The following is a 174,442-nucleotide window of genomic DNA, read 5'->3' as shown; positions in this document are numbered from 1 at the left end:
CGCCTATTAAAGGGGATCGTGAGCTGGGTTTAGACCGTCGTGAGACAGGTCGGTTACTATCTATCAGGAGTGTAAGGAGTCTGAGGGTAAGAATGAAATAGTACGAGAGGAACTTTCATTCGGCGCCACTGGTCGATCGGTTGTCTGACAAGGCAGTGCCGAGCAGCTACGCGCCAAGGGATAAAAGCTGAAAGCATCTAAGCTTGAAACCCGGCCTAAAAAGAGACTCCGTCATAGGACTCGGGTAAAAGACCCGTTTGATAGGCTTGGGATGTACGCACGAAGGCAACGACGTGTTCAGTCCGCAAGTACTAACGTCCGAACACTAGTGCTCACCACGTTAAACCCAGACGAAATTCTGAGTGCAAACCTTATATCGTATCCTGACATAGAGGATAGGGTATCATCCTACACGGTCGCCAAGGTGGCGGAGCGGCCACGCGGTTGACTGCAGATCAACTTTATTCCGGTTCAACCCCGGACCTTGGCTTTCGGAGAAGTGCGAAGCACTTCGACGATGAGAAGATTGCGAGAGCAATCTTCGAACTTCAGCATCTAAAGTAAAAGCAAACATGTGGTGATAGCGGCCATAGCTGTCGGGACACACCTGGTCTCATTCCGAACCCAGCAGTTAAGCCGGCACACGTAGTATGCTGTACTGAGGTACGCGAGTCCTCGGGAACCATACCAAGCTGCTATCACCTTTCCTTCTTACACGGTTACTGTTCTTATGAAATTTCACACAAGAGCGAAGCCAATCCAGAAAATATCATCTGTCCATCAAGGGGTAGCATCAGGTTCATGACCAGCATGATAAGTATCAAAAATCTCTTGTGACAGCGGCCATAGCTGTCGGGAAACACCTGGTCGATTGCCGAATCCGGCAGTTAAGCTGACATACATAATATATTGCACTGAGGTACACGAGTCCTCAGGAAGCATACAAAGGTACTATCACGGTTCTTCTTATTCCATATATTCTGGTAATGTTTGATCAAAAGCGAAGGCTTTGTTCATGCACCGACCATTTATCCCTGATTCGTGATTTAGATACAGATTAAAAAAATAATTCTTAAGTAAACTCGACCACAATATAATAAACAAAAGAATCAAAACATAGCGAGTATATTCTCTGGTGAATGATGTATGAAACAACCACTGGCAATTCAATTGAAACTTTATAGTCAATTACGTGAAGAAATAATGCAGGCTATTAACACACAACATAGAACATTTATTGCCGAATCGTTTTTTGTATCTATTGTATTTTCATTCAGTTTAATTAGTAATCTGATTATCCGGTCTAATAATACTGACAATTATGATATCCTCACGAGCATTTCTATGGCTTTCCTTTTTATCACGGCTCCCGTAGTTATTTTCTATACTTCTCTTTGGCTGATCGAACAATCCAGAATGATGCGAGCGGGTGATTTTCTTGAACTATTGGAGGATGAAATAAATAGAAATCTTCAGGGTCCCTATCTGACTTGGGAAAACTGGTTACGAAGAGATGATGTTTCATTTCTGGATGTCCACAAACTTCATCATTATGCCCAATATGCAATTTTATCAATACTCATCGGTATTGGGTATATCTCTGTAATTCTCATCTTCTTTATTTATGGTCCGAAGCATGACATTTCCTATTATATCAAAATAATAACCTCTTTATGTACATCACTTTATCTTGTCCTACTCACAGGTCTTTCTGGAATATTCATCAAATCTATCTGTCATAGATCTGATCCTTCAACAAAGCAGGATGATAAAGAAAAATATCAGCAGTTTAAAAAGAAATATTGGGAAAAAGTCAACTACTGAAATTATTAATAAATAGAAACCACATTTCGTACTAAGTTTTAACTATGAAAGCAATTGAAATCACAGGGCAGAGTCAATTGGAATACAAGGATGTACCAATACCATCAATAAGGAATGATGAAATATTAGTCAGGATCAAGGCAGTTGGCGTATGTAAAACAGATTTCGAAGTATTAGAAGGAAAACATCCCTATACCAAAAAAATTTTTTCAGAAAATGTAAATGGATTTCATCTGATTCCCGGTCATGAATGGTCTGGTATTGTTCAGAAAATCGGGAAAAACTGCCGGAACTTTACCATTGGGGATCATGTCATCGGTGAGACAACAATCAATTGTGGTCATTGCGAATATTGCAAACGGGGAAGGCCCAATTTATGCGAAAATGTTCAGGAAATTGGCATAACTCGAGATGGCGCGATGGCAGAATTTCTATCCATTCCATGCAAATTTTTACATAAGATCCCCGAAAGCATGTCATTTAAAAAGGCATCTTGCATAGAACCAACAGCCGTTGCTGTTCATGCAATCTCCCGGTTGCTGCATGAGATACCCCCTAGAAAGATTGGTGATTTAACCGTGGCGATTTTTGGCGATGGACCAATCGCCCTACTGTGCCTGCAGATTTTACAATTAAAGAAGCCGCAAACAATAATTATCATCGGAAAATCTCTAAAAAAATTAAATGTGGCAAAAAAATTAGGTTGCGATTTAATTATTAATACAGCCGGCTTATCTGAAAAAAAGAGTGTTGAACGGATAAAAAAAGATCTTGCCGGATATAAAGTAGACGTAATTATTGATGCCACCAGTAATTTTGCCTATAAAGATAGCGCAATTGTTGAGGGTATTAATATTATTCAAAAAGGTGGCATGGTCCTGCTGGTGGGGATGCACAAACCTAAAAAAATTGTAATAAATACCATTGTATTGAATGAATTGAAAATTATTGGCACGGTATCAAGTCCGGGGACATGGACAGAAGCAATCCGGCTACTCGAAACCAATGAAATTGATGTTGAGGCGCTTATTTCTGATATTTTATCGTTAAAGGATGTACCATCATTGTTCAGGCGCATAGAAACGCAACCCGATGAAATTATTAAACCTGTAATTGAGATCGACTAATCCAGATATTGACATGAATAAGATCAAAAAAGCAAACACGTGGCGATTGCGGCCACAGCTGTCAGGAAACACCCGGTCTCATCCCGAACCCGGCAGTTAAGCTGGCACACGTAGCATGCTGTACTGAGGTACGCGAGTCCCCGGGAACCATGCCAAGCTGCAATCGCCTTCCTTCTAACACGGTCATCTTATAATGTAACATTAAAGAGCGAATGCTCCAGACTATGAACCGATGTCATCGTATCGTTTTTTATAGATACCGGCAGGTCCACGGCCTGCGTGACATGTATAAAAAAAGGATGACAGGGCTATCCGTTCAAAAATGATCTTAATGCCTCTTCCACATTACAATTCCTAAAACCAGAACGACAGCTCCGATCAGGGCAAACGGAAGCAGGGCAGGCTGGGTTGGACTTTGAACCGGAGCGGTTGTAGCAGCTGTTGCCTGGGACGTCGGACTTCCTGCATCAGTGACCTGGAACGGGATAACGGTATAGGTATCCTCGTTCGTCATCTCCGGATCGCTGAACGCAGCGATGAGCGCCTCTGCCGCATCTGTGCCCTGCAGGCTTCCCGGGCCGGTGAGCCTGAAGAGGGTCGTGCCGTTGTTTAGTTTCAGGTTGCGGACATAATCCCCGCTGACAACAATGTCGAACTGGTTGTTCTGCATCGGGTGCTGGACGAAGAGCCAGTACTGCCCCGGCCCGAGACTCCCCGACATAGCCTCAGTACCGGTGAAGGTGAAGGAAGCATCTTGGTTTACCGGGCTTTTCGCAGTGGATCCGTAATTTTTCCCGATGATCCAGATCTGGACTTCCGGCGGTATTCCTTCTGCAAACCCGGTGACCGCGAATGCCTTTCCCCGCACGACAGGATTCGGAGAGATCTCCGCGGAGATGAAGGGCTTTTTCAGGATGATACTGACGGTACCGTAGGTTGTCGAATCGCTGAACTGGCTTACCGCAACGGGACTGCTTACGGCATACAGGGTATATGACCCTGCATCAAAGGGGAGATTGGCCGTGTAAAAAGAGTATTCCCAGGTTGCATCCGGTTTTATTTTCACTACTGTGAAGGTGTCCGGGTTCCCGCTGACAACCGCCTGGCGGGGCGAGGTGAGTTTTCCACCGCTGCTTGGCATATTGGGTCCGGTGATGAAGAGGTACGTGGAATCCGAACCGGTATTCTTTCCACTCAGGCTCACTTTCTCACCTAGGTAATAACTCTGGGAGCCCTGTGCGATGATCGTTACGACCGGTTTCCCTCCAGGACCTCCCGAGGTATCGGCAGATGCAGGCAGTACCAGCAGGGCTGCCATTCCTGACAGGAGGAGTAGCAGGATCACGTTCCGGAACCCCGAAGGAGTCCTTCCAGATTGTTTTTTCATATGTAAATATATGGACATTTACAATATAAAATTATCCAAGGTCTGCCGGCATCTTTTCCCCGGTATCCCCTTTCGTGAGAAGGACGGGAAAAAATGGGATGCGCGATGTTATGGTTCAGGGGATCCAGGTACCTGCCTGCTCTTTGCAGAGAGGTAAAGATGCAGCGCGGCGATTCCTCCGATTGTTGCCACGACAAATGCAACGATTAAAAGTGCGATATTATAGAGGAGGGCAAGAGCAATCCACGTGCCGGGGGGGTGGAAGATGACCGTCTCGTATGGCGATACCATCCCGGATGCTGCCTGGAGAAGCTGGTACGTAAGGAACACACCGGATACGATAACCCCAAGGAAGAGGGCGCAGGCAGCTACCCCGGCCCAGGTCTTTTTCATCATGGCAAACGATCCCCCGACTGCCTCCCTGAGGGCCTTTTGCTCGAGTACGATAAGGGGCACGACAAACGGGGTCAGGACGAACATGAGCAGGGTGATCGCCGAAAAATGCAGGGCCTCCAGAAACCCGAATGGATATATCAATAACAGCAGCGATCGTCCCCCATAACCCGGAATCTCGGTTAACATGTTCCAATCGAGAGTCCAGTTGAAGGGGAACTGGAAGATTGTGCTGGTGAAAAAACCATCCCCAATGGTATAGATGAACCCGAGCTCATGCGGGAACCAGACAATGGCAAAATAAACATAAATCCTCTCAAGCAGCATGCCTGCGAGTGCCAGAACCAGGGACCATAAAAAGATGGCTTTCAGGTATTTTTTTGCCCCACAAAGCCCCTCAAAGAACGACGCAGGGCCTTCTTTTTCTGATGAGACGCTCAAAATAAGGCCCGCCAGTAAGAACATCAGGCAGAATAGTGTTGAGAACCCGAGTAAAAAGTCCTGGCCATATAATAGAATTATATCCGGTTGGATGATCCTGTTGATGTACCAGAGTGCCCCCTGGCCGATGGCGTTTCCAGTCAGCACAAGCCCGGCAAGGAGCGTAAACCAGAGGAGCTGCCGGTTCCGGTTCAGTGTCCTCATCCCCGAGAGGGCTGCTCCAATTCCCCGGCGAATAGTTCCCAATCCACCGCCACTGCCATCCGGCAGTCCCTCATAGGTGGATTCCGGCGGGATACGGATACCCGTCTGCAGTGCATGTACTGCCGGTGGTTTCCGGCACAGGCCGAACCAGTGTTCAGCAGTTTCGGATATCCCGGTCATTCCTCTTTCTCCCGGATCTTTGCCAGCAGTTCCTCAGCCATCTGGGTCGGGTCCTGGGTCTTTTCGAGTTTTATCCCCAGCTCGGCTGCGAAATCCCAGATGAACTCGATGCATTTTGTGAACTCTTTGCAGGAAATGCAATCGCCGTCATGCTCGTACCAGACCTGCATGCCATGCTTCTCCGAGACCAAAATATAGGCATTGGTCTGGAAGGGTACAGATCTCCCGAACAGGATGCCCCGCTCTACATCGATCTTTTCAATCTGGATTCTGTTTGCCCTGGCCATTTCCCGCAGCGAGGCATCGATCTTCTCGTCCATCACGCGGAGTGCCTGTGAGACACCCTGCCTTGTTATCCCGATATGGTTTGCGATTGAGACGTTGGACATCCCGCTGCGCCGCATCTTCCAGAACCCGAACTGTTTCTCGTTCATGGGAAGGAACATGAGTAAATGTATTGATGTTTACAATATAAAACATTTGTTAATCTCTCTTATTCGCGTTCCTGAGACACAGATAATAAATGTGGTATCGATGGACGTAACCGGAGGTACCGTAATTTCTTCACAGGTGTGATACACCTGGTCGATTGCCGAACCCAGCAGTTAAGCTGAGACACGTAGTATGCTGTACTAAGGTACGCGAGTCCCCAGGAACCATACCAAGCTGCAATCACCTTCCTTCTTACACGGTATCAATCCTCATGAATTTTCACTGATGAGCGAACGCTCTTGTCATGTCATTGTATCGTTTTTAGGATACACCGGCAGGTCCGCGGCCTAAAGAACAGGTAATCAAAAACATGGTGAGAGCGGCCATAGCCGTCGGTACACTCCCGGTCGTTTGCCGATCCAGGGAGTACCGGTTATGATCACGCTGTATGCTAATTATCCGGCTGTTCCGGTTGCCTGCTCTTTCCTGAATTCTACATATGAATACACGATGGAATAGCATGCAACCGCAACTGCCGGGATGAGGATGAACACCCACGCATACATGCCTGCCAGGGTACCGATCATGCTCACAACGCCAGCCAGCTTGAAGAGCTTCGCGCCCACCGTGTGTGTCTTCCTCCAGACGGAGTCGCTGCTCAGGGTCCACGGGGTGCGGATGCCGACAAACCAGTTGGGCTCCGCATGCTCCAGTAAAAACCCGATATAGATGAACAGGATCCCGATCATGACGGGCATGGTGAGGTTGGGACTGAGACGGATCCCAAGCCCCCAGAGGATAATCTCGAGCTGGACGAAGAAGAGGAATGCGGCGAAGACGAGGATGAAGCCATCGTAGTAGTCCTGGAATTTCCGGTAATTGTCCCGGAGGGGATCGATTCGGGGAAGGACCGCGAGCAGGGCGCAAAAAACGCACATAAGCAGGGGGATGAGGATGAGTCCCCAGAATTTCGGCAACGTGCCGTTCACATCTCCCACCGTGTTCCAGTGCGAAGCCACAACGTCCGGCATCATCGGGTATACGATAAGTGTCATCACCGCAGTAACAACGAGCACAAGAATGATTGCAGGGAGGATCAGCTTCATGTATTGAGATCCTTGTTACCGGAATATGAATGAGCGGGTGCATTTGTAACGGTAGAAAACTCATCAGGATCATTTAAAAAACAAATTCAGTTCCGTATGAACGATTAAAAAAAATTAGTCTCTACCGAATCCGTTGAATGAGAAATCCCCAACATTTATCTCCCTTTCTCTCCCACATCCCCATCATGAGAAGCGTGCATTGGACCTGTCTTTTTGTCATCATTCTTGTCATCATCTGTGGCTGTCTCCAGCCGGCACCGTCGAATACCTCCCCGGCAACCCCTGCAGCCCCGATCACGCCACCCGTTACAGCCACCTCGAATCCGAATGCGCAGAAACAGGTGAATTTCACGGTAACGCAGGCCGGGAGTATGCTGAACATCACCTATGACGGCGGGCCCGATGCTGCGGACCTGGCATCCATCGCGATCCGGATAACGAACCATGATGGCACGCAGATAACGAGGACGATTGACAATCCCGTTGTCGATTACACCTATGTCTTTCCCTACCGCGGGGTGGCCAATGCCGCTTTCGTGAATATCATCGGAACGTTCGGAAACGGGTACCAGCAGACGGTACTCATGTATTATATGTGAGAGTATGGCAACTGCAATCCCCCGATCAAACCTTGTCGTGACCGTGCAGCTCAAGGTCAAACCCCGTTCTGTGAACAAGATGCGGGTCATCGCCCACGATCTTATCATGGCATCCCGCGGCGAAGACGGGTGTGTCCTCTACCTGATCACCGAGTCAGCGGACGATGAGACAAAATTTTTCATCTACATGGTATGGTTCGACGAAGAATCCTACCAAAAACATGCGGGGTCCCCGTATGTCCGGGCGTTCATGAATGAGATCGCCCGCGAGATCCTTGAGAAACGCGTTGTGACCGATAAATGGCACTCGCTGGGATAACAGGAAAAAAATTGTTTGGGATTTATCCCATACCGTTGAGTTCCATAGTTGAGGAACCCTCGCCGGCATTGCTTACCATCTTGACCAGGCCCTTGTCCTTGACAATCCAGTAGGTTGCCGTGTTGCCGTTCACCGTGGCGGTGTACTTGTCGGCAGTAAATGTCCCGGCCGGCACGGTGACAACGTCAGGTCCGACGTATGTATACTTGACATCGGAGGGGGTTGAACTCGCATCGTTGGGGTTGCTCTGTGCCTTACCGGTGGAACTGCAGTCCATGGAGGATGGCATTCCCTGTGCTCCGGCACCCTCGAACCGCATGGTGCACTTGCCGCTCTTCTCCCACTTGATATACATCGTTATCGACTGCCCACTGGAACTGCTGCTCATCTTGTACTCGATCCAGTTGTAGGACAGTCCACCGAAGAGATCTGAGGCACTTGCCGAGGATCCCGCTGCAACGGAACTTCCGCTGCTCTGGCTGCCGGCCGCGGATGACGGGCTGGCGGCAGCGCTGCTGGTACTTGCGGAACCCTGCGATGTGCTTCCGGACGGGGTTGTGGTCTGGGTCGATGTACACCCTGCAACAGCAATGGCAATCACGACGAGCATGACTGCAATGACACTGATATGCGCAAACTTCATAAACGCTCCTCGAGATAGGTCAGACAAATTCCCTGCACCCGGTTTCTCTCATAGTGCACAAGCCCGGAGTGAAAGGATCAGAAGGGTATTTCCTCATAACCTTTATAAAAATACCGCAATGTCACGGTACTCTCTTTGGAGGGCGATATCACCGTTTCCTGGCATGGCCCGATTGCGACCAGCCCGGCACGCGTGGTGCCCGTGGTCTGGAGAAGGAAACCGACGAGTGACGGGCCGATAAACCTGCCGTTGTTCCTGATCGAGTTGATCATCGTGACACCGGCTGCTTTTCCGTGCAGGGGAATCCGGTATCCCAACCCTTTATTATCCAGCCTCTCTAAAACAGAAACATAATGATCAGCGATTCTCCTGATGAACTTTTATCGATCATCAGATCGCATGCTTCTGACCCAAAAAAGCCCTTGTCTGTAGTACGTCAGGACTACTCCTTGTTTTATACGGAAATGCAGGAAGAGATCGTCGAAGAGGGCGGCCATACCGTGGAAAAGGTTGCAATCAGGGACGGCCTTTACGGTTACTGGGTAACGGTTCCGGAATCCGCGCAGGACTATGCCGTCCTCTTCTTCCATGGCGGGGGGTTCACCATGGGATCGACGGAGGACCATCTTGGTCTCTGTATACGGCTTGCCCGGGCGGCCCGGTCGCGGGTTTTCTCGGTGGATTACCGGCTCGCGCCCGAACATGTCTTTCCCGCACCGGTCGAGGATGCGATCGCTGCGTACCGCTATCTCCAGTCAAAGGGGTACCTCCCCCACCGTATTCTCCCGGTCGGTATATCCGCGGGAGGAAATCTCGTGCTGGCGTCCCTCCTCGCCCTTCACGGGCAAAACCTCACGCTTCCCCCGGCAGCGGTCTGCATGTCCCCTGCGACCGATCTGCAGTTTCCCGGCGAATCGGTGACCAGGAACCAGGAGAGGGACTGGATCACGCCCGCCCGCCTCCATGCCATCCGGACGGTATACCTTGCGGGCCACGATCCGGCAGACCCTCCGGCTTCCCCGGTCCACGGGGCACTCAAGGCCCTCCCCCGCCTCTATATCCAGGTCGGCACGCACGAGCTGCTCCTGTCCGATGTCGGCACGTTCGTGGAAAAGGCCCGGTGGGCCGGCGTCCCGGTCCAGGTCGAGCTCTGGGAAGGCATGTTCCATTGCTGGCAGGTGTTTGCCGGGCAACTCCCCGAGGGCCAGGAAGCGATCGATCACGCCGGTGCCTTCATCCGGAACGTCCAGGGCCGGTAGGCAGCCCCGGTCTTGTATGTATGTGCCGCAGGCAATAATTGCCCGGACCGGTGCAGGGAATCTCCCTTCTTTTCCGGCACATGCACGCAATCTTCATCACATCCCGGCAACCACGCTGATCTATGTTCGAAAGTATCGGCAGAAGTTTCGAGCTTGTCAAAACAAGCTGGAACATTCTCATGGATGACAAGAAGCTGCTCGTGTTCCCGGTCCTCTCCGGGATCGTGACACTCATTGTCATCCTCAGCTTCTTCCTCCCGCTCCTTGTTTCGCATGCCTTGATGGGGATGATGGACGCAGGCCCGGTCGCCTACTACGGCCTCCTGTTCCTCTTCTACGTAGTGAGCTACTTCGTCGTGATCTTCTTCAACACGGCGCTGATCTCGTGCGTGAATGCGAAACTGAACGGGAAGGATATGTCGATCAGCGAAGGCATCTCCAATTCCGCAAAGCACCTCCCCGCCATTCTCGGGTGGGCGATTGTCTCCGCGACCGTGGGGATCGTCCTCCACATCCTCGAGAGGCGCTCCGGCTGGATCGGGCAGATCGTGCTCTCTCTCATCGGCGGGGCATGGGCGCTGGTCACCTACTTCGTGGTCCCAATCCTTATCCTTGAGGACAAGGGTGTCTTTGCCTCGCTCGGGGAATCCTTTGCCCTGATCAAGAAGACCTGGGGCGAGAGCATTGTCGGTTCGGTAGGGATAGCGATCGTCTTCGTGGTCATCGGGGCGATTGCAGCATTCGGTGTCGTCGCCACCCTACTTTTCGGGATGCCAATTATTATTGGTATTGCACTTTTCCTCTTTGTCGTCATTGTCCTCGCCGTGATCTACTCGGCTATGCAGGGCATCTACGTCACTGCGCTCTACACATATGCCAAGACCGGCACGGTTCCATCTGCATTCAATTCCGACCTGATCCGGAACGCCTTTGCCCAGAAACAGGCCGGGCCAGGAAACATCTGATTTTTTTCAAAATAGATATTATTTGACGAATAAATTTTTTTTATGTTTAGAAATATCCCAAATACAAACGCGATATTAGTTATCGACCATCAGATTTTGATATTTAAACAGGGAGAGTATAAAGAAAGCCCTATATTATAGAAAGTTACGAATGATATCATGGCAATTCGTATACCGACAGAAATTACTCTGACTGAAGGGGAAGTACCTTTTTGGTTTGGACAGATGAGTTGGGCAGCAAATTGGGTTCTTTTATTATTAGGTCTTATTTTCCTCATTTTTTTTATAGGAATTTTTTTCTTTGTTGGTGCATGGATAAATGTGGCAACTTCTGAATATTTCATCTCCAATAAAAGAATTTTTGTAAAATATGGATTAATTTCCCGAGTAATGAATGATATCAAGATGGAATGGGTTACTAATACATCATTAGCTCAAGATTTTTTTGGCAGAATCCTCAATTTTGGTAATGTCCTCATTGCCACCCCAGGAACTGCAACGGGAACTGAGATGATGATGGGTGTAGCGAATCCGATGATGGTTAAAGGAATGATCGAAGAACGTCTCGTAAAATTCAAGAAGAATGAAGAAATTCGCCAATCTATCAGAAGAATTACTGATGAATATAAGATGGGACGACTTGATGAGGCACGTTATAACTCATTGAAACAAGAGTATGAGACAGAAATATTAAAAAATTCTTAACTTTATTTTTTGTTATTTTACAATCAATTGTGTGTCATTAAAAAGAAAACCTATTGTAAGAATTACCAGATAATTTTCTCTGATATTCACAGTCAATTGTGCATTATCATTAGAATCCTTTGATTTCAGATTGGTCCTCTCGAAGTTGAAGGTCGCTGATTCCTCCCTTCTCTTCATCGAGATTTTTTCAAAACCTCTCTGACCCAGTACCTATCGTTATATTTACAGCCCCTGCCGCCCCATGATCCGTATGCTGAAAAAGACCGCATGGGCTGCCCTGCCCGGGGCGACCCCTGCCGAGAAACTCGCAACAATCGGCATCACGGTGAAAAAATCCGTCAACATCCGGAAACTCGGGACGATCGCGGACAACTATGGTGTAGCGATCTGGCTCTTTTTCGAGGAGGATCTTGCACGGACACGGAGCCTTGAGTCTGTACTGGCCGAGTTCGAAAAAGTCCCCGAGTACGAGCGCCCGGTGATCCTGGTCAAAAGTTTCCTCCGGTTCACGCAGGAGAACGATCCCTCCTTTGAGCAGACCATGGAGGAGTTCCCGCTGATGGCGGAAATTGTCACAATCGGTGAGACACCTTCCGGCAGTGGAACGAATGCCGGACCGTATGTCACGTGCCTGATGCCTTTCCTCGACGAACTGGATCTCAGCGCTGAACTGCCGCAGCCCGGCCTGCATGCCGTCCCGCCGGAAAAACCCTGACCGGCCTTCTGCAAGAATAACGGACCTGACCCTGCATGGCAAAAAAGTCCCGCACCTATATCTGGCAGTTCGTGATCGGCCTCGGTTTCCTCTCCGGCTTCTGGACCGCGATCGGGATCGACCCTGAAGCCGTCATCCTCAATGCGCTGGGAAAGGCGGCCGATGTGGTCAACCCGGACCAGAACATCCGCTCCCTGTTCATCATCCTGCCGACAATCCTGCTCCTCCTTTCCATTTTCGGGGCATACCGGAAAGGGCACGTGCTGGGACTTGTCGCAGTCATCGTCGCATACCTGGCGGGACTTTCGATCCTTGTTTCAAGCGTTACTGCGATCCTCCTCCTCCTTGCGGCAGTCGCCCTCGGCTTCCTCGCCACGAACCGCCGGGTCGCCCGGAACCTGGGATTCCGGTGATCGCGATTTATAAATGACATGAACACCTATTTTATAGGACATGAGCCTGCTCCGGAAGAAAAACCTCTACTCTGTGTTTGACTCTGTCATTCCCAGCAGGTATCTTCTCAAATTCCGCAAGGCCATCTTCTTTGAGCCGTTCATGGGCAACGATATCGCGAACCGGGGCAGGCTCTCCCATTACGGGTGCGAACGGCGCAAGGAGTTTGCCAAGAACCTGAAGAAGATCCGGAATGAGACCGAACTCCTGCTCGAGGATATCGAGGCCTACCATATCTACATGGCAGTGAAGACGACACAGAAGGTGCCAGGCGACATCGCGGAAGTCGGGGTATACAAGGGCGGATCTGCCAAGATCATCTGTTCGGCAAAGGGGAACAAAGCCCTCCACCTCTTTGATACGTTCGAAGGCCTGCCAAAGGTGGAAGACATCGATATGGTCTGGCCGTTTTACGAGGGAAAGTTCGCCGCTTCCTACGACACGGTCCGGGAGTACCTCAAGGATGGCAGCAATGTCCATTTTTACAAGGGCGTCTTCCCCGGCACATCGGATCCGGTAAAGGATAAGACGTTCTCGCTCGTGAACCTCGACGTGGACTGTTACGGCAGCACAAAACAGTGCCTCGAATTTTTTTACGCCCGCATGAACCCGGGCGGCATCATCATCTCCCACGATTACATCACGGCCCCCGGCGTGAAAAAGGCCTTCGACGACTTTTTTGAAGGAAAGAAAGAGCCGGTGCTCGAAACCGCCGGCTCCCAGTGCCTTGTCGTCAAGCTCTGAAAAAGAGAGAATATTTTTTAAAATTTTTTGGCTGTCGTTTCGGTATCAGTCTTTGAATATCAGGATACCAAAGACAACGAGCATCAGGCCGGCGAGCAGCACGACAATGCCGATCAGGCCCTTTACTGCCTCGATGACTTCCGGCAGGAATGTCCAGATGGCAAAACCCCCAAAGGCACACAAAACCAGCCCGACGATCAGTGCAATGACTCCGACTTTATCCATACTCTTTCCTCACATCAGGTTCTCACCGGGATATTATAAGCCTGTTGCATTTATTGGGCAGCAGTCCCTGTGCCCTTGCGGAACAGGGTCTTCCACGGGCAGGGCAGCACTGCCATCAGCACCGCCGCGGCCGCGATGGGGATGGGAATAGTGCCGAGCGCTGCGACATTGTATCAGGGTATCCGTATCAGTCGTAGGATCTCGACCTCAATCTCCTGCACGTCCTTTGTATGGAACGCGAAGGTCCTCTTTATCGGGAATGACCCCCCGACCCGTTCGGCGATCTCCCCGCGGCCTTCCGTGTAGGTCTTTACAAAAGAGGTAGATCCCGCATTAAAGATACCATAGGTGACAGGAGCAAGACGCAGGGCGAGGTCGATGAACGGCCGGTCGGCATGGGCCTTCTGTGCCCCGAATGGCGGGTTCATGACGACGGTATCGCAGGCTCCCGCCCTTCCCGGAAGCCCCCCATCCTTTACGTCGGCACTGATGAACTCCACATCGGTTTCAAGCATGGTGGCGTTCCTTCGGGCGACTTCGATGGCCCTGTCGTCGATCTCGATGCCGGTTACCGATTCGGCGCCAAGGAGCGAGGCGCCGATGGCGAGTACTCCTGTCCCGCTCCCGAGATCGCAGACCCTTTTTCCTTCGATATCTCCCTTCATGAGCGCATGGTACAGCAGCCGGGCTGCAAGGGGGGCAGGAGTCTGGTACTGCTCGAGCACGGCCCGGGGGCGGGAGAAGCCTGCGAGGCGCTGGAGGGTCATCTCAAGGTTCTTGAGTTTCATGGGATCTCGTCGATCTCGTAATCGTCCCAGTTCCGGGCACCGCAGAGGATCTCGAACTCCTGCGGCGACAGGACCGGTGCCGGGAACCGCTGCTGGTCATCGTACGCGAGCCGGGGGCAGGCGGTGTTGACGTAACAGCCGAACCCGAGGTTCAGCAGCTCGTCCGGGCTGACCTCCTGCATGGTCACGATCACGGCGGAGGGGGAGAGGGAGGCGAGGCGCCGGGCAAGGTCCATCCGCCGCTGCCCGCTCTTGGTGCTGACGATGATCCCGATACTCTTTGCTCCCCGGGCCTTCTCGATCACCGCAAAGCGCCGGCGCAGGAGCGCATCACGGCGTACCTCCCGTGTGGTGCCGGCGAGAGGGTCGAGCGCGATGACGCGTGCCCCGGTGGTAAGGGCAATCCCGACCGGGTGGAAGAGCCCGGTGCCCACGAACATGATCTGATCGGCTCTCGTATCCCTTGCCGTGGAAAAGCAGCACCCGAGCACCTGGCCGCGGTGGGGTGTCCTGCCTCTGCCTCCGGCAACCTGAACGTCAACGCCCTTCGAGCGCAGGTATTTCTCCATCTCCGGAATGAGATGGACGTGCTGGACGGTGGTAACAAGGCCCGTACGCGCTCTCTGCAGGAGCGGGAGTGCGTTGTCCAGCACGGACATATCAAAACCGACCGTGTAAGGGAGGAAAATGACATCCGGCCGGTCATCGACCGGTGCATGCCCGATATGGACGAGCACGTCCGCATCCCCAAGGGTATCAAGTGCCAGATCGCAGGCCCCGTAACAGGGATCACCGCTCACGATGACCTCAAAGCCGGCCTCCATGAGCGTCGTGGCATACTCAGCGGCCTTCCGTTTCAGCCCTTCCGGGAACTGGAGGGCGACCCGTTTCGCCCCCCGCTCCTCCAGCTGCCTGATGAGGTCAGAGGAATCGCTTGACAACATGCACCCGGTCGTCCACCTCTATCTTCACGAGAGACTTGTAGGGGCGGCCGATATCGGGGTCGCCCCGCTGGATCGCGATGCAGACGTCCACGACATCAGCGCCGGCGATCTCAAGGGCCGCGAGGAGTGCCTTCATCGTCCCGCCTGTGCTCACGACATCGTCGATGATCACGACCCGGTCGCCCTTGTAGACCCCGTTCAAGTAAAGTTCGCCCCTGGAATAACCCGTCGTCTGGTGGACCGGGACCTCGTGCGGGAGCTTGTACTCCCGCTTGCGCATCACCGTCATCGGGATGTCGGTCATGGTCGAGAGGACCGATCCAATGTGGATCCCCATCGCCTCCACGACCACGATCTTTTCCACGCCCTTGAGGTCGAGCACCTTGACCATCGCGGCTGCCACTTCGCGCAAAAGAGCGGGGTCGACGATCGGTACGCCATCGGTGATGGGGTGGATGAAATAGTTGTATTCCCCGCGTTTCACCATGGGGCAGGTCTCAAGCGATGCTACCAGTCTGTCAAGCATGTAACTCACCCATATCTTTTAAAAATGCCTCGATCCTGCCCGCGTGCACGTGGGGCATGCAGACAATCCGCAGGTGTTTCCGGCGGGTCCACGAAACCCTCCAGGGCCCGGGCACGGCGTCCTCCGGGCAGACGAACGTCGCGACGTTGACGTCGGGAGTCGCAGCCTGCGGAAACCCGAGCGTCTCCATCCCCGCGATCAGCCGCCCGGTGTTCTTCATGCACCCGGCGACGACCGCTCTCATACCCTCCGTGCCGAGATAATCGAGCACGGCCAGTGCCCCGGCGACGGGAGCGCCCGGGCGGGTGCCCCCAAGGGTGAATTCCTGCTTGACCGTGAGGTAGGGCGTCTCGATGTTGAGGGTGGTGAGGAGTCCCGGGTCCCGGGTGAGGAGGCAGCCGCAGGGGATGGTGCTCATCCCCATCTTATGCGGGTCGACCGCGATGGTCGTGACGCCCGGGAGGGCAAAATCGAAGGGGACCGGCCGGTCGAGGAACGGGATCACCATTCCGCCGAATGCCGCGTCCACGTGGAAGAAGAGGTCGTGCTGCTGTGCGATCTTTGCCAGATTGGCAATAGGGTCGACCATGCCGTACTCGGTGGTACCGGCAACGCCCACGATGGCGATTGTGTGCTTGTCAACGAGTGAGGCCGCCTTCTCTGCATCCATCCGGTAGTCCTTCCCGACCGGCGCCCGCCGCATTTCGAGGCCGAGGATATCGCAGGCCTTCTTGAAGGAGAAGTGGGCAGATTCCGGCACGATGACATTCGGGGATCTCGTCCCGCTCTTCTGCACCTTGGCGAGCCGGAGCGCCTGGATATTGGACTCGGTGCCCCCGCTCGTTGCGTACCCCCCAGCCTCGGCACAGTGGAAGAGGGAACCGAACCTGCGGATGAGGAGCCGTTCGAGCGAATACGTGCCGGGGAAGAGCCCCGGGTCGCCGAGGTTTGTCTCCATGAACATGCAGTGCGCCCTCACCGCAACGGAGTGGGGGATGGTGCACATGGAGCTTAAAATAAAGTCGTGGTCGATGTCCTCCCGTTTTTTCCGGGAGAGAAACGTGAAGAGTTCTTCTTCAGACTGACCCTTATTCAGCATCTTTTGTTCTCGCGGCTTCGAGGATGATGTGTTTTTCCGTCCGGGCAACCGCTTCGCGGATCTTTGTGATGGCATCGATGTTTGCCGAGATGCTGGAGATACCGTGTTCGACAAGCCAGACCGCCATCTTCGGGTCGGAACCGGCCTGACCGCAGATCGAGCATTCGACATTGTAGGAGCGGCATACCTGGATCGCGTTGTGGATCAGGCTGAGCACGGCCGGGTGCTGCGGGTTGTACATGTCGGCCACGTTCTCATTGTTCCGGTCGATGGCGAGCGTGTACTGGATCAGGTCGTTTGTTCCGAACGAGGCGAACTTGATGCCGGCCCGGATGAAGTCCTCGATCATGATTGCGCTCGAGGGGATCTCGATCATGATGCCGAGTGTGACGTTATCGACGTCAACACCCCATCCCCGCATCATCTCTTTTCCCTTGATGAACTGGTCTGGATGGGAGACCATCGGGAACATGATCCCGAGATTTTCATAGCCCTCTTTCCAGAGGCGCTTGAACGACTCGACCTGGAGCCGGAACTGATCCGGGCTCTGGAGGTCACGGCGGATGCCTCTCCAGCCGAGCATCGGGTTGTGCTCGTGCGGCTCGTTCTCGCCGCCCGCCATGTTCCGGAACTCATCGGTCGGGGCATCGAGGGTCCGGACCCATACGGTCTTGCCGGGGAATGCATCGAGCACGATCTTGATGCCGTCGTGGAGTTCCCTGACGAACTCCTCTTCCTTGTTGTTGGTGATGAACCAGCCGGGGGTCTTGTTGAGCCCGAGGATCAGGTGCTCGATCCGGAGAAGGCCGACGCCGTCAGCGCCGGTTGCCGCTGCCCGGGCTGCTGCCTCGGGGATGGAGACGTTCACCTTCACGCTCGTCGCGGTGATGATCGGGGCATGGCCGATGACGGCCTGCGGGGAAATGGCGGCCTGGGCCGGTGCCGCATGGGCGACCTCGCCCTCATAGATAAGGCCCATCTCGCCGTCCACGGTGATGAGCTGGCCGTTCTTGAGCACGTTCGTTGCCGTCTTCGTGCCCACGACTGCCGGGGTGCCGAGTTCGCGGCTGACGATCGCTGCGTGGCAGGTCATCCCGCCCTCGTCAGTTACGATCGCGGCGACCTTGCGCATCGCCGGCACCATGTCGGGGTTCGTCATCTTCGTGACGAGAATGTCGCCCTCCTTGACGGCCCCCGTGTCCTTTACGTCCCTGATGATGATGACCTTGCCGGTGGCGATACCCGGTGCCGCCCCCTGCCCCTTGAGAATGATGGTTGCACTTGACTTCTGTCCTGTCATGCCCTTTGCCTCCTTCTTCCCGATGGTCGTGATCGGGCGGGACTGGAGAATGTAGATCGTCCCCGCCACCACACCCCATTCGACGTCCTGCGGTACCCCGTAATGGCTCTCGGCGATCTTGCCGTACATCGCCAGCTTCGCCACTTCCGCATCGGAAAGCACCTGTGCGTCCTGCCGGTCCTTCGGTACGTCCACGAGCTTCGTGCCGTGGTCCCCGTTGGCGATGATCTCCACTTTTTTATTGGCGATGAATGTGTCAACAACCTTCTCGGTCCGCTGGTCGAAAACATATTTGTCCGGTGAGACCGAGCCGGAGACGACCGCCTCCCCGAGGCCCCACGAGCCTTCGATGATCGTGAGGGACTCTCCCGTGATCGGGTGGGACGTGAACATGACACCGGCCTTCTCCGAGTGCACGAGCTGCTGGACGACCACCGCGATGTTTACGGTATTGTCGTCGAACCCCTGCTTTGCCCGGTAGTAGATCGCCCGGGCGCCGTAGAGCGATGCCCAGCATTTCTGGACCGAGGAGAGGAGTGCCGCTTCGCCTTTGATATTGAGATAGGTCTCCTGCTGGCCGGCAAAACTGGCATCGGGCAGGTCCTCGGCAGTGGCGCTCGACCGGACGGCGACGATGAGTTCTCCGTCCGACATCTTCTTGTAGGACTTGCGGATGTCATCCCGGAGTGCCGCCGGCATCTTCGCCTTCATCACGAGCGCCTTCGCCATGTCGGCCGCATTCTCCAGTGCCTCGTTGTCCTCCACATCGAGCCGCTCGAACGATGAAAAAATCTTCTTTTCAAGACTGGTCTCGACTAAAAACCTGCGGAAGGCCTGGGCCGTGACAACGAAGGCTTTCGGGACGGGGAGACCGAGAGAGGCCATCTCGCCAAGGGAAGCCCCCTTGCCTCCGACGGATATGATATCCTCCTTCCTGATCTCCTCGAGCCACAGTATATTAGGCACATCTTTCATGCTCGCACCACTTATGATCTTATCGCCACCCTGTTTAATGATTATGATAACCGTTTTAATGGTGCACCGAAACCACTTCCCCGGGCGTGTATTTTTCTCTGGTTGCAGGAAAGCGCCCGTTGTACGAAGAATAATCCTCTTTAAGTCCGGTGCAGATATTGTATGGGTTTTTTATGGTAAACGCGAGAGTGCTCGTCAGCGATCCGCTGGCGGAAGAGGGACTTGCGATCCTCAGGGCGGCCGTTGACGTTGACGTCAAAACGGGCCTGAAGGAGGACGAGCTCTGTAACATCATCGGGGACTACGATGCCCTGCTGGTGCGGAGCGGCACCGATGTCAACGCGAAGGTGATCGAAGCAGGCAAACGGCTGAAGTTCATCGGGCGTGCGGGAGTCGGCGTGGACAATATTGATGTAGAAGCGGCGACTCGCCGGGGGATCATCGTGGCAAATGCCCCGGAGGGTAACACCCTTGCGGCTACCGAGCACACGATGGCGATGATGCAGGCCCTCGCCCGCAACATCCCGCAGGCGAACGCGAGCCTGAAGAAGAAGGAATGGAAACGCAGTAAGTTCATGGGTGTGGAGCTCAACGAGAAGACCCTCGGGATTGTCGGCTTCGGCAGGATCGGCCGCGAGGTGGCAAAACGGGCAAATGCGATGGACATGAAGGTCGTGGCCTACGACCCGTTCATCACGAAGGAACGTGCGGCCCAGCTCGGCGTCGAGATGATGTCGATGGCGGAGCTCTTCAGGATCGCGGATGTCATCACCGTCCACACCCCCCTCATTGCCGAGACGAAACATGTCATCAATGCAAAGAGCATCGCGACCATGAAAGACGGCGTGCGGATCATCAATTGCGCCCGTGGTGGCATCATTGACGAGAAGGCGCTCTATGATGCAATCAAGAGCGGCAAGGTGGCCGGGGCCGCTCTCGATGTCTTCGAGGAAGAGCCCCCGACCGGGTCTCCGCTCCTCACCCTCGACCAGGTGATCGTCACCCCCCATCTCGGGGCAAGCACGGTCGAGGCGCAGCTGAACGTTGCGGTCTCGGTGGCAAAGCAGTGCATTGAGGTCCTTAAGGGCGGCTCCGCGAAGTACGTGGTCAATGCCCCGATGGTCCCGCCCGAGCAGGCGGAGGTCCTCGAACCCTACACCCAGCTCGCGGAGAAGATGGGCCGGTTTGCGATCCAGACCGCAGGCGGGCGGCTCGCTTCCGTTGAGCTCATTTATGGCGGTGAGCTCTCGGCCTATGCCGGCAGCATGAAGTTCGTCACGCGGCTTGCGCTGAAAGGGCTCCTCGACCCGATCCTCCAGCAACCGGTCAATATCGTGAACGCGGAGTATATCGCAAAGGAACGCGGCATCAAAGTCAGCGAAACGGTTACAGAGGAAGCGAACGGGTTCAAGAACCTGATCACGATCAAGATCAAGACCGACAAGGGCGAGGAGACGGTCAGCGGCACGGTCTTTTTCAAGGGCCGGAGCCGGATCGTCGCGGTCGATGGCTATACGATGGACATGATCCCCGAAGGCTACGTGATCGTCTCCCGGCACCTCGATAAGCCCGGTGTCATCGGGCGGGCGTCCACGATCCTCGGGAAGAATAACATCAACATCGCCGGCATGCAGGTGGGCAGGGTCAACCCCGAAGAGCAGGCGATCATGGTCCTGAACGTTGACAGCGAGGTCCCCGCTGCCGTGATGGACGAGATCCGATCGATGCCGGGTATTTTTACCGCTACGTTTGCCAAGATTTCGAATGAGCTGATCTGAAAAACTCTTTTTTTTTAAATAACACATTGTTGACTGTTGATAATCGAAGAATCCTTCGGATTCTTCTCTTCCTCCTGGACTGATGTCCAGTCGGTTATTCAAAAAAGATAATGAGAGGGAAGTCCCGCTCCGAAACACGGAAGAGGTACGAGAAAACAGTACAATTTCACCATAACTGTTGGGAAATGACCTGATGAAAAAGTGCTCTTTATTCTTCGCACTTGAACTCGATATCGTCCCCCATGTGTTCGGATCCCCAGTCACAGAGCTGGTCGAGGATCGGAATGAGGGTTTGTGCTGTTTCCGTGAGCGAATATTCCACTTTCGGAGGAACCTGTGGGTACACCTTTCTGGTGACAAGGCCATCTTTCTCCAGTTCGCGGAGCTCTTTTGTCAGCATCCTCTGGGTGATCCGGGGCTGGACCTTGTCCACGATCTGGTTGAACCGCAGCGTCCCGTCCTTGAGCGTGTAGATGACGAGCGGTTTCCACTTGCCCCCGATCACGTCCAGGGTTGCTTCGATCGGCCAGCTATACTTATATTTCTTCAGCGTGGTGTCCATTAGTATCAAACCTGTCAGTATGTAACATCTTTGTTTGTATACACTATATCTGTCATACATCATTAATATATACTACAGGAACATGGACGATACTCACTGGCACGGGAGAAGGGTGACATACATGAAGAATAGCACAGCAGGGTTGATCGGTAGCGGTACCATGGAGGCAGTGTAACCATGCCGGCAACTGTCATGACCGGGACCCGTTCCCGACCCAATGCCGTGCTCACCATAATCCTTGCCAGCTACCTGATGATCGTCCTCGACATCGCCATCACCATTACAGCACTGCCGGTGATCCACACCAGTCTTGGCTTCTCGGACACCACGCTTTCCTGGGTGCAGAACGCCTATACGCTCGCCTTCGGAGGACTGCTTCTGCTCGGTGCCCGGTCCGGTGACATCCTGGGTCGAGGCCGCATGTTTATTCTCGGGGTCGGGCTCTTCACATTTGCGTCGCTCGCCGTAGGCCTAGCGCCGTCTGCCATGTGGCTAGTCGGAGCCCGTGGACTCCAAGGGGTCGGCGCCGCAATCCTTGCCCCGTCGACTCTGGCGCTCCTCACGGCAAATTTCCCAGAAGGGACCGAGCGAACGCGTGCGGTTGCCTACTATGGCGCCGTTGCCGGTGTCGGGGCCAGCCTAGGTCTCGTGCTCGGCGGGGTTCTGACCACCTGGCTCTCGTGGCGGGTTGCGTTTTTCATCAACGTACCGATCGGGATTGCCATGATGCTTGCTGCACAGCATTACCTTGTCGAGTCCGAGTTACGCCCGGGCAGGTTCGACCTAACCGGCGCCATCAGCTCAACGGTGGGAATGACTGCGCTCGTGTACGGCATCGTCAACTCCGCAACGGCCGGCTGGGGCGATCCTATAACAGTCACGGCGCTTGCTGCAAGCGCTCTCCTGCTTGCCTTCTTTGTCTTCAACGAGTGGCGGGCAGAGCAGCCGATCATGCCGCTGCGGCTGTTTGCGAGCCGCGAGCGCACGGGGGCGTATGCAGCCCGGATTCTCTTCCTTGGTGCCATGCTGGGCTTCTGGTTCTTTATCACCCAGTTCCTCCAAGGGGTCTACCACTTCAGCCCGCTCGAAGCAGGCCTTGCCTTCTTCCCTATGACGGTTGCCAACTTTGTCGTAGCCGTTGTTGTCCCGCAGCTGACAAAGCGGTTTGGTAACGGCCGCCTCCTTGCCGGGGGTCTCCTGGTAACCCTTATCGGGATGTTCTGGCTGAGCCGGCTCACTGCTGATACCAGCTATGTTACGGGGATAGCCCTGCCGATGGTCCTCATCGGCATCGGCCAGGGGGCATCCCTGGGCCCGCTCACCGCCTCCGGTATCGCCGGCGCCACGAAAGAAGATGCCGGCGCTGCCTCCGGCCTTGTCAATGTTGCCCATCAGCTGGGCGGTTCCCTGGGCCTCGGCATCCTCGTTACCGTCTTTGCGGCCGCAGGCTCCGCAGCGCTCGCCGCCCCGGAACTCCTCGCGGTCCGTGTCGCAGCCTCGCTGACAGCCGGGACGCTCATGCTGGGGCTCGCATTCGTCATCATCATTATGCTTATTGTATTACCCGGTGTCGTACCGGGGAATCCAAATCCTCAGGAGGGACATACATGAAAGTATTACTGGTAAACGGCAGCCCTCACAGGAAGGGCTGTACCTGGACTGCACTTAACGAAGTAGCAAAAACCCTGAACGAAGAAGGTATCGAGACGGAAATTTTCTGGATCGGCATAAAACCGCTTGCCGGCTGTACGGCCTGTAAAACGTGTGCCAAGACCGGGCGCTGCATGTTTGACGACACGGTCAACGAGTTCCTCGACCTTGCGAAAGATGCCGACGGTTTCATCTTCGGATCGCCGGTACATTACGCATCAGCATCCGGTGCAATGACCTCCTTCATGGACCGCGTTTTTTATACCAACATGCAGGCGGGCCGGAAGCTGTTTTACCTGAAACCGGCAGCCGCGGTTGTGTCCGCACGGAGGGCCGGGACAACGGCCACCTTCGACCAGCTCAACAAGTATTTCACCATCTCGGAGATGCCGGTTGTCTCGTCCCGGTACTGGAACATGGTCCACGGGGCACAGCCGGAAGATGTGAAGAAGGACAAAGAAGGGCTGCAGACCATGCGCATACTTGCACGGAACATGGCGTTCTTCCTGAAGTGCAAAGAGGCAGGTCTTAAGGCCGGGGTGCAGCTCCCGGAGCGGGAAGAGATCGTTTTCACGAATTTTATCCGGGACTGATGGTTATTCACCATGACAGGAGGGGATCGTCGTGAAGATAATGCTGCAATCTCTAAAAATGCAGGAATAACTTGGAGTATGGAATCGGGTTATTGAGGAGTAACGAGTATGGTTACAGCGAAAAAGATACCGGAACGGGTAATCTTTCCCAAAGGGGAGAAGATTGCCGGGGAAAAAATTGCAAATGGCCATTTCACCGGGAGCGTATGGCTCCACGTGCTGGTCCCTGATGACAGCACGTTCCATTGCCCGGCGTTCAATGTAACGTTTGAGCCATGCGCACGGAACAACTGGCATAAACACCCCGGCGGCCAGATCCTGCTGGTCACGGGAGGCAAAGGGTACTACCAAGAAGCAGGCCGGAATGCACAGGTGATCCGTGAAGGGGACGTAGTAATGATCCACCCCTGTGTGAAACATTGGCATGGTGCTGCGCCGGACCACTGGTTGAGTCATATTGCGATCAGCACGAATGTCCAGCGGGGAGAAGCTGCATGGCTGGAACCCGTGCCGGATGAGGAATACCGGGCAATCCGATCCGGGGAATGAGCCATTATAGGAGGAAAACCCTCATGAGCACAAAGAACCTGAATACGGCAAAATGCTTAATCGCGTACTTTTCACGTGCAGGCAACAACTATGTCGGCGGGACGATTGTCAACCTGCCGGTCGGCAACACGGAAGTAATTGCAAAGATGATCAAGGAGATCACCGGAGGTGACCTGTTTCATATTGAAGCGGTACATGCATATCCCAAGGATTATACGGAAACCACGGATGTAGCAAAGGAGGAACTCCGCACCAGTGCCCGGCCGAAACTTACCGGCCATCTGGAGACCATGGCATCCTACGATAGGATCTTCCTCGGTTATCCCAACTGGTGGGGAACGATGCCGATGCCGGTCTTCACGTTTCTGGAGGAATATGATCTCGCCGGCAAAACGATCGTCTCGTTCTGCACCCACGAGGGAAGCGGCCTCGGGCGAAGTGTGGCGGATGTCCGGAGGACATGCCCGAAATCAACAGTCCTCGAAGGTCTTGCCATCCGGGGAGGGGACGTGAAAACTGCGAGAGATGAAGTAGCCGGGTGGCTGCGTGACATCGAGATGAATGCGAAAAAGTGACTGTTCCGACTAGACTGAAAACAGGGTGAAAAAATGCTGTACCGGAAAATTTCCAAGACCGGGGATGAGCTTTCCATCCTCGGGTTCGGATGCATGCGTCTTCCGACAAAGGCGGATGGCTCGATCGATGAAGAGCGGGGCATAAAGCAGGTGCGTTATGCCATCGACCATGGTGTGAACTATGTTGATACGGCCTGGCCCTATCACATGGGTGCGAGCGAGCCGTTCGTGGGCCGTGCCCTTGCCGACGGGTACCGCAAAAAAGTAAAACTCGCAACAAAACTCCCGTCATGGCTTATCGAAAAGCGGGAGGATATGGATAAATTCCTGAATGCCCAGCTGGAGAAACTCAAAACCGACCACATCGACTATTATCTCGTCCATGCCCTTGTCGGTGACCTGTGGGATGAGGTCGAGAAGCTCGGTGTGGCGGATTTCCTGACCAAAGCCAAAGCTGACGGACGCATCAGGAACGCAGGGTTCTCATTCCACGGCGCAGGAACGGATTTCAACCGGATCGCGGACGCCTATGACTGGGACTTCTGCCAGATCCAGTACAACATCCTTGACGAGAAGAACCAGGCAGGTACGGCAGGTCTTGAATACGCTGCTTCCAAAGGACTCGGCGTCATCATCATGGAGCCCCTCCGGGGAGGGAATCTTACCAGAAACGTGCCTCCTGCCGTGAGAACGATCTGGGACCAGGCCCCTGTGAAGAGGACTCCTGCGGAATGGGCTCTCCGCTGGGTATGGAACCATCCGGAGGTCACGGTTGTCCTCTCCGGGATGAATGACGAGATGCATATCCGGGAAAATCTGAAGGTGGCAGACCGGGCCTACCCGAATTCTCTGACAGAAGCGGAACAGCAGCTGGTAAAAAGAGTAGAAAACAAGTACCGTGAACTGATGAAAGTCGGATGTACCGGCTGCCGGTACTGCATGCCCTGTCCATCCGGAGTGAACATTCCCCTCTGTTTCGAGGAATATAACAACCTGTACATGGCCGACAATCCCGACGGGGAAAAATTCATGTATGCGGCCCGGCTGGGCGGCGCTGTCGCGCTCGGGACGCCCGAGTTTGCATCCCTGTGCGTACAGTGCGGGGAGTGCCGTGAAAAATGCCCCCAGCACATTGACGTCCCGGTGGTGCTCGAATCCGTTGTAGAGGAACTTGAAGGGCCCGGCTTTGAGGAGAGAGTTGCCATGGCACGGCAGGCATTTAAGCAGACGTAAAAAAAGCAGGAACGATTCGTAGTGGTGAAAGTCCAGAATGAAGATCAAAAACGCTGCCAAAAACGTATGTTTCCTTTTTAATCAGAATACGGATAGAATATCGACGAAGCAATGGATATTTACCATTAAAGGGGGTCTGTAAAAATATCATTTGAGCAAAAAAAATGATTTTCTAAGAAAATGTTCCGATAAGATCTGACAGGCCTCCCCCGTATCTCCTCTAAACCCCATCCTCTTAGGTGGGAGGGTCAGGGGGGTCGGGCAGTGTACTTCCGTTTCCGAACCGGAACGGCAGGAACAGATAGTTGTCATCGGGAAAACCCGGTATCTTCAAGTACGGCCGGGGCTCCGGTTTTATGAGTTACCCCATCCGACCCCCCCTCACCTCAGGAAAAATTGGGCCGAAACCTGGCAATTTTACGACGGATATTAGATAATTGCGGGAAAATAGGGATGAGGGGGGTCGGATGGGGTAGGACCTGTTTTTTTAAACCGGGCAGTAATATTCTGGCACTCTATCCTGTCTTCAGGCAAAGATTCTGACGGCTGCGGCCGGCAGTAATTTCGTTCCTACGATTCTTCGAATTCCGACAGGTCAAAAGACCTGGAGGAGGAGAAGAACGCATCAGTGTTCTTCGAGTATTTTCACGGTCACCGGCATAATATCCGGCCGCTTATCGGTCATGAAGTAGGTGTAGGGGAGGACGTGCACCGTGTATTCCAGGTACCCCTTGGCAAAATTCGAGAGGCTCTCGTTCCTGCGCCCGAGGATCAGGATGTGGAACCACTGGATGAAGAGGCAGATGCAGGCGATGATCCCATAGACCCATAGGACGATGGCGATCAGGATCCAGTACACGATACGGATGAGCAGTTCAAGGCGGCCTGCGTCATGCTCGTACACGAAGAGCTGCTGCTGCGTAGGTGTTCCATCGGTCATAGTAATACCAGACCAGAATTTGGAACGTACGGAACATAAAGTACCCGGAATCACTTTCCCACGGGCAGGCTCCCGGGTCCGTTCAAGTGCACTAATTTTTAATAATACAAGGACAGATGTTATAGAGCATCAGACATTAAGCGGGCTCGTGGTCTAGTTGGCTATGACGTCGCCTTGACATGGCGGAGGTCCTGAGTTCGAATCTCAGCGGGCCCATTACTCTGTTTTTGTTTTTCTCAAGCACTTTTAAAGTACCGTTTAAAAAAAAGTATTACGGCTCTTTCCACAGCAGCCACACCGCATAGAGCATTGAGAGACACGCGATGAGGAGCACCAGTGCGTACCTGTCGGGAGAGACCACCAGTGCAAAGATGCGGGCAAGGTCAAAGACCACGAAGAGGCCGAACGTGACGGCGATGAACCAGCCATAGGGTTTCTTCTTCTTCCACGCGATCAGGAATGCGACGAGTGCAATCCCTGCTTCGATCAGGGTTGCGATGAGCTGGATAGTCCCGGAAACGTCCATGCTACGAAGTTATCCCGGCCCGGCTGATAAACAATGCGCATTACGGTCCGGTAAAAAAGCATCGGGGATCAGATATGGCAGCTTCCGCCACCGTGTTTCTCGAAATACCGCTGATGATATTCTTCAGCCCGGTAGAATTCCCCGGCCGGCTGGATGAGGGTGACGATCTTCCCAAACCCGAACCTTCCTGAGGTTTCAACGTCAATCTTCGACTTCCGTGCGATCTTACCCTGTTCCGGGTCATGGTAAAAAATAACCGACCGGTAATTCGGCCCGAAGTCCGGTCCCTGCCGGTTGAGCTGCGTGGGGTCATGGCTGGACCAGAAGATATCGAGCAGCTGCTGGTAGCTGATCTTCGCGGGATCGTATGTGACCTGCACCACTTCCGCATGGCCGGTCTCACCGGTGCAGACCTGCTCGTAGCCCGGGTTCTTCAGGGTTCCGCCCATGTAACCCACGGCAGTACCAAGTACCCCGTCCACGCTGCGGAATGCCTCCTCAACGCCCCAGAAACAACCAGCGCCGAATGTCGCGAGTTTTGGTACATTCTCCGTGCCGGTCATGGCGGTTCTCCCACTATCCCTTGGCGTTTCGGACCTATAATCCTCTGCCTTTCGGCACAATGATCGGCAGGGTCCGGGTTTAATTCCTTTAAAACCCCAATGACTGTCCATGAAACGTCTGTACCCCCCGGAGAACCCGGTGGCCAGACCTCATAATTCATCATTCATCAGGACATATCCCTCAGGCAGGACGAAATGAAGATCCTCTTTGTTGTCTGCGGCGAGGGACTCGGGCACGCCTCCCGCTGTCTCCATCTCGGGCATTATATGCAGCAGCAGGGGCACATGGTTCATTTTGCCGGCTATGGCAAGTCCTATGATTTCATGAACCAGCACGGGTGCACGAGCCTGCACCGCATCTCCCGCGAGGTCTGGCTCGAGGGGGAGAACGGGTTCTTCAGCCTCAAAAAGACCCTCTGGTACTCCAAATTCCTTCCCTTCAACCTGGTCCGGTCGGCCCTGGGCGTCGGCAGGCTCATCCGCAAATACGGCTATGACTGCGTGGTCTGCGACACGATGTACAGCGGGGTTCTGGATGCCCGGCTCCATAATGTTCCGGTAGTCTTCATCACCAACCAGAACCATTTCAACGGGCCCAACGGCACGACAAATCCCATCTGGAAGACCCTCAACCTCCTCATCGGGTGCTACCTCCACTTGGCGACCCGCGTCATCATTCCCGATTATCCAAAACCAGATACCGTGAGCGAATACAATATCCGGATCCACCCGCATGAAAAAGCCCGGTACCGCTTCACCGGCCCGTTCTACCAGTTCGACCCGGAACGGTACACGTATGGCGATAAGACCATCTTCACCAGTTTTGGCGGGGAACCGTACAAGCTCCCGATGTATCTCATGCTCAGGTCGATCGCTGATAAGCGGAAGGATCTGCTCTTCGATGTCTTTTATACCGGGACGGTGCTGCCGGAATCGTCGGATAACTTCATTTCTCACGGCTATGTCTCAAACCTGTACGAGCACCTGGCCCTCTCAAAGATCGCGATCGTCCACGGGGGGCTTACCACGCTGCACGAGGCCCTGCTGTTCGAGAAACCGGTCCTGATCGTCATGGACCCGGCCCATCCCGAGCAGCAGAACAATGCAAAGAAGATTGTCGATATGGGGGCGGGGACATGCATTGACGGGAGGCATGTCACTCCCGAAAAGCTGGAGAAGAAAATTGCCGAGACCATGGCGCTCGTCCCGCGGCCCTTCCGGGCGGCCCATGCGGCGATCAACGGCAGGAAGAACGCAAGCGATATCATCCTCGCGGTTGCGGGACGCAGGAAATGTTAATATTGTGAGTTCAATGCATCATCAGGAATTCGTATGACGGTACCGGGGGAGATCACCACGATCAAGGCGGGCAGGGAGTTCCGCATCTGCCCTTCCTGCGGGTACGAGCTGGGGTTCCACATGTCATTTATCAGCGTGAATGCGGAGAAGGATAACCCGGTCAAGTCCACCCGCGAAGTCTACCGGGTGATCCTCATCTGCCCGGAATGCGGGGCCCGCTATGATGTGGGCTGGCGTGTCACGTTCCCGGAACCGGAGAACAGAGTTGTGAAGGCCGCGGTGCTCCACGACCCATGATCCGGTTGTCCTGTGCATGGCCGGCTCCCCGTTTCCCGGTGTCCCGGGGAGATGCGGGAGTGAACCCCGGCAGGTACTGGTGATCCCGGGATGATGCGGTGCGCTGAGTGCAAGGGAAAAGGTCTGTGCGGGCTCCCCCGCTGCCCGATCGTCAGCCGGTTTCATGCCCAGGCCGCATCGATGGCAACGCCCTCCACCAGCTACCAGGGCAGTTCCCCCTCGGTCTTCATCGGCAGTTTCGGGTATCCCGATGTCCGGGGCGGGCCGCTCCTGATCAACGATTCCGACAACCCGCCGGACTGGATCCGCCAGAACCTCGGCATGGAGGATATCGTGGGCATACGGGCCCGCACACTCCGCGGCAGCGCGTCCCTTTCGGCCGTTGCAGAGGGTCTGCAGGAGATCGCGCTCTCCACGGTTCCGCTCGATGTGGACGTGGCGTTCGAGAGACCGGTGTCGTTCAGCCTCAGTTTTGACGGGACGGTTGCGCCGATCGGGATGACCGGTTCAGTAAAAACCATGGACGTGATCGGGAGCGCCCGGGTGGAGCGGGTGGTGGACCGGATTACGTCCGACACCGATCTTGGGGCCACCGAAGCCTGCGTTGCGCTGAAGGATTCGGCAGTTGATGTCTACCAGATCTCGAAGCTGATGACCGCAGGGCTTCTCGGGAGGAGGAGGAAGTTCGTCCCCACCCGCTGGGCAATCACAGCGGTCGATGACACCCTCTCGGTCAACCTGAAAAGGGAGATCGCCCGGTTCCCTTCCCTGGAAGAGATCCTCTTCTTCTCCGGGGAGATCTACGGCAACCGGATTGCCTGTATCCTTGTGCCGGGCGACTGGAAGTACGAGATGATCGAGATCTGGGGGAAGCACACGCTCTGGGGTGGGGATGAGGATGTGATCGTGCAGGACCGGGAAGGGATGACCAAAAAGGGATACTCCCCGATCACGGGTGCCTATTACTCCGCCCGGCTCGCGGTCTGCGAGTACCTGAAACACATCCAGCGCTGCGCCCGGGTGATCGTGGTGCGGAGCATCTCGAATGAGTACTGGGCACCCCTCGGGACCTGGGTGATCCGGGAGGCCACGCGGAAGGCGATGGCACAGCCCCCGCTTCCATTCCCCACGCTGGATACGGCGGTGGCCCGGACCGTTACTGTCATCGGGTCGGGTGCCTGGGTCGCTCACAGCACCCTGATCCCCGAGCTGCGGACCCAGCGGACGCTTTTTCAGTTCTGATATGCCTGGGCAGAGTTTGCCTGCCGCTGGTACCGGGTCCGGATGCTCTCGATCGTCTCGATATCGGAAATATCCTTGTCGTCCCGGATCCGGATGAACCGGGGGAAGCGGAGGGCAAAGCCTGCCTCGTAGGTAGGGCTGACCTGGAGTTCCGCATATCCCACCTCGAAGACAAGCGACGGTTCGAACCGCACTTCCTTTCCCGATTTTGTGATCACGGCATCTTTAAGCAGCTCGTAGACCTCGGTGAGTTGGTCATCGGAAAAGCCGGTGGCGACCCGGCTGAGTGGAACGAGTCTTCCCTGGTCCTGGCAGGCGACGAGGAACGAGCCGAAGACGTGCGCCCTTTTCCCCTCACCCCACTCTGCACCGATCACTGCGAGGTCGAGCGTATCCACTTCCGGTTTGATCTTGATCCAGTTCTTCCCCCGCTGGCCCGGAGTGTAGGGTGAGGAGAGAACCTTGATCATGATCCCCTCGTGGCCGGCAGCGAGGGCGGCATCGTAGGTCTTCCTGATCTCCTCTGCGTTATCGCTGACCACCTGCGGGGCAATATACCCCGTCACCACGCTCTCGAGTTTTTTCCGGCGGCTGGCAAACGGCAGGTCGATCAGGGTCTCACCGTCAAGGTAGAGGATGTCGAAGACATTGGGCACCATCTCGATCGCTTCCTGCGCCTCCGCGATGTCGTGACGTCTCCGGAACCGTCGCAGCACGGACTGGAACGGCATGGGCTTCCCGTCCTTGATGGCGATGACCTCGCCGTCAAGGATCACGTCATGGGTGGTTGCGCTCATCAGCTGCTCTATCACGTCCGGCAGTGCAGCAGTGACATCCTCAAGCCGACGGGAATAGAGGCGGGCCCAGTTGCCTTTCTTGTGGAACTGGAAGCGGGAGCCGTCGTACTTGAACTCAGCGGCGATCTGCCCATGCTCTTTGATCATCTCCGCGATGGTGCCCTGCTGTGCGAGCATCATCCGGAGCGGGTGGAAGGGGGTGATACGGACATCCTTAAGGGCATCCGGCCCGGTTTTGGCGAGCCGGGCAACCTCCCCCAGATCGTTGAGTGCCTGCATCGCGTGCTCTGCGAGAGCAGAATCCACGCTGAAGGCTTTGGCGATCGCCTCCCTGACGCTGCCCTCACCGACACCGATCCGGAGCTCTTCGAGCATGATCCGTGCGAGGTACCTGCCCTCGAGCGGGTGAGCGTTCGCGAGCAGCCTGCGGACCGCGAGCAGCTTCTCCCGCTGCGATTTCTTCCCCTCGGTACCGGCGATCGCGATCAGTCCATTGTACACATGGACAAGGTCGAGTTCCTCATGGAAAAAGGTGGTCTGCGATTTGAGCAGGAGGAGTTCCTCCACAGCACCCCCGACATCGCCGGTCTGGTTGATCTTCTCGATCACCTGCTCTTTTTTTATGCCCGCCACGTACCCGACCGCTTCGTAGAGGAGGTTCGGACCGATGCCGAGTTTTTTCGAACTCCAGTCGGCAAAGATCCTCCCCATGACGAACCGGACAAAGACCGGCAGCTCTTCTTCAGACAGATCCGGAAGGACGCGGCTGATGATATCGATCATCTCGAGCCGGCCGGATGTGCCCTCCAGTCTCTCGCAGGTCTTTGCAAAATCCATAAAGAGCATGGCGTTTCTCGTGTGAGATGTTGCTCCGGTGCAGGGATTAACGTTTTGATTTCAGGGGAGTGAAAAAACCCGTTGCACCGGGCAGTTCCCCCTGCTAGAGCCGGATCTCCTGCGGGCACGCAGGCCGCGTCCCGCACTGGGTGGCGACAAGGACCCGTTCCTCTTCGAAGAAGAGGCCGAGCCCTTCGCGGGCAGTGGCCATCGCCTTTTCCGGTGTATTGTTAATCTCGCTTAAGTGAGCGAGGATGACACGGGGTACATCCCTGCCAAACCCCCGCAGGCACTCGGCGGCGGCGTGGTTCGAGAGGTGCCCCCGCTTCGAACGGATCCGGCGCTTCAGGGACTCGGGGTACGGGCCGTTTGCGAGCATCTCCGGGCAGTGGTTGCTCTCGAGAATAATGCCATCGCACGGGAGGAGGTGATCGAGCATGGGAGAGGTCATGATGCCGGTGTCCGTGCAGTACCCGATACGGAGACCCCCTTCGCTGATGACATACCCGCAGGGCTCCGCCGCATCGTGTGAGGTCGCGAACGGTTCGATGAGAAAATCACCGAGGGAAAACTGTTCGTGATACCGGCACGTGTGGTGACGGAGTGGTTTTTGCGACGTGCGACGGTGGTTCAGGAAATCGTGGAGTGTTCCTTCCGTTGCGTACACCGGCATGTCGAGCTTCCGGGCGATCACGTCCAGCCCCCGGATATGATCGCCGTGCTCGTGCGTGACCAGCACGGCATCGGCATTTTCCGGGTTTACTCCCGCTGCTGACATGCGAATCAGCAGTTCTTTTGCGCTCAGGCCGGCATCAATAAGGAGGGTGCCGGAACATCCTTCGATGACAGTACAGTTCCCCTTGCTCCCGCTGGCAAGCACAATACAGCGCATTGTCTCATTATTCACCGTCTTCGTATTAGAGCCTATGACTCCTTACACGGGCCAGGTAACACCAGTTCATTTTTTGTGGAAAATCCTTGAGTGGAATGAAAAAAGGCCAGCGGTTCGTGTGCCCGGCCATAGGTAAAAAAATTATTTCCGGGACTTGAGCACCTCGTATTCGGCAAGGACCGGGGCGGTGGTCTTTGTGGAAACGGAACGCCGCACAAGAGTTGTCTGCTTGCGGCAGTAATGGATATGCGCTCTCTGGAAACTGACGACCAGCCTGAAACAGAAGCAGGTTATGCTGACCAAGGTGTAACTGACAATATCGACCATACTTTTCCCTTTGCGCATTGACCATCAGGGCAGTGGTTGTGGAGAAGAATTCACCAGCATTCTTCGACATCTCTCTCTGACTCTTCCGAGATACCGGTTACCAGAACGGATTACCAGGATCGGATCCGGGTACATTTTTCCCGGGATTTCCCGGATACTTTATTGCCGTCGTTTGTTAACCGCTCCAAAATTTTTAAAAATTAAGTTAATGTATTATAATTAATATCGATCCCTTTTAACAAAGTTTATTTACAATTCAAAAAATAATTGAAAGTTAACACAATATTGTGTGTGATGTACATGGCGTTTTCAGTACATGTGAACATAAATCGTTGCACCGGGTGTGGTAACTGCGTGGTTGCCTGCCCGGTCAATGCCCTCGAGCTCTACACGCTCGACCCTGTGTCGAAAGAGAAGATTTACACAGTCAGGGACGGGAAATCGGTCAGTCTTGACGTGAAGATGGAACTCTGCGCAGGGTGCGGCGTGTGTGTCGGGGCCTGCCCGTACAAAGTGATCACCCTCTCCGGACGGGGCGAGACCGGCGCGATGGTATTGATATAATACGAGGTTGGACCATGGCAAAAATCAAGTTCAACATGATTACCCAGCGTTCGATCGAGGAAGGCGCTGCGATGGAGCAGGGAAAAACCAATCCCAACTACTTCGACGCCTGTTCGATCTGCGAGATTAACCCTGAAGACATGAAGAAACTCGGTATCTGGAGAAACACCAATGTCCGGGTCACCAGCGAATGCGGCAGCGTGATTGTGAAGGCAATAGAGCCGACCCAGTATTGTCCGCCCGGCCTTGCCCACATCCGGCAGGGCGTCTGGGCAAACCAGGTAGTCCCGCCACGGACCCAATCGACCGGTACCCCGCAATACAGCGGGTTCCCGGTGATCATCGAGCCGGCACCCCAGGAAAAACTCAAGACCGCCCTCCAGCTCGTACAAGGCGCTGTCGGACTCTGGAAAGGAGGGAACTAATCATGCCAAAGCTGATCAAAGGCGTCGGATGCCCGTACTGCGGCTCATCCTGCGATGACCTTGAAGTCCTTGTCTCGGATGATGAGACAAAGATCCTTGAAGTGCACAACTCCTGCATCATCGGAAGTAACCTCTTCCACCACGCGAACGACCCCACCCGCCCGAAACTCCCGCGGCAGCGCCAGCCGGATGGCTCCATGAAGGAGATCACCTATGATGAGGCGATCGACTGGATGGCCAAGACGATGCTCGCGGCCAAGAAACCCCTTATCTACGGCTTCGGCTCCACCAACTGTGAGGGCCAGAGCGCTGTCGCCCGGATTGCCGAGAAGGCCGGTGCCGTCCTTGACAACTGCGCAACCATCTGCCACGGACCCTCATTCCTTGCCATGTTCGACAACGGTTACCCGAGCTGCACCCTTGGAGAAGTCAAGAACCGTGCCGATGTCGTTGTCTTCTGGGGATGCAACCCGATGCACGCTCACCCCCGCCACACCTCCCGGTACTCGATCTTCCCCCGCGGCTTCTTTACCCAGAAGGGCCAGATGCAGCGGACCATCCTCTCCATCGACCCGCGCGAGACCGATACCGCAAAACTCGCCGATCACCACCTGATGCTCGACCAGGGCCATGACTACGAGCTCTTCGATGCCTTCCGGACCGTGCTCCGGGGTTTTGACATCCCTGAGAAGGTTGCAGGTATCCCGAGAGAGAAGATCAAGGAGGCCGTCGAGATCATGAAGAAGGCCAAGTTCTGCATGATCTTCTTCGGTATGGGCTGTACCCACACGGACGGCCGCAACCATAACATTGACGCCGCCATCAGCCTGACCCGCGACCTTAACACCCACACCAAGTGCTCGATCATGGCAATGCGGGGCCACTACAACATCACCGGCCCCGGCCAGGTCTGGTCCTGGCAGTTCGGGTTCCCGTACTGTATCGACCTCAGCAAGGGCACCCATGCCCACATGAACCCGGGCGAGACGAGCTCGATCGACCTTGCAATGCGGGACGAAACGGACTGCTTTGTCAATGTCGGCGCCGATGCGGGAGCACACTTCCCCATCCAGGCTGTCCAGCACTTAAAGAAACACCCGTTCATCGTAATCGACCCGAACTTCTGCATGGCAAGCGAGATCGCCGATCTCCACATCCCGGTCAGGATTGCCGGTGTGGACGAGCCGGGCGTTATTTATCGTATGGATAACGTCCCGATCCAGTTCCGGTCGGTCATCAAGGGCCTGCCGGGCGTACCGAGCGATGAGGAACTCTTCGACCGTGTGTACGAGCGGATGTGCGAACTGACTAACACTGAGCCGATCTGGCTCGCAGCAAAGGCAGACCGGAAATACCCCCAGAACCCGGCGGTGAGCTGAAGATGGCATCTGGAGAAATTATCATCAAGGGTGGATTCGTTGTCGACCCGACCCGGAAGATGGACGGCGATGTCGCAGATGTCGCCATCAAGGACGGGAAGATCGTTGACAAGGTCAGCTCCTCTGCAAAGGTGATCGATGCAAAGGGCAAGACCGTGATGGCCGGTGCTGTGGATGTCCACGCCCATGTCGCAGGACCCAAGGTCAATGTCGGGCGGTTGTTCCGGCCTGAGGACAAGCTCTTATCCGGAGTCAGCAGGAGCGCGATGGCACAGAAAAACGGCTACCGCATGGAGTCCGGGTTCTCGATCCCGAGCACCTTCAAGACCGGGTACGACTATGCCCGGATGGGGTACGCGTTCGTCATGGAAGCCGCGATGCCCCCCCTCTACTCCCCGCATATCCACGAGGAGATCCACGATACCCCGATCATCGATGAGGCAGCACTCCCGGTCTTCGGGAACAACTGGTTCGTCATGGACTACGTCAAGAAGGGCGAGATCGAGAACACGGCGGCCTATATCGCCTGGCTCCTCAGGACAACGAAAGGCTTCGGCGTCAAGGTCGTCAACCCCGGCGGCACCGCTGCCTGGGGCTGGGGCCTTAACTGCTTAACCCTCGATGACCCGGTCCCATACTTCGAGATTACCCCCCGGGAGATTATCATCGGCTGCATGAAAGCAAACGAGTACCTTGGTCTCCCCCACTCGATGCACATCCACCAGAACGACCTCGGGAACCCCGGCAACTACAAGCTCACCATCGACTCCCTCAAGCTTGCTGAGGGCATCAAGCCGAAGAACAAGTTCGGCCGCGAGCAGGTCATGCACTCCACCCACCTCCAGTTCCACTCGTATGGCGGAACCGGCTGGGGCGATTTCGAGTCCAAGGCAAAGGAAGTCATGGACTACGTGAACAAGAACAAGGCGATCACGGTCGACCTCGGCTGCGTGACTCTCGACGAGACCACCACGATGACCGCAGACGGTCCCTTCGAACACCACCTCCACAGCCTCAACCACCTCAAGTGGGTAAATGTCGACGTCGAGATGGAGACCGCTGCCGGTGTTGTCCCGTATGTTTACGACCCGAACATCAAGGTCTGCGACATCCAGTGGGCGATCGGCCTCGAGCTCGGGCTCTTTGCAAAGGACATGAACCGGACGTTCATCAGCACGGATCATCCCAATGCCGGACCATTCACCCGGTACCCCCGCGTCATCAAGTGGCTGATGTCCAAGAAGGCCCGCGAAGCAGTGCTCGACTCGTTCAAGCACAAGGACAAGGTCATCGACGCCACGAACCTCCACACCATCGACCGCGAACTCACTCTCTTCGAGATCGCCCAGATGACCCGCTCCGGCCCGGCAAAGTGTCTCGGCATGTCCAATATCTATGGAGGCCTCGCACCCGGCATGAACGCAGATGTCGGCATCTTCGACCTCAACTACAAGAACATGCCCTCCGACCCCGAAAAGATCGAGAAGGCATTCCAGCGGGCTGCCTGCTTCATCAAGTCCGGCGAGATCGTGGTTAAGGACGGCGAAGTTGTCAGCAATGGCCACAAGCAGACGGTCTGGGTCAATGTCAAGATGCCCGAGAACCTGCAGGTCAAGCGCGATATCACCCAGAGCTTTACGAAAGACTATACAGTCGATCTCATCAACTATCAGGTCCGGGACTACCTCGCCCCGCACCCGCTCGTGATCGATGTCGATGTGGAGGCCTGAGGTGCGATCATGGCAACCGTTACGTTAAAACCCACCAAGGTCCCCGAACTCATCTTTGAGGGCTACAGCATCACTCCTGACGCATTCGCAGGAAAGACCGCTGCAGAGATTGCAGCACTTCCCGGCCATGAGGGCAAGATCCATGTTAAGATCGGGGACTTCTTCACAGTCAGCGGTGCTCCCGGTGCAACCGCAGCGGACACCGATATCGTGATTGCCGGAGACTGCACCCGCGTGAAGTACATCGGCTCCAAGATGACTGCCGGAACCGTCACGGTCAACGGCAATGCTGACATGTATGTCGGCGGCTGGATGAAGGGCGGAAAGATACACGTCACCGGCGACGTTGACTCCTTCTGCGGTATCCAGATGCAGGGCGGTGAGATCCTTGTTGACGGCGATGCCAAGAACCACGTCGGCTGCGCTTACCGCGGCGACTGGAGAGGCATGAAGGGCGGCACGATCCGGATCAAGGGAAGCGCCGGTAACGATATCGGCACCTTCATGCTCGGCGGTACCATCATCATCGAGAAGGACGCTTTCATCCACGTCTCCACCCACGCAGAGGGCGGCACCGTCATCATCAAGGGGGATGTCGAGGGCCGTGTTGGCGGCCAGATGGTCAAGGGCGACATGTACGTGCTCGGGAATATCAAGTTCATGATGCCCGGTTACCAGAAAGTCGAAACCGTTGAGAAGGAAGTCGATGGTGTCATGCTCAAGCTCGACCACTACATCGGCGACCTCGGGGAACGCCACCCCAAGAGCAAGGGCCAGATCGTATATGCGAACCTGTACCTGAAAGCAGCGGCATGAACCGGCCTGCCCGTCACACACATAAGGCCGGAACAACCGGCACCCTTTTTCCTTCAGTTTCAAAATACCCCTATTAATGAGGATGATGTCATGAAAAATATCGGCAAAGAATTCATCAAAGGAACGCAGTACCCGGATTATTCCACGGTCGACCTTCTTCTCCGTGTCCCGGAACCCCCCCATGAACTCCCGGTCAGGGAAGGCCGGACAATTATCAAGCTCCCCAGCCCGAAACGGTTCAAGATCCCGGACGTACCGGTCAGGAAAGCCATCGAGAACTGGGAGCCGGTCGGGTTCTTCTCCCGCTCCAGTATCAATCTTAAGGAACTCTCGTACCTGCTCTGGTGCACGCAGGGGTTCAGGAAGATGGTGGCAGAGAGCATCCAGCTCCGCAATGTGCCGTCAAGTGGTGCGCGCTACCCGCTGGAGACCTACTTTGTGGCAAGCGATGTGGAAGGGCTGGAGACCGGACTGTACCGGTACCTCCCGCGATCGAACAGCATCGTTGCCGAACGGCTCGATTCCGACCTGACGCTCGAGATGAGCACGGCAAGCTTAAACTTCAAGCTCATGACACGGGCCGCCGTTACCTTCCTCTGGGTTGCTGTACCATACCGCTCGACCTGGGCACTGGGAAACCGGGGCTACCGGAGCGTTTTTATCGAGGCCGGGCATACCTGCCAGAACCTCATCATGGCAGCGGCAAACCTCGGGTATGAGGTTTTTCCCACGGATATGTTCCATGACGAACTGATAACTACACTCGCAGGTCTGGACCCGGAGACCCAGTGGCCGGTCTACCTGGCTGCAGTGGGAAAAGTAGAGAAGAGCGTCACGGTTGCCTGAAAAGGCAAGCCCTCATTTTTCAGACATGTCAGTCCATAGTATCAAACAAATTGTTTATTGGGGAACAGCAGGATAAATTATTTCACATTAATACCAGCATTCGGTTAAGGATGCATAGTTACACTGGAAGACTGCCATGAATGTGTGGGACATAATACCGGAACATGATGCGACAGGGATTGCGGCATGGTAAAGCGTTACCTCGAGCTTCGTTCTCTTGACGAGGCACTCACCCTGCTCACGACATCCTTTACTGCGCCACGGCGGACTGAGAAGGTTCCCATCATGCAGGCAGCAGGAAGGGTTGTGGCGGAACCGATCTTTGCAAAATACTCCGTACCGGAAGTGAATATCTCCGCCATGGACGGGATCGCGGTCAGGAGCCGCGATACTCTCGGTGCCAGTGACCGGAATCCGATAACCCTTGAACACTTTACCCAGGTGAATACCGGCAACATCATCCCGCCGGAGTTCGATGCAGTTGTCATGATTGAGGATGTCTGGGAAGCAGGAAGCAGCTTCCAGATCCGGCGGGCTGCCGTGCCCTGGCAGCATATCCGCCCGGCCGGTGAGGACATCAAGGAGAACAAGCTCGTGCTTCCCCGCGGCCATGTAATCCGGCCCTTCGATATCGGGGCGCTCGTCACCTATGGCATAACAACCGTTGAGGTCCTTGCGGTCAACGTGGGAATTATCCCCACCGGCAGCGAGCTCGTGCCGCTGGGTGTCCGCCCAGGGCCGGGACAGGTGGTGGAGAGCAACACGGTCATGGCCCAGGTCTTCCTCTCCCAGATGGGAGCTCACTGCACCCGCCTTCCGATCGTGCAGGACGACCCCGACTTCATCCGCGAGACCCTGCGGTCAGCGGTACAGGGGAATGACCTTGTCCTCATCTCTGCCGGTTCATCTGCCGGAACCCGCGATTTTACCGAGGATGTGATCCGTTCGCTGGGGGAGCTGCTCTTCCATGGTGTGGCAGTTAAGCCCGGCAAACCGGTGATGCTGGGCAGAGTTGAGGGGAAGCCGGTCCTCGGGCTGCCGGGCTACCCGCTTGCTGCCCAGACCGTACTCCGGGAGTTTGCCGCACCGCTGCTCGAATCCTGGGGATTTGCCCCTGCGCCACGGTACCCGGTCACTGTCAGGCTGGCCCAGGCCCTCACATCGGATCCAGGGTTTGACGAGTTCGTGCCGCTCTTTGTAGGCCGTATCGGCACAACCCTGTGCGGGATCCCCCGTGGGAAAGGGGCGGCCGTCCAGATGGCAACCGTTAAGGCGAACGGCTACACCCATATCCCGGCACCGCTCGAGGGATATGATGCAGGGACCGAGCTTGAGGTCTTCCTTACCACCGATCCCGGGAGCATCGAGCGCACGCTCATCCTGACAGGCACGCTGGACCCGGCCCTGGAGGAACTCGCCGGCCTTGCCCATGATGAGGGTTTGTATATCCACGCCACAAATCCTGGAAATATCGCAGGACTCCTTGCCCTCAGCAGCAATGCCTGCCACGCGGCCCCTCTGGTACTGCCCGCCCGTTCCCCGCTGACGTCATACAAATCCCATATAAAAATCCCGGATGACAGCGAACTGGCATTTATCCATGTGGCTACCATCGAAATCGGTATCGTTTCCCGCGATGGCCTGAACGTATCGGACCTCACACGTGCCCGGTTCATCAATACCCGAAAGGATACACCGTCCCGGACCGTTCTTGACACCCTACTGGCCTCCGAAGGAATTGACCCGTTCCAGGTGAGCGGCTACCTGCAGGAAGTGCATGATTCCCCGGCAGTTGCAGCTGCCATCCGGAACGGGTTTGCCGATGCCGGTATCTGCACCTCCAGCATTGCCAGCGCCAATGGGCTGCGGTTCGTCCCGGTTGCATACGAGGACTACGAGCTTGCCGTGCGGCGGGAGCTGCTGACAGATCCCAGGATCAGGATGCTCATCACTCTGATCAGGTCGCCGACCTACCATGCGATGCTCAGGAAGATTGGCGGGTATACAACTGAAACAACCGGGATGATCCGGTACCTTTCCACGGACGCGATCCTGACCGAGTACCCTCTCCCGGTAAGCTATCCTGAATCGCTGCAGGGCTGATGCTGTAAAAAAGAGTGTCTGGGTTATGCCGGCACTTTAACCGGTGCGCTTTCGCTCTTCCGGACCGGCTTTTTCACCCAGGTGAGCTCCTTGCCCTCAAAGGCAAAGGATTTCATGGTATAGATCCTGACTCCTGCCGGCACCGTGGAGGTGTCAGCATTGGCCGGGACCATGACCGCATATGCAAACCGGGTCACGGTCCCGTCAGTTGTGCGGTCGGCCCGGGTGAGTTCTTCCGGAAGGGGAGACGGCACAGATCTGCCGAACGTGACAAGGACTTTCACACAGTCCCGGTGCCCGCTATTGCGCCGTTCCAGTACCACGAGCGTGTCGTACCCGGTCTCAAGCTGCCGCGGCGTGCACTTCCAGCCGTCATAACTGGAGTAGATATTTTTGATCTCCTTTGCCACAAAATCGTGCATAATGTCTGAACTGAAACCCATAGTACTCACGTAATTTAAAAGTCTCAATAATAAATACCGCTGGTTAATCAATTGCATTTACCGTACCCCCTGAAACGGAAGAGATTAATCTCCCGCAGGCGGCCACCTAAAATATGACACACACACGCCGTCGCCCGCATCGGGATCGTTTTGTTATTCGGCCCGGATAATCGTACCGGTATTCTTCCCGTTGATTGCGTTTTCGATATTTCCCCGCGTGTGGCAGTTGATGATCCGGACTTCCCGGATATGGACGGCGTCTTCCAGGAGTTCAACGACCATGGGTTCAAGCACCATATCATCAAGGTTCATCCTGATCAGTTCTTTCGCAGTGATATCCCTGATGAGCTCTGCGTCCGGATTTTTCCGGGGGTCCTCGGTATAGAGCCCGTCCACATTCTTCCCAATGATGCAACTCTTTGCCCCGAGTACTTCCGCGATCAGGAAAGCACCGGTGTCCGTGCGGTGCGGGGGGACGGTCTCGGATCGTGCCGGGTGCTCGTAGAGTCCGTACGGCGGCGTGCCGTGAATGACCGGCAGTATCCCAAGTTTCAGGAGCATCGGGAGTTCGAGAAGATCACCGGTATGGATCCGGGTGCCGCTGTATTTCGAGAGCAGGATCGAGACCATGATCGCGTTCTGCTCGGAGATTTTTGCGGAGAGTTCGGCGAGAACACCGGTCGGCATCCCGAGGTCCATGCCGATGTCCATAATATGGCGCACCCGCCCGCCCCCTCCGGTAACCACGAGGAGCTTGTGTTTCTTCGAGAGTTCCCCGATCTCCTCACAGAGCGGGTACATCACCTCGCGTCCGTAGTCGATCGCACCGTGCCCCCCGATTTTGATCACGTTGACATCAGGGGCGATGCGGATCTGTTCGCTTACAGGCCGTCTCTTCATCATCCCTTTCCGCACGAGGGTCTCTCCCTGCAGCCCGCTCCTGAGTTCAAACCGTTTTTTCGTGATGACACACTCAGTTCAGGTATCGCAAAGGGAAGGTATAAGTCCGCGTAAACCAGTTGGTATATCAGAGCTAATACCCCGCAGTGCAAATGTTCATGACATGCGGACTGTTATTGGCAGGAGGAACCCCATGAAGATCTATATTCGTGAGCGCCAGAAAGTCGGAGAGGGTGTTGAGTCACCGAAGTACCGGGTTGTTGCAGTGACCGGTGGCCAGGTCCAGATCGAGGCCATCCATTTCCGGAAGTTCGAGATCGAGCAGATCGCAAAGGATGTCGGAGCCGAGGTCGTATTCATGAAACCTGTCGCCGATGACCACAAGAAGAAGAAATAATTTTTACAATTTTTAAGGAACGTTTCATTTCCATCCCTTTGTTTGCTATTCAGCCAGGTACATCTCCCCACAAATTTTCCGGGGATAAGTCAAAGGGCCGCACGAGTTTGAAGAAGCCGATCGGTTTTTCATGTCCTCCCGGGGGAATAACGTGCAATCAGTGCATAAAAACGAACACAACTCCGGCGAGTCCAACCCCGGCAACAACCACCCAGAGGATCTCGACACCCACCAGAAGGGAGATGAACCCCCCCACTGCAAGAAGTCCCGGGAACCAGGACCAGGGAACCGCAAGCGCCAGCTTGACGGTCACACTCAGGAGCAGGCCCACGAACGAGAACAGGATGCCTTGGAACATTTTCTGGTACAGCTGAGAACTGTGCAGCCGGTCATAATACGGTACCGTCCCGACCACGAACAGGAATGAAGGGGTAAAGATACCGATCGTTGCGACGATCCCGCCCCAGAATCCATAGGCAAGGAACCCGACAAACGTTGCGGTGATAACGATCGGGCCCGGGGTCACCTGGCCGAGTGCCAGACCGTTGATGAAGGTTGTACTATCCAGCCACGAATGCACATCAACGACCTCATGGAACATGAGCGGGAGTGCAGCAAATCCACCGCCGAACGCGAACAGGTCAACCCTTGCCATCGTAGCGGCAATTTCAAAGAGATCGGGCTGGAGAATGTAGAGCAGCACGAAAAAAGCTATTGCCATGGTAAGCATGATGAGGAAGGATTTTTCCGGACGTTGAAACGTTGTGACGGGATTTTCCTGTTTTTTCTCGGGTTTGGGAAGGATGGCGATACCGAGCAGGGCCGCAATGACGATGACAATGATAGGGCTTACACCTATGAGAAAGAGCGCTGCCGCGATCCCGGCAATGAGTACGTGAATCCATTGTTTGAGTGACGTCCTCCCGAATGAGAGCGTCGAGTAGGCAACCAACGCCACAACGATTGCCTGTAGCGCGAGGAACAGCGCCTTCACCGGGGGGAGTGCGGATGTTGAAACATAGAGTGCCGAGAGTGCCATCATCAGGAAAAATGCCGGGAGACCAAAGCCCGCAAAAGCTGCAAGTGCGCCAGCCGCACCCCGTATGCGAAGACCGACATAAGCGGTAACCTGCATGGCCGTTGCACCGGGGATAGCCTGGCAGAGCGCAACCCCGTCGTCAAAGACCGCACTATCGAGCCAGCCTTTCTGCCCGACCACCATCTTTCGTATGTAGGAGACCATGGCGGGACCACCGAATGCAGTGATTCCAAGCAGGAAAAACGCGAAAAAAATTGACGTTAGCGAGGGCTGCTGCAATGCAGACGGTGCAGGTTGTTCGGCCATATGTTATGAGAATTATTGAACTGTATTGGTATAATGATACTTGGCACGTCCTCGAGTACTTTAGATATTGTATCTTCTTTCCGGACATCGACAGTATAAAGCCGGACCTTCTGTTTTTGAATAATGATACTATATTAGGTCGTTGCACACAATCAGGTACAGGAAGTCTACATGGCCGCGCTCTCGATTGATACTCTCTTTGATGCAGCAATCCGCATCCAGGTGATGGAGCGATCGATATCCCTTACGTTTACAGAGAATTCGGTCCGGATCAAATTCCCCACGACCCGGAGACTGGCGGAATTCCTTGATGTCCCTCACTATTATGTGCTGCCGTATTTTGCCATGATGGAGCAGGAGGAACTGGTCACACGGGCCGAGCGGGTAGGAATTCTCACAACTGCAAAAGGCAGCAGAAAAATGATTGAACTGATGCACGAGAAATATCTGAAAGAATCCAGTGAAATTCTCGGAACGGCAATTTTTGAAGAAATTTTAAGAAAAATATGATTCCTTGGCAGAGCCGGAGATTTTCCTTTTTTTACATCAAATCATTGGCATTTGTTGAGAGATCAGTTGTTTATCAATTGTTTACTCTCTTTTTTCAGAGAACAAAAAGAAACATTGAATACTGTTCTTATCCACATTTATCTCGGTATAATTATGAGAAGAGATGTGCATGTTGGATTAATTTCCACAATATTCGTGATGCTGTTCATTGCAGCCTGCTTTGCAGGATGAACAAGCCAGGCTCCGACCGCCACCCCCACGGCGGCACCAACCACTGCTGCTCCGGCTGTAAATGCAACCGCAGCCACATAAAAACCACTTTTTCCTTTTACCGTACAAGTTTTTCAGAAACCCGGAGAACCGGTCTTTTACACACCGGGGGAAGATCCATTCCAGCCCTGTCCGTTGATGTCCTCTTTGATGCCGCAGTTCGCATCTAGTTACTGGAGCATTCAATCATCATCGCATTTGCCGACAACACCATCCGGATGAAATTCCCAATAACGCAACGGCTCGCGGAATTCCTCGATGTCCCGCACTAGTATTTGCTGCCATATTTTGCCTTGATGGGAGCGGGAGGAACTGATCATGTGGGCCGAGCCGCCTAGGAATTCTCACAACCGCAAAAGGCAGCCGGAAGATGATTGAACTCATGAGGGAGAAATACCAGAAAGAGACGGATGAAATTCTCGGCTCGGTAATTTTTGATGGAATATTATGAAAAGTATAAATTATTCGCAGAGGGGGAGATTCACTTTTTTTTGTGTCAGACTGTCGGCATCTATTGACATATCAGTTGTTTATCAATTGGTTAATTTCTTTTTGTATACAGAGAGCAAAAAGAAACATTCAATAATTTCCCTCATCAATGTAAATCCCGATCATATTATGAAAAAGAGTGTGTGTATTGGATTGACTGCCATCGTTATTGCAGTCCTGTTTGTAACAACTCTCCTCGCCGGATGTACCAGCTCGACACCGTCGACATCTCCGGCTGCAACCACGGCGGCTGCAACCGCAGCACCCGCTGCAACAGAAGCAGCCCAGCAGAAACTGGTCATCGCGACGACAACGAGTCTCTACGATACCGGCCTGCTCAACTACCTGCAGCCCAAGTTCGAATCCCAGTATAACGTGAAACTTGCCATCACATCGCAGGGCAGTGGCAAAGCTATCCAGATTGCCACGAACGGCGATGCAGACGTCCTTCTCGTTCACTCCCCGGCAGCAGAACTTGCGTTCATGCAGACCGGGAAAGGCCTGAACCGCAGGTCCTTTGCATCGAATTATTTCATCATCGTCGGCCCGCCTACCGATCCGGCAGGGATTAACAACATGACACCGGAGAACGCGTTCACGACCCTGCTCGTCAAGGGGACCAACAAGACTGCAAATGTCTACTTCGTCTCCCGCGGTGACGGATCCGGTACGCAGACTGCTGAAATAAACATCTGGAAGAAAGCCGGATATAACTACACGGTTAATGTCGAGAAATCCGGTCTCTGGTATATCGAGGCAGGCAAGGGAATGGGAGAGACCCTCCAGATGGCAAGCGACAAGGGAGCATACACCCTTACCGATGAGGGTACCTACCTCGCATACAAGGGCAACCTGACCCTCGTTCCCCAGGTCACGAAAGGTGCAAGCCTGCTCAACATCTACAGCGTCATGGCTGTGTACAACGACAAGCAGCCGGTCGAGAAGATCCAGATGGCGAATAACTTCATCAACTTCCTGATCTCGCCGCAGACCCAGGCCGATATCGGGGCGTATGGCGTGGACAAGTACGGCAAGTCGCTCTTCATCCCGATGAGCGTCTCTGTGCCGACCGCCACCGCAGGCTGGGTCGGGGATTATTCCACTCCCGCAACAGACCTGACGCCTGCTCCGGTGACAACTACCGCTCCTGCAGCAATAACAAATACTACCATGGCGGCAATGGCAACCACGGTCCCGGCGGCAACAGCAACAACCTGATGATTTTCTTTTTTTTCCAAGTAGTTCATCATCATGCACCCGGCGTCACAGGTGAACGAAGGGATCGGCCATGAGTGATATTGTCTCGGGTTTTTCTCAGGCGATCAACCTGATCGTGACCCTCAACCCCGACGTCCTCCAGATCGCGGCTCTCTCACTGTACGTATCCCTCACCGCCACGATCCTTGCCTCATGCATCTCGATACCGGTCGGGGGGTTCATCCACTTCCATGATTTTCGCGGCAAGCGCATTCTGATCGTGCTGATCCAGACCCTCTACTCGGTCCCGACTGTAGTCGTCGGCCTCCTGATCTACCTCCTGATCTCGCGGAGCGGTCCTCTCGGGTTCTTCGGCCTCCTCTGGACCCCGGAAGGGATGATCCTTGGCCAGGTGGTACTAATCATACCGATCACGACAGGGCTCGTCATCTCTGCCCTGAGCAGCATCGACCGGAACATCAGCGACACGCTCACCTCGCTCGGCGCCACAGGGTTCCAGAATGTCATGCAGGTGATCAGGGAGGCACGGTTTGCCATCCTGAGTGCCGTGATCCTCGCGTTCGGGAGGGCGATCTCGGAAGTGGGGGTGGCGATGATGATCGGTGGCAACATCGAAGGCCAGACCCGGGTACTGACCACCGCGATCGCCCTCCAGACCGGGCTGGGCGACTTCGGCTTCTCCATCGCCCTGGGCATCATCCTGCTTGCCATTGCCCTCGTCGTTGTGATCATCATGAACCTGATCACTGCCGGTTCTGCAGACTTCGAACGCATCATGGGAGGTGCGCCACGGGCATAATCGATATCACCGGTCTTTCGCGCCGGGCCGGCAACCGGGAGATCCTGCATGGGATCGGGCTCGAGATCCGGAAGGGAGAAATCTTCACTCTTATCGGCCCAAGCGGGAGCGGCAAGACCACGCTCATCCGGCTGATCGATCTCCTCGATACTCCTAGTTCCGGAACGATCCTCTTCGACCGGAAGGACACCTCGGCAGACGAGGCAACACGGCTTGCGATCCGGAGGCGGATGGGAATGGTCTTCCAGAAACCCGCGGTCATGAACACGACTGTAGAAGAGAACGTAGCTTTCGGCCTGAAGTTCAGGGGCGTTGCGCAGGCAGAGCGTGCAGGACGCGTCCGGACCGCGCTCGATCTCGTCGGCCTTTCCCACCTTGCCGGCCGGAAGGCGACAACGCTCTCGGGTGGAGAGATGCAGCGGGTAGCCGTCGCCCGGGCGCTGGTGACCGAACCGGAAGTACTCCTCCTCGATGAGCCCACCGCGAATCTGGACCCCGTCTCATCGGAGGTGATCGAGGAGCTGATCCTACGGGTCAACCATGAGCGCGGCACCACGGTGGTCATGGCCACCCACGACATGATCCAGGGACAGCGCCTCGCGGACCGGATCGGGGTAATTATGAACGGAAGGCTGGTACAGGTCGGGAGCAGCACCGAGATCTTCTACCAGCCAAAAGGAATGGAGATTGCACGGTTCGTCGGCATCGACGCCCCCCTGAAAGGGATTGTCAGGACCAACGAGAACGGGCATACCGGAATAGAGATTGGCGGGGAGACGTTCGAGGCAATCAGCCGGTGCCCGCCGGGACAGCACGTGGCCCTCTACATACGGCCGGAGGATGTGACGATCACCCTGCCGGATGCCGGGGGATCGCGGACCAGTGTGCGGAACCAGTTCTCCGGGAAAGTAACGAAGATAATGCCGAACGGGCCGTTCGTCAGGCTCGCCATCGAATGCGGGTTTCCGGTGATATCTCTCATCACGAGGAGGTCCTGCCAGGATCTCAACATCGGCGTTGGAACTGTCGTCATGGCCGGAATAAAAGCAACGGCGATCCACGTCCTGCCGGAAACTTCCGGTATGGATGAGAAGCGGGCTCTGTAAAGTCTCAACAGCCGATTGAAATCTGTGAGTAATCCGAAGGATCTAGGTGTTACATTAAAAAGATGTATCTATGAAAAGTTTCAGAGAAAATGATCATGACGGAAAAACCAAAGTGTGAATACTGTGGGAAGGATGCCATCGGGTTCCAGTCAATGGAGGGCGGTTTTGAATATGTCTGTTTAGAGCATGCTGACAGCCTCCTTCTTGCACTCAAACCCGGTGAGAAAAAATCGTACGGTGTTTGTTATCTCGAACGATACACCTGATATCTGATCATTTCCCTGATTAATCTTTAAAAAAGAATCCAAGAGAAGTAACCATGGCGGAAAAACCCAAGTGTGAACAATGCGAGAAGGATGCCATCGGTATCCAGTCATTCGGGTACGTTGTTTCCTATGTCTGCCGGGACCATACCGACGGCCTCCTTCTTGCACTCAAACCCGGTGAAAAGCAGGCGTATGAGTATTGTTATCTCGAACGATTCGATACAGCCGATCACTGATCATTCCCTGATAAATACAGACCGTGTTCAGGCTCAGTGATCAGAATCCAGATAAGCAGTATTGCAACAGAAAAAATTCTGCACCTCTTTTCCGTATAAACCCCTGTTACAAATTGAAATAAAAAGAAAAAATTTTAGTGTCCCTTGACAGGGTTGAACACATTCTCGTAGATCATGTCGCTGCCGGTGTTGTGGAGCCGTGCACGCTCCTCCTTCTCCTCGACATATGCCATGAGCGGGAGCTCCATGTTGACGCCGGGGACATGGCCGAACATCTTCTCGAGTTCCTGCTGCTGTGCGTGCATGAAGAGTGCGTTCGGGATCTCGGCCGGGCAGAGTTCCTCGCACTGGCCACAGTTCACGCAGGAGTCTGCGATGTGGGCGTACCGGATCAGGTGGAACATGAAGTTCGGCGGGAGCTGGCCGGGCGTCACATAGGCCGGGTTCTTGGTGGTGCAGTCCACGCAGTAACAGATCGGGCATGCCAAGATGCACGAGTAGCACTTGATACACCGTGAGGTCTCGGACATGATCTTCTTTAACCGGTCCTTACCTTCACCCAGCGACTCGAAGTCATGCTTGCGCCACTTGTCACCGAGCTTGAACATTGCACCCTCGACCTTTCCGCGGATGTCGAGTCCCTTGGGATTTGCGGGTTCGGTCGCGAGAATTCCGGCCTTGACAGCACCGGAGACGAGGTTCGCACCCTTCTCGGAGCAGACCTCGACAAAGGTCACCTTTCCGGCCTTCTCGCCAATGACACCCCAGTTACCGCAGGCAAGGTCTGCCTGCCGGGGCACCTTCATCTTGCAGCGGCGGCAGTTGGAGCGCCGGCCGTAACCGGCCTCTTCGAGAGTGTCGATCGAGATGCCCTTGTGTCCGCCCTCGTACTCGATGATGAACTGGCCCTTGTCGATCTCTTCCTTGTGTACTTTGTCGGGATCGACTTCGAACTTGTCGGTGATCATCTTCCGGGCGGGAACCGGGCTGACCGAGCCACCGCAGTTGACACCAATCATGACAATGTTGTCGAGGTTAATCTGCTTGCGCTTCGCGAGCTCATAGAACGCCATCGCGTCGCAGCCCTTGACCGTGACACCGATCTTCATGTTCTCGGCGCCGTCAAGGTACTTGTGTATCAGTTTCGGGAGCAGGAGTGTCCCGCAGTGGAGTGAGCCGGCGGTCTTTGCAAGTTCCTTGGGGTCGGAGATCAGCACCGGCTGTGCATCGTAGAGGTCGGTTCCCTTGGTGATAACAAGCACTGCATCGACAGCCTTGGACTCGAGTGCGAATTTCCAGAGTGCGGTGACCGCACCGCCGAGTTCGGCCTTCTTCTTGATCTCTGCGTCGTTGGTCCACGCGTAGAGCATATCGCCTTTCTTTGCCATGTTCAGGCCTCCTTGATCTTCTCAATTTTTACAGCACAGGCCTTGAACTCCGGAATAGATGCAACGGGATCAAGTGCATTGTGGGTGAGCGTGTTTGCAGCACATTCCACATAGTGGAACGGTATGAAGACAACACCCTTCTTGATGGTCTTTATCACGCGGGCACCGATCGTGATCTCTCCCCTGCGGGTGATCGCCTTGACCATCTCCTTGTCCTTGATGCCCAGCGCCTTTGCGTCCTCGGGATTGATCTCGATCCATCCCGTGGGCTCCTCGCGCTCAAGATCAACAGAGCGGCGGGTCATCGAGCCGGTGTGCCACTGCCAGATGCAGCGGCCGGTGGTCAGGAGTAACGGGTACTCCTTGTCCGGAACTTCTGCCGGGGGTTTCCACTCGATCGGAGTAAAGATACCAAGACCATCCGGGTGGGAAAATTTCTCCTTATGGAGGATGGGGGTACCCGGGTGCTCCTTTGTCGGGCAGGGCCAGTAGAGTGCTTCGGGCTTTTCGAGGCGTGTATAATCCATCCCGCCATAGGACGGGGTAACCTTTGCGACTTCCGTGAAGATCTCTTCTGCGCTCTTGAACGGGAACTGCTTCTCGTATCCCATCGCCTTTCCGAGCTCACAGATGATCTGCCAGTCAGCCTTTGCCTCTCCGGGCGGATCCTGCGCCTTTCTCCACTTCTGGACACGGCGTTCGGTTGAGGTCTGGGTACCGTCCTTTTCAGCAAAGCAGGTTGCCGGGAGAACAACATCTGCAAGCTGTGCAGTTTCGGTCAGGAAGATGTCCTGCACGACAATGAACTCAGCATTCTTCAGGCCCTTCTCCACGTGATGGAGGTCCGGGTCGGAGAGCATCGGGTTCTCACCCATGATATACAGGCATTTGACCTTACCGGGCTCATCGGCAAGGACATTGATCAACTTGGTAACCGTCAGACCGACTTTGCCCTCGGCAATCTCGCAGCCCCATGCGTCCATCATCTTCTTGCGCATCTCGGGGACAAGCACCGACTGGTACCCGGAGTATACATTTGCGAGGGCTCCCATGTCACAGGCGCCCTGTACATTGTTCTGGCCACGCAGCGCACAGATGCCCGTGCCGGGTCTTCCGAGATTGCCGGTCAGCATCTGGAGGTTTGCGGTTGACTTGACGTTGTCGACACCGGTCGTGTGCTGGGTGATACCCATCGAGTAGAGGATCACGGATTGGCCGGATTTGCCGAACCACTCTGCCGCAGTGATAATGTCCTTTGCGGGAACACCGGTGATCTTCGAGACGTTCTCAGGGGAGTAGGTCTCCTTCATCACGACCTCTTTGACCTTCTCGAAATCCTTGGTCCGGTTCTTGATGAAGTCCTTGTTCTCCCAGCCGTTCTTGAGGATCAGCTGCATGAAGCAGTTCAGTAATGCCACATCGGTACCGGAGTAGAACTGCAGGTGCAGGTCGGCGATTTTTCCCGTCGGCGTGAGCCGCGGGTCGGCGTAGATGATCTTTGCGCCATTCGCCTTTGCCTGCATGATGCGGCGCCCGATCAGCGGGTGCTGCTCGAACGTGTTGGTGCCGATGACAAGGAGGCACTTTGACTGGGCAATGTCTGCAATTGACTGGGTCATTGCACCGGATCCGAATGCCCCGGCCAGCCCTACGACCGTCGATGCGTGGCAGAGCCGGGCACAATGGTCAATATTGGGCGTCTTTAAAACAGCACGGGCAAACTTCTGCATCAGGTAGTTCTCTTCATTGGAGACACGGGCTGATGAAAGGCAGGCCATCTCCTCTCCTTTGTAGGACTTGAACTTGGAGACGATGAGTTTGTAGGCCTCGTCCCAGCTGGCTTCCACAAACTTGCCATCTTTCTTGATGAGCGGTTTGGTTAACCGGTCGGGGCTGTTAACAAACTCCCAGGCATAGTTTCCCTTGGGGCAGAGCTTGCCTTCGTTGACCGGATTGCGGTGCCAGGGCTGGACGCCGACAACCTTCTTGTCCTTGACAACAAGGTTGAAGCCGCACCCGGTCCCGCAATACGGACACGTGGTTGGTACGTATTTGAATTCCATGTAATCACACCTCTAACAATGAAAGGTCTTGTCCGGCCCTATTTAAACCCAATGAAAAGATCTCAAAAAGTGATTAATAGCGGGGGGTTCAATAGCATTTCATGCCGGCGCATTGTAAAATGTATCCATTAATCATGCGGAAAAATCAAGTGATCGCCATGTATCCCAAAACAGCAGGATCCCGGGAAGCGCGCACGGGATGAAACCGCCCCGCATACCCCCGCTTCTTGCCGATATTGTCCAGACCGGGATTTCTGCAGTTGACGGGGTTATCTTCACAGAGCACTCACAATGCCCGACATGTGGCGCCCCTCTTTCCGGTTATGATACAAAAAGAAAACAGTTCGCGCACCTGGTTACTGACAAAGGACCAAGAACTGTGTATGTCGACATCAAACGGTTTTATTGCCGTAACTGTCACCGGTTCTGTCTCGCGGATAACCCGTTCTATCCCGATACCCGGATCGGTTCCATCATCATCGATCTCTGCATTGCATTGTCAATGACAATGCCGGTCAACCGTGTGCCGGCGTACCTTGCTGCCTTGGGCATTCTCGTAGACCGTTCCAGTTGCCGCCTCTATGTGCAGAACAATAGTAGTTACTACGTGCGGAACAATGTCCGCTACATAGAAACAAACAACATATTCGGTGTTCACCTGCCTCGCTCTATTCTCACACTCTCCGCGCTCGCTATCGATCCTATTGAGGGGAGTCACATCGAAGAATCGGACGTGCTTGCGGCCTGTGGTTTCCCCTCTGGACAACGGACAGCGGCGAACCGTCCGTTTCCTCACCCCCGGTGTTTACCCGATCACAAGAGGTAAACCCAATAAGCAAGTACACAAAACATGGATAACCATGAGTGACGAGAAGATCAAAAAGGCGCTGCAGGAAGCAGGAATTGTTGAGATAATCACTTGTACCCAGGCGTTCACTATTGCGGAGAAGGCGAAGGTCTCCCGGAGTGCGGTGGGCGAGTACTGCACGAAGAACCGGATCAAGATCCGGGGCTGCCAGCTGGGTTGCTTCAAATGAGCAGGTTCCTCACGGTAATTTCGGTAGCGGATGCGGCCGCTGCAGCGGAGAAGATCGCCCCGGCACGAAAAACAGAATCGGTACCGGTCGAGCAGTCCGCCGGCCGCGTGCTGGCTTCGGATATCGCAGCGGACACCGACATCCCCGGGTTCGACCGGTCGGTCGTTGACGGGTATGCAGTCCGGTCGGCGGACACGACCGGCGCAAGCGACTCCGTCCCCGCCCTCCTCACATGCATAGGGCGGGTGACAATGGGGAAGCACGATACAAACCTCATCCTCGGGAACGCGGAGTGTGTGTATATCCCGACCGGTGGCGTGCTCCCGTCAGGAGCCGATGCGGCGGTGATGGTGGAATATACCGAGGAAGCCGGCGACACCATCCTTGTGAAAAAACCGGTCTCGCATGGGGAGAACGTCCTGTTGCGGGACGAGGATTTTAAAAAAGGTGAGACGGTCTTTTCCATGGGCAGGAGGCTCTCCCCTCAGGATGCCGGGGTCCTCGCTGCCTGCGGGTGTGCGACCGTCACGGTCGCGAAGAAGCCGGTGGTAGGGATCATCTCGACCGGCAACGAGCTTGTTCCGGCCACTTCTGTGCCCGGCCCGGGGCAGGTCCGGGATGCGAATGCCCCGATGCTTGCGGCATGGCTTTCGGAATACGGGTGCGAACCGAGACTCTACGGGATCGTCCAGGACGAACGTGAGGCCTTCGAGACCGTGATCGCGAGAGCACTTCCGGATTGCGATCTCCTCCTCCTTTCGGGTGGTAGCTCCAAGGATGACCGGGACATGACTGCGGGGGTCATTGCCGGGAAAGGGATGGTGCTGGTCCACGGGGTCGCACTTGCGCCGGGTAAGCCCACGATCATCGGCAGGATCGATACAAAGCCGGTCTTTGGCCTGCCCGGGCACCCGGCCTCGGCTCTTGTGGTCCTGAAAGTCATTGTCAGCCCGCTCCTCGATAAAATGCTCGGGCTCGATACGCCTCTGCTCCGGACCGTGAAGGCGACCCTTGCGGAGAACATCCCGTCCCAGCGGGGGCGGGAGGAGTACGTCCGGGTCAAGGTTACGAACGGGATTGCAACCCCGCTCTTCGGCAAGTCCGGGCTCCTGAACACGCTCGTGAAAAGCGACGGGCTTGTCTGCATCCCGGCAGGGTATGAAGGGCTCGAGAAGGGGAGCGAGGTCGAGGTAATTTTATGGTGAAGCGGTACCTGAAGGTGATGCCGCTCGACGACGTACTTGCTCTTCTCGCCCGCGAATTCTCCTGCACGCCATCGACAGAGATCGTCCCACTCGAAGCGGCCTCAGGCAAGGTCACGGCCCACCCTATTTTTGGCAGTTATTCGGTGCCGGAGATCCACCTTGCGGCAATGGATGGGATCGCAGTGGTGAGCGAAGAAACGAAAGGCGCCTCCGAACAGCACCCGGTCACACTCCAAAAGGTCGGCCGGGTGAACACCGGCAATGTCGTTCCACCCGGTTACGATGCCGTGATCATGATCGAGGACGTCTGGGAGACTGAGGGGAAATTCACCATCCGGAAAGCGGCGGCTCCCTGGCAACACATCCGCCCGGCCGGCGAGGACCTTGCTGAGTCCGAAATGGTGATGCCATCCCGTCACCTGGTACGGCCCCACGAGATCGGGGCCCTTGCCACCTACGGCATCACCAGGCTTGACATCATCACCGTCAGGATCGGGCTCATCCCAACAGGGAGCGAGCTGGTCCCGGCCGGCACCCGCCCCGCACCGGGGCAGGTGGTCGAGAGCAATACGGTGATGGCAAAGGCGATGCTCGAAACTGTCGGTGCGAGATGCACCCGGTACCCCTTTGTCGAGGACAAGCCGGAGAAGATCCGCAATGCAGTTGCAAAAGTGTGCAACGAGAACGATATCGTGATCGTCTCGGCAGGATCGTCAGCGGGTACGAAGGACTACACCGCGGACGTGATAGCGGACCTCGGTGAGGTGCTTGTGCACGGGATCGCGACGAAGCCCGGTAAGCCGGCGATCATCGGAAGAGTAGAAAACAAACCGGTCATCGGCCTTCCCGGTTACCCACTCTCGGCCCTGACGGTCATACGCGAGCTCGTGCTCCCGTTCCTACAGAATTACGGCCTTGCCGTCCCGGACCCCGTGGTCGTACGGGCCGGCATCACCTCCGCGGTGGCCAAGGAGATCGGCTCGGACGAGTTCGTGCTCTGCACGCTGGGGAAGATCGGAGAACGCTGGACCGTCTCCCCCCTGTCCAAAGGTGCCGGCGTCCAGATGAGCGCCGTGCGGGCGAACGCGTACATCCGTGTCCCCCGCGAATCGGAAGGGTTCAATGCCGGGGATGTGGTCGATGCCCGGCTGATGGTGCCGATACGGGAAGCGGAGAACGCCCTCCTCGTCACCGGAAGCCACGACCCGGTGCTCGATTATCTTGCGGATCTCCTCCGCCCGGCAGGGTTTTTTTTAATCTCAACTCACGTGGGGAGCATGGGTGGGATCATTGCCCTGAAAAAGGACGAATGCCATGCCGCCCCCACGCATCTCCTCTCACCGGACGGGACGTACAACACCGCCTACCTGCGGAAGTACCTGCCGGGGACGGCAATCGATCTCATCTGTGTTGCCGGCCGGCAGCAGGGAGTCGTCTCAAAAACCGGGCTCTCCTTTGCCGACCTGCCGGGCCGGGCATTCATCAACCGCCAGCAAGGCTCCGGCACCCGGATGCTCCTCGATCACGAGCTGAAGAAGGCGGGGATCGACCCGGCCTCCATGCCGGGCTACGAGCGCGAAGTGACTACGCACATCGCAGCAGCCCTTGCGGTGAAGAGCGGCGAAGCGGAGGCCGGCCTCTGCGTCTACAGTGCGGCCAAGGCCCTCGGGCTCCCGTTCGTGCCGGTATCTCAGGAACGGTACGAGCTCGCCATCCGCAGGGAACATGCGGACGACCCCCGGATCCGGGCGCTCGTAAAGGCGATCCGGTCTCCTGAATTCAAGACAATCCTCAACCGTCTTGGCGGGTACGATACTTCAGAGACCGGCCTCTTGCGGACCGTCCCGTGAATGCGCAGGCAGATTGAAGCCTCCTCCCTTTTTTGCATCTGTTGTTCCATGTTTCACGATGGGGGTATCATGAGCGGAAGTTCGTCCCGGTCCGCTCTGTGATATGTGTACATATTACATGAATGCGACCACAGATTCCCGCGCAAAGAGAAAGCACGTCGGGAAGCGGTTGAAGATGGTGGCAGGGTGCAATGGCAGGGAGTAAACCATTATATATCGGAATCGCCCATTCTGCACGTGATTATAAATTCGGGGCCCGGATGTTCGCAGGATCTGTCCGTAATCTGCAGGAAAACGGGCCGGAATCCCCGGAAAGTACACTATTTTACTCTAACCTTGGGGATGAAGTTAATCACGCGTAGTTAACCTATTGTAAATTCAGATATCTTTAATTAACTTGCTCAACAACATTGGATCCATCGACGACAATGTGTGTGATATGCATGGCGTTTTCAGTACACGTAAACATGGAGCGATGTACCGGTTGTGGCAACTGTGTCGTCGCATGTCCGGTCGATGCACTCGAACTGCATACGGTGGACCCGGTGACAAAAGAGAAGATCTACGCCGTCAGGAACGGGAAGTCAATACACCTTGACGTGAAGGCGGAACTCTGTGCAGGCTGTGGCGTCTGTGTCAATGCCTGTCCCTATGATGTGATCCGCCTCTCCGGCAGAGGAGAGATGATTCCGACGGAGGCCTGAGGCAGGAGCCCTGGTACCTGATCACTGTTCTAACGTTTTTATGAGGATTACCATGACAAAGAATATCAGTTTAAACCTGATCTCGGGACGTACCATCCAGCAGGGTGTAGCGATCGAAGGCGGCAAGGAGAAGCCCTTGTACCGCACTGCCGCCGGCATTATTGAGATGGACGAGTCCGATTTAAAGAAACTCGGCGCATGGAAGAACACCAACGTCCGGGTCACGAGCGAATTCGGCAGCGTTATTGTGAAAGCTGTCGAGACCACCCAGGGACCCCACCCGGGCCTCGGTTTTATCCCGATGGGCCCGTGGGCGAACGCGATCATCGACCCCAACACCTACTCGACCGGCATGCCGACCTTCAAGGGCGTCCCGGTCACCGTGGAAATTGCCGTGAACGAACCGATCCTCCTGGGTATCGAACTCGTCCAGAAACTCTGCGGGGTGAAAACAGCATGACCAAGACAATTACCGATGTGATCTGCCCGTTCTGCGGAACGCTCTGCGATGACCTTGAGGTCGTTGTTTCGGATGACGGCAAGAAGCTCCTGGAAGTCTACAACTCCTGCGTCATCGGCACCGAGAAGTTCCTGCATTCACAGTCCCCTGACCGTGTCACCCGCCCGCGGATGCATCAGGAAGACGGCTCGTGGAAGGAGGTCTCCTATGATGAGGCAGTGGAGTACACCGCCCAGATGCTCGCGAAGGCAAAAAAGCCGCTCATGTTCGGCTGGTCTTCCACCAACTGCGAGGCCCAGAGTGTGGGCAACGAGATCGCCGAGATCTCCAAGTCCTGCTGTGACAATACCGCAGCCACCTGCCACGGCACGTCCCTGATTGCGATTCAGGATATCGGTCTCCCCTCCTGTACGCTCGGGGAAGTCAAGAACCGTGCGGACCGGATCATCTTCTGGGGCTGCAACCCGGCACACGCCCACCCCCGGCACATGTCCCGGTACTCTATCTTCCCCCGCGGTTTCTTCACCGGCAAGGGACAGATGAGCCGCAAGCTGATTGTCGTGGACCCCCGTGTCACCGACACCGCCAAGATGGCCGACATCCACCTCCAGGTGGAACAGGGCAAGGACTACGAGCTCTTAAACGCACTCCGCGTTGCCTTCAAGGGCGAGTGGCTGCCCGATGTCGTTGCGGGCATTCCGAGCGAGAAGATCCGCGAGGCTGCGGACGTTTTAAAGAGCGGCCGGTTCGGTATCATCTTCTTCGGTATGGGCGTTACCCAGTCGCTCGGTAAGAACCACAACATCGATGAGGCAATCGCGGTTACCAAGGACCTCAACGAGTACACGAAATTCTCAATCATGCCGATGCGGGGCCACTATAATGTCACCGGCTCCGGAGAAGTTTTCGCATGGCAGTTCGGGTTCCCGTACGCGGTCGACCTCACCCGCGGCTTTGCCCGCTACAACCCGGGCGACACGAGCACGATCGACCTCCTCGCCCGTGGAGAGATCGACGCCATGTTCACCATCGGCAGCGATCCGGGAGCACACTTCCCGATCAGCGCCGTGAAACACATTGCCGCCGTCCCCTCCGTCTGCGTCGACCCGCACCTGACCCCTACGTCCGGTGTCTCGAAGCTCCACGTCCCGGTCGCCTTCAACGGTGTCGAATGCGGTGGCAACTGCTATCGTATGGACAATGTTCCGATCGACTGCCGCAAGGTCGTCGAGCCGCCGGAGGGTATGCTCACCGATGAGCAGTTCCTCATCAAGGTCCGTGACCGCCTCAAACAGCTGAAGGGGGTAGCGTAATCATGTCAGAATATATCATCAAGAACGGCCACGTCTTTGACCCGGTCCAGGGCATCAAGGGCGACAAGAAGGATATCGCAATCAAGGACGGGAAGATCGTCGACAAGGTCGGCTCCTCGGCAAAGGTCATCGATGCGAAGGACAAAACCGTCATGGCAGGCGCCGTGGAGATCCACGCCCACATCGCAGGCCCCAAGGTCAATCTCGGCCGCATCTACCGGCCCGAAGACAAGCTCTTCAGCTGCACACCCACCCATGGCATGGAGCGGATGGGTGGCGGGGCATCGATCCCGACTACGTTCAAGACCGGCTACGAGTATGCGAAGATGGGCTACACCACCGCGATGGAAGCGGCAATGCCCCCGCTATTCTCCCGCCACGTGCACGAGGAGATCCGCGACACCCCCATCATCGATGAGGGTGCATTCCCGGTCTTCGGCAACAACTGGTTCGTGCTCGAGTACCTGAAAAACCAGGAGATCGAGAACACCGCAGCCTACATCGCCTGGCTCCTCCGCGTCACGAAAGGGTATGCTGTCAAGGTCGTCAATCCCGGCGGCACCGAGGCATGGGGATGGGGACTGAACTGTCTCTCCATCCACGACCCTGTCCCGTATTTCGACATCACTCCCGCAGAGATCATCAAGGGGCTCATCGAGGCAAACGAGTATCTCGGCCTCCCGCACTCGATGCACATCCACCCGAACAACCTCGGGAACCCGGGATGCTACGAGACCACTCTCGATACCTTAAAACTTGCCGAGGGCATCAAGGCGAAGAACAAGTTTGGCCGCGAGCAGGTCATGCACCTCACCCACACCCAGTTCCACTCCTATGGTGGAACCAACTGGGCAGACTTTGAGTCCAAGGCAAAGGAAGTCACGGACTACGTCAACAAGAACAAGAACATCACCATCGATACCGGTAACGTCACCCTTGACGAGACCACGACGATGACTGCTGACGGCCCGTTCGAGCACCACCTCACCGGCCTCAACCACCTGAAGTGGGCGAATGTCGATGTTGAGCTCGAGACCGCAGCCGGTGTCGTGCCTTACATCTACAGCCCGAACATCTCGGTCTGCGCGATCCAGTGGGCAATCGGTCTCGAGATCGCCCTGATGATGAAGGACCCGATGCGCTGCTACATCACCACCGACCACCCGAACGCAGGGCCGTTCACCCGGTACCCCCGCGTCATCAAGTGGCTGATGTCGGCAAAGGCGCGTGAAACGCAGATCAACGCCTTCAAGCACAAAGACAAGGTCCTTTCCCAGACCGCAATCGGTACCCTCGACAAGGAACTCTCGCTCTATGAGCTTGCCCAGATGACCCGCGCCGGCCCGGCAAAGTCGCTCGGCCTGACTGCTGTCTGCGGCGGCCTGAAACCCGGCATGGATGCGGATGTTGCAGTCTACAACTTCAACCCGGACAAGCCGGTGGCAAACCCCGACGACATCGAGAAGGCATTCTCACGCTGCGCAGCCGTCTTCAAGAGCGGCGTGCAGGTTGTCAGCAACGGCGAGATTGTCAGCAACGGCCACAAGCGCACGCTCTGGGTCGATGTAAAGGTCAAGGACAATGCTCAGGTCGCCCGCGACATCAACGAGAAGTTCATCAAGTACTACAGTATGACGCAGAACAACTATGAAGCGCTCGGGCACCACTTTGTCCCGAACCCGTTCTCCCTTGAGGTAGATGCAACCCAGGTGTAGGTGAGAGAGATGGAAACCGTTACCATTACCATGAAGAACGTGCCTGCACTGTATCTTGAGGCGGACAATATATCCCCCGATGCATTCGCAGGCAAGACTGCGGCAGAGATCGCCGGACTCTCCGTTCATGAGGGCAACACCACATCCACGCTCGGCAAGTACTTTGACGTGAGCGGCAACGCAGGTGCAACCGCAGCGGACACGAAGATCGTTGTCAAGGGAGATGTGAAGAAGGTGAAGTACCTCGGCTTCAAGATGACCGCCGGGGAACTTGTCATCGAAGGCAGTGCTGACCTCTATGTCGGGGCCTGGATGAAAGGTGGCAAGATCCTCGCGAAGGGAGATGTCGCGGCATTCGCCGGGCTTGCCATGAAGGGCGGTGAGATTACGATCGAGGGCAATGCCGGCAACTACCTCGGCGCTGCATACCGCGGCGACTGGAGGGGCATGTCCGGCGGTAAGATCCTTGTCAAGGGCAATGCCGGGTCTGATATCGGCATGTATATGACCGGCGGCGAGATGGTTATCAATGGCAATGTCGATGTCCACCTCTGCACCCATGCAGAGGGCGGCAAGGTCATTGTCAAGGGTAATGCAAACAGCAAGGTCGGCGGCCAGATGGTCGATGGTGAGATCATCATCTTCGGCTCTATCGACACGATGATGCCCGGCTTCAAGCCTGTCGGCGAAGTCGAGCTCGAAGTCGACGGCACCAAGGCGAAGTTCTCGCATTTCATCGGCGACATGGGCGAGCGCCACAAGAAGAAGAAAGGACAGGTCATCTACGCGAACCTGTACAAGAAGATCTAATCTGCCTCCCTTTTTTTGCACACGCGCCAGGGATTCCCTATCGGGAGTTCGTTATCCTGAAAAAAATCTTTTATGTCGTATTACTGCGTAACCCCCACGTTCTCGAATTTTACGATCAGGTCCGTATCGGAAAGACCGGACGGGAGCGTGCAGGAGACCATGGTGTCCTTGGCAACATGCCCGCCGGCTCTGAGGGTCCCGAGATAGATGGTATTCCAGCAGTACTGCCGCCCCTTGTAGTACAGGTTCGCGGATACCGTCACTTCCCGGGCATCCGTGGAGCCGACATTGAAGCCGTCAACATGCACAAGGAGCAGGACCGGGTTGGAATCACTGTGGACTGAGGGGTACGTCCATTACCCGTCTATGTGGATCTGGGGGAGATCATTCTTTGCCGCGCTCCCGCTGGTGACGGTTACGGGTGCCGACCACGTGTCATAACCGTTCTCGCGGAGCTCGACCGTATGGCTGCCGGCCGGTACTGCCGTGATGGTGTTCGGAGTCGTGCCATGGGATTCATTGTCGAGGTAGACTTCCGCACCTGAGGGCGATGAGGCGACCTGGACGGTCCCGGTTGTGTGGTCGTTGGTCGTGGCTGCACCCGGACAGGAAGGCACCGAGCACCAGCAGGCAGATGGCGATGGTGCGGAGCAGGGGTTGCACCATATGTATAGTCAGTAGATTGCAGGATTTGTTCGGCAATAGCCTTTGTGCATTTCCCGAACACCGGCCTCAGGACCGGGAGTTACCCGCCCTCTTATATAGCGGAATACACCGAAGTACAGCATACACTTTTCCGGTTACGGCACAGTACGATAATTCACGATAAGAGAAGGGTCCCCCCGCTCTTTGACTGCTGTTAAAAATCCCGTCAGGCACTTCATACCGTGATCGCATCGGGGTTGCCGGAGCGGTCAGTTCCTGCCCGTTCTATACTTACTTTTGAGAGAAAAACCATGGATCCGACACATGCCCCCACTCCCAGAACGCCGCCGGCAATCATCTCGTATACTGACCAGTGCATGGCATACAGGAATACAAGGAAAAAAAAGAGGATCGTGCCATGGTAGATGTGATAACGGAGTATCCGGTTGTCGAGAACATCGCAGGGGCGTATTGATCCGGCGATCTTGGTATTATTTAACGGATAGACTGGCGTGATCCCTTTCCGGGTACACAGGTCTTCAGCAAGGTGGAGGAGCATCCCCATCAACAGTCCCCTGAGAAATGCCGTTGCCAGAGAAACAGGAATGTAATTTCCCAGACTGAAGACCAGGATATACGTGATACCTGAAAGTATTGAAAAATATAAGAAAATCCCCAGGACCGAATGGGTCAGCCGCTTGTCATTCGGTTCACACGTGGTTCTTAACAACCGGCGGTATAACCGGCACATTACCGGTAAACAGATCCACTTGCCAGCCTGTACGATCCCCCAGGCAACCGTGAGGAGCGGATTTTTTTTGGGCCGTTTCATATGGATATCCGGAAGGATAAGGCCGATTCCGCATCCGGTGCTGACGAGAACGGCCAGGAATGGATCAAACTCCGCTATCGCACTGCCGGGGATGAAACAACAGAGCAGTCCGAGGAGGACGTGGTGGCGCGTCAGCATGGATGGAGAACCAATGGTTCAGGCTGCGACTGCTTGTTCCTGGACAATTCGTTTGGCATTCTTCTTCTTTGTCAGCCAGACAAGTTTTCCTTCTGCAAAGGCAAACGCATTCATCAGCAGAACCCGAACATGGGGTGGAATCCCGGAGGTATCGGTTGCTTGGGGTGTGAGCAGGTACTTTTTTGTGAGGGAACCCTGGTCATCGGGCAGCAGATCGAGTGTGTTGATCAATTCTTCTTTTGGTACCGGGTCCAGGGATAACGCAATAAATCCAATCTCCGTACCTGCCCCTTTGCTTCGGGAAATCCGGTAAAAACATCCGGGAGTCCGGGATCCCGGTACCCGTTCGATTCTCCATCCGTCATATTCGGGTAACATATGGCGAATATCCCGTTCTGCAAACAGTTCCATGACGTCTTTTGTTGAGCCCATAGGTATCACAATTTTGTTGGAAGTCCAATCATATAAGTTTTGGTAATTATATTTACTTTTAAGAAAAGTTAACTATAAAAATTTAATAAGGGGAGTTTACCATAACTCTATCAGTCCTTAATACCGGAAAATGGATGACCGGTTGAACTCCCTGGCTACAAAACACCCGCTGTCATATACCGTAATCTGCATGAGAGAGATCACAGGCGTTCGGGAAGTGATGGTTGGTGAACAAGACGTGTACAGGAACTGCGCTGATGGATCGTATTATCGTGTGGTGCCGTAAAAATACTCTATCGTTATGCCATCCCCCTTTCCGAACCCGGCATCGCCCTACCCCGGCTGGACACGCCGGGAGTACTGCCTCTCCCGCCCGGTGACAGATGAGGATATTGCGGCTTTTCTGGGCAATGAGGAACTCTACGTTCGGGAGACAACAGCCGGCCTGGTACATATCATTCACAAAAATGGTCTTGTCGAACTGCATTGCATCATCGGAGAGCCGGTAATTGAGGTCTGGTTTGCCCCGGACTGCGGGGCCTATCCTTCGGAATATTTCGATGCCCTGCTTGCGACCCGGTTTTAATCAGGATCCGGCGTCATCAAAAAAATAAAAAAGTTTTAATCAATCCCTACCATCACTTCGGATGCCTTCACGACCGCGTAGACCTTCGCACCTTCCCGCAGTCTCAGATGTTCTGCAGAATGGGTGGTGATGGACGAGACAATCTCAAAACCCCCGACAATGGAGATCACGACTTCCGTACTGACCGGTCCTTTCTTAATTGATTTCACGGTGCCGGGTATCTGGTTTCGTGCACTGAGTTTCATGGTTTTCACCATGTGTATCTGCATGGGTTATGTTAAAAAGATATCGCCGAAAATAACCCGGCAGAGGATCGGGTTCGTTTATGGGCGACAGGAAGTGAAGGGGTGATCGGTCTTTCGAAAATCCTGCTGCTCAGAAAAAACCTCACTCCCCGCCAAACACATACATCGTCCCGACCGTATTCAGGATGAACCGTCCCGGCATCTCCTCCGCGAACCGGTTGATTGCCTTCCAACCCGTACAATGCATAGGCACCACATATGCAGGATCGATCCGTTTCATCGCGTCGATGGTCGGCTGGATGACCGGTTCAAAGAGCGGACCGGTGAGGTGGAACCCGCCCATGACCGCGTGGACATTCTCAACCCCAGTGATCTTCCTCGCGTACTCAACGGTATTGATGATCCCGGCATGGGCACACCCGCTGATAACGATAAGGCCCCTGCCCCTGACATTTATGACAAGCGCCTGGTCGTCGCGGATGGGGTCGGGCGTCCAGCGGTCATCGACGTACGCCTCCATCCCCGGGAGCCCTTTCTCGAAGGGGGTCGTCCGCTCTACTTCCCCGGTCACGAGCAGGTGGCCGGCAGCAAGGGTCGAGGGCTCCTTCCGCCGGAGGATGTCTGCCCCGGCCTTTTTTAATGCAACCGCATCGAGCTGCGGCAACTCGACCGGGCCTTTGGCCGGGTTGTTCAGCCTCCTCCGGAGGAAGGCGTCCGGGTGGACGATGAGCGGGACCTGCCGTCCGGCCCCGCAGAAGATCTCTGCCAGTCCGCCGGTATGGTCGAAATGCCCGTGGCTCAGGACTACGGCTTCGACCGCGGAAAGGTCGAGACCCATCTCCCGGGTGTTATGGAAAAGGCAGTCCCGGGAAAGACCGGCATCGAAGAGGATCGCATGCTCAGATCTCCCGGCGAAAACCCGGACGAGGCAGGAGAGGCCGTGCTCGGCAAGGAGCGTGTGGCACGGGTCGAATGGCAACCGGTGGTCCACGGGGGTTACCGGAGGTACAAGGATATCGATATAATTGTCGACCAGGACGGTCACTTCGACCCGGTCGGCCGGTTTTAACAGGTTTTCCATCATGGTGTATCTGTTCTCCTTTCAATACAGGGATTATAGTCGATCAGCAGATCCTCCCTATGCCACGAGTACAAGGAACAGCAGGAAGTACGCCATGATCGAGATCACCGGGATGATGCGGAGCGACCAGTTGTAAACACGTTCGACACGGATCGTATCCTTGGTTTCCGTGAATTTCAGGATAAGGATCCCCGACACGAGCACCATGACGAGCGTCGCATAGGTGATGATCATGAACATATCCAGAAAGGTCGCGTAGGCAACGAGCGGGATCGCATCGGCAACGCGCCAGTGGATGAGCACCGCGGCAAGGAACATCGAGGCGTTTAGCCCCAGCCGGGACGAGACCTTCATCAGGAGCGAGGAGAGGGAGACAATGACGATCAGCATGATCGGCAGGAAGAATTTCAGCACGGTCGACGCGGTGTCTCTCCTGATGCCATAATCGAAGACGGCCCGGGAATACGGGATCTCATTTTCTACATAAGATATGTTTGTGATCGCATACCTGGTACCGGCAAACTCCCATCCCGGGAGGTCTGCTTCGGGATCGAGAGCGGTATTTGCCGGGTCAATCACGAAGACCATCTCGCTCTCGTTTTTGAATTTGGGCTCGATCTCGACGGGGAGCGTGTGCCGGTCGAAGGGATAGAGGCGGAGGTCGGGATCGGCGGTCATGGTCGCAAAGATCCGATACTCTTTTTCATGAGGAGTATCAAGGATCGTATCAGTGGACGTTGCATGCCCGTTCATGATCTCGACGTCATTGATCGATAACGGAGTATCGGATGTGAGGGTCAGGTAATAATTCGCGTCAACGGTCCCCTCCCCGACATTGAAATGGTTGAAATCCACCATATAGACGCCGACTTTCACGATAACCGGGTTCTGCAGGGCAGAGGCATTTGGTATCTCCCCAGCCGATGCCGGGACGGCGATCAGGGCGATTGCGAGGGCGATGAGCAGGAGATACCAGATGAAACTGTCCGCTTGTTTACGTTGCCGCCCTCCTGCCCGGGCAGGCATATTCATGAAGTTCGTGTTGCGGGTAATGATATCTCCTTCCTGTAAAATGACGGGTGTTGCTCTTCTATTTTTACTCATCCACATGTATCGGGGTCATTTCCCCCTTAAAACACCAGCACCCGCTGGTGTTCCGCCTGTACGTTCCCCGGTGGGTAGAACAGGATCTTCCCGAGGCCCGGAAAGCCGATATCGAGAACAGCATTGAGGTTCTTGTTCTTGGAAAGGCCCCGCTTCTGGAGCGAGGGTATGAGGACGAACAGGTGGAGGTTCTCGCTGCCTGCCACCGCGTTGATCACGGCATGGATATTGAAGGGCAGCGACTCCGGGGGTGCCCGGTGGCTCCCGGCAACCGAATAGACCCCGTCCTCCAGGAAGATCACCCGTGTCAGGATCCCCTGGTGGGCACAGGCGACCGCAAACGAGAGGGCACCAAACGCGTGCTCCGTGCTGTACGGGCTCCGGGTGACGAGGATCGTGACCGGGGGTGCGGTGCTGCTCTTATCCGCACGGTCGAAGGAGACAGCCGGCCCTTTCTTCGGGAACTGGATGGAACCAGCATTGTCCGCGAGGATGACGTGAGGGTGCACGAACCGGTCGATCATCGCGTTCATGTCCCGGATATGGAATGGTTTGATCGTACAGGTCGAGATTACGGTCCCCTGCCCGTCGTCCCAGGTGCTGTAGCCCCGGGCCGTCGCACACCGGTTGCAGGCAAGAAACTGGCTCGTGAGTCCCTGCTTGCCTGCACGGTCATGGAGTTCTTCGAGACCCCTCCCGATATTCTCTGATTCCGTGGGGCTCTGCCCAGTATGGCCCATGTGGATGCCGTCGAGATACGCGTAGAGTTCCGGTGACAGGTGAGCCTCGAGCCCGGCTGACAGGCACCGGATGCCATGCCATGCCGAGCGGTGCATGTACGGGGATTCAATCTGGAGCCAGCCGATTACGTCGGGAAGGGGTGGCCGGTTCTGCCGGACGAGTGCCGTTATGTCCTTCCAGAAGGACGGCTGGTTGTTTGCGGCCAAGCCGTTCTGGTCGGTCACCTGGTCGGGATATTTCATCCGGAGGCGCTCGATCGAGATGCCCCGGAGGTCGAGTTCCTGCCGGTCGCAGATGATCCGGACGGACGCGAGGGAGAGGATCACGTACCAGACCTGCTGGGCTTCCGGCTCCTCAAGGCTGTAGAGGGCATCGCCCGTGACAAGGAACGTGAATACGGGGCTGTCGGTCCTGGACCGTTGCACCAGCGTCTCCGGGTAGAGCTGGACAAAGAAAAACTTGAGGCTCTCCTCTATCCATGAGAGCCGCTCGACAGATACGGAGCTGGAAAGAAGGAAAAAATGCGTTGTCATGATGGAACGGCCCGGGGGTATGGATTATTCTCTCGTCAACGTGATCTCCCAGCGGTCTTTCGACGGTTTCTGAACATCCATCGACAGGTTTTCCTCCCGTGCAATCCGGGGGATGGAGGTCGTAACGGCGGGGAAATTATCGCAGGTAATGAGTAATTCACCGGATTGCTTTAAAGCCTTTGCTTCTTTTGCCACCACGGACAGGCAGTACGGGCTGGTCTTCCCGCAAATATCGAGTTTTTTCGGTTTCATGACAGGTATTCCCCCTTTTGCGCCATCATTTTTCTTTCACCTGTCCCGGTTAATATTCCCATCTCCCGTTACCCACAATTACTTCATTCCTGCCGATGGTTACCCGTTCGCAAGAAGTAAACCCCATAGGAAAGTACACCAAACCGGATTACCCTGAGCGACGAGAAGATCAGGAAGGCGTTGCAGGTAGCGGGAATTGTTGAGACGATCACCCGTCCCCAGGAGTTCACCGTAGCGGAGAGAGCAAAAGTCTCCCGGAGTGCGGTGGGCGAGTACTGCACAAAAAACCGGATCAAGATCCGGGGCTGCCAGCTGGGCTGCTTCAAATGAGCAGGATCATTACGGTTATTACGGTAGCGGATGCGCTTGCTCCTGCGGAGAAGATCGCCCCGGCGTTAAAAAACAGAATCAGTACCGGTCGAGCGGTCCGCCGGCCGCATGCTGGCTTTTGATAGTGCAGCCGACACCGATATCCCCGGGTTCGACCGATCGGTGGTGGACGGGTACGCGGTCCGGTCGACGGATACGACCAGGGCAGGTTATCCAGTCCCCGTCCCTCAGGCAACTCAACACTATTCTGATAAATATTTTCTCATGTCCCTTCGTTGCATCTCGAAAATGGTCTGATGACCCTTTTCTTGAGTCAGCCCCGACCTGCGGTCACAGCCGACTCCCCCATGGAGCGATGATGTACTATTACCTGTTCTCGGATGTGATCACACATTATTTGTCTGTCCTGTCAATCACTCGTTTTTAAGGAGGGTCCGGACAACGTACGGGACAGCGGAAAACAAAGGCAGACGTTTTGCGTGTAAGAGCATCGCTTATTGCGAGCTTAACAATAATCATCGAGAATCGAATATTCTTCTCTTTACTACTGAGCAAATCGCTGTGACCTGCTGGAATACATAAACAATAGATGAAAAAAGACTTGAGAAATATTCCGCGTCATCAACTCTTGACCGGTCCCACCGCACCCGCTTCCGGCACCTGCTTCATGATCTCCTCCTGGAACTTCTCGAAATGGAGCTCGTCCAGCTGTTCGGAAAGCAGCCTCCCGCTCCAGGCCCGGCGGTATACCCAGTCAATGATCTTATCGATCGCAAAGAGGACCTGCTCTTCGGTCTCCACGGTCATCAGTTCGCGTCCGATCTTCGGGTGCCGTCCCCTCCGCCCGCCGACCGTGATGAGGAAATGGGAGTGTGCCGACTTGAGCAGGTTGAACGAGCAGGACTTGACACACATGCCGCACTGGACACATTTTTCTTCGTTCAGTTCTGAGATCCCGTTCCGGATCTTTATGGCCCTCTCCTTGCAGTAGTAGACGCAGGAGCCGCAGCCGGTGCAGAGACCGGGGGTGCGGACCGGGCGGATCCTCCCGATGATGCCGATCTCGTTGAGCATCGGGCTCGTGCAGGCATTCGGGCACCCCGAGAGGGCGATGCGCATCTTGACCGGCATCTCCTTCCCGAAGAGTTTCTCATCGATCTTTCTGGCGAGACTGATGGTATCGATATTTGCATATTTGCAGCGCTCGGTCCCGGGACAGGAGATGATGTTGACGATCTCGTCTTTCTCGGAGCCGACCGGTGTGCCGTTCTTCTCGAGTTGCTGTGCAAGTCTCTTGAGGCGCGTGGGATTGACATGGGGGATCTCGATGGTCTGCCGTATCGTGCAGTGGATCACGCCGGTCCCGTATTTCTTTGCGATCTTCGCGATGCCCCGCAACTGCTCGATAGTGAGCATCCCGGCCGGTGCCCGAATCCGGACGGTAGTGAGATCGGGATCCCGTTCGGTGATGACACCGCCTTTCATGTGAATGCCAAACTCGTGCAACATCTATCAGTACTAAAGAAGATTTGGGTTAATAAGGATGGGGTTGTGACACAGGACACCTGACGGTCCCGGTCATCGGGAGTATAAAATCCTCTGATCAGCTCGATCGATATACTCAGGAAGAGTCCCGGCCCGGGAGCCGTCCGTACCCTTCTCCCCGGTATCGCATCAGTAATAGATCAGTGTGCCGTTTCCGAGCAGGGTCCTGTTACTGGCAGGAGGAGTCGTCATGCCCGGGGGCCTTGCGGTTTTCGTGTTGATGAGCATACTGATCTCGCCCATGGGCGCCGTGACCGTATTACGGGAAAGCAGCGTGCTGTTGTTGTAGATCTCGACCGTCAGCGCCTCACCGGAATTTTCCTGCTTCTGGATCGTTGCTTGGATGATACTATCGGTCATCAGGATGGAAAACGTGCGGTTGCCGGTACCGGATACCTGATGAAGGAAACCCGGGTTCCCGACCGTGCCGGTGAACGTACCGGGATAGATCACATTCACACGCACACCTGTTTGCGGAACGGTCACAGAAGCAGGAGCCGTGGTCTGGATAACCGTGATTACGGGCGTGATTATCACCACCTCGTTATCGCCGGCATGACTCGGCGGGTAGTGTAAGATGAACAATATGCCCCCGCATATCACGAGGAGGGCGACAAGAACCAGGGCCCCGGCGATGATGACCGGTCTTCCCGATCGGGAAGACTGCACGCTTTTTTGCAAATCGGGAGACCGGACCGGCAGATCTTTTTCCTGTGGCCCGGTGGTGATCCCGGTTACGGGGATATCGGGAGTATATGTGCCCGGTAATTCTCTTACCTGCTCCGGTAACGGGAGATCCGGAATGGCGATGGGCTCCTTGTGCAGACCGGGATCGGGTACGGGGGGGTTTTCCGGTATATCCCGATCTTCTGCGATCTCCTGGTTTTTGGCGGATGGGGCATCGTGCCCTGCGATTTCAGCCGCCGCACTATGAGCTGGTTCAAGGGTATCCGGCAAGGCTGATCTGTCCACCTCCGGTTGTTTTTGTAATTCTGCATCTGCCTGCAGGGATTGCATTGCCGCCAGTACCGTGCTGGCGAACGGGACCGATGGCACGGGATCCTCTGCCGGTTCCGGTAATGCCGGTGTTGCAGGAATGGCCGCAGGGAGAGATTCAACGGGTGTGTACTCCGGGGATATGGATGGTCCGGCACCAGGAATTTCATCCGGTGCAGTCTTCTCATCTGCTTCTGGCATTTCATAGGCCGGGATGGGCTCTTCCGGTTGCAGTTCCAGACGGGTAACAGGTTCAGGGCTTTCCGTTTCTTCATTCCCTGCACCAGTAGTATCACCTGTTGCCGGCAGGATTTCCGGAGCCCGTGGCACACCGGTGCTTACTTCCTCAGGTATTTCCCGTTCTACGGGAGGCATTTTTTCGAGGGAGAATTCCGGTGAATCCGGACCCTCGGGAGTCACCACCACGTCCGGGAGCGGGGGAGCGGGCTCTGTTGCCGGTGAATGAGGGCGGAGCGGTTCGGGAGCAACCCAGCGTCTGACCGATGGCTGCATCCCGGTCTTCTTCCGGGCAGGAATGATGGTTTTCTGCACAGCCTTTTCCCGTGCAGATATGACCAGTTCTATGATCTTTTTTATCCAGAGTTCACGGTCATGCGTTCTCTGCTCGCCGGACTGCTGGGTGAAGATGAGGTTGACCTGCTGCGACCCGCTCAAATCGCTGGGCTCTTCAAGCGTGAGGATAATCGCCGGTTCCCCGGTAGGAACTTTTCCTCCTTTTACTGAAATAACGTCATGAAGGAAGATCATCCGGGGCTCGAACCGGGTATACCTGCTGTCCATGAGTATGAGACGCTCATTTGTCAGCATTACATCGAAAAGCATGGAGCCGACGCTCACCCGGTGTGTGGTCAGGATGATTGTTTCACCACGGTTCAGGTAAGGGTCGCTCATGGTTCCTCAGTATCATCTCATTTTTGTTGTCCGGGCAGATATGCTTTTTAGGTAAAGTCCGGATATTCATGGAACGATTCATGCTTACCGTCTCTTGTAGCAATGGTGCCAAAACATAATTCGGAAAAAGGTACCCTGGGAATATTGGTGTGCTATGAGATATGTGTAAAGCATAAGCTCCAAAAAAGAGATGGCAATGTTCCCCCGGTTGGTTCCCACCCAACCGGGGATATTTCCTGACCATGAATGAGTAAAAGGTATGAGCCGCGGAGTCCCCGCAAAGGAGGTTACTGCGATTCGATCACGGACTTTTTTTTTACCTGCGAACCCGCGATCGATGCCGGCTCATGATTCGAGTGTGTGTATATGCTTGTGTGTGCATGCGTCCGGTTGGCGCGTGTCTCCAAAGGGACACAAGAAGGATTAGAACTGCATGTTTATAATATTTTTTATTTAACTTTCTAATATTGTTAATTATAATTAATGTACAACGACGGAATACCATACCTGTCACGTACCGGCAGTTCAGTGGTGGAAATTGTGATTCATACAGAGGTCCTTGCATGCAGGGCATATGTAATTGTAAATGATCTCCATTAAACCATGCCTTCCGAATGGCATTTTCCCGTAAAATCTGGTTAACATTATTAAAAAATAAATGAAAATAGTTTTACCTGATAGCGATCATACATTCCAGTGTAGAGGAACGATTACCATGCAACAGACATCAAAAGCACACACGCTTATCCTTGTCAGTATTGTCTGCGGGCTGCTGCTTGTCTCGGCATTCATTGCCGGGTGCACATCCAGCACTTCACAGTCCACCACTCCAGCTCCAACTGCTGCCGCAGAAACCACCGCTGCACCGGTCACCAATACTTCGGCACCCGCTGCTGTTGAAACTACGGTTGCACCACTGACAACCCCTGCCCCGGTGATGGCGACAAGCACCCCCAAGCCGGTTTATACGTATTCAGAAGGGAATGTCGTAGCATTCACGGCAGCCTCCCTCTCGGGCGTCTCGCCGAAGCTGGCGGCGGACTTCGCGAAGATGTATCCCGGCCACAGCGTTGTCTTCAACCTCGACGGCACGCAGGCCCTCAGGACACAGGTACAGAACGGTGCCTATGCCGATGTCTTCATCTCGGCCAGCAACTCCTATACTACCGAACTCACCAAGGGCGGGTATTTTGTTGACGGGACGGTCAAGCCCCTCACCTCCAACTACGTGATTGTGATCCTGCCCGCGAACAATCCGGCCAACATCAAGTCCCTTAACGATCTTGCAAAGCCGGGTGTCAAGATTGCAATGGAGGACAAGAGCGTCCCCGCCGGTACTGCAACCGTTGCAGTCCTTGCCAACCTCGCCAAGTCCACCTACAGCCAGGACTGGAACAACTCCGTGTACAACAACGTGGTGACGTACGAGACGTCTGAGCCGGGAGTAGCAAGCAAAGTCCAGCTCGGCGAAGTTGATGCTGGTTTCGTCTACGAATCTACGTACACTGCTGGCAGCAGCAAATACCAGGCGATCAGGATCCCCAAGAGCGACAACTATCTCCAGACCTATACCATCGGTCTTCTGAAAGGGTCCACGAGCAAGGGGGCAGCTGCCGATTTCGAGACCTTCATGCTCTCCACCGTTGGCCAGCAGGACCTCAAGGACTACGGCTTCAGGCCCATCTCCACCTAATCCTTTTTGTTTTTATCAATGGCAGTCATGCATGTATCATTGAGCAACCGGCCCGGCACGGGCTTTCCTTATGAGACCCGCAGGTAGTCTACCAGAAAAATACCGGCGCACCCTCAAGTACAGTCTTGCAGGTCTGCTGATCCTTGTCGTAACCCTCTACCTCGCGTTGCCGATTGCGGCTCTCTTCTTCCGTACAACTCCTGAATTGTTCTGGTCCTCGCTCTCGGACCCGATCGTGATCAGTGCGCTCCGGCTGAGCCTGACTACGTCAGTGATCTCGCTTGCGGTGGTGATCCTTGTCGGCACCCCGTTTGCCTACGTGCACGCCCGTTCAACCTACCCGGGAAAGGTAATTGTTGATACACTCATCGATCTCCCCCTGGTCCTGCCCCCCGCAGTAGCCGGCTTTGCCCTGCTCGTACTCTATGGCAGGGTCGGCCTTCTCGGGCGGTATTTCAACATGCTCGGGATCTCCATCGCCTTCACGACCCTTGCCGTCATCATGGCCCAGATCTTTGTCGCCTCTCCTTTCTACCTGCGGCAGGCAAAATCCTTGTTCGAACAGTTCGACCAGAGTTACGAGTATACTGCGCGGACACTCGGGGCTTCCCCGTTGCGGACGTTCATGACCGTCACCCTCCCCCTCACCGCGGGCGGGCTGGTCTCCGGCGCGGTCATGACATTCGGTCGTGCCCTCGGGGAATTCGGGGCGACCATCATGTTCGCCGGCAACCTGCCCGGGGTGACCCAGACGATGCCCCTTGCCGTCTACGTGGGGATGGAGAGCAATTTCAATGTCGGCCTGACGATCTCCATCCTGCTCGTGATCATATCCTTTGTCATCATGATCACGGTGAGGTTTATCCTCCGGAAAGAGGTGCTGCATGCTTGAGGCAGAATTCACCAAAAAGCTGCGTGACTTCACCATGGATCTTTCATTCCAGGTCCGTGACGGTGAGATCCTCGCGCTCATGGGCAACAACGGGTCGGGGAAATCGACCACCCTCAACATCATTGCCGGGTTGATGGAGCCGGATGCGGGGTGCATCCGGCTCAACGGCACCACGCTCTGTGAGTCGGCTCGGGGAACTCACATGGCAATCGAAGACCGCTGGATCGGCTACGTCTTCCAGAACGCTGCTGTATTCCCCCACTTATCTGTCCGCGATAATATCGCATACGGTCTCCGGGCCCGGAAACTGCCCCGCCCGGAGATTGTTAAGCGTGTTGTGCAGATGATGGAACTGATGCATCTTGGAGACCTTGCGACCGTCAAAGCGGGCAACCTGTCCGGTGGCCAGAAGCAGCGGACGGCCCTTGCGCGGGCGATCGCGATCCGGCCGGCGCTCCTGATGCTGGACGAGCCCTTTTCGTCCCTTGATGTCGAGAGCACGCTCGCGGTAAAGGAGCTGACCCGGAAGATTGTGAAGGAGATGCAGATCCCCTGCATTGTCGTCACGCACCGGGTGGCCGACAGCAACGAGATCGGGGACTGGGCGATGGTCATCTGTTCCGGAAAAAAGGAATGGGAGGGCAGGCCCCGGGATATGCCCGAAGACTGCACGGTCTGCCGGTGCCACTAAATCAGGAGGAAATTCTCAACCGGTGGTAGTCTGATTGGCTACTGCTGCTGATGCAGTGCGTAAATCGACATGAATATCGATCGTCCCGTGGGGTTGCGAAGTCGTACTGCTTTTGGCAGGCTGGCCGTTGTTATAGAGCGAGACGGTAAGCACATCACCGGACTCGTCAAGTTTCTTGACGGTAGCCTCCACGATCTCATCCTTGGCCGGGACCTGGTAAAACTGTCTCCCGGATCCCGTGACATCCCGCATACGGCCTGCTGTACCGAATGAGGCGGTGAAATTGCCCGCGTAATCGATCTGCACCCAGACGCCTGTCTGAGCCGTCTGAGGGATGAGGGACTGGGGGGCGGTTGTCTCCACTGCTGTTATTCCGGGTGTGGTATGCGTTCGTTGCGTTATTGCTGTGGTTGGCTGTGCGGTGGTTTCCGGGACCTGCGCGGTGGTCGTTGTCACCCCAGGTGTGGCAACCGGTGTTATAGGAGTGCCGGATTTCCCGGTAAACGACGGGGCAAAGAAATATACACCGATCGCGCCGGCAATGATGAGGATGATGACAAGGCCTGCTGCAATGGCGGTTCGGTTGCCCGAAGGTGAACCGGCACGGGGTTTCCGTGGTGCAAGCGGGGGGTTGCGGAATTTATCATCCGGTGATTCCGGCCCTTTTCCCAGTTCACCCGCTTCTTCCGGAATGTCCCCGGGGATCCAGGGAGGGTCGAGTTCGGCCGGTTGCACCCCGTGCTCCTGCTGTGCAATGACACTGGCCTCCTTGAGTTTTACCGCCCACTCGTCGCGCTCGCCCATGCGTTTTGTCTTCGGGGCCCGGGGAAAGATGATGCCCAGCGTATGCCGGGTTCCGTCTTTCATGAGTAACGAGAGGGAGAGGACCGGGTCCATCGCGGACGAGTCACCGATCGTCACAGTCTCCAGTGCGGTAAATGGTATATCCTGTGGCCGCAACTGGGTATGACGGCTGTCAACGAGTATAAGGCGCTGGTTGGTAAGAATTGCCTCGGCCGGTATGGTGTTGATGACCACATTGTGCGTTGACAAGATGATGGATTCATTGTTGTTGAGGTAAATGCTTCCCATGATCCTACAATCCCTGCTCTCATGTGCGCTGTGAATGGCAATAGCCCTTATGGCCTGAAAGGCTCGTCAGAATCCGACAGGTCATCAGACCTGGAGGAGGAGAAGATGCGAAGCATCTTCGACTGTCGAAGGTCGACTAACGCCTTCCTTCGTTTCATCAGAGTTTGATAACCCCTCCGATCCCGAAGGGGGAGAAGAGCCATAGGCTCTTCGATCAACGACAGCTTTGTCAGAGCCTTTCGGAATTCGAAGAACGCTGATGCGTTTTTCTCGTTCTCGAATTTTACTTCGCTCAATTCTTCGAAGATAGAAACCTTAACAACCTTTCCAGCCGAAAATATTCGCACTATGTGGAAGGCAGTCGGGATCGAGGCGTGGCTCGGGGCGCGGAAGACCAGCCTCGAGGATGCTCGGGGGACCGTCACCGGGATCATCGGGATGGTGCGGGACGAGGGCGATGCAGCGCTCCGGGACCTCGCGAAGAAATACGTGGAACTCGGAGATATCGCGGTCTCCGACGAAGAGCGGGAAGCAGCGTATGACCAGGTCGATGCCCGTGTCGTGGAAAGCCTGGTCGAGGCCGAAGCCCGCATCGAGCGCTTCCACGAGCGCCAGCGGCCCCGCGATCTCTGGCTGGAAGAGATGGAACCCGGCATCATGCTCGGCGTCAAGACCACTGCCCTCAACCGCGTCGGGATCTACGTCCCTGGCGGTCGTGCCGCTTACCCCTCATCCGCCCTTATGTGTGCGGTACCCGCCCGGGTTGCAGGGGTGAAAGAGATCTGCGCCTGCTCCCCTCCGCCGATCAAGCCCCTGACCCTCGTCGCCCTCGACATAGCCGGGGTCACCGAGATTTACCAGGCCGGTGGCGCCCAGGCGATTGCCGCGATGGCGCTCGGGACGGAGAGCATCCGCCCGGTCCAGAAGATCGTCGGGCCGGGAAACATTTACGTCACCCTCGCGAAGATGATGCTCCGCGAGCAGGTGGAGATCGACTTTCCGGCAGGCCCGAGCGAGATCGGGATCATCGCCGACAGCACGGCGCACCCCCAAGTCGTTGCCGCGGATATTATTGCCCAGGCAGAGCACGACCCGAACGCCGCCTGCATCCTGATCACCACAGATCCCACTCTCCCGGCAAAGGTCGGGAAGGAGATCGAGAAGATGGTCGCGGTGGCGCCCCGGAAGGAGATTATCGTCGAGGCCCTGAAGAACTCCGGGTATACGGTTGTGGCCGACATGGACGAGGCGATCGCGGCATCGGACATCGTCGCCCCCGAGCACCTCTCCATCCAGGTCGCCGATCCGCTTTCGGTCGTCACCAGAGTGAAAAACGCCGGTGCGATATTCGTTGGCAAATACTCCGCGGTGGCATGCGGGGATTATGCAGTCGGCACCAACCACGTCCTGCCGACCGCGGGATATTCGAAGATGTACTCCGGCCTCGACGTGGCGCACTTCTGCAAGACCGCAAGCGTCGAGATCCTCGACCGCGATGGCCTCGAGACCATCGGCGATATCGTTGAGACTATCGCAGAAGCCGAGGGCCTGTATGCCCATGCACAGTCCGTGAAAGTGAGAAGGGAACTGTAATCTTTTTTTTTAATATTTTCCGGATATCGGTAACATTTATACAAAGCCCCCTTACGCCAGCCCTGCACCCGGAGCGGGGGAGGAGGCGTTGGGGATAGTCCTCTTTCGACAATACTTCCGATCTGCTGGACACCCGTATAGGGGAATTCCAGATCAGGGTAAGTGTATAGAGCAAAGCCCGAAAGAGGTGAAACTTTCGAGTCCGTTTTTTGCGTAGGGCATTGCTCCGGGCCGTAAAGGTACAACTGTTTAACTTTTTACGATCGCGATCGCAGGGGGCGATCATTTTTTTTCAAACGCGATCATTATTGCGATTAAAAATTTTCAAACGCGATCGTGATCGCGATCTGCAGCGTGAAAAATCTCCATGGGAAATAAAGGTCTGTACGGCGTGAACAATTACCAGACTTTCGGATTTATCGCGATCGGATTTTTTCAATCACGATCATTGTTGCGGTTAAAAATTTTCAAACGTGATCGTGATCGCGGTTAAAAATTTTCAAGCAGGGACTGCTCAAATTTTTTCAAGCAGGGTTTGCCTGCAAAAAGTTAAACAGGTGTACACAAATCTGAAATCTATATCTCTTTGTAAGATCGAGTCCGGATCCGTTTTTCTCATCCGGGTTATGATCGCGATGAAAAAAATCAATCAGGGTCTGATGAAAAAATCACTCCCGTTTCAGCCCCGCCACACCAAGGAGGAACCCGGCGTATACCAGCGCAAGGACCGGCAGGAGCGGATCAAGCGGCGTTTCAGTGACAGGTTTGTCCGAAGGCAGAAATTCAATCTCCGTGGTCGCATACTCCTCCTTGATAAACCGCTGGCGATCAACCGGCGTATCCACGACATAGACGGTATATTTGCCAGGCTTGAGCGTGCCAAGGATGATGGAGGTATCCCACATATAGGTCCAGCTGCCGTTTTCCAGATGGACCGGTGCTGTGGTGAACAGTCCCCTGCCTGCGGGGATGTTGAGGTTATCAAGCGCAACGCCGCGGGGATCAAGGTCCGGGCCGGTGACAAAGAGGAAGACAGCAATGGTCGGTGTCCCGTTGACGGTTCCGCTGAGGGTGATTGTGTCACCGATAGGCGCAACAGACGGTGAGGCATTGATCGTGATGGTAACGGCGCCGGATACCGGTACTGCCATGATCAGCAGGGCTGCAAGAAGAACCAGCAGGAACGCCCGTCTCATACCAGAAGGGTTTGCTTTCCACGCGTATAATAATGTCATATCCCCGCCGGGTGGTCAGAACGTGACGACCATCACGGCCTCCTCCTCTTTTTTGAGTTCCCCTTTGAGATGCTCCGCATCGAAATCATAGGCATCGTGGGGGTTGTAGTCTTCGTAGAGCTCGCACTTGTCGAGAATGTCGACGAACTCTTTTAAGAAGATACGGGGGATGATATCCACCCTGCCGCCGAACCGCGTGGTGATCTTCCTGATCATCGCACGGATGAACCGGTGCGAGATCCGCTCCCGGTCCGGTTCGGTATAGGCCTGTGCATAGACATCCACAACCTTGAGGGCCACCAGTTCGAGCTTGGCGGTATCGAATTTCGAGAGGATGATCTGCGGCTGGCGGGGATTTTTGAACGTATCGCTCTGCACCACGCTGATCCGGTCATAGAGCGGGGGCAGGGAGCGGATCCCGCGGGACCCCTCAAAGAGCGCCGGTGTTCCCGTGAAGAGGAAATAACAGCGGGGCATCTCGCCCCGGTCCAGCGCATCGACGATCCGGACGAGCGTCTGGTACCCCTTCTCCCGCTGGTTCCGCTGGAGCCCCTGGGTGGCCTCCATCTCGTCGACCGCGATCGCGAGGCCGCTGTACCCGGCCCCGTGAATGATCGAGACCAGGCCCCGGAGGAAGGCAAAGGCAATGGAGTCATCGATGTCACCGCGGATCCCTGCTTTCTGCTTGAGGTTCCTGCCGATGTTGGGTTCGGCGGAGATCCACCCGAGGGCTGCCTGGGCAAGCGCAAAGTCGCCGGCATTGTTCGCCCGGTAATAGGTTCGCAGGGTTGCCGCGAGGGCGGAGTTCATCTCCGAGATGCCGGAGAGTGCCGCCTCGATCTCCCGCTCGGTGGCAGCCTCGAGCGCGGCATCCTCCGTCCCGGCACCGCTGACGGACAATAATCGCTCCTCTATACCGAAGAGCCAGTTGTCCACGATCGTTTTCATCGCGTGCTCTTCCTCGTTCACCCGCAGGTTTGCACAAATCTGCTGGTAGATACCCTTCAGTTTGTGCAGGGGGGTTCCGGGCGAGATGATCACGTGCGACGTGACAAACCCCTTGTTCCGTGCTATCTCCAGGGACCGGGCAACGAGGAAGGTCTTGCCGCTCCCGTACTCACCCCGTATGAATTTGAGATCGCCGCCACCCTGCAGTACGTAATCCAGCTGCTTTGCGATCACGCTCTCTTCCACGTCAAGCCCGACCGCGATCCGCTCGAGCCCTCCGGCCGGTACAGTCCCTCGCCTGAGTGCGTTGATGATATTGATGCTCTCAAGCCGGCTTTTTACCATCCGTTCAGGATCCGGTGTATTCATAGACTTCACCATCCTCGCCCACGCCTTTCTTCTCGATCAGAGACACCCCCTGTGCAGCAGCCTTCTCTACCAGCCTGTTGACGATCCCGACCACCCGCCGTGTCCCAAGGATCTTGCGCAGCTCCATCTCGCTCGCCTTCCGGTGCGACCGGAGAAACGTGACGATCTTCTGCTCCTGCTCGGTGAGCCCGAGCTGGTCGCTGATCTCCTGTGCGGCAGGTGCAGCATCGGTGCGCTTCTGTAATGGCCGGTCATGCATGACCGGGCGATCGGCAAGGGAGCGCTCCTTGCAGTTCCGGACGAGGGCAAGGTAATCCTCAAGACGGATAGCCTGCGTGTGGGCGGGCATCACGTCCATCCCGCAGAGGCAGAGATACTTGCAGTCCGTGTAGTCGGCCTCTTCCAGAGCATTGGACGCGGAAATGAAAAAAGCAATGGCAAGCAGTTCCAGGCCTTCGGAACTGAGGGATGTCCTCCGCTCTTCCAGTTTTTTTATCAGCTGGCCGGTCAGACGCTTCATGGAGCGCATCCTGCCTCTTTCCTGGACGATGATGGATGCAATTTTTGTAAGATCGGTCCCTTTCCTGACATTGGATAGGATATATAGCATCACTTTCTCGCACTCGCGCTCGTCCCCGTTCTCTGCAAGGAAGCGTGCATAGTCGGGTCCACCGGCAAGGAAATCAGCCCGGTACGCACGGTAATACCAGGACCGTGCTTCGGCGGGGTTGCCGCAGTCTTCGTAGAACCGTGCGGTCTCGAGCAGGCTGACGACGTTCATGTCCCGGGAGACGAGTTCCAGGAACCGGCGTGCCGCATCATGTGGGGGAAGGTTGTTGTTGAGATACTCGCGGTACTTCCCGATGACAAGACCCAGTACGTCCATGTCATTCTTGGTGGCAAGTTCGTCCCGCACCAGTGCCTCATACCGCGCAAGGGCCTTCTTTGCATCGCCCGCTGCTGCAAGAAGATCACATTCCACGAGACGGTAGAGGGGATCGTGGGGGCACAGGGCAAGGAGTTCTCCGGCATGATCCTGTGCCTGTTTCAGGTCGCCGCTGGATTTCAGGAGGAGTATATAATCGAACAGGATTGAGCAGTCCGGCCGGTTCTTTATGTGGGTAGCGTAGGCTTCGAGTGCACCCTGCAGATCGTACCGGGAGAGTGCGTCAAGGTAGGTGCGGAGGACGGCGGGGTCTTGGGTCTCGCGCCAGATCAGCTGTGCGGCATCCGCAGCGGCCCGGTAATTCTTCGTCTTCATGAGAGCGTCAACATATTCCTGCGACGGTACAGTCTCTCCCATGTGCCGGGCATGGGTGGCAAGGGCCTCTTCTGCCTCGCCGATCTCGATGAGTGCCCGCATCAGGGTCTTTATGTCGCCGGGCTTTTTTGCGAGCAGGACGAGGCGCTGGAGCACCGGCAGGGCCCCGCGGTAATCCTTCCGGGAGAGGAGGTACTCGGCATAGCTCCTCACGGCATCCTGGTTGGTCGGGTCCAGGTGGACGGCAGCGGCATATTCCGCAATCGCCCCTTCATCGCCCCTTGCCTCGAGCACCTTTGCGAGGTAGCTGTGGACGTAGGAGGAGTCCGGCATTCGTACGGCAAGATCGCGGAAGAAGACCTCCGCATCTTCGTGCCGGCCGGTATAGTAGAAATTGGTGGCCGCAAGGACTTCGAGGCCAGCGTCCTTTCCGGACTCCAGCAGCCGGTTGCAGACCTGGAGCGATTCCTGGTACCTCCCGTCCTCGAAGAGCCGGAACGCCTCCTTCTTCTGTTCTTCCGGTGATGAGAGGATCATGGCCGGCCCCGGTGGAACCTGACGCTGATGAGGCCGGCAAGCATCCGGACCATGTCACGCTTCTCAACCCTTGAATCGCCCTTGTTCTGCCATTCGATCGGGACTTCGGTGATCGTAAACCCGGCCGAACGGAGCCTCCAGAGCAGTTCGACATCGAATTCAAAACCCCGCGAGACCATGGCCGGTATCACGGCATCGATGGCGGCTTTTCTGAAGACCTTTGCCCCGCACTGCGTATCATGGTACGGGAGCCCGAACAGGAGCCTGATGAGCAGGTTGAACCCTCGGCTCTCCATCCGGCGCAGCACTCCCTGCCTGACCGTGAGTCGCGAGCCGGGGACCCAGCGCGAGCCGATCGCACCGTCAACAGATGTGACTGCGGAAAAGAGGCGGAGCATCTCACTGATACTGGTTGAGCCGTCAGCATCGAAATACCCGACGAGCGGTGCCCGTGCGGCGGCAAGGCCGGCAATGACCCCCCCGCCTTTCCCGAGACGGTAATCGAACCGGAGACAGCGGATCCGGAGATCTCCCCGCCGGTCTGCAAGGCTCTTGACGACATCCGCAGTCCTGTCAGTGCCGTCACAGATGACAATGAGTTCCCCTTCGAACCGGCTGATACCTTCAAGGAGCGGCGCGATCCGGAACTCCTCGTTGTAGGCAGGGATCACCAGACTGTAGGGAATCCCGGGGGCAGTCGTCATAGTGTGTGGAACAACCTGTTTTTATTTCGTTTGCATGAGCATCTGTATTGTTACCCGTCAGGTGCCGGTGCCCTGCCGTACGTTTGCCGGAATGGGTTTATCTGAGTAATTATTGGCGGAGTTTCCCAATAACATTACTGGTGTTGGCCGAGGTGCTGGGCAAGCATGGTTCCGGGCCGGTATTTTTCAGCCATGGCGAGTGCGGTCTCGCGCAGGGCGTGGTGTTCCGCAAGGCAGCTGGCCGGCGGAGAGGATTTCCTGAGGATCGCTGAACTGTTCTCGGTGATCTGGATAAGTTCGGTAGCGATCACGGCGTTCAACCAGATTAAGTCTGCGAGCATCTCGTTGGTATCCTTGTCCTGCATGCAGAACAGGTCAAACGTTCCGGCATATTAAGAGTGGGGAAGGGCAATCTTAATCCCCCTCCGATCAAAATCTCATGGGAGGATAATGAACTATCTTGACAAGATAAAAAAAGACGGGAAACTGGCCAACCCTTTTTTTTGCCTGATGGGAATTGAAGTCATGATTGATGAGGCCGGCAGGGCCGTCCTGAAAATGCAGGTGCGGCCAGACATGCATAATGGGGTGGGCTGGCTCCAGGGGGGGATGCTGGTCGCACTTGCAGACGAGGCAATGGCGCTTGCGGTCTATTCGCAGCTCTCCGATAGCGAGGGTATCGCCACCATAGCCGAGTCTACCAGTTTTATCAAGGGAGTCCGCGACGGTGTCGTCTATGCCGAAGGGCGCGTAATCAGGAAAGGGAGGAGGGTGGCGTTCTGCGAAGGAGAAGTCTGGACACAGAACGGTGAGAAGGCCCTGCTCTCGCGGACATCTGCCGCATTTGCGGTAACGCAGGCAAAATAAAAAAGATTAAAATAATTCGCTCTTTAGAAATCATCGGCTTTCATTGTAGACGCTCTTGGGAGTGTCGAATCTCATCAGAGATGAGACAGGAGGAGAGCCATCAGGCTCTTCGACTTCGGTATTCCGCAGTCGAAGAATCCTTACGGATTCTTCTCCCGTCAATCCTCGCTGATGCGACGATTGCCTCCCCCCGATCGGGCATCCCCATATTGCAATAGTCTCTCATAAGGTTGGTAAAGGAATCTCTGAAAAATTGGAAGGAATAAAAACTAGGAGGTCAACGGGATGCTCCCCTTGCGTTGCCTCCCCCTCTGGGGGGCCTCCGTTCCCAAAGGGAAGCGGAGGCTTGAGAAGAACCGCGGTTCTTCGGTTTGAGAGAGGGGGGCACACTCATAACTGACAGAATATTATCAAATTATAAAATGAAATAGGATTTCTACAGAGTAACAAAATTATTTCTTGTTTTCCCTGGATTTCTTTTCCGACTGCTCTTTCGTTTCAGGCCTACGGAACTTGACATACCAAACGGCACCACCGGCAACAATGATCGCGATGAGGATCAGGGCGATTGTAGTGGAAGAGAAGGATGATGCCCCTCCTTTTTGTGCCTGGGCAAGTCCGTCCGTTGCATCCTTATTGCCCGGGTCGAGGGTGAGGGCCTTGTTGAAGGCATCTGCGGCATCCTGATATCTCCCGGCACCGACGAGGGCATTGCCTTTATTGATCCAGCCTTTCACGTAGGAAGGATCGATAGTGACCGCATGGTCGTACGCGTCAATGGCATCACTGTATCGTCCCATCTTGTAGAAAACGTATCCCTTGTTATTCCATAAACCCGAATTGTTTTTGAACTGGATCAGGCCCGCATCAACCGTCTTAAGGGCCTCATCATACCTGCCAAGATCGGTGAGTGCGCCAGCCTTGTCCTTGTAAAGGTACATCAGTGCATCACTTAATCCAAGTAGGGTCGTGTTCTCGGCAAGCGCCGAATCGAAGTATTCTACTGCTTTGTCATACTGGCCAGCGCTGATGGAGATCTCCCCAAGGTTATAATAATCTGTTGCATTGTCATGCCCGGTGGCGGCAAGGGCCGGCTGGATGATGCAGAGACAGAGTGCACAGAGTGCGCAGAGCGTCACAATATACCGGAATTTCATGTCCGGATATTTTCGTGTTGGTGCAGATTAATCTTATCTCCATCCATTTTTCACCCTCATGAGAATCGTACCGGAAACTGCGTGCATGCCAAGGCAGCGCACACGCTCCCGGTTTTGAACGTGCACAACGGTAAGATAACACTAATACGGATTGGGGCAAAATATACAGCAATCGGGGAGATCTCTTGTGAAGTACATCATTGTTACCGGCGGTGTGATGAGCGGTCTGGGCAAGGGCATCACTGCAGCATCCGTGGGAAGGATCCTGAAGAACCGTGGCTACCGGGTGACAGCAGTCAAGATCGACCCCTACCTGAACATCGATGCAGGGACGATGAACCCGGCACAGCACGGGGAGGTCTTCGTGCTCAAGGATGGGAGCGAGGTGGACCTTGATCTGGGTAACTATGAACGGTTCCTCGAAATCGAGCTCACGGCCTCCCACAACATCACGACCGGCAAGGTGTACCGCACGGTCATCGACAAGGAGCGCCGGGGCGATTTCCTCGGGGAGACCGTCCAGATCATCCCCCATATCACCGACCAGATCAAGACCTGCATCCGCCAGGCAGCCGAAGAGGAGTTCCCGGACGGGACAAAGGCGGATATCTGCCTTGTCGAGGTCGGCGGGACCGTAGGCGACATTGAGAGCATGCCGTTTCTCGAGGCAATCCGGCAGATGCGGGGTGAGTTTCCGCCGCACGACTTCATCCTGATCCACGTGACCCTGATCCCGGAGGACACGATGGGCGACATGAAGACCAAGCCCACCCAGCACTCGGTGAAAGCCCTGCGGGAACTGGGCCTCCATGCCGATATCATCGTTGGCAGGAGCGAGAACCCGATCGGGGCCGGCACCAAGCGCAAGATCTCGGCGTTCTGTGATCTCCCCCAGAGTGCCGTTATCTCCGCGGCTACCGCACCAGATACCTATGCCGTCCCGATGGAGATGGAGAAGGAGGGTATCGCCGACGTACTCTCCACCCATCTCGGGCTTGACCGGAAAGAGGCGGACACATCCTGGTACCGGATCGTAAACAAGGAGTACACGAACCGGATCACGGTTGCGATCGTGAGCAAGTACGGCATCGAGGACGTGTATATCAGTATCAAGGAATCGCTCAAGCACGCGGGACGGGCGCTCTCTACCGAAGTGAAGATCGCGTGGCTGGATGCAGAACGGTACGAGCGGTGCACACTGAAGGATTACGACGGCATCCTGATCCCCGGCGGGTTCGGCAAACGGGGTATTGAGGGGAAGATCGAGGCGATCAAATTTGCCCGGGAGAACAATGTCCCCTTCCTCGGGCTCTGCCTCGGGTTCCAGCTGGCGACGGTCGAATACGCCCGGAACAAGGCAGGCATTCCCGATGCAACGAGCGAGGAGTTTGGCGAGGGCACGCACGTGATTGCCCTCCTTCCGGAACAGGAAGGGCTCCACGAGCTGGGCGGGACAATGCGGCTTGGCAACTATACCGCTGATATCCGGGAAGGAACCCTCTGTCACCGGCTGTATGGCGAGAAACAGGTGATCGAGCGGCACCGTCACCGGTACGAAGTGAACCCGGAGTACATCAAGATGCTGGAGAAGGCCGGGATGGTCTTCTCGGCGACGAACAGGAACCGGATGGAGTGCCTTGAACTACCCGGACACCCGTTCTTCTTTGCCACCCAGTTCCACCCGGAGTTCAAGTCACGGCCCACCCGGCCTTCGCCGCCGTACGTGGGATTTGTCGAGGCGTGCAGGGCAAACAAACGGACAACGTAGGGAAGAGACCATGGTCAATGCAGAGAAGTTCATTAATAAGTCCATTGCTGAGATCAAAACCACTGCCGGCAGCGACAAGGTGGTCATGGCATTGTCGGGAGGCGTGGACAGCTCGGTCTGTGCCGCCCTTGCCGCCCGTGCCATCGGGGACAACCTGATACCGATCTACATCGATACCGGCCTGATGCGGAAAGGCGAGACCGACCGTATCCGGACCATCTTCGGTAACATCCGGCTCCAGATTGTCGATGCCGGTGACGAGTTCCTCGATGCTCTCAAGGGGATAACGGATCCTGAAGCCAAACGCAAGGCGATCGGCGAGCGGTTCATCCGGGTCTTTGAGCGGGAGGCAAAGAAGCAGGGGGCCAGATGCCTGCTGCAGGGCACGATCTACCCCGACAGGATCGAGAGCGAGGGCGGGATCAAGAGCCACCACAATGTTGGCGGCATGCCGCTCCACATGGAGTTCACGAAGGTTATCGAGCCGATCCGCGACCTCTACAAGGATGAGGTCCGGGAGATTGCAGGTTCCCTTGGCCTGCCTAAGGAGATCCAGCACCGGATGCCGTTCCCGGGTCCCGGGCTTGCGGTGAGAGTGCTTGGCGAGGTGACGAGGGAGAAGGTCGCCGTCATCCGCGAGGCGAACTGGATCGTCGAGGACGAACTGGTGGAAAAGTACCGTCCCTGGCAGTGCTTTGCCGCCCTCCTCGGCCTCGGGACCGGTGTCAAGGGCGACAACCGGATCCACGGTTGGATCGTGGCGGTCAGGGCGGTCAACTCCCGTGACGGCATGACGGCCGATCCGATCGATATCCCGTTTGCGCACCTGACAAAGATCGGGTCGCGCATCACGGCGGACATCCCCAGTGTGGCACGGGTGGTCTACGATGTTACGGCAAAACCCCCGGCAACGATCGAATACGAATGACCGGTGAAAAATAAAAGAACATTGAACTGTGGTAACCATGGAAACAACAAGTCAGATGAAAGCGCTCGACGAGCGCTTTTACATGCCCGCGTTCTCCCGTGAGATCGCCATTGTGAAAGGCGAGGGCTCGAAGGTATGGGACGCGGATGGGAAGGAGTATATCGACTGCGTGGCAGGGATTGCGGTCTGCAGCACCGGCCACTGCCACCCGACCGTGGTCAAGGCGATCTGCGACCAGGTGCACCAGCTCATCCACTGTTCGAACCTCTACTATATCCCGCACCAGGGCGATCTTGCCAAGAAAGTTGTCGAGATCACCGGGATGCACAAGGCATTCTTCTCCAACTCGGGAGCGGAATCGACTGACGGGGCGCTCAAGCTCGCCCGCGTCCGGACCGGCAAGAAGAAGTTTGTGGCATTTGTCCACGGGTTTCACGGGCGTACCATCGGGTCGCTCGGGGTGACCCACAAGCCCGGGATCCGCGAGCCGTTCGAGCCGCTGGGGATGCCTGTTACCTTTGTTGACTATGGCGACCTGGAAGGTCTGAAGAAGGCGGTTGACAGCGATACCGCCGGTGTCATTGTCGAGCCCATCCAAGGCGAGGCCGGCGTCATTATCCCGCCCGACAGTTTCTTTGAGGGCATCCGCGAGATCTGCGATAACACCGGAGCGCTCATGATCGTGGACGAGGTGCAGTCCGGCATGGGCCGCACGGGTAAGTGGCTTGCTATCCAGCACACGAAGGTGCAGCCGGATATCGTCACCCTGGCAAAGGGGATCGCGAGCGGCTTTCCCATGGGTGCTCTCTCTGCCCGTGAAGGGCTCGAGTTCAAGAAGGGTGAGCACGGCAGCACCTTTGCCGGCGGGCCGCTTGCCTGTGCTACTGCCATGGCCACGATCGGTGTGATCGAGAAGGTACTGCCCGGTGTGGCAGCCAAGGGCGAGCGGTTCAGGAATGGGCTTGCGAAATACAACCCCCGTGTCCGGGGGCTCATGATCGGGATGACCATCGGCGACAAATGCCCGGAGGTCCAGAAGAAGTGCGCAGAACAGGGTGTGCTCGTCAACTGTGCAGCGGACGGGAACCTGCGTCTTGTTCCCCCGCTTGTGATCTCCGATGCTGAAATCGACCGCGTGGTCGAGGTCATCAATGGAACGATTGGTTAGATCCTGCTATAAGAAGAAGAGCGGCTACGTCTTTGCCAAAAAAGCGGAGGATATCGCCCGCGAGTACGGCATGACCCGCATCGCCCGGCTCGCGAGCAACGAGAACCCGGAACCGCTCTCTCCGGCAGCCCTGGAAGCGGCGGAAGCGGCCTTAAAAACCGTGAACCGGTATCCCGACGAACGGGTCAATGCCCTCATGACCGCCCTCCGGGCCACCTACGGGGACTACCACTTCGTGACCGGTGTCGGTATGGATGGGGTCATCGAGACCCTGATCCGTACGCTTGTCGATCCCGGGGAGAAGGTGACGGTTGCGACCCCGACGTTCTCATTCTATGCCCTCGCGGCGATGGGGCAGGGAGCCGAAGTCGTCATGGTCCCACGGGAAGCGGATTTCTCCGTTGATGTGAAAAAACTCATCCGCGAAGGCAAAGATGCGAAGATCACCCTCCTCTGCTCCCCCAACAACCCCACGGGTAATGCAACGGACCCGGAGATCGTCCGGGAGATTCTCGAAGGCATTGAAGGAGTACTCTTCCTTGACAATGCCTACGTGGAGTTCTCGGGAATCGATTATCTCCCGCTGATGAAGAAGCATGAGAACCTGATCCTCGGGAGAACCTTCTCCAAGGTACACTCCCTTGCCGGCCTGCGGATCGGGTATGCTTTCACGCCCCGCTGGCTGCCGCCGTGGTACCAGCGTGCCGGCACGCCCTTCACGGTGAACTCTGTCTCCGCCGCGGCAGCCGCGGCAGCGCTCACGGATAAGGGCCATGCAGAACGCTATGTCGCCCAGGTGAAACGCTGGAGGAAGCAGCTCGCGGAGGAGGTGAAATACCCGGTCCTCCCGTCCGATGCGAACTTCGTGATGGTGGATGTCGCCCCCCACAAGAGTGACGAGATGGTGGAGGAGCTTGCCCGGCAGGGAGTTGTCGTCCGCTCCTGCCGCAGTTTCGCCGGGCTTCCGGACCATTACATCCGCGTCAGTATCGGGGAGGACTGGGAGAACGGGCAGTTCATCAGGGTGATCAATTCCCTATGATGTGCGGCATCACCGGGACACCCGGGACCGGCAAGTCGATGATCGGCGAGGAACTGGCACGGCGGGGGCACCGGGTCGTCCACCTCACCGATACGGTCGGGCCGTACGTGGTGGGTGATGACGAGAAGCGGGATGCGCAGATCATCGACGTAGACCGGTGGGCAGCGGAGTTCGTCCCGGTGGACGGGTTTGTCGAGGGGCACTTCGCCCACCTGCTGCCCTGCGACCGGGTGGTCGTCCTCCGCTGCCGTCCCGACGAGCTGAAGGCCCGGCTTGCGCAGCGCAAGTACCGGGAGGCAAAGATCCGGGAAAATGCGGAGGCGGAGGCGCTCGATTCCTGCCTCATCGAGACCGTGGAAGGGCATGACCCGTCCCACATCTTCGAGCTCGACACCACCCGGCGCGATGCCCCGTACTGTGCCGACCGGATCGAGCAGTTCGTCAGGGGAGAGATACTGGCGGACTTTGGCCATATCGATTGGTCATCCTACCTGGAGATCGGACCATGACGCTTGACCAGTACCGCTCCCATGTAAAAGTGTACTTCGACCCGCTGGTTGTCATCGCGATCCGCTGCCGGCTTACCCCGAACTTCTTCACTATTGCCGCCCTCCTCGCATCGGCAGCTGCCGGCATACTGTTCTTCCTCCGGATGGAACTCTGGGGGATCATCGCTGTGGCACTGAATGCATTCTGTGACGCGATGGACGGGGCCGTTGCCCGCGAAATGAAGGCCCAGAGCAAGCGCGGGGATTTCCTTGACCATGCGGTGGACCGGTATGCGGATATCTTCATCATCACCGGCATCTTTGCCGGGGGGATGGTCCCGTGGCAGATCGGTGTCTTTGCCCTGACCGGTGTCCTGATGTCTTCGTATCTCGGGACGCAGGCGCAGGCTGTCGGTGTCGGGAGGTACTACGGCGGGCTGCTCGGGCGTGCGGACCGGCTGGTCATGATCCTGGTCGTTGGGATCGTCGACCTGCTCGTCCCGTTGAGTTTCTGGAGCCTCTCGCTCTTTGGCTGGATGCTCGTCCTCTTCGGCATGTTCGGCCATATCACCGCGTTCCAGCGGTTTGCGTATGTCTGGGCGAAAGTAGAGTGAGGGAAAGGTCTCTGGTAATAGTAATAAACAATCTTTTTTGAACGAACATAACCAGACGCCCGAATATGATGAACGCGAAGAGCCGAGACGTACTTCCTCACGTCAACAACCCAGATTATTTCGTGCCGGAGATGCACAACAGAATGTATTGCATTTACTCCAAAAGATTACCTGAAATAGTAAATTGAGGTTGTCGGATTGGCTTTTGTACTAGGATGTGAAAAATGACTCATTATCTGATAGATATCCGCCTAATGGGTTCAGTGAAGCATCAGATTCGCACATTAAGCAACCATTTGTCTGAGAAATTTAATCTCAGGGAAAAACTGGTTGTCCCGCATATTACGCTGGCCGGGCCTTTTTCGACCCACCATGAAAAAAAACTCATCGAAGATTTCACAAGAATAAGTACGAACCAGAAGGAGTTTCCAAAATATGAGGTGGGGGGTTACGGATTTTTTGACGATACCAGGGTTGTCTTTGTTACGGTTACACCAGATGAGACCTTAAAACAATTCCGGTATCAGCTTTCCCAGGCACTCTCCCCGTACTGCTCATTACGGAACTATGATCTGGATTCTGCCGACGCGTTCAGGTTCCATGCAACGCTCGCCATGAAACTTGACTGGCTCACATTCCAGAGAATAAAATGGTATTTCAGACGACAGGAACGTGTCATATACCGGCACCATCCGATCCGGGCAACATTGCTCCGGAATTCTATAATTCTCTGCGAATATGATTTTATTCAAGAGAGGATGCTGAGCCGGGCACAGGCACTGAGCAGGGCGACCATGATGCGGGATTTTGATATTCTTAAGTTGTGGGCTGATGGAAGTTGGGAATGAGAATACTATCGTCCAGGTCTACACGGTCGGCAATGAGTAAAAACATCTCACGTATGAAATGTGAAGTGGGACTTAGTTCCTTTCGGATTCTTCTCCAGCCAATCCTCGCTGATGCGGCGATTACCTTCCCGGAGAGGCCATGAGGCGGGGAGCCCTCATAGCGCAAGTGATGCCGACTGCCGAATACAGTTTATTTTTTTGATCCCGGGATTGCTTTCGCAATCCCCCGGATATACTCCAGCGCAGCAATCGCATCCTCCCGCTTCCGGTCGCAGGAATGCAGCTTCACCCACGAGAGGAACCGCTCCTGGGTCTCAGATGAGATTGCACCACCCGCCGCCGACACGATCCGGCTGTATGTCCGCTGCGGGTAGAAAACGGATTGTGCTGCAGAAAGCAGGGCCATGTGATCCTGTGGGGTAATCATTCCCTGATGTTCCGCTTCGCGGAGCGTGAACCGGATATTGATGAGCGGTTCGGAGAGGGAGAGCCCGGTTTCGGGATCGAAGACGAGTGCGACCTCGTCGTCCGAGATCAGTTCCCCGCTCTTGTACATCCTGTAAACCTCGCCGATACCGGTCATACCCAGCGTGTCCATCTCGGCAGCCCGGAGTGCCCCCATGCTCGATGCTCCGACGACCTTCACGCCTTTTTTCACGGCAGCGAGGATCTCCCGGTGGGCCACCGCAGATTCCTGGTGGAAGACGCCATCGATCAGGCCGATGATCGCGGCCCCGTCTTCAACCGCCCGGAGCAGGTCGCCCCTCTTCGCCGGGGGGTGGTACTCCGCGGAAAGGATCTGCTCCGCGGAATCACGATCAAGGCTTGGCCCGAGAAAGACGATGATCCTCTGCATGCTTCACCCTCTCGCCACGGCGTTCAGGGTCCATGGCGAATACTTCGAGGCCCGGCACGATCACCCGCACGACCGGGATACCGATCTCTTCCCGGGTTAGGTCCACGACAATGACCCGGTCCAGTCCTTTCTTTCCCAGTGCATCGATGATGTTTTGGATATCCTTCTGGAAATCATCGGTATCCGATGAGGGAATATCTGCGTAATCCACCGTCCCGTTGTCCCGGTACCAGTACCTGTTGATCCGCTTTGCCCGGTCGTATCCCATCCGCTTGCGCATCTCGGCAAGGGTCGTATCCTCGCGGGCACCATGGATCTGGGTGAGCCGGCTCTGTGCCACTTCGGTGAGTGCCCGCATCACGGCGATCCGTGCGCTGGTATGCGTACCGATGCCGATCGTGAGGAGGCTCGGATCTTTTAAGAGCACGTCGTCCGCTACTGCGGCAATCGTCGGGATGCCGATGTCGCTCGTGATGTCCCTTACCTTGACCTCGACCTGTGCATCGGCAAATTTCTTCTGCATGTCCCGGATCACTGGATCATCGATCCCCACCACTACAGGGCCGGTATCCCGTGTCGTTTCCACGAGTGACCATGCGTCCCGTTCGATCACTTCGGAGAGAGCGTGGAAGATCGCCTCTTCCAGGGTATTTCCCGAGGCAAGGCCGTTCGTGTTCGTGCGGAAGAGTCCCCGGTGTCTCGGGGGAACCGGGTGGAATACTGCATAGGCCGGGACCCACAACGTCTTGTTGTTGACAATATCGTAGCCTTCGCACCAGGACATGAACCGGTCCGTCAATGCACCTTCCGGCAGGATCAGGTCCTGGGGATTGACAACGGGCTCACGGCCTTCTAGCTCCTGGTACAGAGCAACCCTGAGATCGCGGTCATGCACCTCGGCCGAATATCGCTCGATGCCCTCCATGATGGCGGATATCCGTGATTCCTCGATCGTCGCCCCCTTGCCGTTATACACCGTGATCGCCCCGTCCATTGCTGTGGGCCGGATGCAGGAGAAGACCGGAATGCCGATCCGGTCAAGGTTTGTGATGTCGGCAACCCTCGTTATCCCTGCTGCGGGTACTTTCGGTTCGATCCGGGCAAGGGTCTCCTGCAGGGGCACTGCACGCTGGGTCTCATTGTTGTACGTCTTTTTGCACGATTTTATCTGCATGGATTCACCGGTGTGATTCGTGATATATCGGGAGGGATGAAAAGAATATTTTCTGTATGTATAGGGTGCTCGCTTCCGGGGTTTATACATGCCCATGGAAGGTCTGGCAGGAGAAACCCTGGTGTGCCCGCGGTCCAAAAAGTGACAACGTACTTCAGGCTGCCGGTGCCAAGGTCCAGGTATACTCCCGTACCTTTTCGGACGCCCCGTACAGGAGCGGCACACCATGCCCCGGCAGGAGGAGGTCGAAGTCCAGTCCGGAGATCTTCCGGATCGACTGGTGCGAGCCTATTGGATCCATCGTGAACGGTGCCGGCCCCTCGGCTATGACTGTCCCGTCATAGCGGAGGATGTCACCGGCAAAGAATGTTTTCGTGCTGTCATCGAGCAGCCCGATGCTGCCGGGCGTATGCCCGGGGATATGGATGCAGAGGAGTCCGTCGATCCGATCCCCGTCCTTCAACAGGATATCCGGCGGGAAGTGGCCGGGTTTCATGAGTTTTCCGGCAATGCGCAATAGTACGCCGCGGAACCCCGGATACACCGGGAGGGGGGTCTTCCCGGATATGTACCCTGCATCCGCCTCACCGATTGCAATCTTTGCGCCGGTTGCGGCTTTCTTCAGGGCAGCAACGCCCCCGGTATGGTCCATGTGAAAATGGGTGAGGATGATGGTCCTGATCTCCCGCGGATCGCGGTGCAGTTTCTCCCGGATGTAGGCAAGGATCTTCTTCCCGCTGCCCGGAATGCCGGTGTCAATTACGGTCAGGCCGTCGCGGACGAGGATGTAACAATTGCCATTGACCCCGTCCACCTGGTGGATTCCCGGTATGATCTCCATACTATCACTGCTCAGGAATCATGTTGTCCGGGATTATCAGGTTTGCCGGAGATATCATTCGGGAATCCCCGTGATGTATGACGTTTCTCACCCGCTCCGTCATTATTCCGGATTTACTGAAGCCCGATCATGTAGCCGTACCGGGAATACACTTCCTTGATGAGCTCCATCGACTTCGGGTTGCCCCAGTCATGCATCCATTCCGAAACGAGCGATTCCACCGTAATGGGAACAACACCGGCCTGCAGCATTCGTTCAATGCCGTACTTGTGGGCGTCCGGTGTCGAATCCCCAGCTGCATCCATCAGCCCGTACACCTCGTACCCTTCTTTCAGCCCATGCAGGGCAGTATAGGCAAAGCACATGCTCGTCCACAACCCTGAAACGACCAGCTTCTTCCGGCCCGTCTTCTTAACAGCATTCCATGTCTTTTCGTCTTCAAAGGCGTCAAAACTCGGTACCGCCCGGGCAAACACTTCCTGGTCAGGGAACAGTTTTGTGACATCCGCAATGAAATCGCCGTTGCGCTGTGGCCCGATTGCCGAGAGCACGACCGGCACGTTCAGGATGCTTGCCGCCTTCGCAGCGCAATAGGCTGCGTTCCGGATGATCGTCTTGTCTCCCGAGGCGACCCCGGCAAACATCGCGGGCTGGAAGTCCACGAGCACGAGGGCGCTGTTCTTATCCGACAACAGTTCCAGTTTTCCGTCTTTTAACATTGGCATATCTCAACCTCCTTTCAATACAGGAATGATCAATAAGCCTGTTATATAAAAACAATGATACAGGCAGGAGATCCAGACGAACCGCGGATACTGCTGCAAACTTTTTTCCCTTCACCCCTCAAGAGGGGGTAATGATATGGCAGCGTTCGACCCCTCCGTGCTCGGCATCTTCGTCTTCGGCCTGATTGCCGGTATCTGTCCCTGCAACAGCGTCCTCTGCCTCGGCCTGATCGGGTACCTGACGAGCGGGAAGACCCAACTCTCCCCTGCGAACATCCTCAAACTGACCCTCTCGTTCTGTCTCGGGACGGTCCTCGTGCTCCTGCCGCTCGGCCTGATCGCGGGCTTTATCGGGAAATACCTGCTCTTCCTCAACAGCGCGATCGCATGGGCGATCGGCGGAATTATCCTGATTCTTATGGGGCTGCAGCTCCTCCAGCTCTACAAACCACCGATCCGGAGCATCTTCGACTTCTTCCGGGTACCTACGTCCTACACGGTGACCGGCGCCTTCCTGCTCGGGCTCTCTTTTGGCGCCATCACAGTGGGCAGAGGAGCACCGATGCTCATCATCGTCCTGACCTACATCACCCTGTACCAGACTGCGCTTCAGGGGCTCTTCACGATCCTGGTCTATGCCGTGGGGCTTTCCATACCCCTGATCGTGATCAGTTCCCTGGGCGGGGCACTCGGGAAGAAGATCAAGGACCGGGCCCGGGTGAGCGGGGAGGTCTTCGACAAGATCATTGGCGTGATGATCGTCATTATAGGGGTTTATTTCCTGTACCTTGCGTTTCACTGAGTATAGGGGTCTAAAAAGAGAACTTCACGCCTTCCGTTCAACATGGCTGCCGTTGCAGAACGGCTTGTTCTCGGATTTCCCACACCGGCAAGGGTCAGCCGCTTCCTGACCGTGTACTGCTTCCCGTTAGCGGACTCGACCGTGATCCTGCCTAGGACCCAGAGCGGCCCATGTTCGCCCCGCGGCGGGTATTCTATGTCTATGATCGACTTCTCCAGCGCCGTCTCGATTGCCTTTTCGGTCTTCCATTCGTGAATGACAAGGCGGCCGGAGGGGCAGTTGCACGCCTTCTCGATGGCAATATCCCGGGCCTCAGGGATACCTTCATGTATCGTAAAACGGCGAAAATTTTCGCCGTCAAATAAATCCATAAATAGTGCCGGGATGAAGCTCGTACATACAGATGTGGCAGCCATGAAATATCCCGTCCTCCTCTTTTCGGCCTGCATAGCGGTCCTTGCCGTCACCCTGCTTGTTGCCGGCTGCACCACCTCCTCATATGGAAGTAATACGAACGTCCCCCCGGTGACGTCACCGGTTTCCACGGGAAACCCGGTCGGTACAACGTGCGGGTTTACGAGTTGTCACGGCCTTGACCTTGCGTGCGGGACACATGCGCCCGAGGCCTGCACCATGCTGTACCAGATGGGAGACAAGTGCCGGCAGTATGCGCAGTGCACATCCGGCAGCGACGGGAGCTGCTCGCTGGTCACCGATCCGAAGTTTGCCAGCTGCAAGGCATGCGTGGAGCAGTGCGCAGCGAAGGCGGGAAGCGACGGTATATTGGCCTTTGACTGCGAAACGAAGTGCTGAAAAGTGGCGGGATACGCTTTTGGGGGGGTCAACGGGAGACCCACTGAATAGGTGTTGGGAGAGGGATGTCCCCTTTCCGGTTCAGAACCAGCTCTCGAGCGTTTTCTGCCCTGCCTTCACCGTGAATCCTGCCATTGCCTTGTCCACACGTTCCGATGAAAAATCATACCCGTCGCAGAGCATCTTTCGGATTCCTTCAGCATCGGGATGCCCCGCTGCGAGCGAATAGTCATCTGTCACCGGGGGGTGGAGGAACATGTCCATCACCGGTGCCGGATCGAAGTCCGGCTGTTTTTCGTTGAGCTTCTGGGCAAACTCGCCTTTCTGCACGATCTTTAAACCCGTCTTCGCGCCCACCCCCTCAACCCCCGGGTTGAAGTCGGTTCCCACAAGAATACCAATCTCGATCAGCTGTTCGCGGGTGAGGTGGAGCCCGGCAAGGGTGTCCGCCAGGATGATCCGCTCGGGGCTCACGATGACCTGCCGGCCCCGGATCTTGCGCTTGCCGGATACCGTCAGGTTCCTGACAAGAGTCGGGGCACCGAAAAGGAGCGTATCATAATCCTGCGAGACCACGTAACGGGCATCCCCTTTTTCCACCATGTACGATGCCTGCGCTTCGCCCTCTCCTGGCGCCTGCACGACCGGGATCCCCATCAGTCCCAGCAGTTCCTTGGAGGTGGCGATGATCGTGGTATCGACCCGGGTCGAGGAGCGTGCCTGCTTGAAGGCTTCCGCTTCGTCACCCCGTTCGAGCGCCTCCTTCCACTTCTCCCCGGCAGTGTCCCGGACCTTACGGCGCTCGTCAATGGTGGCCTGCTTGAGGGGGGTTGGTTTCCCGTCGAAGACAAAGACTGGCTTGATCCCCTTCTCCATGAAGTTCGAGATCCGGAAGAGGATGCCGGAGAGATGGGAGGTGACCCGTCCCCGCCGGTCCATGAGGGGCGTCCCGTCCGGTTGCCGGATGATGGTGAGGAACTGATACAGGGCGTTGTTCGCGTCGATCGCCGCAATGCCCGGTAGCGCCTCCCAGGTGACCGGCGTCTTATATTCAGCAATGATATCCCGTAGTGCGACACCCATCGATGGTCACGTCCGGTTATCCGGTATGTGCCGCACGTTATTTGTAGGCACGCTTGGACAGTTCAGCCACGAGTTCGTCGAGATGACTGATTGCCATGTCGTATTTGTTCACCATACGGGTGGATATCTCCTCGAGGTTGGAGCGCAACATCCGCTCGCGGGTGATCACGCTCTGTTCGAGGCGGCGCATCTTGACTTCAAGCGACAGAAAGAGGCCACCGATCGAGAGCATCATCAGGGCAGCGGCAACCGCAATCGTCAGGTCCTGCCAGAACCGGAGGATAAGGACGAGCGTGGATACAACCATGACGGCAGTCAGCAGGATGTCGGGTAAGTACTCGCGAATCTCCATGCTTTTAGATGATGAGAGCACACTAATTAATCTAACTAACATCAGGAACACCGGAGATACCCCATGGATACCAAGAACCTTATTCCCCTCCTTGCAATGCCGCTCCTGCTCCTCGCAGTGGAGATCGGAGCGCTCCTCATTTCGCTTCCCGTGCAGGCCTCAGGTGTTGTCGCGTTCGAGGACCCCAGCTCCATCGCCAACCCTGTTATTTTCATCGCAATCCTGCTTGTCTTCACTGCGCTGCTGCTGGTGCTGATAAAGTATGACCTGAAAAAAGTGATTACCGCGGTGATCGGGATCTCAATCTTCCTGACCTTTGTGTACATCTTTGTGGCGCTGGTCTATGCCTCAATGGGCGCGACCGACCTTGCAACGGTGGTCGTGCTCGTCCTTTCCGTTCTCGCCACGGTCCTCTTATACAAATACCCTGAATGGTATGTCATCGACGGGCTCGGGATCCTGATCGGGGCGGGGGTTGCCTCGATCTTCGGTGTCTCCCTTGAAGTCGTCCCGGTCCTGATCCTTCTCGTCCTGCTGGCGGTCTACGATGCGATCTCCGTTTATAAAACCAAACACATGATCACGCTCGCAGAAGGCGTAATCGACCAGAAGACACCGATTCTCTTTGTCATCCCCAAGCGCAGGAACTATTCATTTATTAAGGAAGGGATCGGGAAACTGGCTGACGGGGGAGAGCGGGCGGCTTTCATTATCGGGATGGGCGATATGATCATGCCCGCGATCCTTGTCGTCTCGGCAAACGTCTTTGTCAAAGGCTGGAAGCTTGCCGGAATGATTAACCTCCCGGCAATCGGCGCCATCATCGGTTCGCTTGGCGGGCTTGCCGTGCTGCTCCACTTCGTGATGTCCGGGAAACCCCAGGCGGGACTGCCACCCCTCTGCGGCGGGACGATCCTCGGGTTCCTTGTCGGGTGGGGACTGTCGATGATGGTCTAAAAAAATATTACCCATCATCAAATCGAATTCGGATGGGTTGCTGTCAACAGCAGCTAAAACTTTTTTGTAACACGTATGAGGGTTCCCCGCCTCTGGGCCTCTCCGAGGCACGGCGGGGCAGGGAATTTTTTCACGGATCCGCCGCGGAGGTGCCCCTTCGGGGGCGGCGGGGTTAATCGCAAGGGGTATTGAGGTTTTCACTCACTTCCTCTGCGCCCTGTCATCTCCGGTAATAATGTTTGATCCCCTCAGGAACCTGCCAGTTTTGTCCGGGGTTTTCTGGCCCGTTTGGACCTCGGTTTCCGCACGACTTCCCCTTCCAAATCGTACTCAACATTGGCCGTCTCTTCGGCTTCGCGGGGGAGGGAAGACCGGATATCAACAGCCTTCTTCCTCTCCTCAGGTGCCGGCTTATGAGTGAGGAGCTCCATGAGCACCTCATCGACTCCCGTCCCGTCAGCGGTCGACATCATGGTATAGCCTTCAGCGGCAACGAGGTCCGACTTGTTGGCCACTACGACGACAGGGACCGATACCATCCCTTTCACTTCCTCAAGCAGGCTCAGCTGCACGCCCATCGGGTACCCGCAGTGCTCCGAAGAGTCGGCGATGAAAAGGATGACATCCGCGACATTCATGATTGCGGAGAGTGCCTGTCTCTCGATCTGGTTCCTCTCTTCAGCGGGACGGTCGAGGATGCCGGGCGTGTCGACGAACTGGATCCGTTCGCGCCCCATCTCACGGTGTCCCACGATAATGTTTTTCGTGGTGAACGGGTACGAGGCCACTTCCGGGTCGGCAGAGGAGACCCGCCGGATGAAAGACGACTTTCCCACATTCGGGTAGCCTGCAATGACAATGGTGAACGCGTCCTCCACGTTGGGGAGATGCCGCAGGACATTGCGCACCTCATTTAAGAAGATGAGGTCCTTGTCGATCTGGTGGACCATGGACGCGAGCCGGGCCACCGCCCGCTTCCTGAGGACGAGGGTATCCTCGGCCCTGCGGGACTGCATTGCAATCTGGTTGCCGACCATCTTCGTATGCTTCGCTGCCCAGCCCACTGCGCCCAGCGACTGCTTGATCTTCTCGATGCCGAAGAGGATGTCGGCCATCTCGCGGTAAAACGGCGGAATCTTGTCGAACTCCGGGAACCCGCGGATGATGTAGACCAACCGGTCGTGGACCGCGGCACCCACTGCCCGGACGAACTCCTCGTTCGCCCGCTCCTTGTTGGTCTTCTCCTTCATCTTCTTTGCCGCACGGCGGAAACTCCGGTCAAGGATCTCGTCCGCAGTTGGCACCGTTGGCATCTTCTCAAATTCCACAAATCGCCTACCTATATATTTAAGGAACGTCATACGGTTTATCGTTATGGACTTGTCCCTGATCCAGAAGGATATCCTCATCACGTTAATTACTCTCTACCACCGGCAGTCGCACTCCATCAAGGGAGAAGATATTGCCGACATGATCCAGAGGAACCCGGGGACCGTGCGCAACCAGATGCAGGCCTTGAAGGCGATCGGGCTCGTGGACGGGGTGCCCGGCCCAAAAGGCGGTTACATCCCCACGGGGCTAGCCTACAAGGAGCTCAACTTGGACGTGTCGGGTGGCGATTATGATGTGAAGATCAGCCGGAACGGTGAGGAGGTCCGGGGAGCAAATGTCCAGGAGATCGATTTCACCACGCTCTGCCATCCGGATGTCTGCCATGCACTGATCAAACTGGTCGGCAGTGCAAAACTTTTCGAGATCGGCGATCAGGTGACAATCGGCCCGACTCCGGTCAACAAGCTGCTGATCCGCGGTGAGGTATTCGGCAAGGACGAGTCGAAGCAGGCCCTCCTCATTGCCACATCTGAAATGATCTCCCTCCCCAAGAAATCGATCAGGCACTATATGACAAGCCCCTTGAAGACCCTGAAGAGTACCGATACGCTCCGGGATGCGCTTACGCTCTTCAACCGCGATCATATCCACGGCGCCCCGGTGGTTGACAATGGGAAACTATCCGGCATCATTACGATGAGCGATATTGCAAAAGCAATAGAAAAGGAACGATCGCTCTCAACGAAAGTCTCGGAATGCATGACCGCGGATGTCATCGAAGCGCCTTCAGACACAAAATTGTTTGAAGTGATCCGGCGGTTCAAGGAGCGGGAGATCGGGCGGTTGATTGTTATTGAAGACAAAAAGCCGGTCGGCATCATCACTCAGTCGGATATTATCCGGGTCTTTCCCTCGCTGTAAATACAATATCTTTAGATATCCGACGCCAAATGCTATGGGAGGAATCAATGTTTTATGACAGAATTATCCCAGGCTGCAGTTGAACGGATCATCAAGAAGGCCGGTGCCGAACGTGTCAGTGCCGATGCCACGGAAGCCCTTGCCGAACTGATGGAGGACTACGGCACGTTTCTTGCAAAGGAAGCAAAGAAGATGTCGGACCATGCAGGCAGGAAAACCCTGCGGGGATCTGACGTCAGAATAGCCGCTGAAATGTTCAAATAACGTTCTTTTGTTATTAATCCTGAAAAACTCATTTTTAACGCCAATTTAGAACATTTTAAATATTTATACATCGTCAATTTTTTTATGACTCGTGTATTTGCCCGCAGCCTGTCGAGAAAAAAGATCATGAGCAATGACGGGAAGCTCATCGGAACCCTGAAAAACATCCGTGTTGATTTCGATTCCGGTCAGATCCTGGATATGATCATCCACCCGGACCAGGCCTTTTCCACAGAAGGCTACAACCTTGAAGATGACAAACTGCTTATCATACCGTTTGAATCGGTAAAGGATATCAAGGACTATATTGTTGTTGACCGCTACCTGGCACGGAAATAGGAAGAATATTTTTTCATCCCTTCGACAAACCCGTCTCCGTATTCTTTTTCTGCAACATATTCTGCTGCCGCTTTTGTGTCGGGATGGGCATTGGCAACCGTAATGCCGATCCCTGCCGCCTTAAGCATCTGGATATCATTGACGGAATCGCCAATCGCGAGAAAATCTGCCGGGTTAAGGCCCATTGTTTCTGCAAGAGTTACGAGCGTGGTCCCTTTGTTGACCCCCGGTGACTGGAGGTGAATGGCATATCCAGTATCGATCACCTGTACCGGGTAGTCCTTTACGATCTCTTTTACCTCCCCGACCGGTACCGTCCGGGCGAATGCCAGGTCAGCGAACCGGTAGGTGGGACTGAACAGATCCAGCTCTTTTCCCCGTGTGCGGTAATAGACCTGTACTGTTTCAAGTGCTTTCCTGCAGGCACTCTGGTCACCGGTAATCCGGAGGGGGCCGGTATATCCCACCCGGAACACCCCGCCGTTTTCTGCGATGAAGCTCCCCTGCGTGCCGATCATCTTGCAGAGTGATTCCATGAAGCAGGACGTATTCCCGCTCGCGAGTACTACAACGACCCCCTGGCCGACCAGCGACCGGATCGTTTCGATGGCCCCGGTATGTATCCTGCGGGCGGGATCAGTGATCGTCCCGTCTATATCCGTGAGGAGTGCTTTCAACACGATTTGAGACCAGCCTCTTCAACAATGAACGGTGCCTCGCCATCGGGGAGGTTCGGGCTGTCCACGAGACGTGCAATACGCTTGCCCCCCTTGCTCTTGCGGAGGTAAAGACGGAATGTTGCCGTATGCCCGACAATGTTGCCGCCAATCGGTTTTGTCGGGTCCCCGAAGAATACGGCCGGGTTGGACATGACCTGGTTGGTGACGAGGCCCACGGCATTGTGTTCATCGATGAGCTTGAAGAGTTCGTGCATGTGCCGGTTCAGTTTCTGCTGGCGGGTTGCAAGTGTTCCTCTTCCGGCGTACTCCGCCCGGAAGTGGGCGGTCAGGGAATCGATGATGAAGAGCTTGACCGGCTTGTCGCTGTCTTTCAGCTCATTTGCCAGTTCACGGGAATTGTCGATCAAAAGCATCTGGTGATCGGATGTGTGTGCCCGGGCGATATGGATATTGTTGAGGAACTCCTGCACATCGGGGACATCATCGAGTCCGAGACCATTTACCATCTGCTCGATACGCTCGGGCCGGAAGGTGTTCTCGGTATCGATGTAGATGACGCTGCCGTTCAGGCCGCCCTGATCCTCGGGGAGCTGGACGTTTACTGCCATCTGGTGGACGATCTGGCTCTTACCGGAACCGAACTCCCCGTACATCTCCGTGATGGCCTGGGTCTCGAGTCCCCCGCCCATCAGGGTATCCAGTTCCGGGACCCGGAACGAGAGTTTCCGGATATCCTTTCTCTGTTCGAAGATGTCTTTCCCGGTCTTGAACCCGCCGACATCGGCAGCCTCGCGGGCTGCCTTGATAATCTTCTTTGCGATGGATTCCGAGATCTCGGAGACCTCGGAGAGTTCGGCAGGTGATGCAGTTGCAATGCTCTCGACAGAGAGATAACCGGCTTCCCGGAGCTTCTCTGCAGTGCTCGGGCCGACGCCCGGCAAATCTTCAATTTCTAATGGTCCTTCAGCCATTTCTTGTAACACTCCTATGGCACAACAAGATGTTAAAGACTGGCATATAAACACCCGGATTGCGGGGGGTGAAAGTGTGGTTCACGAGGTCAGATTATCCATGAGTTTCTGCACGTGGGTCATCACATCCTCTGCTTTGAGATCTAACGGTACTACCTTATCCGGGATGATGCGGCTGCCGGAGAGGGTCCCAGTCACCTCCACTTCGGTCCCCGGAGGAAAATCACTCTCGATAAGGTAGCGGTCTTTCCCGTCATCAATAAATGTACATCCCTGTCCCGGCAGGATGGTCCCGCGAAAGATAATCGGTTGATCCGTCTCTTTTGGCACCCGCAGCGCACTGCCCCTTCCGACTCCCAACTCGATATCTCCGAACCTCCCGGGCTTTGCCGCTGCGTGATAGATCTCGATGCAGTCGCCCATAGCGAGTGGAATGAGCGCGTTCTCCCCCCAGAGCACAACGTTCAGATCATCCCTCCCGTCAGTAATCACCACGTTCCTGACCCATGAGGGCGTGCCAGTCCTCGTCGTAAACGACCTTGGCTGCTGAACCTGCTTCATGCTGCCCTGAACGGAGTAGGTGCCCTGGTCACTGATGGAACCAATCGGCGAAAACGGGATTGAAATGACCTGACCGGTGATGGTGATCGTGCTCTTTTCGTCAAGACTGTAACTCCGCCCCTCATCGCGCATGTTTGGTTTTGCATTGGTGATGTGAATGGCAGTTCCCGGGGAAATGGGGAGGAGCAGGTCCGGTACCCATGCGACAACCCGTGCGGTTCCGGCAGTATCACCGATTATTGCATCAACCATATCCCCGTTCGTCCCGTCCCGCCTGGTATACGAGCGTGGCTCCCCGCGGGCGATCAGGACCGCATCGAGCTCCACCGGTTCGTTGGAAAGACTGCCTGCGACGGCACCCTCTTTGGAGGGAGAGCAGGTGATCTCGCAGCTGGCCTTGCGGAGCGCAAGGGCATAGATCTCCATTGTATTTTTCCCCGGGTGGCGCCCGATAATTTCCAGCACTTCACCGGTGGCGACGTCGGGTGCGGCCCCGGCCTTCTCATCCCACAGGACAACCCGGGTGGTCCCGGTCTCGTCCCCGAGCAGGAGCGTGGCGACCCAGCCTTTCTCGCCGTCAGCCCGATCGAATTCCTTGGGTTCGGTCTTGTCGATCACTTTCCCGAAAAATGAGAAGAGGCTGGATTTTGCGGCAAGGCCTTTGATCTTCACGTGCTCGCGGCCCAGCTCGCCAACTACCATCATCGCGGCCGTGGGCTCGTCGACCAGGTCGCCGCATTCATCGATCTTTGCCTCTACACGCCGTTCAAACTCCTCTTTCGTGATGAGATCGTCGACCAGCGCATAGTGGAAGAGCACGAAGACCGCCTCCGCTTATTTCTGCCAGGTAGGGCGTTCCATGGTAGCCGTGAGATCGCCGACCGTCTCGCCCCTGCGCATGAGCCCGGCCTGCGTTCCCCTGATGAGCACCTCGGGGCAACGCGGCCTGCTGTTGTACTGCGAGGACATCGCATAACCGTACGCCCCGGCATCGAGGACCGCGATGATGTCACCTGCGGCGAGTGCCGGAAGTTTCCGGTCCGGAGCAAGGATATCGCCGGTCTCGCAGATCGGGCCGGTGACGGTATATTCCGTAGTGAGGGGTGCGTCTGCCTTGTTGGCGACAATAACCTCGTGGTAGGCGTCGTACATCGCGGGCCGGATCAGGAGGTTGAACCCTGCATCCACGTTCGCAAACCGCTTATGTGCCGATTTCGTGGAGTTGACCCGGGTGAGGAGGACGGTTGAATCGGCAACGAGTGAGCGGCCGGGCTCGACCCAGAGTTCCGGTGTAATCCCGCAGGCTCCGACACCGGCCTTGAAGATCGGGACCACCTTTGCCGCATAGTCCCCGGCAGTCGGAGCCGGGTCGGTGTCGTGGTGGTACGGGATACCAAGACCGCCCCCGAGGTCTATGAACTCGAGTTTCACGTCCATCTCCGTCAGCTCCTTTGCGATCCGGACCATCACTTCCGTAGCCCGGGCAAAGGGCTCGATATCGAGGATCTGGGAGCCGATGTGGCAGTGGATACCGACCGGCCGGATGTGTTTGCAGGCAAGGGCTTCCCGGTATGCTGCGGGGATCTCCTTATGCGGGATCCCGAATTTGCTGGTCGCGAGGCCGGTGGCAATTTTCGGGTGGGTGGGTACTTCGAGCGCCGGGTTCACCCGGAATGAGACCTTCGCAGTCTTTCCCGCTTCCTGTGCTGCAGCATCGAGCTGGTGGAGCTCGTCGAGAGAATCGAGCGAGACCTTGACGTCCTTCTCGACCGCGAGCCGGAGATCCGCGGGAGTCTTGGAACTCCCGTTGAAGAGCAGCTTCTCCGGTGCCATACCAGCCTCGAGGGCAAGATGGAGCTCCCCCGAGGAGAAGACATCGGCCCCGGCACCTTTCCGGGCCAGCGCCCGCATCAGGGCAAGGTTGCCGTTTGCCTTGGCTGCAAAGAGCACCTGCACCTTTGGGTAGCGGGCACCGAGGGCGTTCCTGTAACTCTCGAACTGCTCGATGACCCGATCCTCGCTTGTCACATACAGTGGCGTCCCGTATTTCTCTGCAAGGGTAATGCAGTCCTGCCCGTTGATGTGGAGGTGGCCGTTCTGTATGGTGAGGTGGTGGGCGAGTTTCACAGTTTCATCCTCCGCATGCGTTCGATTGCTTCCTGGATCCGTGCCACGGGGCGGGTAATCGCAAACCGCACATAGCCCTCCCCGCAAGCGCCGAAGCCAATGCCCGGCGTTGCAACGATACCCGCCTCGTTGAGGAGCCGGGCGGAGAACGCCATACAGTCCTTCACCGGCAGCCAGACATAGAATGTGGCTTTCGGGGAGGGGACATCGAACCCGAGGTCACGCAGTCCCGCGATCAGCACATCCCGGCGCTCCTGGTAGATCCTGCACGCATCCGCCACGCAGTCCTGCGGACCGCTGAGTGCGGTGATCGCCGCGTGCTGGACCGCATTGAAGACCCCGGAGTCCACGTTCGTCTTGACTTGGCCGAGGCCGGCAATTATCTCCTCATTCCCAACTGCCATGCCGATCCGCCAGCCGGTCATGTTGTAGGTCTTGGAGAGCGAGTGCATCTCGATACCTACGTCCATGGCGCCTTTCGTCTCGAGGAACGACGGGGCACGGTACCCGTCGTACGCGATCTCGGAGTACGCATTGTCCGAGACTACGACGATATCGTGCTCGTTTGCGAAGTCGACGACTTCTTTGTAGAATCCCGGGGGTGCAACTGCGGCCGTCGGGTTGTTCGGGTAGTTGATGTAGAGGATCTTTGCCGATCGTGCCACGTTCTTCGGGATATCCGCGAGCACGGGAACAAAATTATTCTCCCTCAGGAGCGGCATCTCATGCACCCAGCCCTCAGCAAAGAGGGTGCCCGTGCGGTAAACCGGGTAGCCGGGGCTCGGGGTAAGGACATAATCCCCCGGGTTGACGAACGCCTCGGCGATGTGGGCGATACCATCCTTGGAACCCATCAGAGCGAGCACTTCTTTTCCTGCATCGAGGGTGACACCGAAGCGTTTTTTGTACCAGCCTGCCACGGCGCTCTTGTAGGCCGGCATGCCGGCATAGGAGGGGTAGTGGTGGTTCTCTGGTTTCTTTGCCGCCTCGCACAGGGCAGTCACAATATGGGGCGGCGTGGGAAGGTCCGGATCCCCTACGCCGAGGTCGATGATGTCAACGCCTTTTTTCTGCTGCTCCGCTTTCATCTCGTCGATCCGCGCAAAAAGATACGGCGGGAGATTGCTCATGCGTGATGCGTACATAAGTACTCACTGTTTGCGCTTTATTCTCTAGAATTTAACTCCTCATTCCGGTATGTGCGTTTCCACCGGGCTGCATACCAGGGGAAGAACTAGGCTTATTATCCCGCAGTCCAACATTCATCGTCATGGTGAAATCAAAAAGCCCGGACCCGGCTCAGGAGATTTGTGTGATCGTTTCCACGGTTCCCCCCTCGAAATCCGCGGAGATTGCACGAGCGCTCCTTGACCGTCACCTTGTTGCCTGTGTGAATATGACACCTGTGAGATCCTGGTACCGCTGGGAGGGGGAGTTCTGTGACGATGAGGAACACCTGCTGATCATGAAGACACGGAAAGAGAATACCGAACATATCATCCGGGAACTCCGGGCCCTGCACCCCTACGACGTGCCGGAGATTCTCGCACTCCCGGTAACCGCCGGATATCTCCCCTATCTTGCCTGGATCCATGGCGAAACGCCGGTGTAAAATGAAATCTCCGGCAGGTGTGGCCGTGATGCGTAAGGTTATTTCCTGTGGCTGAGTAAAGAAACTATACCATATGGCAGGGGACTGGTAATCGTGGAAGGTGAACTGACAACAAAACTCAGAGTGGCACTCCTTGTGCTCGGGTGCCCGCAGGTACCGGTGCAGACCAGTATCGCACTCTATCTCATCAACCGGCTGAAAAAGGCCGGGATCACACCGGTTGTTGCCGGCAACAAGGCAGCAAATACCCTGCTGGTCATCTCGGATCCGGACCGGCACTATCTCGGGGAAGTGATCGACCTCGACCGGGCCGTGGGACTGATCACCGACAAGAAACGGGACTTTGATCAGTGTTTTGTTTTCATCCACAACGATGCGGGGGTCAGTTATGCGGCGACCATGGGAGCGATCTCCGGTGCAAAACTGTATGCCCTTGTGTATGGCGAACATTTTGATGAGCAGGTGAAGAAGATTGACTTCCCCTGCACGGTCATTGCGGCAAAAGCAGTTCACAACCCTCTGCCGCTCAAGAAGGCAATCGATGAGGTGGCACCATGGGCTGCGTAGAATCAATGAACTATGAGATCGTGCTGCGGGATGCAAGTTTCAAGGAGTCCCGGGATTATATCAGAAGCAATTTCAAGGAATCCATTGATGTGCCGCCGGGGTTCAAGGTCTTCGATGTCCATGTCATCGGCCTGCCACCGATTGCGATAGGGCTCGACGGGGATTTTGTCATCTTTCCCTACACGAAGCCCTGCCACGGCACGTTTCTCCTCCGCGTGGAAGACAAGGAGGAAGCAGCCCGGCTCCGGGCCCTGAAGAAGTGAGCACGATCTCCCGGCGTTTCCTGCTTCTTCCGCACACAAGCCGGTTTTTATGGGATGATGCAGCCCCCGGCAAACCACCGGAACCGGCACTATCGGTACAAATGATAGGCTATATTGTAGCAGATGGGAAAGTATTGAAAAATTGTCACGGGTTTTTTATGGCCAGCAAGGGAAAAATACTTCTGATGGATGATGAGCAGATCATCCTTGATGTAACCCTCGAAATCCTTACGTTTCTTGGTCATGAGGTGATGTTTGCAAAGGACGGGTCAGCTGCGATCGATCTGTACAAACGAGAAAAAAGTGCCGGTGTCCCGTTTGATGTGGTCATTCTCGACCTCTCCATCCATGAGGGCATGGGAGGAAAAGAGGTCATCCAGTGCCTCAAGGAATTTGATCCTGCGGTGAAAGCCATTGTTTCAAGTGGCTATACCAATGATCCTGTGATCATGGATTATGCAGGATACGGGTTTTCCGGCAAGTTGTCAAAACCCTATAAAATCGATGAGATGAAATCGATACTGGAGCAGCTTCTGAAAAAATAAAAAGACGGGAATCCCAGCCGGTTCTCAGGTTTTTATTGTTTTTTCTGGATTTTCCCGATGGCCTCATCTGCTGCCCGGCGCACATACTCATCCTTGTCGTCAAGCAGTTTCTTCAACGGCCCCAGTGCCCTCATGTCCCCGATGTTGCCAAGAGCATCAGCTGCACCCCAGCGCACGTACCAGTCGGAATTTTTCAGGGACTGGATCAGGGTATCGACCGGCGCAGCGCTGCCGAGCTTGCCAAGCGCCCATGTGGCGGGCACCTGGACAAACGAGTCTGACTCTTTCAGCGCCTTTCCAAGGCACATCGCCGCCCTCTCGTCCCCAATCTTTCCCAGTGCATCGGCCGCACTCCAGCGGACATACCAGTCCTGGTCATCCACTGACTGGATCAACGGTTCCACAGCGCGCCGGTCGCGAATCTCTCCGAGCGCCCAGACTGCCCTGACCCGGACCCACCAGGTCTTGTCTTTCAGTGCAAGAATCAGTGGATCGACTGCAGGTTCCCCGATAAGGGACAGGGCAAAGGCACTTCGCCACTGGACATCGCTGTCCTCCTCTCTCAGCAGCGCGATAAGCGGCGGGATCGATGGTTCACCGATCTCTGCAAGGATCTGAGTCGCATGCCAGCGCACGTCATAATCCTTTTCGGATAATGCCCGGATCAGCTGGGGGATTGCCAATTTGCCGATACGGCCGAGGGCAAGCCCGGCCAGCCACCGGACATCCTGGTCATCCTCCTTGAGTGCCCGGATCAGGGGTTTGATGGCAGGTTCGCCGATATCCCCAAGGGCAAGTGCCGCCCTCCAGCGGATCCCTAGGTTGGGATGGCGGATTGCCTTGATCAGGCCATCCATGTCCATGCCGCTCGTCGTGTGAAGGTAGTAGGCCTTCTTGTCCGATATCAGATCATTTGTATTCACTAAGTTCACCTCCTTGCCTTCGTTGTCATTGTTCCGGATGTTGTGGGTGGTGATAATTTCAACAGGGCATGATGTTCAAACCCTGTGATATAATCTACTGGAAGATCTGGTACTCTGTATAGCGATGAAGATTGATCCCTCTGCGTATTTGAATATACCTATGCAACAATACTTCGTAGATCCAGCGTTTTCCATCGTTTTGTCGGGCAACCAAATGCCTGCAGGAGTACGCTTTTGGTAATACCATAATGCCAATCTATATACCCGCAACTGCATCACCGTACCATGCGGGGGCACACATGAGAGAAGTATCAGTCCTGATTGGCGGGAAGGCCGGGGATGGCATCAACAGTGCTGGTGCGATGGTGGCCCAGCTGCTCAACCACCTTGGCTACCACATCTACCTGTATTTTGATTACCCGTCCCTGATACGGGGGGGACATAATTTTGCCGTGATCCGGGGTGCTGAACAGTCTGTCGGAACCTGCAGGGATACGGTCGATTTTGTCCTGGCCTTAAGTCAGGAAACGGTGAGCCTGCACCGCGAACAGATGCACGTAGGCACGGCAATCGTTTTCAATGCGGACCTGGTAAAATCGGATGGCCAGGGCATTTCCGTAAAATCCGTCCTCACCGTCGAGAAAGCACCCGGGATCATGGGAAATTCGGCAATCATCGGGGGGTTTGCAAAAGCGGCAGGGATTGACTGGGAGATCGTTGAGGCTGTGTTCCGGTCTCACATACCAAAGGGAGTGGAGCTGAACCTGAAGGTGGCACAATGTGCCTATGAACAGCTGGTCACGGCTCACCAAATTGAACGATGCAGCAACACGCCCCTTCCCCTCCTGACCGGAAACGAGGCGATCGGCCTTGGTCTGGTCAGGGGCGGGCTTGATGCGTATGTCTCATACCCGATGACCCCTTCATCCAGCCTGCTGCATTTCCTTGCAGAGCAGAAGGAAAAGTTCGGGATAACCGTCGTGCATCCGGAGAACGAGATCGCAGTGATCCTGATGGCACTCGGGTTTGCGTATGGCGGGAAACGTGCAGCAGTAGGCACTTCCGGAGGGGGATTCTGCCTCATGACCGAAGGGGTTTCCCTTGCCGGCATGGCAGAGTTCCCCCTCGTGCTCGTGGTCTCCCAGCGGACCGGGCCGTCAACGGGCCTCCCTACCTATACCGGGCAGTCCGAGCTCCTGTTCGTCCTGCATGCCGGGCAGGGGGAATTTCCCCGTCTGATCGTAGCACCCGGAGATGCGCAGGAAGCACTCGTCTGGTCTGCCATCGCGATGGATATCGCATGGAAGTACCAGGTCCCGGCATTCATTCTCCCCGACAAGACCCTCTCCGAAGGTACTTATAGCGTGGATACTGCCGGTTTACCGGCACAAATAACAGGATCTGTTCCCCTTTGGGACGGCAACCCCTCATATCACCGTTATGCTGACACTCTCTCTGGCATCTCGCCCCTTGCCCTCCCCGGAACGAAGGATGCCGTGGTGAAAGTGAACAGTTATGCTCACGATGAATCGGGGTATACAACGGAAGAAGCGGATATGGTCTCCCGGATGACGGAGAAGCGCCTGCGCAAGTGGGAGGGGCTGATCGCGGAGATGAACGGATATCCCCAGGTTAATATCCTCGGGTCTGCCGGTGCACCGGGGACTCTCCTCTGCTGGGGCTCCACAAAGGGCGTGTGCAGTGAAGTCGCCGTTGAGCTCGGGCTGCGGCTGGTCCAGCCGGTGGTCCTCTCGCCGTTCCCGGTGGCCCAGCTGAAGAAGGCACTCGAAGGGACGAAGAAACTGATCTGCGTGGAGGAGAATGCCACGGCCCAGCTTGCGACGCTCACGGAGCAGCACGGTATCATTGCAGATAAAAAGATCATGAGGTATGACGGGCGCCCCTTCACGTACGAGAGCCTTCTAGCAAAGGTCAGGAAGGCAGTCTCATGACCGGGCGGGCGCTTATCACGGATGTCCAGAACACCTGGTGCCCGGGCTGTGGCAACTTCTCTCTCCAGCATACCCTCAAGAATATCTTGACGGAGATGGAAAATGAAGGCAGGTCGCTTGACAATGTCGTCCTCGTGTCCGGCATCGGTTGCCATGCAAAGATGGCCGATTACCTCAACATCAACAGTTTTTACTCTCTCCATGGCAGGACGATACCGGTAGCGACGGGCATCAGGCTTGCTAATCCCGATCTGACTGTCATCTGTTGCTGTGGCGACGGGGACTGCTATGCGGAAGGTCTGGATCACCTCATCTTCGCGGCGAAGCGCAACATCGATATCACGGTCCTTGTCCACAACAACCGTGTCTACGGGCTCACGACAGGGCAATACACACCGACGTCCCCACTGGGGTTCAGAGGCAAATCAACGCCCACAGGTACTGCGGAATTCCCTCTCAACCCGATCGAACTGATGCTTGCTAGCGGGGCGACCTATGTTGCACGGGGTTATACGAAGAAGATGGACCAGCTCAAAACCCTGATCCGCAACGGGATTGCCCACCGCGGCTTCGCGTTCGTCGATGTGCTCCAGATCTGCGCCACGTTCTTCCCGGCAGCCGATTATTATACCCCCCGGGTGTACGATCTTGCGGATCATGACCCTGCCAGTTTCGACCGTGCCTGCGCAAAGGCCCGCGAATGGGACTACAACTCGGATGCACGGATTCCCTTGGGATTATTCTATCAGGCAACCTTCCCGGGCTTTGATGAACGGATGGCAACCCAGGGGATGGCCGCGGAACTGCGGGAAAAGGCAATCCGGGATCTGCTAGAGTCACGGATATAATCCCGATAATCAGGCAACGGATGATATACAAGTGAGGCTGGCACCAGGTATCGGGGATGGGGAGGCACGCTGTATGTACGGAACGGTGATTCCATGAAAGAGAACCGAGAAGACTCCCGGGGAGAAACGGATATCCGTATGTGCCCGTACCCCGGAATGCGATCACCCGTCTCCATCAGGTATTCCCGTTTATCGCTCTCTCTGCGGTTATTATGGGGATACTGGCCGTTGTTCACTGGTACCTTTCCTGGAATTACGTGACAATACCTGTGCTGTCTGCCTGATCCGCGGCATTCTTATCGTCAAATGGCATCCACACATTCCCGTGTAGTCTGATTTTTCCTGTCCGTTATGACGCGTTGCCGGCGCCATGACGGAAAAATCATATACAGGTGTGTGAGAAAATAAAAGTTATGATAGACAAAAAATGGTCTGGAATACTCTTCTGCCTTATCCTTGTTGCCAGTATGATAATTGCCGGTTGTTCAAGCGATTCCGGTGGTACGTCCACGTCCACAACTGTCCCGACTGCCGCACCGGTACCAAAATATGTTGCCGGTGATATCATCGCAAAGACGAATTCTGGAAGTGAACAGCAGTTGTATGTCATAACCAAATACGATTCTGCAACCGATGGTTACACCCGTGCCTGGATTTATAAGAATTCGGATGGATCTTGGGGGCATTTTATCGATAGTAAAACCGATAAAAGTCCCCGGACTCTTGTCGAGAAGGTTTACCCTGTCAAAATAGCGCATGTGACGGTATCTTCTGTGCCTGTCATCACCCCCACGGCAACGGTCGCTGCGAATATTACGTATATCGGCGAAGGGCCGACTGTGACCAACATCACTCCGACCAATGGTGTGAAGGACGGGTCGGTGATGGTAACCATTACCGGAAATAACTTCGTGACCGGTGCAATACCCAAACTGGTACAGCCGGGAAGTGCTCCTGTGACGGGAACGGCGACATCGGTTTCCTCAACGAGTATAACCACCACCTTCAACATGTACCAGAAGGATTCCGGGACGTACGATGTCATTGTTGTCAATCCTGACGGACGGTCCGATATACTCCCGAGTGCATTCACTATCGGGGAAGGCGGGCCAGTGATCACCGCGATCTCCCCGAATTCGGTAGGAATGAACCAGACCGGTGTCTCCTTCACCATCAATGGCCAGAACTTTAAAACCACGGGAGTAAAAGTCTCCTTCTTGCAGGGGTCTACTGAAATTGTCTGTGTCAATGCGGATGCTAGTTCAGCGACACAGATTACCTGCGGGCCGGTCGCGTTCAAACAGTCAAATGGGGCATTGGTCGGGTTATGGGATGTGATAGTCCTGAATATCGAAGGCCAGCAGAGCGGAACGGCGAGCCAGAAATTCACGATTACAAATTCTACAATTATCGCGGATTAGCGGGAGTAACCTTTTTTAGGTGTAAATAACCGCCATCATTATAATGGATTTCTATTTTTTATTGTCACATCAGATGGTTTAGGCCCGTCCCCTGTCTGGCAGAACGTGGCAGTGGCACAACCTCACCACACATTATTAACGCGCGGGACTGAACATTAGGTAACAATGCTGGACTCCGTCATTACGCCCGGTGTTTTTGCCTTTGTAATAGTACCGCTTCTGATCTTTTTCGCCCGCGTCTGCGACATGAGCCTCGATACGATCCGGGTCATTTTCATGTCAAAGGGGATCCAGTACCTCCCTGCATTCATCGGCTTTTTTGAGGTGATCATCTGGCTCGTTGCCATCGGGCAGGTCATGAACAACCTGACCAATGCCGTCTGTTATATCGCGTACGGTGCGGGTTTTGCCACCGGCACGTTTGTCGGTATGGCCCTTGAAGAGAAACTCTCCTTGGGTCTTACCAGTGTCCGCATCATCACCAAGGAGGACCCGGTCGAGCTCGTGCAGTTCCTGCGCTTGCACAATTACGGGGTGACAAGTATTGATGCGGAAGGTGGTACGGGCAAAGTGAAGATGGTGTTTACGATCATCAAGCGTCAGGATCTCAAGCATGTTGTGGGGATCATCAAGGATTTCAACCCCAATGCCTTCTACTCCATTGAGGAAGTGAAGTCGGTGGCAGAAGGGGTGTTTCCCGAGCGGAATTCACACCGTATCTCCCGCTGGATCGACTCACTCAGTTCCGGCCCAAAAGGAAAATAATTCCCTGACAGATAGTTCCGGTGCAGAATCTGAACCAACCACTCCGAACCCGGAGTTTCACGCATCCGCTCCAGACCAATATGTTCTTTTTGTACAAGGGTGACGATGACGTAAGGAATATGCATGCCGATACAGCAGATCCATGTGGAAAATTTCAAGAGTTTTTCCGGGCTCGATATTGACCTTGCCCGGTTCAATGTCGTGATCGGGTCGAATGCAGCCGGCAAATCCAATTTCATCAGTATCTTCCGGTTCCTGCACGATATCGCGACGTCCGGGACTGTGAACGCCATTGCCATGCAGGGTGGTGCAGAGTACCTCAGGAATGCAAAGATCGGCACGACACGCGACCTCGTCATCAGCGTCAGCTACATTCCCGAAAGCACCATGGAATTTGCCGGGAACAAGCTGAATGGATCATCCCTCCTTGGAATGAAGGCCTGCGAGTCATCCTATGAATTTGCCCTCCGGTTCAGCGGGCGGGCTGATGAATTTACCATCATCCGGGACCGGCTCAAAATCGGCTGCGAGATCTCGACCTGTCGGCGTAAAGGTACCACGATTGTTGAAGGCAAGCCAATCGGCAGGGGAGAGATCGAGGTCTCGAATGAGAACGGCGAGATCCACTATACGGTCCATATCCCTGAAGGGTGCCCGCTCAGAGAGGACGATATCATACCGGTTTTCTTCCGCAACAAGCACCTGCCGGAGAAGACCCTCCTCCTCGAGACGATCTATGGTTTTCCGCTCCCGCACCTCGATAAATTTTTTGACCGGATTACCGTGTACGATATCGACCCGAAACTGTCGAAGAAAGGCGTCGTCATTACCGGCAAACGGGAACTTGAGGCAGACGGAGGGAACCTTGCCCTCGTGCTGAAGAAGATCATTGAGGACCCGGAGAAGAAGCGCAAGTTTTCCAACCTGCTCCGCGACACCCTCCCCTTTGTGGAGGACTTCTCGGTGCAGAAGTTCATGGACGTTTCGCTCATCCTTACCCTTCGCGAGCGATATGTAAAGAGCCATGACCTGCCCGCATCCTCCCTCTCTGACGGGACGATCATGATCTTTGCCCTGATCATCGCACTCTATTTTGAGGACAAACCCCTCATCATCATCGAGGATCCGGTAAGCCATGTCCATCCGTTCCTTGTTGCCCGGCTCATGGGCATGATGAAAGAAGCCTCGGCGAAAAAACAGATCATGGTCACCACCCACAGCACGGAAGTCGTCAAGCATACCCGTCTTGATGATATCCTCCTAATCTCCCGCGACAATGAGGGGTATTCCGTTGTCTCGCGGCCTGCTGACAAGGATGAGGTCAGGACGTTTCTTGAAAACGAGATCGGCATCGAGGAACTCTACATCCAGAACCTGCTGGGAATGTGAATGAAAAAGCGCTTGTTCATCATGGTCGAGGGAGAGGATGACGTCCGGTTCTTCGGCCGCATTATAAAACCCCTCCTCGCACCCCGGTATGACTCGGTCGAGATCGTACCGTATGCCTGCATCAGGCGCGAGAAGGTGAACAAGTTTTTAAAAAGCGTCAGCCTGATGAAGAACGACTACATCTTCGTCGCGGATATTGATTTCGAACATTCAGTCCGGGATAAAAAGCAGATCCTCTATTGCCGGTTCAGCAATATTGACGGGGGCAGTATCGTGATCGTGATCCGGGAGATCGAGAGCTGGTATTATGCCGGGATTACCGGGGGCGTTGCGCAGGAACTGGGTATTGCGGACCTGCCATCCACAGATGACCTGACGAAGGAGGATTTCAATGCCCGCATTCCCAAAAAATTCGATTCCCGGATCGATTTCATGTTCGAGATCCTCAAGTCCTTCTCACTTGAAATGGCTGCACGGAAAAACCAGTCTTTCCACTTTTTTGTCAACCGTTACAGGATTTATGCGAATCCTGATCCGTAACCCGGTCCTGCGCATAACTGCATTGTTTCCCCCGCATGCACTATCGAAACCATTTTTAACGGCATGACGCCATTCTGTAATACCTAAACCTTTTAGGGGACTTTTATGGACCGATATGTATGTTCAGTATGCGGGCATGTCTACGACCTAGAAAAAGGGGAACCCCGACAGGATCTCCCCCCCGGGATGGCATTTGTTGCTCTTCCGGACGACTGGCAGTGCCCGATCTGTTTTGCCGCAAAGAACGAATTCGTGAAGGAGTGAAGTCATGGTATCACGCGAAATTGCCAAGGGGATCCACTGGGTCGGGGCACTGGACTTCGACCGGAGGATCTTCGACGAATTGATCCCACTGCCGGAAGGTACGAGTTACAACTCGTATCTCATTCGGGGGAGCAACAAGACTGCACTGATCGATACAGTTGACCCGGCAAAGGAGGAGGAACTGATCGTCAACCTCCTGAAACTCGGTATCGAACGGATCGATTATATCGTCATCAACCACGCTGAACAGGACCATTCGGGCTCCCTTCCCATGGTCCTCGAGATGTATCCCATGGCAAGAGTTGTGACGAATGAAAAATGCCGCGACCTGCTGGTCTCCCTGCTCCAGATCCAACCGGAAACGATGCAGGTGGTAAAAGACGGAGAGACACTCTCGCTCGGTGACCGGACCCTCCGGTTTTTCCTGACCCCATGGACTCACTGGCCTGAAACGCAGATCACATACCTTGAGGAAGACCGGATCCTGTTCCCGTGCGACCTCTTCGGGTTCCATGCCGCGTCGAGCGAGCTGTACGTGACGAATGAAGCGGAGGCATACCGGTCGGCAAAACGGTATTACGCCGAGATCATGATGCCGTTCAGGAGCAGCATCAAGGGTTACGTGCAGAAGGTCAGGGAACTCAACCCCGCCATGATCGCACCCAGCCACGGACCGGTCCACCGCAACCCGAAGATGATCCTCGATGCCTATGCCGACTGGGTTTCGGACGATGTCAAAAACGTGGTTGTCATCCCCTATGTCTCGATGCATGGCAGCACCCGGAAGATGGTGGATCACCTTACGGCAGCACTTATCGAGCGGGGAATCGATGTGAAACCGTTCAACCTCACGCACACAGATATCGGTGAGCTGGCGTATTCCCTCGTGGATGCGTCGACGATCGTTGTTGCAACGCCGACGGTGCTCTTCGGGCCCCACCCGCAGGTTGTCTATGCCACGTACCTCGCAAACGTCCTGAAACCAAAGGTGCGGTTTGCCTCGGTGATCGGCTCCTTTGGCTGGGGGGGTAAATCAGCCGAGATGATCGTAAAGATGTTGGACCATGTCAAGGTCGAGGTCCTTGAACCGGTAGTCATCAAAGGAATGCCAGATGAGGCAGCAGTAGTGGCGCTCAACCGGCTTGCGGATGATATATTGAAGAAGCATAAGGAAATGAAGATTGTGTAGGAATGGAGAGTAGCTTATGACAAAACTATCTGAAGTATACAAATGCGGCGTATGCGGGAACACGACAAAAGTAGTCCATGCTTCCGGAGGCACTATGGTCTGTTGCGGGCAGCCTATGACCCTCCAGCCTGAGAAGATGGACGATACAGGCAAGGAGAAACATGTTCCTGTCGTTGAAAAATCAGCAAAGGGGATCATCGTAAAAGTCGGGTCGGTTCCCCATCCCATGGAAGAGAAGCATTATATCGAATGGATCGAAGTGCGGTCCGGTGCAAACGTCTTTGTCCACGAACTCAGGCCGGGTGATAAACCGGAGGCTGAGTTCTGTATTTCCGATGTCAGTGTCAAGGCCCGGGCATTCTGCAATGTCCACGGCCTCTGGACGAACAAGGCCTAGACCAAAATCTCACATCTTTTTTCCCTGCAATCCTGCATATCCGGGCAAACACTAATAGAGCACGGGGATTAACCCAATAGTGATGCGCCGGCTCGGGTATCTCTCAACGATCATCGCAGATCTTGGTGATATTTTTACCTTCATCGCGCCGGTAACATGCGTCCCCCTCATCGTTGCCGTCCTCTTCTCCGAGTGGAATATGCTTCTGCCCATGGCAACCGTACCAGTACTGTTTTTCATCACCGGCAGGGTCCTGAAAAACCTTCCCCACAGCGGTCAGAGCAGCCGGCTTTCCACCTCTCTGTGCTCGGTTGCACTGTTCTGGTTTGCCTGTGCCATGGTAAGTGGCATCCCGTTCATGCTCGGCCTGCATATGGGATTCACGGACGCTGTTTTTGAGGGTATGGCCGGCTGGACAGGTACCTCGTTTTCCATGATCCGCTCGCTCGATACAGCTCCCGACACGCTCCTGTTCTGGCGCTCTTATATGCAGTGGGTCGGCGGCATCGGGATCATTGCATTCACCGTCGCCCTTGCCAGCAGCACGGGATTGTTCCGGTCAAAGATCTTCCGTAATGAGGGGAGGGAAGAACCGTTGATGCCCAGCATTGTTGCTGCCGGGCGCTCCCTTTGGAAAATTTACGCGGTTCTTACCTTCTGTGCCATTGGTCTTATCCTGTTCACCGGACTGTCGCTCTGGGAATCGGTCAACCTTGCCCTCTCGGCCATCTCGACCGGCGGGTTCACCCTGCACAATGGGGGCATTCTTTATTATAACAGTGTTGCGCTGGAACTCCTGCTCATCCCCATCATGATCGCGGGTGCCCTGCCGTTCAAGTTGTATTTCCTGATCCTGGAACACCGCCGCTGGAGCCTCTTTGGGGATGAGCAGGTGAAATTGTTCTTCCTCTTCCTTGGTGCGGGAACCGTGGTGCTGACCTACGATCTGATCTTTTTCTCCAATCTCGATACGATCCCGGCCCTCATGCAGGGTCTTTTCATGGCGGTATCGGCACTGACGAGCACCGGTTTCCAGATTGTGGCTCTCCAGACGTGGGCAAGTGTCACCCTGCTCTTCCTTGCGATGCTCACCTTCATCGGGGGCACAACCGGGAGCACGTCCGGGGGGATCAAGATCGACAGGGTCGCATTTGCCTACCGGGCACTCCTGTGGTGGTTCCGGCGGCTGTACGTGAGCGGGAAAGTCCTCGTACCGCTGAAGATCGAGGGCCGGGTCATACCGAAAGCGACCGCAGAGCTGGAGACGGCGAAGAATATGCTGATCATCATCCTTTCCGTTGTCACCATCTTCATTGCGAGCCTCGCTGTCATGCAGTACCATCTCACAACTTTTTCCATAACGGAAATCGTCTTCCAGGTCGTCTCAGCCTTCTCAACCTGCGGTATTAATACCGGTTATGTCTCCCCGGATATGCCGTTCATTTCGAAATGGATCTTTATTGTGGTGATGTGGGTCGGCAGACTGGAAGTGATCCCGGTTGTGATGCTGTTTTTTGCCCTGCTCCGTGGTCCCGACTGATCTCCCCGCATTGCGCAGCCCGTATCAGATACCAGGAATTATCTGACGGATAACGAGCACGCATCCGATCCAGATGCCGTACGCCACGCTGAGACTTTCCAGGAAACCGAAACGGTTCATGAGGAAATACAGGGAAATGAGGAACACCAGCGACGGGATGGCAAAGAAGAAGGTCCCCAGGACCAGCTGCTGGGCAGTGGCGCTGCCAACCTCGTTATAAGTAAAGAGAAATGCAAGAGTGGTTATAATGGGCGCCGCAGCAAGAATGCCTCCGTACCGGGGGTTTGCCTGTTGGGCAAGGAGCGTTACCCCGACAATAATGCTCCCCCCTGCTACGAATTTGAGCAGGGTTTGCAGGTAATCCATGGCAGATACGATTATTGTTCCTGTCACCTAAATATACTCTGATACTGCGGAGATCGGAAAGAACCAGTGCCTTTGCCAATCCACCACTATTTTTTGGTAGTGCGAAAACCGGGTCGGGAACCGGGAGGCAGGATATGCCCGTAATATATTCCGCCAACACAAGTTTACTTTTGTTAACATCAGGAGATCTAATATAAATTGCCGCCCCATAGTACGGTGATGAAGCAGATCGCCCTGTACGGGAAAGGAGGTATCGGGAAATCCACTACCTCGGCCAACCTCTCTGCTGCACTCTCCGGGAGGGAGCTCTCTGTTCTGCAGATCGGCTGCGATCCCAAGCGGGACAGCACACGGATGCTGATGCAGGGCCGGTTTATCCCGACCGTCATGGACCTTGTCCGGGTTCGGGGGGAGACAGCAATCTCTCTTTCGGATATTGTTTTTACCGGATACAACGGTATTCGTTGTGTCGAGGCCGGAGGGCCGGAACCTGGTGTAGGATGTGCAGGACGGGGAATTATCGCCACCTTCCAGATCCTCGAGAAATTCGGGGCTCTTAAAGGCGACGTTATTGTCTACGATGTGCTCGGGGACGTGGTTTGCGGCGGGTTCGCCATGCCGATGAGGGAAGGGTACGCACAGGAGATTTATCTCGTTACTTCCGGAGAACTGATGTCCCTGTATGCCGCAAATAACATCTGCAAGGCCATCCAGCGTCTCTCGTCCCGGGTAAAGAGCAAATGCCGGCTCGCCGGTGTGATCTGTAATGCAAAGGACCAGCCCCGGGAAGAGGAACTGGTCACCGCATTTGCACGGCGGGTGAACAGCTCGATGGTGCAGTATATTCCCCGTGACCACATCGTTCAGGAGGCCGAGATGAACCGGCAGACCGTGATCGAATACCGCCCGGACTCGGTCCAGGCGGGTCATTACCGCTCCCTTGCACAGCGTATCATGGAAAATAACCGGTTAACCATACCGACTCCCCTTGAGATCGATGAGCTTGAATCCCTTGCCCGTGAATTCTTCTAGGCTCGGCGGCTGTACCCTCACTGGGGCAATCTCGGTGACGTCCCATATCCGCAATACCGTTACCGTTGTCCATGGCCCCAAAGGGTGCAGCCATCATAACGTATCCCTGCTCCATGCGACCTGGCTCGATAATGACCATGCCGTCATGCCGGAACTGGTATCGACCGGGTTGTCAGAATCCGATGTTGTTTTTGGCGGCGAAGAAGCACTCCGGCGTGCTATCAGGAATGCTGCAGCAAGGGATGTGCGTGCCGTTTTTGTGCTCTCTACCTGTATTGTCGATACAATCGGGGACGATATCGAAGGTGTCTGCATGGAAGAATACGGCGTTCCGGTCGTGCCCATACCGACAGCAGGTTTTCTCGGGGGGACATTCCAGGACGGGGTGAACAACGCTCTCATTGCGCTTGCGGATAACGCCGTCCCGTGCGGGAAAGACGGGGGGGTTAATATCATCGGGGAGATGAACCTTGAATACGAAGTAGAGGAAAACTATGCCGAGATTGCGCGGCTTCTCTCCCTGCTGGGACTGTCCGTGAACCTGCGGTTCGTGCATGATATCACTTATAACCAGCTTTCCATGCTCGGTGCGGCACAGCTCAACATCCTCAGAAGCCCTACGCTTATACCGGTTGGCGAGTACCTCCGGGACCGGTTTGACATCCCTTACGTCTCATCGTTCCCTCTCGGCCTTTCGGAAACGCTCTCGTTCATCGGATCCGTGGCAGAAGCCTGTGGTATTGACGAGTATCGGGCTGCTGAAGGAGAGCGGGCCCGGCAATCCGAGATGATCGCCGGTTTTACTGATCTCCGGCGATCGCATGCAGCCTTCGACCGATCCCTTTCCGGGCCAGATGATATCAGGGCCGCTGAAGAACTGGCACGTGCACTGGATCTCTCGATGGGAACTGACGGGTACAGTGTCCGCCTGCCCGTCAGTGCTGCGGTAGGCACTGCCGGAACGCGGCGGATGCTCCACCGCTGGAGGCGGGCGATCCATGCCTGAATGTGATAATCCGCTCTGGCCATGTGCGATGACCGGTGCAGCAGCTTGTCTTGCAGGGTTCGAGGGAGTTGCGGTTGTCATCCATGGCTCCAGCGGGTGCTACTATTACCCGACCACCCTCCTCCACGCCCCGCTTCACGGGACATTTATCCTTGAGAACGATGTGATCTTCGGGTCGGAGGACCGGCTCCTGGAAGTGATCGGCGGGCTCTCCGGGACCGGAAAGAGGATCGCGGTAATTACGACCTGCGTTCCCGCCATTCTCGGTGAGGACATCCGGTCCATGCTCGAAGGACATAACGTAATCCTCGTCGACAGTCCGGGATTTTCCGGTGATGTTGAGACCGGGTATTCGAAAGCTCTCGCGATGCTGGAACCCCGGCTCGATCCAGGTGCCGGTGGCGTGAATATCGATGGTGCGTGCCTGTTTGATCCGTTCTCCGGAGGAAACGTTCATGAGGTGATACGGCTGTTTGCGATGGCATCGGTTCCGGTCGGGACCGTGTTCTGCCAGGACCGGCTTGACAGGGTCTACCATGCATCGGCCTACACAGTTGGCACCAACAGGGATTTTGCATCCGGTGTCGGCGAGTATCTTGGCGGGACGCTGGGATTCGATGAGATCCGTGCCACCTTTACAAAAATTGTCGATAAAATCGATGGGTCCGACAGCGATCTGGTTCTCGCGGAACTGGAGATGCAGGAGGAACGGGTTGTGCGGGCGTGTGACAAATACCTGCACCGGTACGACCCTCCGTCTGTGGCCATTTTTGCCGGGTATGCATATGCCATGTTCGCTGCACGCATGCTCGAACAGTATCTGGATGCGGACATCTGCTGCATCGGTTCGCGAAACAGGGTGAACGGGTCTGCTTACCCGATACAGGAGTCGGGAAGCCTTTCGCAGGTCAGGGAACTGATACAGGCACATCATCCCGATCTGGTGATCGGGTCGTCGTTTGAGCGCTCCATCCGCGGAGATGCTGCATTTGTGGGGATTATCCCCCCTCTGCGGGGGAGCGTAAGATTGTTCCCCATCCCGCTCGCAGGGATCAACGGTACACTTGCGTTTGTTGAGCTTGTGCTGAACGCCTGCATGGACCGGAAAACCTGATTCTAGTTGTATCTCGGTGGGAAATACTTCCTGCCTCACGTCCGGGTTTTTTTCACTTTCACCCTGCGCATGCCGGGAGACTATATACCCACTGCGGCAACGCCATTATACGACAGAAGGTGGTCGTGTATGATGGAAAAAGCAGGCTATCTCCAGCGAACAAGGTCAGGGGCACTCGACAGCGAGGGAGTAGTGCACGATATCGTTGAACTGCATATTCTCGGGAACCGGTATGCAATCCGGAAGCCCGATCTGGCAAAAGCAGTCTCAGGCAGGATGTATGTACAGGTCGAGGAGCTTACCCGCAACTGGAATGAGTATCTCGGGTTGACCCGTGGTCTTGCACACGTCTCCGTATCAGGTAAGGCGCTGAATATTGATCTGTTCGAGACTGGCAATTTCACCCTCTCTCTGGCCATGCTCCGTGCTGTAATCTACGGGAAGGAAAGGTCAGTTCCCATCGTGAAGATTCCAGAAACACCTGCTGTCAAGATCCGCAGGGCCGCGGAAGACCAGCAGAAGATCAGTGCGGTTGTCTGAACCTTTCAGTAACATGGCGTGATCGACCGTCACCTGCGATCCTCGTCATTCCGCCTCCTTTTTTCCGTGAGTATCGTGCAACATTAATAGTTCCGCAACAGATGATCATAAGTGGAGCACACCCCTCCTTACTCTCCGGTAATACAGGAGTGAACCGGCACAGGTAACGGCGGTCAGAAATGGATACCACGGATGCAGAATACCGGGATCTTATCGAGAACCAGCAGGATCTTATTGTCAGGTTTAATCTTGAAGGCCGGCTCCTTTTTGTCAATAAGGCCTATTGCGAAACTGTCGCGAAACCCCGGGAAGAACTTGTCAACAGCATCTTCATGCCGGTGACCGAAGAGCGTTACTCTGACGTAATCGCTACCCAGATGACCAAGCTGTTTCGCCCCCCGTATGCCTGCATCGTCGAACAGTGGCTTCAGACGAAGAAAGGGATGCGCTGCATCAGCTGGTCGGCAAAGTCCGTTCTTGGTGATGACAAGACGGTCGTCTCCATCGTTGCAATCGGCAGGGACATCACGCCGCTCAAGAACGAGCAGAAGGCGATACGGAAACGGGATGGGGAGTTGATGCTCGTCCTTGAGAGTGGCAGCCAGATGTATTACACCCACACGACTGACCATCTGATGGTCTTTGTCAGCCCGAGGATCCGTGACCTGCTCGGTTGCCGCCCGGGTGAGGGAAAACGGACCTGGACCGATTACCTCACCGATCATCCCATGAACGCTTCTGGCCTTGAGCGGACGATCCGGGCCATTGCCTCCGGGCGCCGGGAGCCGCCATACCGTCTGGAGATGGCCACCCATGACGGGCGGAAGTGCTGGGTGGATGTCAATGAGATCCCGGTGGTAAAGAATGGGAAGACCGTTGCGATTGCCGGGTCGCTGATGGATGTCACCGACAGGATGGCGGTCGAGGAAGGCCGTGCAGAGGCGGAGTTCCTCATCAAGGATGTTTCCGGTGTCCAGACGGTCAGTGAGTACCGGGCACGGGTTGCCGGCCGGCAGGCAAAAGGGCCCCGGGGGTATTTTCGTTCCATCCTCTCGAAATCATCGGACGAGGATGATGATGAGGATATATCTGCGGCATCGCAGGAAAACCTGAAGTGAGCTGTCCGGCCAACCGGGTGGGTATGGAGCGGGAAAATGATGCCCCCACTAAGGACCGTTGGTCCGTTCCTTATAAGAGCAGGGGTAAATGAGAATTATTTCCCTTTCCGCACGCAGTCGGCGATATATGAGCCGGCCTTGGTGGTCCGTGCCGTGCCGCCTAGGTCCTTTGTCACCACGCCGTCCCTGATGCTCTGCTCGATGGCAGTGACCACTGCTACCGCCGCCATGTGCTCGCCGATATGATCGAGCAGCAGGGAACCGGCCCAGATGGTGGCGATAGGATTTGCAACGCCCAGATCCTTGTACTTGGGTGCCGAGCCGTGGATGGGCTCGAACATGGAGGTCCCCTTCGGGTTGATGTTGCCACCTGGTGCAAGCCCGAGGCCCCCCTGGATCATGGCGCCGAGATCGGTGATGATGTCGCCGAACATGTTGGGCGTGACCACGACATCGAACCACTCCGGATTCTTGACAAACCACATGGTGATTGCGTCCACGAAATTGAACTCGGTCGTGACATCGGGATAGGACTTCGCGGTCTCGGTGAACACGTCCCGCCAGAGGCCGTACACGTCAGAGAGCACGTTCGCCTTGTCCACCGAGGTTAGTTTCTTCCTCCTCTGCATGGCAAGGTCAAACGCGTAGATCTGGACCCGGCGTGCTCCTTCGCGGGTGATGACCCCGATCTGGTACGCGATCTCCTCGGCGTCGCTCTCCACGTCAAGGCCGAACTTCACGCTGTAGATGTCGCGGATAACGTTCAGTTCCTTCTTTTCGTGCTTTTTGAACCGCGAGCCAATCCCGACATAGAAGTCCTCGGTGTTCTCGCGGACTACCACGAAGTCGATGTCCTTTGGACCTTTATTCGCAAGCGGAGTTTCGACCCCGTCAAGGAGCCTGATCGGGCGGAGGTTGACGTACATGTCGAACCGGAAGCGGAGCGCAAGCAGGATCCCCTTCTCCAGGATCCCCGGCTTCACCCGCCCGTCCCCGATGGCGCCGAAATAGATCGCCCTGAACTTTGCGAGTTCTTCGAACTCCTCTTCGGTGATGAGCTTGCCCGAATGAATATAGCGGTCCGCACCGATGTCGAAGTCCGTCCACTGTATATCGAAGTTATACGTCTCGCCAGCGGCTTCCAGTACCTTCTTTCCCTCGGCCATGATCTCCGGGCCGATCCCGTCCCCGCCGATTGACGCTATCCGGTACATACCGGCGCCTCCTTTAAGTTCTTCGCATAGTCCACGAGCCCACCGGAATCGATGATGCCCTGCATGAACGCCGGCACGGGCTCGATGGTATACTTTTTTCCGTCCGCCTCAAGGTACCCATCCCCGATCTTCAGGGAAACGTTTGCCCCGTCGACGATCTTATCCGCCTCCGGGCAGACCACGGGGAGCACCCCGACATTGATCGAGTTCCGGAAGAAGATCCGGGCAAACGACCGTGCCACCACGACCTTTACCCCGGCCCCCATCAGGGCGAGCGGGGCATGTTCGCGGGACGAGCCGCAGCCGAAGTTCCGGCCGCCAACAATCACGTCCCCTTCCTGTACCTTTTTCGCAAACTCGTCCCGGGTGCCTTCAAAGGCATGCTTTGCGAGTTCTTCCGGGTTGTTGATGGTGAGGAACCTGCCCGGGATGATCGCGTCGGTGTCGATGTTATCCCCGAACTTCCAGGCTCGCATGTTCTGTGCTGCCTGTGGCAGTTTCACGACGACCTTTTTTACCGGTGCTGACTTTTTCGCTGCCATCGTCACACCTCCCGTGGGTCGGCGATCTCGCCCGAGATCGCGCTTGCCGCTGCGGTTGCGGGGGAGCAGAGATAGACCTTGCCCTCCGTACTCCCCTGGCGTCCCCTGAAGTTTCGGTTGGAGGTTGAGAGCGAGACCTCGCCGGGTGCGATCAGGCCGAACGCTCCGCCCATACACGGTCCACAACAGGGCGCCTCGACCAGTGCCCCCGCCTTCACGAACTTTTCGATGAGCCCGGCTTTCAGGGTCTTCAGGTACTCATCGCGGGAAGCCGGAATAATGATGACCCTGCACTCCGGGCTGAACTTCTTCTTCCCGAGCACTTCTGCTGCTTCCGCGAGGTCCTCGAAACGCCCGTTCGTACAGGAACCGATGAAGACCTGATCGACGTGCGTTCCAGCCACCTTGCCAACCGGCACACCATTATCCACGTTGTGCGGGACGGCCACCTGCGGTTCGAGGTCCGAGACATCGTAGGATCGCCTCTCGGCAAACTTCGCGTCGGGGTCGCTGTCCAGTTCGAACGGCTTCATCTTCCGCCGGCCCTTCATGTACTCCCACGTCACTTTATCCGGCGCGATAATGCCTGCCTTGCCCCCCATCTCGATCGCCATGTTGCAGAGGGTCATCCTGCCCGACATGTCGAGTTTCCTGACGGTCTTCCCGGTAAATTCAATTGCCTTATAGGTCGCGCCATCGGCACCGATATCTGCTGCAATCGAGAGGATCAGGTCCTTTGCCCCGACCCTTTTTGGGAATTTTCCTGATACTTCCGCACGGATCGTCTCCGGCACCTTGAAGTAGAGGGCGCCGAACTTCAGGACAAACCCCATGTCGGTCGACCCGATACCGGTTGCAAATGCCCCGGTTGCGCCGTACATACAGGTATGGGAATCCGCACCTACGACAATCTCGCCCGGTGCGGCCCGCCCTTTCTCGATCGTCACTTGGTGGCAGACCCCTTCGTTGATATCGTAATTGTGGATATCCTGCTCCGCGGCAAACTTCCGCATGTAGACATGGTTGCTTGCCGCCTCGATGGAGTCCGCGGGTATCTGGTGGTCAAAGAGCATGATGACGCGCTCTGGGTCAAAGACCTTTGTTCCGCCCATCTCGTAGAACTTCTGGATGGCAAGCGGGCCGGTAATATCGTGTATCATTGCCCCGTTAAGCGGGGCCATGACCACTTCGCCTGCCCGTATGTCCCTGCCACATTTCCGTGAGAAGATCTTCTCTACGATTGTTGCTCCCATGCTCGATCGTTTCTACTATTGACTCTCGGAGATATTGTACTTTCTCGTGCACCACTTTTCATAACTGCGACCAGATTCGCAGTCAAAGTAAGATTTAACCTCATTCCGGGTCAAGATCATGTGAATACCATGATACGAAGACTGACTTATCTCGGTGCCATCCTTGCCATCTTCATGATGGCCGTAGTCGGCAGCGTTTCCGCTGCATCAGCTGACTCGACAACTGATAAAGTAATCCATGCCTCCGGCAGCGGGAATGTGATCGGCACTCCCGACCGGGCTCAGGTGACATTCTCCGTCCAGACCGAGAACGCGGATGTCAAGACTGCACAGGCAGACGATGCCGCACAGATGTCCAAAGTGATCGATGCCCTTGTTGCTGCCGGCATCCCCCGGGATGCTCTCAAGACCACCGGCTATAACATCTATGCGATTTATGACGATTCCACCAGCGGCATCCTGAACCCCAAGGTCAAGACCTACCAGGTGACCAACACCTTGACGGTTACGCTCCATGATGTGAGCAGGACCGGGGAAGTGATCGATATCGCCGTCGCAAACGGCGTCAACCGGGCAGACTCCATCCAGTTCATGCTCTCTGATGCCCAGGCCCTTTCACTCCGGAGTGATGCCCTGAAAAAGGCGGTAGCAAACGCACGGTCTGACGCGGACACCGTTGCCGGTGCGCTCGGTGTCAATATCACCGGTATGGGAACAGTTGATATCACCCAGGGCTATATGCCGGTGACCTATTCCAATTACCAGATAGATACCACAGGAGCAGCCAAATCCCTGGCCACGACCCCCGTCCAGCCCGGTGACGTGACCGTGACCGCGCAAGTTTCGGTCACCTATACCTACAACTAATCTTTTCCGCGCACTCTTCACAACTTTTTTAAAATAGCAGTGTGATCATTTCATAAAATCACAGTGCAGAAGCCGGGTTCACCAGACCCATTCAGCTGTCAAATCTCGAATATCCTTGAATCAGCGGATACAATAGGATTGATTTTACCATGGAGCGCAATATCGGCTTTAAAGAACGAAGGTATATTGAAGAACTGCGGATTCTCACCAAATCAACGGCGCTTGACTGCGTGATTGACGACCGGTTCGACCGGGTGATCTACGTAATCCGGCAGGGTGACATGGGTCTTGCGATCGGAAAAAAGGGTGAGAATATCCGCAGACTTCAGAACGTGCTCGGCAAACGGATCGAGATGGTCGAATTTGCCGATACTCCGGATGCGTTCATTGCCAACATCTTCAAGCCTGCTGAGATTATCGGGGTTGAAAGGAATGCGGAGAACGGGCCGGTGAATGTGCTTGTCCGGCAGAGGAGCGACCTTGGTATTGCGATCGGGAAGGGAGGGTGTAATATCGAGAAGGCGCGCATCCTCTGCAGAAGGTTTTACGGACTCGAAGTCGGAGAAGTACTGCTGGAGAAAGAGGCATCATGAAAACGACGGCCGATCCCCAGGTCATTGCCGAGATCTGGGCGGTCATCTGCGACCGTGCAGATCACCCGAAAGAAGGATCCTACACCACTCGGCTGCTTACGGACGCAAAAGGGATCGACAAAGTGCTGGAAAAAGTGGGGGAGGAGTCGACCGAGTTCATCCTTGCGGTGAAGAACGGGGTCTCCGGGAGTACTGCCAGCGAGGCGGCGGACCTCCTCTTCCACCTGCTTGTCGCCCTCCGGGCGGCAGGAGTCGACCTGTCCGATGTGATGGATGAACTGGAGCACCGCAGGAAATAATACGATTTTACTTCTGAAGGAACGAAGTGAGGTCGACCACGTGCGGCAGGTCTCCATCTTTCTGTGCTGCCGAAGCAAGCACGCTCTCTTCTACAAAAATCGGGACATTGCCCCGGAGTGCCAGCGCAATGCCATCGCTCGGGCGGCAGTCGAGATACTCCTCGTGCTTCGTGTTGACAAAAACGAGCTGGGCATAATACACGCCGTTTTCTATGCTGTCGATTTGCAAAAAGCGCATGGAGATGGAAAATTTTCCGCACAGGTCGAGAAAGAGATCATGGGTGAACGGCCGGGGCAGCACTTCCCTGTTCCTTGCACTGTTAATGGATACTGCTTCCCAGATGCCGATAAATATCGGCAGGAGGCGGCCAGTGCCATCAGAGAGTATCACGAGGGGGACGGTGGCTGCTTCGCTGATGGCCATGAATACGCCTTTGACCTCGCACCGGACCAGTGTCATGCCTGTGCACAGTGATTGCCGTTCGCATTGATAAGGGTTCGGTGGTCAGGCCTTCTCATCGAGGCTGTCTCTGGCTTCCCTGCGCACGATGATGATACTGGAAAGGATACCGAGTGCGATATTGAAGTAATAGAGGACGATGCGCCAGAGCACGACGAATATGCCGACAACGGATGCCGGGATGAACAGTGCGTACATGGACGTTGCGCCGACTTCGGCAATACCCGAACTCCCGGGAGTCAGGGGCAACATCATCAGGATCGCGAGGATCAGCTGGATCACGAAGGATTCAAGGAAGAGGGGGGGCTGCCCAAGCCCGACGAGGATGAGGGAGGCGGTGACAATCTCGGAGACCCAGTAGAGGAGCGTAAATAGCATCCCCCAGACAAGGCCGCCCTTGGCCGTATGGACGAACTTGATGACCGCATCATGGAAGTTGTCGATCTCCTTGTCCGCCCGCTTTAAGAGTTCCTCGACCCGGGCATTCTCCCAAGTCTTTGTCAGCCAGACCGTGCAGCGGTTGACAACTCTTTTCACCACGTCAGGCCTGCGGATGGCAAGGTAGAAAAGGAACAGGCATCCGGCGACAAAGATCCACGTGACAAAGACCATGATCTCGGAGACCGCACCCAGGCTCTTCCACTGGTCGGTCAAGACGATCATGGCAAATGCCGCCAGTACCGCGAGCGCAATGCCGTCAAGCACCCGCTCCATGATAACCACTGCTGTCGCATCCCCAAGGGGGATGTTTGCCTTGTAGAGCTCGTGGATCCTGACGGGTTCCCCACCCGCCTGTGCAGGGGTGATTGCAGAAGCAAGCAGGTTGGCAAAGACGAGGTTCAGGCTGTACCAGAACCCGATGCGGTAGCCGAGCGAGCCGGACATCTTCTTGATCCGCATCGCCCAGAAGCACATGGTCAGCAGGTGAGTGAGGAACGCGAGGAGAAGGAAGAGGGGATTGATCTTCCTGATATAGGTGATAGTATTCTCGTTGATGGTAAAATACAGGATAATAATGAGAACCGCAAGGGAGAAACCCACGGAAATATAGAGCCATTTGAGCTGTGATTTCTCCACGGTGATCACGTCCTGCGATGCCCGCCTTGGCGGTTGTTATCTTAACCGGTTATGAGGCATAGTATATACCTTTTTATAATAACCCGGATTCACGCATCGTGCAAAACACATCGTCCCGGGTTCAGTCCACCGTGAACATTTCCCTGTTTGCAAGAATGGAGAAGAGGCCGGTCTCGACCCCGGCGTCGAGCCACCCGTGACCGTAACTGAAGCAGGCAAGCGCTTCCTCACATCTCCTGGAGGATGCCTGCTGTTTCCCATAGTGTAGGTACAACCCTGCGATGAAACGGACATGCACGGCAAATGCATATCCCGGTGTCCCGGGATCCGGGGACGGCGTAACTGAAGCGATCGCGGTGTCCAGCAATCGTGCATATCGCCCTGTTTTCTCGTCAAGTTTCACGTACTGGGCAGCCGGGACGGGTTCGAACCTCCCGCCAAACGGGCATGCAGACCTGCCTCCGGCAGTAACAAGCAGGCCGGATGCGATGCCGCAGTGCAGCCACCCGAGGCCGTACATGAACGCTGCGAGTGCATTAACAGGATCCCCGCCGGTCATGAACGTCTTTCCATCGCTTTCGTACGCAGACGCCATCCGGAGTACTGACTGCCCGGTGCGCCCGTTCAGCGATTCTTTTGGGGCACTGCACCGGGCGTCTGCAAGGGTGACGGCAAGGAGGGCCTGGCATTGCGGGATATTCATAGGCCGGCAAACATCTCTAGGTATTCGCGTTCCATGTCATGCAGTTCCGCCGGGATCACAAGGATATGGAGCGGCGGGCCGAAATCCACGGACTGTATCGTCTCTGCCGTACCGGCCCGGACAAACGGTTCATCGGATCCTGCCCTGGCGATACCCACATAGAGCGGGATCTGTGCCTGCCGTTCTGCGGCCATCTGTTCCAGGAGTGCGACCGCTTCGGGAACGGTCATGAAGCGTTCCCCCTGGATATCGAGATAGACGAGCGTGTGGAGGCGGAGGGAAAGGTTCTGAAGGATGACATCGAGAGGTGTCGTCGGGAACCAGTTCTTCTGCGGGAACGGGAGGGAGCAGGACTTCCCGAACCGGTAATTCTGGAGACCGGAGAGACCGCAGACTGCACTGGAAATGGATGCGGCATGCACGATCGCAGTCCTTATGCCACGGGCAGCGGCCCTCATGCGGAGATCCGCGTGGGTGGTCGAGACCATGGGGTCACCGGCGCAGAGGAACACGACATCCTTCTCCTGCGCTTCCGCGAGCAGTTCATCCGGGTGCTGCTCAACATATTCGCGGAAGAGGGGAGTAACCGGCTTCCCGTACCAGGCTTCGAGTTCCTCGCGGGATGTACCTGCGAGGCGCGAGGTATAACTCTCAAGATAGATACAGTCAGCAGCCCGGATGTGCCGGAGCCCTTTTTCCGAGACGTCGGTTTTATCAAAGAGCCCGAGGCCGATGAACGTCAGCATACCTGCCTCATGACATCACCATGCACCCGCAGTCCCATCGATTTCCGGCTCCCGCCAATAACTGAAATACCGGGTGTGGAACTTTTGGTGATGGCATCAATAACGCCGATAAACCGCTTGTCTGCGCCGGCCAGTTTGAAGGCATCAACAACTTCTGCTGTCCGTTCGTTGGTAGAGAGAACGATGGCGTATTCTCCCTGGAGTGGTTTTGTAAGAGCATATGCAATCTGGTCGGCATACCTCATGGGAGGAGCACGGATGAGGATCTTGGTCCCTGCCTCAAAACCACCGGAGACCCGGTCAATCTGTGCAACTCCTGTCTTATATGAATACATTTATTGGTTGTTCATTTCATCAGAATGTTTATAATCTCTCCTGTCTTGCCGACTGGAACTCCGGACACCGGTTTTACCGGTCGCGGACCAATCCTGACCGTTCGGCTGCCCGTTCCCCGGTAACGGTTGTTCTCCCCGGCCTTCCCGTCGTGAACGGTGTGGTGATTGTCTTTTGTCATCCTCCCGGAAAGAGATGACCCTTCCCTCCCTTGCAACACTCTTCGGGACCACGTTTCTCATCGCTGTGCAAAGGATCGTGTTTGCGCTCGTGACCCTGCTGTATATCCTCTGCCTCTTCATCACCCTCAAGGATATTTACCTGTGACCGGCAATAATAGGTAATAAATGATCTACTGGCTTTACGCACAGCTGCTCAAGCGGCAGATTACAGAACTGCCTGCGCACGTCTGCTTCATGATCAGCGGGCAGGATCTTGCGGATGCACCGGGCAATCTCTATACGGTCACGGCATGGTGCAACGAGATATCCGCGTACGGTTCCCGGCACACGTCCCTGCCACCTGCCAGGATACGCAGTCTCGTGTTCCATATTGCCACACCGGCTCCCGAAACCATGGAGCAGTACCTGCCGGAGATCCGGAAGATCAGCACGATTGCCCGCCTTGTCCTCCACGTCGGTGACCGGCAGGAAATTTCCGGCACAGGCATGGACGTTATCGTTGCGATCGGTAAAAGCGGGAGGGAGGAGATCACCGCGTGCATCCGGAAGATGGCAAAAGACCATGTATCTCCCGCTTCCGTGGATGAAAAACTGCTCGAGTCCTACCTGACCTTCCATTATACACCGGATGTTGTGATCAAGAGCGGGGGTGATTATCTCACCGACTTCCTCATCTGGCAATCGGTCTATTCAGAGCTCTTCTTCTCCGATGTGAACTGGAAACTGTTCCGGAAGGTCGACTTCCTGCGGGTGCTGCGGGACTACCAGTCACGGGTACGGCGTTTCGGGAAATAACGGTTTATTTGAGGCGGACGTTCACCCACGACGCTTCACCGTTGATCGTCTTTTCTTTCAGGGCGAACTGGTTCTTGAGGGTGACGGTAATGGCTCTCCGGTCCGGGACCGGTGTGATCCTGAGCTCACGGCACCACCGGGCAAAGGCCTGGTACAGGATATCTTTCGTCACATGACTCTCTTCCGCATCCTCGCGAACGATGGCCTCTGCGACGAATTTTTTTATTGCCGATCCCTTTCCCTTCTTTTCAGGCATTTTCTCCGGTTTTCTGGGTTTTTCAACATGTGGAGCGGTTGCCGGAACGGCCGGGGCCTTCGGCGTCTTTTCCAGTGAAGAGACCCGCCCGGGCAATGTGGCAGGCGCTTTTTGTGCCGGGGGCCGCGGCACCCGTTTCACCGTGGTGACCGCTTGGGGATCATCCGCATTGATGACGGGGTGGATACCAGCAGCCGAGTTCACGGGTAGGATTACATCCCCGGCAGCGGCTGCACCATTATGCGCGATGATGACGGGTGCCGTAGCCGGTACACCGACGGGCATCTGCGGGATATAGCGGATGCCGGCTGCGCTGGCAAGTGCCCGGTTGCAGAGGTCGTTGATGTCCAGGCCGGATGCCTGTGCCTGTGCCAAGATGTCCTCCCTCAGGACTACCGTGGTCTCGTGCCATTTCAGACTCTGTTCCATCTTTGCCGTCATGACCGATCAACTGTTGATCTGGCGCTCAAAAGAAATATAGTAAGCGATTGTATACCGGGATATCTAGGACAGACGTTCAGCATTTCTGTGCGGCAATCCTCTGGTCGTAGATGCGGATGGCACGCAGGAGATCGATCTTCCGGAACAGCGGCCAGTATGGGGCGCAGAAATAGACCGCCGATTCATGCCCGTTTGCAAGCCACGGCAGGAAGTTCGAGGTGCGGCATTCATTGCCGGTCCTGATGATCAGGTCGACGGGAGGTATCCCCTTTCCCTGGTGCAGGTGCTCCTCGACCATGCGGACATCGATGCTGTCCGGATCGGCGCCGTTCTTCCGGACTTCATCGAGGATCTCCCGGGCGGCGAGGACGATCTCATTTCTCCCTCCATAGGCAAGCGCGATGTTGAGGTGGAAACCCGTATGGTCTTTCGTTGCCTCTTCTGCTGCACGGACCGCCTGAAGGAGGTCTTCCGGCAGCATCGACGGGTCCCCGACCATCTGGACACGAATCTTATACCGTGTAACCCGCTCATCGGTGAGCACGCTGATGAACTTCTCTTTAAAAAGGGCGAACAGGTCGCCCACCTCATCCTGCTGCCGGGAGAAATTCTCCGTTGAAAACGTGTACAGCGTAATATGCCGGACACCCAGCTCGTGCGCCCAGTCGAGCATCCGCTCGGTCTTGTCCGCACCGGCCCGGTGGCCATCAGCAGTGTCGAGTCCGAACATCTTTGCATAACGGCGGTTGCCGTCCATGATGATGGCGATGTGGTTGGGGATATGCCGGCACTGCCGTACGAGATGCTGTTCATAGAGCGGTTCGATCAGATCCCTTACGATCAAAGCGGGGTCATCTCCACGACCATACCTCCGTGCGGGTAACGCTCGATCACATATTTTTTCCCGGGCAGTTCGTCGGAATATTTCTCAAGGAGCCACCATGCCATCGCGATGCTGTCGCCACAGTCTTCGAAACTATCTGGTTCCAGCCTCTCCCTGCAGAACCGGGCAAGGGCGTCTTTTTGTCCCGGCAGGGGTTCAAGGACACCGTAGACGATGGTGCCGTCGTCCGTGATCTCATCGAACGGGCGGGCCGTGTTCTGTGCGATCCGCTTCAGGCGTTCCCGGAGCTGGACGGAGTCCTTGAAGCCCGAGGAGCACCAGTGCACCTTGTCGTGCCGGCACAACTCAGCGGCCCACCCCTTTGCACCGTCGATGGCGTTGTGCAGTTCGTCGGCCAGCTCGTAGCCTCTCTTCCTCATCTCGTAGGCATTGGTCTCGCCCCACTCAAGTTCGTTGACGTTGAGGAAATCGAGGTACGGGAGTGCAGGTATCAGGAGTTCAAGCCCGGGGAGCGCTGGCACCTCGATCCCAATGTCAAAGCCCATCTCCTTGGCTCTTTTCGCCGAGCGCAGGAAATCGGTTTCGAGAAAGGTGTCCCAGCATTCCCGGGGTGGGTGGAGGCGGATCTCATCGAGAAGACCCTGCATCCTTTCGAGTTCCTCATCCGTCGGTGCTTGTGCGGTATACAAGTGGATTTGGTGGTCAGGGCCGAAATGGTCCTTGAGCATCCGGCAGTATTCCATCACCTTGTCGAGGCAGAGGAGAGGTTCGCCTCCCGTGACCCCGGTTCCGAGTGCGCTCATGCTCTCCGCCACCTCGATGATCTGAGACGGGACATCGATGGGGACCTCGTTGGCAAAGACCGTGTCCGTCCCCTTCCGCTCCGAAGAGAGGGGGCAGTACCAGCAGGAGCGGTGGCAGCGTCCCGTAACAAAGAGCACCATCTTTGCGCCCTGGTAGCAGAGCACACAGCCTTTAGCCAGCGTCACGGTTTGCACCTGTTCCCGGACCGGAAGGGGCCCGGTTGTGAAAGTAATCATACTATTTGGTGCGTGTGATTCAAAACTCTTCTTCTGCCAGTACTCCCTTCCGGGAAGAACCGTGCTGGAACCTGGCATTACCGGGTTGTACCGGATGCTTCCGGAGGACCCGTCCATCCCTCCCGGCTTGGTGGATAAAGATGAGGTCGGTTTCCCGCATTGTCCCATCCGGTGATCTGACGGTGAGAGTAATTACCGGCTCGCGCAGTGCGTTCGTTCCTGATGCAGCGAGTACTTACTCCTTGTCGCGCATTTCAGGGATCGTGACTGAGGTGTTCCTGTTCACGAGCAGGTTGTAGGCATCATGCGCCTTGTTGTACCGGACCAGCACGCCCAGCATCTCCAGCACCGTGCCGTACGGTGCCGTTCTGATCGCCTCGTTCCCGGACGTCAGATGGAATGAGGGGATGACGGCATAGACCGGGGTCTTTGCCGTCCCGTCGCAGATCTTGAAGAGACGATTTTTTGCATCCCCCAGCTCACCGCTCATCTTCACTACCGCTACATTGACCCGGTTTCCCACGTGCAGGTGCAGTTTCGAGAGCCGAAGGAACTTGGAGTCGGGGGCGACCCGGTACGCCGACCTGCGCTTCCCGTCCCTGCGCAGAACGGCATAACTGTACTTGATATCGGTATTCATGTACCGGTACGACTCATCGCACCGGGCGAGGGTCTCCATCAGCCGGGTCGGCCGAATGGCAGGAGCCGTTGCAAAGCTCCAGCACCGGGGTGCCGTGCAGGGCATCCCCCGGATGAACGAACAGGGAGCATACATCATGAGCCCTCGTTTCTCCAGCTCGGCAGTGATGGTCCGCATGCGGGTGGCATTCTCCTGATCGGCAGGTTCGATGATGACGATGGATCCGTCCGGTTTCAACCGGTCTGCGATCCTCTCCACAATCCCGGCCTGTGTGTCCACAGAACTTTCCGGCAGTTCATTGAGTACATTGGAGAAGATGACGAGATCGACCTTTTCCGGGATTGCTGGAGGGAGCGGTTCCCGTATATCTGCCTTTATGGGCGGCTTGACTGAAACATTTCCCCCGCGGGGCACAAACGCGTCCCGCAGGGAGAGGAATGCCTCGATATGCTCTTCCGAGCGTTCGAGGGAGTAGACCGCAGCCCGGGCATCATCGAGCCGGGACCAGAGATCAGCGATGGCAAGCGGGACTACTCCCGGGCCAGTGCCCACGTCGAGGATGGTCATCGATTTTTTCAGCAGGCCGTCCCGGGCAAGCCCGGCAAGCAGGTGCTCCGTCTGCATGAAATAGACCGGGAAGTGGTACGCAAGGTAGCCGAGCACGCTGTATCCTTTCGTGTACTGCAGGGATCGCCGGTGCGACGGTTTCCAGTAGTCATCCTTCTGGGCGACGATTGCCCTGCGAAGCCGCTCGATTATTACAGGATCATGCCATTCTTTCCCTGCCTTACGGGTGATGTACCGTTCGATCGCTTCGGCAAGGGTAAATGGCATCTCCCGGCGGGCGATGAATGTTTCAAGGCGTTCCCGCTCCCCGTCATTCAGGATATATGATGGGGTCGGAAGAGCCCGTGAGATCTCAAAATCCCCGTCAAGCTTTTTTGCGGTGAGCCCGAAGCGGGATAATTCCGGGGAGATGGTGCGATATATCTCATCGACCGACACCGGTTCATCAAGATAGGGAATGATCTCGGAGAGGCGAAAGACCGGTCTCGTGCCGGCAACATATTTTACGGTAGAAATCAACGGTTTTCCGGCCATAACCTGCCGGATACTTGGTGACCTGCCCTCTTACGTCTTTCGTCTGAACACGGCCCCTGTATCGGCCACGGGCCGGTTGGCATCTGTCCCGGTGAAGGATGGATACCTGGCTGTTTACCGGGCTCTCTTCCCGCCCGGAACGCATACGCAATCTCGGCCCAGGCCCGCTCCAGCAGCTGCCGGTAGTACGGGACATCGAAGCGCTCCGCACACCATGACGGGTCCACCCGGTAGTTCCGGGCATCCCTCACGACATAACGGATCTTCATGCCCGGGGCAATATCCGTGCCGCTCCTGCGGTACGCATCGACTGCCGCCCCCTCAATGCAGCGGTGGGCATAGTTCAGTCGGCTGATCCTCCGGCTGATGACCATCTCGTGTACCGGCGCCGACGCGAGCCGTGCAGCAGTATCCGTGTAGATCCCGCGGACCAGGTCCCACGCTGCGTCCAGTTCTGCGATCGCCCCCGCCCGGCCCATCACGCTCAGCATCCCCGCCTGCATCTTTCGGATATAGTCCGGCGTGTCGTGCCGGCGTGCGGCAATGCCCCGCACCTTCACGCTGCCGTTAGGGAGCCGGCCGTAGTAACGGGTGTATGCCCCGGACCCGTCGCTCTGCGGGAGGAAGACGATCCAGTCGAAGTGTTCGATCTCGATACGGAGCCCGGTCCCGCGGTTGACCCTCTCCTGTAATGCGGTGACCGGGGTGCCCTGCACCCAGAGGCAGTCCACGTTCCCGTGCAGCACGGTAAACCCCATCGCGTCGGCAATCTCTTTTGTCTGCAGCAGGATCTCGCGCGACCTCGCGGTGATTGCCTCGTGCACCTCGATCCTGCCGAACTTCGCGTTCTTGTAGCCGGTGTAGCCGAAGCAGGTGACGAGCATCCACTTGAGGATCGCATCGATGCCGGCGACCGCAGGATCGGTTTTTTTCCGTTGTTTTGTTGCGATCCTCATCTCGAGCAGGGGTTCGAGGGCAATGGGGAGGAATCCCCTCCTCTCCTCATTCCCGATGATCTCCGGGGAGAGGTTCGCCTTCACGATGATGGAGGGGTACATCGAGGTAAAATCGATCTCGTCCACGTTTTCATAGATACCGGGCTCCGGCTGGAACAGCATCCCGCCCCGGTCCCCGGTCCTGAGCGAGGCACATTTCCGCAGGGCTTCTGCATCGCTCTTGCGGAATGGCACCGCGATTCCCCGTCTCACCGCCTCGTAGGTCTCGTACGCGGAGATGAGCGTGCCCGGGGTGAACCGGGAGACGAGGTTTGGGGAGAGCCCCGAGAGCCGGGCGCCCATGAGCACACCGGCAAGACCCCCCTCGCGGTACACGAACGACTGCTCCGTATCGATCAGGACCCTGCCGTCCGGGATGAGCGCCGCCCCCTTGTGCTCGACCCTTCCGTAGCTCCAGTAGGACCGGGAGCTCATGGTGCGGCACTTCCCGTTCCGGCTGAACGGCATGGCGAGCCCGTTCTCCCGGGCCTTCTCCTGCAGGAGGTGCATCCAGCGGTCGGCATGGGCCATGAGAATCACGTCCGGGTCGCACGCGGCAACAAGCGCGAAGAGATCGGACAGCACCTCCCGCTCGTTTCCGGCGAGGCGTTCGGCACGCTCGTGAACTACCGAGATCTCTGAGCAGGTACGGGTCAGGGCCGGGTCCCCGCGGATCCGTATCTCCATCTGGTGCAGGTCGTGGGTGAACTCCGGCGAGAACCTCAAACCCATATCGCTGCTGCAGGGAATGATCCCGTGCTCGGCCATGAAGCGCTGATCCTGCCTCACGTCCACGTTGAAGAGTTCTGCCGCATACTGCGTCTGCCGCTCGATCGCCTCTGCCACCGTGCGCCCGGCAAAGACCCTGTACCCCTTGCATTCGCCAAAGATAGTTTTGAATATGCAGGGCTCTGCACGGTACTCCTCCTCCAGTGCGGTGATCATCGCGTGGTGTGCGTCCGGGTCCGGGAGGCGGAGGTAGAACGGCGGATCATACTCGTGGTGGATCCTCTGCACCGCCCCGTCTTTGCTCCACAGGTCAACGCCCCCCCGGAATGCCGAGTCAAGGATCCACATCCGGTTCCCTCCCGTCCCGGGACAGTTCCTCCTGCCGCCGGGTTATTTCGACCAGCGCCGAGAAGATTGCCGCTTCCAGCGGGTCGTCGCAGCCATAGAACGCCTCGCTCGAATGCTTTCTGGCGAAAGCCACGAGCCGTTCTGAGTATGGCCGGTCTTCTGTCATGAGTGCCCGCTGGGACCCGGCCCAGCGCCCCGTCATGCCGTTCACTCCCTGCCGTATACTCACGAAACTCCTGCCCATTCAGGACACCTCCAGCGTCCTCTGGGCCCCGGGAGCCCCGCTGCCCTCCCGGCAGGATCCCCGTGCGTGGAAGCCGTGCCCGTCCGGGGCCGGGTCCTCAGGAATAATCTCGATGATCCGGTCTGCCTGCCGGGCCAGTGCGGCAAATGACCGTTCGCTCACCGGTGTCCAGAGGATCACCAGCGCCTCCCGCCCGGCCTGCCGGAGTGCCGATGCGACCGGGTCAAGGAGCCGTTCCGCCCCGTCAAAAAGGGTCGGGTCGTGCTCGACAAAGACGATGGTGTGGCCAGATTCGTGGATCACGTTCAGGAGCTGATCGGCGGTAAACGGCCTCCTGACCTCAAAATTGACCGACGTGCGGCTGATGCCGGAAAGAATGCGCGAGTAGTTGCCGCTGACGTAAAGGAAGAGGAACCGCTGGAGATCCGGGTTGCTGTTGAGTGCGGAGAGGATCTTCTTCTCCGGTGCGATCACGGCAGTGAACGTGCCCGGGTGGATAGTGACCCCTCGCGAGAGTTCGATCAGCATGGCACCGGATCCCTGCTGCACCGTGGCGGATAATGCTCAGGCTGGCGGGGTGTGAAAGTGCGTGGCGCCTATCGCAAGATTGATGAACGGGGGAGGAGAGGTGAAGTGTGATGTGCGGCAGGTACTCGCTCGTGTGCATCGATGAGCTCGGCAACCGGTTCCGGGTGCACAACCCGATGATCGGCACCCACTCACGGTTCAATGTCGCCCCGGGGAACGAGATGCCGGTGATCGCCCGTGACGGGGGAAAGAATGAGATTGCCGTCATGAAATGGGGGCTGGTCTCTTGCCGGGCAGAGGACCCCGCATCCTCCCCGCGGCCGATCAATGCCCGGGCGGAGGGGCTGGCGGAAAAGCCCATGTTCCGCCCGCTTCTCGAGGACCGGCGATGTCTCGTGCCGGCTTCCGGGTTCTTCGAGTGGAAGAAGGAAGGGAAGCGGAAGTTCCCGTTCTGGTTCCGGCTTCTTGGAGAACCGCTCTTCTCCTTTGCCGGTCTCTGCAATACCTGGCAGGGCCCGGGCGGGCAGCGCCACTCCAGCTACGCGATCATCACCTGCAGGCCCAATGCACTGGTAGGGAAGATCCACGACCGGATGCCCGTGATCCTGACCCGGGAGAACGAGGAACGCTGGCTCGCGGATGGTTCCGTTACTCCCGCAGCCCTCGGGGACCTGCTCGGACCTTGGCCAGCCGGCGACATGGAGATGGTTCCGGTAACGGCTCTCGTCAACAACCCTAACATTGATGACGAGCGGGTTGTACGACCGCTGGCTTCTCATGCCCGGGCGCAGACATTGTTGCCGGAGTAGCCTCATGCTTGACCATTGTCCGGGTGCCGCGAACCTGCGCACCCCCACACTCGCGATCAAGAAATGCCCCCAGTGCGGGGAAGAAGTCGAACTATTCTCGAATGACATATCGGTGAAGTGCAGTAACTGCGGTTTTGTGGTCTACAACGACACCATATCCTGCGTCCAGTGGTGCAAGTATGCAAAGGAGTGCGTGGGCGAGGAGATGTACAACCGGCTCATGGCGCAAAAAGATACCGATGAGAAGAAATAGGCTGTGGGTGAGGCGATATACGCCGAAGTTTCCAGTAGGGGCCCCGATGGCGGATGAAGTTATCCTCATCAGGTAATCGGATATTTTTTCGTCAGATACGAGTGAGACCCCCTCTCTCCCCCAGAGGGGGAGGCAACACAAGGGGAGCACCCCTTGACCCCCTGTTTTTCCCCCATCCTATACTTCTCCTAGTTTTCAGAGTTTTTCACTAACCTTCTGGGGGAACATCGGATTGCGGGGGATGCCCAAGCGGCGGGGGCGGAGGCATCATATGCCGAAGCCCCCAAGAGCGTTAAGAAAATTTATAACGATCTTTCTGGGAAGGACCGGTCTGGCACGGACCTCTCACGGCAGGGAGAGCATCCGCTCGATCGCACGCCGGGCACGGCCGGCGACCTCTTCCGGCACGGTGATACGGGGCTGCAGAGTTGCGAGCGAGTTCCGCACCTTCTCGAGGCTCGTCTTTTTCATGTTCCGGCAGATTGCGTCTGACAATAGGGAATAACATGTTTTATCCGGGCACTGCTTTGCGATACGGTGGAGGATCCCGACTTCCGTCCCGATAATGAACTCCTTCTTTTCTGAAGTGCAGACATGCCGGATGATGCCGGATGTACTGGCAACGTAATCAGCGAGATCGATCACATCCGGCCGGCACTCGGGATGCACCAGCACCACGGCATCCGGGTGGATTGCCCGTGCCTCCTTCACCTGTGCCGGCGTGATCCGGTCGTGTACGATGCAGAACCCTTCCCACGGCAGGATCGTCTTCTTCGTGAAGCGCTGGGCGTACTGCCCGAGGTTTCGGTCCGGGACAAAGATGATGGTGTCCTGCCCCACAGAGTTGACGACCTTCACCGCGTTTGAGGAGGTGCAGCAGATGTCGCTCTCGGCCTTCACGTCCGCGGTCGTATTCACGTAGCAGACCACGGCCGCGTCCGGGTGCCTCTCCTTTGCGAGCCTGAGTTCGTCCGCAGTGATCATCTGCGCCATCGGGCAGCAGGCATCTTCCGCGGGCAGCAGGACGGTCTTTTGGGGAGAGAGGATCGCCGCGGTTTCGGCCATGAAGTCCACGCCGCAGAAGACGATCACTCCCCCTTGCATGGTGGCCGCAGCCCGGGATAGTTCAAGGGAATCACCGGTGAGGTCCGCGATGTCCTGGATCTCCGCCGGCTGGTAATTGTGGGCGAGAAGGATCGCGTTACGCTCCTCCTTGAGCTTCACGATCTCCTCAACAATGTGCGCAGAGTCAGCCATCCTGTCCATAATCCAGTATCCTGTTCATCGCAGGTTTTTATTAAACCGTCGCTGCAAAAAGAGCGCCCTCCAACCGGATGTTTATGCATAAAGCCCTCCCAGTACCACATCAGGCTATGAAGATCATCCTTCCGGACAAGAGCTGCCGTCAAGCCGGCTCTGATCCGGTGACGGTTGAAGCGCTCCTGCGGGACCTCGGGTTCGATCCCATTGAGGTGATCGTTGCACGGAACGGGACGCTCGTTACGGAAGATGCCGTTGTGGAGAACGATGACGTGATCCGGATCATCCGGATCGCCCACGGGGGATGAGGCAGTGGCCCGCGATGACATTCCGGTAAAAACTCCCGGGTGCTCGCTCTGCAGCGGGCCGGCCGTTTTCCATGACCGGATAACTGGCCGCCACCTCTGTCGGGAGCATTTTATCGCAGATATCGAAGATCGCGTTGCCGAAACCATCCGCTCCCGGAACCTGATCATCCCGGGCGATCATGTGCTCATTGCCCTGAGCGGTGGCAAGGACAGCACGGCCCTCCTGATGATCCTCGCCCACCTCCTGCCCTCATGGGACTCCGTCCGCCTCTCTGCCGTCACCATCGATGAAGGGATCGCCGGCTACCGCGAGGATACCATCCGCTCCGCAGACAGGTTAGTCGCGCAGTACGGGCTGGACCATGCCACCATCTCTTTTACGGAACTCTTCGAGGGAACACTCGATGCGTTCCTCAGGGGCAGGGAGCCCGAGGCCTGCAGCGTCTGCGGGATCCTGCGAAGAAAGGCGCTCAATGTGGCAGCAGAATGGGGGAAGGCGACAAAACTTGCCACCGGGCATAACCTTGACGATGAGGCGCAGTCGGTCTTCATGAACGTGCTCCGGGGCGACCTGCCCCGGCTTGTGCGGGACTCCGGCAGTGATTCTCAGGGGCGGTTCATCCCCCGCATCAAGCCGCTCATGTTCATCTCTGAGAAGGAAATTGCTGTGTACCTCATGCTGCACGGGGCATGGACAGAGCTTCCCGAATGCCCGTATGCGGTACATGCCCTCCGCGGTGAAGTGCGGAGCATACTTGCCACGCTCGAATCCCATCACCCGGGCACGATGCTGCACCTTATGGAAAGCAAGGCACAGATCGAGGCGCAGTGCGCCGGCCGCATGGAAGAGGAACCGGTCCGGCATTGTAAGGAGTGCGGGGACCCGTGCAGCGGGGAGATCTGCCAGCTCTGCAAGCTGAAAAAAACCCTCCGGAACTGATCACTGCGGGGCGGGTGCAGCCCCATCAATGCGTTCCATATGGGTATAGATGACCATCTTGCCGCCGCGTGCAAATCCGACCACGGTCAGCCCGGTCTTGTCGGCAATCTCCACCGCAAGAGTGGTGGTCGCACCGCGTGAGACAATAATGGGGATATTTGCGATCAGGCACTTGCGCACCATCTCCGAGGAGATGCGTCCTGAGACGATCACGTAGGTCCGTGAGAGATCGATCTTGTTGCGGAGCCCGAACCCGATCACACGGTCGAGGGCGTTGTGCCGCCCGATGTCCTCGGAGACGGCAAGGACTTTCTCGCGGTCCAGCAGCGCCACGATGTGAATGCCCCCCGTGGTGACGTGGAGCTCGGAGTTCAGTACCGCCTTGATGGAGTTCCAGATGTTCGCCGTGCTGATCGTGTAATCGGACTGGATCTTCGGGAGTTTCTCAGTGTCGATATAGGATGTGCTCCCGCCGCAACCGGAGAGAATGGTCTTTTTCGGGCCGAGCACCTTGAAGAGGTTCTTCGTAATGACGCTCATACGGTTCTTCTCGATCTTGATCGACTCGATCTCGTCCACGCTTTTTATGATTTGCTCGGTGAAGAGGTAGCCGGTCACGAAGTCTTCGAGCTGCACCGGGCTCATCATCGCGGTCATCGCGTGCCGCCCGTTCACGAACAGGGCGAGCGGGACCTCTTCGATCACTTCGTGGAGGTCTTTTCTTGTCTTCTCGCCATCAACCTTGATACAAGGTAGTCTTCTGAACATGGTATCGTCCGTAGTATGGTGATCCCGTTAGGAACCGGCAGCGTGCTTTTACTTCAGCACCTCGTCCATGCTACCGCTGCGATAGCCCCCAAGATCGAGCGTGACATACAAGAACCCGAGCAACCGGAGTTTCTCAGCCACGGCATCCTGATGCTCCAGTATTCGCCCCATTTCCTCTTTATGTACTTCTATGCGGGCAATGTTCCCGTGCGCCCGCACCCGGAGCTGGGAAAAGCCCTGTGCAGTCAGGAATGCCTCGGCCTCCTCGACCATATGGAGTTTCTCGCAAGTGATCGTGTCCCCGTACGGGATGCGCGAGGAGAGGCAGGCGGCCGAGGGCTTCTGCCAGACCGATAGGCCGTACTCCCGTGCAATATCCCGGATGTCCTGCTTCGTGCACCCGGCTTCGATGAACGGGTGGACGATCCCCTCTTCCGTAGAGGCAAGGAGGCCCGGGCGGTGCTCTCCTGTATCGGACAGATTGATCCCATCGGCAATGCAGGAAAGGCCGAGCTCGGCTGCCCGCTTTTTGAGATATGCTGCCGAGATCTTTTTGCAATGATAACACCGGTTGGCCGGGTTGCTGCAGAACGTCACGTTCTCCAAGAGTGGGACCGGGATGATATCGAGCCCGAGCCCGAGGTCGAGAGCGATCTGTCGGGCCTCTTCCACAGCTGCCCGGGGAACCGCGGGACTGTCGAGAAGGACACAACGGCTCTTCTCCCCCAGCACATCACGGGCGAGTGTGGCAAGGAGCGTGCTGTCGACACCCCCGGAGAATGCAACCAGCATCGGGCCGCGCTTCCGGATCGTTTCGAGAAGGGCCTGCTTTTTTCCAGAAATACTCATGACGGCATCACGAACGACAAAAACGGGATTATTATAATATTATGAGCCGCACCGTTCCCGGGAATCGGTGGGGCTCTTACACTGGTTCTCGTCTCCTTCCCGCAGCTGGCGGCAGATGTCGCAGGTGCGCTGGACAAGATTGGGTTTCCTGCCCTCCTTGAGGTCCTGCGCCAGCAGTTCAATGGACTTTTTCACATCGTTCTCGAACTCGATCCGGTACCCGCGTTTTCCCGAGAGGTACTGCGATACTGCGGAGGGTGCGATCTCGAGCATTCGCGCCGCTTCCACCTGGGACACCCCGCACCTGACCAGTTCCACCGCAATCGCAGCCCGGATAGCTGGCAGGACGTCCCACACGATCTTCTGACAGGGAGCTTCCATCACAACACAACCTTTATGTTGTTACATTCCCGACATAATAGAATGTATTCACAATTGTGAATTGGTCGTGGCAGCAGATATAATTTACCGCAGCCCGGCATTCCGGGGTGCAATCCCGCGACGGCTTTCCTGATCTCTAAAGGAAAGAATAATCAGACGATCAAGGCACATATTCAGGTATATCGTGATGAGCATGGGTGAGAAACGCACCGTCTACATGGACCATTCCGCAACCACATACGTCCGGAAGGAAGTACTGGACGCGATGATCCCTTACTTTACCGAGCATTTCGGTAACCCCTCGTCTATTTACGGCATCGCACGGGACTCGAAGAAAGCGATCGATATCGCCCGCGGTCAGGTGGCAAAGGCGCTGGGGGCCGAACCTGACGAGATTTATTTCACCTCCGGAGGCAGTGAATCCGACAACTGGGCGATCAAGGGTATCGCGTATGCGAACCGGAAAAAGGGGAACCACATCATCACCACGAAGATCGAGCACCACGCGGTACTCCATACCTGCCAGTACCTGGAGAAGGAAGGCTTCACGGTCACCTACCTCCCGGTCGACCAGTACGGCCTCGTGGACCCGGCCGATCTCGAGAAGGCGATCACCGGCAAGACGATCCTCATCACCATCATGTATGCCAACAACGAGATCGGCACGATCGAGCCCATCACGGAACTGGGGGCCATCGCCCGGAAGCATAAGGTATATTTCCATACCGATGCAGTGCAGGCAATCGGCAATGACCCGATCGATGTGAAAACTCAGAATATCGACCTGCTCTCCCTCTCCGCCCACAAGTTCTATGGTCCGAAAGGCACCGGCGCCCTCTATATCAGGAAAGGAGTGAAGATCGACAACCTGATCCATGGTGGCGGTCAGGAGCGCCGGCGCCGGGCGGGGACGGAGAATATTGCCGGCATTGTCGGCTGCGGCAGGGCAATCGAGCTGGCGACTGCCGACATTGAAGGACACAACATGCGCATCCGGGCCCTGCGGGACCGGCTCATGAAGGGGATCCTCGCGAAGATCCCCAATGCCCGTCTCAACGGCCACCCGGAGAAACGGCTCCCCGGGAACATCAACATCAGTTTCGAGTTCATCGAAGGGGAATCGATGCTGCTCTGGCTTGACGATGAAGGCATCTGCGCATCGACCGGCAGCGCCTGTACATCGGGCTCGCTCGAGCCGTCGCATGTCCTGCTTGCGACCGGCCTCCCGGTGGAGATATCTCACGGATCGCTGCGCCTGACCCTTGGCGATGTGAATAAGGAAGCAGACGTGGACTTCGTCTTAGAGGTACTGCCAAAGGTGGTATCCCGGCTGAGGGACATGTCTCCCTTGTACCAGAAGAGCGGAAAGGAAGGTGGCTGCAATGTACAGTGACAAGGTCATGGACCATTTCAAGAACCCGCGCAACGTGGGCGAGATCGAGAACGCTGACGGTGTCGGCGAAGTTGGGAACCCGGTCTGCGGTGATATTATGAAGATCTTCTTGAAGATCGAGAACAACGTGATCACCGACGCGAAGTTCAAGACGTTCGGCTGCGGTGCTGCGATCGCGTCGAGCAGCATGGCAACGGAACTCGTCCGGGGCAAGACTCTTGAGGAAGCATGGGAAGTATCCAACAAGGCTGTAGCGGAGGCGCTCGAGGGTCTTCCGCCAATCAAGATGCACTGCTCGGTGCTGGCCGAGGAAGGCATCCACAAGGCGATCAATGATTACCGGAAGAAGCATGGGCTGCCCGAGTGGGAGGAGAAGAACCCTCACTCCCATGAGCATGAGGAAGACGCAACCTGCCAGCAGTAGTGCCGGCAACGGTACTGCATGAGAGATCAGGAAAAAATTGCCGACACAGGATCTCATAAATAATCCTCCCGGCAAAGGTGAACATGAAACAAATCCGATCGGGATCCGGATATCCCGTGCGGTAGAATATATTGGTTTTCCGGCTGAACATCTGGTGAACAATGTTATCCGAACGTGAACTCGAACGGTACAAGCGACAGATCCTCCTCTTCGGGGAAGAAGGGCAGGAGAAACTGAAGAAAGCGCATATCTTTATTGCCGGGGCCGGCGGACTGGGCTCCCCCATCGCAATCTATCTCGCTGTCGCCGGCGTGGGAAGGATCACGATCGTGGATATGGACACCGTCGACCAGTCCAACCTGAACCGCCAGATCCTCCACACCGACCGGGATGTCGGCAGGAAGAAGACCGTATCGGCAATTGAGAAGCTCCAGGAACTCAATGGGGATATCACTATCAACGCGATTGATACCATGATCGGCGGGGATAATTGCGACAAGCTCGTGGGCAGGGCCGATGGAATCGTCGATGCGATGGACAATTTTCCCACCCGGTACCTCCTGAACGAAACGGCGATCAGGAAGAATATCCCGCTGTTCCACGGGGCGATCCGGGGGCTCTACGGCCAGGCGACCACGATTATCCCGGGAAAAACCCCCTGCCTTGCATGCATCTTCCCGAAGGCACCGCCCAAGGAAGTTTTTCCAGTGGTCGGGGTAACCCCAGGTGTCATCGGGACGGTGCAGGCGACCGAAGTGCTCAAGTATTTCATCCATGACGGCAGACTGCTGACAAACCGGCTCTTCATCTGGGACGGGCGTGAGGCCCATGCCGAAGAAATTGCCGTGGAACGGAATCCTGCCTGCCCTGTATGCGGAGAAAAACACACGACGAGTTCCCGAAAACCCGCGAGGAAGAAGAGATGACCGTCAAAGTACGATTTTTTGCCCGGTTCAGGGAGCTGCTCGGGACCGATATCCTGGCAGAGCCGGGGAGCGGTACCGTCCTTGCAACCCTGGTCAGGAAGATAGCAGAGAAGAACAAGGAAGGCTACGCTGCCATCTTCGACGAACACGGCAATTTCCGCGAGTTTGTCATCGTGATGTGGAACGGGAAAAGGGTCGAGACCGGTGATGCGGGGAAGACCATCATCGCTGACGGAGACGAAATTGCGGTCTTCCCGCCGGTTGCCGGCGGTTGATATTACGGGGCCTGCCATGATTGCCATCCAGCACGAAGATGTCGATATCGGGAAACTGATCCGCGATGCGAAGAGCCCCGGGACCGGTGCGGTTGTCGTTTTCGACGGGGTTGTGAGGGACGATGATATCCGGGAGATGGAGCTCGAGGCGTACGAGGAGGTCGCACTGAAGGAACTGGAGAAGATTGCCGAAGATGCAAAAAAACTGCACAACCTCTCCCACGTCGATATAGTACACAGGACCGGCAGGCTCTCCGTTGGCGAGAATATCCTGATCATTGTTGTCAGCGCCGGCCACCGCCCCGAAGCCTACGCGGGCTCGCGCTATATCATCGAGGAGATCAAAAAAGGCGTCCCCATCTGGAAGAAAGAGCTCCGGAAGGACGGGGATCGCTGGGTGCCGGGCGAGCACCTTCATGGTGCGGGAAAACCATCCCACTAGCAGTATCTCCCATCGAGGCCGGTATCCTTTTCATTTTTTGCTGGGAGAAATCATCAGAAAATTCTCCAAGCGATCATGGGGAAGACAAGCATTTCACAAGGAATGACCGGTTCAAAAAACGATTCTATCGGAATTCGATTTGACTTATCCGCGATAATCCGTGAGAATGTAATACCTGCATCATAGTAAAGCCCAAGGGCGGTCCGGAGGGACAGGCACTGTCCGCTCCGTCAATATGCGGTTTGCCGTTGGTACAAAAAATCGGATCTTCTCTAAAACCCTATTTTTCGAAATTGACTTCACCCGATCGCGACAACACCTGAAACAGAGCCTGATGCCTCATGCCCACCGGACAGACATGTTATTTCCTCGTGATGGTCAGGTTCACCCGCTCGAGTGCCACGGCGGCCTGGTTTGCAAATGCGGTCAGGATCCGTGACTGTTCCGGCGTGATCACGCCATTTGGCTCCGCAGGTCTGACCCCCATGATCCCCACGACGCCCTGGGTACCCTGGAGGGGGATGAACCGCAGCCGCGATCCATGCAGGGTGTCAGTATCGTACCCGGCAACGGCCGCGTGCTGGAACGCCCAGGTCGCGACGGCGACGTCGTCATCATCGGTGACAAGGCCGGGACTTGCCGAGTGGACCACGAGACTGTTCTGTTTTGGCAGCAGGAATACCGAATCCCATTCGAAAATTTCATGGATATTATTACGGACTGCCTTGGTGATCGCATCCGTTGTGACTGCGACTGCGAGGTCCTGCGAGAGAGCATAGAGCGTCCCGGTCTCCTTCTCGCGGATGCCGGCCGCATCGGCATAATCTTTCGCACGTGCCACAAGGAAGCTGGTCAGCGATCCCACCATGATCATGCCGGCAAATGTGATGAGGTACTCCGTGTCGGTGATCCTGAAGGTCAGGGGTGAGACGAAGAAGAAGTCGAAGGCAAGGACACTGATGATGCTGGTGAAGATGGCAGGCCGCAGGCCCCGCCGCCATGCCACCCCAACGACTGCCAGCAGGTAGAGCATGGCCAGGTTTGTGGGCGAGATGAACCAGTGGATCAGCCACCCGATGATCGTGACGATCACGACAAGCCCGAAGCTGGCGATATAATCCTTCGGGGGCGTTGCCGGTAGGAGCGGCTCCATCTCGGCCGGTTTCTCCGGGTCGCCCTTCCCGCTGCTGATGACGTAGACATCGATAGGGCCGCTGTTGTGGATGAGCTGGTCGACGACCGACCCGAATACGTATTCCTGCCAGCGGGGCCGCAGGGTTTTGCCGATAACGATTCTTGTGACGTTGTGCCGGCGGGCATAGTCAAGAACGGTGGATGCCACGTTGAGCCCGAAGAGGGTAGCGGTGGTGGCACCCATCTTTTCAGCAAGCTGGAGGTTACGCCAGAGCTGCTCTTTCCCCTCTTTTGAAAGGCGGTGGTGCGACGGGGTCTCAATATAGACGGCGCTCCAGCTCGCGTTCATCCGGTCGGCCTGCCGTCGGGCGGTGCGGACCAGCCGTTCGGAAAGGGGGCTTGGGCCGAGACAGACCAGCAGGTGCTCGCTTGCTGCCCAGGGCCCGGGTATCGCGCGTGTCTGCATGTACGCGAGCATCTGCTCGTCAACACGCTCGGCGGCCCGCCGGAGCGCAAGTTCCCGGAGGGCATAGAGGTTGCCTTCGTTGAAGAACTGCTCGATCGCTGTCCGGGCCATGTCCGGTACGTACACCTTGCCCTCCCTCAGCCGCTGGAGGAGTTCCGGCGGGGCAAGGTCCACCACCTCGATCTCGGCGGCCTCGTCGATCACCCGGTCGGGGACCGTCTCCCGGACAACGATGCCGGAGATCTGGGCGACCACGTCGTTGAGGCTCTCTACGTGCTGGATGTTGAGGGTGGTATAGACATCGATCCCTGTTGCCAGTAGTTCCTCGACATCCTGGTAGCGCTTGGGATGGCGCGATCCGGGCACCGTGGTATGGGCCAGTTCGTCCACGAGAACCAGCTGGGGGTGGATCTTCAGGATCGCGTCCAGGTCCATCCCTTCGAGCCTGACCCCCCGGTACTCCACTTCCTTTCGTGGGATGACCGGAAGACCTTTTACCAGGGCTTCCGTCTCGATCCTGCCATGGGTCTCGATATATCCGATCTGGACATCAACGCCTTCGTCCCGGCGCAGGTGCGCTGCCCTGAGCATCTCGTAGGTCTTACCGACCCCGGCGATATAGCCCAGGAAGATCTTGAGCTTGCCCCGGTGCTTCTGCCGCTCGGCATCGCTTACGCGGGCAAGGAGAGTATCCGGGTCGGGACGGCATACCTGGGGGTCAGCCATGGACCACCTCACACTCCCAGGAGCATCAGCAGCATATCAATGATTTTTATTCCGATGAACGGGGCAATAAGTCCTCCGGCACCGTAGATGAGGATGTTGTTGCGCAGCGCCTCTTCTGCCGACATGGCCCGGTATTTCACGCCGCGCAGGGCGAGCGGGATGAGGAGGACGATAATAATGGCATTGAAGATCACCGCCGAGAGGATACCGTTGTGCAGCCCGAGGACGTTGAGGGAGGCAAGGGACGGATAGGTCGAGGCGAACGCGACCGGTATGATGGCGAAATACTTTGCGATGTCATTTGCAATGGAGAAGGTGGTCAGTGCCCCCCGGGTCATCAGGAGCTGCTTTCCGATCTCCACGATCTCGATCAATTTCGTGGGATTGGAGTCCAGGTCGATCATGTTTGCCGCTTCCCGGGCCGGCTGGGTGCCGGTATTCATCGCCACGGCGACATCCGCCTGGGCGAGGGCAGGGGCATCGTTGGTCCCGTCCCCGGTCATCGCGACCATCCGCCCGCCGGTCTGGTACTCCCGTATGAGTTTCAGCTTGCTCTCGGGCGTAGCCTCTGCAAGGAAATCGTCCACCCCGGCTTCTGCCGCGATGGTGGCTGCCGTGAGGCGGTTGTCCCCGGTGATCATGATGGTCTTGATCCCCATCTTCCGAAGCTGGACGAACCGCTCCTTGATGCCCCCCTTGACAATGTCCTTGAGGTGTATCACGCCCAGGGCCGTTCCGTTCCGTGCCACGACGAGGGGCGTTCCGCCGGCACCGGCGATTGCGTCCACGGTCTGGCGGAGACTGTCGGAGATGGTGTGGCCCTGCGATCCGATATACCGGAACATGACGTCTGCCGCACCCTTGCGGATGCGGAGTTCTCCCTGGTCAACCCCGCTCATCCGTGTCTGGCTCGTGAACGGGATGAACCGGGTATCGGTGCCGGTGTCGGTGGACGCGACCGACCGGCCGCGGAGATTGTATTTTTCCTTGACAAGCACGACGATGCTCCGGCCTTCGGGCGTCTCATCGGCAAGGGAGGCGAGCTGTGCGGTCTCGGCGAGATCCATGATGTCGGTGTTATCGACCGGGATCAGTTCCATGGCCTGCCGGTTTCCCAGCGTAATCGTCCCGGTCTTATCGAGCAGGAGGACATCCACGTCCCCGGCGGCTTCGATGGCCCGGCCGGAGGTCGTGATCACGTTGCGCTGGATCAGGCGGTCCATGCCGGCGATCCCGATCGCGCTGAGCAGCCCGCCAATCGTCGTCGGTGCGAGGCAGACGAAGAGGGCGACAAGGACCGTGATCGTCACGGTCGTGCCCGCGCCGGCAGCCCCGACACTGTAATGCGAGAAGGCGTAGAGGCTGGCGGAGACCACGATAAAGACCGCGGTCAGGCCGACAAGGAGGATGTTGAGGGCAATCTCGTTGGGGGTCTTCTGCCGTTTTGCCCCTTCGATGAGGCTGATCATGTGATCGAGGAACCCTTCGCCCGGGTTCGCGCTGACCCTGACAATGAGCCAGTCAGACAGGATCGCGGTCCCTCCCGTGACTGCACTCCGGTCCCCTCCGGACTCGCGGATGACCGGTGCGCTCTCCCCGGTGATAGCGCTCTCGTTGACGGATGCGATCCCCTCGATGATCTCCCCGTCGACCGGGATCGTGTCCCCTGCCCGGACATAGAAGAGATCGGACTTACAGAGGGTGGAGGATGAGACTTCGATATAATCGAGGGATGTGGGTTCCTTTCCCTTGGTTATCACGTGGCCCGGATGAAGTTTCTTTGCCGATGTATCCTGCCGCATCTTTCGCAGGGATTCGGCCTGTGCCTTCCCCCTGCCTTCGGCAAGCGCCTCAGCAAAGTTTGCAAACAGTACGGTGAACCAGAGCCAGGCCGAGACTGCACCGATGAAACCGGCAGGGGCCTCGCCCGCCCCGGCCAGGGCCTGGAGCCAGAGCAGCGTGGTGATCACGCTCCCGGCTTCCACCGTGAACATTACCGGGTTCCGGATCAGGGTGCGGGGATCCAGTTTGAGGAATGCATCGATCACTGCCCTCCGGTAGAGCCCTGGGGTATCATAGGCATTTTTTGTCTTCCCGTGTTCAGACATGGATCATACCTCCGGCAATCATACTCATGTATTCCGCAACAGGCCCCAGCGAGAGGGCAGGCAGGAAACTCAGGCCCCCGATAATGAGGATGACAAACACCAGCCAGATAATGAAGAGCGGGCGGTGGTCCCGCAGGGTACCTTCACCTGCAGGGACGATCTTCTTTGCCACGAGTGCACCTGCAAGGGCGAGGGTCAGGATGGCCACGAGGTACCGTCCGACGAACATGGCAAATGCCGTCGTGAGATTATAGAAGAGGCTGTTTGCCGACAATCCTGCAAAGGCGCTGCCATTGTTCTGGGACGTGGACGAGAAGGCGTACAGGATCTCGGAGAACCCGTGCGGTCCCGGGTTGAAGACCCCCGCCCTGCCGGCATCCGTCAGCACTGCGAGGGATGTGAGGATGAGGATCAGGAAGATCGGGACGAGAATGATGATGGTAGAGAGCTTCATCTCGTTCTGTTCGATCTTCTTGCCATAGAGTTCCGGGGTCCGGCCTACCATCAGGCCGGCAATGAACATGGCGATGATGGCAAAGACGAGCATGCCGTAGAGTCCCGAGCCCACGCCGCCATAGACCACCTCCCCGAGCTGCATATCGAACATCTGGACCAGCCCGCCAAGCGGCATGAAGGAGTCATGCATCGAGTTGACCGCACCGCAGGACGTGACGGTCGTGACCACGGAGAAGAATGCCGACGGGACGATCCCGAACCGGACTTCCTTTCCCTCCATGTTCCCTCCCGGCTGTGCATGCCCGGGGTTCTGGTCGATGCCCAGTGCAGTGAATGCCGGGTTCCCTCCAAGCTCGGACCAGATCGCGATACCGGCAAGCGGCAGGAACATGATGGTCATCGCCATCAGCAGGGCGATGCCTTTGCGCCCCGACCCGATCATCTTCCCGAAGGTGTAACAGAGTGCCGTGGGGATGAAGAGGATCGCAAGCATCTCGAGGAAGTTGGAGAACGGCGTGGGGTTCTCGAGCGGGTGGGCGGAATTGGCATTGTAGAAGCCTCCCCCGTTCGTGCCCAGCTGCTTGATCGCGATCTGGGACGCCACCGGCCCGAGCGGGATCGTCTGCGTTGTGACGAGCATCCCGTTGCTGTCATTCACCGGGTTGAGAAGCGGGACCGTGACCGGGCCGTTGAATGTCTGCGGGACGCCCTGCGACACCAGCACGATCGCGATCGCAAGGCAGACGGGCAGCAGGATCATGACGCTCCGGATGAGGAGCACCCAGAAGTTGCCGATGGTGGTGCCTGACCGCCGGGAGAACGCAAAGATGAGCGCCACCAGCACGGCCATACCTTTTGCTGCCGACAGGAAGTTCTGGACAGCGAGCCCGGCCATCTGGGTGAAGTAACTGACGGTGACTTCCGGCACATACGCCTGCCAGTTGGTGTTGGTGGCAAAACTGACTGCGGTATTCAGGGAAAGGTCCCAGGGCACGGCACCAAGCCCGGCGGGATTGAGCGGGAGGAACTGCTGGACGAGCTGGAGGAAGAAGACGACGAGGATACAGGGTACGGTGAAGACCATGAGGGCGACGGCAAACTCCTTCCAGTCCATCTCCGCAGTCCCGTCCACGCCTCCCAGAGCAAGGAATTTCTGTTCGACACCATCAATAACCGGCGTCAGGAAATTGGGCTTACCGGTAAATACCTTTGCCATCCATCCTCCGAGCGGGACGACGCAGAGGGCAATGACGATGATGAAAAGGACGATCTGGATCCAGTCTGACATCCGCATGCCCAGTACGGGGGTCTGGAAATAGATCTGGAGCTGGGCAGACCACGACAATGGCTGGGACGAGACCGCGATGCGACCCGCACTGAGGTCATCGAGTGCAAGGTTCAGGGACAGGACGTTGACCCGGGGCTCTCCGAAGATGCCGAACTGGCGGGGTTCGATCTGCTGCCCGACCAACGCATGGACGTCCTGTTCACTCAGGTTCCGTTCACGGGCAATGCGGGGGACCTGGTACTCGGCTGCTGCGATCGAAATATCAGGATCGAGGCCGCTGCCCGAGGCAGTGACCAGATCCACGGGAATCAACTGCGTATTCCCGGGGTCTGCTGCATGCAGGGCACCGGCACGGGCTTTCACGGCATCGATGAGCGCAGGATTATTCGGTCCGAGATTCGAGCCGGATGATGCACCGGCATTGTAGGGCACCGGGGAGGTGGCTGAGAGGCGGCCCCAGAAATAATTGGGGGAATCGAACGGCTGCCCTACCAGTGCCGAACCCACAACCTTGCCGTTATGTTCGAGGAGGTTTCCGTTGGCCTGTACAGGAAAGATCACCTGGGCGATGCCGGTGACAAACAGGGGATACACAATCCCCGTGACAAGCGTGAGGAGGAAAAAGATGACGATTGCCGGTTTGATCTGCTTTTTTATCGTCGATTGAAGGTTGCCTGTGGTCATAGCGTGACCGCCTTGCTGGAGATACGACCCGGATCCTGGGGTCCGGAGAACTCACATTACCAGCGTGCTGATTTTAAGTATATATGTCCATTGACAATTCTGATGCTGTATGAAACTCGCCGAACTGGAACAATTATGACGAAAAAGGCACCTTTGATGGAAGTTTACTTCCAACACTCTCGTATATAAAAACTTACGATCGCGCGGATAAATCCGGAGCATGCCGGGCAGTACATCATCACTCCCTGGACCGGTAATATTTTCTCTGCGGGAGTCCAGTCAGGTATATTGAGTCATCACCCGGATCGTATACCCACCCCGTGATATTTCCGGATGCGGATTGCAGAAAGAAACGTCCGCTGTCATCCCGGGACCAGATTCCGGACTCGGTCTTCTCTCCCTGGTTTAAGTAAAAGCTCCGGTAAATGTAGCTCTGGTTCTCATAGAGGATCACGTGCAGGTCAGAGGCAGGCAGTTCCCCGCCGACCCACTGCCCGATGAGAGGGTCCGGGGCATTCCCGAGGATATGTACTCCGGGCAACTGAATGCAGCCTGCGATAAGAACGACACCCACGACTACCAACAGGACGGACAACCCTATTCGCATAAATGTGATAGGGTGGCTCTGACCCATTTAACCTTTCGCCAGCGTTTATCTGTTGCCCCCCAATGCCGTCCGGAACCGGTCCCGTATCTGTGCCGGTTCAAGAGGAATATTCGGGACATCGCTGTTGCCCGGCTTAATCCGGGCATGGATGAATGCGGGGCCACCCCGGGCTGACGCAGCAAGTGCGGACGCCAGTTCCTCCGGTTCGTGTACGGTCCATGTCTGCCCGAAACCCGCCCCCATTGCCAGCAGCCGGAGGTCGGCGGTATCGCATCCCGGGCGCGGCTGGTTGCCGGTGCTGCCAAAGACCCCGTTGTCCAGACCGACGATCGTGAGGTTTTCCGGTGCGACTCCCCCGATGACCGGCAGGATCGAGGAACCGAGCAGGCTTCCGTCACCATCGATGACGATCACCCGTCTGTCCGGCCGGATGGCCGCGATGCCAAGACCGATGGACGATGCTTGGGTGTAACTTCCCAGCATGTAGAAGTTCTCACGACGGTCCTTTGCAGCATACAGTTCCTTTGAGGGGACACCGATATTCGACACCAGGACCTCGCCGTCCGTCCGGGCGGCGATGATCTTGATCGCATCGAACCGGGTCATCACCGGCGTCTTCCACTCCTGAGTGTAGGTGAAACTTACCGGACGACACGCGGTCGCGCCGGCGGTCATGGTGGACGATGCACAGCCGGTCTCCTCAAGGCACCGGGGGCGGACGAGGATGACGTGCGGGGTATGGTTCCTGTACGCTGCTGCAATCGCCTCGCCGATCTCCCGGGGGCTGGTACGGTTGGAGACGATCGTGCAGGGGATGCCTGCCGCGACGAGGATCCGGGGGAGGGGGCGGTTGAACGGGATCTGGGCCGGGATCACTTCATCCGCCCCGCCCCGCCAGCTGGCAAGGATCGGGAGCGGCAGGCCGAATGTTGTCGTCAGCGACAGGATCGCATTGAGCATATTCCCGAGGCCTGAGCTCTGGAGGGCGATCAGGGGGCGGGCACCGGCAAGGTATGCCCCTGCGGAGATGCCCACACCGTCCTCTTCCCGTGTAAGGCCGATATGCCGGAACTCTTCCGGGAGCCGGAAGAACAGGCCCTTGGCCCGGTCGCAGGGTATGGCGCAGACAAGGTCGATCCCCTGCCCTTTCAGCTCGGCAACGATCTGGTTTTCATCCATGATGTGCGATCCACTCCCTGAGTATCTTGACCAGCTCTTCCTGCGGCTCACCCGGTATTATGGTCGCGGAAGGACTGACCGGATGGAGAGCGAAATCCTCCCGTATACGTTCGTACCCCCCTCCTGTGAGGTTCAGGAGAATATGGTCATCAGGACCGATGATATCTTTTTCTACAGCCTGGACAAGGGAAGCGGTGGCAACCGCTGCGGCAGGGTCCAGATCGATTCCAACGGTGTCTCTGACAAGCCTCATCGCCGTGGTGCCTGCCGTGTTCGACACGCCGTACATCTGTCCGTTCGTTGCCTGCAGCGCATCGAACAATCCCCCGCGGATACTGTACGGCGGATTCCGGTTCGTCAGTACATCGGACATTACCTGTGCAATCGTCCCCGCCGGATCCGGCATGTCCGTGGCAGGAAGGATCTCGCGCCGTTTCGCTGCCCAGGCCGAGACAATGGGAATGAACGGTTTGTTCTGGGCAAGGTGGAGCCTGGGGAGTGTCCTGCCATAGTTCCCGTCGCGGATTAGCCGCAATGAGGCTTCCCAGGCGGCGATCGCCCCGGTACCGCTCCCCACTGCCTGGAAGTAGTGATCGGGGATCCTGCCCGTGGTCACCGCTGCATCGAGCACCACGGTACCCATGCCGTCCCTCCGGGCCACGTTCCTCGCCCCGCCTTCCGGTACGCACCCCGGGACCGCGGCGAGTGTATTACTCACGGCAATCGCATCCGAATAATCCCCCTTTACGGCGACGAGGAAGATATCCCCTGCCGGCTCTGTTGTCCAGAGCCGGGGGATGGCCTTTTCCGGGATGACGATCACGACCGGCCTTCTGCACCGGGCCGAGAGTCCGGCAAATGCCCTGCCGGTGTTCCCCGCCGAAGCGATCACCGGAATCATGCTGCCCAGTTCCTTCAGGCGCTGCATCGTGGGCGAGGCCTCCAGTTCCTTGAACGAGCCGGTGGTCAGGTCAGCCCCGATCTCCGGGAAATACCCGGAGAAGGAGAGGACGAGGTTTGACAGCCCGAGCTCGCGGGAGAGTTCATCGTTCGTGAACGTGACCGGCCCCCCTGACGGGAGGAGCGGGGCAGTGACCGGGAGCCATGCCAGGTATCGGTAGACTCCCTTGTGGGGTGCGAGGTGGAGTTTCCTGCTGCAGTACTCGGTCCTGAGCAGGGAGTTATGGTCGTGCGTGCAGGAAAGGCGGGTGATATTCTCAACGATCTCGTTCCCCTCCACGCAACGGATACGGTACTTGGGTATCATTCGATCAGCTCACTGTATCCTGATGTCCTCGAGCCTGACATGGATGCCCTCCTTCTTTTTCAGGACCATGTTCACAACTGCGGTATGCGACAGGTACATCATGCAGAATCCCGGCAGGAACCGCTGGCGGGCCCCAAGCACCGGTGGTCGTGCGATCACATGCGCAATTCCCTCGAAGGCATGGACATAGTAGGCCTGCACATCGTGTACCTTCCCCTTCTCCCTGCGGGCCGCGAGCGGGCCGACCGTGTGGCACCCGAGCACACCGGTGACCGGGTTGGCGGAGAGCACTCTCAGGGCATGATAAACCGGGCAGCCGGGGCCTGCCGGGCGACCGGTGACGATCTCGCCGGGGCGTATGTCCCAGCGCTCGACGAGATCTGCCCGGAAGGGCACCACGAACTTGCGGGCCGACGGTTCGCCCGGCAGGGCGGTGAGTACGAAATCGTACCGGTTTCCCAGCACGTCAGTACCGGAATAGTCCGCCTTTTCCGGAGCCCTGCCATCAGAACACGTATAAAACGGGCAGTCTGCCAACGCCTTTTCACCGGCAGCGACCCGTATCCCGAACTCCCCGCAGCTTGCCGATCCGCAGGCGCCGCAGTCCTTCCCCGGGGGAACCCACGCCATACTCAGTCGCCCCGGTAGATGTTATCCGCCTCATCGAGCGGGCGGATGACGCCGAAATGGTGTTGCCACCCGATCTCTTTCTTGCCAATGCAGATGGTGCAGACCCCGAGGGGCGGCGTCCCGCGAAGGGTGATCGTTTCTGCATCTGCGATATCCGGGTGTCTCGCGATTGCCTGCATCAGGTACCGCATCCCGGTTCCCTGGATCGCATTGGTCTCGATGATATCGATATTCGGCGTGACCATCCGGATGCACTCCCGGAACACCTCCTTTTCCGCCTGTGAGACCAGGTCCGTCTTGGTGACAACAGCCACATCGGCAAGGGCAATCATGGGAGCCATCTTGAGCGGCGTGTTGCTCCCGGAGACCGCGGAGAGGACCGCGATGCCGAACGACTGGGTGGTATAGGGAGTGCAGCGGAGGCAGAGGCCGGCGCTCTCGATGATGAGGATGCCGGCGCTGATCCCTTCAGCCCATCGGATCGCATCCCGCATGATCATGATGCCCATGTGGTCCGGGCAGAGGTCGCCCGAGTACACCTTGCGGGCGGGGATGCCGAACTCCTCCCGAAGCTCCTCGTCCTCAAACGCCCTTACCACATCGATTTTGAGGAAGGCCGGGTCCTGCTTTCGGAACTCCCTGATGATCTGCCGGATCACCGCAGTCTTCCCGGCACTGGGAGGCCCGGCAACAATGATGAGTTTCATGCCGGTACAAGGGGTTTATTCCCGGGAAGATGATCGCTCCTGATCAGGTCACCGGCCCGTATTCTCTCCCGTAGTTCCACGAGAAAGGCGTCGATACCGGCAATGTGCGAGACCATCTCCCGCTCGGCCCCGTCCGGTTCGATGACACCGGTGACCGCACCGTTCTTCATGACAATCCGCCGATCGGTGATCATGGCGAGCAGAGGGTCATGGGTGACAAAGATGACCGCCTTGTGGTAGTGTTTCAGGCACCGGATCACCTTCTCCTTGAAGATCCCTGCGTTCTCCACTTCATCGAGGAGGAGGATGGGGGTCTGCCCGATCATGATGGCGTCAGCGATGAGGAGCGAGCGGGTCTGCCCCCCGGAGAGTGAGGTCATCCGCATGGACTCGGAGATTTTCTCCCCGGTAAATTCGTTTGCAAGCGCTACAGTTCTCTTGATAAGCTCCAGGGCGTACGTGTCCCGTGCCCTGATATGGAGGGCGAGGAACCGGCAGACCGTGAGGTCAGCGATGACACGGGTGTTCTGGGTGATGAGGGCGATGGGCTTTTTTGCCGGGTCCCGGACCATCTCGTCGGACGGCGGGGCACCATTGATCAGGATGGAGCGGCCGGTGACGGTGTCCCCCTGGGCGAGCACCTCGATATCATTGATGAATGCCGATTTGCCGGATCCGGTCGACCCGACAATCGAGACGGTATCCCCCGGGTGAAGGGTAATCCGGTCAAACCCCTCTATCTCTCCGCACCGGTTGGTGCCGGGAAGTACGGTGAGTTCCATGAACTGTTCGCTGCACATACTTAGGATGATAGCACGCATGTTCATATAACTTTTCAATTTGCCAGAAAAATTAACCTTATAGTAATAATTATAACCATGTTAGTATCACTTATAGGTTAATATGTTGTCAAAGAGGATTTTCGAGACGGATTTTACCGCGGCCCTGAACGAGGAGCTGGAGCGGAAGAACATGAGCGTGAAGGATCTCGCGGAGCTGACCGGGATCCCGGTCTCGACCCTCTATAAGGTCACAGTGGGTGAGCGGGACCCGCGTCTCTCGACGGTAAAAAAGATCGTCTCTGTCCTTGAACCTGCGCACGAGCGCTTCATCGTGATCATTGCCGCCCGGTTCCTGCTCGATAATCTCGAGATCCGCGAGACGGATGTCAACGGGAAGACATTCCGGATCCGGGGATATTCCGCAAACTCCCTCGAGGAATGCATCATCGCCGCAGTTCGGGCTGAAAAGGACGGGGCATCCGGGATTGTCTGCGCACCGATCCTTGCCTCCATTGTCGAGAAGATCGTCGATATCCCGGTTGCGATGCTCCGGCCGGAACTCTCCGTGGTCAGCGAGGCGATCATGACGGTGGCAAGGAAGATCGGGTGAACCATGGCAGGATCCGGGCAGCTCAGAATCGGGCACCTCTCAACGATGTACCATACGGCGTTCCTGCTCCGTGGGACCAGCCTCCTCGCGGACCAGGGCCTGGACGCCACGTGGACGCTCTTTCCCTCGGGACCGGACATCATCAGCGCCATGCAGCACGGCAACCTTGACCTCGGGTATATCGGGCTTCCCCCGGTGATCATTGGGATCGGCCGCGGGCTCTCCCTTGCCTGTATTGCCGGAGGCCATGTCGAGGGGACGGTCATGGTGGCCGGCACGGATGTCCGCACGCTCGGGGAGTGCAGGAGCATGAAAGAATTCCTTAACCAGTTCTCCGGTAACGCGATCGGCACACCCCCGAAAGGCTCTATCCATGACGTGATCGTCAGCGAACTCCTGCGGGAGCACGGGATCGCGGATATCGCCGTGAAGAACTACGCGTGGGCCGATTTCCTCCCGGATGCCCTCCGGGAGGGTGAGATCGCAGCCGCTGCCGGTACGCCGGCCCTTGCGGTGACCGCCCGACGGTACGGGAGCGCCCGTATTGTCGTACCGTCGGACCGGCTCTGGCCGTTCAACCCGAGTTATGGCATTGTCGTCATGCGGGAGATGCTTGAAAAGAAGGATCTGCTGACGAAGTTCCTTTATACCCATGAAGCTGCCTGCGAACTGATCCGGCACGACCCCCGGGCCGCTGCCCGGGTCGTGGCAGGGACGACCGGTATGGTGGATCCCGACTTCGTCATGGAGACGTACCGGGTCTCGCCGAAATACTGCGCTGCCCTGCCGGCGGAGTATGTTGCCTCTACCCTGAAGTTTGTCCGTACACTCCAGGTGCTCGGGTATATCTCCCGGCCGATCGCGGAGGACGAGATCTTCGACAGGTCGCTTATAGCGGCCGTACACCCGGGGCCGCACCATTACGATGCGGGAATCAGGGGGTAATCGTAAATATTCTCCTTTTTTTGTTTTGTAGAAATCCTTGTTTTGTAACAATAATTATTAGATTACTTCTTTTGAAAGGAGAGGACAGTGCCTGTCCCCACTGCTCCTGCGCTTTGCGATGCTGCGGGTATTGCCTGTTCGGGGATTATTGCAGTTGGGGGTTGCCCCAGCGGCGGGGGCGGAGGCAACACCTGCCGTAGCCTCCAAGAGCGTCATCTGTTTTTCGATGATTTTTACTGAGCTAAATAAAGGAAAAATGGGGTTTAATCCTCGATCTGGATCGTGGTCAGCTTCACCGACTCCACGCCTTTCTGGGACATGAGCTTCTCGGCAAGCGCCTTGAGCTGGGTGCCGTCGCCATGGACAAGGATCACTTCAAGGCACCGTTCATGGGTGACATGCGAGTGGAGCGAGGCTTTTATGAGACCGTGGTACTCGTGCTCGATATCGGTGAGGTTGGTGAGGAGGTTACGCTGGTCGTGGTCGTAGACCATCGTGATGACGCCTTCCCGCTCGCCTTTGACATCGGACATCCACTGGTAGTAGGTGATGTAGGTGCGGATCGCGTCCCGGATGCCTTCCGACCGGGAGGAATAGCCCCGGTAGTTCAGGATTTCATCGAACCGGTCGAGCAGGTTTTTCGGCAGCGAGATGCCAATCCGGGAGAGGTCGTCATCCATGGTCATGGAGTATCAGTGATGAGTGTATGATTGCTGATTGTTTTTTAACGTTTTGAAAAATACTAGAAAAAGTATTACTTGGTATTATCGGGATGGGTAGATTAGAGTTCCCCGGCTGAGGTCTGACCATTTCTCCTGTTACGATAGACGCCGCCGCCCCAGACGGGGCGCAATCGAAGAATCTTTCGGAATTTTCTCAAGCCAATCGTCGCTGATACGACGATTGTCTCCCCGCGGCGGATCAGTGACTAAAAAATTCATAAAAAATCCTCACTGCCCCGCCCCGCCTCGGAGAGGCCCTGTGGCGGGGAGTCATCGCAAAAAGAGATTGAAACCTATTTTCCAGTAATCCCGGCAGGTTCTTATCCCAATTTTTCCAACCTCCGGCATGCCTCCTCAAGCGTCTCGTCCTTCTTGGAGAAGGTGAACCGGAGTTTCGTCTCCCCGCCCGTATAGTAGAACGAGCTGCACGGGACCGCGGCGACACCGGCCGTCTCCACAAGGTGGCGGGCAAACACGGTATCGCTCATACCAAACGAGCTGATGTCGGTAAAGATGTAATACGCTTCCTCCGGTAGCTCGCACGCAAATCCTGTCTCCACGAGGCTGTCGAAGAGGATCCGGCGCTTGCGGTCGTGCCCGGCTGCCAGGTCCCGGTAATACGATGCCGGCAACTGCAGGGCCGCGACACAGGCCTGCTGGAGGGGGGCCGGGGCGCCCACGGTCAGGAAGTCGTGGATCTTCCGGATGCGGGAGGTGAGTACGGCATCCGCGAGGGCATAGCCGACCCGTCACCCCGTGACACTGTAGGTCTTGGAGAAGCTGCCGATCGTGATCGTCCGGTCCTCCATTCCTGGCAGCGACCCGATGGAGATGTGTTTGTGCCTGTCATAGACGATGTGCTCGTAGATCCCGTCTGTGATTGCCCCCGCGTCGTAGTCAATGTCGAGGTCCGCGATGAACGCGAGTTACTTTCACGCGAATATCTTGCCGGTCGGGTTGTTGGGCGTGTTGAGGATGACCGCGCGGGTCTTTTTCGAGAAGGCGGCCTTCCACGTCTCCTCATCGATGGAGAAATCGTCCGCGAGCGGGACAAAGCGTGGGACGGTCCCGGAGATCTGTGCATCCGGGCCATAGTTCTCGTAGAAGGGCTCCGGCACGACCACCTCGTCGCACGGCTGGATGATGGAAAGCATTGACGCCATCATCGCCTCGGTGGATCCGCAGGTGACGGTGATCTCCGTTTTGGGATCGAACTGCATGCCGTTGAACTCCCGTACCCGCTCCGCGAGCGCAGATCGGAGGTCCTGTGCCCCCCACGTGATCGTGTACTGGTTGATGTCGGCGTTCACCGCCTCGCACGCCGCTTTCTTCAGTTCGGGAGGGCAGGGAAAGTCCGGGAAGCCCTGCGCAAGGTTGATCGCATCGTGCGCGAGCGCGAGCCGGGTCATCTACCGGATGACCGATTCGGTGAAGGTGTCGGCACGGGAGGGGTGGGTGGAGAAGAACCCTCCGGGGGAATGTGCCGGTGGGGTTTTTCCCGTACCGGCCTTTGTATGCTTCATGGTGATCAGGTTGGCATGCGATAAATATAATGGGCAGGTTCGGCTGAAGGCAGGGGACACGCCCGCGCAGTGCTGTTTATGCCATTCGGACGGCCGGGTCTTTAAAAAGGGTCATGCATGTATTAGGCAACTCTTATTTACTTAAGGCAAGTAAATTTGTTCCTGTATTACTATGCATATCATGGAAGGATTCCTCTCACCGCAATGGTGTATAATCTGGTGGATCATTGCTTTACCCTGCGTCATTTTCGGTATCTATCGCCTTAAACAGATCACGAGTGCTGACCGGGAAGCGCTTCCTCTGCTTGGCGTGACGGGAGGATTTATCTTTCTTCTTTCATCATTAAAAGTCCCGACTCCTTTTGGGAGCACAACTCATCCGACCGGGACAGGTCTTTCGGCAATTTGTTTTGGGCCATGGGTCACATCGATTGTGTGCATAATCGTTCTCCTGTTCCAGGCGCTCTTTCTTGCTCATGGTGGCCTGTCAACACTCGGTGCGAATACGGTCTCCATGGGAATTATCGGGCCGTTAGTCGGATATACGATTTACCGGCTGCTAAAAAATACTTCTGTCGGTATTTACACGACAGTTTTTCTTGTTACGGCTTTTGCAGACTTATCCACCTATGTTGTGACTTCATTCCAACTGGCACTCGGCGCTGTTCATCCGGTAACCGGTGATGTCGTGAGCTCGTTTATCTGGTACCTTGGAGTATTTGCCTTAACCCAGATCCCTATTGCGATCGCCGAAGGGATCGTCCTTGCTCTCATATTCAAATATATCATTCAGCTCAAACCTGACATTCTTATACGGCTGAAAATCTTCTCAGAAGAGACGATTAATGCGGCAAAGAGGGAAGCTGATGGCCCGTAACTATAATCTGGAGATTCTTGCTGTGATAGCGATCGCCGCACTCTGCATACTATTTCTGTACACAAGCATAACAACGAAAAATGCCGGTTTTGTCGGAACCGATGATATTGCAGCGGCGAAAATTTCAGGATCGTCCGGTAATTCATCGGAACAGATCCAGCCGCTCATTCCCCAGTGGGTTCCTCCGAGTGCGGAAATTGAGTCTACCCTGTTTGGTCTTCAGGCAGCTATCGGCGGGATGTTGATCGGCGGAGTATTTGGTTACTGGATCGGACAGAAAAAGAAGGTATAACTGAAATACAACACCGGGATGTAGGAATTATGTTTGAGGATCTTCTCGAGGACATAGCGCAAAAGAACGGGATCCGACAGGTCAACACATACTTGAAGCTCACGGCCGGTACCGGTGCGATCCTTCTCTGCCTGCTCTCGTCGAGCTATTTTGCTCCCCTTTTTATTGTTGTTCTCCTTACATCTGGCATCCTTTTCCTTGCCCGGGTGGATGTAAAGACCTATACGATCCTCTTCCTCCATTTCGTAGCTCTTGCTCTGGTGAGTGTAGCCGGAATCGTTCTCATCTATGGCGGAGATACGGTGTTCTGGATCTGGCATCCCGTATCTTGGTTCTCGCTGTCGATCACCCGGGAGAGCGTCAATCAGGGATTTTTTGTTTTCTGTCGCATTATCGGGGGGATGTCCGGGGTCTGTTTCATCGCCCTCACGACGCCAATGACCGATCTGTTCACGGTCATGCGCCAATGCCGTATTCCGGAAGTTGTCATTGACCTTGCGATGATCATATACCGGACGATCTTCTTCCTCATGGACCAGGTGAAGCAGATCTACCATGCACAGGTGATGCGTCTCGGATACTCGGGCTGGCGCGAGTCGATCCACACTTTTTCCATGATGTGCGGGGCGGCCTTCATCGCCAGCTGGGATGCCGGGGACGACCTGATCCGGGCAATGGACGCCCGATGCTATGACGGGAAATTCGCGCTTCTTGGCGAGAATCGTCCCGTAGAACTGCGACCGCTGCTGGCCCTCTGCATCTTCCTGCTGGCGGCATCTGCGGCCGTCGTCACATCGCAGGGCATGACGCTGTTATAGGAGGATGACCATGAGCCGCATTATTCTTGAAGCACGGGATATCCGGTACCGCTACCCGCGGGGCCGAGAAGCGATCTCGGGGATCAGTTTCCATATACGGAGGGGCGAGAAGATTGCGCTCGTCGGTCCCAATGGTGCCGGCAAGTCTACGCTGCTCCAGATGTTCAATGGAATGATCCGTCCTGACACCGGGATCATGCTTTTTGACAACAAAGTGATCCGGTACGATACAGCCTCCCTCCGCCAGCTCCGGAAACGGGTCGGGTTTGTGCTGCAGAACCCGGACCGGCAGATTATCGCGCCTACCGTGTACCAGGACGTCGCGTTTGGCCCGGTCAACCTCGGGTATGATGAGCCGGCAGTCCGGGAATCGGTGGCAGTCGCCCTCCGGCAGGTCGGCCTTGAGGGATTCGAACGCCGCCCGCCCCACCAGCTCTCGGGTGGGGAGAAGAAACGGGTCTCGATCGCAGGAGTGCTCGCGATGGACCCTGACGTGCTGGTCTTTGACGAGCCTACGAGCGGCCTTGATCCTTCCGGTTCGGAGGACCTCATGGAACTGCTCGATGAACTGAACCATGATGGCAAGACGATCGTCATCTCCACGCACGATGTTGAACTCGCGTACCCGTGGGCTGAACGGGCCATTCTCCTGATGGACGGCCAGATCATACGGGAGGACGTGCCGGACGTGGCGTTCGGGAACACGAAGTACGTCCGCATGGCGCACCTCTCGGTCCCGACACTTCTTGAACTCTCGGCGGAACTCGGGAAGCGTGGGTTCACGATTCCCGAACGGAAGCCACGGAGCGTCCTCGACATGGTCCATATCATCGAGAACCACCTCAGCAAACCCTATGCCCACCCCGCACCAGGCACTATCACGGTCTGCAACGTGGACGAAGGGGAGACGTTGTCGCTCACCACATGGGTGAAGGCACGCCCCGGTATTGCGGTCGGAGCGATGGGTACGCGGGCAAAGCAATGCGCCGCACAGGAGCAGATTGCACTGGAGTTCACCTATGGAGTCATCGACAAGTGTATCCTCCGGGCGCTGCGGGGGCACGACTCGGTGATCCTTACAACCGGCAGTATGGTCAGCCGGGTTGCTGTCCGGGTGGAGGCGTACTGCAAGGAGAGCGGTAATACCATCCGCGTGGCCAGCCTGACGATCAGGGACCGGTCGGGTTGATGCCGGGTATTTTGTTGCCGGATCGTCCTCGCTTATTCCACTATCCTTCCTTGTGCTGACCTCCCTGACAGGAAGTTTTATCCGCTCAATTCAATATCATTAATTTAATTGAGGGTACGTTATGACACCATCAACAAGCACGAACCTGACCAGGATTGTTAAATTCGGCAAAAAGCCGGCGAAGCGTGATGCCCGCAACCTGAAATTGTCGGCGATTCTCAAGGCACCACCCAGGCTGCCCGCGGAATATGACTTCGATGTCCAGCACAATGGCATCCCGACGCCGATGTTCGGCAATGACTATCATGGCGACTGCGTGATCGCGGGCAGGGCCCACCAGACACTTCGCTTCGAAGATGCGGAGCAGAAGAAGATCTTACCCATCACCGAAACAGATGTGCTGAAAGAGTGGCACCTGGAGAACGGCGGGACTGAGGACGGGGTGTACGTCCTCGACTCTATCAAGCTCTGGCGCACGAAAGGCTGGAAAGCGGCCGGGAAGGTGTACAAGATCAAGGCGTTCGCAGAGATCGACCGGAAAAATCATGACGAGGTCAAAAGTACGGTCTATGCAGATATCGGCACCGGCCTCGGTTTTTCCCTCCCGGATTCAGCGATGACCGAATTCAATGCCGGCAAACCGTGGGCGCTGACCACGAAACCGCCGAACAAGAAGAACGGGCACTACGTATACGTGCCGGGATACACCAAAATCGGGCCGGTCTGTGTTACCTGGGGCCGGAAACAGCAGATGAACTGGGCCTTCTTCGACAAGTATTGCGACGAGGCATACGCCATGATCGATGCTGCCGATACGAAGAAGAAAAAGTCGATCCTCGACGGGAAGAAGATCGACGAGTTCCTTACCAAGCTGAAGAAGTAGGGGACCCGAGAGTTATCCGATTTTGCACCTGCGCAGGGCCGGGGCAAAATCCTTTTTGACCGGCACCGGCAACTACTCCCGATGGCAGGTAGCCCGGGCAGCACGGAAGGAACTGCAATCGGTCATCTCACCCAGGTCCGCCTCACCCGGCTTGACAAGGTGCTGTACCCGGTAGACACCATCGCCGATCTTACATGATTCTGTTTTCATAGCGAAGGATTACTCGAAGGATCTATTTGAAGACGCTTCCCGGAGCACGACATCCTGGATGCAGGGAGGCATCCAGTCATCTAACCCGGATAAATTTTGAGAAAAACTCTAGAAGCCCGGTCATGTTCACTCGTGCTCGTTTTCGATTCGCTTTACCCTGGCATAGTAACGGTACTGACGTAACAACAAGGCTGGAGTCCTGAAGGTATGATAGCAGCGGATCGGGCTTTCGTCTCCAGGATCTTCTGGTGATGACTTTTTTAAGATCTTCAGCATTACAGAATGTAGAGAGAGTGATAAACAATGGACATTGAAGAGTGCATCCGCTTTGCAAACGAGAACCCGGTCGCGTGGGTGGCTACGACGAGTGGCGATCAGCCCCGCGTGTGACCCCTGCAGATGTGGTTTGCCGATAAGACTGGTTTCTATTTCCAGACTATGACGAAGAAGGACATTTACCGGGAGATCACGAAGAATCCCCGTGTTGAGCTCGGCTTCTGGAAACCAGGTGTCGGGGGCGGAACCGTACTCCGTGCTGCCGGTTCAGTTGAGTGGTTAAACGACCCGGCTCTGAAACGCCGGTCCTTTAAAGAGCGCCCATTTCTCGCCGATCTCGGCCTGACAGCAGAGAGCCCCGAGCTGGTTCTCTTCCGCCTCAGGAAGGGTGAGGCCTACGTCTGGACGGTGGCGACGAACTTCGCACCAAAACAGAAGATCCGGTTCGGGGACTAAAAGCAATCAGTGTCGCACCAGTTAGACATGCATATGACGCAGTCGAGGATCTAAATCGCTGCACCCCTATCTGAACATGCAGACGCCCGGTCATGTTCATTCGTCCTCGCTGGTGGTCCGGCTTGCGTCACATCACATCACTGCTTTTTCGCTGTTATTGGGCAGACAATGACGCACCCCTTTGCTGTGGTGAAAAGATATAGGTGTACTTATGAAAAAAAAGATCCTGTTTATCTGTATCCATAACTCTGCCCGCTCCCAGATGGCAGAGGGGTATATGACAGCAAAGTACGGTGATCGCTACGAAGGATTCAGTGGTGGTCCCGGTCTTTTGCCGGCTCGGTTATTCGATATTTCACCGGTTTTCAGATCTGCCTGAGCACACCCCGCTGCTTCACGAACCGGTCCCAGTTCCACGGTTCGTCAAGCACATTCACAGTCACGTGCTCGATGCCGCAGACCCCGAGGACCCTGCGCTGCACCTGGCCGGAGAGGTGATCGGAGAGGGGGCAGGCTTTGCAGGTGAGGACCATGTCGATCTCCGCGCTGGTTCCCTTCACCCGTATCTCCTTGATGAGCCCGAGGTCGACGATATCGATGCCCACTTCGGGATCGATCACTTCCCTCAATGCTTCGCGGATCTCGTTCTCGCAGACAAAATCCTGCCGGATAACGGAGGTGACCGGGCCGGGCCCCGCCTGCTCGATGGTGCGGAGCCGCTCCTCGAGCTGGTTCTGCCGGTCCAGCAACCTGCTTATGACCCTGAGCATCGGATCGGGCATGACATCTTCCGTTACTTCGTCCGGTGACACGGGCTCCGGCCCGGCGATCCTGCCCGGCACACCAACAACCGTTGCTCCGGGGGGGACGGAGCGGACCACGACCGATCCGGCACCGACTTTTGCCCCCTTCCCGATCCGGATGGGACCAAGGATAATGGCGCCGGATCCAAGGATAACTCCGGCCTCGATGGTCGGGTGGCGCTTGACATTCTCAAGGGCCGTCCCGCCAAGGACAACCCCCATGTAGATGAGGACATCATTGCCCACCTCAGCAGTCTCCCCGATGACGACGCCCATGCCGTGATCGATGACAACCCTCCGGCCGATCTGTGCGCCGGGATGGATCTCGATGCCGGTCAGGAAGCGGCTGATATGAGAGACGAACCTGGCAAAAAATTTCAGGTTATGGCTCCAGAGCCAGTGTGCCCTCCGGTGGAACCAGAGGGCATGGAGCCCGGGGTAGCAGATGAGGATCTCAAGAGTGGAACGGGCGGCGGGATCCTTGGAAAAGATTGCCCGGATATCTTCCCGGAGATGGTTAAAGATCATGATTTTTCCTCATAATTCTGTCGAAGGACCCTGAATGGTCCTTCTTTCCTTCGAGGTCCATATGGACCTTGTTAATCCATCGAAGGATCCTGAAGGATCCTTCTCTCCTTCGAGGTCCATACGGACCTTGTTAATCCATCGAAGGATCCTGAAGGATCCTTC

193 protein-coding genes, 2 tRNA genes, 4 rRNA genes and 1 pseudogene are annotated in these 174,442 nt (G+C 56.3%); 110 read left to right on the top strand and 90 right to left on the bottom strand.

The annotated features are described in order from the left end of the window. The 7 genes from ABSG49_RS08835 to rrf (ABSG49_RS08805) all read left to right on the top strand — a co-directional run. Nucleotides 1-334, top strand: a 23S ribosomal RNA gene (locus tag ABSG49_RS08835); the annotation flags it as partial. 84 nt (nt 335-418) lie between these two features. Further along, nucleotides 419-490, top strand: a tRNA-Cys gene (locus ABSG49_RS08830). Nucleotides 491-579: 89 nt separating this feature from the next. Further along, nucleotides 580-701 (top strand): 5S ribosomal RNA (gene rrf, locus ABSG49_RS08825). 134 nt (nt 702-835) lie between these two features. Next, nucleotides 836-957 (top strand): 5S ribosomal RNA (gene rrf / locus ABSG49_RS08820). Nucleotides 958-1,146: 189 nt separating this feature from the next. Next, a complete protein-coding gene (locus ABSG49_RS08815) occupies nt 1,147-1,824 on the top strand; it encodes a hypothetical protein (RefSeq protein WP_424025757.1) in 678 nt (225 codons plus the stop codon). Between the two features lie 44 nt (nt 1,825-1,868). Next, entirely contained in the window at nt 1,869-2,951 is a 1,083-nt protein-coding gene (locus tag ABSG49_RS08810) for a zinc-dependent alcohol dehydrogenase (RefSeq protein ID WP_424025756.1), read from the top strand. Between the two features lie 44 nt (nt 2,952-2,995). Continuing rightward, nucleotides 2,996-3,117 (top strand): 5S ribosomal RNA (gene rrf / locus ABSG49_RS08805). A 162-nt stretch (nt 3,118-3,279) separates the two neighbouring features. Here rrf (ABSG49_RS08805) and ABSG49_RS08800 read toward each other — a convergent pair. The 4 genes from ABSG49_RS08800 to ABSG49_RS08785 all read right to left on the bottom strand — a co-directional run bounded on the left by ABSG49_RS08800 (nt 3,280) and on the right by ABSG49_RS08785 (nt 7,094). Further along, nucleotides 3,280-4,338, bottom strand: a complete 1,059-nt coding sequence (locus ABSG49_RS08800) for a hypothetical protein (RefSeq protein WP_424025755.1) — start codon at nt 4,336-4,338, stop codon at nt 3,280-3,282. 108 nt (nt 4,339-4,446) lie between these two features. Next, on the bottom strand, nt 4,447-5,556 hold the full coding sequence (locus tag ABSG49_RS08795) for a DUF6159 family protein (RefSeq protein ID WP_424025754.1): 1,110 nt from the start codon (nt 5,554-5,556) through the stop codon (nt 4,447-4,449). Further along, complete coding sequence (locus tag ABSG49_RS08790) at nt 5,553-6,002, bottom strand: hypothetical protein (RefSeq protein WP_424025753.1); 450 nt, start codon at nt 6,000-6,002, stop codon at nt 5,553-5,555. The genes ABSG49_RS08795 and ABSG49_RS08790 overlap by 4 nt, the downstream gene beginning before the upstream one ends. 441 nt (nt 6,003-6,443) lie before the next feature. Continuing rightward, complete coding sequence (locus ABSG49_RS08785; RefSeq protein WP_424025752.1) at nt 6,444-7,094, bottom strand: SdpI family protein; 651 nt, start codon at nt 7,092-7,094, stop codon at nt 6,444-6,446. 185 nt (nt 7,095-7,279) lie between these two features. Between ABSG49_RS08785 and ABSG49_RS08780 the strand changes: the two genes are divergently transcribed. Further along, nucleotides 7,280-7,693, top strand: coding sequence for a hypothetical protein (locus tag ABSG49_RS08780; RefSeq protein WP_424025751.1), 414 nt, complete (start codon nt 7,280-7,282; stop codon nt 7,691-7,693). A 4-nt stretch (nt 7,694-7,697) separates the two neighbouring features. Next, complete coding sequence (locus ABSG49_RS08775) at nt 7,698-8,012, top strand: putative quinol monooxygenase (protein WP_424025750.1); 315 nt, start codon at nt 7,698-7,700, stop codon at nt 8,010-8,012. 22 nt (nt 8,013-8,034) lie between these two features. Here ABSG49_RS08775 and ABSG49_RS08770 read toward each other — a convergent pair whose 3' ends face one another. After that, a complete protein-coding gene (locus ABSG49_RS08770) occupies nt 8,035-8,655 on the bottom strand; it encodes a hypothetical protein (RefSeq protein ID WP_424025749.1) in 621 nt (206 codons plus the stop codon). A gap of 77 nt (nt 8,656-8,732) precedes the next feature. After that, on the bottom strand, nt 8,733-8,972 hold the full coding sequence (locus ABSG49_RS08765; RefSeq protein WP_424025748.1) for a hypothetical protein: 240 nt from the start codon (nt 8,970-8,972) through the stop codon (nt 8,733-8,735). 147 nt (nt 8,973-9,119) lie between these two features. Here ABSG49_RS08765 and ABSG49_RS08760 point away from each other — a divergent pair, with 147 nt between their 5' ends. The 6 genes from ABSG49_RS08760 (at nt 9,120) to ABSG49_RS08735 (ending at nt 13,496) form a co-directional block, all read left to right on the top strand. Further along, nucleotides 9,120-9,914 carry an alpha/beta hydrolase gene (locus ABSG49_RS08760; RefSeq protein ID WP_424025747.1) on the top strand — a complete coding sequence of 265 codons (795 nt, stop codon included), beginning with the start codon at nt 9,120-9,122 and terminating at the stop codon, nt 9,912-9,914. 122 nt (nt 9,915-10,036) lie between these two features. Beyond that, complete coding sequence (locus tag ABSG49_RS08755) at nt 10,037-10,879, top strand: DUF6159 family protein (RefSeq protein WP_424025746.1); 843 nt, start codon at nt 10,037-10,039, stop codon at nt 10,877-10,879. A gap of 159 nt (nt 10,880-11,038) precedes the next feature. Next, nucleotides 11,039-11,584 (top strand): PH domain-containing protein, encoded by a 546-nt coding sequence (locus ABSG49_RS08750; RefSeq protein WP_424025745.1) that lies wholly within the window; start codon nt 11,039-11,041, stop codon nt 11,582-11,584. Nucleotides 11,585-11,834: 250 nt separating this feature from the next. Continuing rightward, the gene (locus tag ABSG49_RS08745) at nt 11,835-12,299 is read left to right on the top strand and encodes a hypothetical protein (RefSeq protein WP_424025744.1); all 465 of its coding nucleotides are present in this window, start codon (nt 11,835-11,837) and stop codon (nt 12,297-12,299) included. A 35-nt stretch (nt 12,300-12,334) separates the two neighbouring features. Beyond that, nucleotides 12,335-12,712, top strand: a complete 378-nt coding sequence (locus ABSG49_RS08740; protein WP_424025743.1) for a hypothetical protein — start codon at nt 12,335-12,337, stop codon at nt 12,710-12,712. Nucleotides 12,713-12,752: 40 nt separating this feature from the next. Further along, the gene (locus ABSG49_RS08735; RefSeq protein ID WP_424025742.1) at nt 12,753-13,496 is read left to right on the top strand and encodes a TylF/MycF/NovP-related O-methyltransferase; all 744 of its coding nucleotides are present in this window, start codon (nt 12,753-12,755) and stop codon (nt 13,494-13,496) included. Nucleotides 13,497-13,541: 45 nt separating this feature from the next. On the opposite strand, the gene ABSG49_RS08730 is transcribed toward ABSG49_RS08735, so the two are convergent. From ABSG49_RS08730 to ppsA, 6 genes are all read right to left on the bottom strand, one after another. Further along, nucleotides 13,542-13,721 carry a hypothetical protein gene (locus ABSG49_RS08730; protein WP_424025741.1) on the bottom strand — a complete coding sequence of 60 codons (180 nt, stop codon included), beginning with the start codon at nt 13,719-13,721 and terminating at the stop codon, nt 13,542-13,544. 173 nt (nt 13,722-13,894) lie between these two features. Continuing rightward, complete coding sequence (locus ABSG49_RS08725) at nt 13,895-14,509, bottom strand: METTL5 family protein (RefSeq protein ID WP_424025740.1); 615 nt, start codon at nt 14,507-14,509, stop codon at nt 13,895-13,897. Then, on the bottom strand, nt 14,506-15,453 hold the full coding sequence (dph2, locus tag ABSG49_RS08720) for a diphthamide biosynthesis enzyme Dph2 (RefSeq protein WP_424025739.1): 948 nt from the start codon (nt 15,451-15,453) through the stop codon (nt 14,506-14,508). The genes ABSG49_RS08725 and dph2 overlap by 4 nt, the downstream gene beginning before the upstream one ends. Next, a complete protein-coding gene (hpt, locus tag ABSG49_RS08715; protein ID WP_424025738.1) occupies nt 15,431-15,979 on the bottom strand; it encodes a hypoxanthine/guanine phosphoribosyltransferase in 549 nt (182 codons plus the stop codon). The genes dph2 and hpt overlap by 23 nt, the downstream gene beginning before the upstream one ends. After that, nucleotides 15,972-17,078: a tyrosine decarboxylase MfnA gene (mfnA, locus tag ABSG49_RS08710; RefSeq protein WP_424025737.1), complete on the bottom strand. Its 1,107-nt coding sequence runs from the start codon at nt 17,076-17,078 to the stop codon at nt 15,972-15,974. The genes hpt and mfnA overlap by 8 nt, the downstream gene beginning before the upstream one ends. Next, nucleotides 17,068-19,353, bottom strand: a complete 2,286-nt coding sequence (gene ppsA, locus ABSG49_RS08705) for a phosphoenolpyruvate synthase (RefSeq protein WP_424025736.1) — start codon at nt 19,351-19,353, stop codon at nt 17,068-17,070. Before ppsA ends, mfnA begins: the two co-directional genes overlap by 11 nt. A gap of 173 nt (nt 19,354-19,526) precedes the next feature. Here ppsA and serA point away from each other — a divergent pair, with 173 nt between their 5' ends. Continuing rightward, nucleotides 19,527-21,131: a phosphoglycerate dehydrogenase gene (serA, locus tag ABSG49_RS08700; protein WP_424025735.1), complete on the top strand. Its 1,605-nt coding sequence runs from the start codon at nt 19,527-19,529 to the stop codon at nt 21,129-21,131. Nucleotides 21,132-21,339: 208 nt separating this feature from the next. Here the strand turns inward: serA and ABSG49_RS08695 are convergent, their stop codons facing one another. Continuing rightward, the gene (locus tag ABSG49_RS08695; RefSeq protein WP_424025734.1) at nt 21,340-21,693 is read right to left on the bottom strand and encodes a winged helix-turn-helix transcriptional regulator; all 354 of its coding nucleotides are present in this window, start codon (nt 21,691-21,693) and stop codon (nt 21,340-21,342) included. Between the two features lie 177 nt (nt 21,694-21,870). Here ABSG49_RS08695 and ABSG49_RS08690 point away from each other — a divergent pair, with 177 nt between their 5' ends. From ABSG49_RS08690 to ABSG49_RS08670, 5 genes are all read left to right on the top strand, one after another. Next, nucleotides 21,871-23,304: an MFS transporter gene (locus ABSG49_RS08690; protein WP_424025733.1), complete on the top strand. Its 1,434-nt coding sequence runs from the start codon at nt 21,871-21,873 to the stop codon at nt 23,302-23,304. Further along, nucleotides 23,301-23,936 carry a flavodoxin family protein gene (locus ABSG49_RS08685; protein WP_424025732.1) on the top strand — a complete coding sequence of 212 codons (636 nt, stop codon included), beginning with the start codon at nt 23,301-23,303 and terminating at the stop codon, nt 23,934-23,936. Before ABSG49_RS08690 ends, ABSG49_RS08685 begins: the two co-directional genes overlap by 4 nt. A 108-nt stretch (nt 23,937-24,044) precedes the next feature. Beyond that, complete coding sequence (locus ABSG49_RS08680; RefSeq protein ID WP_424025731.1) at nt 24,045-24,485, top strand: cupin domain-containing protein; 441 nt, start codon at nt 24,045-24,047, stop codon at nt 24,483-24,485. A 23-nt stretch (nt 24,486-24,508) separates the two neighbouring features. After that, nucleotides 24,509-25,060: a flavodoxin gene (locus tag ABSG49_RS08675; RefSeq protein WP_424025730.1), complete on the top strand. Its 552-nt coding sequence runs from the start codon at nt 24,509-24,511 to the stop codon at nt 25,058-25,060. A 33-nt stretch (nt 25,061-25,093) separates the two neighbouring features. Next, nucleotides 25,094-26,293: an aldo/keto reductase gene (locus ABSG49_RS08670; protein ID WP_424025729.1), complete on the top strand. Its 1,200-nt coding sequence runs from the start codon at nt 25,094-25,096 to the stop codon at nt 26,291-26,293. 625 nt (nt 26,294-26,918) lie between these two features. Here ABSG49_RS08670 and ABSG49_RS08665 read toward each other — a convergent pair. Further along, a complete protein-coding gene (locus tag ABSG49_RS08665) occupies nt 26,919-27,233 on the bottom strand; it encodes a DUF4389 domain-containing protein (RefSeq protein WP_424025728.1) in 315 nt (104 codons plus the stop codon). Between the two features lie 142 nt (nt 27,234-27,375). On the opposite strand from ABSG49_RS08665, the gene ABSG49_RS08660 reads away from it, so the two are divergent. Beyond that, nucleotides 27,376-27,449 (top strand) — tRNA-Val (locus ABSG49_RS08660). A 55-nt stretch (nt 27,450-27,504) separates the two neighbouring features. Here ABSG49_RS08660 and ABSG49_RS08655 read toward each other — a convergent pair. Both ABSG49_RS08655 and msrA read right to left on the bottom strand, forming a co-directional pair. Next, the gene (locus tag ABSG49_RS08655; RefSeq protein WP_424025727.1) at nt 27,505-27,759 is read right to left on the bottom strand and encodes a hypothetical protein; all 255 of its coding nucleotides are present in this window, start codon (nt 27,757-27,759) and stop codon (nt 27,505-27,507) included. 68 nt (nt 27,760-27,827) lie between these two features. Then, nucleotides 27,828-28,322: a peptide-methionine (S)-S-oxide reductase MsrA gene (gene msrA, locus ABSG49_RS08650; RefSeq protein ID WP_424025726.1), complete on the bottom strand. Its 495-nt coding sequence runs from the start codon at nt 28,320-28,322 to the stop codon at nt 27,828-27,830. Nucleotides 28,323-28,517: 195 nt separating this feature from the next. Between msrA and ABSG49_RS08645 the strand changes: the two genes are divergently transcribed. The 3 genes from ABSG49_RS08645 to ABSG49_RS08635 all read left to right on the top strand — a co-directional run bounded on the left by ABSG49_RS08645 (nt 28,518) and on the right by ABSG49_RS08635 (nt 31,160). Beyond that, nucleotides 28,518-29,621, top strand: a complete 1,104-nt coding sequence (locus tag ABSG49_RS08645; protein ID WP_424025725.1) for a glycosyltransferase — start codon at nt 28,518-28,520, stop codon at nt 29,619-29,621. Nucleotides 29,622-29,654: 33 nt separating this feature from the next. Beyond that, entirely contained in the window at nt 29,655-29,918 is a 264-nt protein-coding gene (locus tag ABSG49_RS08640; RefSeq protein WP_424025724.1) for a polysaccharide deacetylase family protein, read from the top strand. Between the two features lie 90 nt (nt 29,919-30,008). Continuing rightward, the gene (locus ABSG49_RS08635; protein ID WP_424025723.1) at nt 30,009-31,160 is read left to right on the top strand and encodes a hypothetical protein; all 1,152 of its coding nucleotides are present in this window, start codon (nt 30,009-30,011) and stop codon (nt 31,158-31,160) included. Here ABSG49_RS08635 and ABSG49_RS08630 read toward each other — a convergent pair. From ABSG49_RS08630 to ABSG49_RS08620, 3 genes are all read right to left on the bottom strand, one after another. Beyond that, nucleotides 31,151-32,803: an ATP-dependent DNA ligase gene (locus tag ABSG49_RS08630; RefSeq protein ID WP_424025722.1), complete on the bottom strand. Its 1,653-nt coding sequence runs from the start codon at nt 32,801-32,803 to the stop codon at nt 31,151-31,153. The two genes, ABSG49_RS08635 and ABSG49_RS08630, sit on opposite strands and share 10 nt — an antisense overlap. Before the next feature lie 94 nt (nt 32,804-32,897). Next, nucleotides 32,898-33,686 carry an MBL fold metallo-hydrolase gene (locus tag ABSG49_RS08625; RefSeq protein ID WP_424025721.1) on the bottom strand — a complete coding sequence of 263 codons (789 nt, stop codon included), beginning with the start codon at nt 33,684-33,686 and terminating at the stop codon, nt 32,898-32,900. A 141-nt stretch (nt 33,687-33,827) separates the two neighbouring features. Further along, a complete protein-coding gene (locus ABSG49_RS08620; RefSeq protein WP_424025720.1) occupies nt 33,828-34,013 on the bottom strand; it encodes a hypothetical protein in 186 nt (61 codons plus the stop codon). A 300-nt stretch (nt 34,014-34,313) separates the two neighbouring features. Between ABSG49_RS08620 and ABSG49_RS08615 the strand changes: the two genes are divergently transcribed. The 7 genes from ABSG49_RS08615 to ABSG49_RS08585 all read left to right on the top strand — a co-directional run bounded on the left by ABSG49_RS08615 (nt 34,314) and on the right by ABSG49_RS08585 (nt 41,876). Further along, nucleotides 34,314-34,577, top strand: a complete 264-nt coding sequence (locus ABSG49_RS08615) for a 4Fe-4S binding protein (protein ID WP_424025719.1) — start codon at nt 34,314-34,316, stop codon at nt 34,575-34,577. Between the two features lie 14 nt (nt 34,578-34,591). Then, entirely contained in the window at nt 34,592-35,002 is a 411-nt protein-coding gene (locus ABSG49_RS08610) for a molybdopterin dinucleotide binding domain-containing protein (RefSeq protein ID WP_424025718.1), read from the top strand. Between the two features lie 2 nt (nt 35,003-35,004). Continuing rightward, on the top strand, nt 35,005-36,381 hold the full coding sequence (locus ABSG49_RS08605; RefSeq protein WP_424025717.1) for a formylmethanofuran dehydrogenase subunit B: 1,377 nt from the start codon (nt 35,005-35,007) through the stop codon (nt 36,379-36,381). A 2-nt stretch (nt 36,382-36,383) separates the two neighbouring features. Further along, nucleotides 36,384-38,111, top strand: a complete 1,728-nt coding sequence (locus ABSG49_RS08600; RefSeq protein ID WP_424025716.1) for a formylmethanofuran dehydrogenase subunit A — start codon at nt 36,384-36,386, stop codon at nt 38,109-38,111. 9 nt (nt 38,112-38,120) lie between these two features. Continuing rightward, entirely contained in the window at nt 38,121-38,927 is an 807-nt protein-coding gene (locus tag ABSG49_RS08595) for a formylmethanofuran dehydrogenase subunit C (RefSeq protein ID WP_424025715.1), read from the top strand. A 90-nt stretch (nt 38,928-39,017) separates the two neighbouring features. Next, nucleotides 39,018-39,773 (top strand): SagB/ThcOx family dehydrogenase, encoded by a 756-nt coding sequence (locus ABSG49_RS08590; RefSeq protein WP_424025714.1) that lies wholly within the window; start codon nt 39,018-39,020, stop codon nt 39,771-39,773. A gap of 186 nt (nt 39,774-39,959) precedes the next feature. Next, nucleotides 39,960-41,876, top strand: coding sequence for a molybdopterin biosynthesis protein (locus tag ABSG49_RS08585; RefSeq protein WP_424025713.1), 1,917 nt, complete (start codon nt 39,960-39,962; stop codon nt 41,874-41,876). Nucleotides 41,877-41,899: 23 nt separating this feature from the next. Here ABSG49_RS08585 and ABSG49_RS08580 read toward each other — a convergent pair whose 3' ends face one another. After that, nucleotides 41,900-42,319, bottom strand: a complete 420-nt coding sequence (locus tag ABSG49_RS08580; RefSeq protein ID WP_424025712.1) for a hypothetical protein — start codon at nt 42,317-42,319, stop codon at nt 41,900-41,902. Nucleotides 42,320-42,472: 153 nt separating this feature from the next. Then, nucleotides 42,473-43,222 (bottom strand): amino acid kinase family protein, encoded by a 750-nt coding sequence (locus ABSG49_RS08575; protein WP_424025711.1) that lies wholly within the window; start codon nt 43,220-43,222, stop codon nt 42,473-42,475. A gap of 190 nt (nt 43,223-43,412) precedes the next feature. Here ABSG49_RS08575 and ABSG49_RS08570 point away from each other — a divergent pair, with 190 nt between their 5' ends. Next, nucleotides 43,413-43,616: a hypothetical protein gene (locus tag ABSG49_RS08570; RefSeq protein ID WP_424025710.1), complete on the top strand. Its 204-nt coding sequence runs from the start codon at nt 43,413-43,415 to the stop codon at nt 43,614-43,616. Nucleotides 43,617-43,773: 157 nt separating this feature from the next. Here ABSG49_RS08570 and chrA read toward each other — a convergent pair whose 3' ends face one another. After that, nucleotides 43,774-44,961, bottom strand: coding sequence for a chromate efflux transporter (gene chrA, locus ABSG49_RS08565; protein WP_424025709.1), 1,188 nt, complete (start codon nt 44,959-44,961; stop codon nt 43,774-43,776). A 171-nt stretch (nt 44,962-45,132) separates the two neighbouring features. Between chrA and ABSG49_RS08560 the strand changes: the two genes are divergently transcribed. Further along, nucleotides 45,133-45,471, top strand: a complete 339-nt coding sequence (locus ABSG49_RS08560; RefSeq protein ID WP_424025708.1) for a hypothetical protein — start codon at nt 45,133-45,135, stop codon at nt 45,469-45,471. Between the two features lie 137 nt (nt 45,472-45,608). Here the strand turns inward: ABSG49_RS08560 and ABSG49_RS08555 are convergent, their stop codons facing one another. Further along, the gene (locus tag ABSG49_RS08555; RefSeq protein WP_424025707.1) at nt 45,609-45,779 is read right to left on the bottom strand and encodes a hypothetical protein; all 171 of its coding nucleotides are present in this window, start codon (nt 45,777-45,779) and stop codon (nt 45,609-45,611) included. A 580-nt stretch (nt 45,780-46,359) separates the two neighbouring features. Between ABSG49_RS08555 and ABSG49_RS08550 the strand changes: the two genes are divergently transcribed. The 5 genes from ABSG49_RS08550 to ABSG49_RS08530 all read left to right on the top strand — a co-directional run bounded on the left by ABSG49_RS08550 (nt 46,360) and on the right by ABSG49_RS08530 (nt 49,855). After that, a complete protein-coding gene (locus tag ABSG49_RS08550; RefSeq protein WP_424025706.1) occupies nt 46,360-47,448 on the top strand; it encodes an ABC transporter substrate-binding protein in 1,089 nt (362 codons plus the stop codon). A gap of 70 nt (nt 47,449-47,518) precedes the next feature. Beyond that, nucleotides 47,519-48,247: an ABC transporter permease gene (locus ABSG49_RS08545; protein WP_424025705.1), complete on the top strand. Its 729-nt coding sequence runs from the start codon at nt 47,519-47,521 to the stop codon at nt 48,245-48,247. Further along, on the top strand, nt 48,244-49,353 hold the full coding sequence (locus ABSG49_RS08540) for an ABC transporter ATP-binding protein (RefSeq protein ID WP_424025762.1): 1,110 nt from the start codon (nt 48,244-48,246) through the stop codon (nt 49,351-49,353). Before ABSG49_RS08545 ends, ABSG49_RS08540 begins: the two co-directional genes overlap by 4 nt. A 95-nt stretch (nt 49,354-49,448) precedes the next feature. Beyond that, the gene (locus ABSG49_RS08535) at nt 49,449-49,619 is read left to right on the top strand and encodes a hypothetical protein (RefSeq protein ID WP_424025704.1); all 171 of its coding nucleotides are present in this window, start codon (nt 49,449-49,451) and stop codon (nt 49,617-49,619) included. Between the two features lie 53 nt (nt 49,620-49,672). Then, a complete protein-coding gene (locus ABSG49_RS08530) occupies nt 49,673-49,855 on the top strand; it encodes a hypothetical protein (RefSeq protein WP_424025703.1) in 183 nt (60 codons plus the stop codon). A gap of 134 nt (nt 49,856-49,989) precedes the next feature. Here the strand turns inward: ABSG49_RS08530 and ABSG49_RS08525 are convergent, their stop codons facing one another. Both ABSG49_RS08525 and fdhF read right to left on the bottom strand, forming a co-directional pair. Continuing rightward, a complete protein-coding gene (locus ABSG49_RS08525) occupies nt 49,990-51,243 on the bottom strand; it encodes a Coenzyme F420 hydrogenase/dehydrogenase, beta subunit C-terminal domain (RefSeq protein WP_424025702.1) in 1,254 nt (417 codons plus the stop codon). A 2-nt stretch (nt 51,244-51,245) separates the two neighbouring features. Then, nucleotides 51,246-53,306, bottom strand: coding sequence for a formate dehydrogenase subunit alpha (fdhF, locus tag ABSG49_RS08520; RefSeq protein ID WP_424025701.1), 2,061 nt, complete (start codon nt 53,304-53,306; stop codon nt 51,246-51,248). 199 nt (nt 53,307-53,505) lie between these two features. Here fdhF and ABSG49_RS08515 point away from each other — a divergent pair, with 199 nt between their 5' ends. The 9 genes from ABSG49_RS08515 to ABSG49_RS08475 all read left to right on the top strand — a co-directional run bounded on the left by ABSG49_RS08515 (nt 53,506) and on the right by ABSG49_RS08475 (nt 62,400). Further along, nucleotides 53,506-54,132, top strand: coding sequence for a hypothetical protein (locus ABSG49_RS08515; protein ID WP_424025700.1), 627 nt, complete (start codon nt 53,506-53,508; stop codon nt 54,130-54,132). 34 nt (nt 54,133-54,166) lie between these two features. Next, nucleotides 54,167-54,343 carry a hypothetical protein gene (locus tag ABSG49_RS08510; protein ID WP_424025699.1) on the top strand — a complete coding sequence of 59 codons (177 nt, stop codon included), beginning with the start codon at nt 54,167-54,169 and terminating at the stop codon, nt 54,341-54,343. Next, entirely contained in the window at nt 54,340-55,548 is a 1,209-nt protein-coding gene (locus ABSG49_RS08505; RefSeq protein WP_424025698.1) for a molybdopterin molybdotransferase MoeA, read from the top strand. The genes ABSG49_RS08510 and ABSG49_RS08505 overlap by 4 nt, the downstream gene beginning before the upstream one ends. Next, a complete protein-coding gene (locus ABSG49_RS08500) occupies nt 55,542-57,398 on the top strand; it encodes a molybdopterin biosynthesis protein (protein WP_424025697.1) in 1,857 nt (618 codons plus the stop codon). The genes ABSG49_RS08505 and ABSG49_RS08500 overlap by 7 nt, the downstream gene beginning before the upstream one ends. Nucleotides 57,399-57,841: 443 nt before the next feature. Continuing rightward, the gene (locus ABSG49_RS08495) at nt 57,842-58,102 is read left to right on the top strand and encodes a 4Fe-4S binding protein (protein ID WP_424025696.1); all 261 of its coding nucleotides are present in this window, start codon (nt 57,842-57,844) and stop codon (nt 58,100-58,102) included. A gap of 52 nt (nt 58,103-58,154) precedes the next feature. Beyond that, a complete protein-coding gene (locus ABSG49_RS08490) occupies nt 58,155-58,562 on the top strand; it encodes a molybdopterin dinucleotide binding domain-containing protein (RefSeq protein ID WP_424025695.1) in 408 nt (135 codons plus the stop codon). Beyond that, on the top strand, nt 58,559-59,875 hold the full coding sequence (locus tag ABSG49_RS08485; RefSeq protein ID WP_424025694.1) for a formylmethanofuran dehydrogenase subunit B: 1,317 nt from the start codon (nt 58,559-58,561) through the stop codon (nt 59,873-59,875). Before ABSG49_RS08490 ends, ABSG49_RS08485 begins: the two co-directional genes overlap by 4 nt. 2 nt (nt 59,876-59,877) lie before the next feature. Continuing rightward, nucleotides 59,878-61,590 carry a formylmethanofuran dehydrogenase subunit A gene (locus ABSG49_RS08480; protein WP_424025693.1) on the top strand — a complete coding sequence of 571 codons (1,713 nt, stop codon included), beginning with the start codon at nt 59,878-59,880 and terminating at the stop codon, nt 61,588-61,590. A gap of 9 nt (nt 61,591-61,599) precedes the next feature. Beyond that, on the top strand, nt 61,600-62,400 hold the full coding sequence (locus ABSG49_RS08475) for a formylmethanofuran dehydrogenase subunit C (protein ID WP_424025692.1): 801 nt from the start codon (nt 61,600-61,602) through the stop codon (nt 62,398-62,400). A gap of 80 nt (nt 62,401-62,480) precedes the next feature. On the opposite strand, the gene ABSG49_RS08470 is transcribed toward ABSG49_RS08475, so the two are convergent. The 4 genes from ABSG49_RS08470 to ABSG49_RS08455 all read right to left on the bottom strand — a co-directional run bounded on the left by ABSG49_RS08470 (nt 62,481) and on the right by ABSG49_RS08455 (nt 64,447). Then, entirely contained in the window at nt 62,481-62,708 is a 228-nt protein-coding gene (locus ABSG49_RS08470) for a hypothetical protein (RefSeq protein ID WP_424025691.1), read from the bottom strand. 48 nt (nt 62,709-62,756) lie between these two features. Further along, nucleotides 62,757-63,017 (bottom strand): PEGA domain-containing protein, encoded by a 261-nt coding sequence (locus ABSG49_RS08465; protein WP_424025690.1) that lies wholly within the window; start codon nt 63,015-63,017, stop codon nt 62,757-62,759. A 263-nt stretch (nt 63,018-63,280) separates the two neighbouring features. Continuing rightward, entirely contained in the window at nt 63,281-64,015 is a 735-nt protein-coding gene (locus tag ABSG49_RS08460) for a metal-dependent hydrolase (protein ID WP_424025689.1), read from the bottom strand. Between the two features lie 18 nt (nt 64,016-64,033). Beyond that, entirely contained in the window at nt 64,034-64,447 is a 414-nt protein-coding gene (locus ABSG49_RS08455; RefSeq protein WP_424025688.1) for a hypothetical protein, read from the bottom strand. Between the two features lie 301 nt (nt 64,448-64,748). Here ABSG49_RS08455 and ABSG49_RS08450 point away from each other — a divergent pair, with 301 nt between their 5' ends. Beyond that, complete coding sequence (locus tag ABSG49_RS08450; RefSeq protein ID WP_424025687.1) at nt 64,749-65,033, top strand: hypothetical protein; 285 nt, start codon at nt 64,749-64,751, stop codon at nt 65,031-65,033. 35 nt (nt 65,034-65,068) lie between these two features. On the opposite strand, the gene ABSG49_RS08445 is transcribed toward ABSG49_RS08450, so the two are convergent. The 5 genes from ABSG49_RS08445 to ABSG49_RS08425 form a co-directional block, all read right to left on the bottom strand. Beyond that, nucleotides 65,069-65,302 carry a TOBE domain-containing protein gene (locus ABSG49_RS08445; protein WP_424025686.1) on the bottom strand — a complete coding sequence of 78 codons (234 nt, stop codon included), beginning with the start codon at nt 65,300-65,302 and terminating at the stop codon, nt 65,069-65,071. A 118-nt stretch (nt 65,303-65,420) separates the two neighbouring features. Continuing rightward, nucleotides 65,421-66,362, bottom strand: coding sequence for an MBL fold metallo-hydrolase (locus ABSG49_RS08440; RefSeq protein ID WP_424025685.1), 942 nt, complete (start codon nt 66,360-66,362; stop codon nt 65,421-65,423). Between the two features lie 54 nt (nt 66,363-66,416). Continuing rightward, complete coding sequence (locus tag ABSG49_RS08435) at nt 66,417-67,463, bottom strand: ligand-gated ion channel (protein ID WP_424025684.1); 1,047 nt, start codon at nt 67,461-67,463, stop codon at nt 66,417-66,419. 26 nt (nt 67,464-67,489) lie between these two features. Continuing rightward, nucleotides 67,490-68,737, bottom strand: coding sequence for a DsrE family protein (locus tag ABSG49_RS08430; protein ID WP_424025683.1), 1,248 nt, complete (start codon nt 68,735-68,737; stop codon nt 67,490-67,492). 24 nt (nt 68,738-68,761) lie between these two features. Next, on the bottom strand, nt 68,762-68,989 hold the full coding sequence (locus ABSG49_RS08425; protein ID WP_424025682.1) for a sulfurtransferase TusA family protein: 228 nt from the start codon (nt 68,987-68,989) through the stop codon (nt 68,762-68,764). A gap of 180 nt (nt 68,990-69,169) precedes the next feature. Between ABSG49_RS08425 and ABSG49_RS08420 the strand changes: the two genes are divergently transcribed. Next, entirely contained in the window at nt 69,170-69,319 is a 150-nt protein-coding gene (locus ABSG49_RS08420) for a hypothetical protein (RefSeq protein WP_424025681.1), read from the top strand. 108 nt (nt 69,320-69,427) lie between these two features. Beyond that, the gene (locus ABSG49_RS08415; RefSeq protein WP_424025680.1) at nt 69,428-69,616 is read left to right on the top strand and encodes a hypothetical protein; all 189 of its coding nucleotides are present in this window, start codon (nt 69,428-69,430) and stop codon (nt 69,614-69,616) included. A gap of 324 nt (nt 69,617-69,940) precedes the next feature. Here the strand turns inward: ABSG49_RS08415 and ABSG49_RS08410 are convergent, their stop codons facing one another. Together ABSG49_RS08410 and ABSG49_RS08405 are read right to left on the bottom strand one after the other, a co-directional pair. Beyond that, the gene (locus ABSG49_RS08410) at nt 69,941-70,828 is read right to left on the bottom strand and encodes a ferredoxin-like domain-containing protein (RefSeq protein WP_424025679.1); all 888 of its coding nucleotides are present in this window, start codon (nt 70,826-70,828) and stop codon (nt 69,941-69,943) included. A gap of 165 nt (nt 70,829-70,993) precedes the next feature. Next, nucleotides 70,994-72,772: a hypothetical protein gene (locus tag ABSG49_RS08405; RefSeq protein WP_424025678.1), complete on the bottom strand. Its 1,779-nt coding sequence runs from the start codon at nt 72,770-72,772 to the stop codon at nt 70,994-70,996. Between the two features lie 715 nt (nt 72,773-73,487). Between ABSG49_RS08405 and modA the strand changes: the two genes are divergently transcribed. The 3 genes from modA (at nt 73,488) to ABSG49_RS08390 (ending at nt 76,048) form a co-directional block, all read left to right on the top strand. Continuing rightward, entirely contained in the window at nt 73,488-74,465 is a 978-nt protein-coding gene (modA, locus tag ABSG49_RS08400) for a molybdate ABC transporter substrate-binding protein (protein WP_424025677.1), read from the top strand. Between the two features lie 70 nt (nt 74,466-74,535). Then, on the top strand, nt 74,536-75,357 hold the full coding sequence (locus tag ABSG49_RS08395; RefSeq protein ID WP_424025676.1) for an ABC transporter permease: 822 nt from the start codon (nt 74,536-74,538) through the stop codon (nt 75,355-75,357). Next, complete coding sequence (locus tag ABSG49_RS08390) at nt 75,350-76,048, top strand: ABC transporter ATP-binding protein (RefSeq protein WP_424025675.1); 699 nt, start codon at nt 75,350-75,352, stop codon at nt 76,046-76,048. Before ABSG49_RS08395 ends, ABSG49_RS08390 begins: the two co-directional genes overlap by 8 nt. A gap of 15 nt (nt 76,049-76,063) precedes the next feature. On the opposite strand, the gene ABSG49_RS08385 is transcribed toward ABSG49_RS08390, so the two are convergent. Next, nucleotides 76,064-77,140, bottom strand: a complete 1,077-nt coding sequence (locus ABSG49_RS08385) for a hypothetical protein (protein ID WP_424025674.1) — start codon at nt 77,138-77,140, stop codon at nt 76,064-76,066. A 348-nt stretch (nt 77,141-77,488) separates the two neighbouring features. Here ABSG49_RS08385 and hisD point away from each other — a divergent pair, with 348 nt between their 5' ends. Continuing rightward, nucleotides 77,489-78,733, top strand: coding sequence for a histidinol dehydrogenase (gene hisD, locus ABSG49_RS08380; protein ID WP_424025673.1), 1,245 nt, complete (start codon nt 77,489-77,491; stop codon nt 78,731-78,733). Between the two features lie 668 nt (nt 78,734-79,401). On the opposite strand, the gene ABSG49_RS08375 is transcribed toward hisD, so the two are convergent. The 5 genes from ABSG49_RS08375 to ABSG49_RS08355 form a co-directional block, all read right to left on the bottom strand. After that, entirely contained in the window at nt 79,402-79,929 is a 528-nt protein-coding gene (locus ABSG49_RS08375; protein ID WP_424025672.1) for a hypothetical protein, read from the bottom strand. Nucleotides 79,930-79,983: 54 nt separating this feature from the next. Next, nucleotides 79,984-81,285 (bottom strand): BREX system ATP-binding protein BrxD, encoded by a 1,302-nt coding sequence (gene brxD / locus ABSG49_RS08370; protein WP_424025671.1) that lies wholly within the window; start codon nt 81,283-81,285, stop codon nt 79,984-79,986. After that, nucleotides 81,266-83,083 carry a tetratricopeptide repeat protein gene (locus ABSG49_RS08365; protein WP_424025670.1) on the bottom strand — a complete coding sequence of 606 codons (1,818 nt, stop codon included), beginning with the start codon at nt 83,081-83,083 and terminating at the stop codon, nt 81,266-81,268. The genes brxD and ABSG49_RS08365 overlap by 20 nt, the downstream gene beginning before the upstream one ends. Further along, nucleotides 83,080-83,787 carry a dolichyl-phosphate beta-glucosyltransferase gene (locus ABSG49_RS08360; protein WP_424025669.1) on the bottom strand — a complete coding sequence of 236 codons (708 nt, stop codon included), beginning with the start codon at nt 83,785-83,787 and terminating at the stop codon, nt 83,080-83,082. The genes ABSG49_RS08365 and ABSG49_RS08360 overlap by 4 nt, the downstream gene beginning before the upstream one ends. Before the next feature lie 134 nt (nt 83,788-83,921). Further along, nucleotides 83,922-84,152 carry a hypothetical protein gene (locus ABSG49_RS08355; protein ID WP_424025668.1) on the bottom strand — a complete coding sequence of 77 codons (231 nt, stop codon included), beginning with the start codon at nt 84,150-84,152 and terminating at the stop codon, nt 83,922-83,924. An 85-nt stretch (nt 84,153-84,237) separates the two neighbouring features. Here ABSG49_RS08355 and ABSG49_RS08350 point away from each other — a divergent pair, with 85 nt between their 5' ends. Next, nucleotides 84,238-84,654 (top strand): PaaI family thioesterase, encoded by a 417-nt coding sequence (locus tag ABSG49_RS08350; RefSeq protein WP_424025667.1) that lies wholly within the window; start codon nt 84,238-84,240, stop codon nt 84,652-84,654. 452 nt (nt 84,655-85,106) lie between these two features. Here ABSG49_RS08350 and ABSG49_RS08345 read toward each other — a convergent pair whose 3' ends face one another. Further along, complete coding sequence (locus ABSG49_RS08345) at nt 85,107-85,811, bottom strand: tetratricopeptide repeat protein (protein ID WP_424025666.1); 705 nt, start codon at nt 85,809-85,811, stop codon at nt 85,107-85,109. 187 nt (nt 85,812-85,998) lie between these two features. On the opposite strand from ABSG49_RS08345, the gene pyrG reads away from it, so the two are divergent. The 7 genes from pyrG (at nt 85,999) to ABSG49_RS08310 (ending at nt 92,667) form a co-directional block, all read left to right on the top strand. Further along, on the top strand, nt 85,999-87,579 hold the full coding sequence (pyrG, locus tag ABSG49_RS08340; RefSeq protein ID WP_424025665.1) for a CTP synthase: 1,581 nt from the start codon (nt 85,999-86,001) through the stop codon (nt 87,577-87,579). 10 nt (nt 87,580-87,589) lie between these two features. Beyond that, nucleotides 87,590-88,507 carry a glutamine-hydrolyzing GMP synthase gene (gene guaA / locus ABSG49_RS08335; protein ID WP_424025664.1) on the top strand — a complete coding sequence of 306 codons (918 nt, stop codon included), beginning with the start codon at nt 87,590-87,592 and terminating at the stop codon, nt 88,505-88,507. 37 nt (nt 88,508-88,544) lie between these two features. Then, the gene (locus tag ABSG49_RS08330) at nt 88,545-89,675 is read left to right on the top strand and encodes an aspartate aminotransferase family protein (protein ID WP_424025663.1); all 1,131 of its coding nucleotides are present in this window, start codon (nt 88,545-88,547) and stop codon (nt 89,673-89,675) included. Next, complete coding sequence (hisC, locus tag ABSG49_RS08325; RefSeq protein ID WP_424025662.1) at nt 89,659-90,717, top strand: histidinol-phosphate transaminase; 1,059 nt, start codon at nt 89,659-89,661, stop codon at nt 90,715-90,717. Before ABSG49_RS08330 ends, hisC begins: the two co-directional genes overlap by 17 nt. Continuing rightward, nucleotides 90,714-91,226, top strand: coding sequence for an adenylate kinase family protein (locus tag ABSG49_RS08320; RefSeq protein WP_424025661.1), 513 nt, complete (start codon nt 90,714-90,716; stop codon nt 91,224-91,226). Before hisC ends, ABSG49_RS08320 begins: the two co-directional genes overlap by 4 nt. Continuing rightward, nucleotides 91,223-91,819: a CDP-alcohol phosphatidyltransferase family protein gene (locus ABSG49_RS08315; protein WP_424025660.1), complete on the top strand. Its 597-nt coding sequence runs from the start codon at nt 91,223-91,225 to the stop codon at nt 91,817-91,819. The genes ABSG49_RS08320 and ABSG49_RS08315 overlap by 4 nt, the downstream gene beginning before the upstream one ends. 224 nt (nt 91,820-92,043) lie before the next feature. Continuing rightward, nucleotides 92,044-92,667 (top strand): 2'-5' RNA ligase family protein, encoded by a 624-nt coding sequence (locus ABSG49_RS08310; RefSeq protein WP_424025659.1) that lies wholly within the window; start codon nt 92,044-92,046, stop codon nt 92,665-92,667. A gap of 190 nt (nt 92,668-92,857) precedes the next feature. Here ABSG49_RS08310 and ABSG49_RS08305 read toward each other — a convergent pair whose 3' ends face one another. The 4 genes from ABSG49_RS08305 to ABSG49_RS08290 form a co-directional block, all read right to left on the bottom strand. Beyond that, nucleotides 92,858-93,523, bottom strand: coding sequence for a TfuA-related McrA-glycine thioamidation protein (locus ABSG49_RS08305; protein ID WP_424025658.1), 666 nt, complete (start codon nt 93,521-93,523; stop codon nt 92,858-92,860). Beyond that, nucleotides 93,486-94,697, bottom strand: a complete 1,212-nt coding sequence (locus tag ABSG49_RS08300; RefSeq protein WP_424025657.1) for a YcaO-related McrA-glycine thioamidation protein — start codon at nt 94,695-94,697, stop codon at nt 93,486-93,488. The genes ABSG49_RS08305 and ABSG49_RS08300 overlap by 38 nt, the downstream gene beginning before the upstream one ends. 154 nt (nt 94,698-94,851) lie before the next feature. After that, the gene (locus ABSG49_RS08295; protein WP_424025656.1) at nt 94,852-95,538 is read right to left on the bottom strand and encodes an MBL fold metallo-hydrolase; all 687 of its coding nucleotides are present in this window, start codon (nt 95,536-95,538) and stop codon (nt 94,852-94,854) included. 113 nt (nt 95,539-95,651) lie between these two features. Further along, nucleotides 95,652-96,263: an isochorismatase family protein gene (locus ABSG49_RS08290; protein WP_424025655.1), complete on the bottom strand. Its 612-nt coding sequence runs from the start codon at nt 96,261-96,263 to the stop codon at nt 95,652-95,654. Nucleotides 96,264-96,399: 136 nt separating this feature from the next. Between ABSG49_RS08290 and ABSG49_RS08285 the strand changes: the two genes are divergently transcribed. Next, a complete protein-coding gene (locus ABSG49_RS08285) occupies nt 96,400-97,065 on the top strand; it encodes a cytochrome c biogenesis CcdA family protein (protein ID WP_424025654.1) in 666 nt (221 codons plus the stop codon). Here the strand turns inward: ABSG49_RS08285 and ABSG49_RS08280 are convergent. Continuing rightward, on the bottom strand, nt 97,059-97,436 hold the full coding sequence (locus tag ABSG49_RS08280; protein ID WP_424025653.1) for a hypothetical protein: 378 nt from the start codon (nt 97,434-97,436) through the stop codon (nt 97,059-97,061). The two genes, ABSG49_RS08285 and ABSG49_RS08280, sit on opposite strands and share 7 nt — an antisense overlap. Before the next feature lie 13 nt (nt 97,437-97,449). Here ABSG49_RS08280 and ABSG49_RS08275 point away from each other — a divergent pair, with 13 nt between their 5' ends. Further along, nucleotides 97,450-97,878, top strand: coding sequence for a hypothetical protein (locus ABSG49_RS08275; protein ID WP_424025652.1), 429 nt, complete (start codon nt 97,450-97,452; stop codon nt 97,876-97,878). A gap of 81 nt (nt 97,879-97,959) precedes the next feature. Here ABSG49_RS08275 and fen read toward each other — a convergent pair whose 3' ends face one another. Further along, a complete protein-coding gene (gene fen / locus ABSG49_RS08270) occupies nt 97,960-98,961 on the bottom strand; it encodes a flap endonuclease-1 (RefSeq protein ID WP_424025651.1) in 1,002 nt (333 codons plus the stop codon). 37 nt (nt 98,962-98,998) lie between these two features. After that, complete coding sequence (locus tag ABSG49_RS08265) at nt 98,999-99,313, bottom strand: hypothetical protein (protein WP_424025650.1); 315 nt, start codon at nt 99,311-99,313, stop codon at nt 98,999-99,001. A gap of 63 nt (nt 99,314-99,376) precedes the next feature. Here ABSG49_RS08265 and ABSG49_RS08260 point away from each other — a divergent pair, with 63 nt between their 5' ends. Continuing rightward, nucleotides 99,377-100,270, top strand: coding sequence for a presenilin family intramembrane aspartyl protease PSH (locus ABSG49_RS08260; RefSeq protein WP_424025649.1), 894 nt, complete (start codon nt 99,377-99,379; stop codon nt 100,268-100,270). 248 nt (nt 100,271-100,518) lie between these two features. Here the strand turns inward: ABSG49_RS08260 and ABSG49_RS08255 are convergent, their stop codons facing one another. Continuing rightward, nucleotides 100,519-101,598 carry an NOG1 family protein gene (locus tag ABSG49_RS08255; protein ID WP_424025648.1) on the bottom strand — a complete coding sequence of 360 codons (1,080 nt, stop codon included), beginning with the start codon at nt 101,596-101,598 and terminating at the stop codon, nt 100,519-100,521. A 46-nt stretch (nt 101,599-101,644) separates the two neighbouring features. Here ABSG49_RS08255 and ABSG49_RS08250 point away from each other — a divergent pair, with 46 nt between their 5' ends. From ABSG49_RS08250 to ABSG49_RS08240, 3 genes are all read left to right on the top strand, one after another. Next, entirely contained in the window at nt 101,645-102,523 is an 879-nt protein-coding gene (locus ABSG49_RS08250; protein ID WP_424025647.1) for a CBS domain-containing protein, read from the top strand. 54 nt (nt 102,524-102,577) lie between these two features. Further along, nucleotides 102,578-102,787, top strand: a complete 210-nt coding sequence (locus ABSG49_RS08245) for a histone family protein (RefSeq protein WP_424025646.1) — start codon at nt 102,578-102,580, stop codon at nt 102,785-102,787. A gap of 84 nt (nt 102,788-102,871) precedes the next feature. Next, complete coding sequence (locus tag ABSG49_RS08240; RefSeq protein ID WP_424025645.1) at nt 102,872-103,126, top strand: PRC-barrel domain-containing protein; 255 nt, start codon at nt 102,872-102,874, stop codon at nt 103,124-103,126. Here the strand turns inward: ABSG49_RS08240 and ABSG49_RS08235 are convergent. The 5 genes from ABSG49_RS08235 to ABSG49_RS08215 form a co-directional block, all read right to left on the bottom strand. Beyond that, nucleotides 103,108-103,806: a phosphoglycolate phosphatase gene (locus tag ABSG49_RS08235; RefSeq protein ID WP_424025644.1), complete on the bottom strand. Its 699-nt coding sequence runs from the start codon at nt 103,804-103,806 to the stop codon at nt 103,108-103,110. The two genes, ABSG49_RS08240 and ABSG49_RS08235, sit on opposite strands and share 19 nt — an antisense overlap. Then, the gene (gene radA / locus ABSG49_RS08230) at nt 103,800-104,777 is read right to left on the bottom strand and encodes a DNA repair and recombination protein RadA (RefSeq protein ID WP_424025643.1); all 978 of its coding nucleotides are present in this window, start codon (nt 104,775-104,777) and stop codon (nt 103,800-103,802) included. The genes ABSG49_RS08235 and radA overlap by 7 nt, the downstream gene beginning before the upstream one ends. Before the next feature lie 81 nt (nt 104,778-104,858). After that, nucleotides 104,859-106,157, bottom strand: a complete 1,299-nt coding sequence (locus tag ABSG49_RS08225) for a nucleic acid-binding protein (RefSeq protein WP_424025642.1) — start codon at nt 106,155-106,157, stop codon at nt 104,859-104,861. 15 nt (nt 106,158-106,172) lie between these two features. After that, on the bottom strand, nt 106,173-107,465 hold the full coding sequence (gene lysA / locus ABSG49_RS08220; protein ID WP_424025641.1) for a diaminopimelate decarboxylase: 1,293 nt from the start codon (nt 107,463-107,465) through the stop codon (nt 106,173-106,175). Then, nucleotides 107,462-108,610: an LL-diaminopimelate aminotransferase gene (locus tag ABSG49_RS08215; protein WP_424025640.1), complete on the bottom strand. Its 1,149-nt coding sequence runs from the start codon at nt 108,608-108,610 to the stop codon at nt 107,462-107,464. The genes lysA and ABSG49_RS08215 overlap by 4 nt, the downstream gene beginning before the upstream one ends. 125 nt (nt 108,611-108,735) lie before the next feature. Between ABSG49_RS08215 and cutA the strand changes: the two genes are divergently transcribed. From cutA to ABSG49_RS08195, 4 genes are all read left to right on the top strand, one after another. Continuing rightward, the gene (cutA, locus tag ABSG49_RS08210; RefSeq protein WP_424025639.1) at nt 108,736-109,077 is read left to right on the top strand and encodes a divalent-cation tolerance protein CutA; all 342 of its coding nucleotides are present in this window, start codon (nt 108,736-108,738) and stop codon (nt 109,075-109,077) included. Nucleotides 109,078-109,170: 93 nt separating this feature from the next. Further along, nucleotides 109,171-109,644 (top strand): DUF1890 domain-containing protein, encoded by a 474-nt coding sequence (locus tag ABSG49_RS08205; protein WP_424025638.1) that lies wholly within the window; start codon nt 109,171-109,173, stop codon nt 109,642-109,644. Next, nucleotides 109,632-109,907, top strand: a complete 276-nt coding sequence (locus ABSG49_RS08200; RefSeq protein WP_424025637.1) for a DUF1894 domain-containing protein — start codon at nt 109,632-109,634, stop codon at nt 109,905-109,907. Before ABSG49_RS08205 ends, ABSG49_RS08200 begins: the two co-directional genes overlap by 13 nt. A gap of 185 nt (nt 109,908-110,092) precedes the next feature. After that, the gene (locus tag ABSG49_RS08195; protein WP_424025636.1) at nt 110,093-110,452 is read left to right on the top strand and encodes a response regulator; all 360 of its coding nucleotides are present in this window, start codon (nt 110,093-110,095) and stop codon (nt 110,450-110,452) included. A gap of 32 nt (nt 110,453-110,484) precedes the next feature. On the opposite strand, the gene ABSG49_RS08190 is transcribed toward ABSG49_RS08195, so the two are convergent. After that, nucleotides 110,485-111,375, bottom strand: coding sequence for a HEAT repeat domain-containing protein (locus tag ABSG49_RS08190; protein WP_424025635.1), 891 nt, complete (start codon nt 111,373-111,375; stop codon nt 110,485-110,487). Nucleotides 111,376-111,674: 299 nt separating this feature from the next. On the opposite strand from ABSG49_RS08190, the gene ABSG49_RS08185 reads away from it, so the two are divergent. The 10 genes from ABSG49_RS08185 to ABSG49_RS08140 all read left to right on the top strand — a co-directional run bounded on the left by ABSG49_RS08185 (nt 111,675) and on the right by ABSG49_RS08140 (nt 121,680). Then, complete coding sequence (locus ABSG49_RS08185) at nt 111,675-113,327, top strand: 2-oxoacid:acceptor oxidoreductase subunit alpha (protein ID WP_424025634.1); 1,653 nt, start codon at nt 111,675-111,677, stop codon at nt 113,325-113,327. Continuing rightward, nucleotides 113,324-114,175, top strand: a complete 852-nt coding sequence (locus ABSG49_RS08180) for a thiamine pyrophosphate-dependent enzyme (RefSeq protein WP_424025633.1) — start codon at nt 113,324-113,326, stop codon at nt 114,173-114,175. Before ABSG49_RS08185 ends, ABSG49_RS08180 begins: the two co-directional genes overlap by 4 nt. A gap of 413 nt (nt 114,176-114,588) precedes the next feature. Then, on the top strand, nt 114,589-115,596 hold the full coding sequence (locus ABSG49_RS08175; RefSeq protein WP_424025632.1) for an IPT/TIG domain-containing protein: 1,008 nt from the start codon (nt 114,589-114,591) through the stop codon (nt 115,594-115,596). A gap of 165 nt (nt 115,597-115,761) precedes the next feature. Further along, on the top strand, nt 115,762-116,361 hold the full coding sequence (locus ABSG49_RS08170; protein ID WP_424025631.1) for a DUF2179 domain-containing protein: 600 nt from the start codon (nt 115,762-115,764) through the stop codon (nt 116,359-116,361). A 123-nt stretch (nt 116,362-116,484) separates the two neighbouring features. Continuing rightward, nucleotides 116,485-117,750 (top strand): AAA family ATPase, encoded by a 1,266-nt coding sequence (locus ABSG49_RS08165; protein WP_424025630.1) that lies wholly within the window; start codon nt 116,485-116,487, stop codon nt 117,748-117,750. Beyond that, nucleotides 117,751-118,290, top strand: a complete 540-nt coding sequence (locus ABSG49_RS08160; RefSeq protein WP_424025629.1) for a hypothetical protein — start codon at nt 117,751-117,753, stop codon at nt 118,288-118,290. A 105-nt stretch (nt 118,291-118,395) separates the two neighbouring features. Beyond that, nucleotides 118,396-118,554 carry a rubredoxin gene (locus ABSG49_RS08155; RefSeq protein ID WP_424025628.1) on the top strand — a complete coding sequence of 53 codons (159 nt, stop codon included), beginning with the start codon at nt 118,396-118,398 and terminating at the stop codon, nt 118,552-118,554. Between the two features lie 4 nt (nt 118,555-118,558). After that, nucleotides 118,559-119,743 (top strand): FprA family A-type flavoprotein, encoded by a 1,185-nt coding sequence (locus tag ABSG49_RS08150; RefSeq protein WP_424025627.1) that lies wholly within the window; start codon nt 118,559-118,561, stop codon nt 119,741-119,743. Between the two features lie 16 nt (nt 119,744-119,759). After that, entirely contained in the window at nt 119,760-120,140 is a 381-nt protein-coding gene (locus ABSG49_RS08145) for a desulfoferrodoxin (protein ID WP_424025626.1), read from the top strand. Between the two features lie 82 nt (nt 120,141-120,222). Further along, the gene (locus tag ABSG49_RS08140) at nt 120,223-121,680 is read left to right on the top strand and encodes a TrkH family potassium uptake protein (RefSeq protein WP_424025625.1); all 1,458 of its coding nucleotides are present in this window, start codon (nt 120,223-120,225) and stop codon (nt 121,678-121,680) included. Between the two features lie 24 nt (nt 121,681-121,704). Here the strand turns inward: ABSG49_RS08140 and ABSG49_RS08135 are convergent, their stop codons facing one another. After that, a complete protein-coding gene (locus ABSG49_RS08135; RefSeq protein WP_424025624.1) occupies nt 121,705-122,046 on the bottom strand; it encodes a GlpM family protein in 342 nt (113 codons plus the stop codon). A 219-nt stretch (nt 122,047-122,265) separates the two neighbouring features. Between ABSG49_RS08135 and cfbC the strand changes: the two genes are divergently transcribed. The 5 genes from cfbC to ABSG49_RS08110 all read left to right on the top strand — a co-directional run bounded on the left by cfbC (nt 122,266) and on the right by ABSG49_RS08110 (nt 126,856). Then, a complete protein-coding gene (cfbC, locus tag ABSG49_RS08130; protein WP_424025623.1) occupies nt 122,266-123,078 on the top strand; it encodes a Ni-sirohydrochlorin a,c-diamide reductive cyclase ATP-dependent reductase subunit in 813 nt (270 codons plus the stop codon). Continuing rightward, nucleotides 123,065-124,084, top strand: a complete 1,020-nt coding sequence (locus ABSG49_RS08125; protein ID WP_424025622.1) for a nitrogenase component 1 — start codon at nt 123,065-123,067, stop codon at nt 124,082-124,084. Before cfbC ends, ABSG49_RS08125 begins: the two co-directional genes overlap by 14 nt. Next, nucleotides 124,077-125,198, top strand: coding sequence for a nitrogenase component 1 (locus ABSG49_RS08120; protein WP_424025621.1), 1,122 nt, complete (start codon nt 124,077-124,079; stop codon nt 125,196-125,198). The genes ABSG49_RS08125 and ABSG49_RS08120 overlap by 8 nt, the downstream gene beginning before the upstream one ends. A 129-nt stretch (nt 125,199-125,327) precedes the next feature. After that, nucleotides 125,328-125,738 carry a hypothetical protein gene (locus ABSG49_RS08115; protein ID WP_424025620.1) on the top strand — a complete coding sequence of 137 codons (411 nt, stop codon included), beginning with the start codon at nt 125,328-125,330 and terminating at the stop codon, nt 125,736-125,738. Between the two features lie 179 nt (nt 125,739-125,917). Further along, a complete protein-coding gene (locus ABSG49_RS08110; protein ID WP_424025619.1) occupies nt 125,918-126,856 on the top strand; it encodes a PAS domain-containing protein in 939 nt (312 codons plus the stop codon). A gap of 95 nt (nt 126,857-126,951) precedes the next feature. Here the strand turns inward: ABSG49_RS08110 and ABSG49_RS08105 are convergent, their stop codons facing one another. From ABSG49_RS08105 to ABSG49_RS08095, 3 genes are all read right to left on the bottom strand, one after another. After that, nucleotides 126,952-128,070: an isocitrate/isopropylmalate dehydrogenase family protein gene (locus tag ABSG49_RS08105; RefSeq protein ID WP_424025618.1), complete on the bottom strand. Its 1,119-nt coding sequence runs from the start codon at nt 128,068-128,070 to the stop codon at nt 126,952-126,954. Further along, nucleotides 128,058-128,546 (bottom strand): 3-isopropylmalate dehydratase small subunit, encoded by a 489-nt coding sequence (locus ABSG49_RS08100; protein ID WP_424025761.1) that lies wholly within the window; start codon nt 128,544-128,546, stop codon nt 128,058-128,060. The genes ABSG49_RS08105 and ABSG49_RS08100 overlap by 13 nt, the downstream gene beginning before the upstream one ends. Nucleotides 128,547-128,614: 68 nt before the next feature. Continuing rightward, entirely contained in the window at nt 128,615-129,865 is a 1,251-nt protein-coding gene (locus ABSG49_RS08095) for a 3-isopropylmalate dehydratase large subunit (RefSeq protein ID WP_424025617.1), read from the bottom strand. A gap of 129 nt (nt 129,866-129,994) precedes the next feature. Between ABSG49_RS08095 and ABSG49_RS08090 the strand changes: the two genes are divergently transcribed. The 3 genes from ABSG49_RS08090 (at nt 129,995) to hisE (ending at nt 131,624) form a co-directional block, all read left to right on the top strand. Further along, complete coding sequence (locus tag ABSG49_RS08090) at nt 129,995-130,732, top strand: SIMPL domain-containing protein (RefSeq protein ID WP_424025616.1); 738 nt, start codon at nt 129,995-129,997, stop codon at nt 130,730-130,732. 149 nt (nt 130,733-130,881) lie between these two features. After that, nucleotides 130,882-131,325, top strand: coding sequence for a NusA-like transcription termination signal-binding factor (locus ABSG49_RS08085; protein WP_424025615.1), 444 nt, complete (start codon nt 130,882-130,884; stop codon nt 131,323-131,325). After that, entirely contained in the window at nt 131,322-131,624 is a 303-nt protein-coding gene (gene hisE, locus ABSG49_RS08080; RefSeq protein ID WP_424025614.1) for a phosphoribosyl-ATP diphosphatase, read from the top strand. The genes ABSG49_RS08085 and hisE overlap by 4 nt, the downstream gene beginning before the upstream one ends. A gap of 7 nt (nt 131,625-131,631) precedes the next feature. Here hisE and ABSG49_RS08075 read toward each other — a convergent pair whose 3' ends face one another. From ABSG49_RS08075 to ABSG49_RS08055, 5 genes are all read right to left on the bottom strand, one after another. Continuing rightward, nucleotides 131,632-132,084, bottom strand: a complete 453-nt coding sequence (locus ABSG49_RS08075; RefSeq protein WP_424025613.1) for a bifunctional nuclease family protein — start codon at nt 132,082-132,084, stop codon at nt 131,632-131,634. 45 nt (nt 132,085-132,129) lie between these two features. Continuing rightward, nucleotides 132,130-133,161, bottom strand: coding sequence for a lysylphosphatidylglycerol synthase transmembrane domain-containing protein (locus ABSG49_RS08070; RefSeq protein WP_424025612.1), 1,032 nt, complete (start codon nt 133,159-133,161; stop codon nt 132,130-132,132). A gap of 121 nt (nt 133,162-133,282) precedes the next feature. Beyond that, on the bottom strand, nt 133,283-133,864 hold the full coding sequence (locus ABSG49_RS08065) for a DUF357 domain-containing protein (protein ID WP_424025611.1): 582 nt from the start codon (nt 133,862-133,864) through the stop codon (nt 133,283-133,285). Further along, entirely contained in the window at nt 133,861-134,610 is a 750-nt protein-coding gene (dph5, locus tag ABSG49_RS08060; RefSeq protein ID WP_424025610.1) for a diphthine synthase, read from the bottom strand. Before dph5 ends, ABSG49_RS08065 begins: the two co-directional genes overlap by 4 nt. Continuing rightward, nucleotides 134,604-134,945, bottom strand: a complete 342-nt coding sequence (locus ABSG49_RS08055) for a hypothetical protein (RefSeq protein WP_424025609.1) — start codon at nt 134,943-134,945, stop codon at nt 134,604-134,606. Before ABSG49_RS08055 ends, dph5 begins: the two co-directional genes overlap by 7 nt. Nucleotides 134,946-135,138: 193 nt before the next feature. On the opposite strand from ABSG49_RS08055, the gene ABSG49_RS08050 reads away from it, so the two are divergent. Together ABSG49_RS08050 and ABSG49_RS08045 are read left to right on the top strand one after the other, a co-directional pair. After that, nucleotides 135,139-135,270, top strand: coding sequence for a hypothetical protein (locus ABSG49_RS08050; protein WP_424025608.1), 132 nt, complete (start codon nt 135,139-135,141; stop codon nt 135,268-135,270). A 20-nt stretch (nt 135,271-135,290) separates the two neighbouring features. Then, on the top strand, nt 135,291-135,920 hold the full coding sequence (locus ABSG49_RS08045) for an undecaprenyl diphosphate synthase family protein (protein WP_424025607.1): 630 nt from the start codon (nt 135,291-135,293) through the stop codon (nt 135,918-135,920). 4 nt (nt 135,921-135,924) lie between these two features. Here the strand turns inward: ABSG49_RS08045 and ABSG49_RS08040 are convergent, their stop codons facing one another. From ABSG49_RS08040 to ABSG49_RS08010, 7 genes are all read right to left on the bottom strand, one after another. After that, nucleotides 135,925-136,617 (bottom strand): hypothetical protein, encoded by a 693-nt coding sequence (locus ABSG49_RS08040; protein ID WP_424025606.1) that lies wholly within the window; start codon nt 136,615-136,617, stop codon nt 135,925-135,927. 76 nt (nt 136,618-136,693) lie between these two features. Continuing rightward, nucleotides 136,694-137,458, bottom strand: coding sequence for a polyprenyl diphosphate synthase (gene uppS, locus ABSG49_RS08035; protein ID WP_424025760.1), 765 nt, complete (start codon nt 137,456-137,458; stop codon nt 136,694-136,696). After that, nucleotides 137,458-138,501: a radical SAM protein gene (locus tag ABSG49_RS08030; RefSeq protein ID WP_424025759.1), complete on the bottom strand. Its 1,044-nt coding sequence runs from the start codon at nt 138,499-138,501 to the stop codon at nt 137,458-137,460. The genes uppS and ABSG49_RS08030 overlap by 1 nt, the downstream gene beginning before the upstream one ends. A 235-nt stretch (nt 138,502-138,736) precedes the next feature. Beyond that, on the bottom strand, nt 138,737-140,242 hold the full coding sequence (locus tag ABSG49_RS08025) for a small ribosomal subunit Rsm22 family protein (RefSeq protein WP_424025605.1): 1,506 nt from the start codon (nt 140,240-140,242) through the stop codon (nt 138,737-138,739). Then, nucleotides 140,224-142,314, bottom strand: coding sequence for a type B DNA-directed DNA polymerase (locus ABSG49_RS08020; protein ID WP_424025604.1), 2,091 nt, complete (start codon nt 142,312-142,314; stop codon nt 140,224-140,226). Before ABSG49_RS08020 ends, ABSG49_RS08025 begins: the two co-directional genes overlap by 19 nt. Further along, a complete protein-coding gene (locus ABSG49_RS08015) occupies nt 142,301-142,558 on the bottom strand; it encodes a DUF8156 family protein (RefSeq protein ID WP_490356192.1) in 258 nt (85 codons plus the stop codon). The genes ABSG49_RS08020 and ABSG49_RS08015 overlap by 14 nt, the downstream gene beginning before the upstream one ends. Next, a complete protein-coding gene (locus ABSG49_RS08010) occupies nt 142,559-143,086 on the bottom strand; it encodes a hypothetical protein (RefSeq protein ID WP_424025602.1) in 528 nt (175 codons plus the stop codon). Nucleotides 143,087-143,196: 110 nt separating this feature from the next. On the opposite strand from ABSG49_RS08010, the gene ABSG49_RS08005 reads away from it, so the two are divergent. Together ABSG49_RS08005 and ABSG49_RS08000 are read left to right on the top strand one after the other, a co-directional pair. Continuing rightward, nucleotides 143,197-143,895 carry an SOS response-associated peptidase gene (locus ABSG49_RS08005; RefSeq protein ID WP_424025758.1) on the top strand — a complete coding sequence of 233 codons (699 nt, stop codon included), beginning with the start codon at nt 143,197-143,199 and terminating at the stop codon, nt 143,893-143,895. A 4-nt stretch (nt 143,896-143,899) separates the two neighbouring features. Then, nucleotides 143,900-144,148, top strand: coding sequence for a hypothetical protein (locus ABSG49_RS08000; RefSeq protein ID WP_424025601.1), 249 nt, complete (start codon nt 143,900-143,902; stop codon nt 144,146-144,148). Nucleotides 144,149-144,493: 345 nt separating this feature from the next. Here ABSG49_RS08000 and nadA read toward each other — a convergent pair whose 3' ends face one another. Further along, complete coding sequence (nadA, locus tag ABSG49_RS07995) at nt 144,494-145,414, bottom strand: quinolinate synthase NadA (protein ID WP_424025600.1); 921 nt, start codon at nt 145,412-145,414, stop codon at nt 144,494-144,496. Nucleotides 145,415-145,521: 107 nt separating this feature from the next. On the opposite strand from nadA, the gene ABSG49_RS07990 reads away from it, so the two are divergent. Together ABSG49_RS07990 and ABSG49_RS07985 are read left to right on the top strand one after the other, a co-directional pair. Then, entirely contained in the window at nt 145,522-145,716 is a 195-nt protein-coding gene (locus ABSG49_RS07990; RefSeq protein WP_424025599.1) for a MoaD/ThiS family protein, read from the top strand. 4 nt (nt 145,717-145,720) lie between these two features. Further along, complete coding sequence (locus ABSG49_RS07985; RefSeq protein WP_424025598.1) at nt 145,721-146,656, top strand: TIGR00269 family protein; 936 nt, start codon at nt 145,721-145,723, stop codon at nt 146,654-146,656. Here ABSG49_RS07985 and fdhD read toward each other — a convergent pair whose 3' ends face one another. The 3 genes from fdhD to ABSG49_RS07970 are packed head-to-tail and all read right to left on the bottom strand — an operon-like array spanning nt 146,657 to nt 148,654. After that, the gene (gene fdhD / locus ABSG49_RS07980) at nt 146,657-147,424 is read right to left on the bottom strand and encodes a formate dehydrogenase accessory sulfurtransferase FdhD (RefSeq protein ID WP_424025597.1); all 768 of its coding nucleotides are present in this window, start codon (nt 147,422-147,424) and stop codon (nt 146,657-146,659) included. 48 nt (nt 147,425-147,472) lie between these two features. Continuing rightward, a complete protein-coding gene (gene larE / locus ABSG49_RS07975; RefSeq protein WP_424025596.1) occupies nt 147,473-148,273 on the bottom strand; it encodes an ATP-dependent sacrificial sulfur transferase LarE in 801 nt (266 codons plus the stop codon). Between the two features lie 39 nt (nt 148,274-148,312). Then, nucleotides 148,313-148,654, bottom strand: coding sequence for a transcriptional regulator (locus ABSG49_RS07970; RefSeq protein ID WP_424025595.1), 342 nt, complete (start codon nt 148,652-148,654; stop codon nt 148,313-148,315). Between the two features lie 193 nt (nt 148,655-148,847). Here ABSG49_RS07970 and nifS point away from each other — a divergent pair, with 193 nt between their 5' ends. From nifS to ABSG49_RS07945, 5 genes are all read left to right on the top strand, one after another. Continuing rightward, nucleotides 148,848-150,047 carry a cysteine desulfurase NifS gene (gene nifS, locus ABSG49_RS07965; RefSeq protein ID WP_424025594.1) on the top strand — a complete coding sequence of 400 codons (1,200 nt, stop codon included), beginning with the start codon at nt 148,848-148,850 and terminating at the stop codon, nt 150,045-150,047. After that, on the top strand, nt 150,037-150,471 hold the full coding sequence (gene nifU / locus ABSG49_RS07960) for a Fe-S cluster assembly scaffold protein NifU (protein ID WP_424025593.1): 435 nt from the start codon (nt 150,037-150,039) through the stop codon (nt 150,469-150,471). The genes nifS and nifU overlap by 11 nt, the downstream gene beginning before the upstream one ends. 161 nt (nt 150,472-150,632) lie before the next feature. After that, nucleotides 150,633-151,397 (top strand): HesA/MoeB/ThiF family protein, encoded by a 765-nt coding sequence (locus ABSG49_RS07955; protein WP_424025592.1) that lies wholly within the window; start codon nt 150,633-150,635, stop codon nt 151,395-151,397. After that, complete coding sequence (locus ABSG49_RS07950) at nt 151,394-151,672, top strand: ubiquitin-like small modifier protein 1 (RefSeq protein WP_424025591.1); 279 nt, start codon at nt 151,394-151,396, stop codon at nt 151,670-151,672. Before ABSG49_RS07955 ends, ABSG49_RS07950 begins: the two co-directional genes overlap by 4 nt. A 16-nt stretch (nt 151,673-151,688) precedes the next feature. Then, the gene (locus ABSG49_RS07945) at nt 151,689-152,114 is read left to right on the top strand and encodes a molybdenum cofactor biosynthesis protein MoaE (RefSeq protein ID WP_424025590.1); all 426 of its coding nucleotides are present in this window, start codon (nt 151,689-151,691) and stop codon (nt 152,112-152,114) included. 361 nt (nt 152,115-152,475) lie between these two features. On the opposite strand, the gene ABSG49_RS07940 is transcribed toward ABSG49_RS07945, so the two are convergent. The 9 genes from ABSG49_RS07940 to ABSG49_RS07900 form a co-directional block, all read right to left on the bottom strand. Further along, nucleotides 152,476-154,440 (bottom strand): DUF4118 domain-containing protein, encoded by a 1,965-nt coding sequence (locus tag ABSG49_RS07940; RefSeq protein WP_424025589.1) that lies wholly within the window; start codon nt 154,438-154,440, stop codon nt 152,476-152,478. 8 nt (nt 154,441-154,448) lie between these two features. Further along, complete coding sequence (gene kdpB, locus ABSG49_RS07935; protein ID WP_424025588.1) at nt 154,449-156,548, bottom strand: potassium-transporting ATPase subunit KdpB; 2,100 nt, start codon at nt 156,546-156,548, stop codon at nt 154,449-154,451. Then, nucleotides 156,541-158,976 carry a potassium-transporting ATPase subunit KdpA gene (gene kdpA, locus ABSG49_RS07930; protein WP_424025587.1) on the bottom strand — a complete coding sequence of 812 codons (2,436 nt, stop codon included), beginning with the start codon at nt 158,974-158,976 and terminating at the stop codon, nt 156,541-156,543. Before kdpA ends, kdpB begins: the two co-directional genes overlap by 8 nt. 238 nt (nt 158,977-159,214) lie before the next feature. Next, a complete protein-coding gene (locus tag ABSG49_RS07925; RefSeq protein WP_424025586.1) occupies nt 159,215-159,583 on the bottom strand; it encodes a hypothetical protein in 369 nt (122 codons plus the stop codon). 45 nt (nt 159,584-159,628) lie between these two features. Next, the gene (comE, locus tag ABSG49_RS07920) at nt 159,629-160,762 is read right to left on the bottom strand and encodes a sulfopyruvate decarboxylase subunit beta (RefSeq protein ID WP_424025585.1); all 1,134 of its coding nucleotides are present in this window, start codon (nt 160,760-160,762) and stop codon (nt 159,629-159,631) included. Then, a complete protein-coding gene (locus tag ABSG49_RS07915) occupies nt 160,755-162,029 on the bottom strand; it encodes a cysteate synthase (protein WP_424025584.1) in 1,275 nt (424 codons plus the stop codon). The genes comE and ABSG49_RS07915 overlap by 8 nt, the downstream gene beginning before the upstream one ends. Before the next feature lie 9 nt (nt 162,030-162,038). Then, nucleotides 162,039-162,659 carry a (Fe-S)-binding protein gene (locus ABSG49_RS07910; RefSeq protein ID WP_424025583.1) on the bottom strand — a complete coding sequence of 207 codons (621 nt, stop codon included), beginning with the start codon at nt 162,657-162,659 and terminating at the stop codon, nt 162,039-162,041. A gap of 2 nt (nt 162,660-162,661) precedes the next feature. Further along, on the bottom strand, nt 162,662-163,366 hold the full coding sequence (locus tag ABSG49_RS07905) for a GTP-binding protein (RefSeq protein ID WP_424025582.1): 705 nt from the start codon (nt 163,364-163,366) through the stop codon (nt 162,662-162,664). Continuing rightward, entirely contained in the window at nt 163,363-164,187 is an 825-nt protein-coding gene (locus tag ABSG49_RS07900; RefSeq protein WP_424025581.1) for an ATP-binding cassette domain-containing protein, read from the bottom strand. Before ABSG49_RS07900 ends, ABSG49_RS07905 begins: the two co-directional genes overlap by 4 nt. 82 nt (nt 164,188-164,269) lie before the next feature. Between ABSG49_RS07900 and ABSG49_RS07895 the strand changes: the two genes are divergently transcribed. Next, nucleotides 164,270-164,758, top strand: coding sequence for a helix-turn-helix domain-containing protein (locus ABSG49_RS07895; protein WP_424025580.1), 489 nt, complete (start codon nt 164,270-164,272; stop codon nt 164,756-164,758). A 3-nt stretch (nt 164,759-164,761) separates the two neighbouring features. Beyond that, nucleotides 164,762-165,703 (top strand): ABC transporter substrate-binding protein, encoded by a 942-nt coding sequence (locus tag ABSG49_RS07890; protein ID WP_424025579.1) that lies wholly within the window; start codon nt 164,762-164,764, stop codon nt 165,701-165,703. Between the two features lie 263 nt (nt 165,704-165,966). Here ABSG49_RS07890 and nikR read toward each other — a convergent pair whose 3' ends face one another. From nikR to ABSG49_RS07875, 3 genes and pseudogenes are all read right to left on the bottom strand, one after another. Beyond that, nucleotides 165,967-166,389 (bottom strand): nickel-responsive transcriptional regulator NikR, encoded by a 423-nt coding sequence (gene nikR / locus ABSG49_RS07885; protein ID WP_424025578.1) that lies wholly within the window; start codon nt 166,387-166,389, stop codon nt 165,967-165,969. Nucleotides 166,390-166,745: 356 nt separating this feature from the next. Beyond that, nucleotides 166,746-167,162 (bottom strand): annotated as a pseudogene (locus tag ABSG49_RS07880) (aminotransferase class I/II-fold pyridoxal phosphate-dependent enzyme); the annotation flags it as partial. Nucleotides 167,163-167,357: 195 nt separating this feature from the next. Beyond that, complete coding sequence (locus ABSG49_RS07875) at nt 167,358-167,834, bottom strand: pyridoxal phosphate-dependent aminotransferase (protein ID WP_424025577.1); 477 nt, start codon at nt 167,832-167,834, stop codon at nt 167,358-167,360. A 286-nt stretch (nt 167,835-168,120) separates the two neighbouring features. On the opposite strand from ABSG49_RS07875, the gene ABSG49_RS07870 reads away from it, so the two are divergent. The 6 genes from ABSG49_RS07870 (at nt 168,121) to ABSG49_RS07845 (ending at nt 172,949) form a co-directional block, all read left to right on the top strand. Continuing rightward, nucleotides 168,121-168,825: an energy-coupling factor ABC transporter permease gene (locus tag ABSG49_RS07870; protein WP_424025576.1), complete on the top strand. Its 705-nt coding sequence runs from the start codon at nt 168,121-168,123 to the stop codon at nt 168,823-168,825. Beyond that, a complete protein-coding gene (locus tag ABSG49_RS07865; RefSeq protein ID WP_424025575.1) occupies nt 168,815-169,117 on the top strand; it encodes an energy-coupling factor ABC transporter substrate-binding protein in 303 nt (100 codons plus the stop codon). The genes ABSG49_RS07870 and ABSG49_RS07865 overlap by 11 nt, the downstream gene beginning before the upstream one ends. A 29-nt stretch (nt 169,118-169,146) precedes the next feature. After that, entirely contained in the window at nt 169,147-169,935 is a 789-nt protein-coding gene (gene cbiQ, locus ABSG49_RS07860) for a cobalt ECF transporter T component CbiQ (RefSeq protein WP_424025574.1), read from the top strand. A gap of 10 nt (nt 169,936-169,945) precedes the next feature. Then, nucleotides 169,946-171,124 carry an energy-coupling factor ABC transporter ATP-binding protein gene (locus tag ABSG49_RS07855; RefSeq protein WP_424025573.1) on the top strand — a complete coding sequence of 393 codons (1,179 nt, stop codon included), beginning with the start codon at nt 169,946-169,948 and terminating at the stop codon, nt 171,122-171,124. Between the two features lie 121 nt (nt 171,125-171,245). Then, entirely contained in the window at nt 171,246-172,007 is a 762-nt protein-coding gene (locus ABSG49_RS07850) for a hypothetical protein (protein ID WP_424025572.1), read from the top strand. Nucleotides 172,008-172,655: 648 nt separating this feature from the next. Continuing rightward, nucleotides 172,656-172,949, top strand: a complete 294-nt coding sequence (locus tag ABSG49_RS07845) for a hypothetical protein (RefSeq protein WP_490356191.1) — start codon at nt 172,656-172,658, stop codon at nt 172,947-172,949. A 365-nt stretch (nt 172,950-173,314) separates the two neighbouring features. On the opposite strand, the gene cysE is transcribed toward ABSG49_RS07845, so the two are convergent. Beyond that, the gene (gene cysE, locus ABSG49_RS07840; protein ID WP_424025570.1) at nt 173,315-174,280 is read right to left on the bottom strand and encodes a serine O-acetyltransferase; all 966 of its coding nucleotides are present in this window, start codon (nt 174,278-174,280) and stop codon (nt 173,315-173,317) included. Nucleotides 174,281-174,442: the final 162 nt, after the last annotated feature.

Origin of the sequence: Methanoregula sp., from assembly GCF_049510175.1 — an archaeon.
In the GTDB taxonomy this organism is placed as follows: Archaea; Halobacteriota; Methanomicrobia; order Methanomicrobiales; family Methanospirillaceae; genus Methanoregula.
The sequence above is the reverse complement of the archived record's forward strand: the minus strand, read 5'-3'. Positions and strand labels throughout refer to the sequence as shown.

Excerpts from the sequence above, each read along its gene's own strand:
- ABSG49_RS08815 (WP_424025757.1), top strand. The coding sequence starts at position 1,147 with ATGAAACAACCACTGGCAATTCAATTGAAACTTTATAGTCAATTACGT.
- ABSG49_RS08810 (WP_424025756.1), top strand. The coding sequence starts at position 1,869 with ATGAAAGCAATTGAAATCACAGGGCAGAGTCAATTGGAATACAAGGAT.
- ABSG49_RS08800 (WP_424025755.1), bottom strand. The coding sequence starts at position 4,338 with ATGAAAAAACAATCTGGAAGGACTCCTTCGGGGTTCCGGAACGTGATC.
- ABSG49_RS08795 (WP_424025754.1), bottom strand. The coding sequence starts at position 5,556 with ATGACCGGGATATCCGAAACTGCTGAACACTGGTTCGGCCTGTGCCGG.
- ABSG49_RS08790 (WP_424025753.1), bottom strand. The coding sequence starts at position 6,002 with ATGTTCCTTCCCATGAACGAGAAACAGTTCGGGTTCTGGAAGATGCGG.
- ABSG49_RS08785 (WP_424025752.1), bottom strand. The coding sequence starts at position 7,094 with ATGAAGCTGATCCTCCCTGCAATCATTCTTGTGCTCGTTGTTACTGCG.
- ABSG49_RS08780 (WP_424025751.1), top strand. The coding sequence starts at position 7,280 with ATGAGAAGCGTGCATTGGACCTGTCTTTTTGTCATCATTCTTGTCATC.
- ABSG49_RS08775 (WP_424025750.1), top strand. The coding sequence starts at position 7,698 with ATGGCAACTGCAATCCCCCGATCAAACCTTGTCGTGACCGTGCAGCTC.
- ABSG49_RS08770 (WP_424025749.1), bottom strand. The coding sequence starts at position 8,655 with ATGAAGTTTGCGCATATCAGTGTCATTGCAGTCATGCTCGTCGTGATT.
- ABSG49_RS08760 (WP_424025747.1), top strand. The coding sequence starts at position 9,120 with ATGCAGGAAGAGATCGTCGAAGAGGGCGGCCATACCGTGGAAAAGGTT.
- ABSG49_RS08755 (WP_424025746.1), top strand. The coding sequence starts at position 10,037 with ATGTTCGAAAGTATCGGCAGAAGTTTCGAGCTTGTCAAAACAAGCTGG.
- ABSG49_RS08750 (WP_424025745.1), top strand. The coding sequence starts at position 11,039 with ATGGCAATTCGTATACCGACAGAAATTACTCTGACTGAAGGGGAAGTA.
- ABSG49_RS08745 (WP_424025744.1), top strand. The coding sequence starts at position 11,835 with ATGCTGAAAAAGACCGCATGGGCTGCCCTGCCCGGGGCGACCCCTGCC.
- ABSG49_RS08740 (WP_424025743.1), top strand. The coding sequence starts at position 12,335 with ATGGCAAAAAAGTCCCGCACCTATATCTGGCAGTTCGTGATCGGCCTC.
- ABSG49_RS08735 (WP_424025742.1), top strand. The coding sequence starts at position 12,753 with ATGAGCCTGCTCCGGAAGAAAAACCTCTACTCTGTGTTTGACTCTGTC.
- ABSG49_RS08730 (WP_424025741.1), bottom strand. The coding sequence starts at position 13,721 with ATGGATAAAGTCGGAGTCATTGCACTGATCGTCGGGCTGGTTTTGTGT.
- ABSG49_RS08725 (WP_424025740.1), bottom strand. The coding sequence starts at position 14,509 with ATGAAACTCAAGAACCTTGAGATGACCCTCCAGCGCCTCGCAGGCTTC.
- dph2 (WP_424025739.1), bottom strand. The coding sequence starts at position 15,453 with ATGTTGTCAAGCGATTCCTCTGACCTCATCAGGCAGCTGGAGGAGCGG.
- hpt (WP_424025738.1), bottom strand. The coding sequence starts at position 15,979 with ATGCTTGACAGACTGGTAGCATCGCTTGAGACCTGCCCCATGGTGAAA.
- mfnA (WP_424025737.1), bottom strand. The coding sequence starts at position 17,078 with ATGCTGAATAAGGGTCAGTCTGAAGAAGAACTCTTCACGTTTCTCTCC.
- ppsA (WP_424025736.1), bottom strand. The coding sequence starts at position 19,353 with ATGAAAGATGTGCCTAATATACTGTGGCTCGAGGAGATCAGGAAGGAG.
- serA (WP_424025735.1), top strand. The coding sequence starts at position 19,527 with ATGGTAAACGCGAGAGTGCTCGTCAGCGATCCGCTGGCGGAAGAGGGA.
- ABSG49_RS08695 (WP_424025734.1), bottom strand. The coding sequence starts at position 21,693 with ATGGACACCACGCTGAAGAAATATAAGTATAGCTGGCCGATCGAAGCA.
- ABSG49_RS08690 (WP_424025733.1), top strand. The coding sequence starts at position 21,871 with ATGCCGGCAACTGTCATGACCGGGACCCGTTCCCGACCCAATGCCGTG.
- ABSG49_RS08685 (WP_424025732.1), top strand. The coding sequence starts at position 23,301 with ATGAAAGTATTACTGGTAAACGGCAGCCCTCACAGGAAGGGCTGTACC.
- ABSG49_RS08680 (WP_424025731.1), top strand. The coding sequence starts at position 24,045 with ATGGTTACAGCGAAAAAGATACCGGAACGGGTAATCTTTCCCAAAGGG.
- ABSG49_RS08675 (WP_424025730.1), top strand. The coding sequence starts at position 24,509 with ATGAGCACAAAGAACCTGAATACGGCAAAATGCTTAATCGCGTACTTT.
- ABSG49_RS08670 (WP_424025729.1), top strand. The coding sequence starts at position 25,094 with ATGCTGTACCGGAAAATTTCCAAGACCGGGGATGAGCTTTCCATCCTC.
- ABSG49_RS08665 (WP_424025728.1), bottom strand. The coding sequence starts at position 27,233 with ATGACCGATGGAACACCTACGCAGCAGCAGCTCTTCGTGTACGAGCAT.
- ABSG49_RS08655 (WP_424025727.1), bottom strand. The coding sequence starts at position 27,759 with ATGGACGTTTCCGGGACTATCCAGCTCATCGCAACCCTGATCGAAGCA.
- msrA (WP_424025726.1), bottom strand. The coding sequence starts at position 28,322 with ATGACCGGCACGGAGAATGTACCAAAACTCGCGACATTCGGCGCTGGT.
- ABSG49_RS08645 (WP_424025725.1), top strand. The coding sequence starts at position 28,518 with ATGAAGATCCTCTTTGTTGTCTGCGGCGAGGGACTCGGGCACGCCTCC.
- ABSG49_RS08640 (WP_424025724.1), top strand. The coding sequence starts at position 29,655 with ATGACGGTACCGGGGGAGATCACCACGATCAAGGCGGGCAGGGAGTTC.
- ABSG49_RS08635 (WP_424025723.1), top strand. The coding sequence starts at position 30,009 with ATGATGCGGTGCGCTGAGTGCAAGGGAAAAGGTCTGTGCGGGCTCCCC.
- ABSG49_RS08630 (WP_424025722.1), bottom strand. The coding sequence starts at position 32,803 with ATGCTCTTTATGGATTTTGCAAAGACCTGCGAGAGACTGGAGGGCACA.
- ABSG49_RS08625 (WP_424025721.1), bottom strand. The coding sequence starts at position 33,686 with ATGCGCTGTATTGTGCTTGCCAGCGGGAGCAAGGGGAACTGTACTGTC.
- ABSG49_RS08620 (WP_424025720.1), bottom strand. The coding sequence starts at position 34,013 with ATGGTCGATATTGTCAGTTACACCTTGGTCAGCATAACCTGCTTCTGT.
- ABSG49_RS08615 (WP_424025719.1), top strand. The coding sequence starts at position 34,314 with ATGGCGTTTTCAGTACATGTGAACATAAATCGTTGCACCGGGTGTGGT.
- ABSG49_RS08610 (WP_424025718.1), top strand. The coding sequence starts at position 34,592 with ATGGCAAAAATCAAGTTCAACATGATTACCCAGCGTTCGATCGAGGAA.
- ABSG49_RS08605 (WP_424025717.1), top strand. The coding sequence starts at position 35,005 with ATGCCAAAGCTGATCAAAGGCGTCGGATGCCCGTACTGCGGCTCATCC.
- ABSG49_RS08600 (WP_424025716.1), top strand. The coding sequence starts at position 36,384 with ATGGCATCTGGAGAAATTATCATCAAGGGTGGATTCGTTGTCGACCCG.
- ABSG49_RS08595 (WP_424025715.1), top strand. The coding sequence starts at position 38,121 with ATGGCAACCGTTACGTTAAAACCCACCAAGGTCCCCGAACTCATCTTT.
- ABSG49_RS08590 (WP_424025714.1), top strand. The coding sequence starts at position 39,018 with ATGAAAAATATCGGCAAAGAATTCATCAAAGGAACGCAGTACCCGGAT.
- ABSG49_RS08585 (WP_424025713.1), top strand. The coding sequence starts at position 39,960 with ATGGTAAAGCGTTACCTCGAGCTTCGTTCTCTTGACGAGGCACTCACC.
- ABSG49_RS08580 (WP_424025712.1), bottom strand. The coding sequence starts at position 42,319 with ATGGGTTTCAGTTCAGACATTATGCACGATTTTGTGGCAAAGGAGATC.
- ABSG49_RS08575 (WP_424025711.1), bottom strand. The coding sequence starts at position 43,222 with ATGATGAAGAGACGGCCTGTAAGCGAACAGATCCGCATCGCCCCTGAT.
- ABSG49_RS08570 (WP_424025710.1), top strand. The coding sequence starts at position 43,413 with ATGAAGATCTATATTCGTGAGCGCCAGAAAGTCGGAGAGGGTGTTGAG.
- chrA (WP_424025709.1), bottom strand. The coding sequence starts at position 44,961 with ATGGCCGAACAACCTGCACCGTCTGCATTGCAGCAGCCCTCGCTAACG.
- ABSG49_RS08560 (WP_424025708.1), top strand. The coding sequence starts at position 45,133 with ATGGCCGCGCTCTCGATTGATACTCTCTTTGATGCAGCAATCCGCATC.
- ABSG49_RS08550 (WP_424025706.1), top strand. The coding sequence starts at position 46,360 with ATGAAAAAGAGTGTGTGTATTGGATTGACTGCCATCGTTATTGCAGTC.
- ABSG49_RS08545 (WP_424025705.1), top strand. The coding sequence starts at position 47,519 with ATGAGTGATATTGTCTCGGGTTTTTCTCAGGCGATCAACCTGATCGTG.
- ABSG49_RS08535 (WP_424025704.1), top strand. The coding sequence starts at position 49,449 with ATGACGGAAAAACCAAAGTGTGAATACTGTGGGAAGGATGCCATCGGG.
- ABSG49_RS08530 (WP_424025703.1), top strand. The coding sequence starts at position 49,673 with ATGGCGGAAAAACCCAAGTGTGAACAATGCGAGAAGGATGCCATCGGT.
- ABSG49_RS08525 (WP_424025702.1), bottom strand. The coding sequence starts at position 51,243 with ATGGCAAAGAAAGGCGATATGCTCTACGCGTGGACCAACGACGCAGAG.
- fdhF (WP_424025701.1), bottom strand. The coding sequence starts at position 53,306 with ATGGAATTCAAATACGTACCAACCACGTGTCCGTATTGCGGGACCGGG.
- ABSG49_RS08515 (WP_424025700.1), top strand. The coding sequence starts at position 53,506 with ATGAAACCGCCCCGCATACCCCCGCTTCTTGCCGATATTGTCCAGACC.
- ABSG49_RS08510 (WP_424025699.1), top strand. The coding sequence starts at position 54,167 with ATGAGTGACGAGAAGATCAAAAAGGCGCTGCAGGAAGCAGGAATTGTT.
- ABSG49_RS08505 (WP_424025698.1), top strand. The coding sequence starts at position 54,340 with ATGAGCAGGTTCCTCACGGTAATTTCGGTAGCGGATGCGGCCGCTGCA.
- ABSG49_RS08500 (WP_424025697.1), top strand. The coding sequence starts at position 55,542 with ATGGTGAAGCGGTACCTGAAGGTGATGCCGCTCGACGACGTACTTGCT.
- ABSG49_RS08495 (WP_424025696.1), top strand. The coding sequence starts at position 57,842 with ATGGCGTTTTCAGTACACGTAAACATGGAGCGATGTACCGGTTGTGGC.
- ABSG49_RS08490 (WP_424025695.1), top strand. The coding sequence starts at position 58,155 with ATGACAAAGAATATCAGTTTAAACCTGATCTCGGGACGTACCATCCAG.
- ABSG49_RS08485 (WP_424025694.1), top strand. The coding sequence starts at position 58,559 with ATGACCAAGACAATTACCGATGTGATCTGCCCGTTCTGCGGAACGCTC.
- ABSG49_RS08480 (WP_424025693.1), top strand. The coding sequence starts at position 59,878 with ATGTCAGAATATATCATCAAGAACGGCCACGTCTTTGACCCGGTCCAG.
- ABSG49_RS08475 (WP_424025692.1), top strand. The coding sequence starts at position 61,600 with ATGGAAACCGTTACCATTACCATGAAGAACGTGCCTGCACTGTATCTT.
- ABSG49_RS08460 (WP_424025689.1), bottom strand. The coding sequence starts at position 64,015 with ATGCTGACGCGCCACCACGTCCTCCTCGGACTGCTCTGTTGTTTCATC.
- ABSG49_RS08455 (WP_424025688.1), bottom strand. The coding sequence starts at position 64,447 with ATGGGCTCAACAAAAGACGTCATGGAACTGTTTGCAGAACGGGATATT.
- ABSG49_RS08450 (WP_424025687.1), top strand. The coding sequence starts at position 64,749 with ATGCCATCCCCCTTTCCGAACCCGGCATCGCCCTACCCCGGCTGGACA.
- ABSG49_RS08445 (WP_424025686.1), bottom strand. The coding sequence starts at position 65,302 with ATGCAGATACACATGGTGAAAACCATGAAACTCAGTGCACGAAACCAG.
- ABSG49_RS08440 (WP_424025685.1), bottom strand. The coding sequence starts at position 66,362 with ATGATGGAAAACCTGTTAAAACCGGCCGACCGGGTCGAAGTGACCGTC.
- ABSG49_RS08435 (WP_424025684.1), bottom strand. The coding sequence starts at position 67,463 with ATGAGTAAAAATAGAAGAGCAACACCCGTCATTTTACAGGAAGGAGAT.
- ABSG49_RS08430 (WP_424025683.1), bottom strand. The coding sequence starts at position 68,737 with ATGACAACGCATTTTTTCCTTCTTTCCAGCTCCGTATCTGTCGAGCGG.
- ABSG49_RS08425 (WP_424025682.1), bottom strand. The coding sequence starts at position 68,989 with ATGAAACCGAAAAAACTCGATATTTGCGGGAAGACCAGCCCGTACTGC.
- ABSG49_RS08415 (WP_424025680.1), top strand. The coding sequence starts at position 69,428 with ATGCTGGCTTTTGATAGTGCAGCCGACACCGATATCCCCGGGTTCGAC.
- ABSG49_RS08410 (WP_424025679.1), bottom strand. The coding sequence starts at position 70,828 with ATGTTGCACGAGTTTGGCATTCACATGAAAGGCGGTGTCATCACCGAA.
- ABSG49_RS08405 (WP_424025678.1), bottom strand. The coding sequence starts at position 72,772 with ATGAGCGACCCTTACCTGAACCGTGGTGAAACAATCATCCTGACCACA.
- modA (WP_424025677.1), top strand. The coding sequence starts at position 73,488 with ATGCAACAGACATCAAAAGCACACACGCTTATCCTTGTCAGTATTGTC.
- ABSG49_RS08395 (WP_424025676.1), top strand. The coding sequence starts at position 74,536 with ATGAGACCCGCAGGTAGTCTACCAGAAAAATACCGGCGCACCCTCAAG.
- ABSG49_RS08390 (WP_424025675.1), top strand. The coding sequence starts at position 75,350 with ATGCTTGAGGCAGAATTCACCAAAAAGCTGCGTGACTTCACCATGGAT.
- ABSG49_RS08385 (WP_424025674.1), bottom strand. The coding sequence starts at position 77,140 with ATGGGAAGCATTTACCTCAACAACAATGAATCCATCATCTTGTCAACG.
- hisD (WP_424025673.1), top strand. The coding sequence starts at position 77,489 with ATGTGGAAGGCAGTCGGGATCGAGGCGTGGCTCGGGGCGCGGAAGACC.
- ABSG49_RS08375 (WP_424025672.1), bottom strand. The coding sequence starts at position 79,929 with ATGAGACGGGCGTTCCTGCTGGTTCTTCTTGCAGCCCTGCTGATCATG.
- brxD (WP_424025671.1), bottom strand. The coding sequence starts at position 81,285 with ATGAATACACCGGATCCTGAACGGATGGTAAAAAGCCGGCTTGAGAGC.
- ABSG49_RS08365 (WP_424025670.1), bottom strand. The coding sequence starts at position 83,083 with ATGATCCTCTCATCACCGGAAGAACAGAAGAAGGAGGCGTTCCGGCTC.
- ABSG49_RS08360 (WP_424025669.1), bottom strand. The coding sequence starts at position 83,787 with ATGACGACTGCCCCCGGGATTCCCTACAGTCTGGTGATCCCTGCCTAC.
- ABSG49_RS08355 (WP_424025668.1), bottom strand. The coding sequence starts at position 84,152 with ATGCAGGACAAGGATACCAACGAGATGCTCGCAGACTTAATCTGGTTG.
- ABSG49_RS08350 (WP_424025667.1), top strand. The coding sequence starts at position 84,238 with ATGAACTATCTTGACAAGATAAAAAAAGACGGGAAACTGGCCAACCCT.
- ABSG49_RS08345 (WP_424025666.1), bottom strand. The coding sequence starts at position 85,811 with ATGAAATTCCGGTATATTGTGACGCTCTGCGCACTCTGTGCACTCTGT.
- guaA (WP_424025664.1), top strand. The coding sequence starts at position 87,590 with ATGGTCAATGCAGAGAAGTTCATTAATAAGTCCATTGCTGAGATCAAA.
- ABSG49_RS08330 (WP_424025663.1), top strand. The coding sequence starts at position 88,545 with ATGGAAACAACAAGTCAGATGAAAGCGCTCGACGAGCGCTTTTACATG.
- hisC (WP_424025662.1), top strand. The coding sequence starts at position 89,659 with ATGGAACGATTGGTTAGATCCTGCTATAAGAAGAAGAGCGGCTACGTC.
- ABSG49_RS08320 (WP_424025661.1), top strand. The coding sequence starts at position 90,714 with ATGATGTGCGGCATCACCGGGACACCCGGGACCGGCAAGTCGATGATC.
- ABSG49_RS08315 (WP_424025660.1), top strand. The coding sequence starts at position 91,223 with ATGACGCTTGACCAGTACCGCTCCCATGTAAAAGTGTACTTCGACCCG.
- ABSG49_RS08310 (WP_424025659.1), top strand. The coding sequence starts at position 92,044 with ATGACTCATTATCTGATAGATATCCGCCTAATGGGTTCAGTGAAGCAT.
- ABSG49_RS08305 (WP_424025658.1), bottom strand. The coding sequence starts at position 93,523 with ATGCAGAGGATCATCGTCTTTCTCGGGCCAAGCCTTGATCGTGATTCC.
- ABSG49_RS08300 (WP_424025657.1), bottom strand. The coding sequence starts at position 94,697 with ATGCAGATAAAATCGTGCAAAAAGACGTACAACAATGAGACCCAGCGT.
- ABSG49_RS08295 (WP_424025656.1), bottom strand. The coding sequence starts at position 95,538 with ATGGAGATCATACCGGGAATCCACCAGGTGGACGGGGTCAATGGCAAT.
- ABSG49_RS08290 (WP_424025655.1), bottom strand. The coding sequence starts at position 96,263 with ATGCCAATGTTAAAAGACGGAAAACTGGAACTGTTGTCGGATAAGAAC.
- ABSG49_RS08285 (WP_424025654.1), top strand. The coding sequence starts at position 96,400 with ATGGCAGCGTTCGACCCCTCCGTGCTCGGCATCTTCGTCTTCGGCCTG.
- ABSG49_RS08280 (WP_424025653.1), bottom strand. The coding sequence starts at position 97,436 with ATGGATTTATTTGACGGCGAAAATTTTCGCCGTTTTACGATACATGAA.
- ABSG49_RS08275 (WP_424025652.1), top strand. The coding sequence starts at position 97,450 with ATGAAGCTCGTACATACAGATGTGGCAGCCATGAAATATCCCGTCCTC.
- fen (WP_424025651.1), bottom strand. The coding sequence starts at position 98,961 with ATGGGTGTCGCACTACGGGATATCATTGCTGAATATAAGACGCCGGTC.
- ABSG49_RS08265 (WP_424025650.1), bottom strand. The coding sequence starts at position 99,313 with ATGGAGATTCGCGAGTACTTACCCGACATCCTGCTGACTGCCGTCATG.
- ABSG49_RS08260 (WP_424025649.1), top strand. The coding sequence starts at position 99,377 with ATGGATACCAAGAACCTTATTCCCCTCCTTGCAATGCCGCTCCTGCTC.
- ABSG49_RS08250 (WP_424025647.1), top strand. The coding sequence starts at position 101,645 with ATGGACTTGTCCCTGATCCAGAAGGATATCCTCATCACGTTAATTACT.
- ABSG49_RS08245 (WP_424025646.1), top strand. The coding sequence starts at position 102,578 with ATGACAGAATTATCCCAGGCTGCAGTTGAACGGATCATCAAGAAGGCC.
- ABSG49_RS08240 (WP_424025645.1), top strand. The coding sequence starts at position 102,872 with ATGACTCGTGTATTTGCCCGCAGCCTGTCGAGAAAAAAGATCATGAGC.
- radA (WP_424025643.1), bottom strand. The coding sequence starts at position 104,777 with ATGGCTGAAGGACCATTAGAAATTGAAGATTTGCCGGGCGTCGGCCCG.
- ABSG49_RS08215 (WP_424025640.1), bottom strand. The coding sequence starts at position 108,610 with ATGTACGCATCACGCATGAGCAATCTCCCGCCGTATCTTTTTGCGCGG.
- cutA (WP_424025639.1), top strand. The coding sequence starts at position 108,736 with ATGGTGAAATCAAAAAGCCCGGACCCGGCTCAGGAGATTTGTGTGATC.
- ABSG49_RS08200 (WP_424025637.1), top strand. The coding sequence starts at position 109,632 with ATGGGCTGCGTAGAATCAATGAACTATGAGATCGTGCTGCGGGATGCA.
- ABSG49_RS08195 (WP_424025636.1), top strand. The coding sequence starts at position 110,093 with ATGGATGATGAGCAGATCATCCTTGATGTAACCCTCGAAATCCTTACG.
- ABSG49_RS08185 (WP_424025634.1), top strand. The coding sequence starts at position 111,675 with ATGAGAGAAGTATCAGTCCTGATTGGCGGGAAGGCCGGGGATGGCATC.
- ABSG49_RS08180 (WP_424025633.1), top strand. The coding sequence starts at position 113,324 with ATGACCGGGCGGGCGCTTATCACGGATGTCCAGAACACCTGGTGCCCG.
- ABSG49_RS08175 (WP_424025632.1), top strand. The coding sequence starts at position 114,589 with ATGATAGACAAAAAATGGTCTGGAATACTCTTCTGCCTTATCCTTGTT.
- ABSG49_RS08170 (WP_424025631.1), top strand. The coding sequence starts at position 115,762 with ATGCTGGACTCCGTCATTACGCCCGGTGTTTTTGCCTTTGTAATAGTA.
- ABSG49_RS08165 (WP_424025630.1), top strand. The coding sequence starts at position 116,485 with ATGCCGATACAGCAGATCCATGTGGAAAATTTCAAGAGTTTTTCCGGG.
- ABSG49_RS08160 (WP_424025629.1), top strand. The coding sequence starts at position 117,751 with ATGAAAAAGCGCTTGTTCATCATGGTCGAGGGAGAGGATGACGTCCGG.
- ABSG49_RS08155 (WP_424025628.1), top strand. The coding sequence starts at position 118,396 with ATGGACCGATATGTATGTTCAGTATGCGGGCATGTCTACGACCTAGAA.
- ABSG49_RS08150 (WP_424025627.1), top strand. The coding sequence starts at position 118,559 with ATGGTATCACGCGAAATTGCCAAGGGGATCCACTGGGTCGGGGCACTG.
- ABSG49_RS08145 (WP_424025626.1), top strand. The coding sequence starts at position 119,760 with ATGACAAAACTATCTGAAGTATACAAATGCGGCGTATGCGGGAACACG.
- ABSG49_RS08140 (WP_424025625.1), top strand. The coding sequence starts at position 120,223 with ATGCGCCGGCTCGGGTATCTCTCAACGATCATCGCAGATCTTGGTGAT.
- ABSG49_RS08135 (WP_424025624.1), bottom strand. The coding sequence starts at position 122,046 with ATGGATTACCTGCAAACCCTGCTCAAATTCGTAGCAGGGGGGAGCATT.
- cfbC (WP_424025623.1), top strand. The coding sequence starts at position 122,266 with ATGAAGCAGATCGCCCTGTACGGGAAAGGAGGTATCGGGAAATCCACT.
- ABSG49_RS08120 (WP_424025621.1), top strand. The coding sequence starts at position 124,077 with ATGCCTGAATGTGATAATCCGCTCTGGCCATGTGCGATGACCGGTGCA.
- ABSG49_RS08115 (WP_424025620.1), top strand. The coding sequence starts at position 125,328 with ATGATGGAAAAAGCAGGCTATCTCCAGCGAACAAGGTCAGGGGCACTC.
- ABSG49_RS08110 (WP_424025619.1), top strand. The coding sequence starts at position 125,918 with ATGGATACCACGGATGCAGAATACCGGGATCTTATCGAGAACCAGCAG.
- ABSG49_RS08105 (WP_424025618.1), bottom strand. The coding sequence starts at position 128,070 with ATGTACCGGATAGCGTCAATCGGCGGGGACGGGATCGGCCCGGAGATC.
- ABSG49_RS08100 (WP_424025761.1), bottom strand. The coding sequence starts at position 128,546 with ATGCGAGCCTGGAAGTTCGGGGATAACATCGACACCGACGCGATCATC.
- ABSG49_RS08095 (WP_424025617.1), bottom strand. The coding sequence starts at position 129,865 with ATGGGAGCAACAATCGTAGAGAAGATCTTCTCACGGAAATGTGGCAGG.
- ABSG49_RS08090 (WP_424025616.1), top strand. The coding sequence starts at position 129,995 with ATGATACGAAGACTGACTTATCTCGGTGCCATCCTTGCCATCTTCATG.
- ABSG49_RS08085 (WP_424025615.1), top strand. The coding sequence starts at position 130,882 with ATGGAGCGCAATATCGGCTTTAAAGAACGAAGGTATATTGAAGAACTG.
- hisE (WP_424025614.1), top strand. The coding sequence starts at position 131,322 with ATGAAAACGACGGCCGATCCCCAGGTCATTGCCGAGATCTGGGCGGTC.
- ABSG49_RS08075 (WP_424025613.1), bottom strand. The coding sequence starts at position 132,084 with ATGACACTGGTCCGGTGCGAGGTCAAAGGCGTATTCATGGCCATCAGC.
- ABSG49_RS08065 (WP_424025611.1), bottom strand. The coding sequence starts at position 133,864 with ATGAATATCCCGCAATGCCAGGCCCTCCTTGCCGTCACCCTTGCAGAC.
- dph5 (WP_424025610.1), bottom strand. The coding sequence starts at position 134,610 with ATGCTGACGTTCATCGGCCTCGGGCTCTTTGATAAAACCGACGTCTCG.
- ABSG49_RS08055 (WP_424025609.1), bottom strand. The coding sequence starts at position 134,945 with ATGTATTCATATAAGACAGGAGTTGCACAGATTGACCGGGTCTCCGGT.
- ABSG49_RS08050 (WP_424025608.1), top strand. The coding sequence starts at position 135,139 with ATGACCCTTCCCTCCCTTGCAACACTCTTCGGGACCACGTTTCTCATC.
- ABSG49_RS08045 (WP_424025607.1), top strand. The coding sequence starts at position 135,291 with ATGATCTACTGGCTTTACGCACAGCTGCTCAAGCGGCAGATTACAGAA.
- ABSG49_RS08040 (WP_424025606.1), bottom strand. The coding sequence starts at position 136,617 with ATGACGGCAAAGATGGAACAGAGTCTGAAATGGCACGAGACCACGGTA.
- ABSG49_RS08030 (WP_424025759.1), bottom strand. The coding sequence starts at position 138,501 with ATGATTACTTTCACAACCGGGCCCCTTCCGGTCCGGGAACAGGTGCAA.
- ABSG49_RS08025 (WP_424025605.1), bottom strand. The coding sequence starts at position 140,242 with ATGGCCGGAAAACCGTTGATTTCTACCGTAAAATATGTTGCCGGCACG.
- ABSG49_RS08020 (WP_424025604.1), bottom strand. The coding sequence starts at position 142,314 with ATGTGGATCCTTGACTCGGCATTCCGGGGGGGCGTTGACCTGTGGAGC.
- ABSG49_RS08015 (WP_490356192.1), bottom strand. The coding sequence starts at position 142,558 with ATGGGCAGGAGTTTCGTGAGTATACGGCAGGGAGTGAACGGCATGACG.
- ABSG49_RS08010 (WP_424025602.1), bottom strand. The coding sequence starts at position 143,086 with ATGCTGATCGAACTCTCGCGAGGGGTCACTATCCACCCGGGCACGTTC.
- ABSG49_RS08005 (WP_424025758.1), top strand. The coding sequence starts at position 143,197 with ATGTGCGGCAGGTACTCGCTCGTGTGCATCGATGAGCTCGGCAACCGG.
- ABSG49_RS08000 (WP_424025601.1), top strand. The coding sequence starts at position 143,900 with ATGCTTGACCATTGTCCGGGTGCCGCGAACCTGCGCACCCCCACACTC.
- nadA (WP_424025600.1), bottom strand. The coding sequence starts at position 145,414 with ATGGACAGGATGGCTGACTCTGCGCACATTGTTGAGGAGATCGTGAAG.
- ABSG49_RS07990 (WP_424025599.1), top strand. The coding sequence starts at position 145,522 with ATGAAGATCATCCTTCCGGACAAGAGCTGCCGTCAAGCCGGCTCTGAT.
- fdhD (WP_424025597.1), bottom strand. The coding sequence starts at position 147,424 with ATGTTCAGAAGACTACCTTGTATCAAGGTTGATGGCGAGAAGACAAGA.
- larE (WP_424025596.1), bottom strand. The coding sequence starts at position 148,273 with ATGAGTATTTCTGGAAAAAAGCAGGCCCTTCTCGAAACGATCCGGAAG.
- ABSG49_RS07970 (WP_424025595.1), bottom strand. The coding sequence starts at position 148,654 with ATGGAAGCTCCCTGTCAGAAGATCGTGTGGGACGTCCTGCCAGCTATC.
- nifS (WP_424025594.1), top strand. The coding sequence starts at position 148,848 with ATGGGTGAGAAACGCACCGTCTACATGGACCATTCCGCAACCACATAC.
- nifU (WP_424025593.1), top strand. The coding sequence starts at position 150,037 with ATGTACAGTGACAAGGTCATGGACCATTTCAAGAACCCGCGCAACGTG.
- ABSG49_RS07955 (WP_424025592.1), top strand. The coding sequence starts at position 150,633 with ATGTTATCCGAACGTGAACTCGAACGGTACAAGCGACAGATCCTCCTC.
- ABSG49_RS07950 (WP_424025591.1), top strand. The coding sequence starts at position 151,394 with ATGACCGTCAAAGTACGATTTTTTGCCCGGTTCAGGGAGCTGCTCGGG.
- ABSG49_RS07945 (WP_424025590.1), top strand. The coding sequence starts at position 151,689 with ATGATTGCCATCCAGCACGAAGATGTCGATATCGGGAAACTGATCCGC.
- ABSG49_RS07940 (WP_424025589.1), bottom strand. The coding sequence starts at position 154,440 with ATGGCTGACCCCCAGGTATGCCGTCCCGACCCGGATACTCTCCTTGCC.
- kdpB (WP_424025588.1), bottom strand. The coding sequence starts at position 156,548 with ATGTCTGAACACGGGAAGACAAAAAATGCCTATGATACCCCAGGGCTC.
- kdpA (WP_424025587.1), bottom strand. The coding sequence starts at position 158,976 with ATGACCACAGGCAACCTTCAATCGACGATAAAAAAGCAGATCAAACCG.
- ABSG49_RS07925 (WP_424025586.1), bottom strand. The coding sequence starts at position 159,583 with ATGCGAATAGGGTTGTCCGTCCTGTTGGTAGTCGTGGGTGTCGTTCTT.
- comE (WP_424025585.1), bottom strand. The coding sequence starts at position 160,762 with ATGGATGAAAACCAGATCGTTGCCGAGCTGAAAGGGCAGGGGATCGAC.
- ABSG49_RS07915 (WP_424025584.1), bottom strand. The coding sequence starts at position 162,029 with ATGATACCCAAGTACCGTATCCGTTGCGTGGAGGGGAACGAGATCGTT.
- ABSG49_RS07910 (WP_424025583.1), bottom strand. The coding sequence starts at position 162,659 with ATGGCGTGGGTTCCCCCGGGGAAGGACTGCGGCGCCTGCGGATCGGCA.
- ABSG49_RS07905 (WP_424025582.1), bottom strand. The coding sequence starts at position 163,366 with ATGAAACTCATCATTGTTGCCGGGCCTCCCAGTGCCGGGAAGACTGCG.
- ABSG49_RS07900 (WP_424025581.1), bottom strand. The coding sequence starts at position 164,187 with ATGCGTGCTATCATCCTAAGTATGTGCAGCGAACAGTTCATGGAACTC.
- ABSG49_RS07895 (WP_424025580.1), top strand. The coding sequence starts at position 164,270 with ATGTTGTCAAAGAGGATTTTCGAGACGGATTTTACCGCGGCCCTGAAC.
- ABSG49_RS07890 (WP_424025579.1), top strand. The coding sequence starts at position 164,762 with ATGGCAGGATCCGGGCAGCTCAGAATCGGGCACCTCTCAACGATGTAC.
- nikR (WP_424025578.1), bottom strand. The coding sequence starts at position 166,389 with ATGACCATGGATGACGACCTCTCCCGGATTGGCATCTCGCTGCCGAAA.
- ABSG49_RS07875 (WP_424025577.1), bottom strand. The coding sequence starts at position 167,834 with ATGACCCGGCTCGCGCTCGCGCACGATGCGATCAACCTTGCGCAGGGC.
- ABSG49_RS07870 (WP_424025576.1), top strand. The coding sequence starts at position 168,121 with ATGCATATCATGGAAGGATTCCTCTCACCGCAATGGTGTATAATCTGG.
- ABSG49_RS07865 (WP_424025575.1), top strand. The coding sequence starts at position 168,815 with ATGGCCCGTAACTATAATCTGGAGATTCTTGCTGTGATAGCGATCGCC.
- cbiQ (WP_424025574.1), top strand. The coding sequence starts at position 169,147 with ATGTTTGAGGATCTTCTCGAGGACATAGCGCAAAAGAACGGGATCCGA.
- ABSG49_RS07855 (WP_424025573.1), top strand. The coding sequence starts at position 169,946 with ATGAGCCGCATTATTCTTGAAGCACGGGATATCCGGTACCGCTACCCG.
- ABSG49_RS07850 (WP_424025572.1), top strand. The coding sequence starts at position 171,246 with ATGACACCATCAACAAGCACGAACCTGACCAGGATTGTTAAATTCGGC.
- ABSG49_RS07845 (WP_490356191.1), top strand. The coding sequence starts at position 172,656 with ATGACGAAGAAGGACATTTACCGGGAGATCACGAAGAATCCCCGTGTT.
- cysE (WP_424025570.1), bottom strand. The coding sequence starts at position 174,280 with ATGATCTTTAACCATCTCCGGGAAGATATCCGGGCAATCTTTTCCAAG.